Raw genomic sequence first — 230,686 nt, forward strand, 5'->3', positions numbered from 1 at the left:
ACCAGCACTTGGACGCTTACGGCGGGCTTGCATACGCTGCGGGTCGACTATGGCGAACACGGCGGCAGCCAAGGCTTGGTACTGCAGTACAGCGGCCCCGATATGCCCAAGCAGCTGATACCCAATGGTGTACTTTATAACCAAATGGCGGCGGCCATCCGGCCTACGCTCATGCACTTTGATGCGGTGGCTACCAACCAGCAAGTAGCCCTAAACTGGGAAACTGCTGCTGAAGAAAACTGCACGGGGTTTGTGATTCAGAAGTCGTTAGATGGCAAGGTGTTCACGGACTTGCTGCGTCAGCCTGGTGGGGCCACCACCATGATGGCCCGCAGCTACGATGCCATTGACCCGGTACCGGCCAACGGCTGGAACTACTACCGCTTACAGCAGCTACGAAGCGACCGCCAACCAGTGTATTCGCCCATCAAGGCAGTAGAGATAAAGCCCGTCGAGCTAACGGTTAGCATATACCCGGTGCCAAACAATGGTACATTCTACCTCAATGTGCAGCCAGGCAACGTAGGAACCGCCTTGCTGAAGCTACTGGACATGAGCGGCCGCCAAGTATACCAGCAGGAAGTATCGCTGGCCAACGGCTCGCTGCAAATGATAGAGCCAGGCATGTCAACCGGTATTTATATGCTCAAGCTGACGACAAGCGCAGGCACCTTCAGCCGAAAAATATCCCTAGGCATTTAGCAATTGCCAAGCCCCTAGGTATAGAAAAGCCGCTGCTTCGGACCCGAAGCAGCGGCTTTTTTATGTCTTATAGTAAGAAGTATGCCTGCAGTCGAGCTGCCTCCTCTTAGGTGCTATTAAGTGCGTTTACAGAGAAAGCGAGGCCATCGAGCGACTAATTTACCACAATGGTCGTCAATTGCATGTTCCTACATGATTTGCCCGTAATTTTGCATCAGATAATTTATTCACCGCCCTATCAGCCGTGGCCTCGTGCTAGGTTGAGGTAGTTGCCTGCAAGAGGGTTCGAATAGATTTTCTAGAAACAGGAAAAGGAAAAGTTGGATTGCCCATCTCAGTTTGAGATGGGCAATTTGTTTTTTAGGCTATGTGTCTAGCTGTGAGTGATTTCGCGGAAAATAAAAGGGGGCGTAATAGCCATTGTGAAAATATACTAGGGAGTGAAATTTTGTACTAGCTGTTGAACTCCTTGTGCTAGCACGTCAGATTTTAGGCCGCTCCTAGGCGCTTTTTGGTGAGCTTAGTTGGGATATGGTCCATAGGCTTATCGGGCCATGGATGCTTGGGATACTTGCCTTTCAAGTCTTTACGCACCTCAAAGTAGCCTTTTTCCCAAAATGAGCGCAAGTCGCGCGTTACTTGGGCCGGGCGGCCACCAGGCGAAAGTAAATGCAGCAGCAATGGCACTCGGCCAGCGGCCACCGTCGGAGTCTCGGTGAGTCCGAATAGCTCCTGGAGCTTCACGGCCAAGACTGGGGCGGTGGGGTCACTATAGTCGAGCGAGACCTGCGAGCCACTGGGTACTTCGAGCGCGGCCGGCGCTAAGCGGTCAAGCTCTTGGCGCTGGGCCCAGCCGCCAGGTAGCCGTGCCAGCAGAGGCTCGGTGAGGTCGAGACGCTGCACCTGGTCGAGGCTCTTGAGGCCCGCTAGGTGCGGGCCCAGCCACGTGGCCAAGTCTGTGAGCAAGGCCTCGTCGTCGAAGGCTGGCCATTCTGCGCCGCCCAGTAGCTGGTGCAAGAAAGTAAGGCGCTGCTGTAGCTGCCGAGCGCTGGCCGTCCAGTTAAGCTTGCTTAGGCCGCTTTCCTGCAAATAGCTTAGGAGGGCCTGCGCTACCAGCATCGCGTCGGGCTGGCCAATCACGCTCTCGGCCAGTACTAGCGCCCCTAGGCGGCGTACGCGGCGGCCTACCACGCGTTGCGCGGTGGCATCGTAGCGCACTTCCTCGGTGGTGATGATTTGCTCAGCAAAGCCAGCTTCCAGCTCTTCTAGGTCGAGCGGAGCGGCTAGAGTGGCGCGAGGAGCAGCAGACGTGCCCGCCAAGTACGCCACCGCAAAAAAGCGAGCTTGCGGGTCTACGTCTTCGGTCTTGAGGCTCACGCGCTGGCCCGTGATGAGGCGCAGTCGGTCGGGGGCTTCGCGCTGAGCCAGCCGGTCGGGGTAGGCCAGGGCCGTCAGCAGCCCGACCGGCGACGAGGTGAGACCCTGCGTAGGTGACGCAGAGTGCTTGCTACCCGAGCGCCCCTGCAAGTGGCGCGCCACCTCGCGCACGCGCTGCAAGGTGGCGTGGTGCAGCGCTAGCCCCACTAGGGGCGGCCGGCTGCTGGCTAGCGCCTCTAGGCGCAGGCGCAGGTCGGGTGGCAGGGGGCGCGGGTCGTGGGGCGTGGCCCAGCGCAGGAGGTCACGCTCGGCGAGCAAGGCAGCCAGGGCCGCAGCGGCGGGGCCGTGCCCTAGGTCGGTGCCGCGCACCACTAGGTGACCTAGGCGCGGCGGCAGGCCTAGTTTAGCAAGCTGTCGGCCGTGGGGCGTAGGCTGAGTAATTTGAGTAAAGGGTAATGAGTATAATGCCGCCTTATCATTCTGGGCAAGAATGGGCTCACGACGTCCATTAGTCATTGCTCCTAGGCGCACCAGCAGCTCGCGGGCCTGGGCCACAGCGGCCACAGGTGGCACATCGAGCCAGCGCAAGCTGCTAGGGTCGTGGGTGCCCCACAAAGCCAGCTCTAGCACAAGGCCGCTGAGGTCGGCTGTCTGAATCTCGGGCGGGCGGTGGGCGGGCAACTGATAGTGCTCGGCCTCAGTCCAGAGGCGGTAGCAGGTGCCGGGCGCGAGGCGGCCGGCGCGGCCCCGGCGCTGGTCGGCCGCGGCCTGAGCTACGGGCACTGTTTCGAGGGTGGTGAAGCCCGTGCGCGGCACAAAGCGCGGCACGCGGGCAAAGCCGCCATCAATCACTACTCGCACGCCCTCGATGGTCAGGCTGGTTTCGGCGATGCTAGTAGCCAAAATAACCTTGCGCCTACCTGCTGCCGCGGGGCGCAGAGCGGCCTGTTGGGCTTCGAGGGGCAGCTCACCGTGCAGCAAGTGCAGGTCAGTGGTGGGTAGTAGGCTGTCGCCGAGTTTTTTCTCGATGCGCTGCAAGTCGGCTACGCCAGGCAGAAACACCAGCACGTCGCCCTCGTGGGCGGCCAGGGCCGCGCGCACCTGCCCCGGCACTAGCTCGGCCAGGCGCTCGCTGGGCTTGGGCGGCAGGGCGGCGGCTCGGCGCGGGTCGAGGTAATGCGTTTCGATAGGAAATAAAAACCCCGCCGACGATACCACGGGCGCCGGCAGCCACTGGCCCAGCCGCTGCGCTTCCAAGGTGGCCGACATGAGCAAGATGCGTAGCTCGGGCCGCAGCACGGCCTGCGCATCGAGGGCTAGCGCCAGGCCTAGGTCGGCATTGAGGCTGCGCTCGTGAAACTCGTCGAAGACCACGCAGGCCACATCTTCCAGCGCGGGGTCGTCTTGCAGCATGCGGGTAAGGATGCCTTCGGTGATGACTTCCACCCGCGTATCGACCGATACCTGGCTGTCGAGGCGCACGCGGTAGCCTACCGTGCGGCCCACGGGCTCGCCGAGCAGCTGGGCCAGGCGGGCCGCCGCGGCACGGGCTGCCAGCTGGCGCGGCTCCAGCACCAGGATTTTTTGATTAGGCGCGCGCCACTCGGCGGCCAGCAGCTCTAGGGGCACCACGGTGGTTTTGCCGGCGCCCGGCGGCGCCTCGAGCACCACGCGGGGCTGCGTAGCTAGAGCCTCGCGCAATGCGGGCAGCGCCGCTACTATGGGCAGGTCGGGCAGGGGCGGAAGGCGAAATGAGTGCGGCATCAAGCCAAAATTACGCCTTGCGCTCGCCCGCAGTTTTTGTGTGCGGGCCCGCCCACCCACCTTGGCGCAGCAACAATTACGGGCACTAGGTGTCTTCCTTGGGTAACGCAGGCCGTATATAGCAGCTATGATTCCACTGATTGTCCAGACCCCACGTCTTATTATCCTAGCGGCCAGCCGAGCGCTGCTCACTGCCGAGCTGCACAAGCCCCAGTATTTCCCAGTTTTACTAGGGGCCGCCTTGCCCACCGACTGGCCGCCCGGCGACTATGACCGCGAGGCCATGCAGTATTTTTTAGAGAAGCTGACGGCGGGCGGCCGCGAAGCCGCAGGCTGGTACGGCTGGTATGCACTGCGCAAAGCCGAAGGAGACACGCCGCGCACGCTCATTGGTACCGGCGGCTTTATGGGGCCGCCCGATGCAGCGGGCACGGCCGAAATAGGCTACTCCATCGCCGCCGATTGGCGGGGGCAGGGCCTAGCTACCGAACTGGTGGGCGGGCTGGTGCAGCAGGCAGCCGCCACCGGCCAGGTGCGCCGGCTAGTGGCCCATGCCCGCACCGACAACCCTGCTTCGCAGCAAGTGCTAGTGCGCAATGGCTTTGCCCTGGTGGGCCCTGCCCAAGAGGGCCACGTGCGCTTCGAGCGAGTAGTTGAGCCTGCCCCCACACTGCAGGGCTAAAAGAGGCCCTATGCAAAAGAGCCCGGCTACGTGCGTAGCCGGGCTCTTTTGCTAGATAGCAGACAGGTTATTTCTTCTGAGTGGTCGTCTTCTTGCCGTCGGGCTTGCTGCGCTCGTCCACCTCGTTTTTCTTTTCTTTTTTCTTGGTTTCCGGGTCGGTATGGTTGGGCGTCTTCATGGTCTATTGGCTAAAGGATATACTGTGAATACGAGACTGAGGCTCAAGGGTTTTTAGTCGGGCAACTGGCTAATGTCGGTAGGCTCTACTTTGGCCGTGGCGTTCATCATGTGGCGATACTTGGTTGAGGAAGCGTAGGCTTTGATGCGCACCCGGTTGATGCTACCTAGGGGCAAGTGCTCGGGCAGGCAATGGAAGGGGTTAAAAGACAATACATCATCGGCATACACGCGGCGAGCAGGGCTGAAGGCGTCCTGCGCTGGCAGCACGATTTTGCCCAGCGTCTGGTAGGGGCTCTGGTCCTGGGGCCAGTCGATGGAGGCATCTTCGACGGGCATGGTTTTCAGGTCGGTGCAGAGCTGAGCACGCAACTCGTATTCGGCGCCTTGGGTGCGGAAAAAATCAACTACTAGGTCGCGGTACGCGCCTGGCTCACTCACGTCCACCTCTTTGCCCGCCAGCGCCTTAAGGTTTTCTGACAAGGGGGCTACACTTACTTTGGCCACATAGTCGCCGTAGCGGATGGCGCCAAGTGTGGTGTAGGTTTCGCCCAGCATATGGTTGTTGGGATGCGCCTGCACTACCATATTCACTTCCTTCTTAGGCCCGCCTACATCTTCCAATACCTCCAAGGCCTTATCGGCTAGCACGCCCACCTTGTTGATAGCGGTTTGCAGCAATTCGGGACCGTGGGCTAGCTTTTCAATGCGCAGCTGCATATCGTGGTAGCTTTTCACATCACCAGTTGGAATGATGGTATCATTTACCATCAAAAAGTCCTGGGTGATGGCATCTGCTTCCTCAGGTAAAAACTTCTTGCCTTCTACTCCAATGATTTTCAGCGCAAAGCCTTTCACCGCTGGTTGGCTATCAGGCTGAATGGCTCCCGGCGATGTCGATAAGCGGATGATAACCGGGTAGGTTTTGGCCTCTTTAAACATGCCTTGTGCCAAGTGCTCGGGCAGATTGGGCGCCACGTGTAGCTCGCCGCGCAAGATGCCGTGGCTTTTGGCGTGGGCATCGCGGATGGCGTGGCGGTTTTTCTCAAACATAAGGCGGGCCACTCGCGCCATCGAGGCCACGGTTTCGTCGCCTAGCTGGTCTTCATTAGGTTGAATTTCTTCGACGCCGTCGGCGAAGCGAACGTAGGTAGTGGGCGTGGTGGGCATAAGGAATGGGAAAAGCAGCGACCGCCCCATTGGTGAGTGCGGCGATAGTAATACGGATGAGGTTGCACGTTGGTTAATAGGCTTTAATCAGTTAGCATTTAAGGAGTAATAAGTAATACACCCGAGAAACGCCGCAAACTGTGACCTTAGGTGATGGCGGGCTGCCCGAAGACCCTAGGAGTGACAAGGTTGCTTAGGCTGACAGCTGAGTGTACCTAAAAGCCAGCCCTCGGCAGGTAACTGCCGTACAAGGAAAGTGAAACTTTTCCATTCTTTCAGCACACTTTCGCCATGTCTCGATTTTTCAGTTTTCTACTGCTCGTGCTAGCGGTTGGGCTTGGGCGCCCGGCCGCGGCCGCCGACGGCATTCCGGCCCGGCCCGAGCCCTTTACTTTCGTTACAGACCAAGCTAACTTGCTATCGGCAGCCGATGCTAAAAAGCTTGAGAGCGGCCTGCGCAAGTACGCTGACAACACCGGCACGCAGGTGGTGGTGGTGACGGTGCCCTCGCTAGGTGGCACCAACGTGGCCGACTATGCCCGCCAACTAGGCACCGCCTGGGGCGTAGGCCAGCGCGATAAGAACAACGGCATTGTGGTGCTGCTATCGGGCAAGGAGCATAAAATGAGCATTGAAGCCGGCTCCGGCTTGCGCAACGCCATTACGCCCGAGCTGACTCAGCGCGTGATGAACCAGGATATGGCCCCGGCCTTTAAGCAAGGCAACTACTTTGCCGGGCTGCGCAAGGGCCTAAGTGCCTTGATGCTAGCGGCCAACCCTAGCTCGAATCCGCGTAAAGGTGATGCAGCGGCTACTTCTGCTGGCGCTGCGGCAGCTGCAGATGCCACTACTACCCCCAACGCCATGAATACCGCTAGCACCGAGCCAGCGGCTACCACCCCTTCGTACCCCGAGGCTACTCCAGAGCCGACCTCTTCGGGCGGCGGGCTGGGCATTGGCTCGCTACTGATTGGGGCGCTCGTGATTGGTGGGGGTATCTGGCTGGTGAAGCGCTTGTTTAGCCGAAACAGCAACAATACGGCGGCACAGTCGTCGACGCCTAACTTCCGGGGCAACGGCCCGGCAGCTGGCAACCAAACGCCCAATTTTATGGGCAACCAGGGCTATCCGCAGGGCGGTAATTATGGAGGCGGCTACGGTGGCCAGGCGCCCAGCTCGGGCCCGGGCATTGGTGGCATGCTGGCCACTGGGGCCGCCGCGGCCGCTGGCGCCTACCTAGGCAACCGCATGTCCGAAGGTCATGATAACTCCGGCAACGCCGCGCACAACTTCGACACGGGTTCTGCTGGCGCGGGCCTTGGTGGAGCTGGTGCCGTGCCACCTGCCAATGCGGCTAGCGACTACTTCGGCACCAGCAACAGCGGCACCGATGCTGGCCCCGACTACTTCTCAGATACCGATAGCTCGGACAATTCGGGCGACTATTTCTCCGGCGATAGCGGGTCGTATGATGATATGTCATCAGGCGATACTGGCGGCGGGGGCTTTGATAGCACCGACGACAACCAGGGCTCGTGGTAAGTAACCACCCTAGGTAGCATTAAAAAGGCTCGTTTGCACCAAGCAAACGAGCCTTTTTTTATATTAGGGGGAAAGCTATACCCACTGGCGCAAGTAGTAATACACTTCGGGGTGGCGCAAAAGTCCCCCGTGGTGCTGCTGCCCAAAGCGCGCCGTGCGCACACTAGTGCCGGGCGGCAGGGCAGTTTCATCGCCAAAGAGCTGACCCTGGCCGCTGGCTGCGCCCACTAGGCCATCGCCAAAGTAATCGCGCACGGCGCGGGGCAAATTGGCGCGCAGCCAGGCGCCCACCAGCACGTGGTAGCGCACGCCAGGTAGCAAGGGCACTACTGTGCGCGGGCGGGGTAGGGCGGGGTCATCGGGCTGCTGCCAGTCTTCATCCACCAGTAAAGCCTGCCCTAGGTCCTTAATGCCATTGGAGCGGCGGGCTATGGCATTGCTCACAAAGCGCGTCGGCAAAAGATTGATGCGCTTAAGCAGACGCTCTACTAGCTGGCCGTTTTGCTCTAAGTACGAGCCATCGTGCGGCACCCCCAGCAAGAAAATAGAGCGCACGTGCGCTAGCCAAGAAGGAGTAGTTGGCAGCGGCACCTCAGTTGATTTAGCCTTTCTGGCGCCGGCTTTGGTTCGTATTTCCTGCGACTTGCTCGCGTAGTACCCCGCCGAGCGAATGACGAGCCCACCCATGCTGTGGCCCACTAGCACTAGCTCGCCTAGGGCCTCGGGGTAGGTGTGGTGTAGGTCAGCGAGCAACTGGTGCAAGCCGCGGCCATTTTCGGAGATGTGCAGGCCCGTGTTGTAGCGCACGTAGAGCACCCGCACGCCAGCCTCGGCCGCTAGGCGCGGGCCGTAGCGCAGTGGGCCGCCCGGCTCCTCGGCCAAGCCAGATTGCCAAATAAGCTCGTCGCCCATGAGCCCGTGCACGAACACCACCGTTTTTTGGTGCGGCTCGCTCAGGCCCAGGTCAGCTACCGCCACGTCGCGACCGCCCCGCCGAAAGCTCAGGGCAATGGCGCGTGGGTCGTGGCGCGCGGCTAGCTGGTCGCCAAGTGCCCCATTGAGCACGGGCAGAAAAAAATGCTGGTGCGCCCGCCCCGACTGGAACACTAGCGCCGCGCCGCGCACCGGTAGCAGGGCCGCCTGCGTGAGGGTACCTAGGGCCCGACGCAGCGGAGAAGGCGAGAAAAAGGCGGCCATAGTTAAGCAGCAGGAAGAATGGACAAACGAAAGCGCAGGCAAAGCCAACCCAGCAGCAACAAAAATCCGGCGGCCTCGTCCAAGTCTATACGCAGTCGGGCTGCATCTTTGCACCAACAACTCCTTTTATTTTTTGTATGAACTTCTCTTTTCGCCCCGCCCTGGCGCTGTTGCTAGGTGCTTCGGCCGCGCTGCTCACGGCCTGCGACTACAAATACAGCCCCGGCGTGAACACGCAGTTTGAGCACGGCTTCAACGGCACGCCTACTTTCACCAATGCCGACGTAAACCGCGATAGCGTCAACTATGTGCAGAATGTGCGTACCCCCATCGGCAAAGGCTCGGCATCTGATTTGAAAACGGCCAGCCCCGAAGAGCAGCAGCAGTCGGCCCCGGCCGGCAAGAGCAGCGCCTCGCCTCAGTCGGCCAATGGCCAGCTCGGTACCACTGACCAAGCGAAGCCCACCAGCAACGCCACTGCCCCCGACGGCAACCAATAATATTTTTAGCGACGCCTTAACGCCCCCTGCCAGCCTGGCGGGGGGCGTTTTACGTATGTCGGCAATATAGCCAAACGGCGGTAGCAGCCTCGTCACTAGGTGGCAAAACAAAGCCCTAGGGGGCCGCTGGCCGTAGGCTACGTATCTGCTGCGGCTACTGGCCCAGGCAATTTATGTTTCACACCCTTGCTGTCTATGCTTTCCAATGATGCTTCGCGGGCCACTACACCCGCCTTCATGCCAGTGGTGCCCGGCCTGCACGCGCTGCGCGACGTATTTGTCAACCTCTACTACGCGGCCGCCGTACCTGAGCAGCCGCACGGCCCCTGGGTGCTCATCGATGCGGGCCTGCCCGGCTCGGCCGATAAAATTAAGGCGCACGCCGAAGAGGCATTTGGCCCTGCTAACGCGCCCAGTGCTATCGTAATGACGCACGCGCACTTCGACCATGCTGGCAGCCTCGACGAGCTGCTGAAGCTCTGGCCCGATGTGCCCGTGTATGCTCACCCCCTAGAGCTGCCCTACCTCACGGGCCGCTCGGGCTACCCGCCACCCGACCCTACCGTGGGTGGGGGCCTCATGGCCTATATGTCATTTGTGTACCCGAAGCACCCCTACGACCTAGGCGACCGCGTGCACCCACTGCCCGAAGACGGCAGCGTGCCCGGCCTACCTGGCTGGCGCTGGCTACACACGCCCGGCCACACGCCGGGCCATGTGTCGTTTTTCCGTGAGGAAGGGCGGGTGCTGGTAGCGGGCGACGCCTTCACTACGGTGAAGGGTGAGTCGGCCATTGCCACCATCACGCAGCACCAGGAAGTGCACGGCCCACCCGCCTACTTCACCCCCGATTGGAATTCGGCTCGCGTGTCAGTAGCGCAGCTCGTAAGCCTCGTGCCCGAGGTAGGGGCTACCGGCCACGGCATCCCGATGTATGGCGAGCTGCTGCGCGAACAACTCGCGCACTTAGCAGTGTATTTCAATAGCATAGCGCGGCCCAAAATAGGACGTTATGTGCACCAGCCCGCCGTGGCCGATGCCGACGGCGTGCGCGCTGTGCCGCCGCCCCTGGTAAGCCCCCTCATCAAGACCCTAGCCATAGCGGGCACCGTGCTAGCGGCCGTAGGTTTGCTGCTGGCCAGCAAAAAGCGTCGTAAAGAGCCTTACCGCGCTTGGTACCGCGACCGGCCAGCCCGCCCACGTGCGTATCGCCCCTAGCCCGGTGGGCTTTGGGTTGAATTAATATTTAGCCTCAAACACAAAGGGAGCTAAACCCGTAGAGGTTTAGCTCCTTTTGTAGCTATTCAGCCTTCGGGAACTGGCCCGGCCGGGCGTAGCCGAAGCGCTGCGGCGGCAATACTTCGTGGTAGCCATCGAGCCCCGAAATGGCGGTTTCACCTAGCGTCACTAAGTCAAGCGTGCCATCGGGGCGCAGGCCCTCTTCGCGCAAATACACATGCTCGACAGTGCCCACCAGCAGCACGGTGCCGTTGAAAATAGGATGCTCCTCGCGCAGCCGCAGCCCAATGCTGAGGGGGCTTTCGGCCACGTAGGGCGCCGGAAAGCCGTCGCGGTGCACGGCAGTAAAGCCACATTCCTCAAACTCCGATACCTTATCGTCGAAATTGGCTGAGGTGTAATGCGCCTGGGCCACTAAGCTAAGTGGCACGTGGTTGAGTGTAAAGCAGCCGTCGTTATCCTTAATATTTTGGTAAGTGTGGCGGGGCACGGTGTTGGGCCGCGTTACCATGCCCAGCACGGCCGGGTCGGACCCTAGGTGCAGCACCGAGCTGAAAATAGCAAGGTTAGTTTGGCCATCGGGCGAGGCCGTGCCCACCAGGTTGGCAGGCTTGAAGCCGGGCAACCCATTGACGAGGTTGAGGCGATAGATTTTCTCGAAGGCCGAAATGTCGGCGGCGGTGATGTGGCGCATGAGTAGGAGAGAGGTCGCCCTAGGTAGTAGGCGTAGGAGTAACTGCGTCGAGGCACAAGCGGTTGCGTTGCAAGTGCAGCACCAGCGTAATGATATAGAGCCCGTACACGAGTTGGTCGCCCACGAGCGTCCACTTTTCGAGTAGGCTGCTGCCAAATACGAGGCTCATTATTACGAGCATGGCAACTATCAGCGCCGGCCGCGTGAACAGGCCCACCAGTAGCAGCGCCCCAATGGCGCCTTCCACAAATGGCAGCGCAGTGGCGAACAAACTCACTAGGACCGGTGGCAGTGGAGCCGCGGCAAATTCCTTTTCGATGCCCGCCCGAAACACGGCCAGCTTAGGGATGCGCACGAGGCCATGCATCAGAAAATTGAGACCTAGAAGTAGGCGTCCCAGCACAAAGGCAAGCTCGAAGTTGTTGAGTTTCATACAAAAAGAAAGCGGCGAACCTACTGATTCGCCGCTTTCGAGTAAATGGTTACAACTCGTTACTTCACACTTGCCGCCCAGGCGTCCATTTTCTTTTCGAGCACGGCTAATGGCATCGAGCCATCTTTCAGTAGCTCATCATGAAAGTCACTGAGCTTGAACTTACTGCCGAGCTGCTTCTCGTACTTGGTGCGCAGCTCCCGAATCTTGAGCTGCCCAATTTTATACCCTAGGGCTTGGCCCGGAATGGCCATGTAGCGCTCAATGGCCGAGGTGGCTTCGTCGGGGCTGGTGCTCAGGTTGTCAAGCATGTAGGCAATTGCTTGCTCGCGCGTCATCTGGCGCGAGTGCAGGCCAGTGTCCACGACGAGGCGCACGGCACGCAGCATTTCATCGCCCATGGCGCCCATGCGCTGGTAGGGGTCTTTGTAGAGGCCTAGCTCGGTGCCTAGGCTTTCGCAATACAGCGCCCAGCCCTCCACGTAGGCGGTCTGGAAGCCAAAGCGCCGAAACTTGGGTAAGCTGGTGTTTTCCTGCGTTAGCGAAATCTGGTAATGGTGGCCCGGAATGGCTTCGTGCAAAAACAGAGATTCCATGCCCGAGGTCGTGGTAAATTTGGTAGCATCGGGAATGGGCACGTAGAAAATACCCGGCCGCGAGCCATCTGGCGAGCCCTGGTTGTACTCGGCCGACGCCGACGCCTCGCGGAATTTCTCGGTTTCGCGAATCTCAAACGGCGTTTTGGGCGTGCGCCCAAACATTGTTTTCAAATTGGGCAGCATCCGCTGGTGAATGTCCTCGAAGGCGGCTAGCACCTGCTGCTGCGTCTTGAAAGGCCGAAACTTAGGGTCGGTGTTCAGGTACTTGAAGAAAGCTTTTAGGTCGCCTTTGAAGCCAACTTCCGCCTTAATCTGCTCCATCGAAGCCCGAATGCGCGCCACCTCAGCTAGCCCAATCTGGTAGATTTCGGCCGGCGTCTTGTCGGTTGTCGTCGCGTATTTTACTTCATAGGCGTAAATCTCCTTGCCACCGTTTACCGCATCAATGCCGCTTGTGGCACGCGCCTTCGGCAGGTATTCGGTCTGCATAAACGTGCCGAGCTTTTTATACGCGGGTACCAGCTCGGTGAGGATGGCTTTTTTATAAGCCGCCGTCAGGCGGGTTTTGTCGGCATCCGAAAAGTCCTTGGGCAAGCTGGCTATCGGGCCGTAGTACAGGCTCTTGGTAGGGTCCGTCACGATGATGTCCTGGGCCGTGAGCTGCGGAATTATACGTACTACCAAGGCCCTAGGTAGCACTACGCCCGCCTTCATCCCAGTGCGGAAGTTGGCAATGGCCGAATCGGTCCAGGCTGTGAAGCCGTGTACGCGCCCCAGCCAGTTGTCGTAGTCCTGCACCGTCTTGAAGGGCTGCACGCCCTGGCCCGAGCCGTACTGCCCTAGGGTGATAGGCAGCCCGTAAAACTGGTTAGCCGGTATCATCCAGCTATTCAGCTTGAGGCCCGCCAGCCCGTGGTTCATCTCATACTGAAAGATGTCGTAGCTGATTTTATCGTTGGCATCAAGCTTCTCACGGTCAAATTTCTCCAGCCGCGTGAGGTAGCCTCGGTAAAAATTGCGCAGCGTGTCGCGGAAGGCACGCGTCTGGTTGTTGGGCAGCTGGTCGTTGTAGCGATTATCGCCGTAGGCCGTGGCATCGAGCGGAAACAGCTGCGAATTCTTTTCCCAGTAGCTGTCAAATAATGCGGAGAGGTCTTTGTCGCCGCTGGCGCTGGCCGTGGCTTCCTGGCCGCTTTTATCAGACGAGGTAGATGACTGGCAGCCCGCTAGCCACAAGGCCGCGGCGGCCACCGCCATCTGCGCGAAGTATTTCATAGAAGGAAAGAAAATTAAATCTGATAAGACAAGGCGGTGCCCGCGTCTTTCCCTAGGTTGGCCTCAAACTCATCGAGCTTCTTGAGCGTGCCGGCGATGTTCTCGGTTAGCAGCACCACCACCGAGCCTTCGGGCGCGGTTGCCAGCACGTGGTCGATGGCGTCCATCTCGTTTTCGATGTAGGTGATGGGCACTTCGGGCTTATCGAGGCGCAGGCCGCGCGTCATTATCTCTTGTAGAAACTCAGCCGACTTGCCACGTAAATCCCGGTCTTGGCGCAAGACAATCTCGTCGAAGATGCGCCCTGCCACGCGGGCAAAGCCTAGGGTGTCTTCGTCGCGCCGGTCGCCGAGGCCGCTCACCACGCCGATTTTGCGGGTGGCTGGCGTGGCTTCCATGAACTCGGCAAAGCGGGTGATGCCCGCCGTGTTGTGGGCGTAGTCCACAATGACCTCAAAGCGCGGAAACTTGTAGCTATTCATACGGCCCGGCGTCTTAGTCGCCGAGGGCACGAATGTGCGGAATGCTGTCTTAATCGCGTCCTTGTCGAAGCCTGCCAGGTAGCCCGCCAGCGCAGCGGCCAGCGCGTTTTCGATGTTGAAAGTAGCGCGGCCCCCTAGGGTCACCGGAAACTCCATGGCCCGGTCGATACGCAGCTTGTAGGAGTTCTTGTAAATCGTAACGTAGCCTTCTTCGTACACCGCCGCCACGCCGCCAGCTTCCACGTGCTCCTGAATACGCGGGTTGTTCTCGTTCATCGAGAAGTACGCCACCTTGCAATCGAGCGTGCGGCCCATGTCATAGACCAAGTCGTCGTCGGCATTGAGCACCGCCCAGCCGTGCTTGGGCACGGTGCGGGGCACCACGCTCTTCACAGCCGCCATTTCCTCTACGGTGTAGATGTCGCGCAGCCCTAGGTGGTCGGCGGCCACGTTGGTCACCACCGCGATGTCGCAGCTGTGGAAACCCAGGCCCGAGCGCAGCATGCCGCCACGCGCCGTTTCGAGCACCGCGTAGTTCACAGTGGGGTCGCGCAGCACAAACTCGGCACTCTGCCCGCCCGTGCAGTCACCCTTTTGCAGCTGCACGCCTTGGATATAAATACCGTCGGTAGTCGTGAAGCCAACCTTGTAGCCCGTGCTAGCCACTAGGTGCGCAATGAGGCGCGTGGTGGTCGTCTTGCCGTTGGTGCCCGTGATGGCAATAATCGGAATGCGCGCCGTGGAGCCAGCCGGAAAGAGCATGTCAATAACCGGCGCGGCCACGTTGCGCGGCAGCCCATCAGTAGGCGCAATGTGCATGCGGAAGCCAGGGGCCGCATTTACTTCTATCACCGCGCCGCGCGTCTCATTTAGCGGGATGGCAATATCACTGGTCAGCAAGTCGATGCCACAGATATCTAGCCCTATAATGCCCGCCACGCGCTCGGCCAGCAGCAGGTTATAGGGATGAATGAGGTCGGTCACGTCGGTAGCCGTGCCACCGGTGCTGATGTTAGCGGTGCTCTTGAGGTATAGCGTTTCGCCGGCCGGCAGCACCGACTCTAGGGTCAGTTCCTTGCCCTTCAAGATATCTAGCGTGTGCTGGTCGGCCTTGATAGACGTAAGCACTTTTTCGTGTCCCACACCACGGCGTGGGTCCTCATTTACCTTATCAATGAGTTGCTGAATGGTGCGCTCCCCATCGCCGGTCACGGCGGCGGGCGTGCGCTTGGCCGCCGCGATGAGCTTGCCATTCACCACCAGCAGGCGGTAGTCGTCGCCCTGCACATACTGCTCCACTATCACGGCACGTGAGTAGGCCTTAGCCGCTTTCAGGCCTTCTACTGCATCTTCCCAGTTGGTGATGCGAATGGTAGCGCCCTTGCCGTGGTTACCGTCGAGCGGCTTGGTCACGATGGGGAAACCTAATTCTTCAATAGCGTCGCGTAGGCCATCTTCCGAGTACACCGTGGTGCCGCGGGGCACGGGCACGCCACCATCGGCTAGCATGGCCTTAGTGCGGTTCTTATTGCCGGCTACCTCCACGCTCGCGTGCGAGGTCAGGTTGGTGGTCGTAGCCCAGATGCGCCGCTGGTTTACGCCGTAGCCGAGCTGAATGATGTTGCTGTTCTTGAGCTGGATGTACGGAATGTTGCGCGAGGCCGCCTCAGCCACGATGCTCCAAGTGCTGGGCCCGAAAAACTCCTCTTCCCGAATGTCGTGCAGTTCGTCAATAACCGGTTTTAGGTCAAAGGCTTCGCCCTTGGCCACAGCCTCTACTAGCTCCACGGCGGCCTGGGCGGCGTAGCGGCCGGCCCGTTCTTCCTGATAGGCAAATACCACGTATTCCACGCCATCTTCGCGGGCCGGGTAGCTTTTGCCCCAAAACACGGGCATGCCAGCCTGGCGCTGCAGCTCCAGCGCTACATGCTGAATAACGTGCCCTAGGGGCTCGCCATCGGCTAGCTGCTCCTGGGTAAGAGGTGGGTGCTTGGCTAGCTGCTTACTGGAGTGGCGGCCCGGCGCATGTGGCTGGCCGAGTTGGGGCAGCAGGGCAGTGAGGCGCTCGGCAAAACCATCGAGGGTGTTGCTCCACTCACCGGCAAGCTCTCCCAAATCAACTTTACACACAATCAATCGGAAGTGCTTCACCGACCAGTAGCTCGGGCCGCGCATCGTGCGCAGGTCAATAATCTTCATATAAGCAAGTCAGAGGTAAGCTGCCGGCCGGGCCAGCGGATTGGCAATGTAGGCACCATGCGGTGATGGCGCGCCGTATACGCAAAAAGTGCGATGAATAGGCACCAGTAGCTATCGTAGCGACGATACCACCCTGGGAAGCATAAAAGTAAGCTGCTCAAGAGTGCTGAGCCAGGCGGCTGTATTTTGGGGCACCTAATTAGTTTTGATGTTGCCTACAACTACTTGCTTGCCTGCAGCTACTGCAGCGAAGCCTTATTTTCCAGCATTAACTGGCCTACGTGCCATAGCTGCTTGGCTGATATTCTTTTATCATACCAACCCATTTGCTCCAGATGGGCTAGCTGACCGCATCGTCAGTGAGTTTCACGTGGGTGTTACCCTCTTTTTTGTGCTTAGCGGCTTTCTAATTTGTGTGCGCTACGGCGGCCAAATTGAACTGTCCTGGCGGTGGTTTCGTGAGTACGTGCTTCGACGTTTTGCTCGCATCTATCCACTCTATTTTCTACTTACCTGTCTGTTTTTCACGGTTCAGCAACTAGTGCCGCGGTACGATACCGAAGGGTTGTACACGATATCTAGTGCCTCCGGCAGAGTTTTGATAATCGGTATGAACCTAACACTGCTACGAAGCTGGTTTGCAGATTTTCGGTTTACTGGTATTAGTACCGGGTGGACCCTGACGGTGGAAGAGTTCTTTTATCTAGTGGCTCCGTTTCTGGTACTAGGCCTAGCGCATAGGCTCGCTCGCCTGCCACTGTATACCGTGGGATTGGTAGCTATCGGCTGCGGTCTAGTTGCGTTGCCTACCTCTTGGCATCCGTTTGGGTTTTTTATCGGTTACAAATACATGATGTCCGCTACCTTCTTCGGGCGTTGCTTTGAATTTCTAGGCGGTATAACCTTGGGTCTGTTAGTGCTGCGAAATGCGGCCGTTTTAAGTTGGCTTGCCAAGCGTATCTCTTGCACAACCTGGGGCATTATATGGGTGGCGACCTGCATTGGGCTGCTGCTGACAATGCGCGCACTACCCGCGCTAGTGCACACACTGCCTTGGGGCCCTGATTTTACCGACTGGGTCCGTATTTTCTTAAATAACGTGTTGCTTGTGCCAGGTATATGCCTAGTGCTTTATGGCCTGATACATGAGCCAAGTAGGCTGCGCGGCCTACTCGGCAGCCGCATGTTTGACTTATTTGGTAAGGCTAGCTATGCTCTTTATCTGATTCACATCGGTGTTATCGATGAGTTTCTCAAATTTCATATCACCACCAACTTATTAGCAAGATTTATTATCGCCAATATCCTTGCTATTGCGCTTTACAAGGGCATCGAGCGCCCGTTGTACAGGAGGCTAGTGCCTCGTAGGTCCTAGGTGCTATCGTAGGGCACGAGATAAAAAACAAACCCCCAAGAAGCAGCTAGCTTCTTGGGGGTTTGGGTGTTTGGTTGAGGTAACGGGCGGATTCGAACCGCCGTAGGAGGTTTTGCAGACCTCTACCTAGCCACTCGGTCACGTTACCGGCTTGGGCGGGCAAAGGTACGAAAAAAGACCACACTGCCAAAATTACCCGCCTAAATGCTGTAAATACTTACATAAAAAAAGCCCCGGCCTTTCGCCCGGGGCTTCTTATTTACCTTAATTCAAAAACTTACGAACCTTGAATTTCAGCGTTGTCGGGCGAGTTGCCAGCCAGCGGGGTGCCAGCTTCGGCGCGAGCCTTCAGGCGGTCTTCGCCAGCCTGGCGCTCGGCACCAGCAAGCTGGTCGCGCAGGGCGCTCAGGGCGTCGAGGTCACCTAGGGTGTTCTTCTCAGCCGGCTTCTTGAGGTCGCTCAGTTTGCCTTCGCCTTGGGCAGCGCCGCCAGCGGGGGCTTTCTTCGCAAACTTCGAGTTCGAAGCGCGGTTGCTCTCGTCCTCTTTGTTGTACACCGCAGTGTGCGACAGCACGATGCGACGGTCATCTTTCGAGAACTCGGTAACGCGGAAGTCGAGCGACTCGCCGTTTTCGGCGTTCGAGCCATCCTCTTTCACCAAGCCTTTGGGGTAAGCGAAGCCCTCGATGCCGTAAGGCAACTCGAGTACTGCGCCACGGTCCGACTTCTCGGTGATGGTAGCCTTGTGTACCGAGCCGGGGGTGAATACCGTCTGGAAGGTATCCCAAGGGTTTTCCTCCAGCTGCTTCACACCTAGGGCCAGGCGGCGAGCGGGCATGTCAAGCTCCAGTACTACTACGTCGAGCTTGTCGCCAACTTTAACCACCTCCGAAGGGTGCTTAATTTTCTTGGTCCACGACAGGTCCGATACGTGCACGAGGCCGTCTACACCCTCTTCCAGTTCTACGAACAGGCCGAAGTTGGTCAGGTTACGTACAGCGCCGCTGTGCTTGGTGCCTACGGCAAACTTCTCAGCGAAGTCGCCGCGGGTCCACGGGTCTTCGGTCAGTTGCTTGATGCCGAGGCTCATCTTGCGGTCTTCGCGGTCGAGGGTCAGTACTACTGCCTCTACCGTGTCGCCCTGCTTGATGAAGTCCTGCGGGTTGCGCAGGTGCTGGCTCCAGCTCATTTCCGATACGTGGATGAGGCCTTCAACGCCCGGTACCACTTCCATGAATGCGCCGTAGTCGGCTACGTTCACGATGCGGCCCTGAACACGCGAGCCAGGACCTAGGTCGGCTGGCAGCGAATCCCATGGGTGAGGCGTCAGCTGCTTCAAGCCCAGCGAAATACGCTTCTTGGCTTCGTCGAAGTCCAACACAACCACGTTGAGTTTCTGGTCGAGCTGCAGTGCTTCGCTCGGGTGAGCGATGCGGCCCCACGAAATGTCCGTGATGTGCAGCAGACCATCGACACCGCCGAGGTCGATGAACACGCCGAAATTGGTCATGTTCTTGATGTTGCCTTCCAGAATCTGACCTTTTTCGAGGTTGTTCAGGATGGCTTCGCGCTGCTGCTCGAGGTCCTTCTCGATGAGGACTTTGTGCGATACAACCACGTTGTCGAAAGCGGCGTTGATTTTCACCACTTTCACTTCCATGCGGCGACCAACATAAATGTCGAAGTCGCGGATGGGTTTCACGTCAATCTGCGAGCCGGGGAGGAAGGCTTCAACGCCATCCATCTCCATGATGAGGCCGCCTTTGGTGCGGCGCTTCACCACGCCTTCCAGCACGGTATCATTCTCCAGAGCCGCGTAAATAGCGTTCCAGGCCTGCTTGATTTTAGCTTTCTTACGGCTCAGGATGAGCTGGCCGTTTGCATCCTCCTGGTCTTCGATGAATACGTCAACCTCGTCGCCCACTTTGAGCTCAGGCAGGTCACGGAATTCGCTCAGTGGCACGAGGCCATCCGATTTGAAGCCGATGTTCAGGATAACATCGCGGTCGGTGATACCTACCACGGTGCCTTTAATTACCTCTTCCTCCTGTACGGTGGTGAGGGTGTCGCCGTAAAGCTTTTCCAGCTCGGCGCGCTGCTCGGGGTTGTAGTTACCACCAAAGCCGCTGGCTCCGACATTGTCCCAGTCGAAATCGTCAACCAATTCTGCCATGTACTAGCAGGTTCCTAAGCTACTGAACGCCACACCGGAACCTAGAGTGGAGCGCATTTTGAGTGGGTTCCGGAAGAAAAACCTTCCGACCTGCCGCCTTGACAGGGCCGCAAAGGTACGGATTTTCAGTGAGTTTAGCAAGTGGGCAAGCAGATTCTAAACGGGGCAAGATTCGCTCAGTCTCAAGGCTAAGCTGCCAATCGGAGTGGTCTTGTGGTGGAGTATCGATATCAATGACGTGCTCAGCCAAAAAGGGCACTTCTGCTCCTAGGCGGAGATAGAAAGCATCTTCAAAGTCTAAGCAGGCTGGTTGATTATCCAGGATGCCGATATAGGTATCACCTATCTTCTCTTTAACGATAACCCACATGCGCTCTCCTACTACATCTATTTCTCCCTCATTATCAACTTCAATGTCAAATAGTAACCTTGCCGCTTGCCCCCGCGCTATAGTCTGCCTTGCTTCCAAGGCAGGAATCCAGAACGTGTCGCCATACTTGGCATGAGACGCTTCAGCAGAGCGCAATTCCCAATAGTCAGTTTGTATTGTTGGTTTTCGCATAAGATAGCCATACTGGCCACAGTGGATAATAGGAGTGTCGTCTGCAAAAGAAGGGATTATCAGGCTGTGAAGTAGCAGCCTCACCACCTGTTCACTGGGGTAGCCGTATTTGCTACTGCTTTACTCGTTTTAAGCATAGCAATATGGAAAAACTCGTGCTTATCCGCCACGGCGAAAGCCAGTGGAATCTCGAAAACCGCTTCACTGGCTGGGCCGATGTGGACCTAACCGATACTGGCCGCCAGCAGGCGCGGCAAGCGGGGCAGATTCTGAAAAAGAACGGCTACACCTTCGACCAAGGCTTTACGTCGGTGCTGCGGCGGGCCATCAAAACGCTTGACTACGTGCTTGATGAGATGGACTGCATGTGGATTCCGATTCAGAAGTCGTGGCGGCTCAATGAGCGCTTCTACGGCGCGCTGCAAGGACTAAACAAAGCCGAAACCGCCGAAAAGTACGGAGCCGACCAGGTGCAGCTATGGCGGCGCGACCCGCACGCCCTGCCGCCAGCCGTCACGCGCGAAGACCCACGTTTTCCGGGTCACGATATTCGGTATAAGCACTTGACCGACCGCGAATTGCCACTAACCGAAAACTTGAGCTCGACCATGGAGCGGGTAATGCCGTTCTGGACCGAGCGCATTGTGCGGGCCATGCGCCACCAGCAGAAGGTAGTGGTGGCAGCTCACGGCAACAGCCTGCGGGCGCTGGTGCAGTACATCGATAACCTTACGGATGAGGAAGTGACCAAGCTGGAAATTCCGACCGGCGTACCGTTGGTGTACGAACTCGATGACAACTTGAACCGCATCAGGCACTATTACTTAACCTAGGGCAGGTGGCGGCACTTAGGTTACTCGGGGCGGCGGGTGAGTCGGCTGACGAGCAGCGCCCCAGCGGCCAGCAGCGAGCCGGTAGCCACGCGCCGCCAGCGCTTGGTAGCCGGCGACTCATACGCTTTGCCGCCCGCCAGCTCGGCCGTTACGGCATTGAGCGACTTTACTTTATTGGCAAAGTCGCCGGCTAGGCGGCCCCGGATAACGGTCATCTGCGCCAATACTTCATCGAGCTCTTCAGGCAGCGTTTCTTCGAGCACGGCGCGCAGGCGCTTGCCCACAGTGGGCGACTTGCCATTGGTAGACACGGCCACTTTGAGCTGGCCCTTCACGACGACCGACGATAAATAAAAATCGCACAGGTCTGGCGTGTCGGCCACGTTCACGAGCAGGCGGCGCGGGCGGGCGGCGGCCACAATGGTGCGGTGCAGCCCGGGGTCGTCGGTGGCGGCAAACACGATATCGTGCGCGTCTAGGTCGGCTTCGGTGTAGGCGCGCTCCACTAGCTGCACACGGGGGTGCCGGGCAGCAAGCTCCCGCAACTCATCTAGCATGGTGATGCTAACCACAGTTACGGCCGTTTCGGGGCTGTTGCGCAGGATGGCGGTGAGCTTTTCTAGGCCCACGTTGCCGCCCCCCACGAGCAGTACGCATAGGTTTTCGAGCTTCAAAAAGGCCGGAAAAAGAGGATTTTGGTCGGACATACTATAGAAAGCGGCCAACCAAAAAGCGGATAGTCGCTGTTGACGTAGTTCTTTGCGCCACTTTTTGTTTCATGGCTCGCTCCCAAATTATTCCTGAGTTGTACGTAGTAGGCGCCGGTCCCGGCGACCCCGAGCTGCTGACGCTCAAAGCCTACCGCATTCTGCAAACGGCCAATGTGGTGCTCTACGACAATCTTGCCAACCAAGAATTGTTAACGCTGGTGCCTACTGCCTGTGAGTGCATCTACGTGGGTAAAAAGCCTTATGGTGAGTACACCCCCCAGGAGGTTATTCACGCCTTAATCAAAGAGAAGGCGCTGACTAAAGGCCGCGTTATCCGCTTAAAGGGAGGCGACCCATTCATTTTCGGCCGGGGCTTTGAGGAGATGCTGTTTGCTCGTAGCCACGGTATTGCAGCGCACTACGTGCCGGGTATTTCAAGCATGCAAGCTGTGGGCTTCGAAGATATTCCGCTGACGCACCGCATCGTGAGCGAGGGCTTCTGGGTATTGACTGGCACTAAAAAAGACGGTTCACTGTCGGCTGACCTGCGCCTGGCCATGCAAAGCAATGCAACGGTAGTTATCTACATGGGCATGAAAAAACTGCCTCAGATAGCGGCGACTTATGCACAAGAAGGCCGCGGCGCTACGCCCGCCGCTGTGGTCATGCACGCTTCGCTGCCGCAGCGCAAAATGGTGGCCGGGCCCGTACAAGACCTGCCAGACTTGGTAGCAGCGGCGGGCATTACGTATCCGGCTATCATTTTTATCGGCGATGTCGTAGCTATTGAGCGAAACGGCTAGGCCATTCCTAGGGCCTTGGTTATTAACGCATGCGCTTCGGGTGAGAAGGGCAGCTGTAAGGCTAGCGCATGGCCGCGCTCGGTCATCTTAGGCCATGTTTTCTGCACTATCTCCATCACCTTGTCTTCGGGATGCTGTGCGGCGAAGGGTAAAAAATAGTACTCTAGAAATACTAGGCAGATAACATCTTCGAGCAACTGTACTTCTGGGTCATCTTTGAGGCGCACCTTCTGCACCAGCTGCTGCACGCGCTCAATAGGCTCGGGGCCGTAGCCGGCTTGGGCCATGAGCTGGCCGGCCAGCTCGGCATGATACTTTTTAAGCGTATTGCGCCATTGGTGGTAGCCGGGGCGCGTCATTGGAAAGTCGGCCCTAGGAATGCTCCAGCGCCGAATATGCTGGCAGCGGGCAGCCAATTGCACGGCCTCGGGTGCATTGGGGGCCACCCGAGCTAGGCACGCTGTCATACGCTGAGCATATAGCAGCTCTTTGGCAATGGGCCGGCCATCGTCGCTGTTTTCGAGGTTCGGGTCTTCGCTATTAGCAGCGTCAAATAGACGGATGGCTTCGGCGAACTGGTCGGGATTGGCAAGCATAGCAAGGATAGAGCCGGGCCGTATAGGCCTGCTTCGGAGGCCGCAAAATAGCGTCTGGTTTCGCTGGTACCGCCCTAGGGTAGTGGTTAACGGGCAGCTACGTTAGCGGCCGCTGGTAGCGGCAAGTCCTCACGGAGCAGCGGGCGCAACGATGCCAACGGCACAAAAACGTGGATTTCACCCTGGGCATAAGACGCGATTTCGTAGGGCTGGTACACGAAAACAGCGCCGCCGGCGGTCAGAAATACTTGGTGCGTGACGGGCATCTTACTCACAAAAAGCTGCTTGTCGAGCGGCTCGCCGGGCCGCAGGCCGAGTAAAGGCCGCACGGCCTGCCCAAGTAGAGAAGGCAATTGCTGGGCCGCAGTAGGCCGAAAAATATCATTGTAGCGCAGGCGGCGGCCGGTGCGCAGGTCGTAGCTGGCGGGCATCAGGCTATAGTTGCCGTGGGCGCCGCCGCTAAAGTTGTAATGGAAGAATCCTAGGCTCAGTAGATTACCTTGCTGATATAGCACATAAGTTGCGGTTTGGTCTTCATAGTTCATGCCGATGCCGAAGGGCCCAATACCGGCCGTGTCGGCCGGGGCGGGGCGGCTGTCGGTGGCATCTTGGCGGTAGTCTTGAAAGAACTGCCGCCGCTGCTGCTTGTAAAGCATAACCAGCGGCATAGTGGGTAAGCCGTCGAGCGTATCGCCGCGCAGGTCGCGCAGCATGTTGTTCTCTAAGGCGATTCGGGGCTTTTCTTCGCCACCTAGGGGCACCAGTGCCTGCACGCTAATGCGGCCCACCGGCGACTTCGCTTCCTTGGGAAAAGCAGCGGCTGAATCGGCAAAGTAGCGCACCACAAACGTGAGTGCGCCCGCGGCGGGCGCCACGGCGCGTAGGCGCACGGGCTGCCCACCCACGGTACCCGCCAAGTCGGCGCGGCCCGGCTGGCGGTGCAGGCGCCAAAAGAGATTGTCGCCGCTTGGGCCCACTGCCTTTTCGGGGCTGGAGTCGAAAAGAATAACACTATCGGGGGCAGCGCTGGGCTGGCTCATCAAAGAGTAGGGGTGGCCGTCGGAAGTGTAGTAGCTGCCATAGCTGCTGGTGCCTTGGGCTTCGCTGAAGCTGCGGGGTGCCGACACTAGGTGCAGCGTAATGCTATCGGCCTGGCCCGGCAGCAATGCTCGATACACCTGGTAAGCCGTACCTGGCGAGTTGGTTGGGGCGGCTTGGCTAGCGGCTGGTGCCTCGGCTGCCGTGTCGGCTTCGGTAGCGGTGCCGGGCTGGCTGGTTTGGGTATGGCAGGCCGCTAGGGCAAGCAGCGCCGCCAAGGCGCACAGGGAGCGTTTCATAGCACAAAGGAAGGCGGTAGGAGCCGGGCCAGCGCCCACCACCTAGGTGGCATCGTGCCAGATGCCACTAGGCTAGCTAAGCCCTACACTATAAGGTTATAAAATTATGACTTTAACAATCTATTGCGCAGGCCCTGCGTATAGCTGACCAGGTTTTTCTCATTCTACGCTTCTCCTCTATGAATCTCATCAAAGTTGGCCAAGATGCTCACGGCAAGGCCATTGAATTGCACTATTGCGACTACGGTCAAGGCGACCCCATTGTACTCATTCACGGCTGGCCGCTCAGCGCCGCTTCTTGGGAATATCAGCTGGCCGAATTGCCGCTGCACAACAAGCGCGTGGTGGCCTACGACCGCCGTGGCTTTGGCTATTCGGATAAGCCCTGGGATGGCTACGACTACGACACCTTGGCCGACGACCTGAAAGCGGTACTCGATACCCTCGACCTGCAAAATGTGACCCTAGTAGGCTTCTCGATGGGTGGCGGCGAAGTGGCCCGCTACATGAGTCGCCACAACGGTGCTCGCGTGAGCCGCGTCATGTTTGTGAGCGCCGTGACGCCCTACCTGCTCAAAACCGACGACAACCCCAACGGCGTTGATAAGTCGACCTTCGACGACATGATTGAGAACCTAGGCAAAGACCGCCCCGGTTTCCTCAGCGATTTTGGCAAAAAATTCTACGGCGCTGGCCTCATCAGCAAGCCCGTAAGCCAGGCTACTCTCGACTGGAGCCTAAGCCTGGCCCTGCCGGCCTCGCCCCGCGCCACTACGGCCTGTGTGAAGGCTTGGAGCGAAACCGACTTCCGCGGCGACCTAGCTACTATTAAAGTGCCCGCCGTTTTCATCCACGGCAGCTCCGACAAAACGGTGCCGCTCGAAAACAGTGCCGAGCAAGCTGTGAAGCTGGTGCCCAATGCCCAACTGGTAGTGTACGATGGCGAGCCCCACGGCTTGAACGTAACCGCCCAGGACCGCCTCAACCGCGATATTCTGACGTTTGTAAGTGGTCAGCCTGTGTCGGAAGACTTCAGCGAAGGTGAGACGGTAGCCGACCGTGACGATAGCGACAACCGCAGCGCTTACTAAACGCCTTGCGCCTTAATAAAAAAGCCCCTGACCTAGATAGGTCAGGGGCTTTTTTTATTGAGAGTGATGTAGTACCGTCGCACTTACCCGGGAGGGCTATCCTAGGTAAGCGTGCCAATTCTGGTCGAGGGTGCCGGCCGACAGCTTCAAGAAACCAGTAAGCGTGGGTTTCTTAGGCTGCGTGCGTAGGGGCATATTGGCCTCCGACGGTGTGCGCTGGCCCTTGGCGTGGTTACAGCGCGAGCAGGCGGCTACGAGATTGGTCCAGCCCGAGTCGCCACCGCGCGAGCGGGGCAGCACGTGGTCAAGGGTGAGATTTTTAGTCGAGCCGCAGTACTGACACTCGTACTGGTCGCGCTTAAAGATGTTGTGGCGGCTGAGCGCAATGCCCTTGTAAGGCACCCGCACATAGCGCGCCAGCCGAATGATGCTGGGCTTGGGGAAGGCCTGCGAAATCGTGCGCATCACGCCGTTTTCCGACTTGGCCACCATTTCGGCTTTATCCAGAAATAAAAGCACAAAGGCTTTCTGTACACTGCATAAGGTAATGGCGGTGTAGTCGCCATTTAGTACAAGCACTTTTTGGTCCATATACGGTAGGCGAAATTCTAGTTCGCTGCAAGCTACTAGATTTCACCCATATGAACAAGGGCCCCCCGGCGAAGATTCCACCGAGGGGCCCAGGGCCGAGTTAAATTATAGCCTACTGCTAATCAATAGTATGGAAGAGGCGATTCCAGCGCACTTTGTGCCAGAAGTCGCCGAAGGGGTCAACAGAGAGCCAAATGAGCACGGCCTTGCCTACCACGTGGTCTTCGGGCACAAAACCCCAGAAGCGCGAGTCCTCCGAATTATGGCGGTTGTCGCCCATCATCCAGTAGTAGTTCTGCTTGATGGTGTAGCTAGTTAGCGGCTTGCCATCCTGCAAAATCATACCCGTTTTAGTGTCCCACGCCACGTTTGCGTTGTGCTCGTACTGAGCTACTATCTTGTAATAGATAGCCGCGTTGCCGGGGCTAAGCGCGATGGTCTGGCCTTTCTTAGGTACTGGCAAAGGGCCGTAGGTATCGAGGTTCCAGTTACGGGGCGTGGCGCTGCGCGCCTCCGAGCCATACTTATCAGCCACGTCCGGAAACAGGCTGTTGGGCGGCAAGTCACCGTCGTACACCTCCATCGACTTCACGTAGGACTGCTTCTTGAAGTACTCGGCTACCGGCGCTGTGCAGCTGATGTAGTAGCCTAGCTTATTGGCATCGTGCATGTTGCCACTCAAAGCCGGAATGCCGTCAGGCTGGGTGTAGTCTACCACGCCTTGGTCGTGCAGGGCTTGGCGCACCTCGTCATTGGCCGAGGCTACTTCCATGAAATAGGTGGTTTGCAGCTGGCCCGCAATGGCGCCGGGCTGGCCATTGAGGTACACCTGCCCACTACGTATGGAAATGGTGTCGCCAGCTACCGCCACGCAGCGCTTGATGTAGTTGGTGCGCAAATCGGCCGGATACTGGCTTTCATGCGGCACGTGAAACACTACCACGTCGTTGCGCTTGATGCTGCTGAAGCCCGGAAAGCGGTAAGTAGGCAGCTGAATGGCATCGGAGTAGCTCTTAACATTCAGAATCGGCACCGTCTGGTGCGTCAGGGGCACTTGCAGCGGCGTCTGGGGCGTGATGGGCCCGTAGTGCAGCTTGCTCACAAACAGGTAGTCGCCTACTAGCAGCGAGTTTTCCATGCTCGGCGACGGAATGGTGTAGGCCTCAAACGTGGCCCAGCGAATGAGCGTGGCCGCGATGATGGCAAACAGCAAGGAATCAACCCATTCGCGGGATTTGCTCTTGGGCGGGGGCGGCGGGGCGGTTGGGTCTTTTTTGCGAACGAGCATGAAACAGAAAGCAAGCCGGAGCTAGCCAATAAATTATCTGGCAAATAAACAACTGCGCCTGCCATTGCGAGGAAGAACGACGAAGCAATGACACCTAGGCAACTCGTCTTCGGCTTATGGCTTTATCGTGCCTCCTCACAAGGGCGGCGTTTAGAGTCCTAGGAGGTCATTCATTCCGAAGACGCCCGGCCGGCCCGGCAGCCAGCCCGCTGCTAGTAGCGCCCCGGCTGCAAAGCCCTCGCGCGAGTGCGCTTCGTGGCGCAGCTCGATAGTGTCGGCGGTCGATACATAGCGCACCTCGTGGGTGCCCACCACTTCGCCGCGCCGCTCGCTGAGCACCGCTAGCTCATTGGGCGCTTGTGCAGGGGCATTGCGCCAAGTGTTCTTGGCCGGGAAATTGGCCAAGATGCCCTGCGCCGCCGTGAGAGCCGTGCCACTGGGCTGGTCTACCTTGTGCACGTGGTGAATTTCAGTCATCTGCACATCGTAGCCTGCCGCAAACTGGTTCATCTTGGCCGCAATGTACTCGTTGAAATGGAAGAACAGATTGACGCCCACGCTGAAATTAGAGGCGTAGAACAGCGACCCACCTAGGTCCTGGCACAGCGCCTTGGCCTCGTCGAAGTGGTGCAGCCAGCCCGTGGAGCCGCACACCACCGGCAGGCCCTGGCGCAGGCAGGCCACCACGTTAGCAAAAGCCGACTCAGGGTGGGTAAACTCGATGGCCACATCGGCCGTGGCAGGCGTAAAGTCTTCGATGCGCTGCGTCGAGGCGTGTTGGTCTACAATGCCCACTACTTCGTGGCCGTGGGCGGGGGCTAGGTCGGCTAGCGTGCGGCCCATTTTGCCGTAGCCAATCAGAACAATTCTCATAATTAGTACTTAGTGCTCAAGGCTTAGAGTGCTTAGTAAGTGGTACTTGCTATTCGATGGGGCTACCACTAAACATTAAGTACTAGGCATCAAGCTATTTCACGCGCAAAGCTACGGTAGCGCCCGCAGCGGGCAACGGCCGCCCGGGCATTGGTAGCAGCGCGGGTGTCCAATGGAGACTTAGGGTGCGACCTACATCAAAATCATGCAGATTAGCATCAACTACTGCATCTAAAATTTGCAAGCTGTAGCCCGCCGCAAATACAAGCAGCGATAAGTCGAGGTAATGGCGTGCGCCCGTTAGGCCGCTATAAATACCAGTCAGTGAGTTTTCTCGGCTAGCGCGGCTACCTAGGGCCGGGTCACGCAGGACCAGCGCATTCGAGCTGACATTGTCGTAGGCATGGAGGTATTCGAGGTAAAGCAGCCGCTGAAAATTGACCCAGTACCCTAGCCCGCCTACCATGCCGTAGACCAATGGAAGCTTCCAATATTTTTTATTATACAGTTGGCCCGCCCCCGGAATGATAGCTAAGTAGCCGGCTTTTTGGGGCCGCGTCACGCGCATGCCCAGTAAGTGCTCCGTTTTTAGCAAGGAGTCAGCCGCCGCTTTTTCGCGTTTCTGCCGCTTGGTGAGTGGGCGAGCAACCCGAGCAGTGTCCGCGGAAGTAGGCACTTGGTCGGGGCTAACTATGGCCGTAGAAGGCAGCTGTGCCTGGGCTGGTTGTGCCGCACCTACACCTAGCATTCCTAGGAGCAGAACCCATCCTCCGTATGCGTGAGAGAATAATTTCATGCAAAAGATAGGTGAAGCTACCAGAGCTAGCCGCAATGCAGCGGCCTAGCCCTGGCAACCAGACGAGAGTAGTAAAAACAACCTGCGCCGCTTGCGCACTGAGTATTATTATGCTGGAGGCTACTTCGCGCGCAAAGCTATGGTAGCACCTACCCCAGGAATCAGCTGCCCCGGTACGGGCAGCAATGCTGGCTGCCAGTGGAGCGTGAGGTCCTTGCCCACATCAAAATCGTGCAGGTTGGCGTCCACTATCGCATCAAGCATTTGCAGGCCATGACCCGCTAAAAACAGCAAGATGTATAAGTCGCGGTTGCGGCGGTAAAAAACAATGCCACTCTCGATGCGAGCGGTAGAATTCTCGTTTTCAGCACCTTTGCGAAAATCTGGTACAGGTGTTGATGCCGCGTTCGCAACCAAGGGAAGGTACTTGGTTGGTTCCCGCTCTATTAATCTTTTAGCATCCCGGTAGGCACTGTAGTGCGTCTGGAAGAAATACTCGACCGTACCTAGCGTACCTAATAGCCCATACACGAGCGGCAGCTTCCAGTATTTCTTATTGTAAATCTGTCCTGCGCCTGGCGCGATGCCCGCCAGTATCAGTGCCTTCTGGGGGCGCGTGAGGCGTAGGCCAAATAGCCGCTCGGTTTTGAGGGCCGAGTCGGCAGCCGCTTGCTCGCGCTTTTGCTTTTTGGTGAGCTTCGGCGCCACGCGAGCCGTGTCGGTCATGGGGCGCGTGAGGTCGGGGTCGACGACGGCTGTGGAGGGCAGCTGTGCCCAGGCCGGTCGAGCCAGACCTAGGCACAGCAGTAATCCTAAAAACCAGGCCCACCGCGGAGCAGCATGAAGAGGATGTTGCATACAAAGGTGGCCAACGCTAAGCCGTCGGCCCGTAGTATTCAACGCGTTAGGCGGGCTGCAAAATGTGCAGGATACGCTGCATATCCTCCACCGAATCGAAGGAAATCTTGATTTCGCCCCGGCCTTGCGCACCCGGTCGCAATTGCACCTTCGAGCCAAAGTGGTCGGTGAGCTGGCGCTCGGTGCGGCGCAGCTCGGCCACCGGCACCACAGACGCGGGTTGCTCGCGCGGCCCCGGCTTGGTGCCAGCCGCTGGCTGGTTGGCGCCCTGGCGCACCAGTTCCTCTACGCGGCGCACCGACAAGTCTTCTACCACAATGCGGCGGTAGAGCGCCACCTGTTGCTGCGGGTCTTCCATGCTGATGAGTGCGCGGGCGTGGCCCATGCCAATGACAGCATCGCGCAGGCCAATCTGGATATCGGGTGGCAGCTTCAGCAGGCGCAGGTAGTTCGTCACCGTCGAGCGGTTTTTGCCCACGCGCTCGCCTAGGTCCTCCTGGCGCAGATTACACTCGCTTAGCAGGCGCTGGTACGAAAGGGCAATTTCGATGGCGTTGAGGTTTTCGCGCTGAATGTTCTCAATCAGCGCCATTTCCAGCATTTGCTGGTCGTCGGCCTTACGGATGTAGGCCGGAATGCTGTCGAGGTCGGCTAGCTTGCTGGCTTGCAGGCGCCGCTCGCCCGAGATGAGCTGGTACTGGTTGGGGCCCAATTGGCGCACCGTCACGGGCTGAATGATGCCCTGGGTGCGGATGCTTTCGGCCAGCTCTTGCAGCGCCTCTTGGTCGAAGTGCGTGCGCGGCTGGTAGGGATTTGTTTCTATTTGACCCACTGGAATGAGCCCCACCACGTTCACGGGGTTAGGGCTGGCTAGCACGCGCTCGCTGGGCTTGTCAAAGTTGCCCTCAATCAAAGCGTTGAGCCCCCGGCCCAAGCCCCCAATTTTGCGCTTGGCCGCAGCCGCGGCAGCGGGGTTGGCAGCCAGGGCGGCCTGAATTTTATCTTCGTTCTTCTCTGCAGACATAGTACCAAGCAGCGTGGCCCAAAAGTAAAGGAGCCGCTGAATCTCAAAATTACGGCCTAGCGAGCGAAGGGCAAGGTGGAAAGTTTTGGCATCTACTAATCACTTGAATCTAGGCGGAATGCACTATTTCTCAAGAAAGGCTTCGCTATGCGCCCCTGCCGATTGCGCTCATTAAAGCCACAAATTTCTTCTGTCCATACTACCACTCAGCGGTAAATAGCCAATCGGAAATAGTCGTTCCTCGTCTGGGCTTACTGAACTCTGGCACGTTTAGCAAAGCCAAAAAGCCCAATTCAGTATCGTGGAAGATACCGAATTGGGCTTAGCAATATACTTAACTAGTAAGTAGGTACCTCGCGGTAGTTACTGGTTATGGAGGCAGGACCGTAAGGCTACGCTACCTCGTCAGCGGCTTCTTCCTCGGGGTTAGCCTCCACACTGTTCTTCTCCACTATTTCGCGGGCCAGGTTGAGGTAGCTCACCGCGCCCTTGCTTTCGGCATCGTGCAGAATGACGGGGATGCCAAAGCTCGGTGACTCCGAGAGCTTCACGTTGCGCGGGATGATGGTGTCGAACACGAGCTGCTGGAAGTGCATCTGCACTTCCTCCACTACTTGATTAGAGAGGCGCAGGCGCACGTCGTACATCGTGAGCAGAATGCCTTCGATTTCGAGGTCTGTGTTGAGGCGGCTCTGAATAATCTTGATAGTATTCAAAAGCTTACCTAGGCCTTCGAGAGCGAAGTATTCGCACTGCACCGGAATGATAACCGAGTTGGCGGCCGTGAGGGCATTCACCGTGATGAGGCCCAGCGAGGGCGAGCAGTCGATGATGATAAAGTCGTACTCGGCGGCCAGCGGGCGCAGAGCCGCTTTCATCTTTTCCTCGCGGTTGGGCAGGTTTATCATCTCTACCTCGGCGCCTACTAGGTCGATGTGCGAAGGCATCAGGTCGAGGTGCGGCAAGATATTGGTTTGTAGGATAATATCTTTTGGCGGAATGCCATCGACCATGCACTCGTACACGCTGTTTTCGATGTCCTTAGGGTCGAAACCTACGCCCGACGTGGCGTTGGCCTGCGGGTCGGCATCGACTAGCAGGGTGCGGTAGTCGAGGGCCGCCAGCGAGGCGGCCAGGTTGATGGCCGAAGTAGTCTTGCCAACGCCGCCTTTTTGATTGGCTACCGCGATGATTTTACCCATAACAAACGAAAATATACAGAAGAGGGGCGCTGCCCGGTAGCTTAACGGCCGGTGCGGCCGGCGTAGTTCAACCTACAAAATAAGGCTAAAAAAAATGGATTCGCCAAGCCTTAGGGGCGCTGGCGAATCCAAAAGGCACCTAGGAAAGGTGGATTAGAGGCTGATAGTTTCGCCAATAGCGAGTAGCCGCAAGTTTTTGCCAGCGGCTTTAGCCTCGGCCTGAGCGGCAGCATGGTCGATGACCAGCGGCGGGAAGGTGTCGTAGTGCATGCCGATGAGCTCGGTGGCGCCCACCCAGTCGGCGGCTACCAGCGCGTCGGTCACGCCCATGGTGTAGTGGTCACCGATGGGCAGCAGGGCGAAGTCGAGCTGATACCAGTCTTTGATGAGTTTGAGGTCGTACGTCAGGCCGGTATCGCCGGCGTAGTAAAAGGTCTGGCCTTCATTGGTTTTGATGACAAAGCCTACCGGTACGCCAGCGTAAGAGCCATCGGGGAACGAGCTGCTGTGGGCGGCGGCCACGAAGTGCACCGTGCCAAAGGGCAGCTTCACTTTGCCACCTAGGTTGGCCCCAATGCCGTCGATGCCCTTGGCTCCGAAGTAGCCGGCTATCTCGGCGATGGCCACGATTTTAGCGCCCGTGCGCTTGGCGATTTCCTCGGCGTCGGCAATGTGGTCGCCGTGGCCGTGCGAAAGCAGGATGAAATCGGCTTCGATGGCGTCAACATCGACATCTTTAGCCAGCGGGTTGGGGCGAATGAAAGGGTCGAATAGCACGCGCGTGCCGCCGATGGTGGCCAGAAAGCAGGAGTGGCCGAAATAAGTAAGCTGCATGGGAAGAAGAAATGAATGGGCCAACGCGGCACCTACCTTTGCAACCGACACCCTAAATAGATGTTTCTACACGATTTGCGCCTACGCAGCGGTTTGATTTGGCTAAAGCTGGCCCTAGGGGCGGTGCTGCTGGCCGCCTGCGGCCAGCCTCCGCTGTCGGCCGCCGACGAGCGGCGCGTGTTTCGCTACAACCAACCCGAGGCGCTGACTTCGCTCGACCCAGCCTTTACGCGTAACCAAGCCAACATCTGGGCCGTGTCGCAGCTCTACAACGGGCTGCTGGAGTTGGATTCGACCTTACAGCCCGCGCCGGCGCTGGCGCGGCGGTACAGCATTTCGCCTGATGGCAAGACGTACACGTTCTGGCTGCGGCCGGATGTGTGTTTTCATGAAAGTCAGGAGGTCTTCCCAGTTTCTGAAGCTGATTTGCATCCCGAACTTGATGCAAAAATGACGGCGGCTAATAACCTCTCAGTTCCGGTTGCTACCCGTCCTGTTACAGCTGCCGATTTTGTATACAGCTTCAAGCGACTACTCGACCCCGCCACCGCCTCACCGGGTGGCTGGATATTTCGGGGCAAAGTGCTGGAAGACAGTAAAGGCAACATCAGCGATACTTGCTTCGTGGCGGCTAATGACTCTACGCTGCGGATTCATCTGAAGGAGCCGTTTATACCGTTCCTGAGCATCCTGACGATGCCTTATGCCTTCGTGGTGCCCCACGAGGCGGTAGAGAAGTACGGCAAGGATTTCCGCGAGCATCCGGTAGGCACGGGGCCGTTTCAATTTAAGCTTTGGGACACCGGCAATGTGTTGCTATTGCACCGCAACCCCAGCTATTGGCGGCGCGATGCGCAGGGCCGCCCTTTGCCCTACCTAGATGCCGTACAAATCAGCTTCATCGCCGACCGCAAAACGGAATTTCTAACCTTTCTGCAAGGCAAGCTAGATTTCCTAAGCGGCATCCGCGAAGGCTCGCGCGACTTGGTGATGAACACCGATGGCACCGTACGGGCTGACTTCAAAGGACGCTTTACGGTGCAGAAGGCGCCTTACCTCAATACGGAGTACCTAGGGTTTCAGCTCGACTCGACCAATCTCACCGGCGAGCAGGCGGCCCAGGGCCGCGCTTTGCGCGACCGCCGCGTGCGCCAAGCGCTCAACTACGCTCTCAACAAGCCCGAGCTGACGGCCTACGTACTCAACCACGTGGGCTTGCCGGGCACGTCGGGTTTTGTGCCGGCGGCGCTACCATCGTTTTCGCTTACTAAGGTGCCCGGCTACACCTACCAGCCGCAGCGGGCGCGGCAACTGCTGGCGTCAGCGGGCTATGGGCAGAGCAGGCCGCTACGCCTGCGCCTGAGCACCGTGGCCGAGCGCAAGGCTGTGGCCGAATACCTTCAAAAAAACTGGGCCGACGTAGGCGTGCAGGTTCAAATTGATATCAACCAGGCCGCTACGCAGCAAGAACTGGTAGACAATGGCCGGGCGGCCTTTTTCAGCAAAAGCTGGCTGGGCGACTACCCAGATGCCGAGAATTACCTCTCGCTGTTCTACAGTCCCAACTTCAGCCCCGGCGGCCCCGATAAGACGCACTTTAAGTCGGCCGCTTACGACGCGCTGTACAACCAAGCGCGCCGCGAGCAGGACGCCGCCCGCCGCACTGCTCTATATCAGGAAATGGACCGCCTCATTGTAACCGAAAGTCCGGTTGTCAGCCTCTACTACGACGAAGTCATTCGCCTGACGCAGAACAACGTGCGCGGCCTCACGCCCAACCCCATGAACCAGCTGCTGCTAGAGCAGGTGCGTAAGCTGTAAGCAGGCTGCCTAGGTGACTATTCCGTTGGTTTGGTGTCGGCGAGCGGGTCGAGCTTGGCCTTGAGGTAGTTGATGTAGCCTTGCAGCTTTTCGGGATAGTCCTCTTCAGCCGACACAACTTTGGCGGACTGGCCCACTGGGTGCACCGTGATAATGGTGGAGGGGAGGTCGGAGGTATTATGCGAGTAGCGCGCTTGCAGACTGTTGAAGTCAATGCGTTTGGCTTCGGCTAGCATACCCTGCACGGTGGCCACGGGCAGGCGTAGCGTGTGCTTGCCTAGGAGCGTGACGAAGCGCTGGCCATCGTACTCCACGCGCCCATCGGCAAAGATGGTAGCCTTATAAGCTGGGCAGGTGCCATAGCAAGGCGTACGCTGAAACACCAGTACTGGCTCGGTGGCTTGCGCTGGCTTGGCTAGGCTGGTAGAGGCCTTGCTGCGGCGCGGAAGCTTGCGCTGAGCACAAGCCGGCAAGCTGAGCGATAGCATGAGCAGCCAGATGAAGTGTTTCATAGGAGCTGATTTGGCGAGATAGTGATAAAGAAGGCTTAGATAGCAGTCCGACTTAAAACAGCACCTAGAGCTGCTAGCGCTGGGTGCTGAGCCCCGCCAGCGGGTCGAGCTTCGCGCCTAGGTAGTCGATGTACCCTTGCAGTGGCTGAGGGGCCGCCCCGCGCTCGGCCATTACCTGGTAGTGCTTTTGCCCCGGCAGATAGGTGGTGATGATGGTAGCCGGGAGGTCTGTTACGCGCGCGTGGTAGCTGTGTTCTAAGCTATTGAAATTGCGGCGGCGTGCCTCGTCGAGCATGGCTGCTACGGTAGCTTGGTCGAGGCTAAACGTGTGCTGCCCCATCACGGGTACCGAGCGCTCCCCATTGTAGCTCACTTTGCCGTTGCGAAAGACGGTGGCCGTGTAAGCTGGGCAAGTGCCGTAGCAGGGCGTGCGCTGAAATACCAGTGCTGTATCGCTGGGGAAGGTGTGAATAGGAATAGTCGAAACCGTGCGCGGCTTCTGAAAAGTAGGCTGCTGCGGCGTTGCGTGCTGCGAGCAGGCGGATAAACCAGCCACGAAAGCCAGCGGATAAGCAAAATGGCGCATGGTGCAAGAGAAAAAGATAGGTGCTTGTACTCGAAAACCGGGCCAAAACGACAGTCGGCCTGCGCGAGAGAAGCTCCCACACAGGCCGACTGCTTGTTGTAAACGAAGGCTAAAAAGCGACCTAGGCCTTGCCTTTGCGGGACTGAGCATCGCGCTCCTGGGCAGTTTTCATTGCCTCAGCCAGGCGAGCCTGGAAGCCGCTAGGCTTCTTGTCCTTGTTCTTCACTTTGTTGGCTTCGAGCTGCGCACGAATCTTATCATCGTTCACAAACGAGCGAGTTAGCGCCTGCTGGCCAATTGTCACTACGTTCGACACGAGGTAGTACCAGGTTAGGCCAGCGGCGAAGCTGTTGAGCACGAAGAAGAAAATCAGTGGCATGAGGTAGCTGTAGAACTTCATCGGGCCCTGCATGGCGGCCGCATTCGTCTGGTTGCTCTGGTAGGTCATGAAGAGCGTCGAAATCGTCATCAGCACCGTGAAAATGCTGATGTGCGACCCTAGGAAGGGCAGCGTAAACGGCAGCTTAATCAGGTTGTCGTAGGTGCTCAGGTCGGTGGCCCACCAGAAAGGCTGCTGGCGCAGCTCAATCGCGTTGGGGAAGAATTGGAACATGGCAAACAGAATCGGCAGTGTCAGCAACTGCGGTATGCACCCGCTTAGCGGCGATACCCCAAACTCCTGGTTGAGCTTCATGGTCTCCTGCTGAACTTTCATTTGGTCGTCGCCATACTTTTCCTTGATGGCGTCGATTTCCGGCTTCAGCACCTTCATGCGGGCCTGGCTCTCGTAGCTCTTGTAAGTCAAGGGCCAGGTAACCAGCTTGATGAGCACTACCAGCAGGGCGATAATAAGGCCGTAGGAGCTGATATACTGCTGCAGGAAGTTGAATACCGGAATCACCACAAAGCGGTTTACCCAGCGAAACAAGCCCCAGCCCAGGTACACGTTGCGGTCGAACTCAGGCGCCACGCTCTTAAGCAGGTTGAACTGGTTGGGGCCGTAGAAGAGGCGGTAGTTACTACCGTTGGCGCTCGTTGCGTCGGCCACCGGAATACCCAACTGCGTGCTCAGGCCTTTGATGAAGGTGCTGTCGGCCAGGTTCACGTTGGCGTTGAACTGGCCACCGGTGAAGGGCTGCGAGTCGGCCACGATGCCGGCCACGAAGAAGTCGTGCTTGTCGGCCACCCAGGTCAGAGGCTCGGTTACCTTGCTTTCTTCGGGCTTCTCGCTGGTTTCGGCCAGGTTGTTTTGGGTACCGCCCGCCGAGTAGTGGTTGATGGTGGTGTGGTTGCGGTTTTGCTTGATATCCTGTTCGGTCTGGCGCACATTGTCCGTAAACGACCATTGCAGCGGCTCCTGGGCTACTTGTACGCCAGCCAGTTTCAGGTTGTACTTCACCTCGTAGCCCGTTTTGGGCAGGGTGTAGGTCTGGGTGACGGTGCCGCCGCCCACGGGAGCCGTGAAGGCGAGCTGCTGGCCGCCATCGGCTGTAGCCACAGGGTCGCCGGCCGAGAAGTTCAGCCCCGCAAAGTCGATAGTTTGCCCACCTAGGGTACGAAACTTGGTATTGTAGCGGGCACTCTGGGCATCAAACAAGTCAAGCGGCTTGCCGAAGAACGTCTTGTAGTTGTTCAGGCGCACGGCAGCTACGCGGCCCCCTTGCGTGGAGAAAGTCAGCGTGAGCTCGGGGTTCTTCAGCTCGATGCTGCGCACTGGGCCGGCTGCCGAGTCGAGTTGCGGCACGGGCGCTACGCCGGGCGTTGGCGCCACGGTTTTGGCAGCGGTAGAAGTGGTAGCCTGGCTTTTGTTTTGCTCCACCTTGTCTTTAGGGGAGAAGAAAAACAGGTACACCAGGAGCAGGGCCGAAATTAGAAAAAGGCCAGTTGCTTGGTTGCGGTCCATTTACAATAAAAAGAATACGAGGGGCAAAGGTACAGCCGGGCGCGGCAGGCTGGGGAAGGTTTAAATAAAGTTGTCATTGCGAGGAGGAACGACAAAGCAATCCTTCCTTCGCGTTGGCTACTGCCAGCTATGCAAAAAGGAAAGATTGCTTTGTCGTTCCTCCTCACAATGACAGACGTGGGAGGTAGCTTAATACCGTAAGCTAGCGCTTCATTACAGGCCTTTCTTATACTGGATAGCAGCCTTCACAAAGCGCACAAACAGCGGGTGCGGATTCTCGACGGTGCTCTTGAGCTCGGGGTGAAACTGGCCACCCACAAACCAGGGGTGCACCTCGCGGGGCAGCTCCACTATCTCTACTAGACCGGTGTCGGGGTTGATGCCCGAGGCCGACAAGCCGGCCGCCTCAAAGCGCTCTAGGTACTCGTTGTTGAACTCGAAGCGGTGGCGGTGGCGCTCACTGATGGTGTTGCGCCCGTAGGCCTTAGCTGCACGCGAGCCACGCTTGAGCTCGCAGGTGTAGGCACCTAGGCGCATGGTGCCGCCCTTTTGGGTCACGTCTTTCTGGTCGGCCATGAGGGCGATAACCGGGTCGGGCGTAAGCGGGTCCATCTCGGTAGAGCTGGCCTGCGGCAGACCTAGCACGTGGCGAGCGTACTCTACCACAGCTACTTGCATGCCCAGGCAAATGCCAAAGAACGGAATGCCATTTTCGCGCACGTGGCGCACAGCCTCTATCTTGCCCTCGAAGCCGCGCTCGCCAAAGCCTGGCGCCACGAGCACGCCATCTACGCCTTCAAGCTGCTGCGCCGCATTCTCGGGAGTTAAAAATTCGCTCTGAATGGTGCGAACTTTTACCTTGCACTCGTTGAAAGCACCGGCATGAATAAATGCCTCTATGATAGATTTATACGCATCGGGTAGCTCTACGTATTTGCCTACCAGGGCGATGGTTACGTCCTCGGTTGGGTTCTTGAGGCGACCTAGGAACTCCTTCCACTCCTCTAGGTCGGGGGTGTGGCCACCTTGCAGACGCAGCTTGCTGATAACGCGGGCGTCGAGCTCCTCCTTGAGCATGAGCAGTGGCACCGAGTAAATGCTGTCGGCGTCGAGGCTCTCGATAACGGAGTTCATTTTGACGTTGCAGAACAGCGCAATCTTGCGGCGCATATCGGCCGGGATGGGGTGCTCGGAGCGGCACACCAAGATGTCGGGCTGCAAGCCAGCCTCGCGCAGGTCGCGCACCGAGTGCTGGGTGGGTTTGGTCTTGAGCTCGCCGGCGGCTGCCAGGTAGGGCAGCAGCGTGAGGTGAATCACGAGCGAGTCGTTGGGTGGCAGCTCCCAGCGCAGCTGGCGCACGGCCTCCACAAAGGGTAGGCTCTCGATATCGCCGGTGGTACCGCCTATTTCGGTAATTACTATATCAAACTCACCGTTTTGGCCCAGCAGCAGCATGCGCCGCTTAATCTCGTCGGTGATGTGGGGCACCACTTGCACCGTTTTGCCGAGGAAAGCGCCCTCGCGCTCGCGGCGAATGACGGTGTCGTAGATGCGGCCGGTGGTTACGTTGTTGGCTTGCGAGGTAGGCGCGTTCAGGAAGCGCTCGTAGTGGCCTAGGTCTAGGTCAGTTTCGGCCCCGTCGTCGGTCACGTAGCATTCGCCGTGCTCATAGGGATTGAGCGTGCCAGGGTCGATGTTAATATAAGGGTCAAATTTCTGAATTGTGACTCGGAAGCCTCTGGCCTGCAAGAGTTTGGCTAGGGAGGCGGAAATAATTCCTTTACCGAGTGAGGAGGTGACACCGCCGGTGACGAAGATATACTTCGCGGCCGACGCGCTGGGGGAGGAGGGGCGTTCGGGCATGACGGGGGACAAAGTTACGCTGAAATTCGGGGTGCGACGCTTGTGGGGTAGGCCGGGGGGAGTGTTCCTAGGTGCCGCATGCCCGTCTTTTTCACTAGTTGTTCCGCCATCCGAGGCCGTTGCCGTACACTTGAGGTATGATACTAGAACGATTAAAAGCCAGTTGGCTGGTTGCACTGCTGCTATTGGTGGGCTATGCCGCGGCTGCCCAAGCCGTGCTGCACAAGGACCTGAAAAAAGATTTTGGCGCGCTAGGCAATGGCCGCGCCAACGACCACGCCGCCTTTGTGCGTGCGGCCGACTTTTTCAATCAGCGCGCCAAAACGCCGGCCGGGGCGGGGCGTGCCGTATTGCACATTCCGGCCGGGGTGTATCGCATAGGGCAGCCCAATACTAGCAGCCTAGGCGATGCACTGTCTTTCGTCGGCTGCCGCAATCTGAGTATCGTGGGCGCCGACAGCGCCACCACTGAAATTCGCTACGCCGACAGCTTGCGCTACGGTGCCTTCGACCCCACCACCCACGCAGTGTACGAGTCGCCCAAGGCCTTCTTTACCGAGTGGAGCTGGGGCGTGGGCGGCGGCATAGCAATGTCGCTGCAAGATTGTGAGAATGTGCAGGTTACTAACTTGACCATCAATGGCAACAGCGAACACCTGCTCGTGGGTGGCCACTGGGGCGACACGGGCATTCAGCAATCGTTCGACGGGATTTTTGTTAGAAACTCGCGGCACGTGCGCCTGAGTAAGCTAGCAGTACATCACTTTGGCCGCGATGGTATTCAGGTTCTTAGTCACTTGGCTAAAAAACTAGACGACCCCGCGCAGGAAGACATTCTGCTCGAAAACTCGCGCTTCGACTACAACGGCCGGCAGGGCTTGTCTATCACGGGCGTAAATGGGCTGCGGGCCGTCAATTGCAGCTTCAGCCACACGGGGCGAGTCGTCATTCCGGCCCTAGGTAAGCCGCTGTACTCCAACCCCGGCGCTGGCGTGGACATCGAGCCTGAGGGCGGTTACGTGGCTAACGTGCGCCTCGAAAACTGTCGTTTTGTGGACAACGCCGGCCAGGGCATCGTGTCGGACCGCTACGGCGATGGCCCACCCACTACCAAGAACATCGTCATTCGCAATTGCTTGCTCTGGGGAATCACCAATTGGTCGGCCTGGGTGCGGCAAACTGACTTCCTATTTGAAAACTGCCGCATCTACGGCGCCTTCGTCACAGGCTGTGCCCTACGTACCGAGGCCACGCGCTTCGTGGGCTGCACCTTCGAGGACCGACCGTACCACGGCCAGCCTGCCTATGGGCAGCACTTGGTGTATTCAAATAAGGAAGCCCGCGCGATGAGTTTCACCAATTGCCGCTTTGTGGGCACACGCAATGGCCTGCTGTACGCCGCGACTGCTGCGGCCGATTCGGCTAGTGCCTTCCGGCTGCAAAACTGCACCTTTGTGCTAAACCAGGCTGAGCCGCCACTAGGTGTTGATAACTTGTTGACAAACGTAGTTTTCAGCGGCGTTACTACTGTGGAGGGTGGGCCGCAGCGGGCCACGCCCGCGCCCGCTAGCTTCGGGCTCGGCACGGCCGAGGCGGAAAAGTCAATCGTGGTGCGGTCCGGTGGGCAACTTCGGCTGCTGGCGCCCGGCTGCCGCTACCTGGTACAAAATGGGTTAACTATTGGGCAGCCTGGCGCGCGCGGGGCCGCGCGTGTGCTGGTGGGACCAGATAATATACTGGCTCTGAAACAAGTGCCTGGTAAAGAGCCGGAACTGTATATCGGCCCCCAGGCGCAGCTGGTTATCAAGAAGGGAGGGGCGCTCGAACTACCACCCCATACTCAGGTCACCATTGCAGGCCAACTGCTAATTGAGGACGGTGCGTATTTTTTTCAGGACCCGCAGGCCAAGGTTATAACCACCGGCCGGGGCAAACTGCACCTCGTCCAGGGCGCCCTGCGCAGCAAACATCCTGAGCTGTCGGCAGCTTATTCTCAAGCCTCCACCGATTAACTTATGCAGAATAGCATGTTGCACCGCCACCGGGCGTTATGCTCGGGCCGCTCAATCGGGCATTTCCTTTTAGGTGCCATGCTGCTCTTGAGTGCCGGTAGCCTACGCGCCCAAGCGCTGAAGCCCGGCTTCGACAAGGCCGAGTACCTAGAGCTGCTGCGCCTGCATGCACGCATGGGTGGCCTCGATTCGTCGTTTTGGGTAGGTATTCCGCGGCCGCGGCAGTTCACCATGGCGTATCGCTCGCCAGTGGTGGGGCTCGATAATCGCTGGGACTTGTGGACCAAAGCTGGCGCCCAGCCGCAGGCCGTTATCAGCATCAGGGGCACTACCAAGGCGCAGGAAAGCTGGCTCGAAAATCTATATGCCGCCATGCTGCCTGCCACTGGCGAGCTACGGCTTTCGCCAACCCGCACGTTTGCCTACCACCTAGCTACCAATCCGCAGGCGGCCGTGCATGCAGGTTGGCTCCTTGGGATGGCGTTTCAGGCAGAGGGCATTCGGCACAAAATCGACTCGTGCTACCGCCGCGGTACCCGCGATATTATTATCATGGGCCATAGCCAAGGCGGGGCCATCGCTTTCTTGCTGACCTCGCATCTGCGCAGCCTGCAAGCCCAGGGGCAACTGCCAGCCGATATTCGCATCAAGACTTATTGCAGCGCCGCCCCCAAACCCGGCAACCTCTACTACGCCTACGACTACGAGCGCGCCACCCAAGGTGGCTGGGCCGTAAACGTAGTAAACCCCGCCGACTGGGTGCCCGAGGTGCCGCTTACGGTGCAGACTACTACCGACTTCAACCCGGCCAACCCATTTGTGGGCGTAGGGGCCATTATTAAAAAGCAGCCCTTTCCTAAGAATTTGGTGGCACGCCATGCCTACCACCAACTGGCGGCCCCTTCACGCCGAGCACAGCGCCGCTACCAGCGCTACCTAGGTGGCTACGTAGGCAAGGCCGTCAAGAAAAGCCTGCCCACGTACCAGGCGCCCGCTTACTTTCCCAGTGCTAACTACGTGCGCGTTGGCCCCACCATCGTGCTGCCCGCCGACGCTACTTACTATGCTAAGTACCCTAATGACCCCGCCTATTTATTTCGGCACCACCTGTTTCAGCCATACTATTACTTGGCCGAAAAGCTGCCCTAGGGCCTTCAGATAGGTGTTTCAGACCAGCAAGCTCAGAAAGTCCTGCTGCCCATTCAGGTATTCAAAGCCAAAGCCTTCGGCTTCCATGCGGGATTTGATACCTTCCACATCGTGCGGATTCTTCACCTCGACGCCGATGAAAACGGGGCCTTTCTCCTTGTTGTTCTTCTTGATGTACTGAAACTGAATGATGTCCTCGCCCTCGGCCAGCACGTTGTTCACGAAGCGACGTAGCGCGCCGGGCGCCTGGTTGAAGCGCACCATGAAGTAGTGCTTGAGGCCTTGGTGGCGCTGGGCGCGCTCCTTGATATCCTCCATCCGGGTGATGTCGTTGTTGGAGCCGCTCACGATGCACACCACCGTTTTGCCTTTTATCTGGTCGGCGTAGGCGTGCAGGGCCGAGATGGCGAGCGTGCCCGCCGGCTCTAGCACCATACCTTCCTCGTTGTACATCTTGAGCAGGTCTTCGCACACTTGGCCCTCGGGCACGAGGTGCACTTCATCGAGCAGCGCCTGGCAAATCTCAAACGTGAGCTCGCCGGGGCACTTCACGGCCGCGCCATCCACGAAGGTGTCGAGGCTGGGTAGGGCCTGCCGCTGTCCGGCCCGGATAGCGTCGTGCATGCTGGGTGCACCTAGGGGCTGCACGCCGATGAGCTTGGTGTGCGGGCTTAGTTGGCGAAACACGCTCGCTAGCCCCGAAGCCAGCCCGCCGCCGCCGATGGGCATAAAGCAGAAGTCAATTGGCGTATCGTGGGTTGCTTTCAGAATTTCTAGCCCTACCGTGGCTTGGCCCTCCACAATGGCTAGGTCATCAAAAGGATGCACGAAGGTGCTGCCGCGCTCGTCGCAGAAGGCCTGCGCCGCGTGGTAGCAGTCGTCAAACGTGCGGCCCGTGAGGTGTACCGTCACCATGTCCTTGCCAAAAAGCCGCACTTTGTCCACCTTCTGCGCGGGCGTTTGAGCCGGCATGAAGATGTCGCACGGCAGCCCTAGGAGCTGGCACGCATAGGCTACGCCTTGGGCATGGTTGCCGGCGCTGGCGCACACTATCTGGCGGGCCGGTACAGTAGTCGGCAGCGTGGCAATCTTATTATAAGCCCCACGAATTTTGTAAGAGCGCACTACCTGCAAGTCCTCGCGCTTGAGCAGTACCGTGGCGTCGTAGCTGCGCGACAGCCCTAGGTTGTGAATAAGCGGTGTTTTAGTAATGACGCCCTTGAGGCGGCGTGCCGCCTGCTCGACGTTTTCTAGGGTGACGGCCGTAGCCGCGGGAGCTTCTAGGTCAGGCATGGGGTAGGGGCGCTGTTGCCAGCGCAATACATAAAAACTGTCATGCTGAGCTTGCGAAGCATCTTATTACGGGTGGAGCATTTGCCCTAGCGTGAGAAGATGCTTCGCAAGCTCAGCATGACAGTTTTTGGGTTTTATTAGTATTAAGCTTCTACATTCTCGCTGCTGCGCGAGCGCAGTTCGCGCACGGTGGCACCCGTGGCCCATAGTTCCGATTCGCGCACTTCCTGCAGTTCAGCTTCCAGCTCTTTGCGATAGTTCGGCGTGCTGCCGCGCTCGATGGTACGGCGGGCTTCCTCACCGCTGGCTACGCTATCATACAGGTCGTTGAGTACGGGCAGAGTCGCGTCGCGGAATTTGCCTTTCCAGTCGAGGGCGCCGCGCTGGGCCGTCACCGAGCAGTTAGCAAACATCCAGTCCATGCCGTTTTCGCCTACTAGTGGCACGAGGCTCTGGGTGAGTTCTTCTACGGTTTCGTTGAAGGCTTCCGAAGGCGAGTGGCCGCGCTGACGCAGCACTTGGTACTGCGCCTCAATGATGCCAGCCAAGGCACCCATCAACACGCCGCGCTCGCCGGTGAGGTCTGAGTAAACTTCCTTCTTAAAATCGGTCTCAAACAGGTAGCCCGAGCCCACACCAATTCCCATGGCAATGGCCTTTTCCCAAGCCTTGCCGCTGGTATCTTGATACACAGCAAACGACGAGTTGAGGCCGCCGCCAGCCACGAACAAGCGGCGCAAGCTGGTGCCGCTGCCTTTAGGCGCTACCAAGATTACGTCGATGTCCTTGCTGGGTACGATGCCGGTCTGGTCGTTAAACGTAATGCCGAAACCGTGCGAGAAATACAACGTTTTGCCCGGCGTGAGGTATTGCTGGAGCGTCGGCCACAAGGCGATTTGCCCGGCGTCCGATAGTAGGTTGCAGATGATAGTGCCCTTGTCGGCAGCCTCTTCGATGCTGAACAGCGACTCGCCCGGCACCCAGCCATCCTTGATTGCGCGCTCCCACGAAGGCGTGCCTTCGCGCTGGCCCACGATTACGTGGAAGCCATTGTCGCGCATGTTTAGCGCTTGGCCAGGGCCCTGCACGCCGTAGCCGATTACGGCAATGGTTTCATCCTTCAGGAATTCAAGCGCCTTTTGCAGCGGAAATTCATCGCGGGTGATAACGGTTTCGGGTACGCCGCCGAAGTTGATGGTAGCCATGTTGGTTGGGGTGTTGCGCGGACTTTGTAGTCCGCGAATGGTTGGAAAAAAGGTGTCTCTTCAAAATGCGGATTACAAAGCCCGCACAACTGTTTTACATCGTGAACACCGCCTCGCGGTCGTTCAAAAACTCGTTTTCGGCCACGTCTTCGCTCGGCTCGCGCCGCTCAAATTCGCTGAGCTTGCGGTGGAAACCGTCGCTGGCTTTGATAATGGCAATGCGCGCCGAGCGCACAAACTCAATTAGGCCGTAGGGCTGCAAAGCATTGAGCAAGTTGTCGGTTTCCTCGCGGTGGCCAGTGGTTTCGAAGACCGTGTAGTCTTTGCGAATTACCACGGCCCGGGCGCCGTGCTCGCGCAGCAGGCGCTCTACGAGCACCTTCTCGGCAATCACATCGGTCGGCACTTTATACAACGCCATTTCCTGCCAAATCACATCGGCATTGGTGTTGTAGTACACTTTCAGTACCTCCACCTGCTTCTCGATTTGCTTGGCGAGCTTCTCTACCACCTCCTCCGTTTCCACAATCACGATGTTGAAGCGATGGATGCCCTCTATTTCAGAAGGCGACACGTTGAGGCTCTCGATGTTGATTTTGCGGCGCGAAAAGATGATGGCAATGCGGTTGAGCAAACCCACCTGGTTTTCGGTGTACGCGGTGATGTTGTATTCCTGGCGAGCGGCGGGTTCCTGACTCATAGTGTGTACGTTATCAAGCAAGTAAAATCGTTTGTCATCCTGAGCTTGCGAAGGACCTTATCTCTTAGAACTAACTAGGAGGGCTAAGCTGGCATGATAAGATGCTTCCTTCGTCAGCATGACAGGTGGTGCGGGAGGCTGCTAACGCAGCCGGATTTCTGCCACGCTGCACCCCTGCGGCACCATCGGAAAGATGTTATTCTCCTTGGTCACCATTACTTCGAGTAAGAAAGAGCCTGGGTGCGCCAGCATCTTCTCTAAGGCCGGGCGCAGCTCGGCGCGGTCGTCCACGCGCTGGCCCGCAATGCGGTAGCCCGCGGCTACGGTCACAAAGTCAGGGCTTTGGATATCTACAAACGAGTAGCGCCGCTGGTGAAACAGTTCTTGCCACTGCCGTACCATGCCCAGAAACTCGTTATTGAGGATGATGATTTTAACATCCACGCCCGTCTGCATGATGGTGCCGAGCTCCTGAATTGTCATCTGCACGCCGCCGTCGCCAATGATGGCTACTACCGGCCGGTGGGGTGCGCCAAACTTGGCCCCGATAGCCGCCGGCAGCGCAAAGCCCATGGTACCTAGGCCGCCGCTCGTGACGTGGCTGCGCGACTGATTTTGCAGCGCGTAGCGGCAAGCCACCATCTGGTGCTGCCCTACATCGGACACGATAACGGCCTCGCCGCCCGTGATTTCATTGAGCTGTTGCAGGACTTCGCCCATTGTCAGCTCTTCCGAAGTTGGGAACAGTTCTTCCCGAATCACGGCATCTACTTCCTGCGCGGTGTACTCATTGAAACGGGCCAGCCACTCGGGGTGCTCTTTGCGCTCAACCAGGGCCGTGAGCAGGGGTAGGGTCTCTTTACAGTCGCCCCACACCGGCACGGTGGTTTTTACGTTCTTGTCAATCTCGGTAGGGTCGATGTCGAGGTGTACCACTTGCGCCTGCTTAGCGTACTTATCGAGGCGGCCGGTTACGCGGTCGTCGAAGCGCATCCCAATGGCAATCAGTACGTCGCACTCGTTGGTGAGCACATTGGGGCCGTAGTTGCCGTGCATGCCCAGCATGCCCACGTTCAGCGGGTGGCCAGTGGCCAACGCGCCGACACCTAGGATGGTCCAGGCGGCTGGAATGCCACTTTTCTCCACAAACTCCTTGAACTCCTGCTCGGCTTTGCCTAACACCACGCCCTGCCCCCAGAGAATGAACGGCCGCTTGGCGCTGTTAATCAAGGCCGCTGCCTGCTCGATGTATTCCTTGCGCACCACCGGCGCAGGCCGGTAGCTGCGGATGTGCGTGCAGCGCTCGTAGGCCGGCGCGTCGAAGGTCTGCATCTGAGCATTCTTGGTGATGTCCACCAGCACCGGGCCGGGGCGGCCGCTGCGCGCGATGTAAAAGGCCTTGGCCAGCGCCTCGGGTATCTCCTCGGCGTTGGTTACCTGGTAGTTCCACTTCGTAACGGGCGTCGTAATATTGATAATATCCGTCTCCTGAAACGCATCGGTACCTAGCAAATGCGCGAACACCTGCCCCGTGATGCACACCAGCGGCGTGCTGTCAATCATGGCATCGGCAAGGCCCGTCACGAGGTTCGTAGCGCCCGGCCCACTGGTGGCTAGCACCACGCCCACCCGGCCCGAGCTACGGGCGTAGCCCTGCGCCGCGTGGATGCCGCCTTGCTCGTGGCGCACCAGCACGTGGTTTAGCTCCGGCTGAAAGTCGTAGAGCGCGTCGTAAATCGGGATAATGGCCCCGCCGGGGTAGCCAAAAATCGTGTCTACGCCCTCAGCCACCAGCGCTTGCAGCGTGGCGACCGCGCCCGTCAGGGACGTGGTTTCGGGGGCGGCGGCCGGGCTAGCGGCGGGCTGGGCTAAGGTCTGCGGTGACATAATTTTCTTCTACTAAATCGGTGATACAGCCGTGGCTAGCGTCGCTCACGGTGCGGATATACTTGAGGAGCACGCCCTGCTTGGCGGGCAGCGGCGGGCGTTGCCAGGCCGCGCGGCGGGCAGCCAGTTCTTCGTCAGATAGCTGCACGTTGATGGTATTGGCCGTGGCATCGAGGACTATCCAATCGCCGTTTTCTACCAGCGCCAAGCCGCCGCCGTCGAAGGCCTCGGGGCAGACGTGCCCAATCACGAAGCCGTGGGTGCCGCCCGAAAAGCGGCCGTCAGTTATCAGGGCCACTTTATCACCTAGGCCCGCGCCCATGATAGCCGAGGTCGGCTTCAGCATTTCGGGCATACCCGGCCCGCCTTTCGGCCCCACGTAGCGAATTACTACCACTTGGCCGGGCTGAATTTTGTGCTCCGTAATGCCTTGGTTTAGTTCTTCTTCCGAGTTGAACACGATGGCCGGGCCTTCAAACCGCAGGCCTTCTTTGCCGCTGATTTTGGCCACGCTACCCTTGGTAGCGAGGTTGCCATACAGCATCTGGATGTGCCCGTCGGCTTTGATGGGCTGGTCGAGCGGGCGTAGCAGGTCTTGCTCGGCACCTAGGGGCTTTACGTCGGCGAGGTTCTCAGCCAGCGTGCGGCCGGTGACGGTCATCAGGTCGCCGTTGAGCAGGCCGTAGTCGAGCAGCGTGCGCTGCACGGCGGGTACGCCCCCTATTTTCGACAAATCCTCCATGAGGTACTTGCCGCTGGGCTTGAGGTCGGCCAGCACCGGCACGCGGTTGCTCACGGCTTGGAAGTCCTCCATGGTGAGGTGCACGCCGGCCGCGTGGGCAATGGCGATGAGGTGCAGCACGGCATTGGTCGAGCCGCCGAGCACCGTGATAATAACCATCGCATTCTCAAAGGCTTCGCGGGTGAGGATGTCGCGCGGCTTCAAATCCAGCTCCAGCAGGCGGCGCAGGTAGGCGCCCGTGTCAAGGCATTCCTGCACCTTGGCGCTGCTCTCGGCGGGCAGCGACGAAGAGGCGGGCACCGTCATCCCTAGGGTCTCGATAGCAGCGGCCATGGTGTTGGCCGTGTACATGCCGCCGCAGGCGCCTGGCCCCGGGCAGGCATTGTGGATGATGCCCTGGTAGTCCTCCTCCGAAATCTGCCCGTTTACCTTCTTGCCGTAGGCCTCAAAGCACGATACAATGTTGAGCTGCTGGCCCTTAAACTCGCCGCCCTTAATCGTGCCGCCATACACCATGAGCGAAGGCCGATTCAGCCGCGCCATGGCAATGAGGGCGCCGGGCATGTTCTTGTCGCAGCCCACCACCGTGGCAATGGCGTCGTAGTAGTGCGCGCCCGCCATGGCCTCTATCGAATCGGCGATTATCTCCCGCGACACCAGCGAAAAGCGCATGCCCGCATTGCCATTCGTAATGCCGTCGCTCACGCCGATGGTGTTGAAGCGCAGCCCCACCAGCCCCTGGGCGGCCACGCCGCGCTTTACCTCGTCGGCCAGGCCGTCGAGGTGCATGTTGCAGGTGTTGCCCTCGAAGCCCGTGGAGCAGATACCCACGAATGGCTTGCGCAAATCCGCATCCGATAGGCCCGCGCCGATGAGCATGGCCTGCGAGGCGGGCAAGCTGTCGTCTTGGGTATAGATGCGGCTGAATTTGTTGAGTGCCATGTGTTTTAGTGCTTGGTGCCGGGGCGTAAGGCCGGGGCCTAGGTTACATTAATTCCAGTTAGTGATGGTGTCCTTCACGGCGGCAAACACCACAAAATTCAAGTTCTTGTACACGCAATCGACCTCCTGAAAGCCGGCCGTTTCCAGCATGCGTAGCTGCGCTTCGAGCATGCCAAAATCATCCAGCTTGATGCGCTCGAAGGCTCGCTCAATCGCCTCCTCAGGCAGGCCCGACGCTTGCACCGTGCGCGCCCAGTGCTGTCGATTAAAGGCATCGAAACCCGCCGTGCGCCCCAGCACCTGGTCGGCATTAATGAACAGCCCGCCAGGGTTTAGCGCCTCATAAATGCGCTGGTAAAGCGTCGCCTTCTCCGTATCGGGCAGGTGGTGAATGGCCAGGCTCGAAATAACCACGTCGTAGCGCCCGGGCAGGGGCTGGGTAGCGAAGTTCAGCTCCTGAAAAGTGAAGCCCGGTAAGCCCGCGAACCGTTGCCGCGCCACCGCCAGCATTTCCGGGGCCAAGTCCACGAGTGTAAATTCCAGGTCGGGCCGCTGCTGGTAGACGAAGTAGGAAAACAATCCCGTGCCCGCGCCTACATCCAGCACCGTGCGCGCCCGCGGCCGGTTAGCCAGTAGCGCATTAGCTGCACCATAGAAGTCATCGAAACACGGAATCAGGCACGGCCGCTGCTGGTCGTACTTCGCCGCTATTTCGTTGAATTGGACTTCTATAGTGTTCATTACTAAGTAGATGGGTTAAGGCCGGTTTTTGGCAAGGCTTTAAAAAAACCTTCCTGCCAGCGGGCTAGGAAGGTTTTCTTTGGCGTAAGAAGTACCTGCTAGCCCGCGAGGGTAGGAATAATAATGACGACGGAAATGACGGGTAGCAGACGCATGGCGGGCAGTACCGTGGACCCCGCGGGTCCGCGAGTGAATAGGCTATTATAGTATCGCGGGCGACGCGCGGACCCGCAGGGTCCACGGTACAACTTAAATAATTGTGCTCACGCCCACCGCGATGTTGTGGGCGTTCCACTGCTGCTCGTTCGAGTCGGCAATCCAGAAGGCCACATAGCTGCCCACCTGCTCGGTAGTGTAGGGCGCCGTGGGGTTCAGCTCGGGCGTCAGAATCTGGTTGGTCAGCGCCTCGTCCACGGCTTCGCGCACCAGTTCAGCCTCTTCGGCCAGCCCTAGGTGGTCGAGCAACATGGCAGCCGACAAGATGGCGGCCAGCGGGTTGGCAATGCCTTTGCCTTTGGCCTGGGGGTAAGAGCCGTGAATAGGCTCAAACACCGCCACTTCGGCACCCACCGAAGCGGAGGGCAGCAGGCCCATCGAGCCAGCAATTACCGAGGCTTCGTCCGAAATGATGTCGCCGAACATGTTCTCAGTCAGCATCACATCAAACTGCTTGGGGTTGATAATAATCTGCATCGCGGCGTTGTCCACGAATAGATAATCAACGGCCACTTCGGGGTAGCTAGGGGCAATTTCCTGCACCACTTCGCGCCACAAGCGTGAGGTCTCTAGTACGTTAGCCTTATCTACCAGCGTTAGGTGCTTGCGGCGGCTGTCGGCCGACTGAAACGCTAGGTGCGCAATGCGTTCAATCTCAGCGCGCGAATACGTGCAGTGATCGTAAGCCGAACCATCGGCCATGCGCCCCTTGCCACCGAAGTAGATGCCGCCTGTCAGCTCCCGGAAAATCACTAGGTCGGTGCCTTCGATGCGGTCCGACTTCAGCGGCGAGTGCTTCAGCAGCGCCTTGTAGGCCGTCACGGGGCGGATGTTGGCAAACAAACCCAACTCCTTGCGCATCTTCAGCAGGCCCTGCTCGGGGCGCACTTTGGCGGTGGGGTCGTTGTCGTACTTCGGGTCGCCGATGGCGCCAAATAGTACCGCATCGGAGGCGCGGCAGGCGGCTAGCGTCTCGTCGGGCAGGGGGTTGCCAGTGGCGTCGATGGCGCAGGCGCCCACGAGGTGCGAGGTGAATTCAAAGCGGTGGCCGAAGCGCTCGGCTACGGCGTCGAGCACTTTCACGGCCTGTCGACAGACTTCCGGCCCGATGCCGTCACCAGGCAGTAAAGCTATTTTCTTGGTTACCATGTCCATGCGCGTTTTTGTTCGTAGGCCTCAATGGCCGATTTTTGATTTACTAAAAAGTCGATGTCGTCGTAGCCGTTAATCAGGCACTCCTTTTTGTAGGGGTCGATGGCGAAGCTCACCGTTTCGCCCCAGGCCGGCACGGCCAGCGTTTGCGAAGGCAAATCGACGACTACTTCCAACTGCGGATTCTCCTCGATGGCAGCTAGCAAGCGGGCTAGTATCTCATCGCTTACTTGCAAGGGTAGGAGGCCAGTATTCAAGGCGTTACCCCGAAAAATGTCGGCGAAGTAGCTCGAAATAACGGCCCGAAAACCAGCGTCGTACAGCGCCCAGGCGGCGTGCTCGCGGCTAGAGCCGCAACCGAAGTTTTTGCCGGCTACTAAAATCTGCCCGCTGTAGCGCGGCTCATTCAGCACAAAGTCGGCCTTGGGCGAGCCATCGGCGTTGTAGCGCCAGTCGCGAAACAGGTTCTCACCAAAGCCTTCGCGGGTAGTAGCTTTCAGAAAACGGGCCGGAATAATCTGGTCAGTATCAACGTTTTCGAAGGGGAGTGGCACGCCCGTAGTGTGCAGGGTCTGAAATTTTTCCATTAGTTCAGGTACTGCGTAATGTCAACGATGCGGCCCTGTACGGCCGTGATGGCGGCTACCAGCGGCGAGGCCAGCAGCGTGCGCGAGCCAGGGCCTTGGCGGCCTTCAAAGTTGCGGTTGGAGGTAGCCACGCAGTAGGCGCCGGCCGGTATTTTATCCTCGTTCATGGCTAGGCAAGCGCTGCAACCCGGTTCGCGCAGCTCAAAGCCGGCTTCGGCCAGAATCTTGTCGATACCTTCGGCAATAGCCTGCTGCTCAACTTGCTTGGAACCCGGCACGATGATGGCCTCGACGTGCCCAGCCTTGTGCTTGCCCTGCACGTAAGCGGCCACGGTGCGCAAGTCCTCGATGCGCGAGTTGGTGCAACTGCCGATGAATACGTAGTCGATTTGCTTACCTAGGAGCGATTCACCGCGCTCGAAGCCCATGTACTTCAGCGACTTGTCGAAGCTCTCAGCCTCGGCATCGGGTACTTGGCTCGGCACGTTGCCGGTGAGCGGAATGCCCATGCCGGGGTTCGTGCCATAGGTAATCATCGGTGTGATGTCGGCAGCGTCATACACAAATTCGGCGTCGAATACTGCGTCGTCGTCTGAATACAGCGTTTCCCAATAGGCCAAGGCTTGTTCCCACGCCTCACCTTTCGGCGCAAACGGCCGGCCCTCCACGTAAGCAAACGTGGTAGCATCGGGCGCGATGAGGCCGCCGCGGGCACCCATCTCGATGCTCATGTTGCAAACTGTCATGCGGCCTTCCATGCTCAGGCTGCGCACCGCGCTACCCGCATATTCTACGAAGTAGCCGGTGGCGCCGCCCGTGCCAAGCTTCGAGATTATATAGAGAATTAAGTCTTTAGCCGTGACGCCGGGCCGCAAGTCGCCCTCTACCGCTACGCGCATCCGCTTGGGGCGCGTGAGTAGCAGGCACTGCGAGGCCATTACTTGCGCCACCTGGCTAGTGCCAATGCCGAAGGCGATGGCACCAAATGCGCCGTGCGTGCTGGTGTGGCTGTCGCCACATACCATTGTCAGGCCCGGCTGTGTGAGGCCCAATTCTGGCCCGATAACGTGCACAATGCCTTGGCGCTGGTGACCTAGGCCGTAAAGCTCGATGCCGTACTTCTGGCAGTTCTCGGTCAGCTTATCTACTTGCGAGCGCGAAAGCGGCTCCGTGATGGGCAGGTGCTGGTTGAGGGTCGGCACATTGTGGTCGGCCGTGGCGATAATCTGGTTGGGGCGAAATAGAGAGAGCCCACGCGCGGCGATTTCATCAAACGCCTGGGGGCTAGTTACTTCATGAATCAGGTGGCGGTCGATGTACACCACGTCTTGCCCGCTCGCGATAGAGCGAACGACGTGGGCATCCCAAATTTTGTCAACTAATGTGCGCGGCATGGGTAGGGTAGCGATAGACTAATTTCTAATTGTTAGTTTCATCTGTCATGCTGAGCTTACGACGCATAACAGGTTATAAAAAAAGCTAAGGAAACGAAGCAACAGGGGGAAGTTTTGGTCGTGTCAACGAGTGTGAAAGAATGGCGTTATTGGGTTGTTAACCCGACCCCCTGACTTCCCTGCTCCCACCCACTGGCAGCGCCTGCCACCCCGTTTCCTTAGCCCGGTTAGCCGACGGCTACTAGTTTTTCTTGCTCAATGAGGATGTGTAAGTCGTTGTCAATTACCTCGCGCTGGCGGTCGGCGAGCTGCAAGAAGCTAGCGTAGGCCGTATTTAGGGCCGGGCGCTCTAGGTTGTAGCCAAGCTTTTGGAGGCGATAAGCCAAGGCAGCGCGGCCCGAACGGGCGGTGAGCACGATGGTCGAATCGACGGCGCCAACCTCTTTAGGGTCAATAATCTCGTACGTTTCGCGGCACTTAATCACGCCATCCTGGTGAATGCCGCTGCTGTGCGCGAAAGCATTGGCGCCCACAATGGCCTTGTTGGCTTGCACCGGCATGCTCATGAGGTGCGACACGAGGGCCGAGGTCTCGGTGAGCAAGCGGGTATTTACGTCGGTGTGCAGGTTCAGCGTGGGATGCTGACGCAGAATCAGCACTACCTCTTCGAGGGCGGTATTGCCAGCGCGTTCGCCCACCCCGTTGATGGTGCATTCAATCTGACGCGCGCCATTGCTGACGCCCGCAATGGAGTTGGCCGTGGCCAGCCCTAGGTCGTTGTGGCAGTGCGTTGAGAGGATGGCCCGGTCAATGCTTTTTACGTTTTCGTATAGGTACTTAATCTTGGCGCCGTACTCGTGGGGCAGGCAGTAGCCAGTGGTGTCGGGGATGTTGAGCACCGTGGCTCCAGCCGCAATCACCGCCTCGCACACGCGGGCCAGGAATTCGTTGTCGGTGCGGCCGGCGTCTTCGGCGTAAAACTCCACGTCTTCTACAAAGCTCTTAGCGAGCTTGGTGGCAGCTACGGCACGCTGCAACACGTCTTCTTGGGTGGTGCGCAGCTTCTGGAAAATGTGCAGGTCAGAAGTGCCAATACCGGTGTGGATGCGCGGGCGGCGGGCCGAGCGCAACGCATCAGCCGCTACCCGAATGTCATTTTCGACGGCGCGGGTGAGGCCGCACACGGTGGCATCTTTGGTTTGGGCAGCGATGGCGGCCACGGCAGCAAAGTCGCCGGGGCTCGACACTGGGAAGCCGGCCTCAATGACATCAACGCCCAACGCTTCGAGCTGCCGGGCAATAACTAGCTTCTCCTGCTGGTTTAGCTTGCAGCCCGGCACCTGTTCGCCGTCGCGGAGAGTGGTATCGAAAATCTGAATTTTTTGCGTCGCCATAGGAGTGAAAAACCCGCTGATGCAGGGCCAGCTTTGTTATTGCACTGCAAGTAGCAGGATTTTTCAATGGGGCAAAAACATTTTTTATTGGTTTCTATTATTTCCAAGTGAACAACTTATTTCGATAATGAAATAATAATCAGTAGCTTATATGATTGTAATTTACAATGCCTAACAGAAGCAGCGACCCGGTTTTTCAGCTCATAAAATCGCTAACGCAGTCCGAAAAGCGCCATTTTCGGCTGTTTGCCAACCGCCAGGGCTCTACCGAAGGCCTAAAATTCTTACAGCTCTTCGATGCTTTTGATGCCCAAGAGCAGCATGATGAGGAGCGCGTGCTCACACAGGTGCCGACCCTGAAACGCGCTCAGTTAGCCAACCTCAAAGCCAACCTCTACAAGCAGCTACTAGCGAGCTTGCGTCTCTACCACGCCAGCCAAAACCTAGATATTCAGTTGCACGAGCAGCTCGACTACGCCCGCGTGCTCTACAACAAAGGCTTCTACCAGCAAAGCCTGCGGATGCTGGCCAAGGTGAAACTGGCCGCCCAGCAAGCCGAACTGCCGCACGTGGCACTGCTGGCCATTGACTTTGAGAAGCTTATCGAGTCGCAGTATATCACGCGTAGCTTGCAGGGGCGGGCCGAGTCGCTGGCAGCTGAGGCTACGGCCACGGCGGCACACCTAGGGCAGCAGCACGCCTTATCCAATGCTTCGCTGCGGCTATATGGGCTATACCTGCAAACTGGGCACGCCAAAAATCAAGCTGACCACGAGCAGTTTACGGCCTACTTCCGAGCGCACGTGCCGGCTGCTATTGGGCGGGGGAGTGGGTTTTGGGAGAAGCTGTACTTCTACCAGGCCCACGTGTGGTATCATACTATCAACCAAGAGTTCCGGGCCTGCTACCGCTACGCGCAGAAGTGGGTAGACCTATTTGAGCAGCAGCCTGATTTGAAGGAAAGCCAAACGATGCTCTACATCAAAGGGCTGCATAACTTGCTAGCAGCACTTTTTAATTTGATGTATTACAGCAAGTTTCGGGAGGTGCTGCAAGCGCTAGAAGACTTTGGGGCCAACCAGACGCGCCGCGCCACGCCCAACACTGAGGCGCTGCTTTTTCAATATATCTGGACCAATCGCATTAACGCCGTTTTTTTGGAGGCGCGCTTTACCGAAGGGGTCGAAATGGTGCCTGAGCTGCTGGAGCAACTTGGGCAATACAAGTCGCAGCTCGACCTACATCGCACGCTGGTGTTCTACTATAAAGTTGCTTGCCTGTATTTTGGAAGTGGGCAGTATAAGCAGGCTATCAAGTACTTGAATCGCATTATTGACCAAAAGGATTTGAGTTTGCGCGAGGACTTGCAGTGCTTTGCTCGTATTCTAAACCTAGTGGCGCACTTCGAAGATGGGCAAGATGCCGAGCTCGAATACCAGGTGCGCTCGGTGTACCACTTCCTAGGTAAAATGAACGACCAACAACCCATGCAAGTGGAGGTGTTCCGATTTTTGCGCCGGGCGGGGCACATCGCCCCGAGCCAGCTACGCGAAGAATTTAGCAAGCTGAAAGCCAAGCTCGAAGAAATAGCTGCCCGGCCCTTCGACCGGCGGCCGTTTCTCTACTTCGACATCATTTCATGGCTCGAAAGCAAGATTTCGGGCCGCTCGGTGCAAGACGTGATGCAGCAGAAATTCTTGACGATGAAGTAGCCAGCACCAGCCGAGATGTTGGGAGCAAATGCTTGCGTAGCGTAAGCTTATCGGCTTGCTCTGCTGGTTTATATGCGCTGCGCACTAATAGTCTAGGCCTAGGATGCGACCGGCTGGCAGCCTAAAGCAGTTCGCCCGGGCCCCGCGTTGCTCAACTAAGCAGCGTGGGGCCCGGGCGGGACTAGGTAGGCTAGATTGTTTTCGAGGGCCTAGGGTCAGCAGGAGAGAGGGCGTGTGGCTAACCTAGTGAAGGGAAAAGGCTAAGTCTGTCTTCATAGGACAGAAAGAGAGAGCAGTACGCACCTGCCGTGACCAGGCATTTGCGCTGCAAAAGTGTAGTTCTCTACTGCCATGATTTTAGCGTAGAAGTACGCTTTTTTAGATCCCCGTATTTTTACGGGGGGGCCGCCTAGGTATCGAGTAAGCCGTGGCGCACTGCGTACACAACTAGGCCTGCCGCATTGGCAGCGCCGGTTTTTTCGAGCATGTGCTGGCGATGGCCTTCTACTGTGCGGCGGCCCATCACGAGCTGCTCGGCAATCTCGGCCGTGGTGCGGCCTTCGCAGATGAGGCGCAGCACATCAAGCTCGCGCGGGGTGAAGTGCACCTCCTCGGTGAGAGTCGCCAACACAGGGCGGGTGGGCTGCTGCACGCCCTTGAGCATCGCCTTCGACACGCGCTCGGTGAAGTGGTAGCCCGTGCTGAGCACGTCTTCGAGGGCCTGGGCAAGCTGTGGCTGGTCTACGTCTTTGGGCAGGTAGCTGCGGGCTCCCAGTTTCATCATTTGAGTGATGAACTTGTCGGCCGAGAACATAGAGAGCACAATGATTTTGAGGTCGGGAAACTCACCTAGGAGCGCCTGCGCCACGGCTGGCCCATCCATCCCGGGCATTTGCAAGTCGAGTAGCAGCACATCGGGTAGGCGCTGGCGGCATAGGGCCAGCAACTCGGCAAATTCGCCAGCCTCTACCACCGACTCTACGTAGGGTAGCCCCAGCAAAATGTAGCGCATGCCCTGCCGAAACAGCGGGTGGTCGTCGAGCAGCGCTATCTGCACTGGAAAGTCGATGGTTGCCATGAAGGAAAGAAGCTTGGCGGCTGGCGCAAAAGCGGTTAACGTAGAAAGGTGCCCTAAGTGCTAGGCGAGGTTACTTCCACCACGGTGCGCAGCCCCTGGCCGGGGGCCGACTGTTGGCGCAGGCGGGCCTGCAGCAGCTGCACACGCACGTCGATGCTACGCAGGCCGGCGCCCTTGGTGGCGGGCTGGCCATCGGTGCCTAGGTGGGTGAGGTCGAAGCCAGGGCCGTCGTCTTCGACTACCAGCGTGAGCAGCGGGCCACGCTGGCGCAGTAGCACATCGAGGCGGGTGGCGCCGTGGGCGTGCTTCAAGGCGTTGTGAATCAGCTCCTGGCAAATGCGGTAGAGGGCCAGTTCCTGGGCCAGCGCCAGCGGCTGCGGGTAGTCTACCTCCAGCTCAATGTCTAGGGTGCCGGTTTCGTTGCTCACATCCACGAGGTGCTGCAGGGCATCGGCTAGGCCATAGCGGGCCAGCACGGCCGGAAAAAGCGAGTGCGAAATACTGCGCACGTCGTGCACGGCGGTGCTCATTATCTCCTTCACCATGCCAAATAGCTCGGGCCGATTGTCGGTGGGCTGGTCGGCTTCGAGGCGGTTGACCAGCATTTTGGCCGTGGCGATGGTCGAGCCGATGCCATCGTGCAGGTCGCGCCCGATGCGCTCGCGCTCGTGTTCCTGCGCCTCAATGACGGCGGCTAGCAGCTGCTGTTGGTACTCGGCCTCGGCGGCGCGCAGGCGCAGCTGCTGCTGCAACAGGCGCTTTTGGTACGTGACCACAAACAACACCAAAGCCCCTGCGGCTAGCAGCATCAGACCGATGCCCGTGAGCAGTAGCTGCCCAAACTCTACTTCTGCGGGCGCATCCATAAAGCCAGGCCGCAGCCACTGTAAAAGATGAAAAGAAGCAAAACCCGCACTACGCTGATAACAACCAGGTTCAGCTGCAACGAACCGTAGTGCAAGAGGTAGTTGCTAAAGAGTGCAATCTGCAAATCGCCCAGGGCGTAGATGGTCATTCCGGCCGACATCCAAAAGAAAGGCTCGTGCCGCAACTGCGTGACTTGTAGCTCGTGGAGCAGCTTGCGAAAGTATAAGCCGGCAAAGCCGAGCATTAACAGGTCGGTACTAACCTGCACGGTGGGGGCGTAGCGCACGGCGCCCAGCCCGGCCAGCGTTTCGAGTAGAGCGTAGCTGCTAAACAGACCTAGGACCCACGGCAGGGCTCGGGCAAACGCCGCCGACCCCAGCACCTGGCGATAGGCCAGCGCCAGCAGCCCTACCTCGCCAATGGCGGCAATAGGTATCAGAAATAGGTTAGACTTTAAATGAAATACGCGTATCAGGGCCCTAGAAAGCAACTCTATGAGCACTTCAAAGCCAGCAAAGTAGGTGAGGTAGCGCGAGCTGGCTGGCAGCTGGCGAAAGCGTGCCGCCCCAATGAGGGTAGCTAAGATGATGACAGCCACAGTTAGCCAACCTAGGGCTAGGTAGAACGTGGGCGTTACCATGTGCTACGCGAGGTCTCTAGCGTTTCCTCGGCAGTCAACGCTTTTGCTGGGCGCAGCCACAGCGCTATGCAATAGCAGGTGTAAAGCAGGCCAACAAAAACCGTGTGAATACGCCAAATGTAGATGTTGAATTGCTGAGAGTAATTGAGCAGTAGGTAGTTACTGAATAGGGATATCAACAAATTACCTAAGGAAGTAAGGACTAAGCCTGCCGATATCCAAAAAAGAGGGTCGCGTTCGAGGCGCGCTACTTGGAGTTCATTAAGCTGCTTGCGGAAATACATGCCGCCTAGGTATAAGGAAAGCAAGTCGCTCATAACCTGTAGGCTAGGCCGGAAGCGCACGGTGCCCGGCACCAGTAGCGTGTCGAGCAGTGCGTAAGCTGTTAGGAAGCCGACTATCCAAGGAGCCACGCGCTGTAGCCAAGCAGACTGGAGCGCTCGGGTGTAAAGCAAAAGCATTAACCCAGCTTCGCCCACTATCACAATTGGAAAGAGAAATAAGTTAGGCCTTTTGAAGTATTGCAGCAGTGAGCCAGTGCTTTCCATGATGGCATCGAAGCAGAGGAGTAGCACGAGCGCGCGCAGACTAGGCGGCAGCTGGCGAAAGCACATAATACCCCAGATGCTGGCGATAATAACCAGCGTCATAGGGGTATTATAAAGGATAGAACTGAGCATATGCAAAGTGTGCAAAGAAGCAGTGCAGTAGGACTAGCCTGGGGGGTAAGGCTTTGACATGTCGTAAGATGGCCCGCTCAATTCGTCGCCATCTGCTTCGTCGCTGGGCGAGTACAGGCGCACCACCAGCCCAAACGTCTGAGCCGGGGCGGCCAAGCTTTCGGGGTAGGCGGGGTAGTAGGCTTTCAGGCCGAAGCGAAGAAACAGGCGCTGGTTGGTGAAGGTCTTGGCCGCAAAAAGCGGGTCCAGAAAGTCGCCTAGGTCGAAGTTGTACCCTTGCAGTGGCCCGTAGGAAGTGGCAAAGAGCGCCGGCCGTAGCTGCTGCGTGGTGGCTGCGGTGGTCCAGCCATTGAGCCACCCCTTTATCAGATTGTAAGGCACCAAACCGCCAACAGCCGCGAGCTGCTGAGGCTCGACGGTTTGCCAGTTCGCATCGCTTTGGTAGTAGGCTGATAGGCGCGCGCCCCGCTGGTCGGCGGCGTAGAGCACCAGCCGAAAGCGCGGTGCGGCCGGCTTATCGACACCTACCTCGGCCGGGGGCAGCAGCACAAAGCGCGCCGCTACCTGGGCAATGCCCGGTGTAGACAACATAGCTACTAGGTAGCTCGGGTCGGTGGGAGTGCTCGTCAGGCCAAAGCTTGCACTGACCTGGTACTGATTGATGGCGGGGGCGCTGGCCTGAAAGAGCGCCTGCACCTCGGCAGGCGAGGCGCCTTGGATAAAGTTCGTCCAGGCGGCGGCTACGGTATCAAACTCCGATTGAGTAAGTATTTTCTCCATACAATGAGAAATAAGCTACTTAATTGACTGAAGTAATAGAAGCGCTAAAAATTGGGTACTTCAAAGGTAGGTACAGCGTTGGCCCAGCCAAAAGAAGCAGCTAGTTGCAAAACAATGCCTAGTTGAAATTGCACTTGTGCTAGGCCAAGTGTCATGGGCCTGCTTAGTTGACTTCAGCCTCGGTGGCCATACCTAGGAGCGCGCTAGGCGGTTTCTGCTTAAGTTGCGTCTGTGCCTACTTTGTTTGTTTCTACTGTCTGCGGCCAGGGCCGGCGTCCCCTTGTGCTGTTTGCGCTGTCGCTGCTCTCGCTCACTACTGCCTGCGGCCAAAACCCGCCCGCTACCGCGCCGACCCTGCCCGGCGTGGTGCGCGACTCGGCCACCGGCCGCTCCGACATGCCCTGGCTGCGCCAGCAGCTCGATAGCAGCCGCACGCTGCGCCGCCAGCAGATAGGCGTGGCCCTGGCCGACGCCACCACCGGCGAGGCCCTATTTGGCTACAACGAGGCCAAGTACTTTACGCCCGCCAGCACCATGAAGCTGCTGAGCCTCTACGCGGGCCTCACACTGCTGCCCGACTCGCTGCCCAGCCTGCGCTACTTCTCGCGGGGAGATACTCTGTTTTTCCAGGGCACCGGTGACCCTACGCTGCTGCATGGCGACGTGCCTTCGCGCCGGGCCTACACGTTTCTGCTCAATCGGCCCGAAAAGCTCTTGGCCTATTGCGACATTGCCACTGTGCCTGCCTACGGCCCCAGCTGGGCCTGGGACGACTTCAATTATTACTTCCAGCCCGAGCGCACGGCGTTTCCGCTGTACGGCAATACGGTGCGCTTTTATGCCAGCGCGCCGCTAGTGGTGCGCCCTAGGCCGGGGGCGCCGGCCCAGGCGCTGCCGCAGCGGGTGCGGGTGTTTCCGCGGGCATTTGCACCGCTCACGGCCGCAGCCGGCCCCGACTTCCGCCTCTCGCCCGACCAAGACGATGAGATGCACGTGTACCGGGCGCCGCTCGAAAACCGCTTTACCTATCGCCTAGGTCCCAAAAAGTGGATAGATGAAGTGCCTTACCGCACCAGCCGCCAACTGCTGCTGCGCCTGCTCGGCGACACGCTGCGCCGGGCTATTGTGGGTACGGTGTGGCGCCCGCGCCCCGGCCAGGACAGCATCCGCACGCTGCGGGGGCTGCGGGCCGACTCGCTCTACCGCCGCATGCTGCGCGTGAGCGACAATTTCTTGGCCGAGCAGCTCTTGCTGATGACCAGCAGCCGCCTAGGCTACCGCGACTCGCTGAGTGGGGCGCGGGCCATTCGGTACTTGCTCAAAAACCAACTGCGGGACTTGCCCGACCGCCCCGACTGGGTTGATGGTTCGGGGCTGTCGCGGCTCAACCTGCTCACGCCGCGCACCCTCACGGCGCTGCTGGCCCGCCTGCACCAGCAGGTGCCCGAGCCGCGCCTGCTGAGCTTGCTGGCGGCCGGGGGTGGCCAGGGCACACTGCGCCGCCGCTACTTCGAGGCCGGCCCGCCCAAGCTGCCGTGGTTTTGGGGCAAAACCGGTACGCTCACCCATACTTGTAACCTAGCGGGTTACGTGCGCTGCAAGAGCGGCCGGCTGGTGGCCGTCACGTTCTTCAACAACAGCATCCCCGGCGACGACCAAGCCACTCGCAACGCCATGGAGCGCCTCCTGCACGAGGTGCGCGAGCGGTTGTAAAGTTAATGTATGGCATTAAGCGGATAATAAATAGCATACTTCTCATTGTGAGAAGTATGCCATGGATTACTGTTGACCTATTCGGCGGTGTTATTGTGTTTGCTCGCATAGAAAACGGTGACATTGACAGACTAACTAAAAGGTTTAAGCGAGAAGGGCAAAGCGGGCCTGGAGGGGTAAAATAATTTTGTATCACTAAAACAGCAGCAGCAAATAGGCTCATCATTAAAAGAGCTAAGTATTGTCTAACAATCATTTGACGCTGCCTGCCTGCTCTGATATATTATTTACGCTTTCCTTCCGCTTACTTATGTTCCGCCTGCCTACTGCTGTTCTGTTGCCCACGTTCCGCCGCCTTGCCCTAGCTAGCCTAGGTCTGCTACCGATAGCTGCCTCGGCCCAAACCATTACGGGCTTCTCGCCTGCCCAAGCCGCGGCTGGTGCTACGGTTACTATCACAGGCACGGGGTTGGCCAACATTAAGTCGGCAATGATTAACGGCCAGCCTATGAAGGTAACGGGCACGCCACTAGGGGTTACGATGCAGGTCATTGTGCCAGTGGCCGCGGCTACCGGGCGCATCCGCGTCACGACCAACGCCGGCACAGTTCTTTCCGCCAACAAGCTCGGCATTACCCGCAAGTCGTCGTCAGTGAGCTACGGCCAGTCCTCGACCAGTGTCACGGGTGCGTCAGCTACTGGCAACTACTCGACGCCTACCATGGGCGACCTCGACAGCGATGGCCGCATAGAGCTTATTCAGGGCCAGGGCGACGGTACCATTATGGTGTATGAGCAGACGGCCGCTAACTCCACTGCGTTTGGCGCGGGCACCCTGCTCAAAAACGCTGATGGCTCTACCCTCGACGTAGGCAATTTTGCAAAGCCTACCGTGGCTGACCTCGATAGCGATGGCCTGCTGGAGCTGCTGGTAGGCGAAGAAACCGGCAACGTGCTGCGCTACGAGCAAACGGCCGCCGGCGCTCAGACCTTCACCCGCAGTAACCTGTTTACCAACCCCTTTGGTACGGCTACTTCGGGTGCGCCCAACGGCGGCTCGTACCCCCGCCCCACGGTGGCCGACCTTGACAACAACGGCCTGCTCGACGTGCTGGTAGGCAGCAACGACGGCACGCTGCGCCGCTACGAACAAACCGCTGCTAACGCGGCCACCTTCACCGCCCTAGGCCAGATGCGCGATAACCTAGGCGCCATTATCGATGCTGGCGACGTAGACAAGCCCCTGCTGACCGACTACGACGGCGACGGTTACCTCGACATGCTGCTAGGCAACCGGGCCGGCAACATCATTCTCTATACTCAAACGGCAGCCAACTCGGCCGTCTTCAAGAAACTAGACTTTTTGAAGAGCAATGGCTCGACCATCAGCGTGGGTACCTACGCGGCTCCTTCCATCACCGATATCGATGGCAATGGCCTGCTCGACCTCTTTGTAGGCAATGCTAATGGCACTATCTATCGCTTTGAGCAGGCGGCGTCGGCCACCCAGCCCACGCTAGCCCCGGGTGCCCTCACCAACCCTAGCCCGCTACCTGTCGTGCTCACCGCATTTACTGGCCAAGCTGGCAGCGCCGGCAACGTACTGCGCTGGGCCACGGCTTCGGAAACAAATAGCGCCCACTTCGAGGTCGAGCGCTCGGCCGATGGGCAAGCGTTTGTGAAAATTGGCCAGCTGGCTGCCGCGGGTACTAGCATGGCATCCCACAGCTACCAGTTTATCGACGACGCTGCTACCGCTACCAGCTATTACCGCCTGCGCCAGGTAGACCTAGACGGCACCAGTTCTTACTCGCCCGTAGTGACACTTGCCGCCCGCCTCACTGCCCCTGCTGCTGCCAAGCTTGTAGCTTACCCCACCGTCTTCACCAGCGAGCTAAGCGTGGCCCTGCCCGGCGCTGAAAACCAGGCTGCTACCGTGGCCCTGCTCACTGCCGATGGCCGCCCCGTGTACACCCACACCATGCAGCTAGGCACTGCCCCGCAGGCCCTGGCCGAGCTACCCACGCTGGCCCCCGGCGTGTACCTGCTGCGCGTAGCCACGGCCACTGGTGCCAATACCCAGCGCGTAGTGCGCAACTAATCACACCAAACTTAGCAAGCCAACTCAACTTCTTCTTTCACACAAAAAGAGGCTGACCTGCTACCTAGCGGGTCAGCCTCTTTTTGTAAGGTGCCTGGCGGTAGAAAAACTATGCTGCCACCCGCGCCCGTTCTACCTTTACGGCCTTTCCTATCTGTCCTACCCACGTTTCTATGGCTGCTCCCCGCCTGCGCCAACTGCGCCGCGATAAAACTATTTTTTCCTTGTGCCTGAATATCATTCGGCTGCACCTGGAGGAGAACGCGCTTATTGGGCAGCAGCCGGAGCTGCGCGAGGCGCCCGATACGATGTTGCTGCTGGTGCAGCAGAGCATCGACCAGTGGGTAAGCCTCGCTACTGGCCACATCATGCAAAAGCACAACTGCGCGGCCGGAGACGCTTTGCAGCTACTGGGTGAACTGCAGAACGAAATGAAGGCGAACATCCCAGCGGCTGAGGTATGGCAAATACCGCTTCCGTCCGTATTGGCCCTGCCCCCAGAGCTGCTAGCCAGCCAGCAACCACAAGCTGCTGAAGAACCAGCAGTTGCTAAAGAAGAAGAATAGCTTAAAACTAGAAGTCCGAGCGCGAGCGTAGCGCGCAGTTCACGTTAGGGGTATCCTTTCGTAACTGCTTGCTGCGCTCGCGCTCGGACTACAAAGCCCAAGCTACTGCTCGCTAGTATAGCACCCGGAACTTGATGGTGTGCTCGACTTCGCGCAGGGCCTGAATCACGTCTTGGTCGTAGGCCTTGTCGATATCCGTAATCACGTAGCCCACCAGCTCGTTGGTTTTCAGGTACTGACCTAGGATGTTAACGTGGTGCGCGGCCAGCACATTGTTGATTTTGGCCAGCACGCCGGGCACGTTGGCGTGAATGTGGATGAGGCGGTGCGCCTGCTGCGACGGCAGCAGAATGTTGGGGAAGTTGACGCTCTGCTGGGTGTTGCCGGTGTTGATGTACTGCATGATGCGCTCGGGCACAAACTCGGCAATGTTGCGCTGCGCCTCGGCCGTGCTGCCGCCAATGTGTGGCGTCAGCAGCACGTTGGGCAGGCCGCGCAGCTCACTTTCAAACACCTCCTGGTTGGTTTTGGGCTCGTAGGGAAATACGTCGATGGCGGCGCCCCCTAGGTGGCCATTGTGGAGCACTTCGGCCAGCGCGGGCACGTCTACCACGTGGCCGCGGGCGTTGTTGATGAACAGCGCGCCGGGCTTCATGAGGGCAAAATGCTTAGCGCCGAAGAAATTCTTGTTTTCGGGGCGGCCGTCGATGTGCAGCGTCACGATGTCGGCCTGGGGCAACAGTTCTTCGAGCGTGTTTACTTTGGTGGCATTGCCGAGCTGCAGCTTTTCGGCCACGTCGTAGTACAGTACCTTGAGGCCTAGCGCCTCAGCTACCACCGAGAGCTGTGCCCCGATGTTGCCATAGCCAATGATGCCGAGCGTTTTGCCGCGCACCTCAAACGCACCTTTGGCCGATTTGTCCCACTCGCCTAGGTGCATCTTGGGGTTCTTTTCGGGAATGCGGCGGGCCAGCACAATGAGTTCGGCCAAGGTCAGCTCAACCACCGAGCGGGTGTTCGAAAACGGGGCGTTGAACACGGCCACACCCTTGCGCATGGCGGCGGGCAGGTCTATCTGGTTGGTGCCGATGCAAAACGCGCCGATGGCAATGAGGCGGTTGGCAGCAGCCAGCACGCGCTCGGTCACGTTGGTTTTAGAGCGGATGCCGAGGATGCTCACGCCCTCAATGCGGGCAATGAGTTCTTCTTCATCGAGGGCGCCGGGCACCAGCTCCACCTGGTAGCCTTCCTGGCGGAAGAGCTCGGCGGCGCGGGCATCGGGGTTTTCGAGCAGCAATACCTTGATGCGATTCTTGGGGTAGCTCAGGGTCATGGGTAGCTTCAATTGGTACAAAAACTCATCAAAAGTCGGCAGCACCTCATCGGCGCGGGCGATAACGGTGGGGCGGGCTACGTTTTCGGTGTAAGCGTAAAAACGCTTGGCCAGGCCAGCTTCCCGAATCTGGTAGTCGGTGTAGCCATCGCCGAGCACGTACACGGGGCCGTCGAGCTGCAAGTCTTTCAGCTGCTGAATCTTGCCACCGTCGCGGCTCAGTACGTTGCCCGCGTCGCAGCCCGTAATGGCCCCGCCCTCGTCGAAGGTGAAGGTATTGGCTAGCACATGGTCGGCCGCAATGCCAAACTCGGCTACCACGGGCTCGATAAACTCGCGAAAGCCGCTGCTCACCACATAAATACGGTCGGCGTACTGCCGGAAGAAGTCGCCGTTGCGGCGGATGCTTTCGCTCACTTTGCCTTGCAGCTGCTGCACCAGTGGCCCTAGGTGCTGCCGGTGCGCCCCCAGCAGCGCCAGCCGCTTGCTCAAGGATTCCTGAAAGCCAATTTCGCCAGCCATGCCCTGGTCGGTGAGGGCCTTGATGGCGGCCACGCGGGTGGCTTGGTCGGGCTGGCCCGTGAGGGCAATAGCAGCAAGCTCATCGAGGCCTTCGACCTGTGTAAAGGTTGAGTCGAAGTCGAAAACGAGGTAGGGGAGGGGGGCAGCGGGGTCAGGCATGAGCGCAAAGATGCGGCTACTAGTATCTTGTCTGGGTATACTAGTATTATTTACCTAGATATTTTACCCACGCTGAAAAGGCTAGCTTAGATAGATGGACTACTCAAGCGCTTGGCTTCGCTTCTGCAAAGCGGAGGAAGAGTATTTTGCCAGCAGATATGATTTCGTGCAAAACGAAATGTTGATGGTGAGCGACTTAAACTTGGGATTGGCTAATGCCAGTCATAACGACACGGCGTTAAGGCTCTTACTAGAAGTACGACCAAGAGTGGAAGTGATACTACCCTTATTGCCAATTATTATAAACCTAGCTGTTGACAGCAGTAGTTACTATAGAATAGAATTAGCTCAAGAGGTATTGCACAACTATAAAAGTGAGTCTCGGGCGAGAAGTACCATTCTGACACTAGTATCGACCTACCTAGATGAGAATGACGAGTGGCACTATCGGAGAATTGCTGAGCTTTATGAGTTAATGAGTTATGAGGAAGAGCTTACTGATTTTCTAGCGTTATGTCGAGCAAATGCTAACCTGGAAATTCAGGAAATACAGGAGGATTTTATTGAACGCAAAAGAGTTACTCTTTCAGGCCGGCAATAGAACTAAAAAGTAGCGCGCTTGTGTCGCCATTTCCAATAAGCTGGACCGGCGACACAAGCGCGTTAAACAGTGAAAATCTGACCTAATAGCCGCACAAATAGCTGAGAAAACTTAGGTGTTTGTGCAGCACGCAATACTTACTTCCAATTCGCCTTATCGCGCCAGGTGTGCGTGGGCTCGTAGCCTAGCACGCGGCGGGCTTTTTCTATCGAAAGTAGCGTTTCGTGCTCGCCTAGGTCTTTGCGGACCTCCACGCCGGGCAGAGCTTCTTTCATCAGCTCGGCTGACGATTTTTCCATCACCGTGTCGGCGTTGGCGATAATGAAGGGATGCATGCCGGTGGCCTGCCACTCAATGGCTTTGCGGATGGCCTGAGACCCGTCGCGGGCGTCGATGTAGGCCCACATATTCCACTTGCGCTCGTCGGGGTCGGCTTGGTAGCTTGCGAATTTCTCGTAGTCCTGCGGCTCCATCACGTTGGAGAAGCGCAGGCCGACGAGCTTGAGGTCAGGCGTTTGGTAGCAGAACTGGCGGGCCATGTCCTCCATCAGCACCTTGGCCAGGGCGTAGGCGCTTTTGGCGCGCAACGGGTAGTCCTCGTCTACCGGGGCGTAGGGCGCGTCATTCTCGAAGGGCTCGCCCAGGGTGGTTTCGCTGCTGGCCCAAATGACGTTGCGGATGCCCAGGCGGCGCGACGCTTCAAACACGTTGTAGGTGCCCATGATGTTGTTCTGGAACAAGTGGGCATCGGGATACTGGCGCGGGGTGGGGAAGGCCGCTAAGTGCACGACGGCGTCGAAGGCATTATTGCCCACACCGGCGTGAATGTCAAAACTCACCGACGACAGCGCGTCGAGCGTCTGGCCAAAGTCGGAGAGGTCGGCGATGATGTGCGGAATACCCTTGGCGGGCGCCACAGTGTCGATAACGAATACGTCGTAGCCGTGGGCTTGCAGGTCTTGCACGCAGACTTTGCCCAGCTTGCCGGTGCCACCGGTTACGGCCACGCGGCGGCGCGGGGCTTGTGGTTGATTGCTCATAAAAACAGGGATAATCAGGTAGTGGAAAGGCCGGCCACAGCCAGCTTCCAGCGCATACGGGAAAAGCCCGCTAGCTACTGTGCGTAGGAGTACCTAGGGCCGAATTTTATACCCTAGGTGGTCCAACCCGCTCTGCTAGCGGACGTTTAAGAAGAACTATCACTCTCCCGTTTTTCTCTCTAAAACCAACCCCCTACATGGACGCTTACAAAGTGAAAGCTTACGGCGCTGCCAACTCCATCTTCAGCGGCCTGAAGGAAATGGAAGTGGAGCGCTACGCCCCCAAATCCGACGAGGTGCACATCGAGATTTTGTTCAGCGGTGTGTGCCACTCTGACCTGCACCAAGTCAAAAACGACTGGCACAACACGATTTATCCTTGCGTGCCGGGCCACGAAATTATCGGCCGGGTGAAGGAAGCGGGCAGCGCCGTCACCAAGTTTCAGGTAGGCGACCTAGTGGGCGTGGGCTGCATGATAGACTCGTGCGGTAGCTGCGAGCCCTGCACGCACGGCGAGGAAAACTACTGCGAAGGCCCCGTGAGCTGGACGGCCACCTATAATGGCTACATGAAGCCCCAAAACAAGGAGTTCAACACCTTCGGCGGCTACTCTACCGACATCGTGGTGAAGGAATCCTTCGTGCTCCGCATCCCGGAGACGCTGAATATTGAGGCTGCGGCGCCCATCTTGTGTGCTGGCGTTACCACCTACTCGCCCCTCAAGCACTGGAACGTAGGCCCCGGCAGCAGCGTGGGCGTGGTGGGCATCGGTGGCCTAGGGCACATGGCGGTGCAGTTGGCGCGGGCGCTGGGTGCCACGGTCACGGCCATTACGCAAGACGAGAAAAAGCGCGAGGCAGCCGAGCAGCTGGGCGCGCACGAGGTGCTGATTTCGAGCGACTCGAAGGCTATGGAAGCCCATGAGTCGCAGTACGACTTCATCCTCATCACCATCCCCGATGCGTTCGACATCAACACCTATGTGAAGCTGGCCAAGCGCAACGGCGTGCTTACCACGGTGGGCCTGCTAGGGCCGTACAAGCTACCCGTCAACAACATGGAAGTGGCCATGCACCGCCGCTCCATTTCGGGCTCCATCATCGGCAGCATTGCCGAAACGCAGGAAGTGCTCGATTTCTGCGCCGAGCACAACATTGCGCCCGAGGTGCAGGTGATTAACATGCAGGACATCAACGAGGCCTACGACAAGATGATGGACCGTGACGTGCGCTTCCGCTACGTCATCGACATGGCTACGCTGAAGAACGCAGAATAAACTGACCACCTTACAGAAAAGGCCGACGCTGTGAATAGCGTCGGCCTTTTTTAATGTAGTAGTACCTAAGTCTAAGCGCGAGCTAAGCGTCTGGGATTAAAGCGATACCTTGCGCCGCCAAACCAGTACAGCATGAGCGCCCGCGAGTAGCGTAGCGCGGCCGGGGCCAGCGCCAGTGCCGCGCCAGCCACCGTGAGCACGTAGACCCACACGTCGGGGTCGCCGCCCACGAAGTAGAGTAGCGCGCCTATGGTGAGCACCGTGGCCACGTTGAAGCCGTAGCTGATAAACATGGCGCCCCAGTAGAAGCCAGGCTCGGGCTCGAGGGGTACGGCGCACACCTCACAGCGCTCGGGCATGTCGGTGAAGTGGGCGAGGTTGAAGGCCGAATGCGTGAATAAGCGCCCCTCGTGGCAGTGGGGGCAACGCAGCGAAAGCAGGGCAAGCGTAGGAGATGCAGGGGCAGCCATGGCGATAAAAAGCAAGTAGTAAGGCCTAGGTCGGCACTAGCCGAATGGGCAATACAAAGGTCCGAACCAATCTCTCCTTAGGAGTAGCCTAAAACCCCTCACTTCTAGGACAAATTACCGTTTTGCCGGAAGGCTTCGGGGCTTTGCCCCACATACTTGCGGAAGTAGCGCCCGAAATAGGAGGGGTCGTCGAAGCCCAGTTCATCGGCTACTTGCGCTACGCTGAGGGCTGAGTGGGTGAGGAGGCGCTTGGCTTCCAGTACCACGCGGGCGTGGATGAGGTCGCTGGCAGTTTGGCCCAGCACGCGGCGGCACAGCGCGTTGAGGTAGTTGGCCGTAAGGTGCAATAAGTCAGCATACTCGCGCACGCTGCGTCGGGTGCGATAGTGCTGGTTGAGCAGCGCGCCAAACTGCCGAATCTGGCTTTGGGCCAGGCCGGCCTCGGTGGCGGCGGGGGTGGCGGGGTAGTGGCGCGTGGCCAGCTCCAGAACAAGCCCTAGGTAGGCCCGCAGCACTTCGGCCTGGTTAGGGTGGTCGGTCTGGTACTCGTGCAGCAGCTTTTCGAAGAGCGGCGCTAGCTCATTAGTAGCTGGTAAGTAAAGCGCGGGCGGGTGGGCATTGTCGAAAAACGGCAGTGCTAGCAAGTCTCGCTCGGGGTAGCGAAACTGGTAGAAGCTGGGCTCAAAAAATACCACGATACCGTCGGCATCGGGTTCTAGGTGCCACTGGTGCACCTGCCCCGGTGCCAGGAAGAACACGCTGCCCGGCTTGAGGTCATACGTCACGAGGTCAACGGTATGCGTGCCGTGGCCCTGCGTGACGTACAGCAATAGGTAAAACGAGTGGCCGTGCGGCGCATTCACGTGCGGAAACCGCTCGACGTGCGCTCGCAACTGCTCGGCATAATACGGCGTGCGGACGTGCGGAAATGCGGCCAACGCCAGTACTGGCGGGGTAGGAGCTTTCAAGCGTGCAAGTAGAGGACCTAGGCGCAAAGATGCAGCCAGCCGCGGGCGCCGCGCCAATGTTGAGTGCCCGTGCGTTTTGCGCGCAGACTTAGCCGGGCCGCTCGGCGGTGCTGGCGGGTACCCATTCCTCGCGCTGGCACTCGGGGCAGGTAGCAGGGGTGCTGGCTTTGAGCTGCTGCACGCGGCCACAGCAGTAGCAGGCGTGGGGGCCGGCCGTGTCGGCGCGGCGCAGGCGGCGCTCGCAGTGCTCGGGCCTAATGGGCAAGCCGGCTTGCACCGGGTCGGCCGATGGGTAGAAATAGACGCTGAGGTCGCCGGTCGCTTCCATGTAAGCCAGGCGCACTTGGCCTAGGTGCTCTACTTGCTGCTGCCGCAGTTCACCAAACAGCTCCTTCTGGGTAAGCCGCAGCTTGCGAAAATTTTCGAGCTTGATGCGACCGTCCTCTACCAGCAGCAGCGGCTTGCCCTCTAGCCAATCGCTGAGGCGCGGGTAGCGCCGCATAAGCAGATTAAATAACCAGTACAGCCCCGTGACCACTATAAATACCACGGCCGCATACAGCAGCGAAGTGCTGCCATAGAACATGGTATCGCCCGCTGCCGAGCCTAGGGCCAGCACCAGGCTTATCTCAAAAATGGAGAGCTGCCGCACCCCGCGCCGGCCCGTGACGCGCAGCGCCACAATGATGATGAAGTACATCACGATGCATCGAAACACGATTTCGCCTAGATAGGCGGGCGGCGTGTGGGGCGTCCAGAGGATGCGGTGCCAATCGAAGGGCACCAGAGGGGTAGCAGCGAGCAGCATAAACTAAAAGGGCGTAGATGAGTAGGATAAGATTTGCTGCTCGGCAGCAGGTCGTAATTTTACAACTTGCCTTACGATAACCTCCGCTATGAGATACCCGCTGCTCGCCGCTACCGCGCTGCTCCTCACCGCTGCCGCGCCGGCCACTACTACAGTCGCGCCGCGTAGCCGCACGTTCTTGCTCACGTGCCGGGCCGAGGTGCCCGTGCAGCCAGCTGGCACCAAGCAACTTGAGTTTTGGATGCCCGTGCCGCACAACGATAAGAGCCAGGATATCCGCGACCTTAAGATTGAGGCTGGGGCACCTTATAAGGTAGAAACCGACCAGTACGGCAACCAGATGCTGCATCTGAAGCCCGCCAGCGTGCCCACAGCCCCGCTCACCGTCACGCTCACGGCCCGCGTCACGCGCCGCGAGCACCTCAACCTGCGCGCCACCGACGACCACGCCCCCGCCGAAACCGAAGCAACCGACCCCAACCTCAAGCGCTGGCTGGCCCCCGACCGGCTAGTGCCGCTCGATGCCAAAATCAAGGCCCAGGCCCAGGAAGTGGTAGCTAAAGCCCACGCCACCACGCCACTGGCGAAGGCCCGGGCTATCTACGAGCACGTGGTGAGTACCGTGACCTACGACAAAACCGGCCAGGGCTGGGGCCGCGGCGACATCTACTACGCCTGCGACGCCCGGCGCGGCAACTGCACCGATTTCCACGCCATCGTCATTGGCTACTGCCGGGCCCTAGGTATTCCGGCGCGCTTCAGTATTGGGCTGCCGCTGCCCGCCGACCGCGGCAAGGGCGAGGTGAAAGGCTACCACTGCTGGGCCGAGTTCTTCACCAAGGAAACCGGCTGGGTGCCGGTCGATGCCTCGGAGGCGGCCAAAAACCCCGATAAGCGGGCGTACTTCTTCGGCGCCCACGACGAAAATCGCGTCGAGTTTACCCGCGGTCGCGACCTAAACCTAGTGCCCAAGCAAGCCGGCCCGCCGCTCAATTACTTCGTGTATCCCTACGCCGAGGCCGACGGCCAGCCGGTGGAGAATGTAGCCCGCACCTACACCTTCGAGGACGTAGCTCAGTAGCGCGAACTTTCAGTACGCGAGTAGCAAACAGCCATTCAGGTTAAAAGAAAATAGAACCGGCTGTCATTGCGAGCGCAGCGAAGCAATCTTTCCTTCACGCCAGCGAACGGCTGATAGGCGCAAAAGGAAAGATTGCTTCGCTGCGCTCGCAATGACAGCCGGTTTTGGCACGTTTCGATTTAATCGAAATAGCTTCTCTTCGCGGATTAAAAGTTCGCGCTACAGTACCTTACGGCTGAATAACCAGCCGCACCGTGCCTTTTCGCATTGTCTTGCCTACTCCGGCCCTGCGCCCGTTTGTGCAGCACTACCTGCTGGTGCACGTGCGCTACGATGGCGTAGACCCCCGCCAGGCGATGAAGCCCACGACGCCTGCGCCGCAACAGTGCTTGTATTTCTACCCGCGGGGTGGGGTGCGAACCTTCCACCACAAGGAAAATAGATTTATCGACCTGCCACGCAGCATCTTGGTGGGGCCGCAGGTGTCGCGGCTCGACTTGCATCTGCCCGTTGAGCACTTAGTGGTAGGCGCGGCATTTTGGCCCGGTGGGCTGCACCGGCTGCTGGGCGTGCCGGTGAGCGAAATGCTAGATTTTTCGGTCGAGAGCCGGGCGCTGCTAGGCCCGGCCGTGGCCGAAGTAGCGGCCCGCCTCGAAGAAGCCACTAGCTACGCCACCATGCTGGCCACCCTAGAAACCTATCTGCTGCACATGTTGCGCCGTCTGCGCTCCGAAGCTGAGCAGCCCCTCGACCGGCTGCTGGCGGTGCTGCTGCCTGGCGGCCACCTAGGGTTCCCGCTCGACCACCTGGCCGCCGAAGCCTGCCTGAGCCCGCGCCAGTTCGAGCGCAAATTTGTAGAGCGCGTGGGCTTGAATCCCAAGTTGTTTGCCCGCATCGCGCGCTTCGACCGGGCTTTTCGGCTCAAGGAGCGGCAGCCGGGCCTCGATTGGCTGGCCGTGGCCGTGCGGTGTGGCTACTACGATTACCGCCACTTGGTGCGCGACTTTCGCGAGTTTGCCGGCGTGACGCCTCCGCAACTGCTGGCCGCCGAAACGGCCCACACCCGCGTGGCGGGCGGCGCGGCGGCGCACTATCTGCCTGTGCTGGGGCTGTAGCATGTCGTTTTTTTACTACTTGCAGGGCGGCCGGGAGCCGGAGCTTTGCGAGCCTATTCAGCTGCCTAGGTCCTCAAAAACCACTTGGTAGCAGGAGGCGGCTGTACGAGTGAAAAGCTGTTCGGCCTGAAACTACTCACCTTGATGCCCCCTTTTCTAGTATGAAACTACAACTGCTAAGCCTGGCTGCGCTGCTCGCCACCGGCCACCAGGTGGCCGCGCAAGTGGCCCTGCCCGCTGCCGACATAGAAGCCATTGTGGCCACGCTACAGCACTTTCAGAAGAACCTGAATGACCACAAGTTCTCGGAAATGACAACGTACACCACGCCCGAGGTTACGTCGATAAACATTGTGGGCATGCTATGGCAGAGCGAGCCGGCCGTGCAGAAAGGCCACCAAGCGGTATTCGACACGCGGTATAAGGACATGAAATTTCCGCCGCTTGACGTGGCCGCGCTTGCTTTTCAGCCGCTCACTCCCGAGGTGGTAGTCGTGACAAAAGGCAGCAAGCCGCTGCCGCCCGGCGTGCCGCCTCACCCCCAAACGGCCAACACTACGGTGCTTGTCAAGCGCCAAGGACGCTGGCTTATCGCCGCTTTTCAAAACACGCTGGTCGATGCCAAAGAAGCGCCCAACGACCCCACGCTTAGGAAGGATTGAAATGTCTATAAACACCTGTCATGCTGAGCCTGCGAAGCATCTTCTCACGTTCGAAATAACTTGGCGTAATAAGATGCTTCGCAAGCTCAGCATGACAGACGGGTTTGGCGACGGTTTTCAGTAGTCATTACATTACCCACCAAGCCTAGGGCGCCAGCACGAGCTTGCCGAAGTTCTCGCCCGAAAACAGCTTATTCAGCGTGGGTAGGAAGTTTTCGATGCCGTGTTCGGTTTGCACTTTGGGGCTGGTGAGCTTGCCTTCGCGCAGCCAGCCGGCCATTTCGCGGGCGGCGTCGCCGAAGCGAGCGGCGTTGTCGCCGACCAGGATGCCCTCCATGCGGGCGCGGTTCACGAGCAGCATCATGTAGTTGGCCGGGCCTTTGGCGGGGGCGGTGTTGTTGTACTGCGAGATGGCGCCGCAAATGACGATGCGCGCCTTAAGGTTAATCTGTAGCAGCACCGTGTCGAGAATGTCGCCGCCCACGTTGTCGAAGTACACGTCGATGCCCTTGGGGCAGGCAGTACGCAGGGCGGCCGCCACGTCCTCGGTTTTGTAATTAATACACGCATCGAAGCCTAGCTCCTTAACGCAGTACTCTACCTTGGCTTGGTCGCCGGCTATGCCCACCACGCGGCAGCCCTTGAGCTTGGCAATCTGGCCCACTACGCTGCCCACGGCGCCGGCCGCGCCGCTTACTACTACCGTGTTGCCGGGCTGGGGCTGGCCGGTATCGAGCAGGCCAAAGTAAGCGGTCATGCCGGGCATCCCTAGGGTAGCCAGGTAAGTTTCGAGAGGGGCAAGGCTAGTATCAACTTTCAGCAGGTAAGCGGGATTGGCTGGGTCTTGGGCGGCATCACCTTCGCGCAGCACGTACTGCTGGGCACCCAGCACGCCCGTCACGTAGTCGCCCACCGCAAAGGCGGGGTGCTGCGACTCCACAACTTGGCCCGCGGCCAGCGCCCGAAATACCTCGCCGATGCCGATGGGCGGCGCATAGCTTTTGCCTTCGTTCATCCAGCCGCGCATGGCGGGGTCGAGCGAGATAAGGCTGGTCTTGACAAGCACCTGGCCCGCAGTGAGCGGCGGGATTTCGACGGTTTCAATAGTTAGATTTTCGGGTTTGGGCAAGCCCACGGGGCGCGAAGCCAGCAGCACCCGGGTGTTAGAATAAGACATGAGGAAGGGGGATAAGAAATGCAAAACGCCGCCCTAGGCAGGGCGGCGTTTTTGAGTTGAAAACTAGGCGGCTGCGGTCGGGGCAGGTGCTTGCAGTTCGGCTACATCGTCGGCCGTGAGCTGGAGGTCCATGGCCTCGGTCAGCTCTTTTACTTGGCCGGGGCTGGTGCCGCTGGCGATGGGCGCCGTGATGCCGGGCGCCTGCATCAGCCAGGCCAGCGCCACCTGAGCCGGGGTGGCCGAGTGGCGGTCGGCCACTGCGTCGAGGGCTTTCAGAATCTGGAAGCCTTTGTCATTCAAGTACTTTTTGCCGATGCCCGCGCCGCGCTGGCTTTTCTGCAAGTCGGCCTCCGAGCGGTACTTGCCGGTGAGGAAACCGGCGGCCAGCCCGAAATACGGAATGACACCGATGCCACTAGCCTGTACAATGCCTAGGTCGTCTTTTTCGAAGGTTTCGCGGTCGTAGAGGTTGTACTCAGGCTGGAGGCTTTCGTAGCGCGGCAGGCCGTTTTGGGCGGCGTCGAGGGCCGCTTGCAGGCGCTCGGGCTTGAAGTTAGAGGCTCCGATAGCGCGGATTTTACCTTCTTTCAGCAGCTCGGCGTAGGCTTCGAGCGGCTCGGTCACGGGCAGGCTCTCGTCATCTTTGTGGCTCTGGTAGAGGTCGATGTAGTCGGTTTGTAGGCGCTTCAGCGACGCTTCCACAGCTTGCTTAATGTAGGCTTTCGAGAGGCCGCTTTTGCCGTCGCCGAGGTCCATGCCCACCTTGGTAAAGATGAGCACGTCGTCGCGGCGGCCGCGCTGCTTGAGCCAGTTGCCAATCACGGTTTCGGACTGCCCGCCGCCCTGGTGGCCGGGCACCCAGGCCGAGTAGACATCGGCCGTATCAATAGCATTGCCGCCGCCCGCCACGAAGGCGTCGAGCACAGCGAAGGAAGTCTTTTCGTCGGCCGTCCAGCCGAATACGTTGCCGCCCAGTACGAGCGGGGCGATGTGTAGGCCGGAGTGGCCGAGTTCACGAAGGGTTGCCATTAGGTGAGTTGTCAGTAAAGTAAACGGTTGTCATGGCGAGCGTGTCCCGCATCGAGCGAGGACGAAGCAATCGCACCCGAAAGGCTACGTTAAAAAGAAGCCCACAACCATTTTTGTTCTGACTAAAGCCTTTCGGTGCCATTGCTTCGACCTCGCTTGATGCGGGACACGCTCGCTATGACAAACGCTTTCTGGCTTACTCCTCGTCTAGCTGATGCAGCGATAGCCGGCCTGTCGATGCCAGCAGCGCAAACTGCTGGCGGTGGCTGGTGGGCAGGACGGCTACCAGGTCGGGTACCTCGATAAGGCGCACAAGTTGCGCCCCGTCCGGTCCTAGGGCATAAAGGCTTGCTTGATTGATGCTTATGCCGACAACGTGCGCGGCCCCGACAAAGCACAGGCCATGGATGGAAGGTGAGGCGTCGTCAGCCGTTAGCTGCTCCCAAGGGGCGTTGCGAGTTGGTTTTGAGGGTTCCCAGCGCATGAAGCCCTCTTCAGAAACAACAGCGAGTGAAAGCTCGGCGGTATAGGGCGAGCGCACGAGTTGATAAGCCTCTGTAGGCAAAATGTGCATACGGTGGCGACCACTTTCAGCGAGCCATATCATTTGGTTCTGCCAGTACGTGAAGTACTTGCCGTCGTAGTAAAGCAGCGAGCCCGGCCAGCCATACTCGGTTCCGCTAAAGGACTGCTCGGCGGTGGAAAGCCGGTACGTCAGCGCCGGGAGTAGCTGGCCAGTGGCCGTGTAGCGTTGCAGTAGCACCGTGTCGCCTTGTAGCTGGGCAGCGGCGGTGCCCGTGGGCAGCACGGCTACCCGGGTGGGCCAGGGCGGCAGCCAGGTAGGGCACTCCACGGTGAGCGCCTCCGCAAAATGCTTGTTTTTAGGTAAATGCAGGGTGGGCAGCGCTGCGTTGGCCGAGGTGCGGACTAGCAGTGTGGTACTCTGAAACTCGTCGACTACTAGCTCCATGTGCGTTTCGGCTGGCAGAGGCACCGCCCAGGAATAGTATTCGAGGTGGCCGTACCAATTGCCGCGCGCTAAGTGTAATTGCTCGCCGCGCACGCCTAGGGCCACCCACTGGTGGCGGTGGCTAGCGGCTTGCTTCCACTTGATGGTCGCATCCAGCTGCATGGTAGCGGGGCGCCGCGCAACCGTGGCCCGTAGCGGCTGGCTGGTGGTGTAGCGGCTACAATCGGCGGCGAGCAGGCGGTCGGTAGGCTCGAAATGGCGCAGCAGCGGCAGCGGTTCTAGGTTGCCAGCCGCGGCCTCGGTGCTGATAACCTCGTAGGCAATATCGCGCGACGCGGTGAGCAGTTCGGGCGTGGCATGGCGGTCGGCCACGGTGGCCAGCACGCGCAGCAGCGGCACCTGCTGCGCCGAGGTGGTGTGCTGCCGAAATACCGTCTGCACCTGCGCCCCTAGGTCGTGCGCCTGGGCGGAGGCCAGCTCGAAGTACTGCGTGAGGCACACTTCGGGCTGCTTGGGGCTGGCCCAGCCTTCGAGCAGCACCTGCTGGGCGCGGTCGGGGGCGTGCAGCTTGTCGGCCAGCAGGCGGGCGGCGGCGGGCCGGTCATCGTTGTCAAGCAGCAGGGTGATGCCGCGCTCGTAGTGGCGGGCGGCCAGCGCCGGCTGGGCCAGCTGAGTGTAGAGGTCGCCGGCTTTTTCGTGCTGGGTTAGCTCGGCGTAAATCTCGGCGGCTTCGAGCAGCAGGCCGCCACGCTCGAGGCACCGGGCGGCTCCGGCGGGACTGTGCAAGTGGTCTTTGTGCAGGGCGGCCGCTTCGCGAAACAAATGGCCCTGCTCCAGCGCATTGGCCGCCGCTAGGTAGTCGCCCAGCAGGTGGGCGTGGATGTAGGCGGCCTTGGCGTAGCGGCCGGCTAGCAGCTCTTGGTTGGCGGCTGACTGATACTGGCGGCGCAGGTCGTGCTGGTAGTCGCCGATGTCCCACTGGTCGGTGGCGCGGCCCCCGCCCAGGCCGCTAAGGTTGAAGGACGTATTGCGGGGACCTAGGAGGGCCAAGGGAGGCGCAGTACCCCGGTTTTGGTACGGGCCGCCGAGCGGAATGGCGTACTTCAGGGCCTCGGCCGGGTTGTCATTGAACAAGCGCAGCAGCCGCTCAATCTCGTTCTGGCGCTTTTTTTCAAGCGCGTTGAGGTTGCCGGCCAGCCACTTTTCGAGCCGGCCTGGCTGCGCGGCCTGGGGTCGGCCAAAGTGTGGGGCGGGCGCAGGGCGAGCGTCTTTGTTACCATCAAGGAACTTCACTAACATTCGCACAACCAGGGCCAGCACGATGCCCATGCTGCTAAAGGAGCCTTGGCTCAGCAGCGCAAAAATGCCCAGCACGCCCACCGCCACCAGTACCACCCCCCCCAGCACCTTGAATAGCCGCCCCCAGTCGAAGCCGTGACCACTGCTCGGTTCGCGGCCCTGCCGCTGCCGACGCACCCACCCCAGACAGGTTTTCACTAGCTGGTAGCGCAGCTGCTCAAACCACTGGCGCACGGGGCCGGGCTGCGCTTCGGCGGTACCGGGTAGGTCGGTGAGGGGGGCGGTGCCCACGTCTTGCTGCAAGGTTTCGAGCACCTCGGCGGCCGTGGGGCGCAGTACCCGCAGCTGCTGCAAGCGGGGCTTGGGCGAGTGGCCTGGCTGGGCGCGGCCCCAGTCGGTGGGGCGCGGCGGGGCGCAGTCGAGCAGCGTGCCTAGGTCTAGCTCGTCGATGGTGTCGAAGCCGACCAAGCCAATGCTGGGATGCAGCAATTGGCGCGGCCATAGTAGGGCGGCTTGCAACTCGTCAGGCGTGGTGGCGGGCCATAGCCCGGCCTGCACCGGCACGTAGAGGCGCTGCCCGGCTACCTGGCCGTAGGGCTCCAGCACATCAGTGGGCAGGCTGGCGCCCTCGGCTACTACCACAAACAAGCCCGCCAGTTGCCCCGAGCGGATGGACTCGGGCACCAGGTAGCAGCTGAGCTGGCTGGCCGCCAACTGCCAGCGGCCCAACTCGCGCAGCCAGGCGGCCGGGTCAGTACCGCGCAAAAAGGCCGCGCAAGCCGGGCGCTGCGCCTGCTCGTGGTAGCGAAGAGTGAGCTGCATAAAAAACTACACCAAAGGAGCCGTAAAACGCTGAAGGTACTGCTGGTAAAAATTGGATGGAGCTAGCTGCTGGGCCGGGTGATGGCCGGTGAAATAGGACGAGCCCGTCACGATGCCATTGGCTGCCCAAGCGGCGGTGGGCTGCCCAATGACGAGCAGCACTGTTAGCTCGGGCACGCTGGCATCGGCGCTACGCAGGTGCAGCAGGCCCCGCGTATCGACCACGGCCTCGCTGCCATCGGGCCAGGCAAAGCGGCGCACAAGCGAAGCATTGCTGGCCTCGGCGGGCGCTACATCGACGGCCGTGGCTTTGGCTCGTGGGGAGGGATTGCTATCCGAATCAATTCTACTCAAAAACTGCAACTGGTGCGTTGTGGGCAGCGATTGGTTTTTGAGGCGCAGCGCGTAGCCATCAACCAGCAGTTCGCCGGCTCCGTTGACGCTGATGTTACTGATGCGGTGAAACACGCTGTATCCGTTGTTGATGAAGCGCTTGAAACTGCCAAATTCGGGCAGGAGCCCTACCGGATGGTGGTAGGGAAATGCGGCGTCACGTCGCCCGAGCACGGCGCGCTGCTGGCAATCAACTAGTAGGGTGCTGCCTCCGCGCCGCACATAGTAGCAGTTATCTTTAAATGCCACCTTTATGACCTGTTCGGGCTCATCCAGCTCATCAGCTAAGTCGATGAGCTCTGCGCTGCCTTTGCGCAAGCTGAAGCAGTACACGCGCAGCAGCCCAGGCCCGCTCACCAGTATGTACGCTTCAGTTTCCGCATCACTGCCGAAGTAATAGGTGCCGGCCTCGATGGTAGGTAGTAGCTCGCGCGCGCCCGTTGAGCGCTCGGGCCAGTATAGCACGCGCCGGGTATCCGTTACGGCCAGGCCGCCTAGGCGCGGGTGAAACAGCGCATTGCGCCCTGACAGCCGCAGGCTAACGGTCGGGAAGTAAAGCGGGGCTGGCACGCACTTTAGAAATGCTGGCCCCACCAGCGGCGGCAGGGCCGGTACAGTCCGTCGCGGGCGGCGGGCGGTCAGTAGCTCGTCTAAGTCGTAGCGGCTGGTGCTCAGTAGGGTGCGGTGGTTGTTTTGGTATTCAAACAGCTCTAGGGCGCCCGCGCGGCTCACCGTCAGCAAATACCGCAGGCCGGGCTGCGCTGCCGCCAGCCGCTGGCTGAGCGCGGGCTGCTGTGCGGCCTCCGCATCGGTAATGAGCAGGTAGTCGGTGCCCGCGGCGGCGGGCTGGTCGAGACCTAGGGCGGCGAGGGCCGGCCCGCAGTGCAGCGCCGGGTCGAGGCAGCCTAGGGCCTGCACCACGCCCTCAAAGGAGTCGAGGTCGAGCGGGGTGCTGGCCTGGCCACCCAGGGAGTAGGCTGTGAGGGCGGCCCGCGTGCGCGGTAACTGCGCGTGGTAGGCCCAAGCCAAGGCTGCGGCCAGGCCAAAAACCCGGGGCGTACCCCATAGCCGCAGGGTGGTATCGAGCAAAACGACGCGGGGCCGGGCCTGCGGGCGCGGCGGCTCTTCGCGGCGCAAATACAGCGCCTCGTTGTTGACCAGGCGGGCCGTGAGCGACAGGTCGTCGTGGGCTAGTTCGCTGAGCAAGAGCCGGTCAAAGTTGCCACGGTTAGTGATGTCAGCCACGCCGCCCAGGGGATGGTCGCTGGCTCCGTGCGTGTGCATCGGCACGTGCAGGGCCGCTACCAGGTGCTGCGCCAAGTTCACCAAGCCGGTCGTGCGCTGGTCCTGGGCCAACTGCTCGAACAGGGAAAGCGGCTGGTCGGGCACGGCGGGCGGCTCGGGCGTGGGCAGGGATGCCGGCAGCTGGTCGAGGCCGGTGCGTAGGCGCAGGGCCAGTTGCTCGGTGGTAGGAAAGCGGTGGAAGGCCTGGGCCAGGCAGTCTAGCTCCTGAAGCACGGTGCGGCGCGTGAGCTGATTGGCGGACTGCACCAGCTTCGTATCCAGGCGGCCGCTATCCCACAAATCCAGTATGTTGCTAGCTAAATTGGCTTGTATCTGGGGTGCCTGACCCACAAAGACTTCCCGGAACAGGTGTAGCTTGGGTTCGCCAGTGCGGAGCGTAGGCGGCAGGCCACGCACCACTACCAAAAAGCCCACCGCCTGCACCAGGCAGCGGCGCAGTACCTGAGGTTTAGGGTCGTCGTTGCCCGGGGGCAGGTCTTGCAGCAAGCCATCGAGCACCGGCGCTTGCCCAGGGGCGGCAGGGGCCGTGTCGGCGCAGGCGGCCAGCAGCAGCAGGACGGGGGCGAGCGGCGGCAGCCCCTGCTCAGCCACCGCCCGCAATACACGGATTAGCTCTTCGCGGTAGCCAATGGTGTTGCCATTGTACCACTCCACAAACCGGCCTTCCTCAGCCCATTGCCAAAAATGGCCGCGCGGCTGCTGAAAGTAAGACAGGATTGAAGACAAAACCGAAGGCGACTCACTCATAGGACTTATCCCTGCGTAAAGGTCTGGCTAATAATTGTCATGCTTCACTGCGTTCAGCATGACCTGATTTTTTCCCTTCATCATCAAAGAACAAGCTCATCATTCAAAACTAGCAACGGTGAGCCGCACGGCGCTGCGTGTGGCGGGTACTAGGTGCGCCAGCGGCACCCGCTCCCAGCTGCCATCGGGGGAGAACAAAAGCAGCGCGTCGGCCTCGGCATTGAGCTGCTGGGCGAGTAGTGGCCCCAGCAGCGCAGCCTCAAAGTCGAAGCCAGCCGGCAGCAGCAGGTTGCCTTGCTGCCAGTATTCTTGGCTGGCCAGCGGGGGCAGCGGGGTGCCTAGCACCAGCACCTGCCCCTCGGCCGATGCCGCGAAGCGCAACGGGCGCAAGCGGCTTTCGGGGGCGGCCTCGGCGTAGGCTTGCCAAGCGGCCAGTGTGGTGAGCAAAGCAGCCCCAGCCTGCGCCCGGCCCGACGGCACCAGCCGCACTTGGTAGCGCGGGGCAACTTGGGCGGGCAGAGCCGCTGTGGGTATTTCTAGGGGCACGAACTCGGCCAAAGGCTGCCAGGTCAGGTTCGGCAGCAGGGCCGTGGGCGTGCGCTGCCCAGCCGCAAACAATCGGCCTTGTGCATCAAGCTCATACGCCTGCACGGCGGGTAGGGCGCGCACGGGCAGCGGCAACTCGCCGGTGGCGGGCAGGCCGCGCAGCCAGAGCTGGCCGGCCGCTTCGGCGGCTTGCAGGCCGGGCAGGTGACGCACTGCGCCTAGGGTGGGCCGGTCGGGGGCGGCTAGCACGAGGAGGCGCTCCATTAGGCTTGTAAGGCTTTCTGCCACAGCGCATCTAGCGGCTCTTGCACGTAGCCGCGCTGCACCTCATTGGTGAGCCACTGGGTGCGGCCGTGCAGGTAGCGCAGCTGGTCCTTGATGGTGGTGCGCTGGGCGGGCGAGGTATCGGGGGCGTCCCACTGCGCGGCTAGGGCGGTTATCTCGCGCAGCAGGGCATCGGCATCGGGGGCGTCGTGGCCGGCCGCCCGCGGGTGCTGGCCGGGCTGCTCGTCGGCGTGCACCACGGCATCGACAATGCCGGCAATAATCTCGCGCTGCTCGTCGGTGTCCCAGATGTAGCGCAGTACCCACATATCGGAGGCGATGACGGTGGTGCGCTGGCACAGCAAGGCGCTGGCCGCCAGCAGCCGTTGCAGCTTCACGGCGCGGCGGTCGGACACGGCCAGGCCGGCCAGGCGCAGCTTGCTGATAAGCTCAGTATACTGCGGCCGGATGCCACCCAGCTCTACCTGCGGCACGGCGGCTTGCAGGCGCAGCACCTCGTCGGCCCCGATGCTGGGGGCCTCGGTGGTGGCCGGGCGCTCCAGCGTCCAGCCGGCTTCTAGCACGTCGGCTAGGGCCGTGGGGGCCACGTAGTCGCAGTGCACGCGCACCAAAAAGCGGTCGAACAGCGCTTGCAGGGCTTCTTCTTCGGGCAGGTGGTTGCTGGCGCCTACCATCAGCAGGGCCGGCAGCGGGCGGTTTTCGCGGCCCCGCCGAAACACCCGCTCGTTGAGCACCATCAGCAAGCTATTGAGAATGGCGCTGTTGGCATTCAACAATTCATCCAGAAAAACCAAGTGCGCCTCGGGCAGCATGCCTTCAGTATTGGTAACCAGCTCACCCTCGCGCAGCCGCCGGATGTCGAAGGGGCCAAATAGCTCGTTGGGCTCGGTAAAGCGCGTGAGCAGGTACTCGAAGGTGCGGCCGTGCAGGCGCTGGGCCAGCGCACGCACCAGCGCGCTTTTGGCCGTGCCGGGCGGACCTAGTAAGAACAGGTTTTCGCGCCCCACGAGGCACAAGCACAGCAAATCAATAATGTCGTCTTTGCCGATAAATGTAGTTTTGAGGTAGCGGGCTACGTCGTTGAGCTTGGCTACCAGCGGCCATTCTTGGCTCAGGTCATGGGGCATCAGGCAAGGAGGGTAAACGTGTGAAAATCGGGCCACAACTGGGCGCTGTAGGCCCCAAGCGCGGCCTGCACCAGCGGCGCGAGGTGGGGCTGGCTGGCGCGCTGCCGGTCCTGCGCCCCAATGATGCGGTCGACATATGCTCCCCGCAGCGCCGGATGCGCCAGCAAAGTAGCCTCGGTGGCGTCATCGGCCGGCTCGTGCCCCACAAACGACAGCGGCCACTGCCGGGCCGTGTGCCGCAGGCGGACCACCAGCGTGTCGGCCGGGGCCAAGCCTTTGGCGAGTTGCAGCAAATCGGGTAGGTAGCGCAGGCTAAGGTCGGCCGAGTAGCTGGCCGCTGGGGTTACCTCGCCCTCAAATTCGGGTAGGTGCCGGGCAATGGCCGCCTCATCTAGCTCGCGCACCACGGCCAGCACGGCAGTATAGTACAGATATTGAACCGCCCACAGCGCCGCTGCCGCCTCGAAGGCCGGCGCGGCGTGGGGCAAGTCCAGGCGGTCTTCGGCGTAGTATTCCCTGAGCAGTTTTTCAGTTGCTTCTAAATCGGCAGTCTCAAAAGGGACTGGTTGGCCCGACACGGTAATGCTGCCCGTAGCCAGCAGGTCTTGCAAAAAAGAAGTCAGCAGCATAAGGAGCGAAGCTATTCTAGCTTCGTGTCTGCCAAGATAAGCTCACTCCTTGTTCAATACCAGCAGCAAGCCTTGTAGCTCTTGATTGAGCAAGCGCACCGCCGATTGCAGCTCGTTGAGCATATTGGCACGCACCGTGAGCTCGTCGGCCGAGTACTGGCCGCCCTGGCCGAATAGCAGCGCGGCAAACTGCCGGCCCTTTTTCGATTCGGGGCGGGCGAGCTGGCCGTAGTGCTCCCAGCGCTGACGGGTATTGTGGGCCAGGCTAGTTTGGCCGCTGTTGCTGAAGGCTGGCTCGGTGAGCATGTACCACACGCTCGGCGGAAACACGTCAGACGTAGGCTTTTCGCCCCAAACATCGGCCAGTAGGTTGCGCGGGTGTTTAAACTCAGCGGTATGCTCGCCACCTAGGGTCAGCAGCCCTAGCCCCGCCGCCAGCAAGCCGCCCCCGATGCCAAAAGCGTACTGCCCCGACTTGTTTTCGATAACGGTGGTACCGATGCCACTGGCAGCCCCAATGCCTATGCTGAGCACGTTGAAGCGTTGAGTGCGGCGGTCGTCCTGCTCGCCGAGGTAGCCGGCTACCTGGTCGGCGCGCTCGCCCTCGCAGTCGAGCTCGGCGGCTACGCTAGCCACGGCGGTGCTCACTAGTATTACCTGGTCCATGATGCGCTGACGCTGGCGTACGACGGCCAAATCGGCGGCCGGCTGCTGGCGGCGGGGCTGGGGCCAGTTGGCAGTTTCCTGTAGCGCCAGCAGCTCTTGCAGCTGCGGCAAGATACCGGCTGCATTGGCTGCCAGTAGGTTGCGGCGCGGGTAGTGGGCCAGCAGCGCGGGCGTGAGAGCCGCCTCAAAATTAGCCTTAGGAAGCAGGGCCGGGTCGTAGCGGTAGGAGAGGGGCGGGTCGCAGTAGCCAGCGGCCACGCGCAGGCGAGTAGTCGAGCGGGTGCCCGCACAGCTGGCTAGCGTGAGGAGCAGGGCGCAGAGGTAGATTTTTGGCATGTGATGCTGGTAAGCAGCGCCTAGGTAAGACTAAGCAATAAGCAAACTTACCGTAGCCGTGCTCTCCGCAACCCGTTGGCAATGATACAGGCATGGTCTGCTACTAGCTAGTAGCAAGCTGCGTCTACTGCGCCCTCATCTTTTGCTGGTGCACCAGGCCAAACTCTATCATGGCCATGATGATGGGGCCGTACACTTTACTGTAGTCGGTAGGCTCATACAAGACGGTAACCGGAATGTCAGCGTGCACGGTGCGCGAAATGATGCCATTCATTTCCAGTTCCTTAAGCTCCTTAGACAGCATGCGGGTAGTAATGCCCGGAATGCTGCGCTCGATGTCCCGAAAGCGGTGGTTACCGTTGCAAATAGACTGCACAATGGGCAGTTTCCATTTGCCGCCTACCACATACAGCGCGTCTTGCAGCGCGCGCAGGGCGGCGGGGTCACCTAGGGGCGGGCAGCGTTTCATACGAGTTGGTATACTTGGTGATACTGGTTACAAAGGTATACCAGGTGCCCGGTAGTTTTGCCCCAGTTAGCAGGCTGGCTTTTTACACCACTATCTCAACCCATCGGGCTGGCCGCTCATTCACCCAACCGACTCTAATATGGCAACCGCAGAAGTAAACGAAAAAACAGATTCTCAACCCCTCCGGGCCCTACAGCCGCAAGGGGCAGCTACCATGCACGCCGTGCGGCTGCATGAGTTTGGTGGGCCCGAAGTGCTGCGCTATGAGGCCGCCCCAGTGCCTACGCTAAGGCCAGGAGAAGTGCTCGTGTGCGTGCACGCTATCGGCCTCAATCCGCCCGACTGGTACCTGCGCGATGGGTACAAGATGTTGCCGCCCGAATGGCGCCCTTCGGTGGCGATGCCGCTCACGCTGGGCACCGATGTGTCGGGTGTAGTAGCCGCTGTGGCCCCAGATGTACAGGGCTTTACTGTGGGCGAAGAAGTGTTCGGCATGATTCGCTTTCCGAGTGTGGGCGAGAGCCAAGGCTATGCTGAATATGTGGCCGCGCCCGCCGCCGACCTGGCCCACAAGCCGCTTGGTATCAGTCATATTCAGGCAGCCGGCGCGCCTATGTCGGGGCTCACGGCGTGGCAGTACCTCATCGAGTTGGGCCACAGCGAGGCCAATCCGTTTCAGCCGGTGCCGCACCGCCCAGTGCCGCTGCAAGGCAAGCGGGTGCTGGTGAATGGAGCTGCGGGCGGCGTGGGCCACCTAGCAGTGCAACTGGCCAAGTGGCAAGGGGCACACGTCATCGCGGTGGCCTCAAGTGGGCACGAGGCTTTGCTGCGCGAGCTAGGGGCCGATGAGTTTATCGACTACACCAAGACCCCAGCCGAAGAAGCGGTACACGACCTAGACGTGGTGCTCGATACCCTGAGCGGCCCCAATACGGGTCGGTTTCTACGCACGCTTAAGCGGGGCGGGGCGCTATTCCCAGTGTTCCTAGGCTTTGCCGATGCGGAGGAGGCTGCTCAACGAGGCATTACAGTCTCCATGGCCCAGGTGCGCTCAAGCGGCGCGCAGCTCGCTGAGCTAGGGTGCTTGCTAGAAGCTGGTACGGTGCGTGTCGTTATCGACAGTACGTTTCCGCTGGCCGAGGCGCGCGCAGCACACGAGCGCGCAGCGCGCGGCCACATTCAGGGCAAGATTGTGCTAACCGTGGCGTGAACTGTAGGCGCAACATATGACGCTTAAAGCTGACCAATTGTTAGTTATGAATGCACTCAATAAAGCTGCCGAACGTCACTTACTGGTTACGATTCGTAGCCAGCCTGCCCACCGCCAGCGCGTGCAGGAGCTGTTGCTTGAGTTGATAGCGCCTGTGCGCAGCGAGCCCGGCTGCCTGTACTACCACCTTTTCGAGCAGGCCGAAGACCCCGATGCCTTTATACTGGCCGCCGGCTGGGCCGACGATGCAGCCGTGGCTGCCCACCCCACGCACTCCAGCGTGCCCGATACGCTTGAGCGACTGCGCCCATTGCTGGCTAGCCCCTGGGAAGTGCTGCCCACCCGGCGCCTAAGCGATAATCCGACCTAGGGCTATCTGGCGCTATTCTATTTCGTACAGCTCAAGCGGTAGCCCGTCGGGGTCGCTAAAAAACGTGAACCGCCTCCCCGTAAATTCATCGACGCGCACCGGCTCGCACGCCACGCCATGCGTTCCTAGGTGCTGGATGGCAGCTTCTACATCGGCCACCGCAAAGGCTAGGTGGCGCAGGCCCTGCGCCTCGGGCCGGCTGGCACGCGGTGGCGGGTTGGGGAAGGAGAAAAGCTCGATGACATACTGCCCCTGCACCGCCAAATCGAGCTTGTAGGAGTCGCGCTCGGCGCGGTGCACCTCGCGGATAATTTCGAGACCTAGGGCCTCGGTGTAAAAAGCTTTCGAGCGAGCATAATCGGCACAGATAATGGCGATGTGATGCACGCTAAGTAGGGGAGTAGTCATAGGGGCGAAAGTAGCGGTGTGCCGTGGACTCTGCGAGTCGGCGCGAGAATAAGTCACTTTACTCACAGACTCGCAGAGTCCTCGGCCCGTCATTACGCTACCCAGCTCACCTTCTCGGTTATCGGGCTGCGCTTGCCATCGGGTGCGGTGGTGCGCGGGTACCCTAGGTTGAAGAAACCGAGTAATTTATCCTCCGGCCCGAGGCCGAAAAACGCCTTGGCTTCGTCGGTGTAGGTGATGCCGCCGGTGCTCCAGAAGCCGCCCAGGCCGTAGGCGTGGGCCGACAGTGCCAGATTTTGCACGGCGCAGGCTACGGCTTCGATTTCCTCGATTTCGGGTAGTCCCTGGTCCACGCGCTTCATGCCGATGGCAATGACGTGCGAGCAATGCCCTGGCGACTCGCGCAGTTTCTCGTACTTGCCGTCGCTGAACTTGGGGCCAGCGGTTTCTTTGTATAAGGCAGCCTGAAAATCAGCTAGCTTCTGCAAGCCCGTGCCTGTGAATACGGTGAAGCGCCACGACTCGGTGCGCTTGTGGCTGGGCGCCCAGTTGGCGTTTTCAAGCAGCTGCCAGATGATGTCGTCGGGGATGATTTTGCCGGGCTCAAACTGCGCCACAAATACGCTGCGGCGCGTGCGGATGAGGTCGTTGAGCTGGTTGGGGTCGAAGGACATGGCTGATAGTATAAGGGCTTGTTTGGTAAGAGTTTGTCATGCTGAACGCCGTGAAGCATGACAAACGTGGGGGTAGCGTGATAAAACGCTCCGCTTGCAACGCAGGCACGCGCCCGGCAGTCTTTGCCCGCTATACAACCACCTAGACACGGTTTCCTCACCAAAATACTTTCCCCACCTACTTACTTTTGGCAAAACTGCCTTTTACTTTTTCAAGATGAGCAATTCATTTACCAAGCTACTGGCTGGCGTGGCGCTGTTGCTGGGTCCGGCTGCGGCCCAGGCGCAGCAGGGCCTGCCGGTGGTGCTGCCGCCCGCCAACCTGCCGCCCTACAACGCGAAGGTGTTGTTTCAGCCCGACTTCCTGAATCAGACTGCCCCCAGCACCCGCACGGCCGGCGGCAAGCCTGGCGCTACCTACTGGCAAAACGCGGCCGATTACCAAATCAACGCCAGCCTCGACGACAAAACGGCCCGCGTAACGGCCACGACCACCATTACTTACACCAACAACAGCCCCGACGAGCTGCCCTTCGTGTGGCTGCAAGTTGACCAGAACCTGTTTCGGGCCGACTCGCGCGGGGCGGCCACCACGCCCCCGGCAGGCGGGCGCTTTGGCAATGCGGCGCGGGGCTTTCAGGGCGGCGACTCGCTGAGCACGGTGACCATCGAGCTGCACGGTAAGAAGGTGAAAGCCAACTACCGCGTAAACGATACGCGGATGCAGATTATCCTGCCCGAGGCGATGAAGCCCAAGGGCGACAAGCTCAAAATCAACATCGCCTACGCCTTCAACATCCCCGAGTACGGCGCCGACCGCCTAGGTCGCCTCAAAACGCCGAACGGCGAAATATTCGAGGTAGCGCAGTGGTACCCGCGCATGGCCGTGTACGACGACATTTCGGGCTGGAACACGCTGCCCTACATGTCGGCCGAGTTTTACCTCGACTACGGCAACTTCGACTACACCGTGAACGTGCCCGCCAACTTCCTAGTGGGTGGCTCGGGCGAACTGGTAAACGGCGCTGAGGTGCTAACCGCCACGCAGGTAAAGCGCTTGGCGCAAGCCGTGGGCTCCGACAAAACGGTAATCGTGCGCGGCGCCGACGAGGTGACGCAAGCCAGCTCGCGCCCGGCCGGCAAAAACGGCCGCCTGACTTGGCACTTCAAGTGCCAGCAGGCCCGCGACGTGGCCTGGGCTGCTTCGGCTGCCTTCGTGTGGGATGCCGCCAAGATGAACCTGCCTAGTGGCCGGAAGTCGCTGGCGATGTCGCTGTATCCGGCTGAGGTAGCGCAGGATAGCGCCTGGGGCCGCTCGACGGAATACGTGAAAAAGAGCATCGAATACAACTCGAAGCAGTGGTATGAATACACCTACCCGGTGGCTACTAACGTGGCCGGCGTAGTGGGCGGTATGGAGTATCCGGGCATCGTATTCTGCGGGGCGCGGTCTAAGAAAGGCAGCCTGTGGAGCGTAACTGACCACGAATTTGGCCACAACTGGTTCCCGATGATTGTGGGCTCCAACGAGCGCAAATACCCCTGGATGGACGAAGGTTTCAACACCTTTATCAACATCCTGAGCAGCCAGAATTTCAACAACGGCGAGTATAAGGAGCAGGGCGACGTGACCGCCCCCCGCGGCACGGCCGCCCTCACGACCTTGCAGCTACAAATAGCCAACATGGACGTGCCCTACACCGTGCCCGACGTGACGCAGTCGCGCAACCTAGGCTACGCGGCATACTCCAAAACCGGCTACGGCCTGTACTTGCTGCGTCAGGAAATCCTCGGCCCCGAGCGCTTCGACTACGCCTTCCGCACCTACATCAAGCGTTGGGCCTTTAAGCACCCGCAGCCGCGCGACTTCTTCCGCACCATGAACGAGGTGGCGGGCGAAGATTTGAGCTGGTTTTACCAGGAATGGTTCTTCGAGAACTGGCTGCTCGACCAGGCCGTGAACTCGGTGGCCTACGTGAACCAAGACCCTACCAAAGGCGCGCTCATCACTATCGAAAACAAGAGCCAGGCGGCTATGCCCGTAACGGCCGAAATCACGGAAAGCAACGGTAAGAAAACCACCGTGCGCCTGCCCGTCGAAATCTGGCAGCGCGGCGGCACCTGGACGTTCCGCACCAGCACCACTTCGCCGCTCACGCAGGTAGTGCTGAACCCGACCAACATCCTGCCCGACGTGAACAAGTCGAACAATACCTGGCGGGCCCAAAAGCTGACTGAATAAGCTGCACTCGGCTACACTTGAAAAGGCCTTTCACGCTAGCGTGAAAGGCCTTTTTAGTTTTTGGTGAGGTAGCGTACCTAGGATGAGTTTAGCGCGGGCAACTGACCAGGCGGGCGAACCTCGACCGAGCTTGATGCCCTATGCAAGTACGCCCTGCGATTATGGTTGAGGCGAAGACGTCAAGAGGCCGCCCTGAATTAAGGAGGAAAATGCAGTGGCCGCCTCCTGCTCGCTGCACTGCCCGCTTAGCATCAGCGCGCAGAGAGATTCTCCGGCACCAACCAGCCCGACGCAGCACCTGTGCAGCGCGGCCGGAGGTAGCGAACTGTGAGGAGCCAGGGTAGCGCTGAACAGCTGCACGTAGCCGGCCAGCAACTCCTGCTGCACCGCACCCATTTCTTCGCTGCCTGCCAAAGCGGCCCTTACCGCGTGCAACTCTCCCCCGGTGTCTACAGCGCAATGGATGTAGGCGGTGGCGAGTACGTGCGCCGTGTCTTGCAGATGCTCTTGAACACGCAGCAGCGCTTCTTGCAGGGCTTGTAGCTGCTGCTCATCCAATAGTTTGTAGAGCGCGGTCAGCAGCCCGAAGCGGGTGCTGAAATGCTCATAGGTAATGGGCTTTGACACGCCGGCCCGGGTGGCTAGGTACCCTAGGGTGAGGCGGTCGGCCCCCTCCTTGCGGATGATAACGAGGGCGGTATCAAGTAATTGGCGCCGGCGTTCTTCTTTTGACAGCCTGCTAGCAGTGGGTTTAGGTGCTTCTGCGTCCGAAGGGTGAGCCATAGTCAAATTGATTGCTTTCAATGGTTATTTATAACCTACCATTGGTAACTTACTAATGGTAGGTTATCTTTGCCAAAAGTACTCACTAACTGTTTGCAACTGCACATGGCACAAAATCCCATTCTCTTGGTTGGTGGCTCGGGCACTGTTGGCCGCTGGGTAGCCCGTTTGCTACACGAGGCCCACCCCGAAATGCCCCTGCTGCTGGGCGGCCGCGACTTGGCCAAGGCGCAGGAAGCTGCGGCCGCGATACCCAGCGCCGAAGGCATAGCGCTCGACCTGGCTGCTGACGACCTAGGCCTGGGCCAGCGCCCGGTGAGCGCTGTAGTGGTTTTCTTTACCGACCACCGGCTGGCCGCGCTGCGGTTTGCCCAGGCCCGCAGGGTTCCGCACCTGAGCATTTCGGCGGGCATCTTCGAGATGGGCCCCGAGGTAGCTACCTACATGCATCAGCCGCAGGCGGCCCCCGTCGTCCTGGGTACGGAATGGCTGGTCGGCGCTACCACTATTCCCACGCTAGAGTTCGCCAAGGCGTTTGGCCGGGTCCACACCATTAAGATTGGCGCGCTGCTCGATGAGCAAGACGCGACGGGCCCAGCCGGCTACGTGGATTTTGAGCGCCAAACCAAGACCATGCCCGCGGCGCTTGTGCGGCGCGATGGCGCCTTTATCTGGCAGACAGGCGACGAGAATAAAACCTCGTTTCGCGCCGTAGACGGCACCGAGCAACCGGCTGACATATTCTCCTTCTACGATGTGCTCGGCCTGGCCACGGCGACCGGCGCGCCGAACGTGCAGTTTCAGTTGGCGGTGGGCGTCAGCTCTACCCGCCGCCAGGGCGGGCCGATGTCCACGGAAATTCTCGTCGACCTTGCCGGGGAAGACCACGCAGGGCAGCCGCTGCGCACCAGGCACGCGGTGGTGCACCCGCAGGGACAAATGCCACTGACGGCCCTAGGCGTCGCTCTGCTATTGGAGCGGCTACTTGGCCTGGACGGCCAGCCCGCGGTTCCAGCGGGGCTGTACTTCCCGTACCAGCTTCTGGAGCCGAGTACGTACCTAGCCCGCTTTCGGCAGATTGGCGGGCAGGTGCTAACGCTGGAGGTAGCGCCAGAGGCCCAATAGCCTCCTAGCGTTTACTGTACCCGGTAATACTACCGCGGCATTAGTGCGAAATCGTCTTGGAAAAGAGCTGCATAACGAGCACGCCAATGACAATAAGCGCAATGCCCGCTAGCGCCGGAAAATCAAGCTTTTGCTTGAGGAAAACGAAGCCGATAATCGTGACCAGCACAATGCCCACACCGCCCCAAATGGCGTATGCCACGCCCATCGGAATACTTTTGAGCGCAAAGCTGAAAAAGTAAAACCCCAGGCCGTAGCCCGCCACCGTGATGAGGCTGGGCACGAGCTTGGTGAACTGGTTGGAAGCAGCTAGGGCAGAAGTACCGATGACCTCGCTGATGATGGCCAGAAAGAGGAATACGTAGGGCATGGGGTAGGGGAAGAAAATATAGGCTGTCATGCAGAGCGGAGCGAAGCATCTCGCGTGGTGCAGTAAACTCAGACGCCTAGGTTTACTACATCACGCGAGATGCTTCGCTCCGCCCTGCATGACCAACGTTAGTAGGCGCTTTCGGATGATAGTGTTAATCGCGGGTGCGCAGCACACGGTAGCCGTGAGCAGGCACGGTGCGAGCCTTGGCCTGGGCTAGCGTCAACTGCTCGCCGCTGAACACGTCGAATAAGCCTTTCTGCGGATTGACGAGCGTTTTCTGCCCCGGTAGCTCCAGCACCTCGGCCGTAGCGTTGATGAGCACGATTACTGCCGAGCCGCCTTTTTCGCGGATGAAGCCATAGAGCCCAGCCGGGCCACTGAGGCGCTGAAACTGACTAGTCGGGTCGCCGTTGCGCAGGGCAGGATGGCGCTTTTTGAGTTGGAAAAGCTTGGTGTAGAAATCCTGTAAGGGGAAATCCTGCCAGTCGATAGTATCGCGCTCAAAGAATTCCAGCCGTTTTTTCAGCGCAGCTTCTTGACCTGAGTAGAGGAGGGGCATACCCGGCAGCAGCGCCGTGAGCACCGCGAAGGGCAGCGCCAGCGGACCTAGGCGCTCATACTCGGTGCCGTCCCAGGTGTTCACATCGTGGTTGCTGGTGAAGTGCATCAGGTACACGCTGGGCGGGTACTTTTCGCGCTCGGCAGCTAGGTAGGTATCAATCTCACCTAGGTCGGCTTTGCCTTCGGCGATATGGTCGAGTAAGTAGTGCAAGCGCAGGCCGAAGGTCATATTGAAGGCCCGCTCTAGTAACTGCGTTTCGGAGTTGAATTCCTCCCAGCTAAGGCCGCCCGAGGGGTACAGTTCATCCCACTCGGCCAGCATAAAGACCGGCTTGATGGCGTCGAGCGCGGGGCGGGCTTCGTCCCAAAAGTCAGTAGGTACTAAGCCGGCCACGTCGCAGCGGTAGCCGTCGATATCGGCTTCGCGCACCCAGTACGTGAGGGCGTCGGCCATGTAATGGCGCAACTCGCGGTTGGTGTAGTCGAAGGCGACTACGTCGGTCCAGTCGGCCACCGGCGGCACTAACTCGCCATTGGCGTCGTGCTGGTACCAGTCGGGGTGCTCAGTAATGAGGGCATTGTCGCGACTAGTGTGATTAGCTACCCAGTCGAGGATAACCTTCAGCCCTAAATCGTGGGCCGTTTTTACGAGGTGCTTGAGGTCGTCGAGCGTGCCGAATTCTGGGTTCACCCCGTAGTAGTCCTGCACTGCGTACGGTGACCCTAGGCTGCCCTTACGCCCCACCTGCCCGATGGGATGAATCGGCATCAGCCACACAATGACGACACCCATTTTGGCCAGGCGTGGCAGGTGCGCCTCGAAAGCCTGGAAAGTGCCCTCAGGCGTGTAGTTGCGCACATTTACTTCGTAAATCGTGGCGTTGGTGGCCCACTCGGGGTGGGCTACAGTGAAGCGGTGAGCGTGCGGGTGCGCGTCGGACATAAGCAAAGGCGCAGGTAGCAAAGAACCCACGCAAAAAGTAAAGTAGAGCTTGCTATACGCGGGGAAGGAGCTCTGCGCTACATAATGAGTCCCGCCTCGCTAAGCTAGCTTAAGGGAGGTATGGGCGTAACGGCTTCGTACCATACGCAGCGTGTGCCCCCTTCCACAAACTCATTGCCGGGCTGCAAACCTATTTTCTCTAAAATGCGGCGCGAGCCCGCGTTGTTAGCATCTGCATAAGCACAGATGCGGGGCAGCTTTAAGTTTTCGAATCCGTGCTTCAGCCAAGCTAGCGCGGCCTCGTAGCCATAGCCCTGCCCCCAGTAGCGCGGAATAAACCGATACCCTAGGTCGTAAAAATCACGTTGGCCGTTGACTTGGTCAGTCACCAGCTTCAGGCCCGCCCAGCCCATAAATTCGCCGGTGCTGCGCAGTAACACCGCCCAGCGCCCGATGCCGTTGGCCACGTACTGCGCCTGAATGAAGCGGATGGTCGCCTCGCTGTCGGCTAGGCTGGCCGGGCGCGGGCCACCGATGCCGCCTAGGTAGCGGTGCACGGCCGGGTCAGTGTCAAGCTCGAACATTCCGGCCGCATCGCCTAGGTGTAGCGGACGCAGGAGCAGGCGCTCCGTGGTAAAATCTTGCATAAGCCGGGTTTTAAGGATAGGCGACGCGGCAAAATAGCACGGCCCCACCCACTGCGCGCCAGCTTTTTGCGTAAGCAGCCTGCTTACCTGTTTTATATGCCCGTCACGCAGTTGCCACTCGCTTCTTCTAATTCACCGTCGGTTCGCCCGCGTAGTTTGTGGCCGCCTGCCGCAGTAGCCTGGGGGTTATTTGGCTCGATGGCAGCGTTGGTACTCGGCCGCGGCAGTGCGCCGTTTGATGCGCCGGTGCTGCTGGCGCTGCACCGCCACGCCACCCCGGTGCTCGACCGGGTGACCGTGTTTTTTACCATCGTAGGCAATACCGGCCCAATGATAGCGGCTGGCGTGCTCACTACCGCCGCGCTGGCCTACGCCGGCCGTCGGCGCGATGCCTGGCTGTTTGCGCTAGGCGTGGGTGGCTCGATGCTGCTCACGCAGGTTATCAAGCGCCTAGCCACGCGCTCCCGGCCCGATTTATGGCCCAGCCTGCGGCCCGAGCACACGTTCAGCTTCCCCAGTGGCCATGCCATGGATACGGCGGCGCTGGCGGCGGCGCTGTTCTTCATCACGCCGCCTCACCGGCGCGGGTGGTGGGTGCTGGCTCCGCTCTTTGCGTTGAGCGTAGGCTGGGCGCGCATGTACCTAGGCGTGCATTTTCCTTCTGATGTATTGGCCGGCTGGAGCAGCGCGGTGGGCTGGGTGCTGCTAATACAATTACTTGCTTCGAGGACTGCCGGCCGATAGCTAAAAGTCTGCTATAATCAAAAACCGTCTGTCATGCTGAGCTCCGCGAAGCATCTCTACCACAACGTTGAGTGAAGCGATGAAGATGCCTCGCGGAGCTCAGCATGACAGACGGTTTTTGTTTGGTTGCTTTAACGAAAAGCTAGAGCTGTACCCCAAACTTCGCGCCCACAGTTTCCAAATCCTTCACTACCGCATCGAGCAGAGGCAAGCCATCTAGGAGCCGGTGCGCCGCCATTTCACGCTCAGGGTCGCCGGGGATGAGGACGCGCTGGCCTTCTACAGCTTTGGCTTCGCGGAAAGTTTTTATCCAGTTGTCCATGTGGCTTTTAAACTCATCGGCGGGGCGGAAAGCATCGACGCGCATCGCCCCAAAGAAGTGACCTAGGCCCTGGCCCACGGGGTTGGCCGAAGGCTGCAAGAAAGCCACGAACGGCGGTACCCACGGCCCATAATTGGCGCCGCTGAGCACGGCCGAAAAGATGTCGACTACAGCGCCAAGACCGTAGCCTTTGTGCGAGCCGGTGGCACCACCTAGGGGCTGCAAGGCGCCGCCATTTTTCACGGCGTTGGCGTCGGTGCTGGGGCGGCCTTCAGCATCCTGCGCCCAGCCTTCGGGGATGGGCAAGTTCTTGCGCTGCGCTATCTCAAGCTTACCATTGGCGGCGGTAGTGGTAGCCATGTCGAGCACAAAATCGGGCTGCTCGCCGGCGGGCACGGCCACCGCAATGGGGTTGGTGCCTAGGAGCCGTTCGAGCGAATAGGTGGGTGCCACCAGCGGCGAGGCGTTGGTCATAGCCACTCCTATCATGTCTTGCGCTAGGGCTAGCATGGCGTGGTAGCCTGCGATGCCGAAGTGATTGGAGTTCTTCACCGACACCCAGCCGGTACCCACTTGCTCGGCCTTGTGCATGGCCACGCGCATGGCCTTGGGGCCCACCACGAGGCCTAGGCCACCATCGCCATCGACCACGGCCGTGCTGGGCGTTTCGTAAGTGACGCCCACCCTGGGGGTCGTGTTGATGCGGCCCGCCTCCCAGAGGCGCACGTAGCCCGAAAGCCGCGCCACGCCGTGCGAATCGACGCCCCGCAAATCGGCTGAAAGCAGGGTTTCAGTGGCTAGCGTGGCATCATCGGGCGGGCAGCCGATGCTCAGAAATACTTGCTCGGCGAAGGTGAAAAGCTGTTGATAAGAGAACTTCATGGCAGGAACAAGCTGCCCATTGGCGCGCTATGTCGCAGCGCTAGGGCAAGATTGATGGAATACAAACCTACTGGCCCTTTGTAAAAGACGTTAGCGGCCAAGTAGTTTTATGTAAAATTTATGGCCTGTAAATCAGTATTTTATACATTTTCAACGTAAATATTAGTTATAAACTAATATTTACGTTGAAAATGTACGTACTTCGTTTTGTCAAGCAAATCAAATGCTTATGTCTACTCCCTTTCCTGAGCTCACCCGTGCCGAAGAGCAAGTGATGCAGATACTCTGGCGGCGCGGCCCCAGCGCCGTGAAGGACGTGCTGGCCGACCTGCCCGCGCCCCAGCCAGCGCTTACTACCGTGAGCACTATCGTGCGAATACTAGAGCAAAAGGGCTTCGTCGGCTACGAGCCGGTGGGGCGCGGCTACCGCTACCACGCCCTGGTGGCGCAGGACGAATATCGCCGTTTTTCCCTACGCAAGCTGCTGCGCGGCTACTTCGGCGGCTCGTTTACACAACTGGTTTCCTTTTTCGCCCAAGACGAAAACCTCGACGCCGCCCAGCTCGACGCCCTGCTGCGCCAGGCCCAAGCCGATGCCCCGCCCACCTCGCCAACTATCCCCGACAACGACCCACAGTCATGAGCGCGCCCTTCCTCCTGACTTGGCTGGCGGGTACGCTGCCGCCCCTAGGTATCCTATGGCTAGTGTACCGGCTGGCGCTGCGCGGCGAGCGCTGCTTCGGCTACAACCGCGCGTTCTTACTCCTAACCCCGGCGCTAGCAGTCACGCTGCCTCTGCTGCCGCGCCCCGCCCTGCCGCTGTGGCTCAACAGCTCCGCCATGGCCGTAGCCACCAACAAACCTGGAGTAGCGGCGGTGCTGCTGCCAGTGGTGCAGGCTGAGCCAGTAGCGGCTCCTGCTGCCGCCGGGTGGTCAGCGTGGGAGTGGCTTGGGGCTATCTACCTAGCTGGGGTAGTCCTAGGACTCGGGCGATTAGCCTGGCAGGTGGGGCGCCTGTGGTGGCTGGCCCGCCGCCTGCCCCGCGAGGTACGACCCGGCTACGTGCTGGCCTACACCGGAGGGCGGCTGCCGGCTAGCTCGTTTGGCCGGGTCGTTTTCTGGGATGAAACGGCCAGCTTGCCTCCTGCCGAAGCCGCTGCGGTGCTCACCCACGAGCTGGCCCACGTGCAGCAGCGTCACACCACCGATGTACTATGGCTCGAAGCATGGCGGGCCCTGCTCTGGCCCAATCCTTTTGTGCACTTGCTACTGCCGGCCCTGCGCCTCACTCACGAACTGCTGGCCGATGCCGCAGCCGCCAGCAGTGCGGCCCAGCCGGCTACCTACCCCACACTACTGGCGCGGCTAGCGGCCCAGCGGCTCAGTGGCCCGGCGTATTCTCCGTTGCTTCAACCCTTCACATTTTCCTTCACCCTCACCCGCATTGCCATGTTGCAAAATCAGAATCCCGTGCGCCGCTGGAAGCAGTGGCTCGTGTTGCCCGCCCTAAGTGGGTTGTTCTTTCTCGGTAGCCATGTGGCGCTTGCGCAGGGTGGACCAGTGCCTAGCGCAGCGCAGCAAAAAGCGAACAAAGAGGAGCTTCAGCGTAAGGTGCGCGCAGCACTATATGAAGACTCATTGCGCACAGGCGGCAAGTTTGAACCAGGCACTGTGCAGCAGGTTAACATCAAGTACATGGATAAGCCGGGAGAGGAGGTAGTTACCATTACCCGGATACCCGCCCCGCGCCCACTTCCTCCTGAGTTCAGCAAAAGCGGCGCAAAAGTGTATGCCTTCGTCGAGCAAATGCCAGAGCTGCCTGATGGAGGTGGGCAGCAGGCTATCTTAGAGGCTATACAGAAGAACTTTGAATACCCTGCTGAGACCACAAGCGAGGGGAGGGTGTTCATTAAGTTTACAGTGGACAGTGATGGTATAGTGGAAGATGCTAGCGTGGTAAAAGGGCTAGATGCTGTCGTTGATAAGGCGGCGATAATAGCTGTGCAAAAGCTTCCGCGCTTCACGCCTGGCAAGCAGGATGGACAAAACGTTGCGGTATCCTTTACCGTGCCTATAAAGGTGGTCAAGCGCTAGGTAATCAACGATAATACTATAATTCAAAGCGGCATCAGCTATGAAAACGCCTCGCTTGCAAATAGCCTTCTACCTGTTTCTCACCGGGCTGCTGCTCGCGGTGGCCGCCCTGCGCTTCGGTCACCACATTACCAAGAGTAGCTTCTGGCTGTGCTATGGCGTGGCGCTAGCACTTGGGATAATAGTGCGCTGCCTACCTAGGAAGCCTTTAACCGAGAAGGATTTTTAAAAGCAGCTTTTAAGAAAGAGAGGCAGTGCAAACTGTTGCACCGCCTCTTTTGCTGGCTGTTAGTGCATCAAAAAGTAAATGCGAGTAGCGTTGCTAGGAGCTTCATTCCACTGCTTCCTCAGCCGATAAGCCATTTTAAACGCAGTTACGAGCAAGCATAAATGCCCGAAAGTGGCTCCTGGCAAAACCCTGCCCGGTAGTAAAGTATTTGCCAGCAAATTTCACAAATGCCCTAGGTGCTTACCTCCAGGAGGATGCTAGAACAAAAGGGCTTCGTGGGCTATGAGCCTACCGCTACCACGCCTTAGTGGCACAGGACGACTACCGCCGCTTTGCGCTGCACAAGCTACTGGGCGGCTATCTCGGCAGCTCGTTTACGCAGCCCGCACTCGCTGGCAAAGCCACCTTCAAAGCCGACCCGTAACTATGAGCATTTTCTCCCTGCTAATCTGGCTGGTGGGCACGTTGCTGCCCCTAGGTGCTTTGTGGCTGGTGTACCGGCTGGCGCTGCGCGGCGAGCGCTGCTTCGGCTACAACCGGGCCTTCTTGCTGCTGGCCCCGCTGCTAGCGGCTGCGCTGCCCCTGCTGCCGCGCCCGGCGCTGCCGCTGTGGCTCAACAGCTCCACTGTGGCCGTGGCTACCAGCAAAACTGGTGTAGCGGCGGTACTGCTGCCAGTGGTGCAGACTGAGCCAGTAGCAGCCTCTAGCGCTGGGTGGTCGGCATGGGAATGGCTTGGGGCCGTTTACCTCGCTGGGGTAGCCCTAGGGCTGGGACGGTTGGCCTGGCAGGTAGGGCGGCTGTGGTGGCTGGCCCGCCGCCTGCCGCGCGAGGTGCGGTCCAGCTATGTGCTGGCCTACACCGGCGGGCAACTGCCGGTCAGTTCATTCGGCCGGGTCGTTTTCTGGGATGAAACGGCCCACCTACTGCCCGCCGAGGCCGCGGCCGTGCTCACCCACGAGCTGGCCCACGTGCAGCAGCGCCACACCTTCGATGTGCTGTGGCTCGAAGCGTGGCGGGCTGTGCTCTGGCCCAATCCTTTTGCCCATCTGCTGCTGCCGGCCCTGCGCCTCACCCACGAGTTGCTCGCCGACCGAGCCGCCGCTGGGGGCGCTTCCCAAGAGATGGTTTACCCCACCTTGCTAGCTCGCTTGGCAGCCCAGCAACTGAGTGGGGTAGCGTATTCCACACTACTCCAGCCCTTCACTTTTTCCTTCACCCTCACCCGCATTGCTATGTTGCAGAATCAAGTTCCCGTGCGCCGCTGGAAGCAGTGGCTCGTGTTGCCCGCCCTAGGTGGATTATTCTTTCTCGGTAGCCACGCCGCGCTGGCGCAGGGCGGGCCAGTGCCTAGCGCCGCGCAGCAAAAAGCTTGGCAAGATGATATCGCTCGTAAAACACGCATAGCTGAGCGCGAAGATTCTATACGAACAGGTGGCAAGTATGAGCCGGGCACTACGCAGCAGGTCAATATCATTTATGGGAATAAACCGGGCGAAGCGGTAGTAACCGTGACGCGAGTGCCAGTGCGCCCCGCGCCTCCTCAACCAACTACTAGCGGCGGTAAAAAGGTATTCACATACGTAGAGCAAATGCCGCAACTACCCGGTGGAGGCGGGCAGGCAGCTATCGTGAATACCATTCGCCAGAACGTGGAGTATCCAAAGTCAATGACTAAGGGGAATACTCCGAAAGGCAAGGTTTTTGCGCAGTTTACAGTAAATGAGAAAGGCGAAGTGCGGGAGACTAAAATCGTGAAAGGCTTAAACCCAGCCCTCGATAATGCCGTGTTAGCTTCTATACAGCAGCTACCCCGCTTTGAGCCCGGCCGGCAAGACGGTAAGCCAGTTGCAGTAAGCTTTACTGTGCCCGTAACATTTCTATAAGCTCTACGTGGCTAAATACCACTAGAAGAAATAAAGCCCGCCGGGTAAGCCCTCAGGCCCGCCCGGCGGGCTTTTAATTGCGCGGTACCTCGACTACTGCTGCTGTTGTTGCTGTTGCTGCTCCCACAGCAGGTATTTGCGGTACGAGTTGACCGGGGCCTCAGCGGCGGGCGACTGCTGCACGTACACCGGCGCCTCGGTTACTTCGTCGGGTAGGCGAGGGGTGCCGTTTTCAATGTGCACCGAAACTTCCAAGGTATGTGCGCCGGTGCCTTTGTAAGTGCCTTTAGTGGGCGTGCAGTCGGCAAACTCGCGGCCGATGGCCATGCGCACGTGCCCGTCATTCACGATGCAGTTGTTGGTGGGGTCGAGGCCCAGCCAGCCGTAGAACGGTACGTAAACCTCGACCCAGGCGTGGGTAGCGCCCGCCCCACGCACGCCCTCTTGGCGGGGGCACACGTAGCCGCTCACGTAGCGGGCCGGCAGCCCCATAAGGCGCAGCAAGTAGAGCAGCATGTGCGCAAAGTCTTGGCACACGCCCGCCCGCAGCCGCCAGATTTCTTCAATGGGCGTTTCGATGCTGGTTACGCCCTGGCGGTACTCAAACTTATCGTGCACATATTCGGAGAGTTCGAGTGCCTGCTTCAGCGGCTTAGCCCCAAAAGTGACAATGCCCCCTAGTGCCGTCCGCAACTCGGCCTCCAGCTCCGAATGCGGCGATTTTAGGAAGTCCATGAAGGCTACATCGGTGCGCAGGTTGGCCAGGTTTTCCCACTGCGTAGCGGCGGGTTCCTCATCCATCGGAAACTGGATGGCACGCGTTTCGACCTCGGCCACCGACTCAATCAGCAGCTCGGAATGCGGCGCAATGAGTGAGAAAACGCCGACCTGATTGCCGAAATAATCGGTGAACAGCGCCACCTCTGGCTGCCCCGTGATGCTCACGGTATGGCTCTTTACCGTCAGCCGGTGGTCGGGCAGCGGGTATATCATTAGCTGGTTGGTGCAGTCGGTAACTGGCGCGGCGTAGGCGTAGCGCGTGCGGTGCAGGATTTTATAGGTAGGCATAAGTTTAAATAGCAAGTCGATTTTGTCCTTGCGCGCACCGGGCCGGGCAGCAAGCGCACTTATTGAGCCGCGCCATCCTTAGTGCGCTTGCTGCCCGGCCCGGTGCGCGCAAGGACAGACGCGTTAGGGTACCTTAGCCGTTGCCAAAGTACAGGTTGCTCAAGGCGGCCGTCACGTCCAGCAGTTCACCTCGCACTTGGCCCAAAAACTGACCTAGGGCGCCGGGCTGCTGTGCATGCATCGTGCTGTAGGCCACCGTAGTGCGCGCCTTGCCAATGAGAAAGCGCAGCTGCTCGTAGCTCTCGGGCCGGCTTTTGTCCTTGAGGCGCTCGCAGTAGCGCAGCAGTTGCTCGAGGCTGTAGCGCAACGAGTGCGGAAAGTCTGAATTGTAGAGCACTAGTTCTAGCACGCTAGTGGCGTCAATCTGGCCCTGGTAGGTTTTGACGTACAGCTCATAGCCCAGCAGACCGTAGAGCAAGTAGCGCAGCTCGGGCGAGTGCGCCACGTTTTCCTGGTCAAATAAATGCTGATTGATGCGCAGTAGGTCAACCGTTTGCAGTGCGCGCTCCAGAAACTTGCCTAGCTTGAGGTAGAGGTAGCCTTCATCGCGGGGCATGGTGTTTTGGACCGTGCCCACATACAACACGCTCTGCTGCGTAAGCGCATCGAGGCCCGATACGGGGTCTTCGCCAAGGGTAAGGTGCGCCATGTCGTCGCGCCTGATGAGGTGGTAGTAGTCGTTGAGGCTCTGCCACACCTCCTTCGTAATGTGGTCTTGCACGGCGCGCGCATTCTCACGGCCCCGCACGATGTTGTGATACACCGACGCCCCGTTTTCGCGGTCAAAAATGAGATGGTAGAGCACCTGCGGCGTGTGCGGCGCCTTTTTGGCGATGTCCTCGTCGCTGAGGTCGCCGAAGGCATACAGCAGCGGCAGCCAGCCCCAATAGTGCGGCTCGTCTTGCGAAGCAATGTATTGAATACGAATAACCTGCAGCATGGCCTGGGTGCGCTCCATGTAGCGGCCCAGCCAGTAGATAGTGTCGGCAACGCGAGAAAGCATAGGGTTGTGCTAGCGTGTAACCCCACCCCCCGGCCCCCTCCCCTCCGGGAGAGGGGGAGCCTGACGATAGTGGTAAGCTTTGGGTAAAGTGTTGTTTATAAGTAGTAAAGAGCTGTCTAATTATGTTAGGCTCCCCCTCTCCTGGAGGGCAGGGGGCTGGGGGTGGGGTTACACGCTAGCGCTTAATTGCCCAGCACCCACGTATCCTTGCTGCCTCCGCCCTGCGACGAATTCACAATCAACGACCCTTCTCGTAGGGCTACCCGCGTGAGCCCGCCGGGCACAATATCAATGCCCGAAGGCCCGCACAGCGCAAACGGCCGCAGGTCGATGCGCCTAGGTTGCAGTTTGCCATCGATATAGCACGGCGTAGACGAGAGGCTGATAATGGGCTGGGCAATGAAGCTGCGCGGGTCGCCCAGAATGGCTTGGCGGAAATCGGCCATCTCGGCCTCCGTAGCGGCGCTGCCGATGAGCATGCCGTAGCCGCCGCTCTCGTTGGTGCGCTTAATCACCATCTTGTCCATGTCCTTAAAAACCAGCTCGCGGTGCTCGGCATTTTCGAGCTGGTAGGTGGGCACGTTTTTCAAAATTGGCTCCTCGCCTAGGTAGTAGCGTATCATGTCGGGCACGTAGCAGTACACGGCTTTGTCATCGGCCACGCCGTTGCCCATGGCGTTGGCAATAGCTACGTTGCCCTTGCGGTAGGCCCAGTACAGGCCCGGCACCCCGAGGGCGCTGTCGGGCCGGAAGGCGAGCGGGTCGAGAAACTCATCATCGACGCGGCGGTAGATAACGTCTACTTTTTCCAGCCCCTTCGTGGTTTTCATGTACACAAAGTGGTTGTGCACGATGAGGTCGCGGCCCTCCACCAGCTGAATGCCCATGAGGCGCGCCAAGGTGCTGTGCTCAAAATACGCCGAGTTGTAGATGCCCGGCGAGAGCAGTACCACCGTGGGGTCGCTGGTCTGGTGGTCGGCCAGTGCTTGCAAATTACGGTACAGCAAATCGGGGTAGCCTTTGACCGGTAGAACGTTGCTTTTGGGCAGTAAGTCGGGGAAAATGCGGTACGTGATGCTGCGATTCTCCAGCATGTACGACACCCCGGAGGGCGTGCGCAGGTTGTCCTCAAGCACGTAAAACTCGCCGTCGTGGTCCCGTATGAGGTCCACGCCCGCAATGTGCGTGTACACGTCGTGCGGCACCTGCACATTCATCATTTCGCGCAAAAACTGCGGGCACGAGTATACGAGCGCCGCCGGTACCACGCCATCCTTCAAGATAAACTGTTGGTGATAAATATCTTTTAGAAAGATATTCAGCGCCTTCAGCCGCTGCTTGATGCCCGCCTCGATGCGCAGCCACTCGCTATTAGAGATGATGCGCGGAATAACGTCGAACGGAAAAATCTTCTCTATGCCCTCGCCGCTGCTGTACACCGTGAAGGTGATACCCTGGCTCATAAAAAGCTTTTTAGCCAATTCGTCCTTGCGGGTCATTTCGGCGCCAGCTAGGTTTTCAAGCGCTGCCACGAAGGCCTGGTATTCGGGCCGCACCGCACCGGCCTGAAACATCTCATCCCATACCTGGGGCTGCTCGGCATAAGAACTTAAAAGCGGATTGTTCGGCATAGCGCAGGTGGTATAAGTTCGGGGGTCTCTTCAAAGTAAATTATATTCTGTAGATACCCTAGGGGCTAAATAAACAACGTAAAATTTAAAAATATAGCTGAATAGTATAGCAATGCCCTTAAATGATACAGTCACCTGAAAAATGATGATTGCTAACACTTGCCGCTGTTTAGTACTCAACTTCCCCGCCGCTTGTCCGTTCATAGCCAACGTATCAAGCCAACTTCTGTGTGAAACTCTTTAGCTGCACCCACTGCGGGCAAGTAGTATATTTTGAAAACAGCCAGTGCGAAAAATGCCACTACCCACTGGGTTTTGAATCTACCCAGCTCCAGCTGCGCCCACTGGTAGCCGAGCCCGACGGTCGCACCTATCGTATTTATAACGAGCCGGCTAGCAGCACATACGCTTATTGCCAAAACCACCAGCACGACGCTTGCAACTGGTTGGTGCCCACAGATAGCGCCACGCCCTTCTGCCTGGCTTGCGACCTCAATCGCACCATTCCTGACCTAGGGCAACCCGGCTTCTTGCAGCGCTGGCAGAGTATCGAAGTGGCCAAGCACCGCCTTGTATACAGCCTACTGTGCCTACACCTACCCGTGGTGAGCAAGCGCGTGTACCCCGACGAAGGCTTGCAATTTGATTTCAAAGCCGACGAAAGCCCCGAGCAACGCGTCATGACGGGCCACGACAACGGGTTAATTACCATTAATATAGCTGAGGCAGATGCTATCGAGCGCGAGCAGGCTCGGCAGGCCATGCACGAGCTGTATCGTACGCTGCTAGGTCACTTCCGCCACGAGGTGGGCCATTATTATTGGGACCGTCTTATTGCCAAGTCGCCCCACCTAGAGGAATTTCGGCAGCTTTTTGGCGACGACCGCCAGGACTACGGCGAAGCCCTTAAAAGGCACTACGCCCAGGGCGCCCCGCCCGACTGGCAGCAGCACTTCATCAGTGCTTACGCCACCAGCCACCCCTGGGAAGACTGGGCCGAAACCTGGGCCCACTACCTCCACATCATCGACACGCTGCAAACGGGCTCGGCCTACGGCCTGCGCCTCGAGCCCCTCGAAGAACTATCAGAGCAAGGCCTGCGCGCCGCCATTCAAGACCCCTATCAAGTAGCTGATTTTGGCCAGATTATGGCCATGTGGCTGCCGCTCACTTTCGCGCTCAACAGCCTCAACCGCAGCATGGGCCAACCCGACCCATACCCCTTCATCATCAGCCCCGATGTGCAGCGCAAGCTCGCCTTCATCCACAAAGTGGCCGGTGATAGGGTAGGGCTAGAGTCTAGCAAAAAGTAGTTCGGGCTTTGTAGTCCGAGCTACTTGCCTAGCAACTCGGCCAGCAGGCCTTCTTTCAAAGCAAAAGCCGAGGTCGTAATGCGCGTTAAACCATACGTTTTCAACACGTATTCCACAATAACGCTGGCTACCACCAGCATGTCGGCCCGCATCGGAAACATACCTGGTAGGGCCACACGCTCGTCATGGTTGAGGGTGAGCAACTGGGCGAAGTGTTGCTCAAAGTTGGACACCGACAGCCAGGTGCTGGGCGGCAGTTCGGCTTCCTTGCGCACGCGGCCCACCGTAAGGTCGGCCAGCGTATCGAAGCTGCCCGAACTGCCCACTAGCCCGGCTAGCGGCTTGTGCTCGGCCACGGCCGCCGTGAGCGGCGTCAGCGTTTCGGCTAGGTAGGCGATTTGGGCGCGCAGGCTTTCGCGCGGAAACACGCCGCTAGGCTCGGTGAAGAACTTATCGAGCAGCCGCTGCGCGCCAATCTCAAAGCTCTGCTTCCAGAAAATGGTGTCCTCGTTGGCAATGATGAACTCGACCGAGCCGCCGCCGATGTCCATCAGCAGGTGTTTTTCGGTACCTAGGGCCACCGCTTGCCGGATGCCTTTGGCAATGAGCTCGGCCTCGCGCTCGCCACCGATTACCTCTACCTGAATGCCGGTTTGGTCCAGGATGTCGCGCACTAGGTCGGAGCCGTTGCGCGACACGCGCATGGCGCTGGTGGCCGTGGCGCGCACCTCCGTCACCTGGTGAAGTTCTATTTCTTCCTTAAAGCCGCGCAGCGTTTGCAGGGCGCGGGCGTAGGGCGCGGGTGCTATTTCGCCCTGGCTGATACCACCTTCACCTAGGCGCACGCCTACTTTGGTGCGCACTAAAGTGTGCGGCGGCTGGCCCGGCCGGTCTTCCACAATAAGCAGGTGGAAGGTATTGGTACCCATGTCAATAAGCGCCAAGCGGCGGTGCAGTACGGGAGCGTGCATATAGAAGCAAAGAGAAAGCAGATGCAGCGGGGCATCGGCGCAAGATAGCGGCCGGTCTTATAAACGTTGTGGCTGAGCTCTGCGTAAAATGAATAATGGATGAGGAAAAATTGGTTTCCACTAAGAAATGCCCTTTCTGCGAGCAGTGGTCGGAGTGGGATATGCAGCCCAACGACCGCTGCTCGCACTGCGGCAAGCTCCTTGACCCCCAGGCCAGCAACCGTGCCCGGCAAGAAGCCGCCACAGCCCACAAAAATGCAGCATCTAGGATACGCCTTATCCAGATTCACCCCGACGATTCGGCCATCATACGGTTTTTGAAGTGGATAGTCCGGGGTGGCCAGCTGCTGTTCATCGCGCTGCTGTCATTTTTTATCTGGGTAGCGACGATTGCGGCGGGCTAGCGAGAAATGGTATAGCCACTTGCACCACCCGCTGATGGTGGGCGCCGCGCTGCTCTATGCTGCCCTGCGGCTCAATCACGGCTGGCTGCACCAGCCACTGCCCACCCTGGTCAGCTCTTACCTAGGCGACTTGCTATGCCTGCCGCTGCTACTGAGCCTGGCGCTGGCCGCGCACCGCGGCCTGATAGACCGGTGCGGTACCCTGCCGGTGGCGTGGCTGGTTGGAGCGTGGGCGGGCGTATCAGTATGGTTTGAGGGATTGCTGCCGCTGTGGTCACCCCGCGCCGTCGCCGACCCATTCGATGTGCTAGCTTATGGGCTGGGTGCTTGGCTATTCCACCACTGGCTCAACCGTCCGCTGCCGCAGGGTGCGCCTAGGTAGCAAAGCGGCAGAACGTGCCCAGCGGCAGCTTGCGCTTGTTGGCGTCGTGCAAATAGATTTCGCCCAACTCGCGCACAGCCTTCTTGCCGGGGAAAATGGCCTGGGTCAGATTGTCCAATATCAAGCCCGAAAAGCCCAGCGAATACAAGTTTATCACCAGAAAATGGTCCTCGGGGTCGAGCAGCTGCTGGCTGAGCTTGAGCATCTCGTTGAGCTCGTCTTCTAGCTGCCACTTCTCGCCGTTGGGGCCGCGGCCGTAGGCGGGCGGGTCCAGGATGAGGCCCTGGTATTTGCTGCCGCGCTTCACCTCGCGGCGCACGTATTTCATGGCGTCTTCAACCAGCCAGCGCACGCCGTCGAGGCCACTGGCCTCCATGTTGTCGCGGGCCCAGAAGTTAACCTGCTTCACCGAGTCGAGGTGCGTCACGTCGGCCCCGGCGGCGCGGGCGGCCAGCGTGGCCGCGCCAGTGTAGGCAAACAGGTTGAGCACCCTAGGCAGCTTGGCTTGGCGCTTACGGGTCTGGTTATAAATAAATTGCCAGTTGGGGTCTTGCTCTGGAAATAGCCCTACGTGCTTAAATGAGGATAAACCCAGGCGGAAGCGCAACTTCAAGCCATCGGGCCGCTCGTAGCCGATAACCCACTGCTCGGGCATGCCTTTTTTGAGGCTCCACTGGCCTTTTTCGGTGCTGCCAGGGGCGCGGGCAAAGGTGGCATCGGCGCGCTGCCACTCGCTGGCGGGCAGGGCCGTGTCCCAAATGGCCTGGGGCTCGGGGCGGGCCAGCACATACTTGCCGAAGCGTTCGAGCTTCTGAAAGTTGCCGCTGTCGAGCAGCTCATAGTCGGGCCAGGGCGAGGTAGTGAGGAAGTCGTACACAGCACAAAAGTACGGCCGCCCGGCGGCGCTATTAGGTAACAGTGCGCTAGGCCACGCGTTAAAAACTGGCTGTCATGCTACGCGGGTGATGCAGCTTATCGCATGCAGCGGTACTACTTACCTGAGGAGAGGCGTCGCCAGTTCAGCATGACAGCCAATTTTCAAGGGTTAGTAGTGAGTACAGCGTGTTCAATTCCTGCTTTAAAGAGGGGTAGCCGCCGTTCGCCGAAGTCACGGGCAAGCTCCTTGCCTCAGCCGTAACTTTACTTGATGTTTCCCACCCGCTTACCCACTTTTCTTGCGCTACTAACTACCCTAGGCGGCCTCGCCGCGTGCTCGGCTCCAACTGCCTCAGCCCCAGCCGAAGACTACTACGACTGCCGCGAGGTATACGAGCCCATTCGGGGGCAATTGCTCGACCGCCACGGCGAGCCGCTGGTGGCTACGCGGGCGCACTACACCCTCACGCTGCCCAAGCTGGCTGAATTCGATACGGTGGCTTTCAACCAGCTCATGGGCTGGCCTGACGGTGCGTTGCAGGCGCGGGTATTTGCGGCCCGGCTGCCAGCAGGGCCGCCGCCCCGCCGCCCCGAGCTAGTACCCGATTCGCTGGGCAATATGCCTCCTGATACGGCCAAGCCCAAGCCCGCCCCACCTAGGGTGCAGCGCTGGCCCATCGAGCTGACCCTCACGCAGCCCGAAGCAGCTAGCCTGCGCCACCACGCCGCCGAGTGGCCGGGCCTAACGGTGCGCCGCCGCCGCGAGCGCACCTACCTCACGCAGGTGGCCGCGCCGGTGCTGGGCTACCAACCAGCCGCCGCGGCGCCGTTTCTGTACCTGGCCCAAAAGCTGGAGCGCGGCCGCTACTACCGCCTGCGCAACCCCGGCATCGAGGGTTATTATAATACTCTGCTGACCGGCCACCGGGGTGCCTACCACCCGCGCACCGATGGGCACGGCCGCGTGCACGGCCGTTGGGCCGCCGATACTATCTATCAGGCCGGGCAAGACTTGCATTTGAGCCTCGATGCCAAGCTGCAAGCCTATGCCGAGCGCCTGCTGGGCGAGCGCCGCGGCTACATCGTGGCCCTAGAGCCTAGCACCGGCGAAATCTTGGCCTGTGTGTCGGCCCCTAGCTACGACCCCGCCGTGCTCACCGCGCCCGGCCGCAACCCCGAGCGCCGCGCCCTGCTGCAAGACCGCGAAAACCGCCCGCTGCTCAACCGGCCCGCCGTGGCTGCTAGCCCACCCGGCTCGGTGTTCAAACTCGTGAATGCCGCCGTGGCCTTGCAGCTCGGGGCCATTACCAATGATACCTCGTTCCCCTGCGACCAGTCGCTCATCAATTGCGTGCACCAGCACCCGCAGGCGCGCAACCTCACGCTGGCCCTGAAATACAGTTGCAACCCCTATTTCTATCAAACGCTGCGCGCTGTGGTAGACCCTAGGCCCGACTCGGCGGCCACGCTGGCCGACACCGTGGCGGCCCGCCACACCAATCTAGGCGCGTGGCGGCGCTACGTGCGCTCGTTTGGCCTCGACACGTTGCTGGGTGTGGACATTGCCCGCGAGCAGCCCGGCTTTTTACCCACGCCAGCGTATTACGACAAGGCACGCCGCACCAAGAACTGGACGTTTAAGTCTATTTACTCACTCAGCATCGGGCAAGGCGAAATCAATCTGACCGGCCTGCAAATGGCGAATGTGCAAGCCATTATTGCCAATCGGGGCTGGTACATCACGCCCCATTTCGTGAAGGCCATCGGCCGCACGGGCAAGCCGCTGCCGCGCTTTCTCGAAAAGCACCGCACCCTAGTCGATAGCGCCAACATTGCCGCCTTGGTGCCCGGCATGATGGCCGCCATGCAGCGCGGTGGCACCGCCGAGCTGGCCAGCCTTGCCGATGTCGGCATCACAGTAGCTGGCAAAACCGGCACTGTGCAAAACGACGAAGGCGACGACCACGCCACCTTTGCAGGCTTCGCCCCGGCAAATAAGCCCAAGATTGTGGTGGCCGTTTACATTGAAAATGCGGGTTTCGGCGGCCTGTCGGCCGCGCCTTGCGCTGCACTCGTGATGGAGAAGTACTTAAAAGGCCACATTGCGCCGAAGCGCAAGAAGTGGGAGAACTGGCTGCGATGTGGGAATTTGGCGAGCCAGAGGCGCTAGTATAGATAGCAGCTACGTGCTGGCTTGTAGCATCAGGTGAACTGCTGCTGCTACATAAGCCGCCGGCAACTGCTCCTGCTCGAGCCGCCCGTTGGTGCGCAGCAATTCCTGGTATAGTACCTGTTCATCGGGCGTGAGGCCAGGCAGCGCCTGTGTCGCAAACCCCGTACCCACGCCCCCGGCGTGGTAGCGCCGAAACGTGCCCGCGTCCATCAGCAGCGACTGCGTGGCGGGGAAGTGCACCCGCAGCCGGGCCAGAATCTGAAAGCCATGTACGTCGATATCGCCCCAGTAAAGCAGCTGCTTCTCGGCCAGCCAGTCGGCCCCCGCCAGCAGGCTCACGGCAAAGCCGCCGCCCCAGAGGACGATACTGTTTTCGAGCAAGGGAAACGAAAGAAAAGTAGTCAGGTTCTCCACTACGAACACCCGCTGGCAAAGCAGCTTCAGCTGCCGAAACTCGCTGGCCCACAAGCTCATCTGCGACACGGCCGGGTGCATCCGCTGCGCCGCATCTAGGAAGCGCAGCTTTATGCCAGGCTCCTCCAACAGCAGGTGGAAGCGGCGAAAAAAGTCGGTTTCCTCCGCCCGCACATGGTCTGGAATCAGGTAGTCGAGCAGCGGGCGCAGGGCGGCTTGGTGCTGCTCCACAAACTTGGTGGGCAGGGCCAGCGGCAGGCTGCGCACGTATAAATTGGGCTGCGGATTTTCCTCGAAATACGCGCAGACCGTCAGCAAGGCCGCCCAGTCGGCGGCATGGTCGAGCAGCAGGCGCGGCGACTGGTGCAGCAGCGGCAGCAATTCGGGCAGCGCGGCGACCGTTCGGACGGCGTTGGCTTCAAAGGCCGCAAACTCGGCTTGCTTGCCGATAAAGCCCAGGAAATCGGCCAGCGTATCGAAAGCGATGCCGCTGATTTCGCTCTGGCCTGTTTTGCGGTTGGGCTTGGTAGCCAGGGTGTAGCCCGCGCCCGTGCGGTTTTTGGAATGCGCCAGCAGCTCCTGCTGCTGCGCGTAGATATACGCGCTTCCCTGGCTGCGGTCCAGCGCTTTGCTGGCCCGCACGGGGAGCGGAAACGGGTTTTCGCCCGCCAGGTGCGCCCGCAGCACGGGCACGTACTGGCGCAGGGCTTTGGTACGCAGCTCACTTAGGTTAATCATAGGCAACTTCGGCGGCTAGCAGCGCCTCTTTTTCAGCTTGATACACCCGAATCGGAATGTCGCGCACCACCGAGCGGCGCGGGTCTTGCTTGGCCTTCGTGACCCAGTGAATGACGTGTACATCTTTTTCGAGCAGGTGCAGCGAGGTCAGTGGCGTCACCACCATCAGCTGCAAACCCAGGCTGGCGCATAGCTTGAGCAGATATGCCGACTTATCTTCGTCGAGCTTGCTAAACGCCTCATCGATAACGATAAATCGGAACGAGCGGTGCCCGCCCGCCTCGCGGTTGATGCCGAATTGGTAGGCAATGGCCGCGCCCAGCACCGTGTAGGCCAGCTGTGCACCCTCGCCGCCCGAGAGGCTGCCCGAGCTTTCGTACACCTGCTTCGAGGTTTTGTCGGCCCGGTAGTATTCGCGGGCCTTGAAGCTCGACCAATTGCGCACGTCGGTGACTTCGAGGCGCCATTTTTCCTGGTCGCGCAGCGCCAGAATAAAGGGCTGAATCACGGCCGTGAAGTGCTCAATGTCCAGCTCGCGCTGATTGCTGGCCAGGCCGCGCAGCGTGAGGTCGGGCTGCCAGTTGCGGAGCTGCTCGAAGCGAAATTTGTGGATGAGCGGCCGGGGCGAGTCGGTGCGCTCCAGCTGGATGTAGGTGTCGGGGTTGAGGTTGAAGGCAATGCCGCGCAGCGACTCATTTATCTGGTCGATGGTGTCGCGGATGAGTTCGTGCTGCTCTTCGAGCGAGGTCACGAAGTCGCTGAGCGCCTTGGTCACGCCGCGCTTAAACTCGTCGTGAAAGCGGCTTTCCAGCTCGACCAGGTTTTCGTGCCGGATGCTGTGGTAGCGGTCCAGGTACTCGGGCAGGCGCTCAATTTCCGCCTTTAGCTCGCGGGTGTCGCTTTCCCAGTCCGCAAACTTAGCGGTAACAGCCGCGCCGGGCCGCAAAAAGCCGTCCATCGCGTGGCAAATCTGGCGGACCAGTGCCTGCACCTGTTCGTACTGCCGGCCTATGCGGCGCTGCAATTCCTGCTCAAACTGCTGCTTCTGCGCCGCAAACTGCGCGTAAGTAAGCTGGCTGGCCAGCTCCTGCGTCAGCTCATGCAGGCTGCCTAGGTCGGCCGCCGGGCGCTCAGCTTCAAATGAGGCCAGTTGCCGCTGCGCCGCTTGAAGCTGCTGCTGAAGCGTTTTGAGCAGGTCTTCGGTGCGGGTGAGGCGCTGATTGGTGGCCTTGATTTCGTCGGCTTGTTTTTGCCAATCGGCTTTCAGCGCCCGCAGCTGCTCCTGCATGGTTTTCAAGGCGGTGCTGTCGTTTTCCAGCGCGTTGAGTCGGTTCGTTAAATTATTTATTTGTATTGTGTCAGCGTGGTAGTCGATTTTAGAAAATTGCTGTGCCAGCAGAAAAGTCGTAAGCCGGGTTTCCTGCTCCTCAACTTGTTCAATCTCCTTGTTCAGACGGCGCAGGCCGGCTTCGGCTTTGACAATGGCCTCGCTCAGGGCACGGGCATGGCGGGTGCGCTCACGGCGTAGCTCGCGGTTATCCCAGCCCAAAATGTGCTCCTGGCGGCGGCTGTCGTCGCGCTCGTGGCGGTTTTTGTTGCGCACCAGGCCCGAGGGTAGCAGCGCCTTGTCGGCCCGCTCGAAGGTGGCCGCATCTTCGGTGCAGAGGTGGTCGAAGCGCGTGGCAATGTGGTGCTCGGCCCAGGCCGCGTACTCGCTGTCGGGGTTGAACTCGAGCTTGCCCCACACCGTACGCTCGTCCGGGAACAGCGGGGCCGGCACCCGGCGCTCCACGCGGTGAAATACTATTTTGCCCCGCAAATTCTCCTGCTCGTGTACGTAGGCCCGTACCGCCGAATACAGCCGCTCGGGCACCAGTAGGCTTAGGCCGGTGCTGTGCAGCAGCTTTTCGAGGGCGTCGTTCCACACAGCGCGCTCGCCGGGCTTCACCTGCATCACCTCCGCTACGAAGGGAATTTCGGCTTCGCTGGCCTCTACAGCCTCCAATATTTCCTGCCGGATTTCGGCCGGCCGGCGCGTGATTTTGCCGCTGCTGCTTTCGAGTTGTTTCAGCTCCGCTTCCAGCCCGGCAAACTCCTTTTTCTGGTCTTCGATGCCCAAGCGCGCCGCAAACTTCTGGTCGTCCAGCGCCTGCTTGGTTTGACGCAGCTCTCGCTGCAAGGCCAGCGCCCGCTCGATATTGGCGGCGAAAGTGCCCGCGTCGGGGTTTTCGACCAGCCCCAGGTGGCGGGCCAGCGTGTTGTAGCCGCGCAGGCTTTGTTCTTTATCTTTTTTGCTTTTGGTGAAGTAGCTGATGTCGCGGTTCAGGTCGCGGATTTGCTGCGCCACCTGGTTGTTGGCCACCTGCACTTCCAGCGCCACGCGCTGTGCATCGATAGTTTCGTGGGAGTGCTCCTGCTGGCCCAGCAGGTCAATAAGCTGGTTTAATTCCCGGTTCTGGCGCGCCAGTTCGGCGCTCCACAAAACTACCTGCTGCGTTGCAAACCACGGCTCTAACAGTTGCTGCTGCGCCCGTAGCTGGCCCAGGGCCTGCCGCAGCTGCTCGTATTCGGCGCTCAGGTCGTGTACCGGCTGGAGCAGGTGCAACTGCGCGCGGGCTTTTTCGAGGGCGCGGTAGGCCGTGAGTAGCGTTTGGTAGTTGCTGAGTAGCTTGGCAAACTCGGCTTCGGCGGTGCTCTCCTCCAGCATATTGGTGCGGATAAACTCGTCGAGGTCGCCCAGCACTTTCATGCCCACGGTCTGGTTGAAGAGTGTCAGCGCCTTGTCGCTCCGCATCCCAAACAGGCGCTGAAACGCCGCTGAGTACTTTGGGAAAGTGTCGAAATCTTCCACCACGCGGTCGGCAAATTTCTTTTTCAGCTGGCTAACCCACTGCCCACCCGCGCCCACCTGAATGTGCTCGGCAATGTTCAGCTCGGCCCGGGCCACCAGGTAGCGCCGCTGCAAGCCACCCGCGTTGAACCAGCGCACCTGTACCAGCGTCACGGGCTGGGCCTGCGCATTGGTAAATACGCCCAGAATGACGGAAAACGTGCCCTCGCGCTTACGCAGCTGCTCCACCCGCGACTTCTGCTGCTCCTCGCTCTGCGTGCGCCCGTAGTGCCCTTCCACATACGATTCTTCGCTGCGGTCGGTGCGCTTTTGCGCGCCCGACGACTGGTTGAAAAACCGCTTGGCCGGGTTCACCAGCAGCGCCAGCAGGCCATCGACCAGCGTGGTTTTGCCCGAGCCATTCGCGCCCGTCAGCAGTGTGTTCTGGCCGCCTGGCTTCAGCTCCCAGATGTCGCTTTGCGCGCTGCCCTCGTGAAACGTGCCCCAGTTGAACACTTGCAGCCGCTGCAGGCGGTAGCCCGCCGGCCCGGTCAGCTCCTCAAAAAGATTCAGCATGGCGTTGCAGCTTTTCCTTGAATTCTTCGAGTTTTTCGAGGCTAATTTTGGCCTTGAGCAGCGCCTTCACCTCGTACTGCGTCTGGTCGGGCTGAGCGTCGTCGCGGCGGTTCACTTTCAGCAGGCCGTGCGCTACCAGCTTCTCTATCACCTCATCGAGTCGGCCGAGCCAGGCCTTGCGGTTGGTGGGCTGCTGAAAAAATAGCTCCACCCGCTCCCGGATTTCCACCCGCGTGGCAAACAGGCGGCGGGTCATCGTCTGGGCGCTGGCCTCGTGTTCTTCCAGCCACTCGCGCAGCACCACGCCCAGTAGGCTTTGCTCGTAGCTGAGACCCACGCGGCGCAGCAGGCGCAGGGGCGGGGCGGGGTCGTCCTCGGCCGGCGCGGGCTGCGTGAGGCGGGCGTAGCCATCGGTGCGGTTCACCTCCAGCTGCACCCCGATTTGCTCGAAATACGCTCGCACGGCTATTTCGTGGTCTTGCAATTGCTGCCAGTACTGCGGGTCGTCGTCGGAATACAGCGCGTGCGTTTGCAGCAGCTTGATGATGACTGAGGCGTAAGGTTTGGGCATAGAGTAGGAAGTAGGATAAAAGTCTGGCTGGCAGAGCGCAGCGAAGCATCTCGCGTGGCGCAGCAATCATAATGAAAGGGTTTACTGCACCCCTCTCGTCATGCTTCGCTGCGCTCTGCATGACGAGAGGGGTGCAGTAAAGTCACTTACCAAAAATGATTTCTGGAAACTCGCACGCCCGGCCCGGCCCCAGCACGAATACCTCGGTGCGAGCGTCGTTGAGTACGTGCTTGTCGGAGGTGGCCGCGATGCTGCCGTAGGTCATCAACTCGGCCAAGCCATGTTGCAGGGCGTAGGTGTCCACCACCTGGCGCAGGCTCACCTGCGGCCGGCTGCGCAGCAGCTGCTCGATGTTGGCCAGTAGCACCGCCCTATCGACCACGCGCGGTCCCACCAGCGGCACAAAATCGGTTTCTTCCTGCTGCGCCACGGCCAACTGCCGGGGCACGAGGCTGCTTTCGCGCTCTTCTAGCGCAAGTATTTCCTTGGTCTCGCTGGCCTGGTACTCGGCCCGCCCGTCGATTTCCAGAAACACCGCGTCTTCCGGCGGTGCGTCCATCACCTCAAAGGCCAGGCGGCGAATGTCCTGAATGAGGGCCAGCGAGCGGCGGCGCTCGCGCAGGTTTTTCTCCGATACTATCTTTTCCAGCTTGCGGGCCAGGGCATGAAAGGACTCGTTCACCTTCTTACCCTCGCCGTGCAGGTAAAACCGGACTTTGCGTAAAAAGCCGTCACCCGCTGCCAGTCCCCGCGCCTCCAGCAGCCCAAACAGCTGCTGCACCAGCGCGTCCAGCTCGGCCTTTTGGCGCGGGTCGGTGAGGTGCTGGTAAAAGGCCTCGAAGCTGCGGCCCTGCGGCGTGTCGCGCAGGGCGTCGAGCGCGTCGAGGGCCAGGCCCAGCAGGCTGCCCTTTGTGTGCCCGGCCGCCGACTGTTGCTTGTAAATTTCCTGGGTAATTGCCCGAAAATTATTTTCCACCTCCCGAAAATCGCGCAGCAGGCCCCGTGCCAGCCCGCTCACGTTCTGGTAGCGCTCCGCGATTTGCACGTCGTCGTACGTCACCACCGTTTTGCTCAGCTTCAGTTCCCGAATCTGCTTATCAAGGTCGCTGCGCTGCTTTTCGAGGTCGGTCAGCTTGGTGCGCCAGTCGGTGTCGGTGTTTTGCGCCAGCTCGCGCAGCTTGTGCAAAATATCCAGAAACCGCGACTCGGTGCCCACGTGGGCCGGCTTGTCGAGTAACGCGTGTACCCAGTCGAGCACGTTTTCCAGCTCCGGCGTTAGGGTGTGCTGGTCGGCCCCGTGCTCGTCGGTGTAGAGCGTGAGGAAGCCGTCGCGTATCCATTTTTTCAGCAGCTGCGCGGCCTGGTCCTCGTAGGGCAGGCCCAGAATGGTCAGGTCGCCCTCCTCGTCGCCGGCCTGGTTCACTTCTAGAAAATCGGCCAGCAGCCCATTCAGCTTCTCGCCGCTCAGCACCGGCGCGTAGCTGCCCGCCTTAAAGCTTTCCTGTAAAAAGCACAGCACCAGCGCCGCATTCCGGCTGCGCAGCAGCCGCACGAACACGGCCGGCCGGTCGGGGCTGAACAAGGCGCGGTAGCGGGGATAGGGAATGGAGTCGCGCATTGCGTAGTTTTAGGAAGGTCTTTGAACGGGCACAAGCTGCATTTTGAGCGTGCGGCAGCTGCATCCAAGGTAGCTGCCATCCACTACTTTATGCGGCACCTCCAAACAGGTCGGGCAGGTCAGGGCTTTGGCGAGTGCCAGCGCTGCCGTAGCAAAATTCTCTATCTCCTCATCGGCCAGCTCTAGACCTAGCGTACTGTAATGAGCGCCAGCATTGCGGGGCTCGGTACTTTGACGATTTACAGCCTCAAATAGGGGGCGGATGGCAATGGTTTCCCAAGCGGCCTGGTCGGTAGGGGAGGGAGGTGGTAATGCAGCCAAGTCTGCTTTTAGGCGGGTTACTTTCGCTACTTTGAGTACGCTAGCAGTTCCCCTAAGCAGCTCGCTAAGATTGAACTTGGGCACCTCATAAAATGGAAGGAAACACCGATAGCGGGCCGCAATAGTATGCAAAAGCTCTTCCAGGAGCACCCCGGCCTGCGTAGCCACGTCGCGCCGGTTGAGGGGAATCTGGGCAAGGGATGCTTCCAGCTCGGCTACGAAAGTCTTCTCACTAAACACTTGAATGCCCTGTGCTAGCGACCAGCGCTCCAGGCGCAGCAAATGCACGTTGTCGCGGCGGCGCTGGTAGCGGTCGTACCAGCGGCGGCTGTGGGTGGCAATGATGATTTGCTTAAAGCAATGCGCTTCAACGTCAAGCAAGTCGGTGATGCGGTTGAAATGCTCGAAATCAACAGAAGTAAAAACGTCGTCCAGTACCAGAACGGCTTCCTGCGCACCGCTAAGCTTGGCCAGCGCCAGCCACATGCAAAAGCCCAGCGTATCGAGGTGCGCCTCGCTGAAGTAAGCTTGAGGAGGTACATCAGCCGCGTGGCCCACAAAATTGACGCGCTGTGTGAGCGAGGCCCGGCGGTTGGGGTCCATTTCCAGCCGGTCGAGCCCGATGTTTTCCGCAGGGTGAATGGCCGCGTAAAGTCGATTTACCTCTGCCGTAATAGAATCAAGCACGCGTTGCGTAAACAGCTTGCGCTGCTCGGTCACAATAGCCAATGCTTGTTTGAGGCGAGCGCGGACCACTTCAGTTTCCGCGAGCTTGCGCGCAATGCTTTCCAGGTTAGCCAAGTGGTTTTGCAAAGAGTCGAATAATTCGACTTGTGCAGTTAGGGCCTGGCTTTCAGCTTCCAGGGCACTCAGGCCGGTTTGCAGCTGCGCGGCCAGGAGGTAGGCAGTGCGTGTTTTCAGCGCGGGCTCAGTAGCAGCCGCTGCCTGGTAGGCCGCCCAAGCGGGTGCGTAGCCAGCCAGAGCAGCTGGGGTACTAGTAGCCAGCAAGGTAGCCAGTAAGTCAAGCTGGTCAGTAAGTATCCGGCTGGCCTGTTGCAGTTGGCTGCTCGCAGTTTGCAAAGCCAGCGCAGCGGTGCGGGCGGCATTTACCAATATCACGGTGGCTTGCAAGCCTTGCAGACGCTCGGCGAGGCTGGCGCGCAGCTGCGTTTCATCGGTAAGCTGGGTGCAAACCGGGCAGGTAGCCAACTGCACGCTTGGCTGCTGCAGGTAGCTGAGTGTATCGTGCAGTAAAGCTACCAACTCAGTTGAATGCGTAGCCGTGACCAAATCAGCTAATTGAGCTTTGGCCTGTTTGTCGGCATTCTCAGCCTTTTGTCGTGCTTTGCCACAAGCCAGCGTATGGCTGGCATTGATTGCCAGGGTCGAGAGGAGCTGCCGAATAGCTCCCAAATGCTCAGCCTGCTCGCGCAGGATGGTCATATTTTCTTGCAGGCGGCCCCGCGCCCATTCCAAGGCAGTAGTAGCTGTCTCGGTCGCCAGTTTGTGGCGCTGCCACTCGGCATGTAGCAGGCCCTCGTAGCGTCGGCGGTCATCCTCTTTCTGCTTGCAGTCGTTGTCTAACGCCGTGTGGCTAGCTCGTAGCGCGGCTTCGCTGTCTTCTACGGCGGCCACATCCAGAAAGTGCTTCATGGCGGCGTAGCGGTCGGCGGGCGCGTCTTCGAGCAGCTTGAGTAGCTTGCTGCGGCGCAGCACATGCACCGGCGACTGAATCTTGCCGTGGCTGCCCACCGCTTGCACAAGCAAATTACGGCCTTTGAGCGTGGCCCGCCAGCCATGCCCTGCTTTGGTAATAAGCTCTACTTCGGGCTGGCCCGCTGCCGATACAGCGCGCAGGTATTGATGAGCTTGCCCCGTGCCGCGCCCCGCAATAGAGCCCAGCGACTGATTAGCCACCGCGTCGATGGCATCGACCAGCGTGCTCTTGCCAGTACCGTTTTCACCAAAAATCAGGATGATAGTTTTCTGCTGGTCAAAGGCTACTGTGAGGGGCTGGGAGGCTCCCCGGAAGTTAGCCAGCCGTAGCTGCGCAATTCTAGAGGGCATCGGGCTGGGCGGAGCTAGCGGTGTAGAGAGGCAATTCCAATAGCTGCTGCCAGGCGCTGGCATCAGTAGGTGCCGTGCCGTTCAACATGTTTTCGCAAAGCTTCTGGTCGTCGGCGTTGAGCAAACCTGCTTGATAAAGGGCCTGCGCTATTTCGGCAGCCAGCGCGGCGTTAGGGTTCTGAAAACCTTTTGGGTCAATTAAGGACGGTAAAGCTTGATTCACAGTTGAGATTAGTAGATAGAAAAAGAAGCCCGCTGGCCAGCGGGCGTAGTAGCGCTTTCTAAACCCTAAGCTAAAGCAGCTGCGTCATAATATACCGGAATATACCGGCTAGTTGTTGTAGCTGGCCAGCGCCGCCCGCAGGCGCTTGCGCATGGTGGCCCGCAGCGTAGCCGGGGCCAGCACCTCCACATCGGCCCCGAAGCTGAGCAAGCGAGTAACTAGTTCCGGGTTAGGTACCAAGTAAAGGGTCAGCTCCAGGCCAGCGGGCGTGCTGGCTACTTCGCACTGGGTGGGGTGCAAGGGCTTGGTTTGCACATAGGGTGCCCGGCCGTGCGCAAAGCGCAGATGTACGGTAGTAGGCTGCTCACCAGCCGGCACCGTGGGGCCGATAACATGTTGAAAATGCGTGTCGAAATTAACGGCGCTCGGCACGTAAGCGACCGCAGTATCGGCACAGGCCGTGATGCGGTCCAGCGCAAAAACTTGTAATTCTGCCTTCGCCGGGCTGTAGCCCAGCAGAAACCAGCGGTGCTGGTACGACTTGAGTAAGTAGGGATGCACCACCTGCTCGGTAGCCGTCATCGCCCGGTACGACTGGTAGCCTAGCCGCACCGGCTGCTGCCGCTGAATGGAGTCATAAAGCGGTTGCAGCCAATTGGTGCCTGTATAGTTGGGTGCCTCTTCGAATTGCAGAATGGTGGGAATATCGTCCAGGCTGCCCGCCAGCGCCAAGCGGCCATTCATGCGCCGGATGATATCGTCGAGGGCCGTGGCTAGCCCAATGCCCCGAATAGCTTGCAGAGCGTGCAGGGCCTGTTGGAGTATCACCACATCGGACCCGGTAAGCGGAATGCGGAAGATAGAATACCCCGGTACTGTGTAATGATGGCCCTTCTTGCGGGAGTAGCAGATAGGTGCGTCAAAACCAGTGTCGCCACCTTCTTTCATGGCCTGCAAATCATCGAATAGGGTGGTGCGGCCCACGCCATCGTTAGAGCCGGTATGCTCATTGTAGCTTGTCGAAAGGACAGCTAGCAGGGCATCGGTCGTCCAGATGCGCTGCCGGTTGGATAGGCACTGGTCGATGGCCCGGTAGCGCCGTATCGCCTGCTTGGTAAGTGGCATCGAAAAATATTTTGGAAGATTTCGTTTGCGTCCGGATAGGCCGGACTCTGGCCCCGGAGGTTTGCGGACACAAGATGGGAAAAGCGGCGGACATGCACGAGCATCCGCCGCCGGCCGGCCCCATCACCACCATTTTTCTGTTTTCATGAGTCATTACATCAACTACTACCGTCGCACCTTGCTGGCCCACGCCATGGGCCTGAAGCTAGTGCTCGGCGGCACTGGGCTGGGCAAAACCAGCAGCCTAGCCGCCCTGCTTCGCAGCGGCGACTTTCCGCCCGATACCAAGTTTATTTACGTCGCTAACCGCATCCAACTCCTCGATGAGATGGCCGCGCAGGTCAGCGACCTGAACCTGCATGTTCACCAAAAGCGCGATGCCGACCAGTTGGTCGAGGTGCTGGCCCAAGGGCTGGTAGCCAGCCTGCTCGACTACCCGGCTACCCCCGCGCTTCTTGCCGACCACAACCAGCGCAACCCGCTCAGCGCGACTACCCTGGAGCGGCTGCGGGGCCGAGCCAACCGCTTTCAGCAATTGCAGGGGATGGGATTGGATAGTTTTTTCGACCTGGCAGAGCTGGCGCGAGAGCTGCTCCGGCCGCTCAAAAGCCTGCTGGCGCTGGCCCGCCAACTGGTAGCCGCCACGCCAGCCGAGGGCCAACGAACCACCCAGCAGGAGGCCCGCGCCCTGGCCGGGCTGCCGCTGTGGCCGGCGCTGTTTCCGTACCTGCACTTTCAGGAATACCCCGCGTGCCGGCTGCTGCTGCTGACGGTGCAAAAAGCATTTCACGGCGTGTTCGACGGCGAGAGAACCCAGCGGTTGGGCCAGTGGGACGCTCCGGCCACGGGCCGCTACGTGTTCGTGTTCGATGAATTTGACTTTCTGGAAAACGACCTGCTGGCCATGCTGGCCGACGACCGCGAGGTGCGCGACCCGTTCGGGCTGGTGCAAACCTTCTACCGGCGCATCAACGAGCAGAAACTGGTACACAGCGGCTACCTGGCCCGCGAGCCCCGCTGGCAGCCCATCCGCGACCGGCTGGAGCGCATTTGCCGCCGCATCGAAACGCTGCGCGATGAGCACGGCATCGACTTTCCGGCCATTACGCACTTCGTCAGCACCGACGACCAGCTGAAAGGCAAAGCCATTTTTCAGTCGAACTACTCCTTGGTGAAGCGACCGGTGTACTTGCACGCCGCGCCTAGCCGCCGCAACACGTTTGAGCTGACCACCGACCGCAAAGGGCGCAAAGCCTTCGTGCTCCTCGACGTGGTGAACCGGACAGTGAAGGACATCATCCGGCTGTTTGGCTGGCTGAAAACCGAGCACGAAGATGTATACCCCGAGCTGCTGCGCCAGTGCTTCGGCGGCACCGACTACCGCGCTGAGGTGCAGCGCACCCGCCCGGTGGGGCACCCGCCCGAATACTGCGAAACCAACTACGGCAACCTGTTGGTCAACGGCTTTGGGCTGTACGAAATCGAAGAAGGCCGTAGCCGCCTCACCGACCCCGACGAGGTGGCCATCAGCTACCGCTCGCTGCACACCAGCCCCGAGGCGCTGCTGCGCGACATGGGCCGCCAGCATTTGGTGTTTGGGCTGTCGGCCACGGCGCACATCCGGCGGGTGCTGCGCAACTTCGACTGGGCCGGGCTGGCCCGCCCGGCCGACCCCACGCAGTCGTTTCAGCCGCTGGAAAACACGCCTGACGACCAAGAGGATATTGCCCGGGCCAATGCCCAAAAGGCCGCCGTGCGGGCCAACACGCTGACGCTGCACCAGGCCCTGCCCCTTGAGATGAGCGTTGCGTTTGGCCCGCAGCTGGCCGCCATTGCCCACAACCTCGACAACTTCGACGAGGCCGGGCCGCACGGGCACCGGCTGCGACGGGCGCGGCATTTTTTCGCGGTGCTGGCCCGACTGGCTGGGTTGCACGCCGCTGGCGAATTGCCCGCGCACCAGACGCACCTGCTATTTCTGGCCTCGGTGCGGCAGGTGGCGCAGCTGCTGCAAAAAGGCGGCGATGAAGACGGCTGGTACGGGGCCATGCCTCTGCCAGGTGCTGCCGGCCCGCTGCAACTCTACGACGTGTGGTTTCGCGACGAGGCTACCGATGAGCGGCTAGCCTGCTACGTGGCTCTCTACGACGCCCGGTTTGGGCAGGCCCTTCGCGCCGACCCCACACTAGACCGGCAGTACAACGAGCTGTTCTGGCAGGGGCGGCCGGTGCTGGTGGTGACCACTTACCCCTCGGCCGGCAACGGTGTGAACCTGCAATACTACCTGAGTGAGCTGGCCCACGCGGCGCAGGATACCACACAGAAGCGTGATTTCCGCTACCTGCACCTGCTCGATGCGCCCTACTACTATTTCAGCGGCACCGACCAGTTGGAGACGGCCGACCAGGAGCCGGCGGCCATCAAGCGCGACGTGTACGGAATAATGAAGCTGTTGTATGCCAAGCTGATATCGGAAGAGCAGGCCGTGGGCCAGCTGGGTCACGTGCGGCACCTCAACCGCTTCAACCGCACCTATCTGGCCCTGAATGATGGGGTGCTGAACCAGGTGAGTGTGGTGGTGCAGGCCCTGGGCCGCATCGAGCGGGTGTGGCAGCCCATGCCCGACCAGGAACTGTGGCTGGACGACGCGGTGTACGCCGTGCTGGAAAAATTTGCTACCCGCCCTGAGTTGGCCGCCGACTGCCGCAACTACCTGCGCTACGCCTCGGCCAACATGCAAACGCTGCTGGCGCACATTGCCCGGCAGGCCCCCGCCGAGCGCCAGGCCCTCGACGACGAGCTGCTCGACCTGCATCGCCCCAACGAGGCCGCCCGCCAGCACATCCGGCAGCTGGTGCTCGACATCGAGCAGTTTAAGCACACCGGCCAGCCCGCCGACACGCGCACCCGCTGGCAGCAACTGCGCGAGGAAGTGCTGAAGCACGACCTGCGCGGCCCGCAGCTACAAGCAGTGCGGGGCACTTTCCAGACCGACTACGCCCGCGACGGCCAGCTGTGGCTGAATGCCGAAAACCAGGTAGCGCCGCCCCAGGTGCGCAGCGCCGAGTTCGAGCCCTGGGACCTCAACGCGCTGTACCGGCCGCTTACCCGCTTTCTCGACTCGTTTCTGGCCCACCACTTCCGGCGGCAGGGCTTCGAGCTGGCCTTTCACGACGGGGGCACCTACCTGCTACCCTACGTGTACCAGTCCATCCTGGCCGGGGCCATTGGCGAGGAGGCGGTGTTGGCGGTGCTGCACCACGCGGGCATCGCGGCCAGCGGCGACGGCGTGCCCGACGCGGTGTTTGAGGTGGCCGACCTGCGGGTACACAACCGGCCCATTTTTATTGATTGCAAAAACTACGGCGTGCGCACGCAACGGCAGTTTGCGCTGCTGCCCGACGACCCACTCTATCATCCTAAGCTCAACGAGCCGCACTTCGTGGAAGGCATGGTGCGCAAGTGGCAGCGCCTGCACGATGCCCTGCCGCCCGGCCAGACCGAGCCCTGCCGCCTGCTCATTATGAACCTGCTGGTGGACGACAGCGCCGCCCTGCGCTATTACGACGAACAGTTTCGGCCGGTGGCCGACTGGGCCGCGGCCCGCCTTGTGGTGCTCACCGGCGTGCTGCTACCCCAGCCCCCCTCTGCCCAAAACCTGCTTACCCCGGCCTGCCAGGCCCTGCTCCAATCTATCAAGTTTCACCACTAAACCCCTTCTCACTCTTATGGCTACTTCACCTTCTCCTGCCAAGCCTACGTCCGTCAAAGAAACAATGGTGGCTACCAACCAGCTGCACATCACGCCGCCCACCGACTGGGCCGCGTTGCTGGGCAAATACAGCCTCTGGCGCTACCAGCTGTCGGACGAGCAAAACCGCTTCCGAAAGTTTGCAGATGTCCGGTTTTTCAGCCGGTTCACCAACGACTACAAAAACAAGTTCGACCAGCCGTTCTATTTCTTCACCTTCGACCAGCCCGGCGCCTCCCTCTACACGTTGCTGCCCGCCGATGCCGTGCCGCGCCCCTGGCTCTACCACTTCGGCAACCCGCAGGAAGTAGCGCCCCAGGAAATATGCAGTGAACGGGTGAGCCCCGACGAGCTGCGCCCGCACGTGCTGCTCAAGCTGCTGCTGGCGCTGTGCTTCTACGAAAATGGCCCCAGCGAGCGCGACCGGCGCGTGTGCCAGAGCAAGTTTTACCTGCGCGTGAAAGGCGCGGCCAATGGCAAATACCTGACGGCCGTGGAGGTGCAGCCCGTGGTAGAGGAGCGCCATGCCAGCCATACCCTCACCATCAAGGTAGAGGCCAATACCTTCGAGCGCATCGAGCCGGAAAAGGCAGGCAGCTACGCCCACCTGGGGGCCTTTTATGAGCTGTTTGAAAGTCGGGGCTACACCTACCTGCGGCAGCTGCGCCCCAACCAAGTAGCCACGTTCACGCGCGAGCTGTACCAGCAGCGCACTTTCTCGGGTAAGCGCACCCAAGCCGACTGGCACCACAACGGCAGCGCCAAACACCCACAGCAATACCAGGAAAGCCGCTCGTACCAGGTGCGACACGTGCAGGAGCGCCTGCAGAGCTTCCTGACCCGCTACGGGTTTAGTGTGACCCTGGCCGAGGAACTCATGCAGCGCCAGAAGCCCAGCAAGGAAACGCTGCCGCTGCACCGCCTGCCCACGGTGCAGGTGGTCGATAACCGCCTTAATCAAAGCACAGTTCCCGCCGCCGACTACCTGAAGTGGCTGAATGCGCACCCGTTCACGCAGGGCAAAACGACGCATACCCTCCCGTTTGAGCTGGTGCCGGCTGATAAAGTGGATGCCACCCGCCCATTGCTGGCGCTGCTCGATGCCGACCGCCCGGCCTTTGAAACCACCGACCGGCAACTGGGCCTGCTAGCCCTGGCTGGGCACCAGGACCCGTACCGCATTCTCTACCAAAAGCTTCCGGCCGTGGTCAAGCAGTCGCTGAATGTCAACCCCAATGAGGTGGAGAAGTATACGGTAGCCGAGGACTTTCTACGGTACGATGCGCCTGCGGCCCTGGCCCCGCCGGAAGCTGGGGCCGCACCCGAGCCGACAGCAGCGCCCGCCGCCGAAGCTGTGCCCGAATTGGAAGAAGCAAAGCAGGCCCGGCTAAAGGTCGCCCGCGAGGCCAAGCAGGCCAAAGCCCTGGCCCTCAAGCTCGACGTGTGCCTGAGCGAGTTGTGGCTGAAATGGGTGATTGCGGGCAAAGCAGCGGCTCCCGGAGAAGGCTCCAACCTGCCGCTGTTGGCCGACCTGCCCACCGACTGGGGTTTCGTCACCAATAACTGGCTGCTGTACTTTGAAGCGGGTGCCCTGCGGTTTGCTGACCTGGATACACTCGAAGGCAAGAAGCTACTGAAGGCCCGCTTTACTTCCTGGAGCGAGCTGAAACAACATTTTTTGAGCCGCCAGCCAAAATATGCCTCGCTGGAGCCAACCGATGAGAAGGCGCAGAGTGCCTTGCGTAAAGCCCACTTCGTACTGGTCGGAAGCACGGTGCTCGAGCTAGAGCAGACCGAAGCCATCGCCATGCCCAACTGGCCCGTCATTAAGCTGCTGAAAGCTGCGGAGCCGAGTGCATCGGCCAAGTCACTGGCGGCATTGGGTGTGTATGTGGGCGGCGTATGGGCCACGCCTCAGGGCCACCGTTACCTCGTGAGCGGGGCCACCTCCAGCCAGGTGGCGGAGGCGCGCGGCCACCACGTGTACGAAATTCACCCCTGCGGCCCCGTGTCGGCAACCCAACTAGCTACGTTGCGCTCCTTACTCACGGTCACGTTTGTGCGCCGCAATCAATTCACAGTCTGGCCCTATCCCTTCGATTTGCTTCGGCTGCACCAGGAGATGGTTGCTAACTAGCTGACTCAACAAAGGCCCGAAAAACCCGCACCAATCTTGTGCGGTTTTTCGGGCTTTACTCAACCAGGCCCCACGCCGATAGCTCGACTGTAATGGAACACTGCAAGTAGCCGGTAGCTACCTCAATGTCAGTCGCATTCTCGTTCGTGACTTCTTCCTTGTACTGCCCCACCCGAATGTAGGAAACCCCGCACCGAATCACGGGCGCGCCCGCCGCCGGGTGCAGTGGCCGCGTGAATTCGCCCTCCACGGCCGGCTCCTGCCCGGCTTGCGGGTAGAGTAGGCGCACCCGCGTGGCCCCGTAGTACTGGGCGTAGGCGAACAGCTGCCGCAGGTCGTTTTCGGCGTGGTAGCCATTGGGGCGCTTCCACTTGGCATCCAGCACGAGGCGGCCGTGGGTGGGGTGGTGCAGCAGGATGTCGGGCTGCATACGGCTTTGCTGGCCGTTGTTATCCGCCTGCCAAAACACCACTTTGGCGGGCTTGCTCACCGTCCAGGTGGGTGGGGCGAGGCGTTGCAGGGTGCGCAGCAGGTACGCCTCCCAGATGTGGTTCATGTTGAAAAACAGCGCTACCAAATCCTGTGGGCCGCTGTGCAGGTCGGGGCTGAGGCGCAGCAGCAGTAGGCGCGCGATGCGCAGAGCCGGGCGGTAGGGCGCGGTTTTGCGGTCGTAGCGCAGGCGGGCGAAGAGGGCGGGCGTGGGGCGCACGGCCGGCAATTCGGGCCAGGCCAGCAGGGCACGGGCGGCCCGGCCGCGCAGGCCCGCGTGCGCCGTGAGGGCGGGCAGCAGCCCCAGGGCCTGCCGCAGCAGGCGGTGGGGGAGGTGGTCGGCGTCGTAGGTCTGGTGGCGGGTATAAAACCGCTCTTGGTGCACCACGTTGCGGGCCAGGTGCTGGCCGAAAAGGAGCGTGCCCTTCAAGGCTTTCACCTGCCCTTCGCGCTGGCGGTAGCGCTTGACGAGGCCGCGGTGCAGCAGGGTTTCGACCTCGCCCAGAAACAGGGCCAGGTAGAGGTCGAGCAGGCTGTGCGGGCGCTCGTGCAGCAGGGCCGTCTGGAAGGTATCGACGGGCAGCAGGCCGGCCTCGGCCAGCATCCGTAGCAGCAGGTGGCGCCAGCGGTCGAAGTCCTCAGTGGGCCTAGTCGTTTCGCCGGGCACGGCATCGGCTTTGGGCAGCACTTCGATGGTGAGGTCGCCGGCTTGCAGTACGCCCACGTAGTGCTTGAAGCGGATGCCCCGGTGCCGGATGTCGTAGTAGCGCCGGCCCGCGCCGTTGTCGTGAAAGCGCAGCAGGGCCTCCCAGTGCGCGGGCTTGAATTCGGCGTCGCCCTGCTTGTCGCCGATGGTCAGGATGCTGTGTTCCAGCACCCGCAGAATGTGCGGCATGGCGGGCTAGGTAGTGGCGTATATGCTGCGGAAGGCGGCCGCGTCCCAGCTTTCGGGCTTGGTAAGGCGGTAGAGGGGCTTATCGCGCAGGCCAGTAGCGTCGTACCCGCCAAATTTGGCTAGTGGGGCGCGGCCCGCCGCCTTGTCGGCCACAGCCACAAACCGCTCGCCGAGCACCAGCCCGATTTTGCCCCAATCACCAAAGAAATACTCCTGTAGCAGCGGCAGAATGTTGCGCTGAAACGCCGCCCGCAGCCCCGCCACGTCGGCCACGCGCAGCAGCAGGGCGTGGCCCAGGCAGTGGTCGTGGTCGAGCAGTTGCTCCAGGCGGCTGTTGAGCACCTCCAGCAGTCGGGCCACGTCTACGGCCTCGTCGCCAGTACCCAGCACGCCGTTGTCGCCCACCTGCTCGCGGATAACCCGCGGCTCGGGCCGCATCTCGGTGAAGCTGAAGCGGCGGCGAAGGGCCGTGTCGAGGGCTTCCACCGAGCGGTCGGCGGTGTTCATGGTGCCGAGCAGGTAAAGGTTGGGCGGTACCGAAAATGACTGCTTGGAGTAGGGCAGCGTGACGGTAATTTCATTGGCTTCGCCCGTGCGCTTGTCGTCTTCGAGCAGGGTGATGAGCTCGCCGAAAATATTGGCGACGTTGCCCCGGTTTATTTCATCTATAACCAGCACAAAGCGCGGAATTTCGGTGGCCTGTGGTGGGGTGTCAGCCTCCGGCGCTGCCGACGGAGCTGGAAGCAACTGCTCGTAGTTCTTGAGGCCGTTGAAGATGGCCCATTGCAAAGAAGCATTGGGGCCGCCCAACTGGCGAAGCTCCTCGTACACTTTCTGGATTTCGGCGACTGAGCTGTACCGCTCAAATATCTGGCGAATCCACTTGGGGGCTACCCGGTGTTTGTAGGTAGCGCCGTGCGTGCTGTTGAGGTGAATAAGCGTGAGGGTGCCGTCTTCATCAACGGCAATTACCTCGACCGGCATTCCTTGGCGCGTTACTAGCTGCGGATGGCTGCCTTGGGCCAGGCGGTTCCGCAGGTCATCGGCGAATGCTTCGTACAACTCATCAAAATCGGCCGCCGCTAATCGCAATGCTGCCGGGGCCGACTGGCCGGTAATAGCCGCTTGCCACGCTTGGCGGGCCGTGCGGCACATGCGCTTGAAAACCCCGTCCTCGACCCGATAGCCCAATTGGTCGTTTTCTTTCTCGTAGGGCTTGATGCCTTCCACGAAATCCTCGTAGCCGAAAGCCTGATGGAAGGTTACGAAAGCGGTTTGGCCCTGTTCGCGGTAGGCTTCCAGGCCTTGGCGCAGGGCCGCGTGGTTGTGGCCGTAATGCCCATTAATGTCCGCCCAGCTTTGCCCCGTCAGAATAGCCAGGGTGAGGGCCGAGGTGCTGAAGGTTTTGCCAGTACCAGGCGGGCCGTAGAGAATCTGATTGAGGGGAAACGTAAATATGAGTTTATCCGGCGGCTGCGGCGTATGAAATAAAGCGTCCAAATGGCTGGGCTCTGTTACGCGCTCCACCGTGTCCCAGTAGCGTCCCACGCCGGGCACCGCTCTTTCGGTAAGGTCTTCTTCTGTGAAAACCTTATCCCAATTAACTGTTAAATGCTGGCCATCGCCTTGGTTAGCGGTGACCACACCTCGGGCTTTTACCCGCAAAACGGATGTCTTAAGTCCGTTATGGTAGAAAAGTGATTTTATGAAAACCGGACTCCCGACGGCAATACTTTTTACTAAATCTAAGTACTCAGTGTCGTAGCCGTTTTCCCAGATGCCGTGCTGGACAAAGCGGTTGGTTTGGTCGCGGGGGTCATTATCATACCAATAGGCACCGAGCAGATAAGCAACAGGCTGGTTTGTTGTCATAAAGTTAAAAAAGGTAGAGGGGTAAGCGCAATAATAAATACTATGCATTAAATCTTATTTATAGATATTTTGCCTCAATTACTCTGGATTATGTCAAAGGACTTACTGTTAAATGCTTAATAATTATACATGGGATTGAAAAAGTAAAAAGGGCTTCCAGCAACCGCTGAAAGCCCTTTTCTATTTGCGTAATCTATCTTCAGGCTCCCCTCTCCGCAGGAGAGGGGGCCGGGGGTGAGGTTACCCGTTATTTCCCCGCCACCAGCTGCAATTCCCCGTCCTTCAGCCCCGTTGCCGAAGCCTTCACTTTCACGGCGCCGGCCGTACCGCCAGCCTGCACTATCGCCACGAGCTGACCCTTAAAGGCATGCATTTGCGGCGTTTGGAAGGCCTCCAGGTTCGTGGCGTCGCCATTGCCGACGGCGCGGAACGTGCCCGCGCCGCTCACCGTGAAGCGTAGCTCGTTGGTAGCTTCGGGGCAGAGGTTGCCCTGCGCGTCTTCGACGCGGGCCGTGATGTAGGCGAGGTCTTGGCCATCAGCAGTGAGCTTCTGGTGGTCCGTCACCAGCTTGATATGGTGTGGTGCGCCGGCGGTACGAATTTCTTCGGTGCCAATAGTCTTGCCCTGGGCGTCGTAGGCCACTACCTTGATGCTGCCGGGCTGATATACCACATCCTTCCACTGCAAGCGGTAGCGGGTTTGTGGGTCGGCGGCACCAGCGGCGGCTTTGGTTTGGCGGCCCTGGCTTTTGCCATTCACAAAGAGCTCGGCCGAGGTGCCGTTGGTGTAGCAGAACACGGGCGTTACCTGGCCTTCGCGGCCGGGCCAGGTCCAGTGCGGCAGCAGGTGCACGGTGGGCTGGCTGGGGTTCCAGCGGGCGCGGTAGAGGTAGTAGCGGTCTTTAGGCTGGCTGGCTAGGTCGATGATGCCGAAATACGAGCTGTGCGACGGCCACTTCTCATCGTAGGGCGTGGGCTCACCTAGGTAGTCGAAGCCCGTCCACACAAACTCGCCCATCGCGTACGGCAGGTCATCTTGGGCCGCAAATTCGATGTCGGGAATCTGCGACCAAGGGCAGTATTCCAAGTCGTAAGACGAGGATTGGTTATCAGGGTATTGTTTGTTTTTAGCTAGCTCAACCGGAAACTTATACACGCCGCGCGAGCTCACCGTGCTAGCCGTTTCGGAACCTAGGAGGAAGCCCTGCGGCAGTTTCTTAATGGCATCGGGGTACAGCATGGGCTTGTAGTTGAAGCCCGGAATGTCGAGCACAGCGGCAATGCCGTACTTGAAATCGTCGCCGTAGCGGTCCATGCCCATGGTCACGGGGCGGGTGGGGTCTTCGCGGTGCACGATGTCCTGCAGGCGCTTGGCAATGGCCGGTCCGTTGGGGCTGCTTTGGTCGGGCACTTCGTTGCCGATGCTCCACATGATGGCCGAAGGGTGGTTGCGGTCGCGGTGCACCATGTTCACCAAGTCCTTCTCTACCCACTGGTCGAAGTATTGGCTGTATCCATTCTTCACCTTCGGCGTCTTCCACTCGTCGAACGACTCCACCATCACCATGAAGCCCATCTCGTCGCAGAGCTGCATCAGCTCGGGCGCGGGCATGTTGTGCGAGGTGCGAATGGCGTCGCAGCCCATGTCCTTGAGAATAGTTAACTGATGGCGCAGTGCCGCCACGTTGATGGCCGTGCCCAGCGGCCCTAGGTCGTGGTGGTTGCACACGCCTTTAAACTTGCGCGGCTGGCCATTGAGCGAGAAGCCTTTTTCTTTCTCAAACTTGAAAGAGCGAATGCCAAAGGGCGTCTTGTAAGCGTCCTGCACCGCGCTGCCGCTCAGAATCTTGCTATCAGCCACGTACATGGCCGGCGTTTCGGGCGACCACAGCTTGGGCGACTTTACCGTGAACGTCTGCTCGACCTCCTGGCCTGCCGTGGCTTTGCTAGTGGCAGTGGCTACTACCTGGCCTTTGGCGTCGCGCAGGTCGGTTTTGAGCGTGAGGCCGGTGGTGCCAGCGGGCGCTTCAATTTTGGTTTTCAGCTTGACGGTTGCCGAGGCTGCCGATACTTCGGGCGTGGTGAGGTAGGTGCCCCATACCGGCACGTGCGCGCCCTGCGTGGTGATGAGGTGCACGTTGCGATAGAGGCCCGCCCCTGGGTACCAGCGCGAAGCTTCGGTTTGGTTTTCAAGGCGCACGGCCAGCGTATTTGGCCCCTTAGCCCGCAGGTGCGGCGTGATGTCTACCGAAAACGAGTTGTAGCCATAAGGCCAGAACATCACTTCCTTCCCGTTGAGGTACACGCGGGCGTTGCTCATGGCGCCATCAAATAGCAGCACGGCCCGGCCGCCCTTACCTAGGGCAGGCACGGCCAGCTGGCGCCGGTACCAACCCACCCCAATAAATGGCAGGCCGCCCGTGCGACCCGACTTCATGGTAGCTTCTTTCTCACCATTCTGCTCAATCTTAACCACTTGCTGGTCGTTGCGGCCATCGAAGGGCCCCGTGATGGCCCAGTCGTGCGGGATGCGAACCGCCTGCCATTTGGCGTCGTTAAACTCGGGCTTGGCCCCGTCGGGTTGGTCACCTTTAGTAAATTTCCAGCCGCTGGTAAGCAGCGTTTCCTGGCGGGTTTGGGCGGCGGCGGGGAGGCTGGCGGCCAGCAACAGCGCCGCCGTCAAGTGTTTGGGAGAGAGCATAGCGTGGGGTACGAATAACACCTAGGGCGGCCGGTGAGCAGCCCCAATGGCCCGGCAAGTTAAAGCTGCTGGTTTGGGCCGCGCCCCGATTGTGCCGAAATTCGCCTACTTACAGCTGCTTTACATGAGTTTGACCTTCCATAAATACCAGGGCACCGGCAACGACTTCGTCATCATCGACGACCGCGCCGCGCAGTTTGACCACACCGACCAGTCCCGCATTGCGGCGCTCTGCCACCGCCGCTTCGGCATTGGGGCCGATGGCCTGATGCTGCTGCGCAACCGCGAAGGCTACGACTTCGAAATGGTGTATTTCAACGCCGATGGTGCCCCCAGTAGCATGTGCGGCAACGGCGGCCGCTGCCTCGTGGCCTTCGCCAAGCACCTAGGGGTCATCGAGACTAATGCCCACTTCTTAGCCGTGGATGGCCCGCACGAAGCTCGCGTAGAAGCTGATGGTACCGTGCGTCTCAAGATGATAGACGTGGCTGCTCCGCAGCGCGCCGACATAGGGGAGGAGGATGTGTTTCTGCACACCGGCTCGCCGCACCACATCCACTTCCTCGACCCTGAGGAGTCGCCGAGCCTAGCTGAGTTCAACGTATTTGCCGCGGGCCACGACATTCGCTACGACCAGGCCTATGACCCGGCCGGCACCAATGTCAACTTTGTGCAGGTGCCCGCCGACCCCGCCCAGCCCTGGCCTGTGCGCACCTACGAGCGTGGCGTCGAAGACGAAACCTACTCCTGCGGCACAGGCGTCACGGCCGTAGCGCTGGCCGCTTCGCAGCGCGGCGCAGCTTCGCCGGTGCGCTTGAGCACGCCCGGTGGCGAGCTAGAGGTATCGTTCGAGACGCAGGCCAATGGCAGCTTTACCAATGTGTGGCTGAGTGGCCCGGCCCTGCGCGTATTCGGAGGAGAAATCGCCTAGGTCGTTGTTCTTGGTCGTTTGTGTAAGAAGTGATGTCTAAAGACTCAAATCAACCCCAAAACTTCGCCGCAGACGACCAAGCTAGCGTCTCACTTCGTGCATTAGAGCCAGAAGATTTAGAATTTTTATTTGTTCTCGAAAACGACCCGGACCTGTGGGCTGTTTCCGACGTGCTGCCCGGGCCCATTTCGCGCCATGCCCTGCGGGAATACTTGCGCCACAGCGCCGCCAGCCTTGCCGAAGCTGGGCAGATGCGCTTGATAATCAGCAATGAAAAAAAGCAGGCTGTGGGCACCCTCGACCTCTACGACTACTCGGCCCTGCACCAGCGGGCCGGCGTAGGCATCGCGGTGCTCCAAAGTGAGCGCCGGCGCGGCTATGCCCATGCAGCCCTACAAAAGCTGGTGCCCTATGCCCGCGAGGCCCTAAGGCTGCACCAACTGTACTGCACCATTGCGGAAGATAACCGGGCGAGTATCAAGCTGTTCGAAAGCGCTGGCTTTCAGTGGGTGGGCCTACGCCAGCAGTGGCTACGTAATACTACTGGTATAGGATGGGTAAATGCCGCAGAAATGCAACTTTTACTTAGAAAATAGCAGAAACTGGCGCGTAGAAACCACTATTTTAAACGCGGCCATATCCTTTCCGTAGGGTCCTTCGTATAAGTAGGCAAGTGCTGCCTGTAGCCAGATGTTTTGCCTGGTTGGTGCGGCTCAAAGCTCTTTCCTATCTTTTTTCATGCCGCTTTCTACTCTGGCGGAGGTACCTGCACGTGCCGCCTCCACCGCCCCGGCCGCGGACCAAGCCGACTCCAATTCCTTTACGTATTCGCTGCCCGATTTGGTTTGCTTTGCGCACCTACATTGGGATTTTGTATGGCAGCGGCCTCAGCATCTGCTGTCGCGCTTTGCTCAGTACGGACGAGTTTTCTATGTTGAGGATGCTTTCTTCCATGCCGATGACCTCATCGAGCCGCACATGGAAGTAAAGGAGCGGCAAAATGGAGTGAAAGTATTAGTGGTGCACTTGCCTGGCCGCCTACGCGGCGACGAAGCGGCTGCCGACCAAGCGCAGGTAGAAGTGTTGAAGCAGTTTTTTACCGACAACGAAGTCACTACCTACGCCTTCTGGATTTATACGCCTATGGCCATGAGTCGGGCGCGGCACTTCCAGCCGGTGCTCACGGTATACGATTGCATGGATGAGCTGGCGCAGTTCAAGTTTGCTCCACCGGAGCTACGCCAGCGCGAACAAGAATTATTTGAAAAAGCCGACCTCGTCTTCACTGGGGGGCAGCGCCTCTACGAAGCCAAGCGCGAGCAGCACGCCGATGCCCACGCTTTTCCGAGCAGCATTGATAAGCAACACTTTGGCCAGGCCCGCAACAACAAATTGGCCGAGCCTGCCGACCAAGCCAGCATTGCACATCCCCGCATTGGGTTCTTTGGAGTGGTCGATGAGCGCCTCGATATCGAGCTGCTAGGCCAGCTGGCCACGAACCATCCGGAGTGGCAATTCGTAATAATCGGGCCGGTGGTTAAAATCGACCCCGCTTCCTTACCACACAACGCCAATATTCATTACCTAGGCGGTAAGGATTACCAAGAGCTTCCCGCCTACCTTCGCGGCTGGGATGTGGCCACGCTACTCTTCGCTCGCAACGAGAGCACAGAGTTTATCTCTCCCACCAAAACGCCTGAATACCTGGCCGCTGGCCGGCCAGTAGTAAGCACCAGCATCCGCGATGTGGTGCGCCCCTACGGCGACCTGAACCTCGTACAAATTGCCGACGACCCGCGGGAGTTTGGCCAAGCCATTGCCCGTGCACTAGAGCAGGGCAAAGACGCCAGCTGGCGCACCCGTACCGACGACTACCTGGCTACCATTAGCTGGGACCTCACCTGGCAGAACATGGTGCAGCTCATGCAGACCCGCCTCGCTGCCAAAGGTTAATCAACTCGCGCTCCATCTGCTTAGCAGCCACCTTATTTACGAGTTCTCTCACAGCTTTTTATTTACTCCTTTTCCAATCATCCCCCTTTTATGTTCGACTATCTCATCGTTGGAGCCGGCTTTGCCGGCAGCGTTCTAGCCGAGCGGCTCGCCACCCGGAGCAACAAAAAAGTGCTCGTTATTGATAAGCGTAGCCACATTGGGGGCAATGCCTACGACCACTACAATGAGGATGGCATCCTGATTCACAAGTACGGCCCGCACATCTTTCACACCAATTCGAAAGATGTATTTGACTACCTAGGCAACTTCACCGACTGGCGCCCCTATGAGCACCGCGTGCTCGCCTCGGTAGATGGCCAACTGGTGCCGATGCCCATCAACCTCGATACCATCAACAAGCTGTACGGCTTGAAGCTGACCAGCTTCGAGGTAGAGCAGTTTTTTGAGTCGGTAGCTGAAGAAGTGCCCGTTATCAAAACGTCGGAAGACGTGGTAGTGAGCAAAGTTGGCCGCGAGCTGTACAACAAATTCTTCAAGAACTACACCAACAAGCAGTGGGGCCTCGACCCCTCGCAGCTAGATAAGTCGGTGACAAGCCGCGTGCCCACCCGCACCAACCGCGACGACCGGTACTTCACCGATACGTTCCAGGCTATGCCGCTGCACGGCTACACCCGCATGTTTGAAAAGATGCTCGACCACCCGAACATCAAAATCATGCTGAACACCGACTATAAGGAGATTGTGAAATTCATCCCGTTCAAGGAAATGATTTTCACGGGCCCGGTCGACGAGTACTTTGACTTCCAGTTTGGCAAGCTGCCTTACCGCTCACTCGAGTTCAAGCACGACACGCTGAACGAAGAGCAGCACTTGGCCGCGCCAGTGGTGAACTTCCCCAACGAGCACGCTTACACCCGTATCACGGAGTTTAAGGCCCTCACCGGTCAGAAGCACTCCAAAACGGCCATCGTGTACGAGTACCCACAAGCTGAGGGTGACCCTTACTACCCCATCCCGATGCCGGAAAACGCTGAGTTGTACGCCAAGTACAAAAAGGCAGCCGATGAAACGCCGAATGTTCACTTCGTAGGCCGCTTGGCTACCTACAAGTACTACAACATGGACCAGGTAGTAGCCCAGGCCCTGACGCTGTACAAGAAGTTGACCGACAAAGAAGAGGCTGCAAAGCCTGTGCGTCCGGCCATCGCCGGCTCAACCTCGCTGGTAGAGAAGCTCATCAACCGCGAGCCTTCTAAAGAATAGTATCGACTTGCGTTTAATAGTCGTACAAAAAGCCTCCCCTACCTAGGGGAGGCTTTTTGCTTTTTTACTCAGCTTATGCAGCCTTTCAAGATAAATGTGCCCCAACCCGTGCTGGACGACTTGCACTACCGCCTAGCCCACACCCGCTGGCTCGACCAGCTCGAAGATGCCTATTGGGACTACGGCACCAACTGTGAGTATTTGCAGCAGCTAGCTGCTTATTGGCAAAATTCCTACGACTGGCGAACTCAAGAAGCTAAGCTTAATGAATTTGCCCAGTTTACGGCCGATATTGATGAACTAGGGCTGCATTTCATTCATATCGAAGGCAAAGGCCCGAACCCGGTGCCACTGATGCTGGTGCATGGCTGGCCCGATTCCTTTTTTCGGATGGTGAAGCTCATTCCGCTGCTCACTGACCCGGCCGCACACGGCGGGCGCGCCGAAGATGCCTTCACCGTGATAGTGCCCGACCTGCCGGGCTATGGCTTCTCGGAGCGCCCCACCGAGAAAGGCTACGACCCCAAGCGTATGGCCGACGTGCTAGCCAAACTGATGACCAAGACCCTAGGGTACAAGAAGTACGTGGCGCATGGCGGCGACTGGGGCAGCAGCATTGTGGAGCAGCTGGCGCTGAACCACGCCGACAATCTGCTGGGCATTCACCTCACCGATGTGCCCGCCAGCCATGCCAAGACTGCCGACAAGCTACCCGACTTGTCGATGGCCGAGAAAGCCTTTGTGGTAAAAAACAAAGCCTGGCAGGAAAAAGAAGCTGGCTACCAGAAGATACAAGGCACCAAACCCGAAACGCTGGCCTATGGCCTCAACGACTCGCCGGTAGGCCTCCTAGGGTGGATTATCGAGAAATTTCACGCCTGGAGCGACCACGACGGCAACATCGAGCACACCTTCACCAAGGATGACTTGCTCACCAACGTCATGATTTATTGGGTGACGCAAACCATTGGCTCGTCGGTGCGGCTCTACTATGAAGCTATGCACAGCCCCGCGCTGGCAGCGCCTACGCACACCAAGGTGCCCACAGGCTTCGCCATTTTCCCGGAGGATATCACGCCCGCTCCCCGCGAGTTTGCCGAGCGCTTCTTCAATGTGCAGCGCTGGACCGAGATGCCTCGCGGCGGCCACTTCGCTGCTCTCGAAGAGCCCGGCCTACTAGTGGCCGACCTACGCGAGTTTGTGTGGCCCCTGCGCGAGGAAACCCGCTAGTGTGCGCCTAGGTACCACAAAAGCGTACTTAATCATCTTACCTATTTGCTGCCATGAAGCGCTTAACTGCTTGTTTATTGCTTGTATTAGGGCTGCTGATTGGGCTGGCTCCCGAGGCGCAGGCCCAGCGCCGCTATTATCGGGGCCGTGGCCGGTATTATGTGCGGCCAGTGCCGCGCCGCTACTACCGGGCGCCAGCTTATCGGCCTTATTACGGCCCGCGCTATTACCATGCGGCCCCGTACCGCAGCTACGGTGGGCGCTATTATTACCGGCCGCGGCCTTACTACCGCCGGCCCGGGCCTCCCGTCATTATTCGGCCCTGACGTGGGCTCAATCGGCCTCTGCCATTATTACCGCTTCTCAAAACCCTGCACTCTTTTTGAGCGTGTGGGGTTTTATAGTTTACGGCGGCTCGCCCGGTTCGGCGGGTGGGCTGTAAATTTGCCCAGAACGCGCCGCCCTTTTTCGTTAATTATTTACCCAATGTTAGATTTCCTCGGCAAAACCGTCGCCAAGCTGTTTGGCTCCAAAGCAGAAAAGGACCTCAAGGACGTGGTGCCTTACGTGGCCCTCATCAATGCGGAATATGCCAAACTGGCCGGCCTTACCGACGACCAGCTGCGCCAGCGCACCCAGGAAGTCCGCCAGCAGATTGACGGCCGGCTCGCCAGCATCGATGGGCAAGTAGCAGGGTTGCAAGGCCAGATTGACTCGCAGCCCAACCTCGACGTATCGCGCAAAGAGCAGATTTTTGAGCAAATCGATACCCTCGAGAAGCAGCGCAACAAAGAACTTGAAGCTGCCCTTACGGCGGCGCTGCCTCAAGCTTTTGCCATTGTAAAGGAAACGGCGCGCCGCTACGCACAAAATGGCCAGCTAGTGGTAACTGCCACTGACATGGACCGCGACATTTCCCGCACCAAGGGCAACGTGACCATTCAGGGCGACAAGGCCGTGTGGAGCAACAAGTGGTTGGCAGCTGGCGCCGAAATCACCTGGGACATGGTGCACTACGACGTGCAGCTCATCGGCGGCGTAGTGCTGCACCAAGGCAAAATCGCGGAGATGGCCACTGGTGAAGGTAAAACGCTCGTTTCGACCCTGCCGGCCTTCCTCAACGCCCTAGGTGGCCGTGGGGTGCACTTGGTAACTGTGAACGACTACCTCGCCAAGCGTGACTCGGAGTGGAATGCGCCGCTGTTCGAGTTCCACGGCCTCACCGTGGACTGCATCGACAAGCACCAGCCTAACACTGATGCCCGCCGCAACGCCTACCTAGCCGACATCACCTACGGCACCAACAACGAGTTTGGCTTCGACTACCTGCGCGACAACATGGCCCGCGACCCCGCGGAGCTGGTGCAGCGCAAGCACCACTACGCCATGGTCGACGAAGTGGACTCGGTACTGATTGACGATGCGCGGACGCCGCTCATCATCTCGGGCCCGGTTCCCAAGGGTGACGTGCACGAGTTCTTGCAGCTCAAGCCCCGCATTCAGCGCCTGGTAGACGAGCAGAAAAAGCTGGTGCAGAGCTACCTAGTAGAAGCGCGCCGCAACATGAAGGAAGGTACGCTCGAGGGGGCGAAGGAAGGTGAGGGCGGCTTAGCGCTGTTCCGGGCCTACCGCGGCCTACCTAAGAGCAAGCCTCTCATTAAGTTCTTGTCCGAAACGGGCGTGCGCACAGCTTTGCAGAAAGTAGAAAATTTCTACCTGCAAGACAATGCGCGCCAGATGCCGGAGGCCGACAAGCCGCTGTTCTTCACCATCGACGAGAAGAACAACCAAATTGAGCTGACCGAAAAAGGTATTGACTTGATTACGGCGCAGGGCGAAGACCCGCACCTGTTCATCATGCCCGACATCGGGGTGGAGATTGCTAACATCGAGCGCGCTGATGCCCTGACTGCCGAAGAAAAACTCGCGCAGAAAGAGCAGTTGATGAGTGACTACCAGGAGAAATCGGAGCGGGTGCACACCGTAAACCAGCTCTTGAAAGCTTACACCCTGTTTGAAAAAGACGACCAGTACATCCTGAGCCAAGATGGCAAGGTGATGATTGTGGACGAGCAGACCGGCCGTGTAATGGAAGGCCGCCGCTACTCCGACGGCCTGCACCAAGCCATTGAGGCCAAGGAAGGCGTGCGCATTGAAGATGCCACCCAGACCTACGCCACGGTGACGCTGCAGAACTTCTTCCGCATGTACCACAAGCTAGGGGGCATGACCGGTACGGCCGAAACGGAAGCGGGCGAACTGTGGGAAATCTACAAGCTCGACGTGGTCGTGATTCCGACCAACCGCGGCATTCAGCGCCACGACCATCATGATAAGGTGTACCGCACGGTACGCGAGAAGTACAACGCAGTAGCCGAAGAAATTCAGACCCTAGTGCAAGCTGGCCGCCCCGTGCTGGTAGGTACTACGTCGGTAGAAATTTCGGAATTGGTAAGCCGCATGCTGAAGCTGCGGGGCATCAAGCACCAAGTACTGAATGCCAAGCAAAACCAGCGCGAAGCCGAGATTGTGGCCGCTGCCGGCTACCCCGGCACCGTGACTATCGCCACCAACATGGCCGGTCGTGGTACTGACATCAAACTGCGCGAGACTTCACGTGAGTCGGGTGGCCTAGCCATCATCGGTACCGAGCGCCACGAAAGCCGCCGCGTTGACCGCCAGCTGCGTGGCCGTGCTGGCCGCCAGGGCGACCCGGGTTCGTCGCAGTTCTTCGTATCGCTCGAAGACAACCTGATGCGTCTGTTTGGCTCGGAGCGCATTGCCAAGCTCATGGACCGCATGGGTATGGAAGAGGGCGAAGTGATTCAGCACTCGATGATTACCTCGTCGATTGAGCGGGCCCAGAAGAAGGTTGAAGAAAATAACTTCGGCACCCGCAAGCGCCTGCTTGAATACGACGACGTAATGAACGCCCAGCGCGAGGTAGTGTATCGCCGCCGCCGCAATGCCCTGTTTGGCGAGCGCCTAGAGCTGGATATCCTGAACCTCATCTACGACGTGAGTGAGGACATCGCGGCCGGCCACAAGGTCAGCAACGACTTTGAGGACTTCAAGCTGTCGATTATCAAAGATTTTGGCTACGAGACGCACATCACGCAGGCCGAATTCAGCGCGCTTAACGCGGAGCAGCTCACACAAAAGCTCTACGACGAGGCAACTGGCTACTATGAAAGCAAAAACGAGCACATCGGCCAGAATTCGATGCCGCTCGTCAATAACTTGCTGAGCCAGAACACGCCCTACGAGAACATCGCGGTGCCCTTCACCGATGGCCGCAAGCACACCCAGGTAATTGCCAACCTGCGCCGCGCCCAGGCCAGCAACGGCCTTGACATCGTGCGCCAGATGGAAAAAGGCGCTGTGCTCTCGACCATCGACGAAGCTTGGACCCAGCACTTGCGCCAAATGGACGACCTGAAGCAGGTAGTACAAAACGCTGTGTACGAGCAGAAGGACCCTCTATTGGTGTACAAGTTTGAAGCCTTCGAGCTATTCAAGCGCATGCTGAGCAAGGTGAACCACGAAACAGCTGGCTTCCTCTTCAAGGCCGACGTACCCGTGGCTGCCGAAGCTGGCTTTGCTGAGCCGAACTCCTACTACGAAGACGACATTGTAGAGCCCTTGCCCAAGCTGAAAGCCGAAAAAGCTGTGTCAGATGTGAGCCTAGGTGCTGGCCCAGAAGACCTGGACCAGGCCGCTGAGCTAGGTCTAGCCCCTGCCATCAAGCAGGAGCCAGTGCGTAGCCAGAAGGTAGCTAACCGCAACGACAAGGTGACGGTGCAGTACATGGATGGCAGCATCAAGCGCGATGTGAAATACAAGAGCGTAGAGGAAGACCTAGCCGCCGAGCGCTGCGTGCTGGTAGAGGAAGCGTAAGCTTTGAAATAAAGACTGAAAGAAAAGGGCTCGCGCAAGCGGGCCTTTTTTGTGGCTCACGCCGTAATCCGTTTGCCAGCTTAGCTAGCATTTAGAATGCGCCGACTGCCCAATTGCGAGCCGTACCTTTGCCTTATGCCCACGCCTAACCTCGCCGCCGCCCTCGACCATACGTTGCTGCGGCCCGACTGCACCGAAGCCCAAATAATTCAGTTGTGCCAGGAGGCGCGGCAATATGGCTTTGCCAGTGCCTGTGTGCCGCCGTGCTACGTGCCAGTGGCTGCCCGCGAGCTTAGTGGCTCGGGTGTGGCCGTGTGCACGGTTATCGGCTTTCCATTAGGCTATAACAGTCCTAGGGTGAAGTTTCGCGAAGCTGAAATAGCCTTGGCTGAAGGCGCCACCGAACTGGACCTGGTGCTTAATATATCTGCCCTGAAATCGGGCGACCTAGGCGGGGTGAAAGCGGAAGTGGAGGACCTAGCCGACCTCTGCGATGTGCACGACGCTGTGCTCAAAGTCATCATTGAAACGGCACTGCTGACGGAAGAGGAGATGGAAACCGCCGCCCGGCTATGCGCAGAGGCTGGTGCCAACTTTGTGAAAACCAGCACAGGCTTTGCTAGCCGGGGTGCGTCAGTGGCCGATGTGGAGCTGCTGCGGCGGGTGCTGCCGGCTGGGGTGCGCATCAAGGCTAGCGGGGGTATCCGCACCCGCGAGCAAGCGTTGGCGATGCTGGCCGCCGGGGCCGACCGCCTAGGCACCTCAAACAGTTTGGTAATTATTCAGGAAGATGAACCTACGCTTTCGTAACGCGGTGCTGCTCCTAGGTCTGCCCTTGCTGGCCGCCTGTGCCGCTACGGCGCCCGCGGCCCCCACCACGCGCGCCGCTACCCCCGTCGACACCACGCGTAAAACCGTAGGCGTGGTGCCCGCCGAAGATTTAACTAAATACCGGCCTGCGTTTCCGGCGCCCACGGCACCGGCAGCGCCTGCACCTGCTCTGGCCCCCAAGACGGCCACTGCCCTGGCCTCGGCTGCCAAAGCTGCGGCGCCAGTGCCGACCAACCACGTAAATGCCCAGATGGAGCAGCGCCTGCGCGACCAGGCCTACACCAACCAGAACGTGAAGTACACCAGCGGCTATCGCATCAAGGCCTATTCGGGCTTCGAGCGCGAGCAGGCCATGAGTGTGCGGCGCCAAGTTATTGCACGCTATCCCGACGAGACTGATTACCTGACTTTTAAGCAGCCTGTGTACCGGCTCTATATCGGTGATTACACTACCAAGCTGGATGCTGCGCGGGGACTGGCCCGCGTGCGGCAGTTTGTGCCTAAGGCCGAGCTAGAGCCCATGCAAGTGCTTCTAAATAAAACACCTTAAATCATCATAATCAGCAGGCTAAATGTGTTTTGTGAACGCTCCTGTTGAAAAGGCTAAGTAGGGGAGGGTGACTGTAGGATGTTGTATCGTTAAATAACTAGTGCGTAATAGTTTGTCATGCTGCGCTTGCCGACGCATGGGGAACATATTTTTATGGTAAATCAACTTCGTACCCGCGCCGCGGCCCTAGCCCCCGAGTTGTCGGCCCTGCGCCGCCACCTGCACGCTAATCCCGAGCTGTCTTTTAAAGAAACACAGACGGCGGCCTTCGTAACGAAAAAGCTAGAGGCCATGGGCCTGCGGCCCTACGCCGTAGCAGGCACTGGGGTGGTGGCGCTCATTGAGGGGCAGCCGGGCGGCCCAGTAGTGGCGTTGCGCGCCGACATGGACGCACTGCCCATCACGGAGTTGAGCGACGTGCCTTACAAGTCACAAAACCCTGGCGTGATGCACGCCTGCGGTCACGATGTGCACACCACTTGCCTCCTAGGTGCCGCCCAACTGCTCACGGAGGTCAAAGACCAGTTTAAGGGAACAGTAAAGCTGATTTTTCAGCCCGGCGAAGAACTGCTGCCCGGCGGCGCCTCCCTTATGATAAAGGACGGGGTGCTGGAAAATCCTGCACCGACCGAAGTAATTGGACAGCACGTGTTTCCGCGGCTGCCTGTGGGGCAGATTGGTCTGCGGCCGGGGCGTTATATGGCGAGCACCGATGAGCTGTATTTGCGCATTAAAGGCAAAGGCGGCCACGGTGCCATGCCCGAGCTCAACCTAGACCCAGTGCTGGTGGCGGCCCATCTCATCGTGGCCGCGCAGCAGATAGTAAGCCGCCGCGCCAACCCCAAAATGCCTTCAGTGCTGAGCTTCGGCAAGGTTATCGCCAACGGCGCCACCAACGTCATTCCCGACGAGGTATACATCGAAGGCACTTTCCGCACCCTCGATGAGACGTGGCGCGATGAAGCCCACCAGCACCTGCGGCAGCTTTGCGAAGGACTGGCCGCCAGCATGGGCGCCGTGTGCGAATTAGAAATTCGCCGGGGCTATCCCTGCCTCGACAACAACCCCGCCGTGACGGCCCGCGTGCGCGCCGCCGCCGAAGCCTACCTAGGGGCCGAAAATGTGATTGAGCTTGACCAGTGGCTGGCGGCTGAAGACTTTGCCTACTTTTCGCAGGCCGCGCCTGCTTGCTTCTACCGCCTAGGCACCCGTGCCGTCGATGGGCGCTTCGCTGCCTCGGTGCACACGCCCATCTTCGACATCGACGAGCAGGCGCTGAGCGTGGGGGCAGGTCTGATGGCCTGGCTTACACTGCAGGAATTGAACTAACTAATTTTCGTTATCGGCTATCCACTAAGTATTTATGCGTAATCTATTTTTACCAGTTGCGTTCGCGGGCAGTATGTTAGCCTTGGCGCAGCCTGCCTATGCCCAGTACAACCCCAATGAGGCGAGTCGTTTTGTTCAACCGCTAGAGCTGTGGCCCGAGCTGCAAGGCGAAATAGCCTTGCACAATGGAGATTATGTGTTGCTGGCGTTGCGTGGGGAGCGTAGCACAAGTCCTTACTCGTATGGCCGCCGCTCGCTGGGCTTTGATACCCGCCGAGTATCGGCCGCTTACGAGCACTTCTGGAACGAGCGTTGGAGCTGGGGCGGCACGCTGCGCTACGAGTCGGGGGCTAACCTTGAGACCAACAGCTACTACAGCAAGCTGCTAGTGCCTGAGGTGCTGCTGCGCCACCGCTCTCCTATTTTCGGCGGCCTCACGTTTGGTCAGCGCCTAAGCGTAGAGCGTCAGGTGGTAGTAGGCCGACAGCCGCTCGGCTTTTCGGCACCCGATGGCCAGTTCTGGGGGCGGCTACGGGTGGATGTAGAGCGATTATTTCCGCTGGGCACTACGGCAGCGGGCTTGGCCCTGCGACCTCGCCTTAGTTATACGGCCAGTACGCACTTGCGCTTTCAAAAAAGCGCTACTGACCGCGATGAGCGCACTATTCAATTTACTAGCTTACGCGGTGAAGTTGGAGTACGACTCTCGCCAGTGATTGACTTCACACCGTGGTTTGCCTACCAAACCGTATACCAGCAGTCGTTAGTTTTTACTGATAGCAACGGCAACCCGGTCTCGGGTGGCAAAGGCAACTACGTGTATCCTACCCTAGGGCTAGATTTCCGCTTTACACTGCTGCCTACTGGCGGCAAAGCTGACCGCCAGCAGCTACCAACGCAACACTAAGTAATGAAGTGGGTGACAAATTGACTTGTGTCAAATCTGTAAAAAAGAGCCCTCATTTAGTATGGGGGCTCTTTTCTATTGTTTAAGAAAAATCGCTAAAATGAATAAGGAGTTTATTATGACTTTTTGGCAGTTTTTGTGGGCCGGCATAAAATTTATAGATAGACAGGTGTTGCTGCTGAAAATGGCAGCTTAGTTACTAGACCAAAACCTTTCTAACTTATCAATTATCATGGCCACCTTGCTTTATAACCAGCCTGCCCTACGTCCTGCCCGCGCTTTCAACTCGCTCTTAAATGAAGTGCTGCGCGACGCCCAGCCCGCTGCTCCCAAAGCTTCGACTTCCTTCGTGCCCGCCGCCGACATTTTCGAAACGGCTACTGGCTACGAGCTGCACCTCGCCTTGCCAGGTGTAGCTAAAGATGCTGTGAGCATCGACTTTCAAGACAACCAACTAGTAGTGACGGGTAGCCGTCCTGCTCCTGCTTCCGAAGGTGAGAATGCTCCCAAGGCTCACCGCCTCGAAACCCGCTTTGGCGAGTTTAGCCGCACCTTCCGCCTGCCCGAAACGGTGAATGTAAAAGCTATCAGCGCCGAGCTAACCGATGGTTTGCTGCGCGTGACCTTGCCCTTCGACACCGAGAAGGTAACCAAGCAGCACATCGAAGTTCGCTAAGCTGCTCAGCAAGAAGCTAAGAAGGCACCCAACAAGGGTGCCTTTTTTGGTCCAAAACTTGCATAATCCTTAGATAAGACGCAACCTTTGGGCACGAAATAGGCTCTATTTTGCGTTGAGACTCGTAGGGAAGCAAGGACCGCTTAGGTTATCTAAATATCTCTTCGGGACTTGACCTGTTTCGGGTCCTCTTTGTTACTTCGCAACACCTTTTTTCATCTCTTTTAAGTAACCCCAATGCAAGCTAAAAACATGATGCTCGGCCTGCTGACTTCCGCCGTACTAGGCGGTGGCGTGGCCGTAGGGGGGTACAAGCTGCTGGAAGCCGAGCCGGGCAACGTGGCTCAGTCGACGGTGGCCTCTGACCCGCAGGTACGCTACACGTCGGCCATGCGCAGCAGCGCTTATGCCGCACCCGAAGGACTAAACTTTGTGGCCGCCGCCGCCGCCACTACGCCCGCCGTAGTGCACGTAATGACGGAGTATAAAGCTGAGCCCCGGCAGCGCTCGCAGCGCATGCAGATGGACCCCCTGTTCCGCCAGTTTTTTGGCGACCAGTTTGAGGACCAACTCCGTGGGCAGCAGCAGCAGGGTGGGGGCGAAGGCTCCGGCTCGGGCGTAATTATTGCCGCCAACGGCTATATCGTCACGAACAATCACGTGATTGACAAGGCTTCGAAAATAACGGTCGTGCTCGATGACAAGCGCAAGTTCGACGCCGAGCTAGTGGGCACCGACCCTAGCACCGACATTGCTGTAATTAAGGTAAAGGCTGATAACCTGCCCTTTATCAAGTATGGCAATTCAGACGAAGTGAAGGTAGGCCAGTGGGTGCTCGCCGTGGGCAACCCCTTTAGCCTGAACACGACCGTGACAGCAGGTATCGTATCGGCCAAAGGCCGGAGCATCGGTATCCTGTCGCGCGACCAGAATAACATGGGCATTGAGTCGTTTATTCAGACCGATGCAGTAGTGAACCCTGGCAACTCGGGTGGCGCCTTGGTGAATACCAATGGCGACCTGATTGGCATTAACTCGGCTATCTCGTCGCACACGGGTTCATTTGAGGGCTATGCCTTCGCCGTACCTAGTGCTATTGTGAGCAAGGTAGTAGACGACCTGCTGAAATACAAGGTAGTACAGCGTGCTCTGCTTGGCGTGCGCTTTACAGAGGTAGACGCCCGCTTGGCTTCTGAGAAAAAGCTTAATACTCTAAACGGAGTATACGTGCAGAGCTTAGTGCCTAACAGTGCTGCCGCAGTAGCTGGCTTGAAAGTAGGTGATGTTATCACCGACATCAACGGCATTGCAGTAAATACCTCGGCGCAACTGCAAGAGCAAGTATCACGCTTCCGTCCTGGCGACAAAATCAAAGTCGGCTACCTGCGTGGGGGCGACAAAGAAATTGCCACGGCTACCCTATTCAACGCCTCCAACACGACTTCGGTAGTGAAGGAAATGCCAGCTAGCGCAGCGATAACCTACGAAGGTGCCAAGTTCGGCCCGGTAACGGCTCGCTTGCAGAATGAGTTGGGTATCGATGGTGGCGCCCAGATTACGGGCGTAAAAGGGAGCAACTTCAAAGAAACCGGTATGGCTGAAGGCTTCATCATCACGCGCATCGACAAGAACCCTGTGCGCAAGCCTGCCGACGTGCAAAACTTCCTGGAGCAAGCCAAGGATAACTCGGGCGCGCTCGTAGAAGGCGTGTACCCCGACGGCCGTAAGGCTTACTATCCCATCGGCCGCGAATAAGCGACCTAGGGTAGTTACGCAAGCAATACAGCTTAAAAAGCTCCTGCCACTAGTTGGCAGGAGCTTTTTTATTGGACACGGAGTCTTCAGTTGTAATCCAAAAAAAAGTTGGCCTAGGTGAAATGAGCTAAAGCAAAGCCGGGTGTAGTACCAATAGCTCAGCCTGGATAAGGTCAGCAGCTACAGATGAATAGGGGTAAGAGCCAACCTAATATTTTCATAATACAAGGTTTTTGCGACCTTTGCTTTTCTCGGCTACTACTCGAGTAAGCCTCTCACTAATCAACATAGGCTATGCAGGTACTAGATACGCGAATGGGTAAGAGACTATTAGCTGTGCTGCTAGGGCTGCTGGTGGCCCTGGCTGGCCAAGCGCAAGCGGTGCACAGCACGTTTGCCGCGGGCGGCGCACATTCTCTAAGCATTCACGCTGATGGTACGCTGTGGGCAACGGGTAAAAACGACCACGGCCAGCTTGGTACTGGCGCTGCTTCTGCCACAAGCCAGCTAAGGTGGGTGCAGCTCGGCAACGCGACCGATTGGGTACAGGTGGCGGCCGGCAATACGCACAGCCTAGCCCTGAAGGCCAATGGTCAGCTCTACGTGTGGGGCGATAACACCTACGGACAGCTTGGCACCGGCACCACTACCGATATAGCTGCGCCAACTGCTCTGGCAGGCGCCGTTTACACGCAAATAGTAGCGGGCTACCGCTTTAGCCTAGCATTGCAGGCAGATGGCAGAGCCTACGGCTGGGGCGAAAACGCGGAAGGCCAGCTAGGTGATGGCTCCTTGGTAGGGCGGCTCGTGCCCACTGCCGTAGCTGGCAGCCAAACCTTTACGCAGCTGGCAGCAGGCCTCTACCACAGCCTAGGCCTGCGGAACGATGGCACTGTGCTGGCCTGGGGCCGTAACTCATATGGCCAGCTAGGCACGGGCACTACCGGCAGTGCCTCAGAGCCTAAGGCCATTGTGAGCGCTGATACCTACGTGCAGGTGGCGGCTGGTAGCTACCACAGCCTAGCGCTACGGGCCGATGGTGCAGTCTATGGATGGGGTAATAACAGCTATGGCCAAGTAGGCGATGGCACGAAAGACACGAAGCTGTTGCCCACGGCGGTAGACAGCAATGTGCCCTATACCAGCATCGCGGCCGGCAGCTACCATAGTATAGCACGGCAGGCTACGGGCCAGGTCGATGCCTGGGGCTATAATTCGCTAGGGCAGCTTGGCATAAAAAGCCGTGCTGATAAATCGGTACCCACGACCGTGAGTGGGGGAGATGTATATGTGCAAGTTGCGGCCGGCCAGAATTTTACGCAGGCGCTAAAGGCTAATGGTGGCCTGTGGACCTGGGGCCTAAATGACAGCGGCCAGCTCGGCGACGGCTCTACCAATAATCAATATTCTCCGAAGCTCACCGGCCTAGCACTCCCGACGCGCAGCACGGCTGCGGGCGGCAACTTTGGGCTGGCCATTCGGGGCGATGGTACCCTCTGGGCCTGGGGCAGCAATGACGACGGCCAACTCGGCGACGGCACCCGCACCAGCCAGCGCCAACCTGTGCAGATAGGCACCGATAGTGACTGGCTGCAAGTAGCAGCTGGCCAAAATTTTAGCTTGGCGCTGAAAGCGAATGGTACACTATACGCCTGGGGTAATAACAGCGCAGGTCAACTCGGCACTGCCAACGCCGCAAGCACGCCCACCCAAGTCACAGGCAACCTCGCATTTGCGCGCATTGCAGCTGGGGCGCAGCATAGCCTAGCCCTCACCGGCACGGGCAAACTCTATGCGTGGGGCAGTAATAGTGCCGGCCAGCTAGGCACTACCCGAAACGCGACAGTTCCTACCGCTGTAGATGGGGCTTTCACCTTCACGCAGTTGGCGGCCGGTGGTCAGCACAGCCTAGCCCTCACGGCGACCGGGAGCTTGTATGCCTGGGGCGATAATACCTATGGCCAGCTGGGGGTGGCAAGCACTGCCAGCCAGCCTACGTTGGTGAGCCTGAGCGAGCCACTGACTGTGCTGGCCGCAGGCAGCCAGCACAGCCTAGCTCTTACGGCTACAGGAGCACTCTACGGCTGGGGCAACAACACCTATGGCCAACTGGGCCTCACGAACAGCACGACGGTTAGCGTGCCTACATTGATAGCCGGCGCGCCGCAGTTCACGCAGTTAGCAACAGGGTCGGCTCATAGCCTGGCTCTTACGGCGGCGGGGACCCTTTATGCCTGGGGCGATAACGACAGCGGCGAGTTAGGCCTAGGCATGATATCGACGCTGGCCAATTCCACATTCAACCAAGAGGCTACTCGCAGTACCAACTGGACCACCCTAGGGAGCGGCAGCAGTAGCAATTTCTCGCTGGTGCGCACAGCATCGGCGCAGGCACTAGCGAGCGCCGGGGCCAACGAAGCGGGCCAACTCGGCGACGGCACCACCACTACTGCCCTGCGCTTCGACCGCCTAGTGCCCCTGCAAGTGCAGCCACCACCTCCGCAGCCCTTGCCCGTGGTGCTTGTGCGCTTCGATGCCCAGCGTAGCAGTCCCACCACTGCGGTGCTCACGTGGGCCACCGCCTCGGAGACCGGCAACCTAGGCTTTCGGGTAGAGAAGTCGGCCGATGGGACCGCATTTGCATCCTTAGGTTTTGTGGCAGGCGCGGGCAGCAGCACAGCCGCTCATGCCTATGCCTTTCGCGATGCACAGGCCACGGAGCTAAGCTATTACCGCTTAGCTCAGCTCGACCGAGATGGCACGGTAACCTATTCGCCTACGCAGGTAGTGGCTGGCACGTCGGCTAGCTTGGCGCTGGTGCCCAACCCGGCCCGCGGCCCGGTGCACGTGCTAGGTTTGCCTAGCGGGGCTGCCTTGGAAGTGTACGATGCTCTAGGCCGCCTAGTGCGCCCCGCCACTACGGCCCCCGAACTGACTGGCCTCCTACCGGGGGTGTACCTAGTGCGAGCTACCGCTCCGCAGCAAGCTCCTCAAGTAGCTCGCCTAGTGGTAGAGTAGCCCTGCTTAGGTTGAGAGAAGGGCGAGTAAGTTTGTAGCCATCTGCTATCCACTTACGCTTATGCAATTACTTACTACTCGCGACCCCAGCAGCTTTACTCTAGCTTATCTGCCTGACCAGCACGTTATCATTGGCCGGTGGATGCGACCCGTATTGCTAGGTGAGCTGCAAATACATTACCAAGAGCTGCTTGCGGCGGCCATTGCGCATGGCAACTGCCGCCACTGGCTGCTCGATGTGCGCCGGCGCCGCATCAACGATGCCGACGCAGTGCGCTGGTTTGGCGAAGAGTTTGGGCCCCAGCTACCCCAGTTACTGGGTCAGCCAGTAGTGGTGGCCTATTTTGCGATGGTAGGGCAGGACGTGGCTTCTACTGACCCCGCCTTATGGGAAAATATTCGGCAAGGCTCTATGCAAGGAGCCCAGTACTGCTACTTCGACCAGGAGAGCACCGCTATGGCGTGGCTAGCGCAGCAACCTTAGCGCTAGCTGGCCGTTGGGCTAAAGGGTATTCGTAAGCTTAACAGCTTTTCCCTTTATGCAGGTGCCCTCGCCCGACCTTTTCTCTCTATCGTATGAAGCTGAGCTGAGCTTAGTTGTCGGCCGCTGGCTCCAAGATTCGGAGGATAGTGATTTGTACCCTGCCTATCGCCAGCTACTAGCCGAGGCCAAAGCGCATGACAATTGCCGGTTTTGGCTGCTCGACATGCGCCAGCGCAGCTGGCACTCGGTAGCATTTGCCCAGTGGTTTAGTGGGCTGCTGGCCAACCAGGTAGTGCGTGAAGTAGGCGCTCCTGTTTTTGTAGCCTACTTGGCCAGCGAAGCCCATCGCGCCGACATTGAAAGCGTGGCTACCGAAGCCACGCTGCGGCAGGCGGCAGAAGTAGAGTTTTACCCCTACTTTTTTAGCGACGAGCCCGCTGCCCGCGACTGGCTGCACTACTACCAGACGCACCCCGACCAAAAGCCTTCTATCCGGCAGACCAGTGAAAAGCAGCGCGGTTAGCCTTAGCGCCGCCATGGCCAGGCTCGCCACCTAGGGTGGCCCAGTAGCAAGTATGGCTTGCCGTGCCGCCTAAGCTCGCCGAAGTACCTTTGAAGCCTCTATTTTATCTCCGCAGTGTATGAAACAGGCCCTCGAAGAAGCAACCACCCCCGATGTAACCGTGGCCCATCCCCACGCCGACCCGCACGGGATGCAAGATGTGCTGCGCCAGCTTGGGGTGCCCGCGCACAGCCCTGCCTATAGCACGGGCCGCCAGTGGGGCCGCTCGGGCCAGCCTGCCAAAGCTATCGTTTCGCCCGCCGATGGGCAGCCCATCGCGGCCATTACGGTAGCCACCGTGGCCGACTACGAAACCGTAGTGCAGGCCGCTCAGGCCGCCTTCCCGGCGTGGCGGCTGGTGCCCGCGCCCCAACGCGGCGACGTGGTGCGCCAAATCGGGCTGGAGCTGCGCCGCCACAAAGAAGCCCTAGGTAAGCTGGTGAGCTACGAGATGGGTAAAATTCTGCAAGAGGGCCTAGGCGAAGTGCAGGAAATGATAGACATCTGCGACTTCGCGGTGGGGCTGAGCCGGCAGCTGCACGGCTTTACCATGCACTCGGAGCGGCCCGCCCACCGCATGTACGAGCAGTACCACCCGCTGGGTATAGTGGGCATTATTTCAGCGTTTAACTTCCCGGTAGCCGTGTGGAGCTGGAACGCTATGCTGGCGGCTGTGTGTGGCGATGTCTGCATCTGGAAGCCTTCGGAGAAAACGCCGCTGGTGGCCGTGGCGGTGCAACACCTTATCCGGAAGGTGCTAGCCGATAACGACTTGCCCGAAGGCGTATTTAACTTGGTGCTGGGTGGCCCCGAGGTAGGCGCCGCCTTGGCCGCCGATGAGCGCGTGCCGCTGGTGTCGGCCACTGGCAGCACCCGCATGGGCCGGGCCGTGGGCGCCGCCGTGGGCCAGCGCCTAGGTCGCGCTCTGCTAGAGCTAGGCGGCAACAACGCCATTATCCTGACGCCGCAGGCTGACCTCGATATGGCCATGCGGGCCATTGTATTTGGGGCGGTGGGCACGGCGGGGCAACGCTGCACCACCACGCGCCGGCTCATCATCCACGAAAACATTTACGACGAAGTAAGCCAGCGCCTGTTGGCGGCTTATGCCAAGCTGCCCATCGGCCATCCGTTGCAGCCTGGCACGCTGGTAGGCCCGCTCATTGATGCCGATGCGGTGGGACACTTCACCGCCGCGCTCGAGCAGGTGCAGCAGGAGGGAGGCACCCTACTCGCGGGCGGCCAAGTAGTAAGCAGCGCCGAGCTGCACGGCGGCCACTATGTACTGCCGGCCCTAGTAGCGGCCGAAAACCATTACCCCACGGTGCAGGCCGAAACTTTTGCGCCCATTCTCTATCTCATCAAGTACAGCGGCGGGGTCGAAGAAGCTATTCGCTTGCAAAACGATGTGCGGCAGGGCTTATCGTCGGCCATTTTCACCCTGAACCTGCGCGAGGCCGAAGCCTTCCTGGCGCACCCGGGCTCCGACTGCGGCATTGCCAACGTGAACATCGGCACCAGTGGCGCCGAAATTGGCGGAGCGTTCGGCGGCGAGAAGGAAACGGGCGGCGGCCGCGAGTCAGGCTCCGACGCCTGGCGCGTGTACATGCGCCGCCAGACCAATACCATCAACTACGGCACCGAATTGCCACTGGCGCAAGGTATCAAGTTTGATATATAAGTGGGTAGCGACCCTAGGTCAGCAAAAAGGCTCCGCGCATCGAATAGCGATGCGCGGAGCCTTTTTGCTGACCTAGGGACTTGCTAGTCTTGATTATTGGCCTGTTTGCTGCACTACTTGTGGCAGCACCTTAGCCAAGGCTTCGGCTTGGGCGCGGGTGAAGTTGCCTTCTACCTGCACCAGCACGAAAGAGTCGGCGGCGTTGGGCAAAGTGCCCGTGGCGACTAGCTCGCTCACCTTATCGCCCGACATACGAACCACTGAGTTGTAGTTGCCTCCCGAAGAAGTGGCGGCCGAAAGCGGCGTATAGCGCTCAGCTTGCAGCAGGCCAGTAGCCTCACTGAGCAGGCCTTGCTGCGATAAGTCGAGCGCTCTCGTAGAAGTAGGAGCAAAGGTGAGGGCTCGTGCGGCCCTGACACCTGTGATAGCCTGAGTTAAATCATTGCCTCCAAATAAGTTGGCGGCCTTCACCAGCGCTAGGCGCTGAAGCAAGCTAGCCGACCACTCGGTGGTGTGGAAGCCGGGGCGCTTCTCGTATTTATTGAAAAAAGCGGCTACCGTGCGCGCCGGCGTAGCTGGCCCGCTAGCTCGGCAGGCTCCGAGCAGCGCCAGCCCAATAAGTAAAAGACCCAAGGCCAGCCGAGCGGCCGGGTAGCGATGAGCAGGAGAAGAAAAACGCATAAGAAGCAGGTGCAAAAGAGCGGCAGTAAAAAACGGAGGTAGGCAAACAGTGTGCCTAGGTCCGCTTTTTACTGCCGCTTGCGCTATAAACAGGGAAACTACTTAGCTATGGCTGCCGGCCGTCGAGCCCTCATCGGTGGGGTCGGTTACGCCGCGGCGCTGGCCTTGCTTGTCTACGGGGCCTTCGGCGGCCGTGATTTCATCGTCTTCGTCCGACGATACATAGACGTTGGTAGTGGGGCCTAGGCCACCAGTTTTTTCAGCCAAGTCGGCTTCGGCCTGGGCAAACTTGAGGTTGAGGAGCGAATCGTCGGCCGAGGTATCGGGGGTATTTTTCTTTTGGTCTTGGGCCATGAGTGGGCGCCGGCCGGCCGGGAAATAAACGGCTACCGGGTGCTAAGTAGTACGCGGCGGGCGCTGGGAGGTTGGCACGGCGGCGGGCGTTGTAATTTTGGCCCGTTACCAACCCCTGCGCCTCGCCTGATGAAGCCAACTCTACCGCCCAGCGATTTTGACCCTACCCACAATCCTTGGCAAACGCTGAGCACCGAGCCCAAGTATGAAAACCCCTGGATTCGGGTGCGCGAAGACCAAGTGCTCAACCCCAAGGGTGGGCCAGGCATCTACGGCGTGGTGTCGATGCGCAACAAAGCCATTGGCATTGTGCCCGTCGATGCAGAGGGAAATACTTGGCTCGTAGGCCAGTACCGCTACACTCTGAACGAGTACAGCTGGGAAATCCCGATGGGTGGCGGCCTGCTCGATGTCGATATCACGGAGTCGGCCCAGCGCGAGCTGCGTGAAGAAACTGGCTTATTGGCCGCCCACTGGACCTGTATTGCCCGCCTGCATACCTCCAACTCGGTGACCGATGAAGAAGGCTTTGTGTTTCTGGCTGAAGACCTTACGCACACCGAATGGGAGCCCGAAGAAACGGAAGACTTGCGCCTATGGAAGCTGCCCCTAGCCCAGGCTGTAACCTTGGCCATGAATAATGAAATAACCGACGCTATTAGCGTAGCCGGCTTGCTGAAAGCCGAAAAAGTGCTAGCCAATCGATAGTTACCGAGTTGTGGGGGCTACAAGCCTGCTAGTGCCCTAGGGTGGGGCGCGGCCCCTCAACTAGTGGTAACTCCTACCTTTGTCCTATGCGTGCGCTGCTTCGTTATATCGGTCACCGCCTATACACCACATGGGCGACCTTCTGGTTTGTAACGCCTTTTTTCGTCACTTACCCGCTACAGTGGCTGCTGAGCCGGCGGCCAGCCTGGCGGCGGCACTTGCACGCCCTTAACCGCACGTGGGCTAGGTTCTCGATTTTTATGTGGGGAGTGCCGGTCGATGTAGTGCGCGAAAGCGCAGCCCCCGTGCCGCAGCCTTGCATCTACGTGTCTAACCACGGCTCGTACATAGATATTCTGGTGTTGTTTCGCACCATTCCGGGCTTCTTGAACATGATGGGCAAAGACTCGCTGGCGAAAGTGCCCCTGTGGGGGCCGCTGTTTGCGGGCACCTACATCGTGGTGAATCGCGGCAGCGCCGTGGGCCGAGGCCGTGCCTTTGCCCAAGCCAAGAAGGAGCTGCAGGAAGGCCGGTCGCTGGCCGTGTTTGCCGAAGGCACCATTGGCGACAAGCCCGGCGAGGAATTGGGACCTTTTCTAGATGGTGCTTTCCAATTGGCTATTGCTACGGGTGTTCCCATCGTGCCCGTGAGCATGCCCCTAAACCACAAGTTTATGCCCTCGGTGAAGGGCCTAAGGGTGCGCTATGCCCGGCTACGCGCCGTATTTCATGCGCCCATCGAAACCAAAAGTCTAACCCAGGCCGACGTACCCGCCCTCAAAGCGCAGGTAGCGGCCCAAATTGCCGACGACTTTGTGCCCGAAGGCCGGGGCATTCCCGAACCTAGCACCTGGCGGGGCTAACGAGTAAGGAGCGTAATGGGCAATGGGCTTACTACTTACGCCGTTACCTCCGAACTATTACGCTCTCGACTCATCATTTCTTTACTCTAATTGCAAGCACTACCCTTATGAATACCGAAACCCTCCGCGGCTTGGCGCACCTAGCTCGTCTCGAATTTGACCCGGCCCGCGAAGAGCAGATGCTCAAAGACCTGAATGGCATCCTAGACTGGGTAGACCAGCTCTCGCAAGTTGACACCACGGGCGTAGAGCCTTTGGTGCACTTGTCGCATGAAATCAACGTATTGCGCGATGATGAGGCGCGCAATACCGTAACTCACCAAGACGGCCTGCGCAACGCGCCGCGCAAAGACTCCGACTACTTCCGCGTGCCCAAAGTGCTCGATTAACGCTCTACCTCGTTGGCTGACTTCTCTTTCGTGCGCCGCTCGGCGCTGGTGCCGGGGCTGCTGGCAGCGCTGGCCGTGGGGCTGGCCATTTATTACTACTTCACGGGCGAGACGGCAACGCTGCCTTTGGTGCTGGTGCCGCACCTAACGCCCGTGCCCCTCGCGCTCGATTCGGTGGCAGTAGGTTCGGCCTACCTGCCCGTGCCAGCCAACGGCTACGTCACTACGCTCACTCACGATTTTGCCGGGCCCTTCACCCAGCCCCTAGCCGCTGGCTTGTGGCTGGGGTTGCTGGCCGCGGGGCTGGCCGGCTGGCTGGCAGTGGTGAGCATGCTACGCCGCCCGGCCTTCTTGGCGGGCACACTGCCAGTGATATTCCTACTGATGTCGCTGAATGTCGATACGCTGGAGATTTTTTCGGGTAGCCGACAAGGCTTTTTAATCTTAAGCTTGAGCCTCCTAGGGGGAGCGGCTTTTGGGCTGCACGCCTTCGGCGGGCAGGTACGTATTCGGTGGCGGATAGCCCTATTTGGTGCGTTGATAGCCGGGCTGGTCGGGCTCATTTTTGCTAAAACGAGTTTGTCCACCGAGGAAACGATTTTGCAACTGGCAGCCTACGCCACGCCTGGTGGCGCGGTGCTGGTGGCTGCGCTGGTGCTGTGGGTAGGAGTCGAGAATATCAAGGCACTTGTCTGGTTTAACACCCAGGCTGAGCGGCCCGAAAGCCGTTACGGCCTGCTGCCGCTGGTGCTGGCAAGTGCGCTGTACCTAGGAGCTTTGGGTTTTTATTATTGGACCAATGGCGAGGCAAAAGTGCTGTTTGGGCTGCGCCTCGACCCGCTGGTGCTGTTGCTGCCCGCCGTGCTGGCGGGGGGCCTAGGGCTGCCCCAGCGCTTGCCTAGCTATGGTGCTTGGTTGCCCTATGCTGCCGCCCGGCCCCTCTACTGGCTGCTGACGGCCGGCGCCGCTGGTGCGCTCAGCTACGCGCTGGCTACGGTAAATACGCCGCTCTTGTCGGCGGCCCGGTCGTTTACCACACTAGCACTGCTGTGGCTAGGCGCCGCTTTTTTACTGTACGTGCTTATCAATTTTGGCTCACTGCTGCAGCAGCGGCTGCGGGTATATCGGGTGGTGTTTGAGCCGCGCCGGCTGCCCTTCTTCACAGTGTACCTCCTAGGGCTGGCGGCCATCTTGCTAACGCAGTTGCGCGCTAGCTGGCCGCTGCTCGACCAAGTAGAGGCGGGCCAATACAACCTGCTCGGTGACTTGGCCCGCCAGCAGAGCGAAACGCGCCCCGACGACTTGCCCTTGGCCTTACTAGCCGAGCGCTATTATGCCGAGAGCGGCGACGTGCTCGACCGCTTTAACCGCACGGCGCAGTTGGGGCGTGCCGCACTGTATCGCTTCCGCGACCAGCGCCAAAACGAGCTCAATGCCCTGCGCCGCGCCTTGCTGGTACGACCCGATGAGAAATTAACGTTGCGCCTGGCCGCGCTCTACGCAGGACCTAGCGACTTTTTTGAAGGCCTAGACGTGCTGCGCAAAGGCCGCCGGGACTTCCCAGGTAGTGTGGCCCTGACTTCTGACTTGGCTCAGCTGTTCACGCAATCGGCTCTAACTGATTCGGTCGCTTTTTACCTAGACAAAGCGGAGAAGCTTGCGCCCAAGTCCTACGCCAGCCAAACCAACCAGCTGGCTTTCCTGACGCAGCAAAACTTACTACCCGCTGCCACCAAGCTCAGCGCGCAGATGAAGCCCACTGCCGAGGAGCCCGCTCTGCGCAGCAACCAGACACTATTGACCTTGCTGACAAAAGCTGCAAGCACTGCGCCCGCTGCCGCTAAAGGGCCACTACTCTTGAGCGAGGCCTCATTTGCAGCGCTTTACCACGACGTGCTCTGGGCAGTGCAGCGCGGTGGCTCGGCTAGTAGCTGGTTGCCTTACCTGCGGCAGCTCGCTGCCCAGCCCGAAAATGCCACTTACTACGAGCAGTTAGTTTTTCTGCAGGCACTGTTGCAGCATAAGGGGGGCCAGGAGCTGGCTGCCCGCCAAACGCTAGCGCCCCTGGCGGCGGGTACAAGCGCTACAGCCGCCTACTACCAGTATTTATTAGGGTTCTGGCAAGTGCAACAGCAGCAGTACACTACGGCCGCTACACAATTCAATTTAGCCGCGACGAACGGCTTTCCCTTGGCCCAGCCCGCCCACGTGTGGGCGCTGGCCCTAGGTGGGCAAGCTGACTCGGCCCGCGTGGCGGCTCAGCGCTTGGCCGCAAGCGCCGACACAACCCAACGCCCCGTGGGGCGGCACTTGTTGACGGCGCTAGCCAGCACCAAGAATACAGCGGTCGGCAAGCAAGCTCCGCTTGTTGGAAATCAGTTGCTTATTGAAGCGCAGCGGGCTGAGCAGACACCCGCTAAGGCTGCTAAGCTCTACCAGCAGCTGCTAAAAACGGCACCTTTCAATGAAGCTGCCATGCTGGCAGCCGCTCGCTTCTACACGGCCCGCAAGCAGCCCGGTGATGCTTACGAAGCACTGCGCATAGGACTAGTCGAAAACCCGTCTTCGGTGCCGCTACAGCAGGCTTTTGTGCTAGTGGCGGCCGATGCGGGCTTGGCTGAGCTAGCTCAGCCGGCTCTCGACCAGCTGCGCCCGCACCTTGACCCCGCTGCCTACACTAACTTGCTAGCGCAATTTGCGGCGCGTCGAGCGGCCCATGCGGCGGCGGTAGCCGCCTTCTCGGCCGATGCTGCGCCCGTACCGACTCCTCGCCCCTAACTTTTCTGCTCATGCCTGCTGCTAGCATTTCGCCGTTCGTTATCCAAACCACCAACATTGCCAAGGAATACGTGATGGGCACCGAGCACATTCATGCCTTGCGCTCGGTAAGCATAGACATTAAGCGCGGCGAATATGTGGCATTTATGGGGCCTTCGGGTTCCGGCAAGAGTACGCTCATGAATATTGTGGGCTGCCTCGACACCCCTAGCAGCGGCCAGTACATCCTCAATGGCCAAGACGTGAGCCGCATGAGCGACAATGAACTCGCGGAGGTACGTAACAAAGAGATTGGCTTCGTTTTTCAAACGTTCAATCTGCTGCCGCGCTCCTCGGCCCTCGAAAACGTAGCCCTGCCGCTCATCTACGCGGGCTTAGGCAAGCGCGAGCGCAACGAACTGGCCTTGGAGTCGCTGCGCTCGGTGGGCCTAGCCGACCGTGCTGGCCACCGCCCCAACGAGCTCAGCGGTGGGCAGCGCCAGCGCGTAGCTATTGCGCGCGCACTCGTTAATACCCCTAGCGTGCTGCTGGCCGACGAGCCCACTGGTGCCCTCGATTCTAAGACTAGTTACGAAATCATGGGGCTTTTTGAGGCGCTCTACGCCAAGGGCAACACCATCATCATGGTGACGCACGAGGAGGACATTGCCCACTATGCCCATCGTATCGTGCGCCTCCGCGACGGCCTCATCGAAACCGACGACGTCAACCATAACGTGACGCAGCCCGCCATCAACACCTTGAGCGCCTAGGGCATCATTTAGCCGTAGGCTCAGTTGAAGCCTAACTAGCTTGCGTAGTTAGGTAGCTAGTCTTCATATGGGTAGCCGCGCCACTCGTTAAATCCGTTAATTCTGCGATGAAGATATACACTAAAACTGGCGACCAGGGGCTTACCTCACTTATCGGCGGGGCACGCGTTCCCAAGTCGAGCCTGCGCATCGACTGCTATGGCACGGTCGATGAGCTAAATGCCTACCTAGGACTGCTGCGCGACCAAGAAGTAAACGCTCCCCGCCGTGGATTACTGAAAGAAATCCAGGACCGGTTATTCACTATCGGCTCGCATCTGGCTACCGACCCCGACCACGAAGTGCACAAGCGCCTGCCCGACCTGCACGCCGCCGATGTGGCCCTGCTTGAAACCGAAATGGACCAGCTAAACGAAACGCTAGCTCCACTGCGCGAATTTGTGCTGCCTGGCGGCCACCCGGCAGTATCGTTTGGGCACGTAGCGCGCTGCGTGTGCCGCCGCGCCGAGCGCCTGGCCGTAGAGCTACGCGCAAGCTCGCCCGTAGAAGACCTAGTTATCATGTATCTTAATAGGCTATCCGATTACCTCTTTGTGCTCAGTCGGGCCATGGCCCACGACCTAGGCGTAGAAGAAGTTACTTGGAAACCCCGGCTGTAACTTGCCATTCGCTATTCGGCCATCAGGGCTTTCTGCAACTTTTGGTCGGCTCGCCTGTCCCTATTCCACCTTTCCCACCCATTCTGGCGGCTGCCCTAGGTCGCCTTTAGTGCTGAATTAATAACCCAGCTCCCTCGCCATGCTTGATACTCTGACCATTGACGTGCAGCCCGCTGGCACGTCCCGCCTTGCCGAACTCGACTTGGCCAACCTCGAATTTGGGAAATCCTTTGCCGACCACATGCTCGCGGTAGAATACCGCGATGGCGAGTGGCAGCAGCCCCGCATCATGCCCTACGGCCCGTTGGCCATCAGTCCGGCCAACTCGGCTCTGCACTACGGGCAGGCCATTTTCGAAGGTGCCAAAGCCTACCGGCAGGCCGATGGCAGCGTGGCTCTGTTTCGGCCACTCGACAACTGGCGCCGCCTCAATGCCTCGGCCGAGCGCATGGCTATGCCTACCATTCCCGAAGATATCTACCTGCAAGGCCTGCGCGAGCTAGTAAAGCTCGATAGCGGCTGGGTACCCAGTGCGGCTGGTAGCTCGCTCTACATCCGGCCTTACATGTTTGCCACCGATGGCTTCTTAGGAGTGCGGCCGTCCGAAACCTACCACTTCGGCATCATCACTTGCCCAGTGGCGGCGTTCTTCAACAAGCCGGTGCGCGTGCGCTTCGAGCAGAAGTACGTGCGAGCAGCTCCCGGCGGTGCGGGCTACGCCAAAAATGCGGGTAACTATGGCGCGGCCATGTTGCCCAGCAAGCTTGCCCAGCAAGAAGGCTACCACCAACTGCTGTGGACCGATGCTTCGGAGCACCAATATGTAGAAGAGTCCGGCGCCATGAACGTCATGTTCGTTATCGACGGCACGCTCATCACACCTGAGCTCTCTACATCTATCCTTGATGGCATTACCCGCCGCTCAGTGCTACAGCTAGCCCACGACTGGGGCATGCCTGTAGAAGAGCGCCGTGTATCGAGCCGTGAAGTAGTAGCCGCCATCCAAGACGGCCGCCTCACTGAGGCCTTTGGTGTAGGCACGGCCGCTACCATTGCGGCCATTGCCACCATCGGCCACGAAGGCCACGACTACGACCTGCCAGCCCTGGCCGACACGTCGTTTGCCCGCCGGGTAGGGGCCGAGCTAGAAGCCATCCGCACGGGCCACACGGCCGACCCCCACAACTGGATGGTAGCTGTGTAGCGCATTCGTTGCTTTAGAAAAGCCGCTCGTGTCCCGGGCGGCTTTTTTTATGCCGACCTTTGCCGCTGCAACGGCGTATGCTACGCCCTAGGCCATTTCAATTAGTTACTCACATGACCCAAGACCAGATAAAGGACTTGAAGGGCCGCGCCGAGGCTCTGAGGAGGTATCTTTGACTACGATGCCCGTAAAGAACAAGTAGTTAGCGCAGAAGCTGAAACACTGGCGCCCGATTTCTGGGATGATTCTAAAGCGGCAGAAGCCAAGCTGAAAGAAATCAAAAGCATCAAAACCTGGACCGACGACTACGAAGCTGTGCAGCAGGCCGTAGCCGATACCGATGTGCTCTTCGACTTCTACAAAGAGGGTGAAGCCACGGAGGCCGAAATTCAGGCTGAGTACGACGCTACCCAGCAGAAAGTAGAAGCGCTGGAATTCAAACGCATGCTTTCCGACGAGGAAGACCAATTATCGGCTATCATCGACATCAACCCCGGCGCCGGCGGCACCGAAAGCCAGGACTGGGCCGAAATGCTGATGCGCATGTATATCATGTGGGGCGAGAGCAAAGGCTTCACAGTGAAGCAAGTAAGCTACCAGCCTGGCGAGGGCGCCGGTATAAAATCAGCTTCGCTTGAAATAGACGGTCCCTTCGCCTATGGCTACCTCAAAAGTGAAATTGGGGTGCATCGCCTAGTGCGCATTTCACCCTTCGATAGCAGCGGGCGGCGGCATACTTCGTTTGCTTCTGTATTTGCTTACCCGGTAGTGGATGATACGATTAACATCGAAATCAATCCCTCCGATATCAGTTGGGATACCTTCCGGGCAGGTGGTGCTGGCGGTCAAAATGTGAACAAGGTCGAAACGGCCGTACGCCTCACGCACGCCCCCAGTGGCATTATCATCGCTGTGCAGATAGAGCGTTCACAGCTCATGAATAAGGAGCATGCTTTGCGCATGCTCAAGTCGCGTCTTTATCAAATGGAGATGGATAAGCGCAATGCCGAGCGCGACAAAGTCGAAGCCGGCAAAAAGCGCATCGACTTCGGCTCGCAGATTCGCAACTACGTCCTGCATCCCTATAAGCTCATCAAAGACCTGCGCACTGGCATAGAGCGTACCGACGTGCAAAATGTGCTGGATGGTGACCTAGACGAGTATATCAAAGGATTCTTGATGCAGAGTTAAAGGTTAGCGTATAGCTATTTCGACCAATAAAAAAGGCCGCCCAAGTGGGCAGCCTTTTTTAGTAATGTAAGGGAAATTAAAACTTATCCCAGAAGAGCTTAGTCGCAACGTTGTCGCCAGTGCTACCAAGCGCTGCTGAGGCTGCCGTATAATTGGCGCCGTTAAGGCTTTGCTCGCTAGCTGGATAGGTGAAGCGACGTGGAATAACCGTAATGCCATTCAAAGGGCTAGCAGCAAGCGGCAGTTGTGGATAATCTAAGCGTCGCCACTGTGTCCAAGATTCAGTAGGCTGATTGTACAGCGCTACCCAATACTGATAGCCTATTTTTTGCTTGTAATCGCCAGGAGCCGTATTATAGGCTATGGTAGGCAAAGACAAGTAGGTAGTAGCATCTGCAGTGGTACCACCCCACTCTTGTATAGAAGCTGTAACGCCAGCATTATAGTGCGAAGCAGCAGTACCCCCCACCGTAAAGCCGCGCTCTACAGCTTCGGCTAGCATTAGTTCTACTTGTGCGTAGGAGATAAGTACACCTGGCAGCGTTTGTGCCCGCAATTTATCACCGGGTTGCGATAAAGTTTCTTTATTATTAGTTCTTCCTACGTTACCACCAGCATAGGTACCAGCAGGTACATCAGGCGATGTGGGCTGGTTGAAGTAGTCATCCAATCGGGGGTCTACTGCTCCAGTTACTGGTACTCCGGTTGCATTTCCTGCTATGCCCTTCAATGGGTTGATGAAGGTGTTAGCACCAACAAAGTCGATACGGTTGCTATACACCAAGTCTTCGTAAAGCGGGTTAGTGTTCGGCACAGTACGGTCGAAGGTAAGGTCAACTGCATCAGCACTAGACGTAGGCAGCTTGCCAACAGTAGCTTCCGCCATAGTTTTTGCTTTGCCTGGGTCTACATCCGCAAGTACAAGTGCCATGCGGAGCTTCATAGCATTAGCAAACTTAAGCCACTCGGCAGTGGTAGCAGCTGCAGAAGTACCAGGAAAAATTAAGTCATTTTCCCCGGTCCCTATGTCAGTCGATGTATCAAACTTACCGATAACAGCATCTAGCCTAGTGATGAGGTCAGCATAAATCGTTGCTTGGTCATCATACTTTGGTTGCAAGTTAGTTGCGTCCAGTGCTTGTGTGTAAGGCACGTTGCCGAATACTTCGACCAAATTGGCCCAAGCATATATTTCCAGCAGCTCTGCTACAGCCAACGTATTGTTCTTATTAGCAGCAGGTACGGCAATGTCATTCGGAACGGCCGCCTTCGCAGCCCGCAGGTCAGTTATGCAGTCCCGATATAAGGCATTCCAATAGTTGAGCGGAATGTTTCGGGTTATGAGGTCGTACCGCGACTCGGTCGGATAGTCGGTAGCAGCCCAATACTGCATGTAAAAGCGTAGTGGGTTCAGGTTAACACTTGAGCTAGTAACTGTCCGAACCAGCGTACGCTCTGCATTAGAAATGAAACCAGAGGCAGAGGCACTAGCAGCGAGCTTAGGGTTAACGTTATAATCATCACCCAAATTGCTAACACAAGAACTAGTTAGCGAGAGTGCTGCCACCCCAAGAATAAGAAACGACTTTTTCATCTTTTAGTTAGAAGCTAAGACGGATATTGGCACCAAGCGTGCGGACTGCAGGATAAGCACCAGTAGAGTACCCTTGGCCATAGTTGCCAGAGCTAGCTGCATCTTCTGGGTCGGCGTCAGGCAGGTTTTTGTGAATAATCCAGAGGTTTCGGCCGACGATAGAAAAATCAATTCCTCGCAAGCCACCAATTTTAGATGCCAACGCTTTTGGTAGCGAATAAGTTAACGATAACTCACGCAGTTTAACGAAGCTAGCGTCGTACACAAACGCTGCTGCTGGGTTAGCCGTGGTGCCATAGGCAGTTGCCCCACTGTCCTCCCCGCTATTATCAGCACGAACGGTGTTGCGAGTACCATCAGCTTGTACACCAGCGAAAATAACACCGCCACTATTGGCAGCATAGGTGCCATCCGCATTTCTCACAATTGGGTCGCGCGAGGGGTTTCCGAGGTCGTTTAGGCCCGCAGTTTCTACCGGCAGGCCCGTATCTAGGCCGTAAGCCCGGTCAAGCGAGAAGATAGTGCCACCTTGGCGAACGTCAACTAAGAAATAGAGCGAAATGCCTTTATAGGAAAGGGTGTTTGAAACACCACCTGTCCAGTTCGGATTGGGGTTAGCAATTTCCTCGTTAGAGGTAGCTGACTTTTGATAGTAACCATTCGTGCGAACTACACGCTCGCCATCCCGGTACACAAAGTTCTGGCCGCGAATACTGTTGATGGGCCGGCCAACAGTTGCATTGGTCGTTACCCCACCCTGGTACGACGCCAGTACGATGTTATCGACGCCATTGAGGAGTTCCGTAACACGGTTCTGGTTTTTCGTCCAGTTAGCGTTGATAGTCCAAGTAAAATTCTCGTTACGGATAGGGCTAACGTAGCCCGATAGTTCAACCCCGCGGTTGCGTACAGTACCAGCATTCACAAAGCGGCCAGTATAGCCAATTGCGCCGGACGTGGTGATATTGATAATCTGGTCGATGGTGTTCGACTGGTAAACGTTGGCTTCAAAGCCGATACGACTGTTTAGGAAAGCAGCTTCTAGACCAATTTCAACACTTTTCGTACGTTCAGGCTTTAGATTAGCATTGTTCTGAGTGCTCGGTACTGAGAACAAGGCGGTGTTACCGAAAGGGGTAGGCTTGTCGAAGCCACTATATATGTTGTACGCAGAAGCACTGCTGCCAACTTCTGCGTAGTTGCCACGCACTTTACCGTAAGACAGCCATGGAGCGGTTTCTTTGGTTAGTTCCGAGAATACGAAACCTAGCGCAGCTGAAGGGTAGAAGTAGCTGTTATTACCCTTTGGCAGGGTAGAGGACTGGTCTCTTCTTGCCGTTAGGTCCAAGAATACCATGTCACGGTAGCCAAAAGTGGCATTAGCAAACACCCCGTCAACTGCCTGCTGTATATCAGCCTCAGTAGGTGGAATTAACGGAGAAATGCTATTCGACAAAGCATAAAAATCGGGGATAGCAAGGCCACCATTGGTGGCAGCATAGATAGACCTGGTCGATTGACGACGTAAGTTGGCCCCAAGCAAGCCCGTGAAGCTCACATTTTCCGCAATGCGAGCTTTGAAGTTGCCAATTAGGTCAAAGTTAGCTTCCCGATAGGTGCGGTTATAGCGGTTATAACCAGATACGTTCACGCTACCATAGGCTAGGCGCTCTTCCTGTAAATCATCGTTAGAGTCTAGAGTTACGCGGCCCAGAATATTAAACCAGTCGGTCGCTTTGTACGTGAGGGCAACATTACCGAAAGTGCGGTAACGAGTATCTGTTTCAAAGCTCTTCGCGCGCGACCAGTACGGATTATTCCAGTACGCACCTCTATCAGTATTCAATCCATTCAGGTTCCAGGTAGCGTTAAGGCCTTCATATTGATAAGCCTGCTCCAATTCCTTCATATCGACGTTGGTTTGCCACCATTGCCGAAAGTTGGTCATTTGGTTTTCGCTGTAGGTGCCGCTATAGCCAGTGCCGTAACGGCCTTTCCCAGTTACAGCTGAGAAGTTTACGCTGGCGCTAGCCGTTAGCCGAGGCGTTATATTCAACGAGCCAGCAAAGTTGATTACGTTCTTATTGACTTGGCTATTAGGTAAGATGCCTTTGTCAATAACGCTATTGTAGCCGAGCTTAAAAGTGCCTTTCTCGTTACCCCCGTCGATAGTGACGCTGTTATTTAGCGTCAATGCCGTTTTGAAAAAAGTAGTCGGGTCGTTCTCAGCAGCTACCCAAGCCGACTTTTGGCCAAAGTGGTTGCTGCCAGGCTGAAAGGCGTTCCATTGATATACCTGCAGATTGGGGTCGAAGCGCGGGCCAACCGAGGCATCAGCACTTAGTTGGATATAATCGTCTTTTATCCCATCGCCGTTGATGTCTGCTTGATTGAAATAGGGGCCATAGCCAGCGCCATATTCTTTCTGGTACTTGATAAAAGTACTCTTGTCAATCCGGCCAGCCGTGATACCACCGTTAATGGTGATGCCCAGACCCTGACGACCTTTTTTAGTGGTAATAAGGATAACCCCGTTGCCAGCTCGTTCGCCATAGAGTGCCGTTGCAGCAGCCCCTTTCAAAACGGTCATCGTGGCGATGTCATCGGGGTTGATGTCGGATGCAGCATTGCCATAGTCGTAGCCGCCGCCACCTGTCTGCTGGCTGGTGCTATTCGTATTGGCGTTGCTAATCGGTACACCATCCACTACGAAAAGAGGTTGGTTATTACCAGTGATTGACTTGGTACCGCGAATCAGGATGTTGGTCGAGCCGCCTAGGGTATTGCTCTGACGAATCTGTACACCTGCAACTTTGCCCGACAAGCCATTAATAGCATTCGGGTTGCGTGCTGCCGTTACTTGTTGTCCTTCCACTACTGTAGCAGAATAAGCGAGCGAGTTACGAGTCCGTTCAACGTTCTGGGCCGTAACTACTACCTCGTTAAGCTGCTTGGTATCAGCTGCTAGCGAAACATTCAGTGTCGGGCTGCTGCCAATAGGCTGCTCGACCGTAGTGTAACCTACAAAGCTGAAGGTAAGCGTGGTAGCTGTGGCGGGTACGTTAAGGGTAAAGCTACCGTCGTTACCGGTGCCAGTACCGAGCGTTGTGCCCTTCACAAGCACTGTTACACCAGGCAGCCCCTCGCCACTCTTTTGGTCAGTAACCCGGCCGGAAATACTCCGGGTCTGAGCCATAGCCACTTGGGAGAGGCCCGTTGTGAGTAAGATAACTAAAGGGGTAAATTGTCTCATGTGAAAAGAAAAAATAATGGGGGGAGTGGAAGCAACTTCCCAATCAACCAGATTGAGTTGGCAAGATATTCACAAAAAGTTAATTGGCAGAATTAGCCTCCGCCTTTATATGGTGCAGCGGTAAGCGATGAGAGACGCGCTGATGAGCAGCGAAAAACGTATTTGTAATTTACTTATAATCAATGTATTTATGTAACAAAAGGGGTGCTGCTAGCATGAAAGGAGCTGTGTGATGAAAATATTACCAGTGATAGGGCTAAATTCATCGGAATAAATATTGATGAGCATTGATTGAGAGTGATTTAGGCTAGTCAATAGAGATGCTTAGTAACTATACTACCAAGTATCATAAGCAGTGTATAGAACACCAGCGCTTAATTAGGACGTGCGGTAGGTATAAATTTTAAGGTTGGTTAATCAGAGCTAGGCGGAACTACGCTGTAAGTTATCAGCCTTCTCGCAAATGGCCGGTAAACTGATAGTCATCGCTGGAGAAATAACCTCCGCTGTAATGGCTAGTGTATAACTGTACTCTAACTTAGACTATTGCTGCGCCGCCAGCCTAGGCGGTGCCTGATTATTGCGCTTCCAGCCGAATTTGAATCTTACTCAATTATATAAATACATAATTATTATAATAGGTAGACCATTATATTAAGCTGCTAATTCAAATAAGGGTAGGATATTGATAGTCTTAGCCTGATAGCTAGTAATCCAGAGATGCTAGAAATAGCATTACTAGTTATCTTCTCATTCCAACTTTATTTCTGCAGTCGAGATGAAGTAGTCTATCGTTAGGCACCATACCTGTGGTAAAAATTGAGCTGTAACTAAAACAGACTTGTTGTAACAGGTATTTAATATATAAAATAGTTAGGGTTCTTACTTTAGGACAAATGCGTATTGTTTGGCTGATGGATAATCTTTATTGTTGATAAATTTTAATTCTGTATGCTGCAGTAATCAATGATTCATCTTCTATATGCATAAATTAAAATATTGTAGTAAAATCAATAGCTCTTTTAGGCTAGTAAATAATTTTATAAGTTGTAGGGGCTTGATATATAAGATGTAAGGAATATGATTGTTTAACTTATTGATTAATAGACAAATTGGCGTGTTGTAAATGAGCAGTTGGCCAGATTGTAAGGATTCTTGTAAAATGTTGTCTTTTTAGTGTGATAAAATAGATGTTGTTTGCCAATAGTATTTAGGTTATCTTGCAAGCCCAACTTTTAACTTGCTATTAAGAAATAGCAAAACTTTCTATTCTACCTTCTTACAATTTTCAATGAATAAAAACTTACTAATGAGCACTGTGCTCATAGTTGCCTCATGCCACACGGCATTTGCTCAGTCACGGACGGTGACAGGGCGGGTAACTGACCAAAAGACAGGTGAAGGACTGCCGGGCGCGACTGTACTATTGAAGGGCACCACAACTGGCGTATCAACCAGCGTTGACGGTCGTTTTACGCTGAACGTGCCTGAAGCTGGCGGTACGCTAGTTATTAGCTCACTAGGCATGGCTACGCAAGAAGTAGCTATCGGCAACCGTACCAACATTGACCTAGTATTATCAGCTGATAATAAAGAACTGAGCGAAGTAATTGTGACGGGCTACGGCCAGCAGTTGGAGCGCCGTGAGATAACGGGTGCCATTGCCAGTGTTAGCTCAGCTCAGTATAAGGACCAACCCGTTATCGGGGTTGACCAAGCCTTGCAAGGCCGCGCTGCTGGGGTACAAGTAACCCAAAACTCGGGTACTCCAGGTTCGGGCATTTCGGTGCGCGTGCGTGGGGCGGCCTCTATCAATGGCAGCAACGAGCCGCTGTACGTAGTAGATGGTCTGCCTGTAGTTACTGGCAATACTACACAGCTAGGGTCTGGTAACCAACTCACCAACGGCTTGAATGACCTGAACCCGAACGATATTGAGTCGATAGAGGTACTAAAAGACGCTGCTGCGGCGGCTATCTATGGTTCACGGGCATCGAACGGCGTAGTGCTTATTACCACCAAGCGCGGTAAGTCGGGCAAGGCTCGCATCGACGTAGACTATTATACTGGCGCGCAGTCGGTATGGAAGCGTCCAGAAATATTGAACGGCGAACAGCAAACGCAACTGTTTTTAGAAGCAGCAGCCAACCGCTTCCCGGCCAACGCGGCCGGTAACTATGTTACGAACCTTGGACCGACTGGCAACCCGTATGCGTTCCGCACTAACGCTGAACTCGCCGCTTATCTATACGGGGTAAGAAACACCAGTGGTACTGGGGGGCTAGTGTCTTACGTTGATGCCTCGCCCGCCACATACCGCCCGCTCAGCCAGTTTCAGAACCCAAGCACGGCTCCCAGCACTAACTGGAGCAATGAAGTACTGCGCACGGCACCCATCAGCAACTATGGCCTCACGTTCTCGGGCGGCAATGATGCTACCCGATACCGGTTGGCTTTGAATTACTTTGACCAGCAAGGTACCATCGTGGGCTCCGGCTTCAACCGTGGTAGCATGCGTTTATCCGTTGATAGCAAGCTATCAGATAAGGTACGGATGGGTACCTCTATTGGCCTGACCCGTAGTACCAACAACCGTATCAATAACGATAACAGCATCTACGGGGTGCTGACTACCGCTCGCCTTTACTCGGCAGACCTGCCCATTTATAATACTAACGGCACTTACTTTAAGATTGGGTCGCTGGAAAACCCAGTAGCGGCCGCTAATGAGCCATTTATCCGTAGTGTTAACAACCGTTTGATTGGTTCACAATTTATTGAGTTTGAGTTCATCAAAAACCTCCGGTATCGAGCTTCATTCGGCCTAGACTTTACCTATGGCCGCGACGACCGGTTCTACTCTACGCTTACCAACCCTGGTGCAGCGGTGCGCGGTGAGGCTACCCTAGCCACCTTGCAAGACCTGAATTACAACCACATTAGCTCGCTGAACTATACCAAAACCTTTGGTGATGACCACTCGCTAAATGCATTGTTTGTGGCTGAATATCAGCGCGATTCTTATAGTGATGCTTTTTCGCAAGCTACCAGCTTTCCTAGCAATGCCATTCGAGAGTTATCGGCTGGAGCTACCAAAGTAAATGCTACTTCTTCTTCGACCGGCAACGCACTGTTTGGCCTGCTAGCAAAAGTTGACTACGCCTATAAGGGTCGCTACTTGGCTAGCGCCTCGGTGCGGCGTGACCAGTCATCGCGCTTTGGCGCCGATAACCAGGTAGGCTACTTCCCGTCGGGCTCGCTGGGCTGGCGTGTGATTGATGAGTCGTTCCTGAAAGACCAAACCGTACTGAGCGAATTGAAGTTGCGTGGTAGCTATGGCGAAACGGGTAACCAGCCCACGGGCAACTTTGGCTCGCGAGGCCTGATTAGTCCTGGCGCTAACTATTTGACCCAAGGCGGCTTGTCTCTGACCCAGCTAGCTAACCCCAACCTGAAATGGGAGCGTACGCGCCAAACTAACGTTGGCTTTGACTTAGGTTTCCTTGAAAACCGACTCTATGTGTCGGTTGATTTGTACAAGCGTAAAACCGACGACCTACTGCTAACGCAACGCCTGACCTCCGACACGGGCTTCACTGGCTACAGCGCCAACGTAGGCAATTTGGAGAACAAAGGCTTAGAAGTAGCCCTAACTACCATAAACCTGCGCAACGAAGGCACGGGCTTTAATTGGGAAACGAACTTCAATATCAGCTTTAACCGTAACAAGGTTACCAAGCTGTCGGACCCCAGCGTTACTGGTGTAGCATCGGGCTTTGCTAGCCGCCTCATCGTAGACCAGCCCCTAGGTGCTTTCTATGGCTACCGCGTCGATGGCATCTTCCAAACGCAGGAAGAGATTAATGCGCTGAATCGGACTTCGTCTACTGGTATATACCAGGCTGCCCTGACTCGCCCCGGCGACATCAAGTTTCGTGACTTGAATGGCGACGGCCGCATCACGGCTGACGACCAAGAGATTATTGGCAATGCCCAGCCCAAATTCTTTGGGGGCATTACTAATACACTGCGGTACATGAATTTTGACCTAAGTGTACTATTCCAGTACAACGTAGGCAACAAAATCTACAATTCGGCAGCTAGCAATACTCAAGGTATGAGCACGGACTACGGTCAGGACGCTGCGGTACTAAATCGTTGGACGCCTACCAACACGAACACCAACATTCCGCGTGCAGTGTACGGCGACCCCAACACGAATGCGCGTAACTCCGACCGGTTCTTAGAAGATGGTTCGTATGGCCGTTTCAAGACGGTGACGCTGGGCTACACGTTCACGTCTGGTTTTATTACGCGGGCGCACATCCGCTCGCTACGCGTCTATGCACAAGCGCAAAACCTGGTGACCTTCACGAAGTACTCGGGCCTCGACCCGGAGGTGAGCTCGTTTAGCGGCAATAACACCGCGCTGGGCACCGACTTCTTCACCTTCCCGCAGGCGCGCACTATCACGGGCGGCATCACGTTGGGCTTCTAATACTCTGACTTTATACTAAATATGAACCTATTCACCATTCGCCAACTTGCTACTCGCTCGGCCCTGCTCCTAACACTGGGCTTGGCTGTGGGCTCATGCGAAAAGGCTGTCAATGTGGAGCCATCCAACAGCGTTAGTTCTGACACTGGCTTCACTACAAAGGAAGATGCTGCTGCTGGCCTGCTAGGTGCCTACGACGCTGTGCAATCTTCTGATTATGCAGGTCTGGCCTTTCCTACCATTTCCGACCTGATTTCGGGTGATATCTCATTTCGTGGCACCTTCACTACCACTTATGGAGTAATTGCACAGAACCTGGCTGCGCCTGATAACATTCAGATTGGCAATACTTGGAATGCCATCTACGTAGGTATTAATCGCGCTAACTACCTGATTCAGCAGAGCGAATTGATTAATGACCCTGCGTTTGCGAAGCAGTCTACTATCGCGCAGGCCCGTGCTTTGCGCGCGTTCCACTACATGAATCTGTTGGCCCTGTGGGGCGGCACGCCCCAAGGTTACGGCTATCCCAATGGCCTAGGGGTGCCCCTGCGTCTAACGCCGACCACCGCTATAGGAACCGAAACAGAGGCTATTCCGCGGGCTACTGAAGCAGCTGTAGCTGAAGCCATTCGGGCTGACCTAGACTATGCAATTGCTAATTTGGCCGTAGGCTCAGGTACTCGCATCACAAAATCAGCCGCACTGGCACTACGGGCTCGCTTTGAACTGCGTATGCGTCAGTACGCTGATGCATTGAAGTTTGCCCAGCAGGTGCCCGTAGTAGCCAACTTTAGCAGCGCTACCATTGGTGCTGGCAGCGCTGCAACCGATGTGCTTTGGCAGCTGGCTTTCAATAACACCGACCAGAGCCAGTACGCTTTCTATTGGTACCCTTCGCCGGGCGGCCGTGATGAGTTCGACCCAGGTACGGCTATTTCTGCCGCGCACCCCACTGGTGACCGTCGTCTCGCAATCAACGTGTTAACGAGCAGTACCACGGCTAAATACACGCAGACTGCGAACCGTGATGACCCCTTCAACGCTGTGCGCTACGCCGAAGTAGTCCTGACTATTGCAGAAGCTGCCGCTCAAACCGGTGACATAGCTACAGCTACCACTAACCTAAACATTATCCGCTCGCGCGCTGGTCTGGCTAATACCACGGCTACCACGGCAGCCGGTTTGGTGACTGACATCCTGCTGCAGCGCCGCTTGGAGTTTGCGTATGAGGGCATGTATTGGTACGACCTGCGGCGGACCAATACAGTGCAGATAGCTCGCCCTACTTACCAAGAGCTTTATCGCAATCTTTTCCCGCTGCCATTGCGCGAAGTGCAACTCACCAACGGGTTAGTTATTACGCAAAACCCCGGCTATTAACCAATAGCTCGGTGTAGCTACTCTCGCTTCTTATTGACAGGAGCTAGAGAATAATCAAAAGCCCCACTCGGATTCTCCGGTGGGGCTTTTTACTGGGTTCTAAGTTGTACCTGTTTCTAGAATAGTAGTAATAAGTGCTGCTATATACGGGTGAGCACCGAGGCCCCAGGCTGCACAGGCTCAGCCAGCCACTCCAATATAGTTGCAGCTGCCTCCGTTGAACTGCGGAGCGCTCCCTCAGCGTGTAGCTTCGCAAACTTCGCATGCTCGCTAAATTGTGTCGCCTCGGCCGTGCGGATGTGTGCTTGCATATCCGTATCGACCACGCCTGGGGCAAGCGCCCACACGCGCACACCGGAGCCTCGGAGGTCTTGCTCTTTCTGGGCCGTTTCGGACAGCGCATTCAGCGCCGCCTTTGAGGCGCAGTAGGCCGCCCAGCCATCAACGGGGCGCTGGGCAGCACCGCTGGTAATGTTGAGCACGGTGCGCGGAATGCCACCTAGGCCGCCATATGCGCTCAAAAACGTATTCATAAGCATGGCAGGAGCTACCACGTTTAGGTCGAATACAAATTGGAAGTGCTCGTTAGGTAATTCGCCTACATAGCCAATTTCACCTAGGGTGCCGGCATTATTAATAAGCGTCAGGCTTTGCGCATCGAGGCGGGGTAGGAATATCTTCCCTAGGTTGTGCTCAACGGCTTCGATGTCGGAGAGGTCGAGCGGCTGGTGCTGGTAGCGCTCGTGCTCAATAGTGGCGTGGCGTGAGATGCCAAGCACCTGCGTATCGGGGCGCTGGAGGATGGCTTCAGCTAATGCCCGGCCTAAGCCCTGGCTGGCACCCGTGATGAGGTAGTAATGCATAATTGGGAGGGTACAGCGGCTCCAAAACAAGAGCCCGTAATCAGCTACGTGCTGACTACGGGCTCTGTTGGCTTCTACTGACCTAGGTGGCAGTTTGGCCTGTGTTAATCACAGAATATACTGACTCAAATCACGGTTTTTGACCATATCGCGCAGGCGCTCTTCTACGAGCTGGGGCGTCACGGTGAGGTGGGTGCCAGCGGGCAGTTGGTCGGGCACATCAAATAACAAGTCGTTTAGTAGCCGGCTCATGACGGTGTGCAGGCGACGAGCGCCAATATTTTCCACCTCCGAATTGACTTCAAACGCGATTTCGGCCAGGCGCGACAGTGCTGCGTCTTCAAAATCCAGCTGTACATCCTCGGCCATCAGTAGCGCTTGATACTGCTTGGTGAGCGCGTTCTTGGGGTCTTTCAGAATGCGGTAGAAATCGTCCTTAGTCAAGCTTTGCAGCTCGACGCGGATGGGGAAGCGGCCCTGCAACTCAGGAATAAGGTCGCTAGGCTTGCTCACGTGGAAGGCACCAGCGGCGATAAATAAAATGTGGTCGGTGTTCACTACCCCGTACTTAGTGTTTACAGCCGAGCCTTCCACGATGGGCAACAGGTCGCGCTGCACACCTTGGCGGCTCACATCGGGGCCGCCGCTCTTGCCGCTGCCGCTGGTAGCTACTTTGTCGATTTCGTCGATGAAGATGATGCCCGAGTTTTCGGCTTGGCGAACGGCTTCTTCCTTCACCTCGTCCATATCCACAAGCTTAGCAGCTTCTTCTTCGAGCAGCAACTTACGGGCTTCGGCCACGCTCACTTTGCGTTTGCGTGACTTCTTTGGCATCATGCTACCTAGCATGTCTTGCAGGCCCGACATGGTAGCCTCGTCCATCATGCCCGGCGCGCCCATGATACCCACGCTGGGGCCCGACTGCGCCACGTTAATTTCGATGCGGCGGTCTTCGAGTTCGCCGTTGCGAATTTTCTGGCGAAAACGCTCGCGGGTGCGCTCATTCAACTCTTGGTCGGAGGTTGGAATAGCGTCGGCCGCAATGCTCTCGCCGCTAATACCGAAGCCTAGGCTGCCCCCGTTGCCATTGGCTGGGGCTTTCATGGGCGGAATAAGTGCGTCGAGAATAATGTCCTCCACAGCCTGCTGAGCTTGAGCCTTCACTTCTTCCTGGCGGCGCTGGCGCAGGCGGCTTACCGACTGCTCAGCCAAGTCACGCACCATGCTTTCTACATCGCGGCCCACGTAGCCAACTTCGGTAAACTTACTGGCCTCTACCTTCACAAATGGAGCATCGGCGAGGTGAGCCAAGCGACGTGCAATCTCAGTTTTGCCCACGCCAGTGGCTCCTATCATCAGGATATTGTTGGGCACAATCTCTTGCTGCATATCGGCCGGGGCGTGCAGGCGGCGCCAGCGGTTGCGCAGGGCAATGGCTACGTGGCGCTTGGCCTCGTGCTGGCCGATGATGTACTTGTCGAGCTCGGCCACAATCTGGGCCGGGGTAAGAAAGGTGTCGTTGAGCATTCGGGTCTAGTAATTCAGGCGGGGCAACCTAGGCGGCTTACCTAAGCCAAGCCGTCAGGAAGGAATACTTCTAAACAGCTATTGGCCCAAGAAGATGCTGTGCGGGCGCCGCATGACAAAGTTTTACTGGTTCTTTTTAAACAAGTTGTTCAGGCTGCGGCTGAGAGTGAAATAGTTGCTCGACCCCGCCGCTTGCAGCGTAGCGTGAGTATAGTCGAGCTGAAACTGGCTGATGCGTAGCAAAAAGCCGAAGCTAAAGCCTGCTCCACCGCCGGTGTTATCGAGGCGCAGCTCGCGGGCCTGCAGGTGGTTATAGCCCACTCGCGCCCGAAAACCAGTACCTAGGAGCAACTCGGCGCCCACCGTGAAGTGGCGGGCCAGGTTGTCGCCAAAGTTGCGGCCGGCGCGCACTGTGTCGCCGCCAGCAGTGGTCGTGCCCCGGTCATTGGGGTCGAGGTACTGAATATTCCATTGCTGCAAGTGGTGGGCCGTGAGCGTAAAGCGCAGTGGCATGTGCTCGGGCTTGATGGTAGTGCCCAGTTGTACATCGAGCGGCAGCGGCTCGCGGCTGCTAGCAATATAGGGCTTCAGCATATAGCCTGCGTTTTTTACCACTAGCCCCACTGTGAAGTCCTGCTCATTAGGCTTGTAAAGCACGCCTGCGTCGCCAGCCAGAGCCAGGGCCCGGTTGGTAGCCAGGCTCGATACCGCAAACTTGGCCGCTACCCCGAAGGTGAACTTGCCTTTGGTGTACGAGTCGGCCCCAGTAAAGGCGTATTCATTGACGCCGAAGGTACCTAGGGGATTGCCGGCGGCGTCGAAGCTCGGAATATCACCATAGTTTAAATACGTGAAGCCAAAGCCAAAGCGTCCTCGCTTCTCGGTATTAAACGCATAGGCGGCAGTGCTTTGCTTGATGCTGCCCACATAGGCCACGTAGCTAATGGCCGCTACATGGTCCATCTCCGCATTTAGCAGCGCTGGGCTGCCAAAGAGCTGCGTGGGGTCGCTGCTGCGGGCCGAGGCATTCATGCCGCCTGCCGCAGCTAGCTGAGCCGACGGCGGTAAACTCAGAAATGGGAAGGCCGAGCGCCCGCCAACTTGCGCCTGCACAATGTGCGCCCCCAGGCTCCCAACAAGGATGACGAACCAACGCGCGGAGAGGTGCTTCATGAGGCTAAAGTTACGGGGCTTAGGCTGCCGCACCAGCCCACAGCCTACACTACACCGCTTAGGTGAGAGGGTAGCGAGCACCTAGGCGGTGCTGCCATAGATACTCGCTACCCTCACCCTCAAACTGCGTAGCCTAGGCTAATTTTTATTGTACTTCCACGCTAGGCCCTGTCGGAGCAGGCGCTTCGTCGCGCACGGGCAACGATTGTGGGCGGGCCACTTTCTCTTGCAGCAAGGCTACTTGCAACACATCGTCGACCCGCTCGGCGTAGTGGATAGTGAGACCCTTGAGGTAGTCAGCCGTTATCTCCTCTACGTCCTTGCGGTTTTTGGGCGATAGTATCACGTCACGCACGCCGGCACGGCGGGCAGCCAGCAGTTTCTCCTTAATGCCGCCCACTGGCAGCACCCGCCCGCGCAGGGTTATCTCGCCAGTCATAGCAAGGTGCGGGCGCACGCGGCGTTGGGTATAAGCCGAGGCAATGCTCGTGAAAATGGCGATGCCCGCGCTTGGCCCGTCCTTCGGAATGCCACCCTCGGGGAAGTGAATGTGCAGGTCGTACTGCTCAAACAAGCGGTAGTCGATACCTAGCTCGTCGGCCCGGGCACGCAAGTAGGAGAGGGCCGTAATGGCCGATTCCTTCATCACATCGCCGAGCTGGCCGCTGAGCGTAAGCTTACCGCGGCCGCGGCTCAAGAGGCTCTCTACAAAGAGAATATCGCCGCCCACGCTCGTCCAGGCCAGGCCCGTTACCACGCCCGCCGTGTCCGATTCCTGATAAAGGTCGCGGTCGAAGCGCGGTGCCCCCAAGATTTTGAGTACGTCTTGCGGCTCGAGCACGCCCGGCAGCGTTTCCTTGCCAGCCTTGCGGCGGGCCAGGTTGCGGGTGAGGGCGGCCAACTGCCGGTCGAGGTTGCGCACGCCGCTCTCGCGAGTATAGTCGTCGGCCACGCGGTGTAGCGCTTGGTCGGTTATTTTCACTTCTTGCTCGCCTAGGCCGTGCTCGCGCAGCTGCTTGGGCCAGAGGTGCTTCTTGGCAATCTGAGTTTTCTCTTCCTGCGTGTAGCCAGTGAGGTCGATAATCTCCATCCGGTCGCGTAGGGCGGGCTGAATGGTTTCTAGCGAGTTGGCTGTCGCGATGAACAGTACTTTACTCAGGTCGTACTCCACCTCCAAGTAGTTGTCGGTGAAGGTAGAGTTTTGCTCGGGGTCAAGTACCTCAAGCAACGCCGAGCTAGGGTCGCCGCGGAAATCGCTGCTCACCTTGTCAATCTCATCCAGAATGATAACCGGGTTGCTAGCGCCCGCCTTCTTAATCTGCGAAATAATACGCCCTGGCATGGCGCCTACATAGGTCTTGCGGTGGCCTCGAATCTCGGCTTCGTCGCGTACGCCACCTAGGCTCATGCGCACATACTTGCGGCCCAGCGCCGTAGCGATGCTGCGTCCTAGGCTGGTTTTGCCTACACCGGGAGGACCATACAAGCACAAAATAGGCGCTTTAAGGTCCTGCTTCAACTTCAGCACTGCCAGGTATTCTAGAATGCGCTCCTTCACCTTTTCAAGGCCAAAGTGGTCAGCATCAAGGATTTTCTTGGTGTTCTTGAGGTTGAATTTGTCCTTGGTATACTCGCCCCATGGCAAATCAAGCAAAAACTCAACGTAGTTGAGCGTCACGGGGTAGTCGGGCGACATCTGGTTGATGCGTGCCAGTTTGCTTAGCTCCTTATCGAAGTGCTTGGCCACCGCTTCGGGCCAGTTTTTAGCCTTAGCGCGGGTGCGTAGGTCGGCTACGTCCTGCTCGGCACTTTCGCCTTGCCCTAGCTCGTCTTGCAGCGTTTTGAGCTGCTGGCGCAGAAAGTACTCGCGCTGCTGCGCGTCGATGCCCGTGTGCACCTTGGTGCGAATGTCATTCTTGATTTCGAGCAGTTCAATCTGCCGTAGCAACGCTTCGAGCAACTGGCCAGCTTGCGCCTCAGGGTCAGCTAGCTCTAGCAGCAGCTGCTTGGCAGGCAAGTCGAGCTGCACATTTGACGACAAGAAGTGAATCAGGAACGCTGGCGACTGAATACCTTCCAGCATGGCCCGCGCTTCGTTCGGAATCTCGGGCGTAAGCTCCAGCACCTTACCAGCGGCTTCGCGCAGGCTTTGCAGCAGCACTAACTCGCCATCTTTGTCGGCGTTCAGGGCACGCTCTTCAAAGTACGTGACGCGCGCCGTAAGCTGCGGTGTAAACGTGACTTGCTCCGTGATTTGGAAGCGCAGCTGCCCCTGAATGATGATAGTCACCTGCCCATCAGGCTGGTCTATAAGCTTTAGAATACGGGCTAAGGTGCCCACAGGGTATAGGTCCTCCAAGCCGGGCTCGTCGGCCTCAGGGTTGCGCTGCGCCACCACGCCCACTAGTTTTTCATTCTTGGCCGCCAGCTTGCGCACCAGTCGAATGCTTTTTTTGCGGGTCACCGTCACGGGTAGCACCACGCCCGGAAATAGCACGGTATTGCGCACTGGCAGCAGCGCCAGCACCGCGGGCGCATCGTCGGCCGAGATAAGGTGGTCGGGGTCGGCCGCCATTATGGCAATGGCTTCCGGAGCCGAGTCGGAGCCCCCCGCTAAAAATAAGCTGGGGCGGGAAGTAGCAAAGGTCATTAGCAGTAGGAAAAGGCGCCGCTAGGCGGCCAACTGGCTGCCAGAGTGGCAGCCACGAGCCCGCGCCTAAGGTAAGGCTGCGCAAGGACAATACGAGTTCAAGGGGCGTGCCAGCCTAGCGGGGCCGCCAAAGCGGCGCACCTAGGGGTAGTTTGAGGCCAGTGTGCAGCACAAATGGCGGCTGTGTATGAACTTGCACCTTAGTTCTGCTTATCAGTTAGTTTATTATGCGTAGCCTATTGGTTTATCACTATTCTTTACGGTGGATTTTGGCAGCTTGGCTGCTCCTACATATGGTCGGCACGGCCGCTGCTCAGCCGCGCCCCCGCGCCGCCGGGGCCAAGCCTACGCCCGCCGCCAGCCCGGCGGCCCGCACGCCTGTAGTGCGCCCTGCCTACCAGCAGCGCACCTTGCCCGGCCGCCTCAGCCGCCGCTTACGCGTGCGCCCCGACGGCACACCTGTCTTCGTAAATATTAATAAAATAGCCTTTTATGAAGACAAAAAGGCGCTGCGGGCTATTCAGCGGGCCGAGCGGCGGCGGCACTATGCCGAAGCGCGTACACTACTTACCAAATACGTAGCGCAGTTTGGCATCGAGAACTTCTACCGCAATACGGACTTGCTGTGGCACCTAGGGCAGCTTTCGCAGCGGGATTCGACCCAGCAGGAAGTGGCTAAAGCTTACTTCCGCCTAGCGCTCAAACACCACCGCACCGATATCAAGCGCGTGCAACTTTACTACGACTCGCTAGAGCAAAAAAACGCCGACCTCTACGTGCCCCTCAAGGTGTACTACGATGTGGTAGAATACCGCAAGAGCGTGAACACGTTTCACCCGCCCAAAAATGTGTATACCAACATGGGCGACGCCATCAATTCGAAGTTTCCAGACTACGGGCCGACCCTGGGTGCCGGCGATTCGATGCTGCTATTTTCCTCGAAGCGCCTGGCGCGGCGCGGCGTGCGCCCGCAGCCCGACGAAAACCTCTACGTGTCGCACCGCGAAGGCCCCAACTATTGGTCCGAGGCTGAGCCGCTGCCTAAGCCCATCAACTCGCCCGATAATGAAGGCTCAGCGTGCTTCTCGCACGATGGGCGCACCATCTTTTTTGCGCGCTGCGAATGCGCTACCTGTCATGGAAACTGCGACTTATACAGCGCCACCCTGGGCAAAGACGGCAAGTGGAGCGTGCCCAAAAGTCTTGGCCCACTAGTCAACTCCACTGCCTGGGATTCGCAGCCCACGCTTTCGCCCAAGGAAGACACGCTCTACTTTGCCTCCGACCGCCTAGGTGGCTTCGGCCTGTCGGATATCTACTTTACCGTGAAGCAGAAAAACGGCCAGTGGGGCCGCGCCCAAAATATGGGCCCGGTCGTAAATACCCGCGAAAGCGAAGTGAGCCCGTTTTTTCATCCGCTCTACCAGGTGCTCTATTTCAGCTCGCGGGGGCAGCTGCTCAATTTTGGCGACTTCGATATCTACAAAACTTACCGCGTGGCTGGTCACTGGCAGGAACCACGCAACATTGGTCCGCTTGTAAATGGCAAGGGGTCAGAGTATTACTTTACTATCGACAGCCAGAGCAAAAATCTTTACTACGCCCGGTCTGAGGAACAAGACATTGCCAACCTCGACCTCTATTCATTTCCGCTGCCTATGGAGGCGCAGCCTCAGGCCACGACTGAGGTAGCAGGTACGCTGGTCGATTCGGTGAGCCGCAAGCCGCTCAAAGGCATCGTCAGCATAATCGACCTTGATAATGGTATTGAAGTAGCCAGCAAATACTTGCGCCCCGACGGTTCCTTCAATTTTGAGTTGATAGAAGGCTCGCACTACGTCATGCTCATTCAGAGTCCCGATGCCTTTACCGTCGAGAAACAGTTTGCCCTGAAAGGCGACACCGTAATGTCGTTGCTCACCAATAGCATCGACTACAAACTGCCGCTCATCTTCAAAAACATTGAATTCGAGGCAAATAAGTCTGGAATTCGCCCCGCAATGCAGCCCACGCTCGACCGCATTACGCTGTTCTTGGTTGACCATCCCGACTTTCGGCTCAGCATAGCCGGGCACACCGATGGCCGGGGCGACCCCGACGTGAACGAGAAGCTGTCGCAAGACCGGGCCGAGGAAATTCGCCGTTACATCGAGCGCAAGGGTAAGCTGGGGCCCGACCGCATCGAGAGCTTTGGCTATGGCTCTAGCAAACCCCTCAAAAATGAGCTAACTGAGGAAGACGCCCGCACCAACCGCCGGGTAGAGTTCAGGCTGATTAAGCCAGAGTAGTGCCTGCTCGCAAAAGCAAGGGCACTAAACAACTACCTACCACAGTTTCGTGTCCGTGATGCCGGGGGGCAGCGGGGCCATGATGCTGAGACCCAGCACGCACCAGCCGGGCTCGACGCCGAAGGTGTTGCCGGGCAGTACATGGCTCACCCAGCGAATCAGCGTTTGACCGGTGTATTCGTGCGTAGTAGGGTTCAGTTCGCGCAGCACCAAGGCGTCGCCTACTTGAAAGTTCTGGTCGTTTTTGCGTACATCAAACGGCTTGGAGCCATTGGCTACGGCGCTAAAAGAGTCGGGCCAGATAGTAAGCTCGTGCGTACGGCGGGGTAAGGCAACGCTAGCAGGATGCGACGAAGAAGAATAAGCGTTCATAATTAAGTAGTATTAGCGGGTTATTTGCAGAAGGTAAGCCACCTAGGGCCGGGCAAAACGTGTACCCCCCGTCCGCCCGCTGGCAAGGAGCCGGCAGCCGGAAGGGGGGTGGGAGTAGCTATAAAACGGCCCGGCTACGTAGATGGTTCGGTGAAAACGAGAGCGAGTCGGGGAAGAAATTGTTAAGGATGAGCTACTAATGAAAAGCAGCTTGCCCTACAAAGGTACTAGCGCGGCGCTAAATTAACCTTAGCTAGGCGGCGGGGGTAAGGGCAAAGCTTGGTCGCGCATGCACTTAAAATGCCCCTGTGGGCACTTCGCAAAGCCTATTTTGGAACACGGCCGGCAGGGTAGGCCCAGCACTTCGAGGGCTTGAAAACTAGTGCGGTAGGGGTACATGCCGAACTGTGGTACGGTGTTGCCCCACACACTAAAAATTTCTTTTCCGAAAGCCGCCGCGATGTGCATTAGCCCCGTGTCGTGGCTCACTACAAAGTCGGCCTGCTGCACCAGCGAGGCCGACTGATGCAGCGAAAACTGCCCGCAAGCGTTGAAGACCGGCGAATGAGGACGCTGAAAAGCCAGCTCGATGATGTGGCCGGTACTTTCGTCTTCGGGGCCACCTAGGAGCACCACGGGCCGGGGCGCTAGCTTGCCTACCAGCTCGATAAGCTTTTCGACGGGCAGGCGCTTGGTGGCGTGCTGCGCACCGATGGCTACCGCCACGTAGTTGCCGGGCTGGAAGCCGGGGGGGAGGGCGGCTGTTACCTCAACTTCCTGGCCGGGCGGGATAAAGTAATCGAGCCCGCCGCCATCGTCGTGAATGCCAAATGCGGAGGCAGCGGCCCGGTAGCGGTCTACGATGTGTACGGGCGGCAGGCGGTCTATTTTGAAGTTGACCAGCAGCCACTTCTGCCAGTTTAGTTTGTCGAAGGCGCGGCCCAGCACGCCCGGCAGCTGCAAGCGAATGAGCCGGGTACGCAGGTTGTTGTGCAGGTCCACGATGAAGTCGAACTGCTCGGCGCGCAGCTCGCGCACTAGCTCGCCTAGGGTGCCGCTGAGCACGTGGGTGCGGTCTACGTAAGGGTTGGCTTCGAGCAGACTGCGGTAGGCAGGCTTAGTGGCAAAGTGCACCCGCGCGCCCGGAACCTGGGTTTTGAGTTGCCGCACCACCGGCGTCGTCAGCACAATGTCGCCGATAGAGGAGAAGCGGAGTACGAGAATCTTCATGGGTATGTCAGTACCGCGTCTGGCATGCGGCGCGCAGCGAAGCATCTCGTGTGGTGCAGTAACTAACTAACAACTTCTGCGTCAGCACGCGAGATGCTTCACTGCGCGCTACGCGACAGTTTTACTCTTTTATTGCCGGGCCTTGCGCGCCGCGAAATATGCGGCTACTTCGTCTGCTGACTTAGCGTTGAAGGTCATTTCCTTGGTCAGCATGCCTTTGCGGCCAGCCAGCACGCCGTAGCGCATGTCGGCGTAGCCATCGGTGTGGTGGGCGTCGGGGTTGATGCTGAGCTGCACGCCCTGGCTAAGCGCGTAGCGCACCCAGCGCCAGTCGAGGTCAAGGCGCCACGGGTTGGCATTGATTTCAATAATGACTTGGTGCTCGGCGCAGGCATCGATTACGGCCTTAAAATCAATGGGGTAGCCAGCCCGGCGCAGTAGCAGCCGGCCGGTGGGGTGGCCCAGCATGGTGCAGTGCGGGTTGGAAATAGCGGCCAGCAAGCGCTCGGTGGCGCGGGCTTCGTCCATCTTCAGATTGGAGTGAATGGAGGCCACGATGAAGTCGAACGAATTGCGCAGCTCGGTGTCATAGTCCAAGCTGCCATCGCCCAGAATATCAGCCTCGATACCTTTGAAAATGCGGAACGGCGCCAACTCTTGGTTCAGCTCATCTATCTCGCGCTGCTGCTGGCGCACGCGCTCGGGCCCGAGGCCATTGGCGTAGTGCGCGGCCTGCGAGTGGTCGCAGATGCCGAGGTACTCGTAGCCCGCATCGCGCAGGAAGGTGGCCATCTGACGCAGCGAGTGGTTGCCGTCGGAGTAAGTGCTGTGATTGTGCAGCGAGCCGCGCAAATCACTGTCTTCGAGCAAGCGCGGTAGCTTATGTTCGGCGGCCAGCTCGATTTCGCCTAGGCCTTCGCGCAGCTCGGGTACCACGTACTGCAGGCCAGCTTTCTCGTACAGCGCCTCTTCGCTGGCAAATTGCTCGCGCTTGGCCCACTGGCGTAGGGTGCGCGGCGCTGGCGGCGTGGCATTGGGCAGCGGCGCGCTTAGGTGGGCTTCGGTGCCCGTGCTGAGGAAAAGCTGATTAACAAAGTCGGCGGGGGCCACCAAGCGTACTGTTACACCCACGCCGCCCTCCACAGCGGTACCTACCCACGCCCATGGGCCCGAGCGGCTGGGCTCGGCGCGCAGGCCGGGTGCCGCATCAAGCACGGCATGGATGGCCGCGAGGTCGGTAGTAGCAACCAAGATTTCGACCGTTTCCACGATTTCGAGGGCGCGGCGGACTTCGCCCGTAGCGGCGGCTTCGGTCACGCCGGGCACTTGGCGTAGGCGCTCGGCCAGGTCGAGCCCTAGGCGCTCGGCCTGCGAAAAGAGCAGCTTACCCGCGCTTTGGTCGGTAAATGCAAGAGCAGCCAAAATACTTTCCTGCGTTTTGGCTCCGAAGCCCTTGAGCTTGGCTACCTGGCCAGCCTCGGCGGCTTCGCGCAATTGGTCGGGGCCTTCGATGCCGGCATCGCGCCATAGGGCCCGCACCTTTTTAGGGCCGATGCCTTTGATATTTAGAAGCTCTACTACGCCGGGAGGCGTTTTATCGAGCAGTTCTTGCAGTTCCTTGAAGGTGCCAGTGTCGAGTAGCTCGGCTACTTTGGCAGCCTGGGTTTTGCTGAGGCCGGTGCGGTCGGGCAGGCCGGGGCGGTCTACCTCAGATACCGGGAACTCCAGCTGCTCGAGGGCCGTGACGGTGCCATCGTAGGCTCTGATTTTGAACGGGTTCTCGTCGTGCAGCTCTAGTAGTTGGGCGGTGAGCTTAAAGGCACGAATGAGGGCGCGGTTATCCACTAGCGTGAGTCAGGTTAGGGCGGAAGGGTAGGAGGGCTTACGCAGGAGCGGGCCCGGCGGCCGACGCAAAAGCCCCGCCGCCATCCACAATCAAAAGTACACCTCGCCGCCCGGAGGCAAATTCTCGTAGTATCTACGCCTATGTTTTCCCCTCGATTAGCCCGGCTAGCGGCTTTCTTCTTTTTGCTGGGCCTGGCCGCCTGCCAGCCCCAACACCCCACCCAGCTGCCCCTAGGCGAGCTGGCCAAGCTGCACGGCACGTGGCTGCTAGTGCCCGAAGACAGCCACGCCGACACTCTCACATACCGGCGCAATACCTACCGCTTCCGCTACCAGCCGGGTGGGCGGCCAGGCTTTCGCCTAGGGCAGGCTGGCAGCTTTGTGCGCTACGATGTGGCCCCCGGGGGCGGGCTGCTGGCCCAAGAAGGCACCTGGGCCGAAACCAGTACTGGTCGCTTATTAGTGCATCTGCCCGGCCTAGAGCCTGCCGAGCCTGACTACGAGCTGGAATTGCTCTCGTACAAGCAAGGCGTGTTGCGCCTGCGCCGGCTAGCCGAACGACCCGCGGTAGAGGTTATTCGCAATCCCTAGGTGCTGCTTGGAGCCGTGCATCTTACGTCAGGGTACTAGAGTAAGCTACCTGACACGAGCCCCAATGTACTGCGCCTTTATCCTACGCATTTGCCTCTCAAGCGCAACCTAGCATGGCGCTGCCGACCTTTGCGGCTATGAATTATTGGTTGGTTAAATCTGAGCCCGAGGCTTACGCCTGGGCTGACTTGGTGCGCGAAACGGGCACCGATTGGACGGGGGTGCGCAACTATCAGGCGCGCAACAATCTGCAAGCCATGCAGCCTGGCGACTTAGTGCTGTTTTACCACAGCGTAAGCGAAAAAGCCGTAGTGGGCGTAGCCGTGGTGCATGCCGCCGCTGCCCCCGATGCTACCGCCGAAGCTGGCAGCCCCTGGGTGGCTGTGCACCTGCGCCCGCACGCGCCGCTGCCCCGCCCCGTACCACTGGCTGCCCTCAAGGCTGAGGTGCGCCTAGGGCAGCTGGCGCTGCTGCGGCAGTCGCGCCTATCGGTGCTGCCCGTGCGCCCCGAAGAGTTTGATATTGTGCTCGAACTAGGGTCGGTTGAGAACTAGAAAGCTCACCTTGACGATTTTAATTTATCAACCTTTATTTTTAACTATTCTTGTAAAAGAGCTTAGGTTTAAACGTTGTATTAGGCATTGGTTGAGGTTGCGAACAGCCATCAAATATGGTATCTTCGTAAGGAGGGCAGGCGGCCTATGAGCCGGCTGCCCACACCGTTAACCTCGACTGCTATGAAACACTTCTGCGCGCTTTTACTATGCCTCGGGTCCTTGGCCTCATGGGCGCAGCAAGCCGAAGCTCCGTCCCCCCCCGGCGCTCCGATTCAAACTGCCCGCACCGAGCTGCTGCTCGACCCCTACACCGATGAAGTGGCCGTGCAAACCATGCCTTCCGATTCGGCCGTGGTGCTACTTATTAGTCGGCAGCCCAAGCTGGTGGGCCCCATGCAGTACTACTTTGCGCAGTACCGCGCCAACCTAGTGCTGCGCCACGAGCAGGCCGTGGAAATAAAGGATGAATATGACCTAGTGCGGCTGTGCAGCGAGCCGGGCGCGGTATACGCCTTGTTTCGCTCGCGCGTCATGCCGGGCCGCGTGTTGGTGGCTGCCTATAATGCCCGCGGTGGGCAGGTGCACACGCAGGAGTTTGATACCAAGCAGTACCGCCAGCTTGTATCGATGCGTGCCGTAGATGGGCGCCTGCTGGCCACCGTGACCCTGGCCGACCAGCTGCATCAAACCGTGCTGCTGCTCGATGTGGCCACCGGCCGCTTCCAGTTTCTGCCTTCGCTCTACGAGCCGCTCACTACTGAGCTCACTAGTGTAATGGATGCACCGGCTGGCCGTGCCGAGTTTATCTTGAGCCAAACCAACGGCCGCAAGCAGCGGCTCATGCTCAAGCAGCTGTCGGCCGAGCAAGGCCAGCTGCTGCGCTCCGAAATGGTGCAAACCGAGAGCGAGCGCACTCTCATCACGGCGCAGCTGAGCCCGCCGCAGGACACCAGCGCTCGGCTACTGGCGGGTACTTATGGCCTGCGTGGGCCGCAGTATGCCCAAGGGTTGTTTACGACTGACCTCACCGCTCCGCCTGCCAACCCCAGCGACCCGCGCCCGGCCCTACGGTTCTACGACTTTAGGCGCCTAAGGCACTTCTTCGAGTACCTTAACCCTGCCAAAGAAGCCCGCCTGCGCACCCGCTCGGCCCGCCGCGACGAGCGCGAGGAAGCGCCTCTGCGCTGGCATTATCGTCTGTTGTTGCACGAGCTGCTGCCGCAGCCCGGCGGTGGCTACACGCTGGTGGCCGAGGTGTACTACCCCCGCTACCTCTACAACTCGTACGGACCTAGTAGCGTTGGCAGCCTAGGGGCCTTTAACAACCCGGGCAGCATGCCGCAGTCGTATGGCGTACCTGGCCGCACCTTGATAGGCATCCGAACTACGCACGTGCTTGTCTGCGGCTTCGACCGCCGGGGTAGCCTGCTGTGGGATAACTCGTACGTGGTAGATAGCGACCTGCTGCACAGCGAGCTTGAAGAAGCCGTGCGCACGCTGACCCTGCCCGATGGGCGCATCGTGCTGGCCTATCTACTAGATAATGAGTTGCATTACAAGCTCATCAACCAAGGCGAAACCGGCCCCAACGACTTGAAAGTGCCCATCTTCACAGCGGGCCCGGGCATCAAGGAAAAAGTGCTCGACACGCGCCAGCCCGATGTGCAGCCTTTAGGGGAGCGCCAATACATAGCCAGTGGCTTTCAGCGTATTCAAGGCGAGCGCATGCCCGAGCGCCAGGTATTCTTTCTCCAAACTCTAGAATTCTAACCTAGGGAGTAAGAGGATGATAAAGTGCCTCAAACGGCAGTAAGACAAAGCTGGCAAGAAGTAGGCGGCTGCTAAACCGCCCACTTCTTGCCAGCTTTGTCTTTTAGTTACTCCCTTTTATAGCATCGCTATGCTACTTGCCACGCATACCGGTCAGCCCCACGAAGCTGGCCTTGATGAGGCCGGACGCGGCTGCCTGGCCGGGCCCGTGTTTGCGGCGGCCGTTATTCTACCGCCCGACTATAACCCTGCCTTTCTCAACGACTCCAAGCAGCTCAGCGCTCGCCGGCGCGACGTGTTGCGCGCGGACATCTGTGCTAATGCCATTGCCTGGGCCGTAGCCGAGGCCAGCCCCGAGGAGATTCACGCTATCAATATTGCGCAGGCTAGCTACCTGGCTATGCACCGGGCCGTGGCTGCCCTGGCCGTGCCAGCTACTCACCTGCTTGTCGATGGCAACCGCTTCAAGGTGCACCCTAACTTGCCTCACACCTGTATTGTGGGCGGCGATGGCCTGTACCGCAGCATCGCGGCGGCTTCCATCTTAGCCAAGACGTTTCGCGACGAGCGCATGCACGAGTTGGCCGCCGAGTTTCCGGCCTACGGCTGGCACCAAAATGCCGGCTACCCCACAGCTGCGCACCGGGCTGCGCTGCGCGAACATGGCGTGACGCCGCACCACCGGCTGGGTTTCAGGCTCCTCTAGGTCAATAAGTAACGAATAAGGAGCAAGGAGCGGCCCGTAAAGCTAGGCCGCTCCTTGCTCCTTATTCGTTACTTATTGAAAAGTCTATTGCTTCATTTTGAGCAAATCCAAGAACAAGCTGAAGCTATCAACTGTGCCGCCGCCCTCGCCGCCAAACGAGTCGAAGGTCAGGGGCTTGATGATATAGCCGCTCACGTTTAAATCCTTGGCACCTAGGCGGTCGGTGTCTAGGTCCGACGTGGTCATAATGAACACGTTAAGGTCCTGAAACTCGGGGTCGTTGCGGAGTATCTTCAGCAGCTCTAGGCCGTTGAGACGGGGCATGTTGATGTCAAGCATCATCAGGCTGGGGCGGGCTATCTTGGCTTCGCCGTTTTCGCCGCGCAGCATGTTCAGAGCTTCGCGACCGTTGCGGGCGTGCACCAGGGGCACTTCGATGTGTTGCTTGCGCAGCTCGCGCTGCACGTTCATCACGTCCATTTGGTCGTCTTCCACTAGCATGATGCTGGTAGTGCTAGCAGGAAAAATATCGGTAAGTGACATACGCAGAAGGGCAGGAGGAAAGCAGAGCGGCTAAAAGGAACAAAGACGTAACGCGCAAGCCGGCCGGTAAGATATAATGCAAAACTAGCTAGCCGCCGCGGCTGTAGCCTTGCGCTGGGGGCTGCTGGTAGGGGGCGGGGTGGCCGGCGCGGCTATCGCCACGGCTTGCTTGGGCCATGTGAAATAGAAGGTAGCACCTTCACCCTCGGTCGATTCGACCCAGATGCGGCCACCCTGGCGCTCCACTATTTTCTTCACAATGGCCAGCCCTACGCCCGTGCTTTCGAGGGCGTCGCGCTCGACTAGGGTTTGAAAAATAATAAAAATGCGCTCATGGTATTCGGGCGCGATGCCGGGCCCATCATCTTGCACCGAAAACCGGTAAAACTCGCCCGAGGCCTCATCGCAGCCAATGTGGATATGCCCGGTGCTAGGGTGGTCGTGGTACTTAATAGCGTTGGAAATCAAGTTGGTAAACACCTGCTGCAGCTGCGTGCGGTTAGTGACGAGCGTAGGCAGGAAGAAGGGCAACTCCAGCTTAAAGCCCTGGGGCATGCTCAGCGTATCGGTGATTTCGCGCAGTAGCTGGCGCACGAACACTGGCTCGTTGGCCTCGGCCACGCGGCCCACCCGCGCCAGGGCCAAAATGCCCGTTATCAGGTTTTCCATGCGGTGCACGCGCTGCCGCATCAAAGCTAGAAACTCCCGAATGTGCTGGGGCAGGTTGTCCTTGCCCATGTCTTCCTCTATCCAACGCGAGGCGCTTTCGATGCCGCGCAGAGGCGCTTTCAGGTCGTGCGACACCACGTAGGCAAATTGGTCCAGCTCCTGGTTGCGGCCCTCCAGCTGGCTAATGTTCTGGTCAATGGTATGCGCCATGCCATTGAGGGCGCCCGTTAGCTCGCTTAGCTCATCGTGTTCGTTGTCAACTATCTGAGTTTTGTAGTCGCCATCGGCTAGGCGGCGGGCCAGCAGTATCATGCTGCGCAAGCGGCGGCTCAGCAGCCGCACGAGGTACACGGCCCACAGCAGCCCTAGTACCAGCCCTAGGGCCGCCACAAACCCCGAAATGCGCTGCGCCCGCGTGATGCTATCGGCTAGCCGTTCGCGCTGGGCCTGGCGGTTGGCGGTTTCGGTGTCGTCGAAAAGCATCATCTGGTGCCGAATGGCATCCATTACCTGCTTGCCTACCAGGCCCTCGGCTAGGCTGCCGTGGGGCATGCCTTCGAGGCCGCGCTGCAACGGATTGCCAAGGCGGGCGGCGCGCTTTTCGCTTACCAGCATGTGCGTGTAAGCCGTCCACTGCTGAAAGAGGTGCCGGGTGGTGTCGAGGCGCTGGCGCTGCACGGGCTCGTTGCCCAGCTGCTCATTCAGCTGCTTGAAACGCGTTAGCAGGTCGCGCTCGCCACTGTAGTAGGGGTCCAGCATCTGCTCGTTGCCAATGAGCAGGTAGCCTCGAAAGCCCGTTTCCATGTCGATGATGCTCCGCAGCAGGGTAGTGCCATCGGCCGACACGTGCTGCGACGCTTCCACGCGCTGCGAGTTGCGCAGTACTTGGCCCGCCAGCTGGTAGTTGAGCAGCAGCACCGCCGCAAACAGTCCTAGCAGCAGCAAAAATCCAGCAAAAAGCTTAGTAGTCAGGTTTATTCTCATAGCAGCCCGGCTGGCCGGTTTCAAGCCTCAGCAATACGCAGTTTGTTTTCAATGGTTTGCATCAGCTGCGTAATGTGGTCGGCGCGCTCTTGCACGCTCTTGAAGCCAGCAAGGGCCTCGTCGCGCTGGCCAGCCACATGCTTATCCATCAGTACATTGGCTTGCTGATGAATAAGCCGGTGCTGGTGGTCAAGCTCCTTCATCTCCGGGATGTGGGCGTAGGCGCCCTCGCGCCGGCTGGTTATCCACTTGCCTAGGCTGCACTGGTCGGGGTCGCGCAGCAAGCCTTCCGAACTGGTGTTGCCATACAAGAAGGAGCGCAGCTTGGCCTTGAAGGAGAAATGTTTAACCAAGGCAGATTCGAAGTCTTGCTTGATGGCGTCGGGGCTCATGCGGAACAGCGTAAAGGGCGTGGGCCCGGCTCGTTGAGCCCAGACCCGCTATTTTCGTGGCTGGCAAAGCTAGGCCACATCGTTTAGGTTAACCTTGAGGTTGATTTCCTTATACGTGTCCGGCGTCCTTTCCAACTAATTCTCTCGCTTTACTTTTATTTGCTCCCCTTTCATGGAAGCCACGCCGCTCAAAACCGTTGCCCTGCACGCCACGCACCAGCAGCTCGGGGCTCGCATAGTACCCTTTGCGGGCTATGCCATGCCCGTGCGCTACTCATCTGACCTAGAAGAACACCACACCGTGCGGCGCGGCGTGGGCATTTTCGACGTGTCGCACATGGGTGAGTTTCGGCTGCGCGGCCCGCAAGCCCTCGACCTCATCCAGCGCACTACCAGCAACGACGCCAGCAAGCTGCAGCCCGGCAAGGCCCAGTACTCGTGCCTGCCCAACGCCGAGGGCGGCATCGTCGACGACCTGCTGGTATACATGCTGGCCGAAAACGACTACTTCTTGGTAGTCAACGCCTCGAACATTGAGAAGGATTGGAACTGGCTGGTGCAGCATAATACCGAAGGTGTGGAGATGGAAAACGTGTCCGACCGTCTCAGCCTGTTTGCGGTGCAAGGGCCCAAGGCGGCCGCCGCACTGGCTTCGCTTACCGATGTTGACCTAGGGGCCATTCCGTACTACAGCTTCGTGCAGGGTACGTTTGCGGGGGCACCGGGTGTCCTCATTTCGGCTACGGGCTACACTGGCGCCGGCGGCTTCGAACTGTACGTGCCCAATGAGCACGCCGCCCACGTCTGGAATCAGATTATGGACGCCGGCCTGCCCTACGGCATCAAGCCCATCGGCCTGGGTGCGCGCGACACGCTGCGCCTCGAAATGGGCTATTGCCTCTACGGCAACGATATCGACGACACCACGTCGCCCCTCGAAGCTGGCCTAGGGTGGATTACCAAGTTCACCAAAGACTTCACCAATAGCGACAGCCTAAAGGCGCAAAAGGCCGCGGGCGTTACGCGCAAGCTGGTAGGCTTTGTGATGGATGGTCCTGGTGGCCTGCCCCGCAGCCACTATCCGCTGGTAAATGCCGCGGGCGAGCCCATTGGCGAAGTAACCAGCGGCGGGCAGTCGCCCACGCTCAGCCGCGGCATCGGCCTAGGGTACGTCAAGACGGAGTTTGCGGCGGCAGGCACGCCCATCTTCGTGCAGGTGCGGGGCAAAAACCTGCCCGCCACTGTGAGCAAGCTGCCGCTGGTACCTGGCACCGAGGAGGCGTAAGTAAATTTTCAGTAATAAACGCTTTGTCATTGCGAGGAGGAACGACGAAGCAATCTTTCCTTACACCGCAGCTAGTGTGCAGAAAAGATTGCTTCGTCGTTCCTTCTCGCAATGACGGGACTATCCTATGAAACTCGATGTTTGTTTTTCGCCCGAACTGCTGCCGCTCTACGACCTGCACGGCAAGGTGGCCGTGATTGTAGACGTGCTGCGTGCTACGAGCACCATTGTCACGGCGCTTGACCAAGGCGTGACCGAAGTATTTGCCGTAGCTACGCTCGACGAGTGCGCAACCCTAGGGCGCGACCACGGCTGCATTACGGCCGCCGAGCGCGATGGCATCGCGGCCGAAGGATTTGACCTAGGCAACTCGCCGTTTGGGTTTCTCAACGAAGAATTTCCGGTGCGGGGGCGCACGCTGGCCATCAGCACCACCAATGGTACTAAGGCCCTGCACCGCTCGCTCGATGCTGCTGCCGTGATATGCGGCTCTTTTCTCAACCTAAGCGCAGTCGTGGACTTCATCGTGGCGCAGCAGCGCGACGTAGTAGTGGTGTGCGCCGGCTGGAAAGGCCAGTTTTGCCTCGAAGACACTGCCTTTGGCGGGGCGCTGGCCGCCCGCCTCGTGCCCCTAGGGTACGATGTGGCTTGGTCGGATGCGGCTATCGCGGCCCTGCACCTCTGGGAGCACGCCCAAGCCGAGTGGCCCGCTTACTTGCTAGAGTCGGCCGCTGTGCGCCGCCTCAACGCCCTGGAGTACCACGACGACTTCGTGTTTTGCATGAAGCTCGACGTGTACCCACACATCTTGCCCCTGTGGCAAAACGACCGATTGATTGATGCGGGAGGCAGTCCAAAACAAACTGCTCCCTCGCCAGTGAGCCTGGAAAGGGAGCAGTAGGTAGGAGAAGGGCCTGAAACGCAGGCGCTGCGTTTCAGGCCCTAGGTGGCCGGCACAAAGTCGAGCACAGCTTCACTCAGGTCGAACACCGGCGTGTGCGGCAGTGCTGCCTGAATGATGCTGGCGCCGGCCGCTGAGCGATAGCCGCCCGCGCAGTGCACCAGTATGGGCTTGTCGGCCGGTATTTCGCCCACGCGCTCGCGCAGTTCGGGCAGTGGGATTAGTAGCGCATCGGTAAAAAGCGGCGTTTGCGCTTCGGTGCGATTGCGGATATCCACTATCGTAAACTGCTCGGGGTGCGTCTGCACGGCACCTAGGTCCACGTCAGGGCTAGTAATGGGCAATATCAGAGGCGCTAGCAGTGCGCCTTTGATATTGCCTTCGTAGCCAATTTTGGCCGCTTTGCGCATCACGGCGTCGAGCTGAATCTGGGTGTCGGCCACCAAGTAAAATTTCTCGGTGGGGCCCACTACCGAGCCCAGCCAGGTTTCAAACTTGCCGCCATCCATCAGGTTGATGGCGCCGGGTAGGTGGCCCGCCCGGAACTTGGCCGCCGGCCGCGTATCAATCACCAATACGCCGGGCTCTAGGGCCGCGATGGAGCCAGGACGCGGCACGGCCCGGATGCTGTCTTCAAAGTTGGGTGCGCCGCGCTTGTTGAGCTGCACGTCGTGGCCAAAGTATTTAGGAATGAACGGCTGGTCCTCTAGCAGCACCTTAATAAACTCCTGCTCCGACATGGGTTGCAGGGCGTAGTTGGTGGCCAGCTCTTTCGCAATGGTGCTATCGAGGTCGGGGCTAGTGGTTTTGCCGCAGAGCGAGCCCGGACCGTGGGCCGGGTACACGCGGGTGGTGCCGGGCAGGGCCATCAGCTTTTGGCGGGTGCTGCGGTAGAGCTGGGCCGCCAATTCCTCGCGGGTGTGGCCGCCTACGGCTTGGTCTTCGCGCAGGTCGGGGCGGCCTACGTCGCCTACAAACAGGGTGTCGCCGGTAAAGACGGCGCGGGTCTGGGCGGCCTCATCGAGCAGTAAGATGCTGATGCTGTCGGGCGAGTGGCCAGGGGTGTTGAGGGCGTGCAGCTCGATGGTGCCGAGCTTGAGGCGGTCGCCGTCGTCGAAGTTTTTATGGGGGTAGGTAACCTCGGCCAGCTTGCTGCAATAGATGGTGGCGTCGGTTTCGCGCGCTATTTCGAGGTGGCTGCTCACGAAATCGGCGTGCGGGTGGGTTTCAATCACCGCGATGATTTCGGCGTCGTGTTCGTCGGCAAAATCGTAGTAAGGCTGGGGGTCGCGGCCGGGGTCGATGACGGCCATTTGGCGGCCGGCGCGCACCGCGTAAGACGCATGGGCCAGGCCTTTATCGTAAAACTGCTGAATTTGCACCGCGGGGGTGCTACTACTGGGGAGGGGCATTGGGGCGAAAGGCAGCCGACCAGCTAACACGCTGAGTCACCGACTGCCAAGGTAGGTAGATACGTCAAATATAAGTAATACCGCAAAAAAAACGTGCAAAGTCCAGCCCGCTTGCGTCCTACTTCCTGGCCTGACCCACCGGGCCACCACGCACAAAGCCCCGGCCGACTGGCCGGGGCTTTGTACAAAAAGTGTGAAAGAAGAGTAGCGTTGGGCGGGTAGCTGGTACCCGCGGTGCCCTAGGTAACAGTTGCAGACAAGGCCTTCCAAGAAGGACCTAAGCAGAAAAAGAGGTGAGAAAAGCCGGGCCCGCCCCTAAGTAGTGCGGAAGTAACTAGCAGAATGCAAGGAGCGGGCCAAACTTTTAGAACGCCTTAGGTCGCACCGCCCAATGCTTAGGCACCAGCCAGTTAATCGAGGTCGCTGGCCGCCGTGCCTTGGCGGCGCTCGCGCATCATTTCGCGGCGCTGGGCCATCAACTGCTGGTATTTAGTGTACTGGTCCGGGGTGAGCACCGTCTTGAGTTGGCCATCAAACTTATCGCGGCCAGCTCGCATGGCTTGGCCCATGGCGCGCCGGTTGCCGCCCGATTGCTGAATAGCAGCTTGCATCTCTTGGCGCTGGGTGGTCAGCAGCTGTTGCAACTGAGTTTGCTGCTCGGGACTGAGGTTTAGCTCTTTGGCCAGGCGGCCAGCTTGCGCCTGGGCTTGCTGCTCGGGAGTGCGGTTGCCGGTCAGGTTGTTGAGCGGGGGCTGCGCGGTAGGTGCGGTTTGAGCATGAGCGGCCGCCGAGGCAAGACCTAGGGCGGCCACGAGGGCGAGAGTCTTAATCATAATAATAAATCGAAAGTGGGGAAACCGGTGTAAAACCAGGGCGGCTTCGGTTTTTAGAGCCTTGTGTCAACGCAAGGTTTAAGTGCCCTGCCCGGCCACTGCGGGAATAGACCAAGTACTGGCATGGTTGCAAAAAGGCCCTTTCCAGTTTCTGGAAAGGGCCTTTGAAGAATGGAAGTGTGCGCGACGCTAGTGTGCAACGGTGTGCAGCTGGCCGATGCGCGCCGCCTTGTTTTGCTGGTAGCGCACATACTGCGCGGGCGTGAGCACACCTCGAATCAGCTCGTCAGACTTGGCGCGGTCGAAGGCCATGGCAGTTTGCAGGCCAGCGGGGTCGCCTTGATGAGCAGCGCGGTCGGCATCCATGTGCTGGCGCGTGAGCAATAGTACTTTGCGTAGGCGGGTCTGCTGGTCAGCCGATAGGCCTAGCTCTTGGGTTAAGCGCTGGGTTTGGCTACTCACAGCCGCCTGCATGGCGGCCGTGGGGGCCGGAACTTGAGCGTGGGCGCTAGCCGCCGATAGACTTACTAAGGCGAGTATAATAAAGGACTTTTTCATATTGTATAAGGGTAAAGTAGGAGACAAAAATAAGCTCGCGCTGGCTTGATGCGCAGCATAAAAAGAACAACGACTAGCAGCTTAAGCTCCGCTGGCCCGTCTAATGCAAATGCTCGGCCAAAGCTGAAGCGCGGCTGGTCGCAAAGTTTCGCGTATTTTCGGCCCGCCGGGGTGTTCCCCACATCAACGCACTATTACCCCACCATTAGTATTCCCTCCCCCAAACCTCTACTACATGCCGAGTATTTTTGCTAAAAAACCGCTTGCCCAGCTTTTGGGTGAAGCTAACTCGACCGGGCACGGTGCGCTCAAGCGCACGCTGGGCGCGGGCAACCTCGTGGCCCTGGGCGTGGGCGCTATCATTGGGGCGGGCCTGTTTGTGCGCACAGCCGCTGCCGCTGCCCAGGCCTCGGGCCCGGGCGTGACGCTAGCTTTCATCTTGGCAGCGTTCGGCTGCGTGTTTGCCGGGCTTTGCTACGCCGAGTTTGCGGCCATGATTCCGATTGCCGGCTCGGCCTATACTTACGCCTACACCACTATGGGCGAGTTTGTGGCCTGGGTTATCGGCTGGGCACTCATCATGGAATATGCCCTAGGGGCGGCCACCGTGTCTATTGCCTGGAGCGAGTACTTGAATAAGCTCTTAGAGGTCTTTGGGACAAGTATACCCTATAATCTCAGCCACTCGCCCTTCGAAAGCGCCGTCATTAATGGTGTGACGCAGCATGGGCTCATCAACCTGCCCGCTTTGCTCATCATTGTGATGCTGAGCTTGCTGCTTGTGAAAGGTACCCAAGAATCTGCCTTGTTCAACGCCGTTATCGTGGTGCTCAAGACCCTCATCGTAGTAGTATTCATTGCGGTGGGCTGGCAGTTTATCAACCCCGCCAACCACGCGCCCTACCTCATTCCGGCCGACGCCGTGGTGAAAAACGCCGCTGGCGAAGTAGTACGCACCTACGAAGGCTTTTTCAAGCATGGCTTGGGCGGCATTATCGGCGGTGCTGGTATCGTATTTTTTGCCTTTATCGGCTTTGATGCCGTGAGCACGGCCGCGCAAGAGGCCAAAAACCCGAAGCGCGACATGCCCATTGGCATCCTAGGTTCGCTGGCTATCTGCACCGTGCTCTACATCCTGTTTGGCCACGTGCTGACGGGTGTGGCCAACTGGCGTGAGTTTGCCGACCCGGCCCTGGGCGGCGAGGCCTCGGTAGCCTATGCCATTCGGCAGCACATGCCCGGCTACGGCTGGCTAGCTACGGCCGTTACGCTCGGTATTCTGCTCGGCTTTACCTCGGTTATTCTGGTTATGCTCATGGGCCAGAGCCGCGTGTTCTTTTCGATGGCTAAGGATGGCCTCATGCCCAAAGCCTTCTCGGAACTGCACCCCAAATTCAACACGCCTTACAAGTCTAATCTCATGCTGATGGTGTTTGTGGGTTTGTTCGCGGCATTTGTGCCCGGCTCGCTAGCTGGCGACCTCACCTCGTTTGGCACGCTGCTGGCCTTCGTGCTGGTGAGCATTGGCGTTTGGATTATGCGTAAGTCAGACCCCACGCAGCCGCGTCCCTTCCGCGCACCGCTCTCCACGCCGAGCTTCCCGCTTGTGCCCATCATGGGCGCTGTCGTTTGCACGCTGCTAATTGTGGGCCTCGATTCGTTCACGTTGCAAGTGGCATTCGGCTGGATGCTGCTCGGCTTCTTCGTGTATTTCCTCTACGGCAAGCGCAACTCGATGCTGCAAAAAGGCATTGTGGTAGTGCCCACTGAGATGGATGAAGAAGCTTTCGTTAAGCCTGGCTCGCCAGGCAGCAACTACTAGCTACGAGCAAGCCTCAACAGAAAGCCCCACCAGTTGCAACTGGTGGGGCTTTCTGTTGAGGCTTGCCTCCTAGGCTACCTAGGAGGGCGGCCGAAACTGGTCGAGCCAAGTAAGTGCCGCCGCTTCATCGATAAACCAGCCAGCTCGAAATACCGACGGCTGCAAGGTGGGAGCATCATTGGCGTATCCTTGCGCTTGTAGTGCCTGCCAAAACTTGGGCTGTGCCATAAACGCTAGGCATGGTACCGTACCCAACGCCCGGTGTACGCGCGGCAAGAAGTCTTCACCTAGCCACTCGTACATGTTCAGGGGCCGTGTGTTTTCGTCGGCTCGGCCATCAAGCAGCCAGTAGGGGCATTGGCGCGCCTGCGACTCGGTTAGCAATAACTCGCAAGCTTCGGTAAACTCGGCTATTGAAAGCGGGCGCAATACCACACCACGCACGAGCGGTGGATGTGCTTGGTATTGCACCGTGTAGAATTGGTTCATAAAGGGCAACAGCTTGGGGCTATGACCCTAAAGGTACCTAGTCCGCAGCTTTTACCTCGCTCTGTAGCTTTATTACTTTATCGCCATTGTCTTGCACAATGATGAGAGCTGGGTCATCGGCCGAACCGTTGCGGGTGATGTCGTGGCCCTTGAGCTTGCGCGTAATGGACTCTTTGTGGACGGACTCTATTTTGCCGGTGGCCGTGCCGGTGCCATATTTCCAGCTGACTTTGGTGCCTTTGCGCATGGGGGGAGGGAAGAAGAGGTCTAGAAAATACCTCCTTAAACGCACTAAAAAGTTACTGGTTTTGGCGGGTTCGTGCGTGGCAGCCGCTACATTTGGCACCGGGCATTTCGTTGCTTTTTCAAGAAAAACTTAAGCTTAAACGCTATCGATTGCATGCTTACTACTTTCGGTACTTTCGCCCTGCGGCGGCGCGTGCTAGTGCTGGCGCTGCTGGGCCTAGGTGCGGCCCAGCCTAGCTGGGCCCAGCCTGGCACCTATCCGCGCAATGGAGTGTACGACCAGCGCCCTGGCCTCTATGCCTTCACGCACGCCACTATCCAGACCGACTACCAAACCAAGCTGACGGATGCCACACTGCTTATCAAAGAGGGCAAGGTGGTAGCAGTGGGGCCGAGCGCCACAGTGAAGATTCCGGCTGGCGCGGTGGTGCAAGACCTAACGGGCCAGTACATCTACCCTGGTCTGGTGGACATCTTTACCAGCTACGGTGTGCCCGAAGTAAAGGCGCCCGAGCGCCGCGGCCGTCGCGACGCGGGCCCGCAGTTTGAGTCGCAGAAGGCCGGCGCTTACGACTGGAACCAGGCCATTCACCCCGAGGTGAATGCCGCCGAGCTCTTCAAAACCAACGCCGAGCAAGCCGCCGCTTACCGCAAACTGGGCTTCGGGGCGGTGCTCACGCAGCAGCCCGATGGTATCATGCGCGGCACGGCGGCCCTGGTAAGCCTGAATACCGGCCGCAAGGAAAACGAAGTGATTCTGCTCGACAAGGCTGCTAGTTCGTTGTCGTTCGATAAGGGCTCGTCGCCGCAAGACTATCCGGGCTCGCTCATGGGTAGCATTGCGCTGCTACGCCAGAGCTACCTTGATGCCGAATGGAACGCCCGCAACCCGCGCCGCGAGCAAAACCTGTCGCTGCAAGCCCTCACGCAGCAGCGCCCGCTGCCGGCCCTGTTTGAGGTGCGCGACAAGCAATCGGCGCTGCGCGCCGACCGCGTGGGCGACGAAACCGGCGTGCAGTACATCATAAAGAGCCGCGGCGACGAGTACCAGCGCTTGCCCGAGCTGAAGGCCACCGGCGCCACCTTCGTGGTGCCCGTCAACTTTCCCGATGCTTACCAAGTCGAGGACATTTACGACGCCCAGCGCATCGCCCTGGAGGACATGCAGCACTGGGAGCAGGCGCCCGCCAACGCGGCGCGGCTACGGCAGGCAGGCATTGCATTCTGCCTCACGGCCGCCGACCTCAAGGATAAAACTAAGTTCTGGCCCAACCTGCGCAAGGCGGCTCGCTACGGCCTTAGCGAGCAGGACATTTTGCGAGCGCTCACCGACACGCCAGCCCGGCTGCTGCGCGCTCAAAATCAAGTAGGCAGCCTGCGCCCCGGTCTGGAGGCCAACTTTTTGGTGTGCTCGCGCCCGTTACTAGCCGAAGACAACGTGCTGCTCGACAACTGGGTGCAGGGCGAGCGCTACCAACTCAGCACCCTGCCCGCCGACTACCGCGGCGTATACACCCTACAATTAGTTACGGCTGATAAGGCACTGAAAGACCAGGCCCGTATCAACGCCGATATGCGCCTGCTTATTCAGGGTAGCAAGCCTGAGGCGCCGGAGCTGCGCATCGTGCCCGCGGCTGGCGACACCGTGCGCGGCACCATCAGCGTGAGTGCCGAGTTGGCAACGCTGGTGTATAACCCTAAGGACAAGGTGAAAGGCAAAGCCGCTCCTAGGCCGTCGGCCAGCGGCAAGACGGCTGATGAAGGCGCCACGCGCCTCAGCGGCTACTACAATGCCGAAACTAAAACCTTCGCCGGCGACGGCTTGCTGGCTCAGGGGCTGAGCGCGCCCGGCATCCCCATCACCTGGACAGCCCGCCGCCTCGATGAAGCTAGCCGCCAGGCACGCCTCGACACGGCCAAGGCGCCCAAGCCGCTGGCCCTAGGTCCCGTCACGTACCCCATGGGCGCTTACGGCCTCAAGGCCGCGCCTAAGCTCGAAGCGGTGCTCATCAAAAACGCTACCGTGTGGACCAGCGAAAAAGCTGGCAAGCTTGAAGGCACCGACGTGCTGCTGAGCGGCGGCAAGATTCAGAAAATCGGGAAGAACTTAACGGCTCCGGCGGGCGCGCGCACTATTGATGGCACCGGCAAGCACCTCACGCCGGGTATTATTGATGAGCACTCGCACTTAGCCATTTCGGAGGGCGTGAATGAGGGCACGCAGGCCGTGACCAGCGAGGTGCGCATCGGCGATGTCATTGACCCTGAAGATGTGGGCGTGTACCGCGACCTAGCGGGCGGCGTGGTAGCGGCGCAGCTGCTGCACGGCTCGGCCAACCCCATCGGTGGGCAGTCGGCGCTGATAAAAATGCGCTGGGGCGCCACTGGCCAGGAAATGAAAATTGCCAACGCGCCGGGCTTCATCAAGTTTGCGCTAGGGGAGAACGTGAAGCAAAGCAACTGGGGCGAACTCAACGTGCTGCGCTTCCCGCAAACGCGTATGGGCGTCGAGCAGGTGTTTGTCGATGCCTTCACCCGCGCCAAGGAGTACGAAAAAAGCTGGCAGGCCTACGACAAGCTCTCGAAAAAGGCGCAGGCCAAAGTCGAAGCCCCGCGCCGCGACCTAGAGCTGGACGCGCTGGTCGAAATCTTGCACGACACGCGCCACATCACCTGCCACAGCTACGTGCAGAGCGAAATCAACATGCTGCTGAACGTGTCGGACCGCATGGGCTTTAAGGTCAATACATTTACGCACATCCTGGAAGGCTACAAAGTGGCCGATAAGATGAAGGCGCACGGCACCAATGCTAGCACGTTCTCGGACTGGTGGGCCTACAAAAACGAGGTGCGCGATGCCATTCCATACAACGCCGCCATCATGCACCACGTGGGCCTGAACGTGGCCATCAACTCGGACGATGCCGAAATGAGCCGCCGCCTCAACCAGGAAGCCGCCAAGAGCGTGAAGTACGGCGGGCTCTCCGAAACTGAGGCCCTGGCGCTGGTTACCATCAACCCGGCCCGCATGCTGCACCTCGACGACCGCATGGGCTCGCTCAAGGAGGGCAAAGACGCCGATGTCGTACTCTGGACCGATAACCCGCTGAGCATCTACGCCAAAGCCGAATACACCTTCGTGGATGGCCGTGAGTATTTCAGCCTTCAGCAAGACCAGCAGCTGCGCCAGCAGATTCAGCAGGAGCGCCAGCGCTTGGTGCAGGCTATGCTAGGTGCCCGCAAGGCCGGCGTAGCCACCCAGCCCGCCACTGCTAAAACGGTAGGCCTGTGGCACTGCGATACGCTGGGGCAGATAGCGGAGTAGTTGATTTTTAATTCGATAAGTAACAACTGTCATGCTGAGCTTGCGAAGCATCTTCTCACGCTGAAATAAAGCGTTCAAGCGTGAGAAAATGCTTCGCAAGCTCAGCATGACAAACAGATAATTTAGTAATACATCTATGCGTCGTCTTTTACTACCCTTTTTTCTCACTGCCTTCGCCGCCCACGCGCAGGTGCCTACGCCTGCCGCACCGCAGGCCACGCCGGTGCTGCTCCTAGGGGGCACGCTGCACACGGGCACGGGCCAAGTCATTGAAAACGCAGCCGTGGCTTTTGACAAAGGCCGGCTGGTGTATGCCGGGCCGCGGGCGGGCTTCTCCCAAACTGCCGGCTACACCGTGCGCGACGTAAGTGGCCAGCACGTGTACCCAGGCCTGATTTTGCCTAACACGACCCTAGGTATCAGTGAGGTAGAATCTATCCGGGCGACCGTCGATGACCAAGAGGTAGGCGCCCTCAACCCCAACGTGCGCAGCGTTATTGCCTATAATACTGACTCCGACGTGATACCCACGGTGCGGCTCAATGGCGTGCTGCTGGCGCAGTCTACTCCGCGCGGCGGGCTGCTGTCGGGCCAAAGCTCGGTGGTGCAGCTCGATGCTTGGAACTGGCAAGACGCTCTGGTAAAAGCCGATGATGGCCTGCACCTAACTTGGCCGCAGCAGGTGGTGCGCCTCAACCCCGCCGAAGATGCCGCCGCCCTCACTCGCCGCCAGGAGGCCCGCACCACCCAGCTACGCGAGTTGGAAGGCCTGCTCTCCGAAGCCGGCGCCTACCGCCAGCAGCCCGCAGGCCGTAAGGAAAACCTGCGCTTGTCGTCGATGGGTGGCCTGTTTGATGGCTCTAAGACTCTGTATATTCACGCCGACTATGGCAAGGAGCTCATAGAATCCGTGCGCTTTGCCCGCCGCCTAGGGGTGCAAAAGGTGGCGCTAGTAGGCGCCCGCGATGCCTGGATGGTGCTCGATTTCCTCAAGCAAAACGATGTGGCTGTGGTGCTGAGCCGCGTGCACGCGCTGCCCCGCCGCGATGGCGACGACTACGACCAGCCCTACAAGCTGCCCGCTCAGCTACAAGCGGCGGGTGTGCGCTACTGCCTCGACTACCAGGGCTCGCAGGAGACCTCGGGTGCCCGCAACCTGGCGTTTATCGCCGGCACGGCCGTTACCTACGGGCTTACCAAGGAGCAGGCGCTCACGGCCATTACGCTCAGCTCGGCGCGCATCCTAGGCATTGATAAAGACTACGGTAGCCTCGAAAGCGGCAAGTCGGCCACGCTAGTAGTAAGCAAGGGCGACCTGCTTGATATGCGCACCAACGCCGTAACGGCCGCCTACATTGACGGCCGCAGCATCGCCTTGGAAAGCAAGCAGACCTACCTCGACCGCAAGTTTCGGTGCAAGTATGGCATTGAGTAATAAAGGGTTCCTGCCTACTTGCGCCCCCCCGCAAGTAGGCAGGGCACCTAAGGCAGTACCCGAATATCAAAAGTGACCTGGGCCTCAGCTGGGAGCTTGGGCACTAGGGCATGGTACACTGTGGGTTGCACTACGGCAGCTAAACCTTGCTGTATTTCAACGGTGTACGTGTAGCCGTTGCACGCTTGCTGCACTTGCTGCGATTTGATAGAGTTGCCAGAGGTAGTCACTGTTTTACCAATAAGCAGTGTATTGGTATCAAAATCGATGGGTGGCGGCGGGCAATTGAACAGCGCGTTATACTCGGCTGCCGAGTTGATAACGTGGTTCTTAAACTGCCCCGGCGCCGGGGGCGTCTCAATGTAGCAGCCCGGGTTGTGCCCTAGGCCCGCTACCTGCGCAGTCATAATTTCTAGGTTAGGGCACGGCGACTCTTCGTCCTCTTTGTGGCAAGCATTGCTCATGGTTAGCAAGCTGATGGCCGCTAGTGCGGCTACGTGCAGGGTACGCATGGAAAAGGGAGCAGGTAGAAGTTTCTTAGAGCATGAGTCTTGGCCGGCCCTGGTGGTTGCACCCAGCCACTTAAATAAGCTTATGCAGGCAGGGATATATCTATTGGCTGACCCGCGGCGTTACATTTCCGGTGACTTCCCGACCTTTGCCGGATGCTTCGTGTACTTTTCTTGTGTTTACTAGCACTCTCCGCCGCTGCCCAAACGCCCATTTCGCCTGATGACCGGGCGCTTTACGGCATTATCTGCCGCGGCAGCGGGCGCAGCCTCGATATCCTACACGCCGCCACAACCGGCGGTGCGCCGGCCGTGCAGTGGGAATTCAACCACGCGCCCAGCCAGCAGTGGCACTTGGTGCCCATTCGCGAAGGCGGAGAGTACTACCGCCTCGAAGCCAAGCACAGCGGCCAGTGCCTAACCCTAGAGGCTGCACCAGCGGCTTCGGCTGGCGGCAACACGCCGCTGGTGCAGCGGGCCTATACTGGCGCCCTAGGGCAGCAATGGCGGCTGGTGCCGGCCGGCCCAGTGGGGTCGTTTCAGCTCGAAAGCCGGTTCGATGGGCGAGTAGCAACTTTGGCATCTTCCGATAAATTCAACGGCACTACCGTGGTGGCAGCCAAGGCTGTGGGGCGCGCTAGCCAGCAGTGGCGGCTGTTTCAGTTGCAGCTGCGCTTGGCTACTGGGCCGCCCTACTTTGCGGCGCCCGAGCCGCTGGCGGCTGCTAGCACGCCCACCGGCAACGAGTTGCAGCCGGTACCATCGGCCGATGGCAAGAGCTTGTACTTCAACCGTACCCGCTTTGCGGGCAACACCGAAGGCGTGGCCGAAAGCGGCGATATCTGGCTGAGCCAGAGTGCCGACCAGGGCCGCACGTGGGGCGCTGCCGTTCGCCCCGATAATCCCCCCGGCCTTAACACCCCCCGCAACAACGCCGTGCAGGCCATTGTGGGCCCGGCCAACAGCCCGGCGCTGCTGGTGCGCGGCACCTACGAAGCCTCGGGCTTCAAAGACGAAGGCGTGTCGCGGATAGCACTTAATGGCAACGGCCGGCCCGTGCCATTGCGCATCGCCACCTATTACTCAACCAACGTGGCAACTGGCTTCTACATGACGCCGGACGAGAAAATCCTGCTGCTTTCGCTGGAGCGCGACGATGCGCAAGGCGGCAACGACCTGTACCTGAGCCGGCCCGATGGGGCGGGTGGGTTCACGACGCCGCAGAGCCTAGGTGCCGTTATTAATTCGCCGGGCTACGAGTTTGCCCCTTGGTTATCGGCCGATACCAAAACGTTGTACTTCAGTTCTTACGGCCACCAGGGCTACGGCTCGGCCGATATTTTCAGAAGTCAGCGCCTCGACGATAGCTGGACTAAATGGAGCCCGGTGGAGAACCTAGGGCCGCGCTTTAATGGGCCGGGCTTTGATGCCTATTTTGCCCTTGGGCCCAATGGCGTGGCCTACTTCGCTACCTCGGGCGCCAGCCCCACTGCCCCCGCCGACTTGCGCCGCACGCCGCCCGGCCCGCCGCCTGCCGACACCGTGGCCGCCCCCATTGACCCCGAGAAGGCCGCCCGTGCCCTCGTAACCGGCCGCGTGCTCGATGCCCGAACCAACCAGCCTATTGCGGGCGGGGCCCAGGTGCAGGCGCTGCTGCTAGGCAGTACCATCGACTTTCGGAGCACGGCCCAGGCCGATGCCTCGGGGTTTCAGCTTTCGCTGGTGCCCGGCCGCTACCGTATGACCACCACCGCCGGCCTGCTCACGCGCATCGATACACTGGTGATTGGGGCAGGCGAGTCGCGCCGCTACGAGCCGCGTCTCACGCCTGCCACCGTGGGTTCGCGCCTCGATTTGCCAGCCATTATTTTCACGCAGGGACAGGCCAAGCTTTTGGGGTCGTCTTTCTTGACCTTGAATGAGTTGGCGAAGTCATTAAATGACAATCCACAGCTTGAGATTCGGCTCGAAGGCCACACCGACAACGTGGGCCCGGCCGATAAAAATCAGGTATTGAGCGAGCAGCGCGTGGCTGAGGTCAAGCGCTATCTGGTGAGCCGCGGGGTGGTCGCCAGCCGCGTCACTACCGTAGGCTTTGGCGGCACCAAACCCAAGTTTGACAATAACCGCGAAGAAACTCGGAAACTCAACCGCCGCGTGGAATTGGTGATTACTAAGTAACGCCAAAGCCCCTTGCCCTAGGTGCCACAAAAAAGCCCCCGCTACCCAAGGTAGCGGGGGCTTTTTTGTGGCACCTAGGGCGCCGACTAGCGCCGCGAGCGGGCGCGCAGCTTGCGAATACCGAAGCCGATGCCAGCAGCCACCAGCAGCGAGGCGCCGCCATCGAGGGGCACGGCCGTGGGGTCGGGGGTAGGCGTGGGCGTCGTGGGTAAAGGTCCGCCCGTGTCAGGCTGAGCAAAAGAAGAAGAAGCTGAAAGCAGCAGCCCAGTTACGGCCAAGAAACGCAGACCAGTGGAAAAATTTACCATGTGAGTGGAGTAAAAAAATAAGAAAAAGCTTCAAAAACGTCCCGGCTCTAGCTAAACCGGGACGTTCTGAAACTACTTAGTAAGCAATGACTAGGCGCTTGGAAACGATGCCGTCGGCCGTTTCGAGGCGTAGCGAATATACACCGGGCGCCACACCGCTCAGCGAGAGCGAGCGGGCATCGGCTGCCGAGCCGGCGGGCAGCACCGTGCGGCGCACCGTTTGGCCTAGGCTGTTGAGAAGCGACGTGGCAATAGGCTGGCCAGCCAAGCTGGCGGGCAGGCTTATCGACACGCTACCCGTGGCCGGGTTGGGGAATACTGCTACGGCTTGCACCAGCTGAACTGGAGCATTGGCCAGCGGCTTGGCACCTGTGAGCACGAGCATGAAGCGCCCCGCATTGTCGCCAGCTGTCAAACTCAGGCTGATGGTGGGCTGGCCGGCCAGGTCGGTTAGGGTACCCGCCTGCGTGTCGCGTAGATAAGCGAAGGTGCCAGCAGGCAAGTTGTTCAGCTCGGGAGCACTCAGCAGGTAGGTGCCGGCCTGCGATACTTTTGCCACGATGGGTACTACCACCTCCGCAGTACCTAGGGCGGGCAAGCCATTGATGGCTAGCTGGTCGGCGCCAGTGAGGGTGCTTAGGTTCAGGCCGTTGCTATTGGGCAGCTTTACGGCGTCATACACACGGTCGAGGCCGGTAGTAGCACCCTGCTCGAAGTACACGAAGGTTTCATCGGCGGCCGTGCCGGTGGTGCCGCGCAGGGCTAGGTGTACCAGCGGGCGCGTGTCGGCGGTGGTGCGCTGGAAAGGCGTGGCATCGAAGGCAGTCACCCGGTAGTTCGGGTTGAAGGTAAACGAGCCAGTGGTATTGGGTGCTGCCACGCGCTTGAAAAAGCCTTGGCCTACGGGCAAGATGGGGTTGCCGCCCATCCCATTTACATACGCACGGTACCGGCCTGCATATTGGCTGCTGCTCTCAAAAACATACGAGGCGTCTTCAAAACCTGCACGCTCGGAAGCTGGCTGTTGGCTTAGGTCAAACGGAGCCGGGTAGGGGTTGGCCAGCAGCGCCCAGCCAGCGCTGGCGCTAGTGCCACGAGCCGCCGACACCGTAACGGCGGCGCGGTTGGCAGTGCCCACAAAGTCGACGAGCGCGGAGGCAGGCAGGTTCACCGAGTAGCCCGTGCCCACGGCGAGGGCATCGGTGAGCTCACTCGGCGAAGTCCAGCCTTTGTCAAAGTCGCTGTAGTTGGAAGTAGCCGTGGCGATGCGGCTTTGGTCGTAGCTGAATACGGTGGGGAACGGCGATACCTGACCCGGCGTGGCCGAAGAATTATAGTCCCGGTTCACTACGGGGCTAAAGCCGGCGGTAGCAAGGTCGTTGACCGTACTGCCACTCACGGGCGAGCCGTAGTGGCGGTAGCCGAGGCCGCTGTTGCCGCTGATGCTGGCATCGATGTACCGCTGCACCGTGATGGTACCCGTGACCTGGCCACCGGTCTCGGCGATGAGCGCCGTGCCCGCCGCATTTGATAGCAGCGTAACATTGTTAGTACCCGAGTCGAGGTTGCCGGTGGTAGCTCGCAGCACCTGCGCTACTTGTACCGGCCCGCCGGCCGTCACGCCAGCTGAGTTGGCTACTGTCAGGTTCTGGAAGCGCGATACGGTGCCGGTGATGCTCTGAGCGGTGCTGCCCACAAAGCGTACCTCGCCCGAGCCCGAGCCCGTGAGGGCGCCGCCGAAGTTTACCAGGTTGCCGCTCAGCGAGAGTACGCCCCCTGGAGCGGTATTAAGGCTGGCCCCGCTGGCCAAGGTCAGGTTATTGGCCTGCTGCGGAGTAAAAATGCTGGGCTGGTTGGGTCGCCCGGTCGGAATAATAACGTTGTCGGTGCTCGTAGGTATGCGGTTGGGCGCCCAGTTGCCAGCCGCGCCCCAGTCGCCGCTCACGTTGCCCGTCCAGGTGATGGCGTTGGCATCGGGCGTGGGCACGGCGGCTACACCGCTTAGGTTGCTACCGTTTCCGATGCGGTCGACCAGCGTGGCCTTGCCCGTCGTGAGGTCCACGGTATACAGGTTGTCGAAGCTCATGCCGCTAGGCGAGGCCGTGAGGAAAGCCGAATTGATGGGTGCGGCTGGGGTGCTGACATCCGAGAAAATGTCGAAATCAACACCATTGGCAGCATTTACCGTGAGGGTCGAGCCGCTACCTATATTGTTGTAGGTGCCCGCGTTAGCATTCGACGACAAGAGCAGCGTATTTGTGTTTTGGTCGTAGCCGTAGAGCGACGTGCCGGTAGCGGGGTTGTTGTCGTTGTTGGTGTAGGCCACGCCGGCTAGGGCCGGGGCCGCGCCATTATTTGTCAGCGGCGTATCGGTCAAGAAAGTGCCGTCGCTGGGGTTGGCGCGCAGGTTGGCCTGGTTGGTGGCCGATGTGATGCGGATGCGGTCAACGGTCGGATTGAAATCGAAGCCGATGGCATTCGCATTGTTGCCCAGCGGGTAAGACCTAGCAGCGCCAACCGCAGTAAGCGCGCCCGTTGAGGTATCTAGGGTATACAGCTGCCCGAGCTGGTTGGTAGCATCGTAGCCAAAAGCATAAAGCTCGCCGGTAAGCGGCCGGAAATCAATGCCGGCCACCACTTGCGTTGAAGTAGGGGTAACCGTTAGGCCCGTGATATTCACCGCCGTGCGGATGTTGCGCGGTGCACTCGAGCCAAAGGAAAGGAGGGTGCCGCCAGCTACACCATACATCAGCTGCCCAGCAAGAGGCTGCTGCGTGAGCGGCGTAGTAGCCACGGCGATATCGCGGAGGCCATACGGGATGGCGGATGGAATGGTATTGGCTAGGCGCGTAGCTACGCCGGTGGCCAGGTCCAGCGAGTAGAAGTTGCTGCTGCCGCCCGCCGTTAGCTCACTTAGGTAAGCCTCGTTGGCACCTGCGCCCGAATTGGCGGCGGCATTGTAGTAGATATCAAAGTCAATAGCGGAGGTAGCCGCTATGCCAAAGTTATTGAACGTTACCGTGGTGCCGCCCGACAAGCTGCCGGTAGCAGGGTTTTGAGTGTAAAGCTTTCCAGTTGTCTCGTCGAGGTCATAGAGGGTGGTGGCGGTGCTACCCACATACGAGTTGGTGTAAGCCACCGAGCCGATGGTCGGGGTCGGAGACACCGCTGAATTCAGGGTGGGGTCGGTAGCGGCAATGCCTCCAGTATTGGGGTTGAGGCGGTAATTGGCCCCATTGGTGCTCACCACTCGAATGCGGTCTACGGTAGGGTTGAAGTCAAACCCAATGCGGTCGGTGCTACCGCCCAGTTCCAGGCGAATAGGGCTGCCGATGGCGATAGCTGCGTTTGCACTGGGGTCGAGCCGGTAAAGCTGCGAGTTAACGCCAGTGGCGTCTGGGTCATACCCTAGGGCGAGCAGCTGCCCATTATAAGGGCGAAAGTCTATACCCACTAGCGGGCCCACCGTGATGCCGGACAGGGCTGTGTAGCTAAACGAAGTAGACATGCCCGTAGTCGGGTCAATCTGAATCAGGCCCTGCGTACTGGGCGTTAGGCCCCTAGTTTCGAGCAGGCCATAAACTACTGGCGTTTGGGCGAAAGCGGTCGAGGCCGACAGCAAGCTAGCGCCGAGAGCCAGGCCAAAAAGACCAAGGCGCCGCGACGCGTCGAGCGAACGTAAGCGTAGCTCCATGAAAGAAGAAAGGTAAAGGTGGGTAATAGAAAAGATGAAAAGCTGAACAATAACAAGAAGAAGTTGCACCCAATAAGGAACTTTCTTGGTTTGGGTTGCAACGTGAAAATTACGTGAAAAACGGCTTCTTCGGTTTACCTAAAATCGTTAAAATATATTTATTTTTTTGTAGTGATAGACCTAGGCGTCGTGTGCTCAAGCAGAGCAAGCTAGCCTAGGTGGCTTGCCGGCGCCAGATGAAGCCATCGAGCACATAGTGCGTGCTTTGGGGCAGGGCTAGCAGTGGTACCAACCACATCAGTAGCGTGGGCTCGGCCACCGTGGGCAAGCCCTGAAACCAGCCGAATACTGCCCCGTGCTCGCGCCACACCAGACCGTCCCACAGGCCTTCTTCCAGAAAGGCAAACAGCACAACGGCGCCCCCAAACAGCAGCAGGCCGTAGCGCCCGGTCCACCAGCCGCGGCCTGTGGCCTGAGTTGGACGGCGGCTCCACACCAGCGCCAAGTAGGGCACGCCATGCGACACCACATTGAGCAGCGTAAAGGCTAGGTCGCCATTGAAAACGACAATGCCCATGTACCAGGCCAGAGCCGTGCCACCTAGCAGCAAGTTGCGCGGCACGTTTAGCACGCGGGTGCGGTAGTACTGCCAGGCCTCGCGGCTTAGGTAAGCCAGTACCAGCCCTAGGTAGAGGCCAGTAGCTAATAGCCGCCCTAGCGGCCAGTCGTATTGTATAAAATCGCCATCCACAAACCAATTAAAATTGCGTGGTGGCGATAAGTGCCAGTATAGCAGTGGGTAGAGCGTAGCGGCATAGATAAGGGCCGTGCTCAGCCACCGGCCCCTAGGTGCTTCGTGCCGGGCATAAAGCCGCAAGAACCCGTATTGCTGCCTTATGAAATGAAACACTGCCAAGTAAGCTAGCGCCCGCCAAAACACCAGGGCGCCCGCCGCGTGCAGGGCCACGCCGCCTGCGTAGCAGGCCAGCGGCGCCAGCACCAGCAGGCGGCGCCGCTGCCGCCGCTGCTGCGGGTCGAAGTACGTCTGAAACAGCGTGCCGTACACGTGGGCCACATCGATGAGCAGCACCACGCCCACCCAAGCTAGCAGTGGAAACTCGGCCGATTGGCAGAAGGACACGGGCAAGGCCAGTACCAGCAGCAGCGCCACAAAGGGCGGGGCCAGTATCAGCCAGCCATCGTAGCGGGGCGAGCGAATCCAGGGCTGGGCAGCAAGCCGTGGGGCCATTGGTAAAGGCTTGGGTAGGAATGAGTACGAAGGCGCAAGCTACTGCTCGCCGAGCAGGATATACAAACAAAAAAGCTCGGCCAAGCGGCCGAGCTTTCTGAATGCTTTCTTAAGCTACCTAGGGCTAGCTGAGCGTATCCTTGATGTTGCCGATGATGGTGTCGGTCATGGTCATCTGCTCTTTTTGGGCGTGGCCTTCGGGCACGGGCGGGCCCAGCTTGGGCTCGTCGCCATACGGCTCGGCCTTGAGCACCCGAAACTCGCCTTTGCCGTCGAGGCTAGGACCTTCCGTCCAGCGGCCCGAGGGCGTGCCAGTACCGTCAATGTTGGGGCTGATGAAGGAGTAGCTGAACTCTTGGTTTTCCTTGCTCTGCGGAAACGAGTTAGGAATGGGCAGGGCATTGTAGCCGCCTAGCTCCTCTATCACCGCCAGCCACTGCTGCTGGTGCATAGTATCGCGCGCAATCATGAAGCCGAGCATATCCTTCATGCCGGGGTCGTCGGTTATTTCCCACAGGCGAGTGGCCAGGGCGCGGCCAGTGCTTTCGGCGGCCACGTTGGTATACATGTCGGCCACGATATTGCCACTGCCCACTACATAGGCGCCGCTAAACGGCACGCCTTCGGCATCAAAGGCCATGGCCCCAAGGCCAGCCGATAGAAAGGAGCGCGGGTTCATGCCGCCTAGTACTGCGCCTACCACGCCATCTTGCTTGATAGCCGATTCTTGAACTGAAAGCGGTGCGCCCTCTAGGTTGAGTGCCACTGCCGTAGCTAACATCTCGATGTGCGAAATTTCCTCGGTGCCGGTGTCGAGCAGCATGTCGCGGTACTTGGCTGGGCCACGCGAGTTCCAGGCCTGAAATAGGTACTGCAAACAAACGCGCATCTCTCCTTCAATACCGCCAATGGCTTGCTGTAGCATGCGGGCAAAAGCAGGATTGGGCTTCTCGACGCACACTTTGTATTGCGTACGTTTATCGTGGTAGAACATAGGGTGTGGGAAAAGGTAGAAAAACTGAAGGCTACCTGTTGTGTAGCTTCTACTTGTACGCAATACGCCAGCCTGTGCCGACCGATAAATACCCTTTTGTATCGTGATTATCACGTAAATCCAGTGTAAGTATCTTTTGCGCGCAGTAGTAGTTTTCCCGGATAGAATATAAGTTGCTTAGGCTGCAAACCACAACCACTACCCGACACTTGCATAAATACCAAGTAAAGCAAGCAAAGCCTATGATGTGCCTAGGTGCCAAGAGCTTGGCCATAAAGCACTAAAGCCCCCTCGCCATTGGCGAGGAGGCTTTAGTGTCAATTATTTAGGTTGCTTAGAGCGCTTTGAGTAGCAGCAGTACGAGGCCTACTACGGCCACAATGGAACCTACCGTGGTGAGGAAGCCCGAACCGATGATGATACCAACCAGCAAGGCAACGAGGCCTACTAGCAAGATGGTGAGCGAGCCGCTGCTAGCTGCAGTCTGGGTCACGCTAGCCGTGTTCTGCTGACGCTTCTCAATTTTGTTGAGCTGCTTGGTGATTTTATTCAAAGCCAAGCGCTGTACCAGCGTAGGCTTAGTGGCTTTGACGGCGGGAGTTTCTGCTACGGCTACCGAAGACTGGGCCTTGGCAACTGGAGCAGCAGCACGGCTAGGTGCGGCGGGGGTAGCTACTGGTGCTACAGCTACGGCCGGAGCCGGAGTTACTTCGGGCGATGCGGCAGGCTGCGGCTTGGTAGCTACCACTTCAGCCGACATGTCGGTAGTGGGTACTTGGGCAATGCTGGTAGTAACCGGAGCGGCTGGGGGCGTCATGCTGGCGTAGTTGGCGCGGCTGCACGAGCTGAACGAGGCTGCGGCTAGCACCAGAATGGCGAGGTGCGAATAGGCTTTTTTCATGATGAAAAAGGAAAAGTGGGGTGAATAAAAAGTGAAATAAATCGCCTACGCAGCCTAGTTTATCTCCTATTCTAAAATGAATATTTGGGATATTCCCAGACTAAATAGTCTTAGTCCAGTGTACGGGATATGGTTGTTATGCGTTTAAAAATTCTCTTTATTCAAGCAAATAGCTTTCTGGCTAAAACCTCAAGCATTTGGCGACCTGCTAACTAGCCGTCTGCATTTGCCACGTTTTGCGGCGGGTGGTCACTGAGCCGGCCACCAGTAGTGGAGCCACTTTGCCCCTTATCCAAAAGAAAAAAGGACTTGGCCCTAACCTTATCTAGCTAAGGGGTAGCTCGGCCAGTGGGCTGAGGGCAACAGCTGGCAGTGGCACTTAGTCGTGCGATGCTAAGTCAGAATTGGCAGGACCATTGAGCAAGTGGCCGTAGGCGTCGAAGCGCGAGCCATGGCAGGGGCAGTCCCAACTGGTTTCGAGGTCGTTCCAATGCACCACGCAGCCTAGGTGCGGGCAAATGGCCGAGCACGTGTGCGTATGACCTTGCGGGTCTTTATAAACGGCTACCTTGGTAATACCCTGGCGCAACACTGCGCCGGTACCCGGCGCGATGTCAGCGGCTGAGTCTACGTCGCCGCCCGTCAGCAGCTCGGTGTAGTCCTTCACCACCACGGCGTTGTGGCTCACAAACTCTTGCAGCGGCTCTTTGGCCAGGGTCACACGGCCGGGGTCGTAGAGGTCTTCCCAGGGGTTGGCGCGCTCCAGGATAAGGTCGCGTAATAGCATAGCCCCTAGGGTGCTGTGGGTCATGCCGTGCCCCGAGTCGCCGCTGATGAGGTACACATTGTCACGGTCCAAGGGGTTGCGTCCGGCGTACCCTAGGCTGTCGTCAGGCTCCATCACCTGCCCCGACCAGCTATAGTCGATGGTCGTGATTTGGGGAAAGTGCGTGCGGGCCCAGTCTTCGAGGCAAGCCAGGCGGGCGGCGGGGTCGTCTTCGCCCACCACATGGTCTTCGCCACCCACCAGCAGCAGGTCGTAATCGGCATTCGGGTCCATTTCCTGCACCCGAATGTAGTGGTACGGGTCGGGCGTATCCCAGTACAGCGCCGTGGCAATGGCACCCTTAGGTACTCGCCCGGCCAGCGCGTAGGTGCGGTAGGGCGCCTGCTTGGTGTGCATTACTACTCGGTCGTTGAAGGGCGTATTGGTAGCTACCACGGCGGCTTGGGCTCGCACTTCAAAGCCTTCGGTGGTGCGTACGCAGGCGGGGCTGCCGCCACTAACTTCGGTGGCGTGGGTGCGGGTATAGACGCGGCCACCCTGCCCTACAATAGCACGGGCCAGCCCATGGAGGTACTTGATAATATGAAACTGCCCCTGCTTGGGGAAGCGCAAACACGGGCCCGTGGCGAAGCCTAGGGTGCCCGAGTCGGGTAGAAACTCTACCGCCGTGAGGCCGGCGCGGTGGGCCGCTGCTAGCTCGTCGTGCAGTTCCTGAGGGTCGCCGTTCTTGGGTAGGAAGAGGTAGCCATCAAGGCGGCGAAAATCGCAGGCTAGCTGCTCGTCGGCCACTATTTTCTCGATTTGGTCGATGGCGGCGCCGTGGCTTTCGGCAGCCAGCCGAGCCCCGTCGGCACCAAAAAGGTTTTCGAGAGTGGTGTAGCGGTCGTCGAGGGCGTTGGAGAGGTGGGCCGTGGTGCGGCCGCTTTCGCCGCTAGCAATTTCGCCATCCTCGAGCACTACTACTTTCTTGCCTTCCTGGCCCAGGAGGTAGGCCGTGGTAAGTCCCGCAATGCCGGCCCCTATGATGACGACATCAGCAGTCGTGTTTTCGCGCAGCGGCCCAAAGACGGGCGGCGCGGGTGCAGTGGCCAGCCAGCTAGGCAGCGTGGCGCCGGAGGTGCGGGTGGGGTCGAGAGGAGCAGGCATAAGAGCTGAGTAGGAGAAAAGCCGGATAAAGCACAGCTTACCCTACGCCCCAGGTTTGCACGGAGTTAAAGAGGAGCTTGCCATTACCTGAGCTGTAAAAGGCTCATTTGGCTACCTAGGGTAAGGTCAGTAAGCAGGGCTTCGGCATGGGTTAACTATTGCCTATTTAAGCACTAAGCCAAGCCGTACCCGGTTACCGGGTCCGACTTGGCTTAGTATTCAAAAAAACTAGCAGATTTTAGGTGGTGCCACCGCTACCGCCCGTGCCGCCACCAGTAGTGCCACCACCGCTAGTGGTGCCCGTGGTGCCACCGGCCGTAGTTCCGCTGGTCGTGCCCGTAGTACCGCCTGCCGTAGTGCCAGAGGTCGTGCCCGTGGTGCCGCCAGCCGTGGTGCCGCTAGTGGTACCTGTAGTACCGCCGGCCGTGGTGTCACCGCTGGTAGTGCCCGAGGTGGTACCTGTGGTGCCACCCGCTGTGGTGCCTGAGGTAGTACCCGTGGTGCCACCAGCCGTGGTGCCTGAGGTAGTACCCGTGGTGCCGCCTGCTGTAGTGCTAGAAGTGGTACCTGTGGTGCTGCCATTAGTGGTAGAGCTGGTAGTACCACCACTAGTAGACGTACCTGAAGTAGTCGTGATGGGCGTGGGGTCGTCGTCGCCGTTGCAGGCACTAACTAGTGCCAACGATGAGCATAGTGCTAGCCCTAGGGTAAGCGAAAGCCAATTGCGTTTCATAGTGAGGAGTAGGTGAAGAAAATGATAGGGAAATCCCTGATTCTCTTTCTTATACGCAAACGGCGCCTGAGATATACCCCTACTTTTGGGGGGTAAAATACCTAATTATCCATTAAATTGCTTGCATAATACCTAGGGAGAGGGTGCAAGGGGGGCGGGGGGCTCACAATCGCAGAGAACTTCGCGCGTGGCCGGGGGCACTTGGTAGTTGGGTTGCGACACTTCCTTCATGTACACTATCGAGAGATGGCGAAGGGGCGGGTGCTTGGGGTTCTCGTGCCAGATGCGAAGCAAGTAGTTGCAGTAATAGGGCCGCATCCAGTTGTTATTGACAAACAGGTAATTTTCGGAATACTTGCGCCACCGGTCGTTTTTGAACAACGAGACCACCGATGCTGGCTTGGTATAGCTGATGGGGGCGCCGCCCCGGTTCAGGTCGAGCACTTGGCCCGTTTTAGTGGTGCCCTCCAGCACGTACCAGCCATCATCCTTAAATACGGTGGGCGCGAACATGCCCCAGTGCTGGTCGATGCGAAATAAGTAGCCAAACCAGCGGGTCGAGTCCGACATCCAGCGGCCGGGCTTGCGGCCCACATCATCGAGGTTCCACCAGCATACATAAAACAGCACGCTTACAACCAGCGCATCGCGCACGGCGCGCCACAACTCGCGGTGGCCGGGTGCCGCCGGGCGCGTGCGCTCGAGGCGCAGCTGCCACGGCGACTGCCACCTAGGTAGGCGCGTGCGCCAGTGCCGAGCCCGCTCGGCGTGGGGTGCCAGGCGGGGAGTCAGCCAGTCAAACACCATCGGCGGCAGCAGCCCCAACACCGACACCATATTAATAAGGAAGAAGATGCCTACGAACAGCGTGAGGCTGATACCAATATGAAAGCCAAACAGCACAAACACCACCAGTAGCCGCCACCAGCGCACGCCCACCGGAATAAACAAGGCAATGGGTAGCAGCAACTCGGTATACCAAGTGGCAAAGGTGAGAAACCGCAGCAAGTCGGGGTGGGGGTAAAGCAGGCGCCCAAACGGTAGCAGCAGTTGGTCGAGGCTAAAGGCGTAGTAAAGCGCGGTGCCCTCTTGGGTCCACTCGGCGCCACTTTTGAGCAAGGCGGTGCACCAGTATAGTAAGGCTAGCTGCACGATGTAGGCCACCGTGGCGGCGCTGGCGTAATCGTAGCGAGCAGGTGGGGGCGCTTGGCGCGCATCCCACGACCAAACCCGGCCCCAGGGTAGGAAAAACCCCCAGAACAATAACATCCGAAGCAGGTCATCGCCGCCCTGGCCTATCATGGGGTTGCGGTTTTGCAACGATACTAGCAGCACCCACGATGCCAGGGTGGCCAGCCGTGTGTGGTAGCCCAGCAGCAGTGCCCCCGCCACCAGCGCCGCCACTCCAAACAACACGGCTTGCACTTGCCACAGCCCACTGGTGGCGTGCAGCGAAAACTGGTAGGGCGTCCAGGTGTGGTCGAGCATCGCCGTGAGGGGCAGCACGCCCATATTGGCGTAGTGTGCCTCTAGGTCGGTGCTGCGGATGGCCAGGTCGAGCAAGATGATGGCCGCCGTGCCTATGCGTAGTAATGCCAGCGCCCGCAGGTCGAGCGTAAATGGTTGCCGCACGGCCGCCCAAAGTTGATGCATAAAGGAGAAGAGCAAAGGCAAGCTATTGAAACTAAACAAGGCGAAAAAGCGACCAATTGCTTGGCCAGCTTTTTCGCCTTGCAGCCGAAAAGTAACGGAAAATGATTTTGCTAGCGGGGCGAGCCACTCGTGCTGGCACCAGAAGTGCTGCCGCTGGTGCTACCCGTCGAGCCAGCCGTGGTAGTGCCGCTGCCCGAGGTGCTGCCCATTTTGCTGCTGCGCTTGGCGTCGCGGCGGGCTCTGCCCGACGAAGGAGTGTTCATTGAGCCAGCCGTAGTGCCCGACGTGGTACCCATCGAGCTGGTGGTAGTACCTACCGAACCGGCCGTAGTGCCGGTTGAGCCCGACGTGGAGCTCATTGTGCCCGAAGTAGAACCGCTAGTAGAGCCCACCGAGGTAGTGCTGCCAGCCGTGGTACCAGCCGTAGTGCCCATGGGGGTAGTGCTACCCGTAGTGGTACCTGCCGTAGTGCCGGTAGTAGTTTGGGCAAAGGCGACACTGGTTGTCAGACCTAGGCCAAGTACAAAAGCCGCTGCGCGTAGCAGCGAAAGGGTGTTCGTTTTCATGAGGCTTGGAGATGAGATGGGGGAATTGAATTATTGGCCGGTAGTGCCACCAGCGGTAGAGCCGCCCGTGGTGCCACCACCGCTGGCGCCGCTGCCATTGCCACCTGCTGTCGAGCCAGCGCCAGCGGCGCTAGTAGTGCCACCAGCATTGCTGCTGCCGCTAGCGGCGGCCGAGCCCGCCGTAGAGCCACCTAGGTCGCCGGTGCCAGCCGTAGAGCCGCTGGTGCTAGACGTGCCAGTGGTTGTGTTGCTCATGCCTGCCGAGCCAGCGCCCGACGAGTCAGAACTCATGCCGCTAGTATCGTTGGTGCCGCTGCTGCCACCAGTAGAGGTGCCGCTGCCGCTAGTCGACGACTCGCTAGTGCTACCGCTGCCGCAGGCACCTAGTAAAGAAGCTCCGAGGGCGAGGGCTGCTACAGCCAATTGAAATTTTACGGTACGCATAAAAAATGAAGAATAGTTGGGGGAAAACTGCGGCTAGGTATACGACTGTTAATCAAATACGACGAAGACGAATACGCGTATTTTCTTCGGTTACTACGTAGCGGGAAATACGGTATTTTCAAGTTGTCCAGCTTTGGCCGAGGGCCCCAAACCATCTGCGCTGCCCTGGCGTTAGGTAGCTAGCGTTACTTAATTTTAGTTGTCTGCCATGTCTACTACCGCACAGCCCACTATCCTCTTCGATGGCGTATGCAACCTGTGCAATGGGTTTGTGCAGTTTGTAATTCGTCACGATGCGGCCGGGCGGTTTCGCTTTGCTGCCCTGCAAAGCGCCGCTGGACAAGCCTTACTAGTCGCTCATGGCCAGCAAGACGTGGCCGCCACTGCCGCTGACCCCGACTCGGTGGTGCTGGTAGAGGGCGGGCGCGTGTACACCCACTCCACGGCCGTGCTGCGCATTATCGGGCACCTAGGGGCTTTGGGGCGGATGGCTCAGGTGGGCTGGCTGCTGCCCCGCGCCTGGCGCGATGCGCTGTACCGCTACGTGGCTCGGCACCGCTACCAGTGGTTTGGGCAGCAAGAGAGCTGCCTGCTGCCCACGCCTGCCCTGCGCGCGCGGTTTTTGTAGCTCAGTTAGCTTTCCAACTGCTCACTGCTCTTAGCGGCCAGTACTGGGCGCGGCAGTACCTAGGCCAGTGGTATCGGGCGGCATGCCACCTACTTTGGTGGCGGCCGAGTCAGTACCCAGCATGCTGCTCGGGGTAGTGGTTTTCATGTCGGCAGTGTTAGCGCCGCCGCAGGCGCCAAGTAACAGGCCAGCTAGCAAGGTAGCCACCGCACTCGCATAGAAATTGCGAATAGTCATAAGAAGGGCAAACTGAAAGTGAGAAGCCCTGTATACGGCCGGCTGCTAGCTAGCGGCTGCCCGCTGCGCTACCGCACGGGCTGCCCGCAGCCCTTGGTGAAATGCCTCCTCAAACACCGATACTCCGCTGAGGTCGGTGTGGGCTAGGTGCACGCGGCCGCCTAGGTGGGGCTGCCGGGCCTGCTGGCGCGCTGCGCCCCACACATAGCCGGGTGTGGGGGCCACCATGCCGTGGCCCCACACCCACAATTCGGCAGCCTGCACGCGGTCGGCTAGGCCGGGGTGCATCAGGTCGAGTTCAGTAAGCACGAGCGTCAGCCAGTCGTGGTAGGTGCTGGCAAAGGCGTGGCGGCGGGCCGCAGCGGGGTTGGCTAGGTCGGTGGGCAAGGCCCAGTAAAAGGTGAGGCTGCGCCCGCCGTCGGGCTCGAAGCCGCGCAGGGCTTGGTGCTCGGCATCGATGTAGCCTAGGGCCGGGCTGCCGTAGCGCACATTGTCCCAGCACAGCGGCTGGCCGGGGCCGCCGGGGTAATCATCCACTACGAGGTTGGCCACCAGCCAGGGGGCGTGCAGCGGCGCCAGCGCAGGCGCAGCGGCTGAGGTCGGCAAAAGGTGTTTGCTCACGTGCCAGGGCGTGGCTAATACTACCTGCTGGGTCCGAATGCGAGTGCTTTGCTGCGTGCGGTCATCAAAAGCCAACACCTCTAGGTGACCATCGGCCACCTCTTGCAGCCCAAACACCACCGTGTGGAGCTGAATGCGGCCAGGGCCCCCTAGGTGCCGTAGCGCTTCGGCGAGGTGGTGGTTGCCAGTAGGCCAGGTCAGTACGGCGTCGGCGGGCGCATTGTGGGCGCGGCCTTTGCGGGCGGCGAAGTAGTGCAGCCCGGCCCAGGCCGATACCTGCGCGGCGGGCACCCCAAAATCGTCGCGGTACGAGTAGTCGAGGTACCAGCGCAGGTACTCCGAGCGGTAGCCGTGCGCGGCGAGCCAGTCGGCCATCGACTGCTGGTCGAGCTGCTGGGTGGCAGCATCAGTAAAAGACAGGTCGAGCGGCAGCCGAAACAAGTCGCGTCCATCGGGGCCGGTAGCGTGGCGCAGGCGCTCGACCTCGGCCAGAAAGCGTGCTATTTCGGCGCGGTCGGCCGCGGGCACGCCCGCCTCGGGCACCAAGCCGGGCTGCCAGTGGCCATGCAGCAGCAGGCGCTCGGCGGGGTCGTGGCACAGGGCCGTTTCGTCGTAGATGGGTAAATTATCGGGGCCGTAGCCCGTAATGATTTTTGCTTCTTTTAAAAAAGCCAGCAGGTCGTGGTCGCGCTCGTCGGGCAGGGGCAAGTAGTGCGCGCCCCAGGGGTAAGCGGTGCGGGCGTTGTGGCCCGTAGCGGCGTTGCCACCTACTTCAGGCTCTAGTTCCAGCAGCAGCGTGCGTAGCGTGGGGACTAGGCGGTGTAACTCGCGCCGGGCCGCCAAGCCGCTCACACCCCCACCAATGATGACCACGTCAATTTCCTCAGTGCGCGTTGGGCTCGGTATTTTGTGAGGCTCGCGCAGCAAGTGCCCCAGCTTGGCGCCCGCCCCGCGCACCTGCCCCCGCACAGCTGAGCGCGCGGGTACGCAGCCCGGCGCGCTGCCAAGCAGGCCCGCGAGCAGCGTGCCCGCCAGGCCGGCGCTGGCCTGGGTCAAAAATTGACGGCGGGGGAGGGACATGGGTTAAAAAGTAGAGTATTACTTGATATGAGAGGCGGAAAATTTCTGAGTTCTACCCATTGCCATACGGCCCCCACTCTTCCTCAAAGTACCGCACCAAAGCCTGGTTATTAAGCTGATTAACCTCCGTGGGTACCTCGCCCATATCGGGCGGGAAGGCGCGCATTTGGCCAATTACCTTAGGAGTCGCGTAGCGTAGCCCGGCCGGCAACGGGCCGCCATCGGGGCGCCAGGTGCCGGGCTGGGCCTGCGCCAGCACGTAACCCCACTCGCCAAAAGAAGGCACGTAGGCGTGGTAAGGCACTGGGCTAAAGCCGCTGGCCGCCATAGTATGCACCACGCACCAGTAAGCCCGCCGCGCAATGTAAGGCGAAGTAGCCTGCACCACCACTAGCCCGCCCGGCCGCAGCCGCTGGCGCAGCGTTTGGTAGAAGGCCGTAGTGTAAAGCTTGCCGATGGAATAGTTGCCGGGGTCGGGAAAATCGACTAGCACCACGTCGTAGCGGGTCGTGTCTTGGCGCAGCCAGGCGTAGGCGTCGGCGTTGTGAATATCGACCTTGGGCGAGTGCAGCGAGTTGTGGTTGAGCTCGCGCAGCAGTTGGTTGCTCTTAAAGAGCTTGGTCATGGCTGGGTCGAGGTCGATGAGCCGGATGCGCTGCACCTGCGGGTACTTCAACAGCTCGCGCACGGCCAAGCCATCGCCGCCGCCCAGCACCAATATTTGGCGCGCCCTAGGTCGGTCTTGCATGGCCGGATGCACCAGGGCCTCGTGGTAGCGGTACTCGTCGGCCGAACTGAATTGGAGGTTGCCGTTCAAGAATAAGCGCAGCTCGCCACGGTGGTTGCCGGTGAGCACCAGGCGCTGGTAGGGCGTGCTTTGGGCGTAGATAACCGTGTCCTGAAACACTTCGCCTTCGGCGTAGCGCTGAATGCGCTCGGCGCCCACCACACCCGCGCCTAGGGCCAGCAAGGCCAATACAATGGCGCCTAGGTAGCGCCGCCGGTAGGGTTTGGTCTCGTCGAAGGAAAGCAGGCTTACGCCCGCTACTACCACATTGAGCGCCCCAAACAGCAGGGCCGTGCGCACCAAACCCAGGCGTGGCACTAGCACCAGCGGGAATATCACGGCCGCCAGCAGCGAGCCTACGTAGTCGAAGGTGAAAACTCTGGCCACAAGCTCCTTAAACGCCAGCCGGCCTTGCAAAATGCGCAGCAGCAGCGGAATCTCTAGTCCCACTAGCGCGCCCAGCAGCCCCACCAGCCCATAGAGCAGCACCCGAAACGAGCCCACGTGTGCAAATAGCCCAAACAGCAGCGGCGCCGACGCGCCGCCCACCAAGCCCACCAGTATTTCGAGCCGAATAAACCAGCGCAGCAGCTGGCCGCCTAGGTAGCGCGACAGCCACGAGCCCACGCCCATACTAAACAAGTACACGCCGATAACGGTCGAAAACTGCGTTACCGAATCGCCGAGTAGGTAGGAGGCCAACGTGCCGGCTATTAGTTCATACAGCAGCCCGCAGGTGGCTATCACGGCCACCGACCCTAGCAGTAGCGCTGGCCGCGGAGCCCCTTCGGCCGGGGCGCTGGCAGCGGCCCGCGCCCGCCGGCGGCGGGCCAGCAAAGAACCCTCACCCATGAATGGCCGCGCTGATAATGATAGCCACCGCCAGCATAAACGCCGCTGCGATGATGGCCAAGGCCGTGTTGTGCTCCTCCAGTATTTCGCGGCGCAGGGTGCCTGGCGTCAGTTTATTAAACACGTAAAAACTGAGCATCAGAATGACAATGCCCAGCACCGAGTACACGACGGAGGCAGTCAGCGCCTTGAAGTTGAGGTATTCCATGAGTGAAGGAGGAAAAACTAGTTAGCTACATTGTCATTGCGAGGGGGCACGGCGAAGCAAGCCTGCCTTTTGCCTCTGTAAACGTCGGCTGTGCGTGGAGGAAAATTGCCTTGGCTTGCCTCTTCGCAATGGCAACCTTCTTTCTATTAATTCACTTGTGGTTGAAGCCATTGACATAGCCGCCGTGGCCGCCGGTGCGAGGCGGGCCGCCGCGTTCGGTGTCGGCGGTTTCTTTGTCATCGCCAAGCAGGCGGGTGCCGCCCATGCCCAGCAGCAAGAAGGCCGCCAGCCCCAGGCTCAGCAGCCCCGCATAGAGCGGCGAGCGACGTAAATCGGACCCTAGGTGGCGCAAGAAAGCAAGCATAGCAAAAAATCAGTCGGAGGCGGGGGCGAAATCGCTGTTTTCCCAGCGGCTGGTTTCAAAGGAACTGTGGCGCATCCAGTGCCAGAGCGGCACGGCGCTCATCAGCACCAGGATAATCAAAAAATTAGAGACAAAGCTGGAATGTTGCTCTAGCAGCACGAGCAGCATGGTATCGCTGGTGCCCGCCTCTGGGCTGGGGTAAATGTTGAGGTGGTAGCGGCCGGGCGGCAAGCCACTGATAACGACATTGGCCGAGCGGTTGCCCTCCGACCAGCTTTCGCCATCTTCCACGCCTTCGTAGTATTCCAGTGAGCGGGTCACCTCGTAGCCGCGGCCGGTTTCCTCGTTCACCAGGTTGGCCGTTATCTCAACCCAATGGTTGGTGAGGTCTAACGCGGTGAAGGTGATGTCTACCGCAGAAGAGTGAGTAAGCACGATGCTTTTGGACACCAGCATTTGGCTGTAGCCGGTGCTGGCAGCAGGCGTGGCAGCGGCGGGCGCGCTAGGCGTAGCGGCCCCTGCCGCAGGGACAACCGCCCGCCCTAGGGTATCGACAGTAGGAGGAGCAGTCAATAAGCCGGCCCCAGGAGCAGGCGCCGCAGGCACAGCCGGAATGGTAAAAGTTTCGGTAGTGGTAGCACTAGGCCGCGTGATAGCCAACCAACCGGCTAACAGCGACAGCAGCAAAGCCGCTACCCCAAACAGGCGCCAAGCTGGGGCCGTGTCGTGCGGGTTGGGCTGGGCCGCGCCGGTGCCTACGCGGCTAGGCAGCGTGTTGGCATTTACACCAAAAGCAGTGGCTACTTGGTCGGGCTCTAGGTATTCGGCCTGATACCAAACGGAGTTAGCCTTAGGAGCCTGCTCACTCGAAAGTAGGTAAGGCGGGCAGGTAAACTCCTGAACCTTTAGGCGTTCATCTTCAATGATGTTCCAATCAAATTCACCCTGGGCATCGCGAATTACCGGCTGGTAGCGATGCCACAGCTGGTAGGTATTGCCGGTGCTTTGGCTGGTCCATTCCTTGCCTTGAAAGGAGTGGTTGCCCTTCGTGACTGGATGGCTGCGCGCTTGCTTTATCAATAGCCAGTGCCCTTGGTATTCAGCAAGCTGCAAGGGAAAATCGATAGAGTCACCACCTACTATCGGCTCAGCGGGGCGCAGCTGATATTCACGCCATTCGGCAATGCGGTCCTGTTGCTCAGTACGCACCTGGTAGCCCGTGATGCGGCAGTAGTAGCTACCTAGAGCGCCCGTAATGCCCAGTGGCAGGCTAGGACCAGTTACATTCTCCTTCCGAAACCCCTTGATTATGCGGCCTTTGTTAGTGGGGGTAGCTGGGTTGGCCTCGAAGAGGGTGCGACAATTGAAGCAGCCAAAACACTTGCTGCGGGCCGGTTCGTAGCACGGTACCTGAGTGGCGCACTTGGGGCACGTGACCCAGGCTGGGGGCGGGGCGATAGGGACACTACTCATCGCAATACCTCCGCATAGGCTTGTTCTTCGGCCTCGAAGTACCCTAGGGTTTCTTGGTAGATGCGCCGCACGGTGGCGTGGTTGTCGCGCCGGAAGTTCGACAAAAACACATCGAACGTAGCCAGGCCGTGCTCGGGCCAGGTGTGAATGCTGAGGTGCGACTCGGTGAGCGCCAGCACCGCCGTGAAGCCCGCGTTTTCCTCAAAAACGTGGTAGACCTCGCCCACGCAAGTGAGACCCAAGCGCGCCACCAGCGCCGCAAAAAACTGCTGGCTGCCCGCGGCATCGCGCAGAGCCGCGGCCGGCGCCGCAAAGGTGGCCAGAATGTGCAAGCCCGCCGCATAAGCGTGAGGCGGTGCGAGCATTGACGCAGAGGGCAAAGGAGTAGCGGTCACAAGCGCAATACTACAGCGCAGAAGGGGTTTAGGCCACCTGTTTTTGGTGTAAGAGCACGCAGTCAAGCGTACTTTTAAGTCGAAAAGCTACCGTATAGAAATGTAGATTGCCTTTTTATAGTATTTAGTATGACTTTATCCGCTTACGCAAAAGAGACGCTTGTTTTTCAGAACCAAGCTGGCAAGTTATTCTACCAGCCCGCAGGCTACGTGCGCCTGGCCTGGGCCCCCGAGCGGCAGCCGGTCGAAATTATTCAGGCTCTTTACGAGCAGGTATTGGCTTTGCTAAAAAGCACCGGCGCCCGGCGCATCCTCTCCGACCACGGCGCCCGGGCACCGCTACCCGTAGCCGCTCAAGAGTGGCTCACCACTGATTGGATACCTAGGGCTATGAGCCAGGCCAACACCCACCACTGCGCCATTGTGGAAGGGGCCGACCCCATGCACCGCCTCTCGACGCAGTCGGTGGTGAGCACAGCGCCCGCTGGCTTCAAATTCAAGCGCTTCGACAACTTCGCAGCCGCCGACGCCTGGCTGCGCAGCCAGGCGCTACCCGCATAGCTAGAACAAGCAGCGGCAAGCAAGATGCTTACCAGCATAAAAAAGCCCGGCCAATCGGCCGGGCTTTTTTACTTCTAGGTGGTTGACTTGGCTAGTGCTTCGCAAAGCGCTGCACAAACAGGTGCTGGCCATCGCTGGCGCGCACTAGGTAAAGGCCGGCGGCCAGGCCGCTCACATCGAGCTGCTTAGTGGCGGCATCGTAGCGAGCGGTAGCGGCGGCGCCGCGGGCATCCAGCACTTGCACCGTTTGCAACTCGGCGCCCGAACTTAGCTCTAGCTGCAAGTAGCTGCTGGCAGGGTTAGGGAACAAGCTCAGCGTAGCATCGACGTCGGCAGTCAGGCTACTAGTTGTGGCGGCAATGCCCTCCGGCGCCAGCGTGGCGCCGCCCGTGATGTTGAGACTGTAGTCTTCGGTTTCGCCGTAGCTGTAGGTGCCGCAGCTGGTGGTGGCGCTGGCATCGCTGAGCACCACGCGCAGGCGGGTTGTGCCGGTTTTGGCGGTGCTAGGTACGGTGAAGGTACTGGTGAGCGTGCCGCTGCTGCTGCTGCTACCGCTCACAATGGTTTCGCCAGTGTCACCGAAGTCGCCGTCTTGGTTGTAGTCGATGAAGATTTTCCAATACTCAGTATACGCCGAGCCTTTGAAGCCCACCGAGAAGTTGATGGTCTGGCTTGAGCCGGCCGCCACGGTGGTGCTCAGGGCCGTGCCGTCGTAGTAGCCACCATCGGCGCCGCTGGTGCGGGCAATGCTGCCTAGCTTCACGTAGTCGATATACTCGTAGCCCTGGCTGCTACCCTTGCTGGCACAATAGGCCGTGGGAGTGGGCGGCGGGGTTGTGGTACCGCCGTCGGTGTAGGCGGCGCCGATGCCTACGGCGTACCAGGCGTTGGTCACGGCCTGCGCCTGGGCCGACGTGGCCCCAAACAAGTCGTTAGCCGCTTGAATGGAGTAGGTGCGTGCTGCGGCGTAGTTCGAGCTGGCGCTCAAGTACACGCTCTCGGTGCGGTACAGGATTTTGGCCGCGTCCGTCAGGCCGAGGCCCGTCACGCTGAAGGTATTGCCTACTTCGTTGGTGCCGCTCTTGCCCACAGCCACCAGGTAGTACCAGTAGTTGAGCACGCCCGAGTTGGTGTGCACGCCGCCGTTGTCGGCGGTGCCAGTATACCAGCTTTTGCCTTTATAGTAGGCCGGCTGGCCGTAAAGGTTGGGATTGCTCATTGAGCGCAGGGCGCCGCCAGCTTTCATAATCTCCTCGCCAATGTCCCAGGTCGATTTGCCGGTCAGGCCCAGCAGGTCCACGGTGTACTTCTCCACGCTGGCGCCCCAGCAGTCGGAGAAGCCCTCGTTCATGGCGCCCGACTCGCCCGAGTACGTCAGGTTAGCGGTTTTCTCGCACACTGCGTGGCCTATTTCGTGGCCGCACACATCCAGCGCTGTCAGCGGTTTGAAGGTGCTGGCGCCGTCGCCGTAAGTCATTACCGAGCCGTTCCAGTAGGCATTTTCGTAGCCTGCAGCCGTACTTGGCGTGTCGTCGTAGTGCACGTAGCTCTTGATTTTGGCGCCCGCGTTGTCGTAGCTGTTGCGGGCGTGTACGGCCTTCCAGTAGTCGTAGGTAGCCTGGGCGCCGAAGTGCGCATCGCCGGCCACGTTGTCGTAGTTGGCGTTGTTGTATTCGGCGGCGGTCCAGTTATTGTCGGCATCGACGAAGTCGGTGGCGG

Annotated in this window: 189 protein-coding genes and 1 tRNA gene (2 of these 190 running past the window's edge); 76 read left to right on the top strand and 114 right to left on the bottom strand. The window is 59.0% G+C overall.

Going from position 1 to position 230,686, the window contains the following annotated elements:
- A protein-coding gene (locus FNT36_RS10045; RefSeq protein ID WP_144847035.1) for a PA14 domain-containing protein crosses the window boundary here: on the top strand, nt 1-702 show its 3' portion. Its footprint begins 498 nt before the window's first position; the window shows 702 of its 1,200 coding nt (coding positions 499-1,200); the start codon falls outside the window, past its left edge; it ends in the stop codon at nt 700-702.
- Nucleotides 703-1,191: 489 nt separating this feature from the next.
- On the opposite strand, the gene hrpB is transcribed toward FNT36_RS10045, so the two are convergent.
- Nucleotides 1,192-3,843 (bottom strand): ATP-dependent helicase HrpB, encoded by a 2,652-nt coding sequence (hrpB, locus tag FNT36_RS10050; protein WP_144847037.1) that lies wholly within the window; start codon nt 3,841-3,843, stop codon nt 1,192-1,194.
- A 127-nt stretch (nt 3,844-3,970) separates the two neighbouring features.
- On the opposite strand from hrpB, the gene FNT36_RS10055 reads away from it, so the two are divergent.
- Nucleotides 3,971-4,525: a GNAT family N-acetyltransferase gene (locus tag FNT36_RS10055; RefSeq protein ID WP_144847039.1), complete on the top strand. Its 555-nt coding sequence runs from the start codon at nt 3,971-3,973 to the stop codon at nt 4,523-4,525.
- Between the two features lie 231 nt (nt 4,526-4,756).
- Here the strand turns inward: FNT36_RS10055 and FNT36_RS10060 are convergent, their stop codons facing one another.
- Nucleotides 4,757-5,872 (bottom strand): catalase family protein, encoded by a 1,116-nt coding sequence (locus tag FNT36_RS10060; RefSeq protein ID WP_144847041.1) that lies wholly within the window; start codon nt 5,870-5,872, stop codon nt 4,757-4,759.
- 291 nt (nt 5,873-6,163) lie between these two features.
- On the opposite strand from FNT36_RS10060, the gene FNT36_RS10065 reads away from it, so the two are divergent.
- Nucleotides 6,164-7,414, top strand: a complete 1,251-nt coding sequence (locus FNT36_RS10065; protein WP_144847043.1) for a TPM domain-containing protein — start codon at nt 6,164-6,166, stop codon at nt 7,412-7,414.
- A gap of 75 nt (nt 7,415-7,489) precedes the next feature.
- Here the strand turns inward: FNT36_RS10065 and FNT36_RS10070 are convergent, their stop codons facing one another.
- Complete coding sequence (locus FNT36_RS10070) at nt 7,490-8,611, bottom strand: esterase/lipase family protein (protein ID WP_144847045.1); 1,122 nt, start codon at nt 8,609-8,611, stop codon at nt 7,490-7,492.
- 137 nt (nt 8,612-8,748) lie between these two features.
- Here FNT36_RS10070 and FNT36_RS10075 point away from each other — a divergent pair, with 137 nt between their 5' ends.
- Both FNT36_RS10075 and FNT36_RS10080 read left to right on the top strand, forming a co-directional pair.
- A complete protein-coding gene (locus FNT36_RS10075) occupies nt 8,749-9,111 on the top strand; it encodes a hypothetical protein (protein ID WP_144847047.1) in 363 nt (120 codons plus the stop codon).
- A 195-nt stretch (nt 9,112-9,306) separates the two neighbouring features.
- Nucleotides 9,307-10,329: an MBL fold metallo-hydrolase gene (locus FNT36_RS10080; protein WP_233635819.1), complete on the top strand. Its 1,023-nt coding sequence runs from the start codon at nt 9,307-9,309 to the stop codon at nt 10,327-10,329.
- Between the two features lie 82 nt (nt 10,330-10,411).
- On the opposite strand, the gene FNT36_RS10085 is transcribed toward FNT36_RS10080, so the two are convergent.
- From FNT36_RS10085 to cphA, 4 genes are read right to left on the bottom strand one after another with little or no spacing between them, the layout of a single operon-like run.
- The gene (locus FNT36_RS10085; protein WP_144847049.1) at nt 10,412-11,044 is read right to left on the bottom strand and encodes a flavin reductase family protein; all 633 of its coding nucleotides are present in this window, start codon (nt 11,042-11,044) and stop codon (nt 10,412-10,414) included.
- 19 nt (nt 11,045-11,063) lie between these two features.
- On the bottom strand, nt 11,064-11,477 hold the full coding sequence (locus FNT36_RS10090; RefSeq protein ID WP_144847051.1) for a DoxX family protein: 414 nt from the start codon (nt 11,475-11,477) through the stop codon (nt 11,064-11,066).
- A 59-nt stretch (nt 11,478-11,536) separates the two neighbouring features.
- Nucleotides 11,537-13,351, bottom strand: coding sequence for a DUF885 domain-containing protein (locus FNT36_RS10095; protein ID WP_144847053.1), 1,815 nt, complete (start codon nt 13,349-13,351; stop codon nt 11,537-11,539).
- Nucleotides 13,352-13,365: 14 nt separating this feature from the next.
- Entirely contained in the window at nt 13,366-16,032 is a 2,667-nt protein-coding gene (cphA, locus tag FNT36_RS10100; RefSeq protein WP_144847055.1) for a cyanophycin synthetase, read from the bottom strand.
- A gap of 229 nt (nt 16,033-16,261) precedes the next feature.
- Between cphA and FNT36_RS10105 the strand changes: the two genes are divergently transcribed.
- On the top strand, nt 16,262-17,407 hold the full coding sequence (locus FNT36_RS10105; protein WP_233635820.1) for an acyltransferase family protein: 1,146 nt from the start codon (nt 16,262-16,264) through the stop codon (nt 17,405-17,407).
- Nucleotides 17,408-17,484: 77 nt separating this feature from the next.
- Here the strand turns inward: FNT36_RS10105 and FNT36_RS10110 are convergent.
- From FNT36_RS10110 to FNT36_RS10120, 3 genes are all read right to left on the bottom strand, one after another.
- A tRNA-Cys gene (locus tag FNT36_RS10110) sits at nt 17,485-17,555 on the bottom strand.
- Nucleotides 17,556-17,684: 129 nt separating this feature from the next.
- Nucleotides 17,685-19,580: a 30S ribosomal protein S1 gene (gene rpsA, locus FNT36_RS10115; protein ID WP_144847059.1), complete on the bottom strand. Its 1,896-nt coding sequence runs from the start codon at nt 19,578-19,580 to the stop codon at nt 17,685-17,687.
- Nucleotides 19,581-19,599: 19 nt separating this feature from the next.
- Entirely contained in the window at nt 19,600-20,142 is a 543-nt protein-coding gene (locus FNT36_RS10120; protein ID WP_233635821.1) for a hypothetical protein, read from the bottom strand.
- 143 nt (nt 20,143-20,285) lie between these two features.
- Here FNT36_RS10120 and gpmA point away from each other — a divergent pair, with 143 nt between their 5' ends.
- Entirely contained in the window at nt 20,286-20,975 is a 690-nt protein-coding gene (gpmA, locus tag FNT36_RS10125) for a 2,3-diphosphoglycerate-dependent phosphoglycerate mutase (RefSeq protein ID WP_144847061.1), read from the top strand.
- Between the two features lie 20 nt (nt 20,976-20,995).
- Here the strand turns inward: gpmA and FNT36_RS10130 are convergent, their stop codons facing one another.
- Entirely contained in the window at nt 20,996-21,682 is a 687-nt protein-coding gene (locus FNT36_RS10130) for a precorrin-2 dehydrogenase/sirohydrochlorin ferrochelatase family protein (protein ID WP_144847063.1), read from the bottom strand.
- Between the two features lie 71 nt (nt 21,683-21,753).
- On the opposite strand from FNT36_RS10130, the gene cobA reads away from it, so the two are divergent.
- Nucleotides 21,754-22,488 (top strand): uroporphyrinogen-III C-methyltransferase, encoded by a 735-nt coding sequence (gene cobA / locus FNT36_RS10135; protein WP_144847065.1) that lies wholly within the window; start codon nt 21,754-21,756, stop codon nt 22,486-22,488.
- On the opposite strand, the gene FNT36_RS10140 is transcribed toward cobA, so the two are convergent.
- Nucleotides 22,485-23,084 carry a DUF4202 domain-containing protein gene (locus tag FNT36_RS10140; RefSeq protein ID WP_144847067.1) on the bottom strand — a complete coding sequence of 200 codons (600 nt, stop codon included), beginning with the start codon at nt 23,082-23,084 and terminating at the stop codon, nt 22,485-22,487. The two genes, cobA and FNT36_RS10140, sit on opposite strands and share 4 nt — an antisense overlap.
- Nucleotides 23,085-23,170: 86 nt before the next feature.
- Complete coding sequence (locus tag FNT36_RS10145) at nt 23,171-24,421, bottom strand: DUF3298 and DUF4163 domain-containing protein (RefSeq protein WP_144847070.1); 1,251 nt, start codon at nt 24,419-24,421, stop codon at nt 23,171-23,173.
- 179 nt (nt 24,422-24,600) lie between these two features.
- Between FNT36_RS10145 and FNT36_RS10150 the strand changes: the two genes are divergently transcribed.
- A complete protein-coding gene (locus FNT36_RS10150; protein ID WP_144847072.1) occupies nt 24,601-25,512 on the top strand; it encodes an alpha/beta fold hydrolase in 912 nt (303 codons plus the stop codon).
- Nucleotides 25,513-25,608: 96 nt separating this feature from the next.
- Here FNT36_RS10150 and FNT36_RS10155 read toward each other — a convergent pair whose 3' ends face one another.
- From FNT36_RS10155 to FNT36_RS10190, 8 genes are all read right to left on the bottom strand, one after another.
- The gene (locus FNT36_RS10155) at nt 25,609-26,103 is read right to left on the bottom strand and encodes an HNH endonuclease (protein WP_144847074.1); all 495 of its coding nucleotides are present in this window, start codon (nt 26,101-26,103) and stop codon (nt 25,609-25,611) included.
- Nucleotides 26,104-26,221: 118 nt separating this feature from the next.
- Entirely contained in the window at nt 26,222-27,391 is a 1,170-nt protein-coding gene (lepB, locus tag FNT36_RS10160) for a signal peptidase I (RefSeq protein WP_144847076.1), read from the bottom strand.
- 150 nt (nt 27,392-27,541) lie between these two features.
- Nucleotides 27,542-28,264, bottom strand: coding sequence for a 4-hydroxy-tetrahydrodipicolinate reductase (gene dapB, locus FNT36_RS10165; protein WP_144847078.1), 723 nt, complete (start codon nt 28,262-28,264; stop codon nt 27,542-27,544).
- Nucleotides 28,265-28,358: 94 nt separating this feature from the next.
- Complete coding sequence (locus tag FNT36_RS10170) at nt 28,359-29,060, bottom strand: DUF5683 domain-containing protein (protein ID WP_144847080.1); 702 nt, start codon at nt 29,058-29,060, stop codon at nt 28,359-28,361.
- Nucleotides 29,061-29,180: 120 nt separating this feature from the next.
- Complete coding sequence (locus tag FNT36_RS10175) at nt 29,181-29,918, bottom strand: DUF5683 domain-containing protein (protein ID WP_144847082.1); 738 nt, start codon at nt 29,916-29,918, stop codon at nt 29,181-29,183.
- A 46-nt stretch (nt 29,919-29,964) separates the two neighbouring features.
- Nucleotides 29,965-30,942 carry a ParB/RepB/Spo0J family partition protein gene (locus FNT36_RS10180; protein ID WP_144847084.1) on the bottom strand — a complete coding sequence of 326 codons (978 nt, stop codon included), beginning with the start codon at nt 30,940-30,942 and terminating at the stop codon, nt 29,965-29,967.
- 392 nt (nt 30,943-31,334) lie between these two features.
- A complete protein-coding gene (locus tag FNT36_RS10185) occupies nt 31,335-32,144 on the bottom strand; it encodes a ParA family protein (RefSeq protein WP_144847087.1) in 810 nt (269 codons plus the stop codon).
- Nucleotides 32,145-32,297: 153 nt separating this feature from the next.
- Nucleotides 32,298-32,978, bottom strand: a complete 681-nt coding sequence (locus FNT36_RS10190) for a metal-dependent hydrolase (protein WP_144847089.1) — start codon at nt 32,976-32,978, stop codon at nt 32,298-32,300.
- A gap of 60 nt (nt 32,979-33,038) precedes the next feature.
- Here FNT36_RS10190 and FNT36_RS10195 point away from each other — a divergent pair, with 60 nt between their 5' ends.
- On the top strand, nt 33,039-34,799 hold the full coding sequence (locus tag FNT36_RS10195; protein ID WP_144847091.1) for an ABC transporter substrate-binding protein: 1,761 nt from the start codon (nt 33,039-33,041) through the stop codon (nt 34,797-34,799).
- Nucleotides 34,800-34,816: 17 nt separating this feature from the next.
- Here FNT36_RS10195 and FNT36_RS10200 read toward each other — a convergent pair whose 3' ends face one another.
- From FNT36_RS10200 to FNT36_RS10215, 4 genes are all read right to left on the bottom strand, one after another.
- Complete coding sequence (locus FNT36_RS10200; RefSeq protein ID WP_144847093.1) at nt 34,817-35,311, bottom strand: DUF6438 domain-containing protein; 495 nt, start codon at nt 35,309-35,311, stop codon at nt 34,817-34,819.
- A gap of 73 nt (nt 35,312-35,384) precedes the next feature.
- Nucleotides 35,385-35,897 carry a DUF6438 domain-containing protein gene (locus FNT36_RS10205; protein WP_144847095.1) on the bottom strand — a complete coding sequence of 171 codons (513 nt, stop codon included), beginning with the start codon at nt 35,895-35,897 and terminating at the stop codon, nt 35,385-35,387.
- Nucleotides 35,898-36,018: 121 nt separating this feature from the next.
- The gene (gene yidC, locus FNT36_RS10210; protein WP_144847097.1) at nt 36,019-37,800 is read right to left on the bottom strand and encodes a membrane protein insertase YidC; all 1,782 of its coding nucleotides are present in this window, start codon (nt 37,798-37,800) and stop codon (nt 36,019-36,021) included.
- Between the two features lie 213 nt (nt 37,801-38,013).
- Nucleotides 38,014-39,663: a CTP synthase gene (locus tag FNT36_RS10215; protein ID WP_144847099.1), complete on the bottom strand. Its 1,650-nt coding sequence runs from the start codon at nt 39,661-39,663 to the stop codon at nt 38,014-38,016.
- Between the two features lie 137 nt (nt 39,664-39,800).
- Between FNT36_RS10215 and FNT36_RS10220 the strand changes: the two genes are divergently transcribed.
- Nucleotides 39,801-41,675 (top strand): right-handed parallel beta-helix repeat-containing protein, encoded by a 1,875-nt coding sequence (locus FNT36_RS10220; protein ID WP_144847101.1) that lies wholly within the window; start codon nt 39,801-39,803, stop codon nt 41,673-41,675.
- Between the two features lie 78 nt (nt 41,676-41,753).
- Nucleotides 41,754-42,824, top strand: a complete 1,071-nt coding sequence (locus FNT36_RS10225; RefSeq protein ID WP_144847103.1) for a lipase family protein — start codon at nt 41,754-41,756, stop codon at nt 42,822-42,824.
- Nucleotides 42,825-42,842: 18 nt separating this feature from the next.
- On the opposite strand, the gene ilvA is transcribed toward FNT36_RS10225, so the two are convergent.
- From ilvA to FNT36_RS10275, 10 genes are all read right to left on the bottom strand, one after another.
- Complete coding sequence (gene ilvA / locus FNT36_RS10230) at nt 42,843-44,117, bottom strand: threonine ammonia-lyase IlvA (RefSeq protein WP_144847105.1); 1,275 nt, start codon at nt 44,115-44,117, stop codon at nt 42,843-42,845.
- Between the two features lie 143 nt (nt 44,118-44,260).
- The gene (ilvC, locus tag FNT36_RS10235; RefSeq protein ID WP_144847107.1) at nt 44,261-45,322 is read right to left on the bottom strand and encodes a ketol-acid reductoisomerase; all 1,062 of its coding nucleotides are present in this window, start codon (nt 45,320-45,322) and stop codon (nt 44,261-44,263) included.
- Between the two features lie 94 nt (nt 45,323-45,416).
- Nucleotides 45,417-46,022, bottom strand: coding sequence for an acetolactate synthase small subunit (gene ilvN, locus FNT36_RS10240; RefSeq protein ID WP_144847109.1), 606 nt, complete (start codon nt 46,020-46,022; stop codon nt 45,417-45,419).
- A gap of 141 nt (nt 46,023-46,163) precedes the next feature.
- On the bottom strand, nt 46,164-47,909 hold the full coding sequence (gene ilvB / locus FNT36_RS10245) for a biosynthetic-type acetolactate synthase large subunit (protein WP_144847111.1): 1,746 nt from the start codon (nt 47,907-47,909) through the stop codon (nt 46,164-46,166).
- Nucleotides 47,875-49,593, bottom strand: coding sequence for a dihydroxy-acid dehydratase (ilvD, locus tag FNT36_RS10250; protein ID WP_144847113.1), 1,719 nt, complete (start codon nt 49,591-49,593; stop codon nt 47,875-47,877). The genes ilvB and ilvD overlap by 35 nt, the downstream gene beginning before the upstream one ends.
- 48 nt (nt 49,594-49,641) lie before the next feature.
- A complete protein-coding gene (locus FNT36_RS10255; protein WP_144847115.1) occupies nt 49,642-50,334 on the bottom strand; it encodes a class I SAM-dependent methyltransferase in 693 nt (230 codons plus the stop codon).
- Between the two features lie 249 nt (nt 50,335-50,583).
- Complete coding sequence (gene leuB / locus FNT36_RS10260) at nt 50,584-51,705, bottom strand: 3-isopropylmalate dehydrogenase (RefSeq protein ID WP_144847117.1); 1,122 nt, start codon at nt 51,703-51,705, stop codon at nt 50,584-50,586.
- Entirely contained in the window at nt 51,693-52,289 is a 597-nt protein-coding gene (gene leuD, locus FNT36_RS10265) for a 3-isopropylmalate dehydratase small subunit (protein ID WP_144847119.1), read from the bottom strand. The genes leuB and leuD overlap by 13 nt, the downstream gene beginning before the upstream one ends.
- On the bottom strand, nt 52,289-53,683 hold the full coding sequence (gene leuC / locus FNT36_RS10270; RefSeq protein ID WP_144847121.1) for a 3-isopropylmalate dehydratase large subunit: 1,395 nt from the start codon (nt 53,681-53,683) through the stop codon (nt 52,289-52,291). Before leuC ends, leuD begins: the two co-directional genes overlap by 1 nt.
- Before the next feature lie 227 nt (nt 53,684-53,910).
- A complete protein-coding gene (locus FNT36_RS10275; RefSeq protein WP_144847123.1) occupies nt 53,911-55,077 on the bottom strand; it encodes a 2-isopropylmalate synthase in 1,167 nt (388 codons plus the stop codon).
- A gap of 167 nt (nt 55,078-55,244) precedes the next feature.
- Between FNT36_RS10275 and FNT36_RS10280 the strand changes: the two genes are divergently transcribed.
- Nucleotides 55,245-56,789: a hypothetical protein gene (locus FNT36_RS10280; RefSeq protein ID WP_144847125.1), complete on the top strand. Its 1,545-nt coding sequence runs from the start codon at nt 55,245-55,247 to the stop codon at nt 56,787-56,789.
- A 409-nt stretch (nt 56,790-57,198) separates the two neighbouring features.
- On the opposite strand, the gene FNT36_RS10285 is transcribed toward FNT36_RS10280, so the two are convergent.
- Genes FNT36_RS10285 through FNT36_RS10305 form a run of 5 tightly spaced genes read right to left on the bottom strand, consistent with a single transcriptional unit; the run spans nt 57,199 to nt 60,834 of the window.
- On the bottom strand, nt 57,199-57,867 hold the full coding sequence (locus FNT36_RS10285; RefSeq protein WP_144847127.1) for a response regulator transcription factor: 669 nt from the start codon (nt 57,865-57,867) through the stop codon (nt 57,199-57,201).
- Between the two features lie 53 nt (nt 57,868-57,920).
- Entirely contained in the window at nt 57,921-58,733 is an 813-nt protein-coding gene (locus FNT36_RS10290) for a sensor histidine kinase (RefSeq protein ID WP_144847129.1), read from the bottom strand.
- Nucleotides 58,712-59,374, bottom strand: a complete 663-nt coding sequence (locus FNT36_RS10295; RefSeq protein ID WP_144847131.1) for a hypothetical protein — start codon at nt 59,372-59,374, stop codon at nt 58,712-58,714. The genes FNT36_RS10290 and FNT36_RS10295 overlap by 22 nt, the downstream gene beginning before the upstream one ends.
- Nucleotides 59,368-60,054 carry a hypothetical protein gene (locus tag FNT36_RS10300; protein ID WP_144847133.1) on the bottom strand — a complete coding sequence of 229 codons (687 nt, stop codon included), beginning with the start codon at nt 60,052-60,054 and terminating at the stop codon, nt 59,368-59,370. The genes FNT36_RS10295 and FNT36_RS10300 overlap by 7 nt, the downstream gene beginning before the upstream one ends.
- Nucleotides 60,055-60,087: 33 nt before the next feature.
- Nucleotides 60,088-60,834, bottom strand: a complete 747-nt coding sequence (locus tag FNT36_RS10305) for a hypothetical protein (RefSeq protein ID WP_144847135.1) — start codon at nt 60,832-60,834, stop codon at nt 60,088-60,090.
- A gap of 240 nt (nt 60,835-61,074) precedes the next feature.
- On the opposite strand from FNT36_RS10305, the gene FNT36_RS10310 reads away from it, so the two are divergent.
- The 3 genes from FNT36_RS10310 (at nt 61,075) to FNT36_RS10320 (ending at nt 65,214) form a co-directional block, all read left to right on the top strand.
- Nucleotides 61,075-62,547 carry a D-alanyl-D-alanine carboxypeptidase gene (locus FNT36_RS10310; RefSeq protein ID WP_233635822.1) on the top strand — a complete coding sequence of 491 codons (1,473 nt, stop codon included), beginning with the start codon at nt 61,075-61,077 and terminating at the stop codon, nt 62,545-62,547.
- A 310-nt stretch (nt 62,548-62,857) separates the two neighbouring features.
- On the top strand, nt 62,858-64,648 hold the full coding sequence (locus FNT36_RS10315) for a T9SS type A sorting domain-containing protein (RefSeq protein ID WP_144847139.1): 1,791 nt from the start codon (nt 62,858-62,860) through the stop codon (nt 64,646-64,648).
- Nucleotides 64,649-64,821: 173 nt separating this feature from the next.
- Entirely contained in the window at nt 64,822-65,214 is a 393-nt protein-coding gene (locus tag FNT36_RS10320; RefSeq protein ID WP_144847141.1) for a hypothetical protein, read from the top strand.
- Nucleotides 65,215-65,326: 112 nt separating this feature from the next.
- Here the strand turns inward: FNT36_RS10320 and serA are convergent, their stop codons facing one another.
- On the bottom strand, nt 65,327-67,228 hold the full coding sequence (gene serA / locus FNT36_RS10325) for a phosphoglycerate dehydrogenase (RefSeq protein ID WP_144847143.1): 1,902 nt from the start codon (nt 67,226-67,228) through the stop codon (nt 65,327-65,329).
- A gap of 94 nt (nt 67,229-67,322) precedes the next feature.
- Between serA and FNT36_RS10330 the strand changes: the two genes are divergently transcribed.
- Nucleotides 67,323-67,829, top strand: coding sequence for a hypothetical protein (locus FNT36_RS10330; RefSeq protein ID WP_144847145.1), 507 nt, complete (start codon nt 67,323-67,325; stop codon nt 67,827-67,829).
- Nucleotides 67,830-67,966: 137 nt separating this feature from the next.
- On the opposite strand, the gene FNT36_RS10335 is transcribed toward FNT36_RS10330, so the two are convergent.
- On the bottom strand, nt 67,967-68,869 hold the full coding sequence (locus FNT36_RS10335; protein WP_144847147.1) for an NAD-dependent epimerase/dehydratase family protein: 903 nt from the start codon (nt 68,867-68,869) through the stop codon (nt 67,967-67,969).
- A gap of 197 nt (nt 68,870-69,066) precedes the next feature.
- Here FNT36_RS10335 and FNT36_RS10340 point away from each other — a divergent pair, with 197 nt between their 5' ends.
- Entirely contained in the window at nt 69,067-70,146 is a 1,080-nt protein-coding gene (locus FNT36_RS10340; protein WP_144847149.1) for an NAD(P)-dependent alcohol dehydrogenase, read from the top strand.
- 71 nt (nt 70,147-70,217) lie between these two features.
- Here the strand turns inward: FNT36_RS10340 and FNT36_RS10345 are convergent, their stop codons facing one another.
- From FNT36_RS10345 to FNT36_RS10355, 3 genes are all read right to left on the bottom strand, one after another.
- Nucleotides 70,218-70,616: a DUF983 domain-containing protein gene (locus tag FNT36_RS10345; RefSeq protein WP_144847151.1), complete on the bottom strand. Its 399-nt coding sequence runs from the start codon at nt 70,614-70,616 to the stop codon at nt 70,218-70,220.
- A gap of 104 nt (nt 70,617-70,720) precedes the next feature.
- On the bottom strand, nt 70,721-71,584 hold the full coding sequence (locus tag FNT36_RS10350; RefSeq protein WP_144847153.1) for an AraC family transcriptional regulator: 864 nt from the start codon (nt 71,582-71,584) through the stop codon (nt 70,721-70,723).
- An 88-nt stretch (nt 71,585-71,672) separates the two neighbouring features.
- Entirely contained in the window at nt 71,673-72,392 is a 720-nt protein-coding gene (locus FNT36_RS10355) for a DUF421 domain-containing protein (protein ID WP_144847155.1), read from the bottom strand.
- 88 nt (nt 72,393-72,480) lie between these two features.
- On the opposite strand from FNT36_RS10355, the gene FNT36_RS10360 reads away from it, so the two are divergent.
- The 3 genes from FNT36_RS10360 to FNT36_RS10370 all read left to right on the top strand — a co-directional run bounded on the left by FNT36_RS10360 (nt 72,481) and on the right by FNT36_RS10370 (nt 75,250).
- On the top strand, nt 72,481-73,473 hold the full coding sequence (locus FNT36_RS10360) for a transglutaminase-like domain-containing protein (RefSeq protein ID WP_144847157.1): 993 nt from the start codon (nt 72,481-72,483) through the stop codon (nt 73,471-73,473).
- 254 nt (nt 73,474-73,727) lie between these two features.
- Complete coding sequence (locus FNT36_RS10365; protein ID WP_144847159.1) at nt 73,728-74,588, top strand: AraC family transcriptional regulator; 861 nt, start codon at nt 73,728-73,730, stop codon at nt 74,586-74,588.
- Nucleotides 74,589-74,749: 161 nt separating this feature from the next.
- Nucleotides 74,750-75,250, top strand: a complete 501-nt coding sequence (locus FNT36_RS10370; RefSeq protein ID WP_144847161.1) for an SgcJ/EcaC family oxidoreductase — start codon at nt 74,750-74,752, stop codon at nt 75,248-75,250.
- Nucleotides 75,251-75,395: 145 nt separating this feature from the next.
- Here FNT36_RS10370 and FNT36_RS10375 read toward each other — a convergent pair whose 3' ends face one another.
- The 9 genes from FNT36_RS10375 to FNT36_RS10415 form a co-directional block, all read right to left on the bottom strand.
- Nucleotides 75,396-76,427: an NADP-dependent oxidoreductase gene (locus FNT36_RS10375; RefSeq protein ID WP_144847163.1), complete on the bottom strand. Its 1,032-nt coding sequence runs from the start codon at nt 76,425-76,427 to the stop codon at nt 75,396-75,398.
- Nucleotides 76,428-76,490: 63 nt separating this feature from the next.
- On the bottom strand, nt 76,491-77,456 hold the full coding sequence (locus FNT36_RS10380) for an aldo/keto reductase (RefSeq protein WP_144847165.1): 966 nt from the start codon (nt 77,454-77,456) through the stop codon (nt 76,491-76,493).
- Nucleotides 77,457-77,652: 196 nt separating this feature from the next.
- Entirely contained in the window at nt 77,653-80,547 is a 2,895-nt protein-coding gene (locus FNT36_RS10385) for a hypothetical protein (protein ID WP_144847167.1), read from the bottom strand.
- Nucleotides 80,548-80,553: 6 nt separating this feature from the next.
- Nucleotides 80,554-82,971 carry a hypothetical protein gene (locus FNT36_RS10390; RefSeq protein WP_144847169.1) on the bottom strand — a complete coding sequence of 806 codons (2,418 nt, stop codon included), beginning with the start codon at nt 82,969-82,971 and terminating at the stop codon, nt 80,554-80,556.
- Between the two features lie 120 nt (nt 82,972-83,091).
- Nucleotides 83,092-83,802 carry a hypothetical protein gene (locus FNT36_RS10395; RefSeq protein WP_144847171.1) on the bottom strand — a complete coding sequence of 237 codons (711 nt, stop codon included), beginning with the start codon at nt 83,800-83,802 and terminating at the stop codon, nt 83,092-83,094.
- Nucleotides 83,802-84,950, bottom strand: a complete 1,149-nt coding sequence (locus FNT36_RS10400; RefSeq protein ID WP_144847173.1) for an AAA family ATPase — start codon at nt 84,948-84,950, stop codon at nt 83,802-83,804. The genes FNT36_RS10395 and FNT36_RS10400 overlap by 1 nt, the downstream gene beginning before the upstream one ends.
- Nucleotides 84,950-85,579: a hypothetical protein gene (locus tag FNT36_RS10405; protein WP_144847175.1), complete on the bottom strand. Its 630-nt coding sequence runs from the start codon at nt 85,577-85,579 to the stop codon at nt 84,950-84,952. The genes FNT36_RS10400 and FNT36_RS10405 overlap by 1 nt, the downstream gene beginning before the upstream one ends.
- Before the next feature lie 42 nt (nt 85,580-85,621).
- Nucleotides 85,622-86,581 carry a hypothetical protein gene (locus FNT36_RS10410; protein WP_144847177.1) on the bottom strand — a complete coding sequence of 320 codons (960 nt, stop codon included), beginning with the start codon at nt 86,579-86,581 and terminating at the stop codon, nt 85,622-85,624.
- 124 nt (nt 86,582-86,705) lie between these two features.
- Nucleotides 86,706-87,050 (bottom strand): winged helix-turn-helix transcriptional regulator, encoded by a 345-nt coding sequence (locus FNT36_RS10415; protein WP_144847179.1) that lies wholly within the window; start codon nt 87,048-87,050, stop codon nt 86,706-86,708.
- A 139-nt stretch (nt 87,051-87,189) separates the two neighbouring features.
- Here FNT36_RS10415 and FNT36_RS10420 point away from each other — a divergent pair, with 139 nt between their 5' ends.
- Together FNT36_RS10420 and FNT36_RS10425 are read left to right on the top strand one after the other, a co-directional pair.
- Nucleotides 87,190-88,260, top strand: coding sequence for an NADP-dependent oxidoreductase (locus FNT36_RS10420; protein WP_144847181.1), 1,071 nt, complete (start codon nt 87,190-87,192; stop codon nt 88,258-88,260).
- Between the two features lie 46 nt (nt 88,261-88,306).
- Nucleotides 88,307-88,630 carry a putative quinol monooxygenase gene (locus FNT36_RS10425; RefSeq protein WP_144847183.1) on the top strand — a complete coding sequence of 108 codons (324 nt, stop codon included), beginning with the start codon at nt 88,307-88,309 and terminating at the stop codon, nt 88,628-88,630.
- A gap of 12 nt (nt 88,631-88,642) precedes the next feature.
- Here FNT36_RS10425 and gloA2 read toward each other — a convergent pair whose 3' ends face one another.
- Together gloA2 and FNT36_RS10435 are read right to left on the bottom strand one after the other, a co-directional pair.
- Nucleotides 88,643-89,038 (bottom strand): SMU1112c/YaeR family gloxylase I-like metalloprotein, encoded by a 396-nt coding sequence (gene gloA2 / locus FNT36_RS10430; protein ID WP_144847185.1) that lies wholly within the window; start codon nt 89,036-89,038, stop codon nt 88,643-88,645.
- Between the two features lie 92 nt (nt 89,039-89,130).
- Nucleotides 89,131-89,712 (bottom strand): nitroreductase family protein, encoded by a 582-nt coding sequence (locus tag FNT36_RS10435; protein WP_144847187.1) that lies wholly within the window; start codon nt 89,710-89,712, stop codon nt 89,131-89,133.
- A 217-nt stretch (nt 89,713-89,929) separates the two neighbouring features.
- Here FNT36_RS10435 and FNT36_RS10440 point away from each other — a divergent pair, with 217 nt between their 5' ends.
- Nucleotides 89,930-91,954, top strand: a complete 2,025-nt coding sequence (locus tag FNT36_RS10440) for a M1 family metallopeptidase (protein WP_233635823.1) — start codon at nt 89,930-89,932, stop codon at nt 91,952-91,954.
- A 159-nt stretch (nt 91,955-92,113) separates the two neighbouring features.
- Here FNT36_RS10440 and FNT36_RS10445 read toward each other — a convergent pair whose 3' ends face one another.
- Nucleotides 92,114-92,737, bottom strand: coding sequence for a TetR/AcrR family transcriptional regulator (locus FNT36_RS10445; protein ID WP_144847189.1), 624 nt, complete (start codon nt 92,735-92,737; stop codon nt 92,114-92,116).
- A gap of 105 nt (nt 92,738-92,842) precedes the next feature.
- Between FNT36_RS10445 and FNT36_RS10450 the strand changes: the two genes are divergently transcribed.
- The gene (locus tag FNT36_RS10450) at nt 92,843-93,862 is read left to right on the top strand and encodes an NAD(P)-dependent oxidoreductase (RefSeq protein WP_144847191.1); all 1,020 of its coding nucleotides are present in this window, start codon (nt 92,843-92,845) and stop codon (nt 93,860-93,862) included.
- 40 nt (nt 93,863-93,902) lie between these two features.
- On the opposite strand, the gene FNT36_RS10455 is transcribed toward FNT36_RS10450, so the two are convergent.
- The 3 genes from FNT36_RS10455 to FNT36_RS10465 all read right to left on the bottom strand — a co-directional run bounded on the left by FNT36_RS10455 (nt 93,903) and on the right by FNT36_RS10465 (nt 96,386).
- On the bottom strand, nt 93,903-94,262 hold the full coding sequence (locus FNT36_RS10455) for a multidrug efflux SMR transporter (RefSeq protein ID WP_317129604.1): 360 nt from the start codon (nt 94,260-94,262) through the stop codon (nt 93,903-93,905).
- A 124-nt stretch (nt 94,263-94,386) separates the two neighbouring features.
- Nucleotides 94,387-95,739: an alpha-amylase family glycosyl hydrolase gene (locus tag FNT36_RS10460; protein ID WP_144847195.1), complete on the bottom strand. Its 1,353-nt coding sequence runs from the start codon at nt 95,737-95,739 to the stop codon at nt 94,387-94,389.
- Nucleotides 95,740-95,843: 104 nt separating this feature from the next.
- The gene (locus FNT36_RS10465) at nt 95,844-96,386 is read right to left on the bottom strand and encodes a GNAT family N-acetyltransferase (protein ID WP_144847197.1); all 543 of its coding nucleotides are present in this window, start codon (nt 96,384-96,386) and stop codon (nt 95,844-95,846) included.
- Nucleotides 96,387-96,482: 96 nt separating this feature from the next.
- Here FNT36_RS10465 and FNT36_RS10470 point away from each other — a divergent pair, with 96 nt between their 5' ends.
- A complete protein-coding gene (locus FNT36_RS10470) occupies nt 96,483-97,130 on the top strand; it encodes a phosphatase PAP2 family protein (RefSeq protein WP_144847200.1) in 648 nt (215 codons plus the stop codon).
- 142 nt (nt 97,131-97,272) lie between these two features.
- On the opposite strand, the gene FNT36_RS10475 is transcribed toward FNT36_RS10470, so the two are convergent.
- On the bottom strand, nt 97,273-98,334 hold the full coding sequence (locus FNT36_RS10475; protein ID WP_144847202.1) for an Ldh family oxidoreductase: 1,062 nt from the start codon (nt 98,332-98,334) through the stop codon (nt 97,273-97,275).
- Between the two features lie 229 nt (nt 98,335-98,563).
- Here FNT36_RS10475 and FNT36_RS10480 point away from each other — a divergent pair, with 229 nt between their 5' ends.
- From FNT36_RS10480 to FNT36_RS10495, 4 genes are all read left to right on the top strand, one after another.
- Entirely contained in the window at nt 98,564-98,977 is a 414-nt protein-coding gene (locus tag FNT36_RS10480) for a BlaI/MecI/CopY family transcriptional regulator (RefSeq protein WP_144847204.1), read from the top strand.
- Nucleotides 98,974-100,428 (top strand): TonB family protein, encoded by a 1,455-nt coding sequence (locus FNT36_RS10485; protein WP_144847206.1) that lies wholly within the window; start codon nt 98,974-98,976, stop codon nt 100,426-100,428. Before FNT36_RS10480 ends, FNT36_RS10485 begins: the two co-directional genes overlap by 4 nt.
- Before the next feature lie 40 nt (nt 100,429-100,468).
- A complete protein-coding gene (locus tag FNT36_RS10490; protein WP_144847208.1) occupies nt 100,469-100,657 on the top strand; it encodes a hypothetical protein in 189 nt (62 codons plus the stop codon).
- A 426-nt stretch (nt 100,658-101,083) separates the two neighbouring features.
- Nucleotides 101,084-102,541 carry a TonB family protein gene (locus FNT36_RS10495; RefSeq protein WP_233635824.1) on the top strand — a complete coding sequence of 486 codons (1,458 nt, stop codon included), beginning with the start codon at nt 101,084-101,086 and terminating at the stop codon, nt 102,539-102,541.
- A 93-nt stretch (nt 102,542-102,634) separates the two neighbouring features.
- Here the strand turns inward: FNT36_RS10495 and FNT36_RS10500 are convergent, their stop codons facing one another.
- The 3 genes from FNT36_RS10500 to FNT36_RS10510 form a co-directional block, all read right to left on the bottom strand.
- Complete coding sequence (locus FNT36_RS10500) at nt 102,635-103,609, bottom strand: transglutaminase family protein (RefSeq protein ID WP_144847212.1); 975 nt, start codon at nt 103,607-103,609, stop codon at nt 102,635-102,637.
- Between the two features lie 133 nt (nt 103,610-103,742).
- A complete protein-coding gene (locus FNT36_RS10505) occupies nt 103,743-104,672 on the bottom strand; it encodes an alpha-E domain-containing protein (protein ID WP_144847214.1) in 930 nt (309 codons plus the stop codon).
- A gap of 182 nt (nt 104,673-104,854) precedes the next feature.
- Complete coding sequence (locus FNT36_RS10510; protein WP_144847216.1) at nt 104,855-106,303, bottom strand: circularly permuted type 2 ATP-grasp protein; 1,449 nt, start codon at nt 106,301-106,303, stop codon at nt 104,855-104,857.
- Between the two features lie 230 nt (nt 106,304-106,533).
- On the opposite strand from FNT36_RS10510, the gene FNT36_RS10515 reads away from it, so the two are divergent.
- Nucleotides 106,534-107,616: a zinc-binding metallopeptidase family protein gene (locus FNT36_RS10515; protein WP_144847218.1), complete on the top strand. Its 1,083-nt coding sequence runs from the start codon at nt 106,534-106,536 to the stop codon at nt 107,614-107,616.
- A 20-nt stretch (nt 107,617-107,636) separates the two neighbouring features.
- Here the strand turns inward: FNT36_RS10515 and FNT36_RS10520 are convergent, their stop codons facing one another.
- The gene (locus tag FNT36_RS10520) at nt 107,637-108,587 is read right to left on the bottom strand and encodes a Ppx/GppA phosphatase family protein (protein WP_233635825.1); all 951 of its coding nucleotides are present in this window, start codon (nt 108,585-108,587) and stop codon (nt 107,637-107,639) included.
- A 95-nt stretch (nt 108,588-108,682) separates the two neighbouring features.
- On the opposite strand from FNT36_RS10520, the gene FNT36_RS10525 reads away from it, so the two are divergent.
- Both FNT36_RS10525 and FNT36_RS10530 read left to right on the top strand, forming a co-directional pair.
- The gene (locus FNT36_RS10525) at nt 108,683-108,991 is read left to right on the top strand and encodes a hypothetical protein (protein WP_144847220.1); all 309 of its coding nucleotides are present in this window, start codon (nt 108,683-108,685) and stop codon (nt 108,989-108,991) included.
- Nucleotides 108,992-109,010: 19 nt separating this feature from the next.
- Nucleotides 109,011-109,373: a hypothetical protein gene (locus FNT36_RS10530; protein WP_144847222.1), complete on the top strand. Its 363-nt coding sequence runs from the start codon at nt 109,011-109,013 to the stop codon at nt 109,371-109,373.
- Here FNT36_RS10530 and FNT36_RS10535 read toward each other — a convergent pair.
- Nucleotides 109,366-110,250, bottom strand: a complete 885-nt coding sequence (locus FNT36_RS10535; RefSeq protein WP_144847224.1) for a class I SAM-dependent methyltransferase — start codon at nt 110,248-110,250, stop codon at nt 109,366-109,368. The genes FNT36_RS10530 and FNT36_RS10535 overlap by 8 nt on opposite strands.
- Nucleotides 110,251-110,520: 270 nt before the next feature.
- On the opposite strand from FNT36_RS10535, the gene FNT36_RS10540 reads away from it, so the two are divergent.
- Nucleotides 110,521-112,419 carry a peptidoglycan D,D-transpeptidase FtsI family protein gene (locus tag FNT36_RS10540; protein WP_144847226.1) on the top strand — a complete coding sequence of 633 codons (1,899 nt, stop codon included), beginning with the start codon at nt 110,521-110,523 and terminating at the stop codon, nt 112,417-112,419.
- A 12-nt stretch (nt 112,420-112,431) separates the two neighbouring features.
- On the opposite strand, the gene FNT36_RS10545 is transcribed toward FNT36_RS10540, so the two are convergent.
- From FNT36_RS10545 to FNT36_RS10575, 7 genes are all read right to left on the bottom strand, one after another.
- Nucleotides 112,432-113,574, bottom strand: coding sequence for a DUF3322 and DUF2220 domain-containing protein (locus FNT36_RS10545; RefSeq protein WP_144847228.1), 1,143 nt, complete (start codon nt 113,572-113,574; stop codon nt 112,432-112,434).
- A complete protein-coding gene (locus FNT36_RS10550) occupies nt 113,567-116,980 on the bottom strand; it encodes an ATP-binding protein (protein WP_144847232.1) in 3,414 nt (1,137 codons plus the stop codon). The genes FNT36_RS10545 and FNT36_RS10550 overlap by 8 nt, the downstream gene beginning before the upstream one ends.
- Nucleotides 116,964-117,551: a DUF4194 domain-containing protein gene (locus FNT36_RS10555; protein WP_144847234.1), complete on the bottom strand. Its 588-nt coding sequence runs from the start codon at nt 117,549-117,551 to the stop codon at nt 116,964-116,966. Before FNT36_RS10555 ends, FNT36_RS10550 begins: the two co-directional genes overlap by 17 nt.
- 142 nt (nt 117,552-117,693) lie before the next feature.
- Entirely contained in the window at nt 117,694-119,169 is a 1,476-nt protein-coding gene (locus FNT36_RS10560) for a DUF3375 family protein (RefSeq protein WP_144847236.1), read from the bottom strand.
- A 9-nt stretch (nt 119,170-119,178) separates the two neighbouring features.
- Entirely contained in the window at nt 119,179-121,557 is a 2,379-nt protein-coding gene (locus FNT36_RS10565) for an AAA family ATPase (RefSeq protein ID WP_233635826.1), read from the bottom strand.
- Complete coding sequence (locus FNT36_RS10570) at nt 121,547-121,780, bottom strand: hypothetical protein (protein ID WP_144847240.1); 234 nt, start codon at nt 121,778-121,780, stop codon at nt 121,547-121,549. Before FNT36_RS10570 ends, FNT36_RS10565 begins: the two co-directional genes overlap by 11 nt.
- Nucleotides 121,781-121,888: 108 nt before the next feature.
- Complete coding sequence (locus FNT36_RS10575; RefSeq protein WP_144847242.1) at nt 121,889-122,905, bottom strand: helix-turn-helix transcriptional regulator; 1,017 nt, start codon at nt 122,903-122,905, stop codon at nt 121,889-121,891.
- 145 nt (nt 122,906-123,050) lie between these two features.
- On the opposite strand from FNT36_RS10575, the gene FNT36_RS10580 reads away from it, so the two are divergent.
- Both FNT36_RS10580 and FNT36_RS10585 read left to right on the top strand, forming a co-directional pair.
- A complete protein-coding gene (locus tag FNT36_RS10580; RefSeq protein WP_144847243.1) occupies nt 123,051-126,617 on the top strand; it encodes a hypothetical protein in 3,567 nt (1,188 codons plus the stop codon).
- A gap of 16 nt (nt 126,618-126,633) precedes the next feature.
- Nucleotides 126,634-128,793: a hypothetical protein gene (locus FNT36_RS10585; protein ID WP_144847245.1), complete on the top strand. Its 2,160-nt coding sequence runs from the start codon at nt 126,634-126,636 to the stop codon at nt 128,791-128,793.
- Between the two features lie 55 nt (nt 128,794-128,848).
- Here the strand turns inward: FNT36_RS10585 and FNT36_RS10590 are convergent, their stop codons facing one another.
- The 3 genes from FNT36_RS10590 to galB all read right to left on the bottom strand — a co-directional run bounded on the left by FNT36_RS10590 (nt 128,849) and on the right by galB (nt 134,750).
- On the bottom strand, nt 128,849-130,177 hold the full coding sequence (locus FNT36_RS10590) for an McrC family protein (protein WP_144847247.1): 1,329 nt from the start codon (nt 130,175-130,177) through the stop codon (nt 128,849-128,851).
- A gap of 6 nt (nt 130,178-130,183) precedes the next feature.
- A complete protein-coding gene (locus FNT36_RS10595) occupies nt 130,184-132,049 on the bottom strand; it encodes an McrB family protein (protein WP_233635827.1) in 1,866 nt (621 codons plus the stop codon).
- A 247-nt stretch (nt 132,050-132,296) separates the two neighbouring features.
- Entirely contained in the window at nt 132,297-134,750 is a 2,454-nt protein-coding gene (galB, locus tag FNT36_RS10600) for a beta-galactosidase GalB (RefSeq protein WP_144847251.1), read from the bottom strand.
- Between the two features lie 124 nt (nt 134,751-134,874).
- On the opposite strand from galB, the gene dapF reads away from it, so the two are divergent.
- The 17 genes from dapF to amaB all read left to right on the top strand — a co-directional run bounded on the left by dapF (nt 134,875) and on the right by amaB (nt 155,823).
- Nucleotides 134,875-135,681: a diaminopimelate epimerase gene (gene dapF, locus FNT36_RS10605; protein WP_144847252.1), complete on the top strand. Its 807-nt coding sequence runs from the start codon at nt 134,875-134,877 to the stop codon at nt 135,679-135,681.
- Between the two features lie 32 nt (nt 135,682-135,713).
- Entirely contained in the window at nt 135,714-136,277 is a 564-nt protein-coding gene (locus FNT36_RS10610; RefSeq protein ID WP_144847254.1) for a GNAT family N-acetyltransferase, read from the top strand.
- 142 nt (nt 136,278-136,419) lie between these two features.
- Nucleotides 136,420-137,634, top strand: a complete 1,215-nt coding sequence (locus tag FNT36_RS10615; RefSeq protein ID WP_144847256.1) for a glycosyltransferase family 1 protein — start codon at nt 136,420-136,422, stop codon at nt 137,632-137,634.
- A 90-nt stretch (nt 137,635-137,724) separates the two neighbouring features.
- Entirely contained in the window at nt 137,725-138,903 is a 1,179-nt protein-coding gene (glf, locus tag FNT36_RS10620; RefSeq protein WP_144847258.1) for a UDP-galactopyranose mutase, read from the top strand.
- A 75-nt stretch (nt 138,904-138,978) separates the two neighbouring features.
- Nucleotides 138,979-140,133 carry an epoxide hydrolase family protein gene (locus FNT36_RS10625; RefSeq protein ID WP_144847260.1) on the top strand — a complete coding sequence of 385 codons (1,155 nt, stop codon included), beginning with the start codon at nt 138,979-138,981 and terminating at the stop codon, nt 140,131-140,133.
- 53 nt (nt 140,134-140,186) lie between these two features.
- Nucleotides 140,187-140,459 carry a hypothetical protein gene (locus FNT36_RS10630; RefSeq protein ID WP_144847262.1) on the top strand — a complete coding sequence of 91 codons (273 nt, stop codon included), beginning with the start codon at nt 140,187-140,189 and terminating at the stop codon, nt 140,457-140,459.
- Between the two features lie 160 nt (nt 140,460-140,619).
- On the top strand, nt 140,620-144,030 hold the full coding sequence (secA, locus tag FNT36_RS10635; protein ID WP_144847264.1) for a preprotein translocase subunit SecA: 3,411 nt from the start codon (nt 140,620-140,622) through the stop codon (nt 144,028-144,030).
- A gap of 135 nt (nt 144,031-144,165) precedes the next feature.
- Nucleotides 144,166-144,840, top strand: a complete 675-nt coding sequence (gene deoC / locus FNT36_RS10640; protein WP_144847266.1) for a deoxyribose-phosphate aldolase — start codon at nt 144,166-144,168, stop codon at nt 144,838-144,840.
- Nucleotides 144,821-145,411: an SPOR domain-containing protein gene (locus FNT36_RS10645; protein WP_144847268.1), complete on the top strand. Its 591-nt coding sequence runs from the start codon at nt 144,821-144,823 to the stop codon at nt 145,409-145,411. Before deoC ends, FNT36_RS10645 begins: the two co-directional genes overlap by 20 nt.
- A gap of 153 nt (nt 145,412-145,564) precedes the next feature.
- The gene (locus FNT36_RS10650; RefSeq protein WP_144847270.1) at nt 145,565-146,740 is read left to right on the top strand and encodes a M20 metallopeptidase family protein; all 1,176 of its coding nucleotides are present in this window, start codon (nt 145,565-145,567) and stop codon (nt 146,738-146,740) included.
- Nucleotides 146,741-146,822: 82 nt separating this feature from the next.
- Nucleotides 146,823-147,647 carry a hypothetical protein gene (locus tag FNT36_RS10655; protein ID WP_233635828.1) on the top strand — a complete coding sequence of 275 codons (825 nt, stop codon included), beginning with the start codon at nt 146,823-146,825 and terminating at the stop codon, nt 147,645-147,647.
- A gap of 232 nt (nt 147,648-147,879) precedes the next feature.
- Complete coding sequence (locus tag FNT36_RS10660; protein ID WP_144847273.1) at nt 147,880-148,323, top strand: Hsp20/alpha crystallin family protein; 444 nt, start codon at nt 147,880-147,882, stop codon at nt 148,321-148,323.
- 237 nt (nt 148,324-148,560) lie between these two features.
- Nucleotides 148,561-150,078, top strand: a complete 1,518-nt coding sequence (locus tag FNT36_RS10665; RefSeq protein WP_233635829.1) for a Do family serine endopeptidase — start codon at nt 148,561-148,563, stop codon at nt 150,076-150,078.
- A gap of 315 nt (nt 150,079-150,393) precedes the next feature.
- Nucleotides 150,394-153,096, top strand: coding sequence for an RCC1 domain-containing protein (locus tag FNT36_RS10670; protein WP_233635830.1), 2,703 nt, complete (start codon nt 150,394-150,396; stop codon nt 153,094-153,096).
- Nucleotides 153,097-153,157: 61 nt separating this feature from the next.
- On the top strand, nt 153,158-153,580 hold the full coding sequence (locus tag FNT36_RS10675) for a hypothetical protein (protein ID WP_144847277.1): 423 nt from the start codon (nt 153,158-153,160) through the stop codon (nt 153,578-153,580).
- 55 nt (nt 153,581-153,635) lie between these two features.
- Complete coding sequence (locus FNT36_RS10680; protein WP_144847279.1) at nt 153,636-154,103, top strand: hypothetical protein; 468 nt, start codon at nt 153,636-153,638, stop codon at nt 154,101-154,103.
- Nucleotides 154,104-154,221: 118 nt separating this feature from the next.
- Nucleotides 154,222-155,823: an L-piperidine-6-carboxylate dehydrogenase gene (gene amaB / locus FNT36_RS10685; protein WP_144847281.1), complete on the top strand. Its 1,602-nt coding sequence runs from the start codon at nt 154,222-154,224 to the stop codon at nt 155,821-155,823.
- A 93-nt stretch (nt 155,824-155,916) separates the two neighbouring features.
- Here the strand turns inward: amaB and FNT36_RS10690 are convergent, their stop codons facing one another.
- Together FNT36_RS10690 and FNT36_RS10695 are read right to left on the bottom strand one after the other, a co-directional pair.
- The gene (locus tag FNT36_RS10690; RefSeq protein WP_144847283.1) at nt 155,917-156,504 is read right to left on the bottom strand and encodes a DUF4252 domain-containing protein; all 588 of its coding nucleotides are present in this window, start codon (nt 156,502-156,504) and stop codon (nt 155,917-155,919) included.
- A gap of 102 nt (nt 156,505-156,606) precedes the next feature.
- Nucleotides 156,607-156,858: a hypothetical protein gene (locus tag FNT36_RS10695; protein ID WP_144847285.1), complete on the bottom strand. Its 252-nt coding sequence runs from the start codon at nt 156,856-156,858 to the stop codon at nt 156,607-156,609.
- 129 nt (nt 156,859-156,987) lie between these two features.
- Here FNT36_RS10695 and FNT36_RS10700 point away from each other — a divergent pair, with 129 nt between their 5' ends.
- From FNT36_RS10700 to prfB, 8 genes are all read left to right on the top strand, one after another.
- Nucleotides 156,988-157,566 (top strand): NUDIX domain-containing protein, encoded by a 579-nt coding sequence (locus FNT36_RS10700; RefSeq protein WP_144847287.1) that lies wholly within the window; start codon nt 156,988-156,990, stop codon nt 157,564-157,566.
- A gap of 86 nt (nt 157,567-157,652) precedes the next feature.
- Nucleotides 157,653-158,429, top strand: coding sequence for a lysophospholipid acyltransferase family protein (locus FNT36_RS10705; protein WP_144847289.1), 777 nt, complete (start codon nt 157,653-157,655; stop codon nt 158,427-158,429).
- A gap of 107 nt (nt 158,430-158,536) precedes the next feature.
- A complete protein-coding gene (gene gatC, locus FNT36_RS10710) occupies nt 158,537-158,818 on the top strand; it encodes an Asp-tRNA(Asn)/Glu-tRNA(Gln) amidotransferase subunit GatC (protein ID WP_144847291.1) in 282 nt (93 codons plus the stop codon).
- Nucleotides 158,819-158,830: 12 nt separating this feature from the next.
- On the top strand, nt 158,831-161,596 hold the full coding sequence (locus FNT36_RS10715) for a hypothetical protein (RefSeq protein ID WP_144847293.1): 2,766 nt from the start codon (nt 158,831-158,833) through the stop codon (nt 161,594-161,596).
- A gap of 11 nt (nt 161,597-161,607) precedes the next feature.
- Nucleotides 161,608-162,348 (top strand): ABC transporter ATP-binding protein, encoded by a 741-nt coding sequence (locus FNT36_RS10720; RefSeq protein WP_144847295.1) that lies wholly within the window; start codon nt 161,608-161,610, stop codon nt 162,346-162,348.
- Between the two features lie 107 nt (nt 162,349-162,455).
- Nucleotides 162,456-163,007 (top strand): cob(I)yrinic acid a,c-diamide adenosyltransferase, encoded by a 552-nt coding sequence (locus FNT36_RS10725; protein WP_144847297.1) that lies wholly within the window; start codon nt 162,456-162,458, stop codon nt 163,005-163,007.
- Between the two features lie 139 nt (nt 163,008-163,146).
- Nucleotides 163,147-164,211: a branched-chain amino acid aminotransferase gene (locus FNT36_RS10730; protein WP_144847299.1), complete on the top strand. Its 1,065-nt coding sequence runs from the start codon at nt 163,147-163,149 to the stop codon at nt 164,209-164,211.
- 113 nt (nt 164,212-164,324) lie between these two features.
- A protein-coding gene (prfB, locus tag FNT36_RS10735) for a peptide chain release factor 2 (RefSeq protein ID WP_144847301.1) occupies nt 164,325-165,402 on the top strand; the annotation gives its coding sequence in 2 pieces (ribosomal slippage) (nt 164,325-164,384 and nt 164,386-165,402; 1,077 coding nt in all).
- A gap of 76 nt (nt 165,403-165,478) precedes the next feature.
- On the opposite strand, the gene FNT36_RS10740 is transcribed toward prfB, so the two are convergent.
- Nucleotides 165,479-166,996 carry a SusD/RagB family nutrient-binding outer membrane lipoprotein gene (locus FNT36_RS10740; RefSeq protein ID WP_144847303.1) on the bottom strand — a complete coding sequence of 506 codons (1,518 nt, stop codon included), beginning with the start codon at nt 166,994-166,996 and terminating at the stop codon, nt 165,479-165,481.
- Nucleotides 166,997-167,003: 7 nt separating this feature from the next.
- Nucleotides 167,004-170,249: a SusC/RagA family TonB-linked outer membrane protein gene (locus tag FNT36_RS10745; protein ID WP_144847305.1), complete on the bottom strand. Its 3,246-nt coding sequence runs from the start codon at nt 170,247-170,249 to the stop codon at nt 167,004-167,006.
- A gap of 1,309 nt (nt 170,250-171,558) precedes the next feature.
- Here FNT36_RS10745 and FNT36_RS10750 point away from each other — a divergent pair.
- Both FNT36_RS10750 and FNT36_RS10755 read left to right on the top strand, forming a co-directional pair.
- On the top strand, nt 171,559-174,747 hold the full coding sequence (locus FNT36_RS10750; RefSeq protein ID WP_233635831.1) for a SusC/RagA family TonB-linked outer membrane protein: 3,189 nt from the start codon (nt 171,559-171,561) through the stop codon (nt 174,745-174,747).
- 21 nt (nt 174,748-174,768) lie between these two features.
- Nucleotides 174,769-176,130, top strand: a complete 1,362-nt coding sequence (locus FNT36_RS10755) for a RagB/SusD family nutrient uptake outer membrane protein (RefSeq protein WP_144847309.1) — start codon at nt 174,769-174,771, stop codon at nt 176,128-176,130.
- 140 nt (nt 176,131-176,270) lie between these two features.
- Here the strand turns inward: FNT36_RS10755 and FNT36_RS10760 are convergent, their stop codons facing one another.
- From FNT36_RS10760 to lon, 4 genes are all read right to left on the bottom strand, one after another.
- Nucleotides 176,271-176,993, bottom strand: coding sequence for an SDR family NAD(P)-dependent oxidoreductase (locus tag FNT36_RS10760; RefSeq protein ID WP_144847311.1), 723 nt, complete (start codon nt 176,991-176,993; stop codon nt 176,271-176,273).
- A gap of 108 nt (nt 176,994-177,101) precedes the next feature.
- Entirely contained in the window at nt 177,102-178,520 is a 1,419-nt protein-coding gene (gene hslU, locus FNT36_RS10765) for an ATP-dependent protease ATPase subunit HslU (protein WP_144847313.1), read from the bottom strand.
- A gap of 123 nt (nt 178,521-178,643) precedes the next feature.
- Complete coding sequence (gene porQ / locus FNT36_RS10770; protein ID WP_144847315.1) at nt 178,644-179,693, bottom strand: type IX secretion system protein PorQ; 1,050 nt, start codon at nt 179,691-179,693, stop codon at nt 178,644-178,646.
- A gap of 145 nt (nt 179,694-179,838) precedes the next feature.
- Nucleotides 179,839-182,343: an endopeptidase La gene (gene lon, locus FNT36_RS10775; RefSeq protein WP_394348940.1), complete on the bottom strand. Its 2,505-nt coding sequence runs from the start codon at nt 182,341-182,343 to the stop codon at nt 179,839-179,841.
- A 227-nt stretch (nt 182,344-182,570) separates the two neighbouring features.
- Between lon and FNT36_RS10780 the strand changes: the two genes are divergently transcribed.
- Nucleotides 182,571-184,631 (top strand): OmpA family protein, encoded by a 2,061-nt coding sequence (locus tag FNT36_RS10780; protein WP_233635832.1) that lies wholly within the window; start codon nt 182,571-182,573, stop codon nt 184,629-184,631.
- Between the two features lie 36 nt (nt 184,632-184,667).
- Here FNT36_RS10780 and FNT36_RS10785 read toward each other — a convergent pair whose 3' ends face one another.
- From FNT36_RS10785 to FNT36_RS10795, 3 genes are all read right to left on the bottom strand, one after another.
- On the bottom strand, nt 184,668-185,003 hold the full coding sequence (locus FNT36_RS10785) for an ASCH/PUA domain-containing protein (RefSeq protein ID WP_144847317.1): 336 nt from the start codon (nt 185,001-185,003) through the stop codon (nt 184,668-184,670).
- 249 nt (nt 185,004-185,252) lie between these two features.
- Nucleotides 185,253-186,233, bottom strand: coding sequence for a glycosyltransferase family 9 protein (locus tag FNT36_RS10790; protein WP_144847319.1), 981 nt, complete (start codon nt 186,231-186,233; stop codon nt 185,253-185,255).
- 129 nt (nt 186,234-186,362) lie between these two features.
- Nucleotides 186,363-188,078 (bottom strand): helix-hairpin-helix domain-containing protein, encoded by a 1,716-nt coding sequence (locus tag FNT36_RS10795; RefSeq protein WP_144847321.1) that lies wholly within the window; start codon nt 188,076-188,078, stop codon nt 186,363-186,365.
- A gap of 141 nt (nt 188,079-188,219) precedes the next feature.
- Between FNT36_RS10795 and FNT36_RS10800 the strand changes: the two genes are divergently transcribed.
- From FNT36_RS10800 to FNT36_RS10815, 4 genes are all read left to right on the top strand, one after another.
- Entirely contained in the window at nt 188,220-188,669 is a 450-nt protein-coding gene (locus FNT36_RS10800) for a hypothetical protein (RefSeq protein ID WP_144847323.1), read from the top strand.
- A 137-nt stretch (nt 188,670-188,806) separates the two neighbouring features.
- Nucleotides 188,807-189,223, top strand: a complete 417-nt coding sequence (locus FNT36_RS10805; RefSeq protein ID WP_144847324.1) for an EVE domain-containing protein — start codon at nt 188,807-188,809, stop codon at nt 189,221-189,223.
- Between the two features lie 183 nt (nt 189,224-189,406).
- The gene (locus FNT36_RS10810) at nt 189,407-190,996 is read left to right on the top strand and encodes a hypothetical protein (protein WP_144847326.1); all 1,590 of its coding nucleotides are present in this window, start codon (nt 189,407-189,409) and stop codon (nt 190,994-190,996) included.
- A gap of 130 nt (nt 190,997-191,126) precedes the next feature.
- On the top strand, nt 191,127-191,702 hold the full coding sequence (locus FNT36_RS10815; protein WP_144847328.1) for a ribonuclease HII: 576 nt from the start codon (nt 191,127-191,129) through the stop codon (nt 191,700-191,702).
- 84 nt (nt 191,703-191,786) lie between these two features.
- Here the strand turns inward: FNT36_RS10815 and FNT36_RS10820 are convergent, their stop codons facing one another.
- The 3 genes from FNT36_RS10820 to FNT36_RS10830 all read right to left on the bottom strand — a co-directional run bounded on the left by FNT36_RS10820 (nt 191,787) and on the right by FNT36_RS10830 (nt 194,290).
- The gene (locus FNT36_RS10820) at nt 191,787-192,245 is read right to left on the bottom strand and encodes a response regulator (protein WP_144847331.1); all 459 of its coding nucleotides are present in this window, start codon (nt 192,243-192,245) and stop codon (nt 191,787-191,789) included.
- An 84-nt stretch (nt 192,246-192,329) separates the two neighbouring features.
- Nucleotides 192,330-193,898, bottom strand: coding sequence for a sensor histidine kinase (locus FNT36_RS10825; protein WP_144847334.1), 1,569 nt, complete (start codon nt 193,896-193,898; stop codon nt 192,330-192,332).
- 20 nt (nt 193,899-193,918) lie between these two features.
- Complete coding sequence (locus tag FNT36_RS10830) at nt 193,919-194,290, bottom strand: CZB domain-containing protein (protein WP_144847336.1); 372 nt, start codon at nt 194,288-194,290, stop codon at nt 193,919-193,921.
- A gap of 172 nt (nt 194,291-194,462) precedes the next feature.
- Here FNT36_RS10830 and gcvT point away from each other — a divergent pair, with 172 nt between their 5' ends.
- Nucleotides 194,463-195,575: a glycine cleavage system aminomethyltransferase GcvT gene (gene gcvT, locus FNT36_RS10835; RefSeq protein ID WP_144847338.1), complete on the top strand. Its 1,113-nt coding sequence runs from the start codon at nt 194,463-194,465 to the stop codon at nt 195,573-195,575.
- 127 nt (nt 195,576-195,702) lie between these two features.
- Entirely contained in the window at nt 195,703-196,476 is a 774-nt protein-coding gene (locus FNT36_RS10840; protein WP_144847341.1) for a 2-phosphosulfolactate phosphatase, read from the top strand.
- A 41-nt stretch (nt 196,477-196,517) separates the two neighbouring features.
- On the opposite strand, the gene FNT36_RS10845 is transcribed toward FNT36_RS10840, so the two are convergent.
- From FNT36_RS10845 to FNT36_RS10855, 3 genes are all read right to left on the bottom strand, one after another.
- Entirely contained in the window at nt 196,518-197,888 is a 1,371-nt protein-coding gene (locus FNT36_RS10845; protein WP_144847343.1) for an MBL fold metallo-hydrolase, read from the bottom strand.
- Between the two features lie 410 nt (nt 197,889-198,298).
- Nucleotides 198,299-198,721, bottom strand: coding sequence for a hypothetical protein (locus tag FNT36_RS10850; RefSeq protein WP_144847345.1), 423 nt, complete (start codon nt 198,719-198,721; stop codon nt 198,299-198,301).
- Between the two features lie 189 nt (nt 198,722-198,910).
- Nucleotides 198,911-199,279, bottom strand: a complete 369-nt coding sequence (locus FNT36_RS10855) for a hypothetical protein (RefSeq protein ID WP_144847347.1) — start codon at nt 199,277-199,279, stop codon at nt 198,911-198,913.
- A gap of 274 nt (nt 199,280-199,553) precedes the next feature.
- On the opposite strand from FNT36_RS10855, the gene FNT36_RS10860 reads away from it, so the two are divergent.
- A complete protein-coding gene (locus FNT36_RS10860; protein WP_317129606.1) occupies nt 199,554-201,101 on the top strand; it encodes an amino acid permease in 1,548 nt (515 codons plus the stop codon).
- A 78-nt stretch (nt 201,102-201,179) separates the two neighbouring features.
- Here the strand turns inward: FNT36_RS10860 and FNT36_RS10865 are convergent, their stop codons facing one another.
- Nucleotides 201,180-201,590, bottom strand: coding sequence for a hypothetical protein (locus FNT36_RS10865; protein WP_144847351.1), 411 nt, complete (start codon nt 201,588-201,590; stop codon nt 201,180-201,182).
- 37 nt (nt 201,591-201,627) lie between these two features.
- Nucleotides 201,628-201,837, bottom strand: a complete 210-nt coding sequence (locus tag FNT36_RS10870; protein ID WP_144847353.1) for a hypervirulence associated TUDOR domain-containing protein — start codon at nt 201,835-201,837, stop codon at nt 201,628-201,630.
- A gap of 153 nt (nt 201,838-201,990) precedes the next feature.
- On the opposite strand from FNT36_RS10870, the gene FNT36_RS10875 reads away from it, so the two are divergent.
- Together FNT36_RS10875 and FNT36_RS10880 are read left to right on the top strand one after the other, a co-directional pair.
- Entirely contained in the window at nt 201,991-205,161 is a 3,171-nt protein-coding gene (locus FNT36_RS10875; RefSeq protein ID WP_144847355.1) for an amidohydrolase family protein, read from the top strand.
- A 136-nt stretch (nt 205,162-205,297) separates the two neighbouring features.
- Nucleotides 205,298-206,596 carry an amidohydrolase family protein gene (locus FNT36_RS10880; RefSeq protein ID WP_144847357.1) on the top strand — a complete coding sequence of 433 codons (1,299 nt, stop codon included), beginning with the start codon at nt 205,298-205,300 and terminating at the stop codon, nt 206,594-206,596.
- Nucleotides 206,597-206,643: 47 nt separating this feature from the next.
- On the opposite strand, the gene FNT36_RS10885 is transcribed toward FNT36_RS10880, so the two are convergent.
- Complete coding sequence (locus tag FNT36_RS10885) at nt 206,644-207,108, bottom strand: hypothetical protein (protein WP_144847359.1); 465 nt, start codon at nt 207,106-207,108, stop codon at nt 206,644-206,646.
- A 171-nt stretch (nt 207,109-207,279) separates the two neighbouring features.
- Between FNT36_RS10885 and FNT36_RS10890 the strand changes: the two genes are divergently transcribed.
- Nucleotides 207,280-209,286, top strand: coding sequence for an RICIN domain-containing protein (locus FNT36_RS10890; RefSeq protein WP_233635833.1), 2,007 nt, complete (start codon nt 207,280-207,282; stop codon nt 209,284-209,286).
- An 86-nt stretch (nt 209,287-209,372) separates the two neighbouring features.
- On the opposite strand, the gene FNT36_RS10895 is transcribed toward FNT36_RS10890, so the two are convergent.
- The 10 genes from FNT36_RS10895 to FNT36_RS10940 all read right to left on the bottom strand — a co-directional run bounded on the left by FNT36_RS10895 (nt 209,373) and on the right by FNT36_RS10940 (nt 221,761).
- Nucleotides 209,373-209,594: a PID-CTERM protein-sorting domain-containing protein gene (locus FNT36_RS10895; RefSeq protein ID WP_144847363.1), complete on the bottom strand. Its 222-nt coding sequence runs from the start codon at nt 209,592-209,594 to the stop codon at nt 209,373-209,375.
- A 76-nt stretch (nt 209,595-209,670) separates the two neighbouring features.
- Nucleotides 209,671-213,288: a DUF4394 domain-containing protein gene (locus tag FNT36_RS10900; RefSeq protein ID WP_144847365.1), complete on the bottom strand. Its 3,618-nt coding sequence runs from the start codon at nt 213,286-213,288 to the stop codon at nt 209,671-209,673.
- 214 nt (nt 213,289-213,502) lie between these two features.
- On the bottom strand, nt 213,503-214,537 hold the full coding sequence (locus FNT36_RS10905; RefSeq protein ID WP_144847367.1) for a hypothetical protein: 1,035 nt from the start codon (nt 214,535-214,537) through the stop codon (nt 213,503-213,505).
- 124 nt (nt 214,538-214,661) lie between these two features.
- On the bottom strand, nt 214,662-215,531 hold the full coding sequence (locus tag FNT36_RS10910) for a manganese catalase family protein (protein WP_144847369.1): 870 nt from the start codon (nt 215,529-215,531) through the stop codon (nt 214,662-214,664).
- Between the two features lie 334 nt (nt 215,532-215,865).
- Nucleotides 215,866-216,432, bottom strand: coding sequence for a hypothetical protein (locus FNT36_RS10915; protein ID WP_144847371.1), 567 nt, complete (start codon nt 216,430-216,432; stop codon nt 215,866-215,868).
- 379 nt (nt 216,433-216,811) lie between these two features.
- Nucleotides 216,812-218,365: an FAD-dependent oxidoreductase gene (locus FNT36_RS10920; RefSeq protein ID WP_144847373.1), complete on the bottom strand. Its 1,554-nt coding sequence runs from the start codon at nt 218,363-218,365 to the stop codon at nt 216,812-216,814.
- A 238-nt stretch (nt 218,366-218,603) separates the two neighbouring features.
- Nucleotides 218,604-219,098: a hypothetical protein gene (locus FNT36_RS10925; protein ID WP_144847375.1), complete on the bottom strand. Its 495-nt coding sequence runs from the start codon at nt 219,096-219,098 to the stop codon at nt 218,604-218,606.
- A 132-nt stretch (nt 219,099-219,230) separates the two neighbouring features.
- Nucleotides 219,231-220,751: an HTTM domain-containing protein gene (locus FNT36_RS10930; RefSeq protein WP_144847377.1), complete on the bottom strand. Its 1,521-nt coding sequence runs from the start codon at nt 220,749-220,751 to the stop codon at nt 219,231-219,233.
- A gap of 110 nt (nt 220,752-220,861) precedes the next feature.
- A complete protein-coding gene (locus tag FNT36_RS10935; protein WP_144847379.1) occupies nt 220,862-221,317 on the bottom strand; it encodes a hypothetical protein in 456 nt (151 codons plus the stop codon).
- Between the two features lie 30 nt (nt 221,318-221,347).
- Entirely contained in the window at nt 221,348-221,761 is a 414-nt protein-coding gene (locus FNT36_RS10940; RefSeq protein ID WP_144847380.1) for a hypothetical protein, read from the bottom strand.
- Between the two features lie 208 nt (nt 221,762-221,969).
- On the opposite strand from FNT36_RS10940, the gene FNT36_RS10945 reads away from it, so the two are divergent.
- A complete protein-coding gene (locus tag FNT36_RS10945; RefSeq protein WP_144847381.1) occupies nt 221,970-222,389 on the top strand; it encodes a thiol-disulfide oxidoreductase DCC family protein in 420 nt (139 codons plus the stop codon).
- A 30-nt stretch (nt 222,390-222,419) separates the two neighbouring features.
- On the opposite strand, the gene FNT36_RS10950 is transcribed toward FNT36_RS10945, so the two are convergent.
- The 7 genes from FNT36_RS10950 to FNT36_RS10980 form a co-directional block, all read right to left on the bottom strand.
- A complete protein-coding gene (locus tag FNT36_RS10950) occupies nt 222,420-222,626 on the bottom strand; it encodes a hypothetical protein (protein ID WP_144847382.1) in 207 nt (68 codons plus the stop codon).
- 45 nt (nt 222,627-222,671) lie between these two features.
- On the bottom strand, nt 222,672-224,327 hold the full coding sequence (locus FNT36_RS10955; RefSeq protein WP_144847384.1) for an FAD-dependent oxidoreductase: 1,656 nt from the start codon (nt 224,325-224,327) through the stop codon (nt 222,672-222,674).
- 52 nt (nt 224,328-224,379) lie between these two features.
- Complete coding sequence (locus FNT36_RS10960) at nt 224,380-225,966, bottom strand: polyamine aminopropyltransferase (protein WP_144847386.1); 1,587 nt, start codon at nt 225,964-225,966, stop codon at nt 224,380-224,382.
- Entirely contained in the window at nt 225,959-226,174 is a 216-nt protein-coding gene (locus FNT36_RS10965; protein ID WP_144847388.1) for a DUF350 domain-containing protein, read from the bottom strand. Before FNT36_RS10965 ends, FNT36_RS10960 begins: the two co-directional genes overlap by 8 nt.
- 151 nt (nt 226,175-226,325) lie before the next feature.
- Nucleotides 226,326-226,538, bottom strand: a complete 213-nt coding sequence (locus tag FNT36_RS10970) for a hypothetical protein (RefSeq protein WP_144847390.1) — start codon at nt 226,536-226,538, stop codon at nt 226,326-226,328.
- 9 nt (nt 226,539-226,547) lie between these two features.
- The gene (locus FNT36_RS10975; RefSeq protein ID WP_144847392.1) at nt 226,548-228,011 is read right to left on the bottom strand and encodes a DUF4178 domain-containing protein; all 1,464 of its coding nucleotides are present in this window, start codon (nt 228,009-228,011) and stop codon (nt 226,548-226,550) included.
- Entirely contained in the window at nt 228,008-228,376 is a 369-nt protein-coding gene (locus FNT36_RS10980; RefSeq protein WP_144847394.1) for an S-adenosylmethionine decarboxylase family protein, read from the bottom strand. Before FNT36_RS10980 ends, FNT36_RS10975 begins: the two co-directional genes overlap by 4 nt.
- A 159-nt stretch (nt 228,377-228,535) precedes the next feature.
- Between FNT36_RS10980 and FNT36_RS10985 the strand changes: the two genes are divergently transcribed.
- Nucleotides 228,536-228,967: a hypothetical protein gene (locus FNT36_RS10985; protein ID WP_144847396.1), complete on the top strand. Its 432-nt coding sequence runs from the start codon at nt 228,536-228,538 to the stop codon at nt 228,965-228,967.
- 91 nt (nt 228,968-229,058) lie between these two features.
- On the opposite strand, the gene FNT36_RS10990 is transcribed toward FNT36_RS10985, so the two are convergent.
- Nucleotides 229,059-230,686 carry the 3' portion of a M4 family metallopeptidase gene (locus FNT36_RS10990; protein ID WP_144847398.1) on the bottom strand. It continues 838 nt past the right edge of the window, so only the last 1,628 of its 2,466 coding nucleotides appear in the window; its start codon lies beyond the right edge, outside the window; it ends in the stop codon at nt 229,059-229,061.

Origin of the sequence: Hymenobacter setariae, from assembly GCF_007713685.1 — a bacterium.
Taxonomy (GTDB): Bacteria; Bacteroidota; Bacteroidia; order Cytophagales; family Hymenobacteraceae; genus Hymenobacter; species Hymenobacter setariae.

What these genes read in the sequence shown, in the direction of transcription:
- hrpB (WP_144847037.1), bottom strand. Translation starts at nt 3,843, where the DNA reads ATGCCGCACTCATTTCGCCTTCCGCCCCTGCCCGACCTGCCCATAGTA.
- FNT36_RS10055 (WP_144847039.1), top strand. Translation starts at nt 3,971, where the DNA reads ATGATTCCACTGATTGTCCAGACCCCACGTCTTATTATCCTAGCGGCC.
- FNT36_RS10060 (WP_144847041.1), bottom strand. Translation starts at nt 5,872, where the DNA reads ATGCCCACCACGCCCACTACCTACGTTCGCTTCGCCGACGGCGTCGAA.
- FNT36_RS10065 (WP_144847043.1), top strand. Translation starts at nt 6,164, where the DNA reads ATGTCTCGATTTTTCAGTTTTCTACTGCTCGTGCTAGCGGTTGGGCTT.
- FNT36_RS10070 (WP_144847045.1), bottom strand. Translation starts at nt 8,611, where the DNA reads ATGGCCGCCTTTTTCTCGCCTTCTCCGCTGCGTCGGGCCCTAGGTACC.
- FNT36_RS10075 (WP_144847047.1), top strand. Translation starts at nt 8,749, where the DNA reads ATGAACTTCTCTTTTCGCCCCGCCCTGGCGCTGTTGCTAGGTGCTTCG.
- FNT36_RS10080 (WP_233635819.1), top strand. Translation starts at nt 9,307, where the DNA reads ATGCTTTCCAATGATGCTTCGCGGGCCACTACACCCGCCTTCATGCCA.
- FNT36_RS10085 (WP_144847049.1), bottom strand. Translation starts at nt 11,044, where the DNA reads ATGCGCCACATCACCGCCGCCGACATTTCGGCCTTCGAGAAAATCTAT.
- FNT36_RS10090 (WP_144847051.1), bottom strand. Translation starts at nt 11,477, where the DNA reads ATGAAACTCAACAACTTCGAGCTTGCCTTTGTGCTGGGACGCCTACTT.
- FNT36_RS10095 (WP_144847053.1), bottom strand. Translation starts at nt 13,351, where the DNA reads ATGAAATACTTCGCGCAGATGGCGGTGGCCGCCGCGGCCTTGTGGCTA.
- cphA (WP_144847055.1), bottom strand. Translation starts at nt 16,032, where the DNA reads ATGAAGATTATTGACCTGCGCACGATGCGCGGCCCGAGCTACTGGTCG.
- rpsA (WP_144847059.1), bottom strand. Translation starts at nt 19,580, where the DNA reads ATGGCAGAATTGGTTGACGATTTCGACTGGGACAATGTCGGAGCCAGC.
- FNT36_RS10120 (WP_233635821.1), bottom strand. Translation starts at nt 20,142, where the DNA reads ATGCGAAAACCAACAATACAAACTGACTATTGGGAATTGCGCTCTGCT.
- gpmA (WP_144847061.1), top strand. Translation starts at nt 20,286, where the DNA reads ATGGAAAAACTCGTGCTTATCCGCCACGGCGAAAGCCAGTGGAATCTC.
- FNT36_RS10130 (WP_144847063.1), bottom strand. Translation starts at nt 21,682, where the DNA reads ATGTCCGACCAAAATCCTCTTTTTCCGGCCTTTTTGAAGCTCGAAAAC.
- cobA (WP_144847065.1), top strand. Translation starts at nt 21,754, where the DNA reads ATGGCTCGCTCCCAAATTATTCCTGAGTTGTACGTAGTAGGCGCCGGT.
- FNT36_RS10140 (WP_144847067.1), bottom strand. Translation starts at nt 23,084, where the DNA reads ATGCTTGCCAATCCCGACCAGTTCGCCGAAGCCATCCGTCTATTTGAC.
- FNT36_RS10145 (WP_144847070.1), bottom strand. Translation starts at nt 24,421, where the DNA reads ATGAAACGCTCCCTGTGCGCCTTGGCGGCGCTGCTTGCCCTAGCGGCC.
- FNT36_RS10150 (WP_144847072.1), top strand. Translation starts at nt 24,601, where the DNA reads ATGAATCTCATCAAAGTTGGCCAAGATGCTCACGGCAAGGCCATTGAA.
- FNT36_RS10155 (WP_144847074.1), bottom strand. Translation starts at nt 26,103, where the DNA reads ATGGACCAAAAAGTGCTTGTACTAAATGGCGACTACACCGCCATTACC.
- lepB (WP_144847076.1), bottom strand. Translation starts at nt 27,391, where the DNA reads ATGCTCGTTCGCAAAAAAGACCCAACCGCCCCGCCGCCCCCGCCCAAG.
- dapB (WP_144847078.1), bottom strand. Translation starts at nt 28,264, where the DNA reads ATGAGAATTGTTCTGATTGGCTACGGCAAAATGGGCCGCACGCTAGCC.
- FNT36_RS10170 (WP_144847080.1), bottom strand. Translation starts at nt 29,060, where the DNA reads ATGAAATTATTCTCTCACGCATACGGAGGATGGGTTCTGCTCCTAGGA.
- FNT36_RS10175 (WP_144847082.1), bottom strand. Translation starts at nt 29,918, where the DNA reads ATGCAACATCCTCTTCATGCTGCTCCGCGGTGGGCCTGGTTTTTAGGA.
- FNT36_RS10180 (WP_144847084.1), bottom strand. Translation starts at nt 30,942, where the DNA reads ATGTCTGCAGAGAAGAACGAAGATAAAATTCAGGCCGCCCTGGCTGCC.
- FNT36_RS10185 (WP_144847087.1), bottom strand. Translation starts at nt 32,144, where the DNA reads ATGGGTAAAATCATCGCGGTAGCCAATCAAAAAGGCGGCGTTGGCAAG.
- FNT36_RS10190 (WP_144847089.1), bottom strand. Translation starts at nt 32,978, where the DNA reads ATGCAGCTTACTTATTTCGGCCACTCCTGCTTTCTGGCCACCATCGGC.
- FNT36_RS10195 (WP_144847091.1), top strand. Translation starts at nt 33,039, where the DNA reads ATGTTTCTACACGATTTGCGCCTACGCAGCGGTTTGATTTGGCTAAAG.
- FNT36_RS10200 (WP_144847093.1), bottom strand. Translation starts at nt 35,311, where the DNA reads ATGAAACACTTCATCTGGCTGCTCATGCTATCGCTCAGCTTGCCGGCT.
- FNT36_RS10205 (WP_144847095.1), bottom strand. Translation starts at nt 35,897, where the DNA reads ATGCGCCATTTTGCTTATCCGCTGGCTTTCGTGGCTGGTTTATCCGCC.
- yidC (WP_144847097.1), bottom strand. Translation starts at nt 37,800, where the DNA reads ATGGACCGCAACCAAGCAACTGGCCTTTTTCTAATTTCGGCCCTGCTC.
- FNT36_RS10215 (WP_144847099.1), bottom strand. Translation starts at nt 39,663, where the DNA reads ATGCCCGAACGCCCCTCCTCCCCCAGCGCGTCGGCCGCGAAGTATATC.
- FNT36_RS10220 (WP_144847101.1), top strand. Translation starts at nt 39,801, where the DNA reads ATGATACTAGAACGATTAAAAGCCAGTTGGCTGGTTGCACTGCTGCTA.
- FNT36_RS10225 (WP_144847103.1), top strand. Translation starts at nt 41,754, where the DNA reads ATGCTGCTCTTGAGTGCCGGTAGCCTACGCGCCCAAGCGCTGAAGCCC.
- ilvA (WP_144847105.1), bottom strand. Translation starts at nt 44,117, where the DNA reads ATGCCTGACCTAGAAGCTCCCGCGGCTACGGCCGTCACCCTAGAAAAC.
- ilvC (WP_144847107.1), bottom strand. Translation starts at nt 45,322, where the DNA reads ATGGCTACCATCAACTTCGGCGGCGTACCCGAAACCGTTATCACCCGC.
- ilvN (WP_144847109.1), bottom strand. Translation starts at nt 46,022, where the DNA reads ATGAGTCAGGAACCCGCCGCTCGCCAGGAATACAACATCACCGCGTAC.
- ilvB (WP_144847111.1), bottom strand. Translation starts at nt 47,909, where the DNA reads ATGTCACCGCAGACCTTAGCCCAGCCCGCCGCTAGCCCGGCCGCCGCC.
- ilvD (WP_144847113.1), bottom strand. Translation starts at nt 49,593, where the DNA reads ATGGCACTCAACAAATTCAGCCGCATCTATACCCAAGACGACAGCTTG.
- FNT36_RS10255 (WP_144847115.1), bottom strand. Translation starts at nt 50,334, where the DNA reads ATGAACACTATAGAAGTCCAATTCAACGAAATAGCGGCGAAGTACGAC.
- leuB (WP_144847117.1), bottom strand. Translation starts at nt 51,705, where the DNA reads ATGGACATGGTAACCAAGAAAATAGCTTTACTGCCTGGTGACGGCATC.
- leuD (WP_144847119.1), bottom strand. Translation starts at nt 52,289, where the DNA reads ATGGAAAAATTTCAGACCCTGCACACTACGGGCGTGCCACTCCCCTTC.
- leuC (WP_144847121.1), bottom strand. Translation starts at nt 53,683, where the DNA reads ATGCCGCGCACATTAGTTGACAAAATTTGGGATGCCCACGTCGTTCGC.
- FNT36_RS10275 (WP_144847123.1), bottom strand. Translation starts at nt 55,077, where the DNA reads ATGGCGACGCAAAAAATTCAGATTTTCGATACCACTCTCCGCGACGGC.
- FNT36_RS10280 (WP_144847125.1), top strand. Translation starts at nt 55,245, where the DNA reads ATGCCTAACAGAAGCAGCGACCCGGTTTTTCAGCTCATAAAATCGCTA.
- FNT36_RS10285 (WP_144847127.1), bottom strand. Translation starts at nt 57,867, where the DNA reads ATGGCAACCATCGACTTTCCAGTGCAGATAGCGCTGCTCGACGACCAC.
- FNT36_RS10290 (WP_144847129.1), bottom strand. Translation starts at nt 58,733, where the DNA reads ATGGATGCGCCCGCAGAAGTAGAGTTTGGGCAGCTACTGCTCACGGGC.
- FNT36_RS10295 (WP_144847131.1), bottom strand. Translation starts at nt 59,374, where the DNA reads ATGGTAACGCCCACGTTCTACCTAGCCCTAGGTTGGCTAACTGTGGCT.
- FNT36_RS10300 (WP_144847133.1), bottom strand. Translation starts at nt 60,054, where the DNA reads ATGCTCAGTTCTATCCTTTATAATACCCCTATGACGCTGGTTATTATC.
- FNT36_RS10305 (WP_144847135.1), bottom strand. Translation starts at nt 60,834, where the DNA reads ATGGAGAAAATACTTACTCAATCGGAGTTTGATACCGTAGCCGCCGCC.
- FNT36_RS10315 (WP_144847139.1), top strand. Translation starts at nt 62,858, where the DNA reads ATGTTCCGCCTGCCTACTGCTGTTCTGTTGCCCACGTTCCGCCGCCTT.
- FNT36_RS10320 (WP_144847141.1), top strand. Translation starts at nt 64,822, where the DNA reads ATGGCTGCTCCCCGCCTGCGCCAACTGCGCCGCGATAAAACTATTTTT.
- serA (WP_144847143.1), bottom strand. Translation starts at nt 67,228, where the DNA reads ATGCCTGACCCCGCTGCCCCCCTCCCCTACCTCGTTTTCGACTTCGAC.
- FNT36_RS10330 (WP_144847145.1), top strand. Translation starts at nt 67,323, where the DNA reads ATGGACTACTCAAGCGCTTGGCTTCGCTTCTGCAAAGCGGAGGAAGAG.
- FNT36_RS10335 (WP_144847147.1), bottom strand. Translation starts at nt 68,869, where the DNA reads ATGAGCAATCAACCACAAGCCCCGCGCCGCCGCGTGGCCGTAACCGGT.
- FNT36_RS10340 (WP_144847149.1), top strand. Translation starts at nt 69,067, where the DNA reads ATGGACGCTTACAAAGTGAAAGCTTACGGCGCTGCCAACTCCATCTTC.
- FNT36_RS10345 (WP_144847151.1), bottom strand. Translation starts at nt 70,616, where the DNA reads ATGGCTGCCCCTGCATCTCCTACGCTTGCCCTGCTTTCGCTGCGTTGC.
- FNT36_RS10355 (WP_144847155.1), bottom strand. Translation starts at nt 72,392, where the DNA reads ATGCTGCTCGCTGCTACCCCTCTGGTGCCCTTCGATTGGCACCGCATC.
- FNT36_RS10360 (WP_144847157.1), top strand. Translation starts at nt 72,481, where the DNA reads ATGAGATACCCGCTGCTCGCCGCTACCGCGCTGCTCCTCACCGCTGCC.
- FNT36_RS10370 (WP_144847161.1), top strand. Translation starts at nt 74,750, where the DNA reads ATGAAACTACAACTGCTAAGCCTGGCTGCGCTGCTCGCCACCGGCCAC.
- FNT36_RS10375 (WP_144847163.1), bottom strand. Translation starts at nt 76,427, where the DNA reads ATGTCTTATTCTAACACCCGGGTGCTGCTGGCTTCGCGCCCCGTGGGC.
- FNT36_RS10380 (WP_144847165.1), bottom strand. Translation starts at nt 77,456, where the DNA reads ATGGCAACCCTTCGTGAACTCGGCCACTCCGGCCTACACATCGCCCCG.
- FNT36_RS10385 (WP_144847167.1), bottom strand. Translation starts at nt 80,547, where the DNA reads ATGCAGCTCACTCTTCGCTACCACGAGCAGGCGCAGCGCCCGGCTTGC.
- FNT36_RS10395 (WP_144847171.1), bottom strand. Translation starts at nt 83,802, where the DNA reads ATGGAGCGCCTCCTCGTGCTAGCCGCCCCCGACCGGCCCACCCTAGGC.
- FNT36_RS10400 (WP_144847173.1), bottom strand. Translation starts at nt 84,950, where the DNA reads ATGCCCCATGACCTGAGCCAAGAATGGCCGCTGGTAGCCAAGCTCAAC.
- FNT36_RS10405 (WP_144847175.1), bottom strand. Translation starts at nt 85,579, where the DNA reads ATGCTGCTGACTTCTTTTTTGCAAGACCTGCTGGCTACGGGCAGCATT.
- FNT36_RS10410 (WP_144847177.1), bottom strand. Translation starts at nt 86,581, where the DNA reads ATGCCAAAAATCTACCTCTGCGCCCTGCTCCTCACGCTAGCCAGCTGT.
- FNT36_RS10415 (WP_144847179.1), bottom strand. Translation starts at nt 87,050, where the DNA reads ATGAAACGCTGCCCGCCCCTAGGTGACCCCGCCGCCCTGCGCGCGCTG.
- FNT36_RS10420 (WP_144847181.1), top strand. Translation starts at nt 87,190, where the DNA reads ATGGCAACCGCAGAAGTAAACGAAAAAACAGATTCTCAACCCCTCCGG.
- FNT36_RS10425 (WP_144847183.1), top strand. Translation starts at nt 88,307, where the DNA reads ATGAATGCACTCAATAAAGCTGCCGAACGTCACTTACTGGTTACGATT.
- gloA2 (WP_144847185.1), bottom strand. Translation starts at nt 89,038, where the DNA reads ATGACTACTCCCCTACTTAGCGTGCATCACATCGCCATTATCTGTGCC.
- FNT36_RS10435 (WP_144847187.1), bottom strand. Translation starts at nt 89,712, where the DNA reads ATGTCCTTCGACCCCAACCAGCTCAACGACCTCATCCGCACGCGCCGC.
- FNT36_RS10440 (WP_233635823.1), top strand. Translation starts at nt 89,930, where the DNA reads ATGAGCAATTCATTTACCAAGCTACTGGCTGGCGTGGCGCTGTTGCTG.
- FNT36_RS10445 (WP_144847189.1), bottom strand. Translation starts at nt 92,737, where the DNA reads ATGGCTCACCCTTCGGACGCAGAAGCACCTAAACCCACTGCTAGCAGG.
- FNT36_RS10450 (WP_144847191.1), top strand. Translation starts at nt 92,843, where the DNA reads ATGGCACAAAATCCCATTCTCTTGGTTGGTGGCTCGGGCACTGTTGGC.
- FNT36_RS10455 (WP_317129604.1), bottom strand. Translation starts at nt 94,262, where the DNA reads ATGACAGCCTATATTTTCTTCCCCTACCCCATGCCCTACGTATTCCTC.
- FNT36_RS10460 (WP_144847195.1), bottom strand. Translation starts at nt 95,739, where the DNA reads ATGTCCGACGCGCACCCGCACGCTCACCGCTTCACTGTAGCCCACCCC.
- FNT36_RS10465 (WP_144847197.1), bottom strand. Translation starts at nt 96,386, where the DNA reads ATGCAAGATTTTACCACGGAGCGCCTGCTCCTGCGTCCGCTACACCTA.
- FNT36_RS10470 (WP_144847200.1), top strand. Translation starts at nt 96,483, where the DNA reads ATGCCCGTCACGCAGTTGCCACTCGCTTCTTCTAATTCACCGTCGGTT.
- FNT36_RS10475 (WP_144847202.1), bottom strand. Translation starts at nt 98,334, where the DNA reads ATGAAGTTCTCTTATCAACAGCTTTTCACCTTCGCCGAGCAAGTATTT.
- FNT36_RS10480 (WP_144847204.1), top strand. Translation starts at nt 98,564, where the DNA reads ATGTCTACTCCCTTTCCTGAGCTCACCCGTGCCGAAGAGCAAGTGATG.
- FNT36_RS10485 (WP_144847206.1), top strand. Translation starts at nt 98,974, where the DNA reads ATGAGCGCGCCCTTCCTCCTGACTTGGCTGGCGGGTACGCTGCCGCCC.
- FNT36_RS10490 (WP_144847208.1), top strand. Translation starts at nt 100,469, where the DNA reads ATGAAAACGCCTCGCTTGCAAATAGCCTTCTACCTGTTTCTCACCGGG.
- FNT36_RS10495 (WP_233635824.1), top strand. Translation starts at nt 101,084, where the DNA reads ATGAGCATTTTCTCCCTGCTAATCTGGCTGGTGGGCACGTTGCTGCCC.
- FNT36_RS10500 (WP_144847212.1), bottom strand. Translation starts at nt 103,609, where the DNA reads ATGCCTACCTATAAAATCCTGCACCGCACGCGCTACGCCTACGCCGCG.
- FNT36_RS10505 (WP_144847214.1), bottom strand. Translation starts at nt 104,672, where the DNA reads ATGCTTTCTCGCGTTGCCGACACTATCTACTGGCTGGGCCGCTACATG.
- FNT36_RS10510 (WP_144847216.1), bottom strand. Translation starts at nt 106,303, where the DNA reads ATGCCGAACAATCCGCTTTTAAGTTCTTATGCCGAGCAGCCCCAGGTA.
- FNT36_RS10520 (WP_233635825.1), bottom strand. Translation starts at nt 108,587, where the DNA reads ATGCACGCTCCCGTACTGCACCGCCGCTTGGCGCTTATTGACATGGGT.
- FNT36_RS10525 (WP_144847220.1), top strand. Translation starts at nt 108,683, where the DNA reads ATGGATGAGGAAAAATTGGTTTCCACTAAGAAATGCCCTTTCTGCGAG.
- FNT36_RS10540 (WP_144847226.1), top strand. Translation starts at nt 110,521, where the DNA reads ATGTTTCCCACCCGCTTACCCACTTTTCTTGCGCTACTAACTACCCTA.
- FNT36_RS10545 (WP_144847228.1), bottom strand. Translation starts at nt 113,574, where the DNA reads ATGATTAACCTAAGTGAGCTGCGTACCAAAGCCCTGCGCCAGTACGTG.
- FNT36_RS10550 (WP_144847232.1), bottom strand. Translation starts at nt 116,980, where the DNA reads ATGCTGAATCTTTTTGAGGAGCTGACCGGGCCGGCGGGCTACCGCCTG.
- FNT36_RS10555 (WP_144847234.1), bottom strand. Translation starts at nt 117,551, where the DNA reads ATGCCCAAACCTTACGCCTCAGTCATCATCAAGCTGCTGCAAACGCAC.
- FNT36_RS10560 (WP_144847236.1), bottom strand. Translation starts at nt 119,169, where the DNA reads ATGCGCGACTCCATTCCCTATCCCCGCTACCGCGCCTTGTTCAGCCCC.
- FNT36_RS10565 (WP_233635826.1), bottom strand. Translation starts at nt 121,557, where the DNA reads ATGCCCTCTAGAATTGCGCAGCTACGGCTGGCTAACTTCCGGGGAGCC.
- FNT36_RS10575 (WP_144847242.1), bottom strand. Translation starts at nt 122,905, where the DNA reads ATGCCACTTACCAAGCAGGCGATACGGCGCTACCGGGCCATCGACCAG.
- FNT36_RS10580 (WP_144847243.1), top strand. Translation starts at nt 123,051, where the DNA reads ATGAGTCATTACATCAACTACTACCGTCGCACCTTGCTGGCCCACGCC.
- FNT36_RS10585 (WP_144847245.1), top strand. Translation starts at nt 126,634, where the DNA reads ATGGCTACTTCACCTTCTCCTGCCAAGCCTACGTCCGTCAAAGAAACA.
- FNT36_RS10590 (WP_144847247.1), bottom strand. Translation starts at nt 130,177, where the DNA reads ATGCCGCACATTCTGCGGGTGCTGGAACACAGCATCCTGACCATCGGC.
- FNT36_RS10595 (WP_233635827.1), bottom strand. Translation starts at nt 132,049, where the DNA reads ATGACAACAAACCAGCCTGTTGCTTATCTGCTCGGTGCCTATTGGTAT.
- galB (WP_144847251.1), bottom strand. Translation starts at nt 134,750, where the DNA reads ATGCTCTCTCCCAAACACTTGACGGCGGCGCTGTTGCTGGCCGCCAGC.
- dapF (WP_144847252.1), top strand. Translation starts at nt 134,875, where the DNA reads ATGAGTTTGACCTTCCATAAATACCAGGGCACCGGCAACGACTTCGTC.
- FNT36_RS10610 (WP_144847254.1), top strand. Translation starts at nt 135,714, where the DNA reads ATGTCTAAAGACTCAAATCAACCCCAAAACTTCGCCGCAGACGACCAA.
- FNT36_RS10615 (WP_144847256.1), top strand. Translation starts at nt 136,420, where the DNA reads ATGCCGCTTTCTACTCTGGCGGAGGTACCTGCACGTGCCGCCTCCACC.
- glf (WP_144847258.1), top strand. Translation starts at nt 137,725, where the DNA reads ATGTTCGACTATCTCATCGTTGGAGCCGGCTTTGCCGGCAGCGTTCTA.
- FNT36_RS10625 (WP_144847260.1), top strand. Translation starts at nt 138,979, where the DNA reads ATGCAGCCTTTCAAGATAAATGTGCCCCAACCCGTGCTGGACGACTTG.
- FNT36_RS10630 (WP_144847262.1), top strand. Translation starts at nt 140,187, where the DNA reads ATGAAGCGCTTAACTGCTTGTTTATTGCTTGTATTAGGGCTGCTGATT.
- secA (WP_144847264.1), top strand. Translation starts at nt 140,620, where the DNA reads ATGTTAGATTTCCTCGGCAAAACCGTCGCCAAGCTGTTTGGCTCCAAA.
- deoC (WP_144847266.1), top strand. Translation starts at nt 144,166, where the DNA reads ATGCCCACGCCTAACCTCGCCGCCGCCCTCGACCATACGTTGCTGCGG.
- FNT36_RS10645 (WP_144847268.1), top strand. Translation starts at nt 144,821, where the DNA reads ATGAACCTACGCTTTCGTAACGCGGTGCTGCTCCTAGGTCTGCCCTTG.
- FNT36_RS10650 (WP_144847270.1), top strand. Translation starts at nt 145,565, where the DNA reads ATGGTAAATCAACTTCGTACCCGCGCCGCGGCCCTAGCCCCCGAGTTG.
- FNT36_RS10660 (WP_144847273.1), top strand. Translation starts at nt 147,880, where the DNA reads ATGGCCACCTTGCTTTATAACCAGCCTGCCCTACGTCCTGCCCGCGCT.
- FNT36_RS10665 (WP_233635829.1), top strand. Translation starts at nt 148,561, where the DNA reads ATGCAAGCTAAAAACATGATGCTCGGCCTGCTGACTTCCGCCGTACTA.
- FNT36_RS10670 (WP_233635830.1), top strand. Translation starts at nt 150,394, where the DNA reads ATGGGTAAGAGACTATTAGCTGTGCTGCTAGGGCTGCTGGTGGCCCTG.
- FNT36_RS10675 (WP_144847277.1), top strand. Translation starts at nt 153,158, where the DNA reads ATGCAATTACTTACTACTCGCGACCCCAGCAGCTTTACTCTAGCTTAT.
- FNT36_RS10680 (WP_144847279.1), top strand. Translation starts at nt 153,636, where the DNA reads ATGCAGGTGCCCTCGCCCGACCTTTTCTCTCTATCGTATGAAGCTGAG.
- amaB (WP_144847281.1), top strand. Translation starts at nt 154,222, where the DNA reads ATGAAACAGGCCCTCGAAGAAGCAACCACCCCCGATGTAACCGTGGCC.
- FNT36_RS10690 (WP_144847283.1), bottom strand. Translation starts at nt 156,504, where the DNA reads ATGCGTTTTTCTTCTCCTGCTCATCGCTACCCGGCCGCTCGGCTGGCC.
- FNT36_RS10695 (WP_144847285.1), bottom strand. Translation starts at nt 156,858, where the DNA reads ATGGCCCAAGACCAAAAGAAAAATACCCCCGATACCTCGGCCGACGAT.
- FNT36_RS10700 (WP_144847287.1), top strand. Translation starts at nt 156,988, where the DNA reads ATGAAGCCAACTCTACCGCCCAGCGATTTTGACCCTACCCACAATCCT.
- FNT36_RS10705 (WP_144847289.1), top strand. Translation starts at nt 157,653, where the DNA reads ATGCGTGCGCTGCTTCGTTATATCGGTCACCGCCTATACACCACATGG.
- gatC (WP_144847291.1), top strand. Translation starts at nt 158,537, where the DNA reads ATGAATACCGAAACCCTCCGCGGCTTGGCGCACCTAGCTCGTCTCGAA.
- FNT36_RS10720 (WP_144847295.1), top strand. Translation starts at nt 161,608, where the DNA reads ATGCCTGCTGCTAGCATTTCGCCGTTCGTTATCCAAACCACCAACATT.
- FNT36_RS10725 (WP_144847297.1), top strand. Translation starts at nt 162,456, where the DNA reads ATGAAGATATACACTAAAACTGGCGACCAGGGGCTTACCTCACTTATC.
- FNT36_RS10730 (WP_144847299.1), top strand. Translation starts at nt 163,147, where the DNA reads ATGCTTGATACTCTGACCATTGACGTGCAGCCCGCTGGCACGTCCCGC.
- FNT36_RS10740 (WP_144847303.1), bottom strand. Translation starts at nt 166,996, where the DNA reads ATGAAAAAGTCGTTTCTTATTCTTGGGGTGGCAGCACTCTCGCTAACT.
- FNT36_RS10745 (WP_144847305.1), bottom strand. Translation starts at nt 170,249, where the DNA reads ATGAGACAATTTACCCCTTTAGTTATCTTACTCACAACGGGCCTCTCC.
- FNT36_RS10750 (WP_233635831.1), top strand. Translation starts at nt 171,559, where the DNA reads ATGAGCACTGTGCTCATAGTTGCCTCATGCCACACGGCATTTGCTCAG.
- FNT36_RS10755 (WP_144847309.1), top strand. Translation starts at nt 174,769, where the DNA reads ATGAACCTATTCACCATTCGCCAACTTGCTACTCGCTCGGCCCTGCTC.
- FNT36_RS10760 (WP_144847311.1), bottom strand. Translation starts at nt 176,993, where the DNA reads ATGCATTACTACCTCATCACGGGTGCCAGCCAGGGCTTAGGCCGGGCA.
- hslU (WP_144847313.1), bottom strand. Translation starts at nt 178,520, where the DNA reads ATGCTCAACGACACCTTTCTTACCCCGGCCCAGATTGTGGCCGAGCTC.
- porQ (WP_144847315.1), bottom strand. Translation starts at nt 179,693, where the DNA reads ATGAAGCACCTCTCCGCGCGTTGGTTCGTCATCCTTGTTGGGAGCCTG.
- lon (WP_394348940.1), bottom strand. Translation starts at nt 182,343, where the DNA reads ATGACCTTTGCTACTTCCCGCCCCAGCTTATTTTTAGCGGGGGGCTCC.
- FNT36_RS10780 (WP_233635832.1), top strand. Translation starts at nt 182,571, where the DNA reads ATGCGTAGCCTATTGGTTTATCACTATTCTTTACGGTGGATTTTGGCA.
- FNT36_RS10785 (WP_144847317.1), bottom strand. Translation starts at nt 185,003, where the DNA reads ATGAACGCTTATTCTTCTTCGTCGCATCCTGCTAGCGTTGCCTTACCC.
- FNT36_RS10790 (WP_144847319.1), bottom strand. Translation starts at nt 186,233, where the DNA reads ATGAAGATTCTCGTACTCCGCTTCTCCTCTATCGGCGACATTGTGCTG.
- FNT36_RS10800 (WP_144847323.1), top strand. Translation starts at nt 188,220, where the DNA reads ATGTTTTCCCCTCGATTAGCCCGGCTAGCGGCTTTCTTCTTTTTGCTG.
- FNT36_RS10805 (WP_144847324.1), top strand. Translation starts at nt 188,807, where the DNA reads ATGAATTATTGGTTGGTTAAATCTGAGCCCGAGGCTTACGCCTGGGCT.
- FNT36_RS10810 (WP_144847326.1), top strand. Translation starts at nt 189,407, where the DNA reads ATGAAACACTTCTGCGCGCTTTTACTATGCCTCGGGTCCTTGGCCTCA.
- FNT36_RS10815 (WP_144847328.1), top strand. Translation starts at nt 191,127, where the DNA reads ATGCTACTTGCCACGCATACCGGTCAGCCCCACGAAGCTGGCCTTGAT.
- FNT36_RS10820 (WP_144847331.1), bottom strand. Translation starts at nt 192,245, where the DNA reads ATGTCACTTACCGATATTTTTCCTGCTAGCACTACCAGCATCATGCTA.
- FNT36_RS10825 (WP_144847334.1), bottom strand. Translation starts at nt 193,898, where the DNA reads ATGAGAATAAACCTGACTACTAAGCTTTTTGCTGGATTTTTGCTGCTG.
- FNT36_RS10830 (WP_144847336.1), bottom strand. Translation starts at nt 194,290, where the DNA reads ATGAGCCCCGACGCCATCAAGCAAGACTTCGAATCTGCCTTGGTTAAA.
- gcvT (WP_144847338.1), top strand. Translation starts at nt 194,463, where the DNA reads ATGGAAGCCACGCCGCTCAAAACCGTTGCCCTGCACGCCACGCACCAG.
- FNT36_RS10840 (WP_144847341.1), top strand. Translation starts at nt 195,703, where the DNA reads ATGAAACTCGATGTTTGTTTTTCGCCCGAACTGCTGCCGCTCTACGAC.
- FNT36_RS10845 (WP_144847343.1), bottom strand. Translation starts at nt 197,888, where the DNA reads ATGCCCCTCCCCAGTAGTAGCACCCCCGCGGTGCAAATTCAGCAGTTT.
- FNT36_RS10850 (WP_144847345.1), bottom strand. Translation starts at nt 198,721, where the DNA reads ATGATTAAGACTCTCGCCCTCGTGGCCGCCCTAGGTCTTGCCTCGGCG.
- FNT36_RS10855 (WP_144847347.1), bottom strand. Translation starts at nt 199,279, where the DNA reads ATGAAAAAGTCCTTTATTATACTCGCCTTAGTAAGTCTATCGGCGGCT.
- FNT36_RS10865 (WP_144847351.1), bottom strand. Translation starts at nt 201,590, where the DNA reads ATGAACCAATTCTACACGGTGCAATACCAAGCACATCCACCGCTCGTG.
- FNT36_RS10870 (WP_144847353.1), bottom strand. Translation starts at nt 201,837, where the DNA reads ATGCGCAAAGGCACCAAAGTCAGCTGGAAATATGGCACCGGCACGGCC.
- FNT36_RS10875 (WP_144847355.1), top strand. Translation starts at nt 201,991, where the DNA reads ATGCTTACTACTTTCGGTACTTTCGCCCTGCGGCGGCGCGTGCTAGTG.
- FNT36_RS10880 (WP_144847357.1), top strand. Translation starts at nt 205,298, where the DNA reads ATGCGTCGTCTTTTACTACCCTTTTTTCTCACTGCCTTCGCCGCCCAC.
- FNT36_RS10885 (WP_144847359.1), bottom strand. Translation starts at nt 207,108, where the DNA reads ATGCGTACCCTGCACGTAGCCGCACTAGCGGCCATCAGCTTGCTAACC.
- FNT36_RS10895 (WP_144847363.1), bottom strand. Translation starts at nt 209,594, where the DNA reads ATGGTAAATTTTTCCACTGGTCTGCGTTTCTTGGCCGTAACTGGGCTG.
- FNT36_RS10900 (WP_144847365.1), bottom strand. Translation starts at nt 213,288, where the DNA reads ATGGAGCTACGCTTACGTTCGCTCGACGCGTCGCGGCGCCTTGGTCTT.
- FNT36_RS10905 (WP_144847367.1), bottom strand. Translation starts at nt 214,537, where the DNA reads ATGGCCCCACGGCTTGCTGCCCAGCCCTGGATTCGCTCGCCCCGCTAC.
- FNT36_RS10910 (WP_144847369.1), bottom strand. Translation starts at nt 215,531, where the DNA reads ATGTTCTACCACGATAAACGTACGCAATACAAAGTGTGCGTCGAGAAG.
- FNT36_RS10915 (WP_144847371.1), bottom strand. Translation starts at nt 216,432, where the DNA reads ATGAAAAAAGCCTATTCGCACCTCGCCATTCTGGTGCTAGCCGCAGCC.
- FNT36_RS10920 (WP_144847373.1), bottom strand. Translation starts at nt 218,365, where the DNA reads ATGCCTGCTCCTCTCGACCCCACCCGCACCTCCGGCGCCACGCTGCCT.
- FNT36_RS10925 (WP_144847375.1), bottom strand. Translation starts at nt 219,098, where the DNA reads ATGAAACGCAATTGGCTTTCGCTTACCCTAGGGCTAGCACTATGCTCA.
- FNT36_RS10930 (WP_144847377.1), bottom strand. Translation starts at nt 220,751, where the DNA reads ATGCATCAACTTTGGGCGGCCGTGCGGCAACCATTTACGCTCGACCTG.
- FNT36_RS10935 (WP_144847379.1), bottom strand. Translation starts at nt 221,317, where the DNA reads ATGAAAACGAACACCCTTTCGCTGCTACGCGCAGCGGCTTTTGTACTT.
- FNT36_RS10940 (WP_144847380.1), bottom strand. Translation starts at nt 221,761, where the DNA reads ATGCGTACCGTAAAATTTCAATTGGCTGTAGCAGCCCTCGCCCTCGGA.
- FNT36_RS10945 (WP_144847381.1), top strand. Translation starts at nt 221,970, where the DNA reads ATGTCTACTACCGCACAGCCCACTATCCTCTTCGATGGCGTATGCAAC.
- FNT36_RS10950 (WP_144847382.1), bottom strand. Translation starts at nt 222,626, where the DNA reads ATGACTATTCGCAATTTCTATGCGAGTGCGGTGGCTACCTTGCTAGCT.
- FNT36_RS10955 (WP_144847384.1), bottom strand. Translation starts at nt 224,327, where the DNA reads ATGTCCCTCCCCCGCCGTCAATTTTTGACCCAGGCCAGCGCCGGCCTG.
- FNT36_RS10960 (WP_144847386.1), bottom strand. Translation starts at nt 225,966, where the DNA reads ATGGGTGAGGGTTCTTTGCTGGCCCGCCGCCGGCGGGCGCGGGCCGCT.
- FNT36_RS10965 (WP_144847388.1), bottom strand. Translation starts at nt 226,174, where the DNA reads ATGGAATACCTCAACTTCAAGGCGCTGACTGCCTCCGTCGTGTACTCG.
- FNT36_RS10970 (WP_144847390.1), bottom strand. Translation starts at nt 226,538, where the DNA reads ATGCTTGCTTTCTTGCGCCACCTAGGGTCCGATTTACGTCGCTCGCCG.
- FNT36_RS10975 (WP_144847392.1), bottom strand. Translation starts at nt 228,011, where the DNA reads ATGAGTAGTGTCCCTATCGCCCCGCCCCCAGCCTGGGTCACGTGCCCC.
- FNT36_RS10980 (WP_144847394.1), bottom strand. Translation starts at nt 228,376, where the DNA reads ATGCTCGCACCGCCTCACGCTTATGCGGCGGGCTTGCACATTCTGGCC.
- FNT36_RS10985 (WP_144847396.1), top strand. Translation starts at nt 228,536, where the DNA reads ATGACTTTATCCGCTTACGCAAAAGAGACGCTTGTTTTTCAGAACCAA.